General features: G+C 34.2%; 220 protein-coding genes, 9 pseudogenes and 2 other annotated features (1 of these 231 cut by a window edge). Of the genes and pseudogenes, 45 read left to right on the plus strand and 184 right to left on the minus strand.

Features of this window, described 5'->3' with window-relative positions; translation table 11 throughout:
• Nucleotides 1-849: IS4 family transposase (locus F9279_RS04900; RefSeq protein WP_152111678.1), on the plus strand; the 849-nt coding region annotated here is incomplete at its 5' end.
• 288 nt (nt 850-1137) lie between these two features.
• On the opposite strand, the gene F9279_RS04905 is transcribed toward F9279_RS04900, so the two are convergent.
• From F9279_RS04905 to F9279_RS04925, 5 genes are all read right to left on the minus strand, one after another.
• On the minus strand, nt 1138-1752 hold the full coding sequence (locus F9279_RS04905) for a YesL family protein (RefSeq protein ID WP_152111679.1): 615 nt from the start codon (nt 1750-1752) through the stop codon (nt 1138-1140).
• Between the two features lie 34 nt (nt 1753-1786).
• Entirely contained in the window at nt 1787-2569 is a 783-nt protein-coding gene (locus F9279_RS04910; RefSeq protein ID WP_226793294.1) for a carbohydrate ABC transporter permease, read from the minus strand.
• Nucleotides 2570-2688: 119 nt separating this feature from the next.
• Nucleotides 2689-3588, minus strand: coding sequence for a carbohydrate ABC transporter permease (locus tag F9279_RS04915; RefSeq protein ID WP_152111681.1), 900 nt, complete (start codon nt 3586-3588; stop codon nt 2689-2691).
• A 69-nt stretch (nt 3589-3657) separates the two neighbouring features.
• Nucleotides 3658-5010, minus strand: a complete 1353-nt coding sequence (locus F9279_RS04920) for an ABC transporter substrate-binding protein (protein WP_193224455.1) — start codon at nt 5008-5010, stop codon at nt 3658-3660.
• A 556-nt stretch (nt 5011-5566) separates the two neighbouring features.
• Nucleotides 5567-6817, minus strand: a complete 1251-nt coding sequence (locus tag F9279_RS04925) for an ATP-binding protein (RefSeq protein WP_152111683.1) — start codon at nt 6815-6817, stop codon at nt 5567-5569.
• Between the two features lie 605 nt (nt 6818-7422).
• Between F9279_RS04925 and F9279_RS04930 the strand changes: the two genes are divergently transcribed.
• Together F9279_RS04930 and manA are read left to right on the plus strand one after the other, a co-directional pair.
• Complete coding sequence (locus F9279_RS04930; RefSeq protein WP_152111684.1) at nt 7423-8052, plus strand: hypothetical protein; 630 nt, start codon at nt 7423-7425, stop codon at nt 8050-8052.
• 485 nt (nt 8053-8537) lie between these two features.
• On the plus strand, nt 8538-9482 hold the full coding sequence (gene manA, locus F9279_RS04935) for a mannose-6-phosphate isomerase, class I (RefSeq protein WP_152111685.1): 945 nt from the start codon (nt 8538-8540) through the stop codon (nt 9480-9482).
• Between the two features lie 753 nt (nt 9483-10235).
• Here manA and F9279_RS04940 read toward each other — a convergent pair.
• The 3 genes from F9279_RS04940 to F9279_RS04950 are packed head-to-tail and all read right to left on the minus strand — an operon-like array spanning nt 10236 to nt 16695.
• Nucleotides 10236-13025, minus strand: coding sequence for a dynamin family protein (locus F9279_RS04940; RefSeq protein WP_152111686.1), 2790 nt, complete (start codon nt 13023-13025; stop codon nt 10236-10238).
• Between the two features lie 12 nt (nt 13026-13037).
• On the minus strand, nt 13038-14777 hold the full coding sequence (locus tag F9279_RS04945) for a dynamin family protein (RefSeq protein ID WP_152111687.1): 1740 nt from the start codon (nt 14775-14777) through the stop codon (nt 13038-13040).
• Nucleotides 14764-16695, minus strand: coding sequence for a dynamin family protein (locus tag F9279_RS04950; protein ID WP_193224456.1), 1932 nt, complete (start codon nt 16693-16695; stop codon nt 14764-14766). Before F9279_RS04950 ends, F9279_RS04945 begins: the two co-directional genes overlap by 14 nt.
• 176 nt (nt 16696-16871) lie before the next feature.
• Here F9279_RS04950 and F9279_RS04955 point away from each other — a divergent pair, with 176 nt between their 5' ends.
• Nucleotides 16872-17267, plus strand: a complete 396-nt coding sequence (locus F9279_RS04955; protein ID WP_152111689.1) for a hypothetical protein — start codon at nt 16872-16874, stop codon at nt 17265-17267.
• Between the two features lie 388 nt (nt 17268-17655).
• Here F9279_RS04955 and F9279_RS04960 read toward each other — a convergent pair whose 3' ends face one another.
• From F9279_RS04960 to F9279_RS25590, 8 genes are all read right to left on the minus strand, one after another.
• Nucleotides 17656-18072 carry a hypothetical protein gene (locus tag F9279_RS04960; protein ID WP_152111690.1) on the minus strand — a complete coding sequence of 139 codons (417 nt, stop codon included), beginning with the start codon at nt 18070-18072 and terminating at the stop codon, nt 17656-17658.
• A 331-nt stretch (nt 18073-18403) separates the two neighbouring features.
• Entirely contained in the window at nt 18404-18622 is a 219-nt protein-coding gene (locus F9279_RS04965) for a hypothetical protein (protein WP_152111691.1), read from the minus strand.
• A gap of 236 nt (nt 18623-18858) precedes the next feature.
• A complete protein-coding gene (locus F9279_RS04970) occupies nt 18859-19647 on the minus strand; it encodes a hypothetical protein (RefSeq protein WP_152111692.1) in 789 nt (262 codons plus the stop codon).
• Nucleotides 19648-20130: 483 nt separating this feature from the next.
• Complete coding sequence (locus tag F9279_RS25580) at nt 20131-20421, minus strand: group II intron maturase-specific domain-containing protein (protein ID WP_226793252.1); 291 nt, start codon at nt 20419-20421, stop codon at nt 20131-20133.
• Entirely contained in the window at nt 20402-20716 is a 315-nt protein-coding gene (locus tag F9279_RS25585) for a reverse transcriptase domain-containing protein (RefSeq protein ID WP_264298224.1), read from the minus strand. The genes F9279_RS25580 and F9279_RS25585 overlap by 20 nt, the downstream gene beginning before the upstream one ends.
• Nucleotides 20717-20749: 33 nt before the next feature.
• Entirely contained in the window at nt 20750-20878 is a 129-nt protein-coding gene (locus tag F9279_RS25910) for a hypothetical protein (RefSeq protein ID WP_264298225.1), read from the minus strand.
• 95 nt (nt 20879-20973) lie between these two features.
• Nucleotides 20974-21108: a hypothetical protein gene (locus tag F9279_RS25915; RefSeq protein WP_264298226.1), complete on the minus strand. Its 135-nt coding sequence runs from the start codon at nt 21106-21108 to the stop codon at nt 20974-20976.
• A 597-nt stretch (nt 21109-21705) separates the two neighbouring features.
• Nucleotides 21706-21930 carry a hypothetical protein gene (locus tag F9279_RS25590; RefSeq protein WP_226793258.1) on the minus strand — a complete coding sequence of 75 codons (225 nt, stop codon included), beginning with the start codon at nt 21928-21930 and terminating at the stop codon, nt 21706-21708.
• Between the two features lie 236 nt (nt 21931-22166).
• Here F9279_RS25590 and F9279_RS04980 point away from each other — a divergent pair, with 236 nt between their 5' ends.
• The gene (locus F9279_RS04980) at nt 22167-22910 is read left to right on the plus strand and encodes a hypothetical protein (protein WP_152111693.1); all 744 of its coding nucleotides are present in this window, start codon (nt 22167-22169) and stop codon (nt 22908-22910) included.
• Nucleotides 22911-23288: 378 nt separating this feature from the next.
• Here the strand turns inward: F9279_RS04980 and F9279_RS04985 are convergent, their stop codons facing one another.
• The 15 genes and pseudogenes from F9279_RS04985 to F9279_RS05045 form a co-directional block, all read right to left on the minus strand.
• Complete coding sequence (locus F9279_RS04985) at nt 23289-24914, minus strand: cell envelope integrity protein TolA (RefSeq protein ID WP_152111694.1); 1626 nt, start codon at nt 24912-24914, stop codon at nt 23289-23291.
• A gap of 125 nt (nt 24915-25039) precedes the next feature.
• On the minus strand, nt 25040-25426 hold the full coding sequence (locus tag F9279_RS04990) for a hypothetical protein (RefSeq protein WP_152111695.1): 387 nt from the start codon (nt 25424-25426) through the stop codon (nt 25040-25042).
• 477 nt (nt 25427-25903) lie between these two features.
• Complete coding sequence (locus tag F9279_RS25025; protein ID WP_193224457.1) at nt 25904-26044, minus strand: hypothetical protein; 141 nt, start codon at nt 26042-26044, stop codon at nt 25904-25906.
• A gap of 1 nt (nt 26045) precedes the next feature.
• Complete coding sequence (locus tag F9279_RS25030) at nt 26046-26216, minus strand: hypothetical protein (RefSeq protein ID WP_193224458.1); 171 nt, start codon at nt 26214-26216, stop codon at nt 26046-26048.
• A gap of 636 nt (nt 26217-26852) precedes the next feature.
• Complete coding sequence (gene glmM, locus F9279_RS04995; protein ID WP_152111696.1) at nt 26853-28208, minus strand: phosphoglucosamine mutase; 1356 nt, start codon at nt 28206-28208, stop codon at nt 26853-26855.
• Nucleotides 28209-28452: 244 nt separating this feature from the next.
• A pseudogene (locus F9279_RS05000) lies at nt 28453-28725 on the minus strand (ATP-binding protein); the annotation flags it as partial.
• Between the two features lie 210 nt (nt 28726-28935).
• Nucleotides 28936-30255, minus strand: a complete 1320-nt coding sequence (locus F9279_RS05005) for a Wadjet anti-phage system protein JetD domain-containing protein (RefSeq protein WP_152111697.1) — start codon at nt 30253-30255, stop codon at nt 28936-28938.
• Nucleotides 30176-33535, minus strand: a complete 3360-nt coding sequence (locus tag F9279_RS05010; RefSeq protein WP_193224459.1) for an ATP-binding protein — start codon at nt 33533-33535, stop codon at nt 30176-30178. The genes F9279_RS05005 and F9279_RS05010 overlap by 80 nt, the downstream gene beginning before the upstream one ends.
• Nucleotides 33504-34109: a DUF4194 domain-containing protein gene (locus F9279_RS05015; RefSeq protein ID WP_152111699.1), complete on the minus strand. Its 606-nt coding sequence runs from the start codon at nt 34107-34109 to the stop codon at nt 33504-33506. The genes F9279_RS05010 and F9279_RS05015 overlap by 32 nt, the downstream gene beginning before the upstream one ends.
• On the minus strand, nt 34090-35529 hold the full coding sequence (locus F9279_RS05020; protein ID WP_152111700.1) for a Wadjet anti-phage system protein JetA family protein: 1440 nt from the start codon (nt 35527-35529) through the stop codon (nt 34090-34092). The genes F9279_RS05015 and F9279_RS05020 overlap by 20 nt, the downstream gene beginning before the upstream one ends.
• A 259-nt stretch (nt 35530-35788) precedes the next feature.
• Nucleotides 35789-38044 carry a S8 family peptidase gene (locus F9279_RS05025; RefSeq protein ID WP_152111701.1) on the minus strand — a complete coding sequence of 752 codons (2256 nt, stop codon included), beginning with the start codon at nt 38042-38044 and terminating at the stop codon, nt 35789-35791.
• A gap of 3 nt (nt 38045-38047) precedes the next feature.
• Complete coding sequence (locus tag F9279_RS05030; protein WP_152111702.1) at nt 38048-39193, minus strand: AAA family ATPase; 1146 nt, start codon at nt 39191-39193, stop codon at nt 38048-38050.
• A gap of 692 nt (nt 39194-39885) precedes the next feature.
• On the minus strand, nt 39886-40434 hold the full coding sequence (locus F9279_RS05035; RefSeq protein ID WP_152111703.1) for an REP-associated tyrosine transposase: 549 nt from the start codon (nt 40432-40434) through the stop codon (nt 39886-39888).
• Nucleotides 40434-41969 (minus strand): YifB family Mg chelatase-like AAA ATPase, encoded by a 1536-nt coding sequence (locus F9279_RS05040; RefSeq protein WP_152111704.1) that lies wholly within the window; start codon nt 41967-41969, stop codon nt 40434-40436. Before F9279_RS05040 ends, F9279_RS05035 begins: the two co-directional genes overlap by 1 nt.
• Before the next feature lie 356 nt (nt 41970-42325).
• Nucleotides 42326-43288, minus strand: coding sequence for a ParB/RepB/Spo0J family partition protein (locus F9279_RS05045; protein WP_152111705.1), 963 nt, complete (start codon nt 43286-43288; stop codon nt 42326-42328).
• Between the two features lie 394 nt (nt 43289-43682).
• Between F9279_RS05045 and F9279_RS26200 the strand changes: the two are divergent.
• The 4 genes and pseudogenes from F9279_RS26200 to F9279_RS25035 all read left to right on the plus strand — a co-directional run.
• A pseudogene (locus F9279_RS26200) lies at nt 43683-43841 on the plus strand (helix-turn-helix domain-containing protein); the annotation flags it as partial.
• 51 nt (nt 43842-43892) lie between these two features.
• Nucleotides 43893-44057 (plus strand): transposase, encoded by a 165-nt coding sequence (locus F9279_RS25600; protein WP_226793308.1) that lies wholly within the window; start codon nt 43893-43895, stop codon nt 44055-44057.
• Nucleotides 44018-44212, plus strand: a complete 195-nt coding sequence (locus F9279_RS05055) for a hypothetical protein (protein ID WP_152111706.1) — start codon at nt 44018-44020, stop codon at nt 44210-44212. Before F9279_RS25600 ends, F9279_RS05055 begins: the two co-directional genes overlap by 40 nt.
• 161 nt (nt 44213-44373) lie before the next feature.
• Nucleotides 44374-44514 (plus strand): hypothetical protein, encoded by a 141-nt coding sequence (locus tag F9279_RS25035; RefSeq protein ID WP_193224461.1) that lies wholly within the window; start codon nt 44374-44376, stop codon nt 44512-44514.
• 310 nt (nt 44515-44824) lie between these two features.
• Here F9279_RS25035 and rfbC read toward each other — a convergent pair whose 3' ends face one another.
• The 17 genes from rfbC to F9279_RS05140 form a co-directional block, all read right to left on the minus strand.
• A complete protein-coding gene (gene rfbC / locus F9279_RS05060; RefSeq protein WP_152111707.1) occupies nt 44825-45385 on the minus strand; it encodes a dTDP-4-dehydrorhamnose 3,5-epimerase in 561 nt (186 codons plus the stop codon).
• Nucleotides 45386-45408: 23 nt separating this feature from the next.
• Nucleotides 45409-46287, minus strand: coding sequence for a glucose-1-phosphate thymidylyltransferase RfbA (gene rfbA, locus F9279_RS05065; RefSeq protein ID WP_152111708.1), 879 nt, complete (start codon nt 46285-46287; stop codon nt 45409-45411).
• A 69-nt stretch (nt 46288-46356) separates the two neighbouring features.
• Nucleotides 46357-47814, minus strand: a complete 1458-nt coding sequence (locus tag F9279_RS05070; RefSeq protein ID WP_152111709.1) for a flippase — start codon at nt 47812-47814, stop codon at nt 46357-46359.
• Entirely contained in the window at nt 47790-48746 is a 957-nt protein-coding gene (locus tag F9279_RS05075; RefSeq protein WP_152111710.1) for a glycosyltransferase family 2 protein, read from the minus strand. Before F9279_RS05075 ends, F9279_RS05070 begins: the two co-directional genes overlap by 25 nt.
• Nucleotides 48747-48790: 44 nt before the next feature.
• Nucleotides 48791-49669, minus strand: coding sequence for an SP_1767 family glycosyltransferase (locus tag F9279_RS05080; protein ID WP_193224462.1), 879 nt, complete (start codon nt 49667-49669; stop codon nt 48791-48793).
• A 124-nt stretch (nt 49670-49793) separates the two neighbouring features.
• Complete coding sequence (locus tag F9279_RS05085) at nt 49794-50765, minus strand: glycosyltransferase (RefSeq protein WP_152111712.1); 972 nt, start codon at nt 50763-50765, stop codon at nt 49794-49796.
• A 45-nt stretch (nt 50766-50810) separates the two neighbouring features.
• Nucleotides 50811-51941: an O-antigen ligase family protein gene (locus tag F9279_RS05090; protein ID WP_152111713.1), complete on the minus strand. Its 1131-nt coding sequence runs from the start codon at nt 51939-51941 to the stop codon at nt 50811-50813.
• An 18-nt stretch (nt 51942-51959) separates the two neighbouring features.
• Nucleotides 51960-52973 carry a glycosyltransferase family 4 protein gene (locus tag F9279_RS05095; protein WP_152111714.1) on the minus strand — a complete coding sequence of 338 codons (1014 nt, stop codon included), beginning with the start codon at nt 52971-52973 and terminating at the stop codon, nt 51960-51962.
• 27 nt (nt 52974-53000) lie between these two features.
• On the minus strand, nt 53001-53810 hold the full coding sequence (locus tag F9279_RS05100) for a hypothetical protein (protein WP_152111715.1): 810 nt from the start codon (nt 53808-53810) through the stop codon (nt 53001-53003).
• Nucleotides 53811-55130: a nucleotide sugar dehydrogenase gene (locus tag F9279_RS05105; protein ID WP_152111716.1), complete on the minus strand. Its 1320-nt coding sequence runs from the start codon at nt 55128-55130 to the stop codon at nt 53811-53813.
• Between the two features lie 5 nt (nt 55131-55135).
• Nucleotides 55136-56065 carry a glycosyltransferase family 2 protein gene (locus F9279_RS05110; RefSeq protein ID WP_152111717.1) on the minus strand — a complete coding sequence of 310 codons (930 nt, stop codon included), beginning with the start codon at nt 56063-56065 and terminating at the stop codon, nt 55136-55138.
• The gene (locus F9279_RS05115) at nt 56062-56706 is read right to left on the minus strand and encodes a sugar transferase (RefSeq protein ID WP_152111718.1); all 645 of its coding nucleotides are present in this window, start codon (nt 56704-56706) and stop codon (nt 56062-56064) included. Before F9279_RS05115 ends, F9279_RS05110 begins: the two co-directional genes overlap by 4 nt.
• Before the next feature lie 836 nt (nt 56707-57542).
• Nucleotides 57543-57926: a type II secretion system protein gene (locus tag F9279_RS05120; protein ID WP_152111719.1), complete on the minus strand. Its 384-nt coding sequence runs from the start codon at nt 57924-57926 to the stop codon at nt 57543-57545.
• Nucleotides 57927-58146: 220 nt separating this feature from the next.
• Nucleotides 58147-59973, minus strand: a complete 1827-nt coding sequence (locus F9279_RS05125; protein ID WP_152111720.1) for a polysaccharide biosynthesis protein — start codon at nt 59971-59973, stop codon at nt 58147-58149.
• Nucleotides 59974-60054: 81 nt separating this feature from the next.
• Nucleotides 60055-60819, minus strand: a complete 765-nt coding sequence (locus tag F9279_RS05130) for a tyrosine-protein phosphatase (protein ID WP_152111721.1) — start codon at nt 60817-60819, stop codon at nt 60055-60057.
• A gap of 125 nt (nt 60820-60944) precedes the next feature.
• Nucleotides 60945-61652: a CpsD/CapB family tyrosine-protein kinase gene (locus tag F9279_RS05135; RefSeq protein ID WP_152111722.1), complete on the minus strand. Its 708-nt coding sequence runs from the start codon at nt 61650-61652 to the stop codon at nt 60945-60947.
• On the minus strand, nt 61639-62385 hold the full coding sequence (locus F9279_RS05140) for a YveK family protein (RefSeq protein ID WP_152111723.1): 747 nt from the start codon (nt 62383-62385) through the stop codon (nt 61639-61641). The genes F9279_RS05135 and F9279_RS05140 overlap by 14 nt, the downstream gene beginning before the upstream one ends.
• 236 nt (nt 62386-62621) lie before the next feature.
• On the opposite strand from F9279_RS05140, the gene F9279_RS05145 reads away from it, so the two are divergent.
• Nucleotides 62622-63410 carry an SGNH/GDSL hydrolase family protein gene (locus F9279_RS05145; protein WP_152111724.1) on the plus strand — a complete coding sequence of 263 codons (789 nt, stop codon included), beginning with the start codon at nt 62622-62624 and terminating at the stop codon, nt 63408-63410.
• A gap of 17 nt (nt 63411-63427) precedes the next feature.
• Here F9279_RS05145 and F9279_RS25040 read toward each other — a convergent pair whose 3' ends face one another.
• Nucleotides 63428-63565 (minus strand): hypothetical protein, encoded by a 138-nt coding sequence (locus F9279_RS25040; RefSeq protein WP_193224463.1) that lies wholly within the window; start codon nt 63563-63565, stop codon nt 63428-63430.
• A 412-nt stretch (nt 63566-63977) separates the two neighbouring features.
• Between F9279_RS25040 and F9279_RS05150 the strand changes: the two genes are divergently transcribed.
• The gene (locus tag F9279_RS05150; protein WP_193224464.1) at nt 63978-66623 is read left to right on the plus strand and encodes an N-acetylmuramoyl-L-alanine amidase; all 2646 of its coding nucleotides are present in this window, start codon (nt 63978-63980) and stop codon (nt 66621-66623) included.
• A gap of 230 nt (nt 66624-66853) precedes the next feature.
• On the opposite strand, the pseudogene F9279_RS25605 reads toward F9279_RS05150, so the two are convergent.
• From F9279_RS25605 to F9279_RS05315, 33 genes and pseudogenes are all read right to left on the minus strand, one after another.
• Nucleotides 66854-67112: pseudogene (locus tag F9279_RS25605) on the minus strand (IS5/IS1182 family transposase); the annotation flags it as partial.
• 184 nt (nt 67113-67296) lie between these two features.
• Nucleotides 67297-67509 (minus strand): helix-turn-helix domain-containing protein, encoded by a 213-nt coding sequence (locus tag F9279_RS05160; RefSeq protein ID WP_152111726.1) that lies wholly within the window; start codon nt 67507-67509, stop codon nt 67297-67299.
• 19 nt (nt 67510-67528) lie between these two features.
• The gene (locus F9279_RS05165) at nt 67529-67831 is read right to left on the minus strand and encodes a lasso peptide biosynthesis PqqD family chaperone (protein ID WP_152111890.1); all 303 of its coding nucleotides are present in this window, start codon (nt 67829-67831) and stop codon (nt 67529-67531) included.
• Nucleotides 67815-68750 carry an aldolase gene (locus F9279_RS05170; RefSeq protein ID WP_152111727.1) on the minus strand — a complete coding sequence of 312 codons (936 nt, stop codon included), beginning with the start codon at nt 68748-68750 and terminating at the stop codon, nt 67815-67817. The genes F9279_RS05165 and F9279_RS05170 overlap by 17 nt, the downstream gene beginning before the upstream one ends.
• A gap of 105 nt (nt 68751-68855) precedes the next feature.
• The gene (locus F9279_RS05175) at nt 68856-68993 is read right to left on the minus strand and encodes a paeninodin family lasso peptide (RefSeq protein WP_152111728.1); all 138 of its coding nucleotides are present in this window, start codon (nt 68991-68993) and stop codon (nt 68856-68858) included.
• Nucleotides 68994-69008: 15 nt separating this feature from the next.
• Nucleotides 69009-70931 (minus strand): asparagine synthase-related protein, encoded by a 1923-nt coding sequence (locus tag F9279_RS05180; RefSeq protein WP_152111729.1) that lies wholly within the window; start codon nt 70929-70931, stop codon nt 69009-69011.
• A gap of 154 nt (nt 70932-71085) precedes the next feature.
• Nucleotides 71086-72453 (minus strand): sugar phosphate nucleotidyltransferase, encoded by a 1368-nt coding sequence (locus F9279_RS05185; protein ID WP_152111730.1) that lies wholly within the window; start codon nt 72451-72453, stop codon nt 71086-71088.
• A 27-nt stretch (nt 72454-72480) separates the two neighbouring features.
• Complete coding sequence (locus F9279_RS05190) at nt 72481-74298, minus strand: ABC transporter ATP-binding protein (RefSeq protein WP_152111731.1); 1818 nt, start codon at nt 74296-74298, stop codon at nt 72481-72483.
• 2 nt (nt 74299-74300) lie between these two features.
• The gene (locus F9279_RS05195; RefSeq protein ID WP_152111732.1) at nt 74301-75482 is read right to left on the minus strand and encodes a nucleotidyltransferase family protein; all 1182 of its coding nucleotides are present in this window, start codon (nt 75480-75482) and stop codon (nt 74301-74303) included.
• Entirely contained in the window at nt 75451-75939 is a 489-nt protein-coding gene (locus tag F9279_RS05200; protein ID WP_152111733.1) for a lasso peptide biosynthesis B2 protein, read from the minus strand. Before F9279_RS05200 ends, F9279_RS05195 begins: the two co-directional genes overlap by 32 nt.
• Nucleotides 75936-76247 carry a PqqD family peptide modification chaperone gene (locus F9279_RS05205; protein WP_152111734.1) on the minus strand — a complete coding sequence of 104 codons (312 nt, stop codon included), beginning with the start codon at nt 76245-76247 and terminating at the stop codon, nt 75936-75938. The genes F9279_RS05200 and F9279_RS05205 overlap by 4 nt, the downstream gene beginning before the upstream one ends.
• A gap of 14 nt (nt 76248-76261) precedes the next feature.
• Complete coding sequence (locus F9279_RS05210) at nt 76262-77470, minus strand: glycosyltransferase family 4 protein (RefSeq protein WP_152111735.1); 1209 nt, start codon at nt 77468-77470, stop codon at nt 76262-76264.
• 68 nt (nt 77471-77538) lie between these two features.
• A complete protein-coding gene (locus tag F9279_RS05215) occupies nt 77539-78045 on the minus strand; it encodes a serine O-acetyltransferase (RefSeq protein ID WP_152111736.1) in 507 nt (168 codons plus the stop codon).
• A 71-nt stretch (nt 78046-78116) separates the two neighbouring features.
• Entirely contained in the window at nt 78117-79265 is a 1149-nt protein-coding gene (locus tag F9279_RS05220; RefSeq protein ID WP_152111737.1) for a glycosyltransferase family 4 protein, read from the minus strand.
• 66 nt (nt 79266-79331) lie between these two features.
• Nucleotides 79332-80846, minus strand: coding sequence for an oligosaccharide flippase family protein (locus F9279_RS05225; RefSeq protein ID WP_152111738.1), 1515 nt, complete (start codon nt 80844-80846; stop codon nt 79332-79334).
• Nucleotides 80847-80918: 72 nt separating this feature from the next.
• The gene (locus F9279_RS05230) at nt 80919-82034 is read right to left on the minus strand and encodes a polysaccharide pyruvyl transferase family protein (RefSeq protein ID WP_152111739.1); all 1116 of its coding nucleotides are present in this window, start codon (nt 82032-82034) and stop codon (nt 80919-80921) included.
• A gap of 111 nt (nt 82035-82145) precedes the next feature.
• On the minus strand, nt 82146-83018 hold the full coding sequence (locus tag F9279_RS05235; RefSeq protein WP_152111740.1) for a beta-1,6-N-acetylglucosaminyltransferase: 873 nt from the start codon (nt 83016-83018) through the stop codon (nt 82146-82148).
• 24 nt (nt 83019-83042) lie between these two features.
• Nucleotides 83043-84011 (minus strand): glycosyltransferase family 2 protein, encoded by a 969-nt coding sequence (locus F9279_RS05240; RefSeq protein WP_152111741.1) that lies wholly within the window; start codon nt 84009-84011, stop codon nt 83043-83045.
• Nucleotides 84012-84107: 96 nt separating this feature from the next.
• A complete protein-coding gene (locus F9279_RS05245; protein ID WP_152111742.1) occupies nt 84108-84668 on the minus strand; it encodes a glycosyltransferase family 4 protein in 561 nt (186 codons plus the stop codon).
• The gene (locus tag F9279_RS05250) at nt 84655-85236 is read right to left on the minus strand and encodes a glycosyltransferase (RefSeq protein WP_152111743.1); all 582 of its coding nucleotides are present in this window, start codon (nt 85234-85236) and stop codon (nt 84655-84657) included. Before F9279_RS05250 ends, F9279_RS05245 begins: the two co-directional genes overlap by 14 nt.
• A gap of 31 nt (nt 85237-85267) precedes the next feature.
• Nucleotides 85268-86227 (minus strand): GDP-mannose 4,6-dehydratase, encoded by a 960-nt coding sequence (locus F9279_RS05255; RefSeq protein WP_152111744.1) that lies wholly within the window; start codon nt 86225-86227, stop codon nt 85268-85270.
• A 2-nt stretch (nt 86228-86229) separates the two neighbouring features.
• Complete coding sequence (gene gmd / locus F9279_RS05260) at nt 86230-87219, minus strand: GDP-mannose 4,6-dehydratase (protein ID WP_152111745.1); 990 nt, start codon at nt 87217-87219, stop codon at nt 86230-86232.
• Between the two features lie 85 nt (nt 87220-87304).
• Nucleotides 87305-88444 (minus strand): glycosyltransferase family 4 protein, encoded by a 1140-nt coding sequence (locus F9279_RS05265; protein ID WP_152111746.1) that lies wholly within the window; start codon nt 88442-88444, stop codon nt 87305-87307.
• Between the two features lie 57 nt (nt 88445-88501).
• Nucleotides 88502-89620, minus strand: coding sequence for a glycosyltransferase family 4 protein (locus F9279_RS05270; RefSeq protein WP_152111747.1), 1119 nt, complete (start codon nt 89618-89620; stop codon nt 88502-88504).
• A 19-nt stretch (nt 89621-89639) separates the two neighbouring features.
• Nucleotides 89640-90881 (minus strand): O-antigen ligase family protein, encoded by a 1242-nt coding sequence (locus F9279_RS05275; RefSeq protein WP_226793261.1) that lies wholly within the window; start codon nt 90879-90881, stop codon nt 89640-89642.
• Nucleotides 90882-91137: 256 nt separating this feature from the next.
• Nucleotides 91138-92037, minus strand: coding sequence for a glycosyltransferase family 2 protein (locus F9279_RS05280; RefSeq protein ID WP_152111749.1), 900 nt, complete (start codon nt 92035-92037; stop codon nt 91138-91140).
• A gap of 21 nt (nt 92038-92058) precedes the next feature.
• Complete coding sequence (locus tag F9279_RS05285) at nt 92059-92730, minus strand: sugar transferase (protein ID WP_413463195.1); 672 nt, start codon at nt 92728-92730, stop codon at nt 92059-92061.
• 61 nt (nt 92731-92791) lie between these two features.
• Nucleotides 92792-94114, minus strand: a complete 1323-nt coding sequence (locus F9279_RS05290) for a UDP-glucose dehydrogenase family protein (protein ID WP_152111751.1) — start codon at nt 94112-94114, stop codon at nt 92792-92794.
• A gap of 28 nt (nt 94115-94142) precedes the next feature.
• Nucleotides 94143-95024, minus strand: coding sequence for a UTP--glucose-1-phosphate uridylyltransferase GalU (gene galU, locus F9279_RS05295; protein WP_152111752.1), 882 nt, complete (start codon nt 95022-95024; stop codon nt 94143-94145).
• Nucleotides 95025-95306: 282 nt separating this feature from the next.
• Nucleotides 95307-96047: a CpsB/CapC family capsule biosynthesis tyrosine phosphatase gene (locus tag F9279_RS05300; protein WP_152111753.1), complete on the minus strand. Its 741-nt coding sequence runs from the start codon at nt 96045-96047 to the stop codon at nt 95307-95309.
• 114 nt (nt 96048-96161) lie between these two features.
• On the minus strand, nt 96162-96866 hold the full coding sequence (locus F9279_RS05305) for a CpsD/CapB family tyrosine-protein kinase (RefSeq protein WP_152111754.1): 705 nt from the start codon (nt 96864-96866) through the stop codon (nt 96162-96164).
• Nucleotides 96838-97590, minus strand: a complete 753-nt coding sequence (locus F9279_RS05310) for a YveK family protein (protein ID WP_152111755.1) — start codon at nt 97588-97590, stop codon at nt 96838-96840. The genes F9279_RS05305 and F9279_RS05310 overlap by 29 nt, the downstream gene beginning before the upstream one ends.
• A gap of 88 nt (nt 97591-97678) precedes the next feature.
• Nucleotides 97679-98599, minus strand: coding sequence for a polysaccharide pyruvyl transferase family protein (locus F9279_RS05315; protein WP_152111756.1), 921 nt, complete (start codon nt 98597-98599; stop codon nt 97679-97681).
• Between the two features lie 824 nt (nt 98600-99423).
• Between F9279_RS05315 and F9279_RS25610 the strand changes: the two genes are divergently transcribed.
• Both F9279_RS25610 and F9279_RS05325 read left to right on the plus strand, forming a co-directional pair.
• A complete protein-coding gene (locus tag F9279_RS25610; protein WP_226793302.1) occupies nt 99424-99519 on the plus strand; it encodes a MerR family DNA-binding transcriptional regulator in 96 nt (31 codons plus the stop codon).
• Between the two features lie 441 nt (nt 99520-99960).
• A complete protein-coding gene (locus F9279_RS05325) occupies nt 99961-100326 on the plus strand; it encodes a DMT family transporter (protein WP_152111757.1) in 366 nt (121 codons plus the stop codon).
• 149 nt (nt 100327-100475) lie between these two features.
• Here F9279_RS05325 and rpiB read toward each other — a convergent pair.
• Nucleotides 100476-100917, minus strand: a pseudogene (gene rpiB, locus F9279_RS05330) (ribose 5-phosphate isomerase B).
• A gap of 348 nt (nt 100918-101265) precedes the next feature.
• Between rpiB and F9279_RS05335 the strand changes: the two are divergent.
• Entirely contained in the window at nt 101266-102387 is a 1122-nt protein-coding gene (locus F9279_RS05335) for a mechanosensitive ion channel family protein (RefSeq protein ID WP_152111758.1), read from the plus strand.
• A gap of 270 nt (nt 102388-102657) precedes the next feature.
• On the opposite strand, the gene F9279_RS05340 is transcribed toward F9279_RS05335, so the two are convergent.
• Nucleotides 102658-103023 carry a winged helix-turn-helix transcriptional regulator gene (locus tag F9279_RS05340; protein ID WP_152111759.1) on the minus strand — a complete coding sequence of 122 codons (366 nt, stop codon included), beginning with the start codon at nt 103021-103023 and terminating at the stop codon, nt 102658-102660.
• A gap of 178 nt (nt 103024-103201) precedes the next feature.
• Here F9279_RS05340 and hxlA point away from each other — a divergent pair, with 178 nt between their 5' ends.
• Together hxlA and hxlB are read left to right on the plus strand one after the other, a co-directional pair.
• Entirely contained in the window at nt 103202-103834 is a 633-nt protein-coding gene (gene hxlA / locus F9279_RS05345) for a 3-hexulose-6-phosphate synthase (protein ID WP_152111760.1), read from the plus strand.
• 6 nt (nt 103835-103840) lie between these two features.
• Nucleotides 103841-104398, plus strand: coding sequence for a 6-phospho-3-hexuloisomerase (gene hxlB / locus F9279_RS05350; RefSeq protein ID WP_152111761.1), 558 nt, complete (start codon nt 103841-103843; stop codon nt 104396-104398).
• Nucleotides 104399-104548: 150 nt separating this feature from the next.
• On the opposite strand, the gene F9279_RS05355 is transcribed toward hxlB, so the two are convergent.
• The 16 genes and pseudogenes from F9279_RS05355 to F9279_RS05430 form a co-directional block, all read right to left on the minus strand.
• Nucleotides 104549-105088, minus strand: a complete 540-nt coding sequence (locus tag F9279_RS05355; protein ID WP_193224466.1) for a YdcF family protein — start codon at nt 105086-105088, stop codon at nt 104549-104551.
• A 376-nt stretch (nt 105089-105464) separates the two neighbouring features.
• A complete protein-coding gene (locus tag F9279_RS05360; protein ID WP_152111891.1) occupies nt 105465-106025 on the minus strand; it encodes a thioredoxin family protein in 561 nt (186 codons plus the stop codon).
• 18 nt (nt 106026-106043) lie between these two features.
• Nucleotides 106044-106481 (minus strand): annotated as a pseudogene (locus tag F9279_RS05365) (N-acetyltransferase family protein); the annotation flags it as partial.
• Between the two features lie 515 nt (nt 106482-106996).
• Nucleotides 106997-107461: a DinB family protein gene (locus F9279_RS05370; protein WP_152111763.1), complete on the minus strand. Its 465-nt coding sequence runs from the start codon at nt 107459-107461 to the stop codon at nt 106997-106999.
• Between the two features lie 57 nt (nt 107462-107518).
• Entirely contained in the window at nt 107519-108718 is a 1200-nt protein-coding gene (locus tag F9279_RS05375) for an MFS transporter (protein WP_152111764.1), read from the minus strand.
• Between the two features lie 31 nt (nt 108719-108749).
• Entirely contained in the window at nt 108750-109325 is a 576-nt protein-coding gene (locus F9279_RS05380) for a TetR/AcrR family transcriptional regulator (protein WP_152111765.1), read from the minus strand.
• Nucleotides 109326-110206: 881 nt separating this feature from the next.
• Nucleotides 110207-110716 carry a MarR family winged helix-turn-helix transcriptional regulator gene (locus tag F9279_RS05385; RefSeq protein ID WP_226793263.1) on the minus strand — a complete coding sequence of 170 codons (510 nt, stop codon included), beginning with the start codon at nt 110714-110716 and terminating at the stop codon, nt 110207-110209.
• Between the two features lie 68 nt (nt 110717-110784).
• Complete coding sequence (locus tag F9279_RS05390; RefSeq protein WP_226793266.1) at nt 110785-112599, minus strand: ABC transporter ATP-binding protein; 1815 nt, start codon at nt 112597-112599, stop codon at nt 110785-110787.
• Nucleotides 112592-114343, minus strand: a complete 1752-nt coding sequence (locus F9279_RS05395; protein ID WP_152111767.1) for an ABC transporter ATP-binding protein — start codon at nt 114341-114343, stop codon at nt 112592-112594. Before F9279_RS05395 ends, F9279_RS05390 begins: the two co-directional genes overlap by 8 nt.
• 197 nt (nt 114344-114540) lie before the next feature.
• Nucleotides 114541-114879 (minus strand): annotated as a pseudogene (locus tag F9279_RS26055) (group II intron maturase-specific domain-containing protein); the annotation flags it as partial.
• A gap of 38 nt (nt 114880-114917) precedes the next feature.
• Nucleotides 114918-115826, minus strand: coding sequence for a group II intron reverse transcriptase/maturase (gene ltrA, locus F9279_RS05405; RefSeq protein ID WP_319020746.1), 909 nt, complete (start codon nt 115824-115826; stop codon nt 114918-114920).
• 636 nt (nt 115827-116462) lie between these two features.
• Entirely contained in the window at nt 116463-116846 is a 384-nt protein-coding gene (locus F9279_RS05410; protein ID WP_152111769.1) for a DoxX family protein, read from the minus strand.
• Between the two features lie 18 nt (nt 116847-116864).
• Nucleotides 116865-117464 carry a flavin reductase family protein gene (locus tag F9279_RS05415; protein WP_152111770.1) on the minus strand — a complete coding sequence of 200 codons (600 nt, stop codon included), beginning with the start codon at nt 117462-117464 and terminating at the stop codon, nt 116865-116867.
• A gap of 14 nt (nt 117465-117478) precedes the next feature.
• Nucleotides 117479-118417, minus strand: a complete 939-nt coding sequence (locus F9279_RS05420) for a ring-cleaving dioxygenase (protein ID WP_152111771.1) — start codon at nt 118415-118417, stop codon at nt 117479-117481.
• A gap of 970 nt (nt 118418-119387) precedes the next feature.
• The gene (locus tag F9279_RS05425; protein ID WP_193224467.1) at nt 119388-120221 is read right to left on the minus strand and encodes an aldo/keto reductase; all 834 of its coding nucleotides are present in this window, start codon (nt 120219-120221) and stop codon (nt 119388-119390) included.
• Between the two features lie 93 nt (nt 120222-120314).
• The gene (locus F9279_RS05430; protein ID WP_152111773.1) at nt 120315-120602 is read right to left on the minus strand and encodes a hypothetical protein; all 288 of its coding nucleotides are present in this window, start codon (nt 120600-120602) and stop codon (nt 120315-120317) included.
• Nucleotides 120603-120875: 273 nt separating this feature from the next.
• Here F9279_RS05430 and F9279_RS26205 point away from each other — a divergent pair, with 273 nt between their 5' ends.
• Together F9279_RS26205 and F9279_RS05440 are read left to right on the plus strand one after the other, a co-directional pair.
• A complete protein-coding gene (locus tag F9279_RS26205) occupies nt 120876-121028 on the plus strand; it encodes a YrhK family protein (RefSeq protein WP_193224468.1) in 153 nt (50 codons plus the stop codon).
• A 692-nt stretch (nt 121029-121720) separates the two neighbouring features.
• Nucleotides 121721-122926, plus strand: coding sequence for a methyl-accepting chemotaxis protein (locus F9279_RS05440; RefSeq protein ID WP_413463196.1), 1206 nt, complete (start codon nt 121721-121723; stop codon nt 122924-122926).
• A 769-nt stretch (nt 122927-123695) separates the two neighbouring features.
• On the opposite strand, the gene F9279_RS05445 is transcribed toward F9279_RS05440, so the two are convergent.
• Complete coding sequence (locus F9279_RS05445) at nt 123696-124310, minus strand: PH domain-containing protein (RefSeq protein ID WP_152111776.1); 615 nt, start codon at nt 124308-124310, stop codon at nt 123696-123698.
• A 164-nt stretch (nt 124311-124474) separates the two neighbouring features.
• Here F9279_RS05445 and F9279_RS05450 point away from each other — a divergent pair, with 164 nt between their 5' ends.
• Nucleotides 124475-125548: a hypothetical protein gene (locus F9279_RS05450; RefSeq protein WP_152111777.1), complete on the plus strand. Its 1074-nt coding sequence runs from the start codon at nt 124475-124477 to the stop codon at nt 125546-125548.
• 78 nt (nt 125549-125626) lie between these two features.
• Here the strand turns inward: F9279_RS05450 and F9279_RS05455 are convergent, their stop codons facing one another.
• Complete coding sequence (locus F9279_RS05455; RefSeq protein WP_264298227.1) at nt 125627-126490, minus strand: GGDEF domain-containing protein; 864 nt, start codon at nt 126488-126490, stop codon at nt 125627-125629.
• 17 nt (nt 126491-126507) lie between these two features.
• Nucleotides 126508-126750 (minus strand): hypothetical protein, encoded by a 243-nt coding sequence (locus tag F9279_RS25045; RefSeq protein WP_193224469.1) that lies wholly within the window; start codon nt 126748-126750, stop codon nt 126508-126510.
• A gap of 132 nt (nt 126751-126882) precedes the next feature.
• Between F9279_RS25045 and F9279_RS05460 the strand changes: the two genes are divergently transcribed.
• Complete coding sequence (locus tag F9279_RS05460) at nt 126883-127794, plus strand: HD-GYP domain-containing protein (RefSeq protein WP_152111779.1); 912 nt, start codon at nt 126883-126885, stop codon at nt 127792-127794.
• A gap of 237 nt (nt 127795-128031) precedes the next feature.
• On the opposite strand, the gene F9279_RS05465 is transcribed toward F9279_RS05460, so the two are convergent.
• Together F9279_RS05465 and F9279_RS05470 are read right to left on the minus strand one after the other, a co-directional pair.
• Nucleotides 128032-129027: a Gfo/Idh/MocA family protein gene (locus tag F9279_RS05465; RefSeq protein WP_152111780.1), complete on the minus strand. Its 996-nt coding sequence runs from the start codon at nt 129025-129027 to the stop codon at nt 128032-128034.
• Nucleotides 129028-129100: 73 nt separating this feature from the next.
• On the minus strand, nt 129101-130018 hold the full coding sequence (locus F9279_RS05470; protein ID WP_152111781.1) for a glycoside hydrolase domain-containing protein: 918 nt from the start codon (nt 130016-130018) through the stop codon (nt 129101-129103).
• A gap of 129 nt (nt 130019-130147) precedes the next feature.
• Here F9279_RS05470 and F9279_RS05475 point away from each other — a divergent pair, with 129 nt between their 5' ends.
• Nucleotides 130148-130942, plus strand: a complete 795-nt coding sequence (locus F9279_RS05475) for an STAS domain-containing protein (RefSeq protein ID WP_152111782.1) — start codon at nt 130148-130150, stop codon at nt 130940-130942.
• Nucleotides 130943-130996: 54 nt separating this feature from the next.
• Here the strand turns inward: F9279_RS05475 and F9279_RS05480 are convergent, their stop codons facing one another.
• Complete coding sequence (locus F9279_RS05480; RefSeq protein ID WP_152111783.1) at nt 130997-131362, minus strand: MerR family transcriptional regulator; 366 nt, start codon at nt 131360-131362, stop codon at nt 130997-130999.
• Between the two features lie 130 nt (nt 131363-131492).
• On the opposite strand from F9279_RS05480, the gene F9279_RS05485 reads away from it, so the two are divergent.
• The 3 genes from F9279_RS05485 to F9279_RS05490 all read left to right on the plus strand — a co-directional run bounded on the left by F9279_RS05485 (nt 131493) and on the right by F9279_RS05490 (nt 134201).
• The gene (locus F9279_RS05485) at nt 131493-132326 is read left to right on the plus strand and encodes an SDR family NAD(P)-dependent oxidoreductase (RefSeq protein ID WP_152111784.1); all 834 of its coding nucleotides are present in this window, start codon (nt 131493-131495) and stop codon (nt 132324-132326) included.
• Nucleotides 132327-132379: 53 nt separating this feature from the next.
• Nucleotides 132380-132535 (plus strand): hypothetical protein, encoded by a 156-nt coding sequence (locus F9279_RS25050; RefSeq protein ID WP_193224470.1) that lies wholly within the window; start codon nt 132380-132382, stop codon nt 132533-132535.
• A gap of 1081 nt (nt 132536-133616) precedes the next feature.
• Nucleotides 133617-134201, plus strand: a complete 585-nt coding sequence (locus F9279_RS05490) for a hypothetical protein (protein ID WP_152111785.1) — start codon at nt 133617-133619, stop codon at nt 134199-134201.
• Nucleotides 134202-134240: 39 nt separating this feature from the next.
• Here the strand turns inward: F9279_RS05490 and F9279_RS05495 are convergent, their stop codons facing one another.
• From F9279_RS05495 to F9279_RS05510, 4 genes are all read right to left on the minus strand, one after another.
• Entirely contained in the window at nt 134241-135116 is an 876-nt protein-coding gene (locus tag F9279_RS05495) for a carbohydrate ABC transporter permease (protein ID WP_226793269.1), read from the minus strand.
• Between the two features lies 1 nt (nt 135117).
• Nucleotides 135118-136002, minus strand: a complete 885-nt coding sequence (locus F9279_RS05500; protein WP_152111786.1) for a carbohydrate ABC transporter permease — start codon at nt 136000-136002, stop codon at nt 135118-135120.
• Between the two features lie 215 nt (nt 136003-136217).
• Nucleotides 136218-137531 (minus strand): ABC transporter substrate-binding protein, encoded by a 1314-nt coding sequence (locus F9279_RS05505; RefSeq protein ID WP_193224471.1) that lies wholly within the window; start codon nt 137529-137531, stop codon nt 136218-136220.
• A 165-nt stretch (nt 137532-137696) separates the two neighbouring features.
• Nucleotides 137697-138632, minus strand: coding sequence for a glycoside hydrolase family 113 (locus F9279_RS05510; RefSeq protein WP_152111787.1), 936 nt, complete (start codon nt 138630-138632; stop codon nt 137697-137699).
• 167 nt (nt 138633-138799) lie between these two features.
• Here F9279_RS05510 and F9279_RS05515 point away from each other — a divergent pair, with 167 nt between their 5' ends.
• Together F9279_RS05515 and F9279_RS05520 are read left to right on the plus strand one after the other, a co-directional pair.
• On the plus strand, nt 138800-140176 hold the full coding sequence (locus tag F9279_RS05515) for an MATE family efflux transporter (RefSeq protein WP_152111788.1): 1377 nt from the start codon (nt 138800-138802) through the stop codon (nt 140174-140176).
• Nucleotides 140173-141366: an AGE family epimerase/isomerase gene (locus F9279_RS05520; protein ID WP_152111789.1), complete on the plus strand. Its 1194-nt coding sequence runs from the start codon at nt 140173-140175 to the stop codon at nt 141364-141366. Before F9279_RS05515 ends, F9279_RS05520 begins: the two co-directional genes overlap by 4 nt.
• 85 nt (nt 141367-141451) lie before the next feature.
• Here the strand turns inward: F9279_RS05520 and mgrA are convergent, their stop codons facing one another.
• The 9 genes and pseudogenes from mgrA to F9279_RS26060 all read right to left on the minus strand — a co-directional run.
• A complete protein-coding gene (gene mgrA / locus F9279_RS05525) occupies nt 141452-142441 on the minus strand; it encodes an L-glyceraldehyde 3-phosphate reductase (RefSeq protein ID WP_152111790.1) in 990 nt (329 codons plus the stop codon).
• Between the two features lie 299 nt (nt 142442-142740).
• Complete coding sequence (locus tag F9279_RS25615) at nt 142741-142929, minus strand: hypothetical protein (protein WP_226793272.1); 189 nt, start codon at nt 142927-142929, stop codon at nt 142741-142743.
• Nucleotides 142930-143442: 513 nt separating this feature from the next.
• On the minus strand, nt 143443-144384 hold the full coding sequence (locus tag F9279_RS05530) for an ROK family protein (RefSeq protein WP_319020747.1): 942 nt from the start codon (nt 144382-144384) through the stop codon (nt 143443-143445).
• 34 nt (nt 144385-144418) lie between these two features.
• Entirely contained in the window at nt 144419-145810 is a 1392-nt protein-coding gene (locus F9279_RS05535; RefSeq protein ID WP_152111792.1) for a glycoside hydrolase family 1 protein, read from the minus strand.
• Between the two features lie 14 nt (nt 145811-145824).
• The gene (locus F9279_RS05540; RefSeq protein WP_152111793.1) at nt 145825-148059 is read right to left on the minus strand and encodes an alpha-galactosidase; all 2235 of its coding nucleotides are present in this window, start codon (nt 148057-148059) and stop codon (nt 145825-145827) included.
• Nucleotides 148052-149011: an acetylxylan esterase gene (locus F9279_RS05545; protein ID WP_152111794.1), complete on the minus strand. Its 960-nt coding sequence runs from the start codon at nt 149009-149011 to the stop codon at nt 148052-148054. Before F9279_RS05545 ends, F9279_RS05540 begins: the two co-directional genes overlap by 8 nt.
• 418 nt (nt 149012-149429) lie before the next feature.
• Entirely contained in the window at nt 149430-150938 is a 1509-nt protein-coding gene (locus tag F9279_RS05550; protein WP_152111795.1) for an alpha-N-arabinofuranosidase, read from the minus strand.
• Nucleotides 150939-150959: 21 nt separating this feature from the next.
• A pseudogene (locus F9279_RS05555) lies at nt 150960-151551 on the minus strand (carbohydrate ABC transporter permease); the annotation flags it as partial.
• 38 nt (nt 151552-151589) lie between these two features.
• A pseudogene (locus F9279_RS26060) lies at nt 151590-151852 on the minus strand (carbohydrate ABC transporter permease); the annotation flags it as partial.
• A gap of 670 nt (nt 151853-152522) precedes the next feature.
• Between F9279_RS26060 and F9279_RS26210 the strand changes: the two are divergent.
• Nucleotides 152523-152666 carry a YesL family protein gene (locus tag F9279_RS26210; protein ID WP_152111796.1) on the plus strand — a complete coding sequence of 48 codons (144 nt, stop codon included), beginning with the start codon at nt 152523-152525 and terminating at the stop codon, nt 152664-152666.
• 178 nt (nt 152667-152844) lie between these two features.
• Here the strand turns inward: F9279_RS26210 and F9279_RS25055 are convergent, their stop codons facing one another.
• Entirely contained in the window at nt 152845-152991 is a 147-nt protein-coding gene (locus F9279_RS25055; protein WP_193224472.1) for a hypothetical protein, read from the minus strand.
• Nucleotides 152992-153087: 96 nt separating this feature from the next.
• Here F9279_RS25055 and F9279_RS05570 point away from each other — a divergent pair, with 96 nt between their 5' ends.
• The gene (locus F9279_RS05570) at nt 153088-153999 is read left to right on the plus strand and encodes an ArsR/SmtB family transcription factor (RefSeq protein ID WP_152111797.1); all 912 of its coding nucleotides are present in this window, start codon (nt 153088-153090) and stop codon (nt 153997-153999) included.
• Nucleotides 154000-154043: 44 nt separating this feature from the next.
• Here F9279_RS05570 and galU (F9279_RS05575) read toward each other — a convergent pair whose 3' ends face one another.
• From galU (F9279_RS05575) to F9279_RS05655, 17 genes and pseudogenes are all read right to left on the minus strand, one after another.
• On the minus strand, nt 154044-154940 hold the full coding sequence (gene galU / locus F9279_RS05575) for a UTP--glucose-1-phosphate uridylyltransferase GalU (protein ID WP_152111798.1): 897 nt from the start codon (nt 154938-154940) through the stop codon (nt 154044-154046).
• A 259-nt stretch (nt 154941-155199) separates the two neighbouring features.
• Nucleotides 155200-155739: a YdhK family protein gene (locus tag F9279_RS05580; RefSeq protein ID WP_152111799.1), complete on the minus strand. Its 540-nt coding sequence runs from the start codon at nt 155737-155739 to the stop codon at nt 155200-155202.
• A 69-nt stretch (nt 155740-155808) separates the two neighbouring features.
• On the minus strand, nt 155809-155946 hold the full coding sequence (locus tag F9279_RS26215; RefSeq protein WP_152111895.1) for an ATP-binding protein: 138 nt from the start codon (nt 155944-155946) through the stop codon (nt 155809-155811).
• Nucleotides 155916-156164 (minus strand): ATP-binding protein, encoded by a 249-nt coding sequence (locus F9279_RS05590; RefSeq protein ID WP_152111800.1) that lies wholly within the window; start codon nt 156162-156164, stop codon nt 155916-155918. The genes F9279_RS26215 and F9279_RS05590 overlap by 31 nt, the downstream gene beginning before the upstream one ends.
• A gap of 545 nt (nt 156165-156709) precedes the next feature.
• The gene (locus F9279_RS05595; protein WP_152111801.1) at nt 156710-158731 is read right to left on the minus strand and encodes a Na+/H+ antiporter; all 2022 of its coding nucleotides are present in this window, start codon (nt 158729-158731) and stop codon (nt 156710-156712) included.
• A gap of 305 nt (nt 158732-159036) precedes the next feature.
• Nucleotides 159037-159546: a DinB family protein gene (locus F9279_RS05600; protein ID WP_152111802.1), complete on the minus strand. Its 510-nt coding sequence runs from the start codon at nt 159544-159546 to the stop codon at nt 159037-159039.
• Between the two features lie 11 nt (nt 159547-159557).
• Complete coding sequence (locus F9279_RS05605) at nt 159558-160070, minus strand: GNAT family N-acetyltransferase (RefSeq protein ID WP_152111896.1); 513 nt, start codon at nt 160068-160070, stop codon at nt 159558-159560.
• 282 nt (nt 160071-160352) lie between these two features.
• Nucleotides 160353-160709: a GIY-YIG nuclease family protein gene (locus tag F9279_RS05610; RefSeq protein ID WP_152111803.1), complete on the minus strand. Its 357-nt coding sequence runs from the start codon at nt 160707-160709 to the stop codon at nt 160353-160355.
• 16 nt (nt 160710-160725) lie between these two features.
• Nucleotides 160726-161472 carry a DUF2087 domain-containing protein gene (locus F9279_RS05615; RefSeq protein WP_152111804.1) on the minus strand — a complete coding sequence of 249 codons (747 nt, stop codon included), beginning with the start codon at nt 161470-161472 and terminating at the stop codon, nt 160726-160728.
• Between the two features lie 372 nt (nt 161473-161844).
• Nucleotides 161845-162654: pseudogene (locus tag F9279_RS05620) on the minus strand (metallophosphoesterase).
• 8 nt (nt 162655-162662) lie between these two features.
• The gene (locus F9279_RS05625) at nt 162663-163403 is read right to left on the minus strand and encodes a hypothetical protein (protein ID WP_152111805.1); all 741 of its coding nucleotides are present in this window, start codon (nt 163401-163403) and stop codon (nt 162663-162665) included.
• Between the two features lie 145 nt (nt 163404-163548).
• Nucleotides 163549-164151: a response regulator transcription factor gene (locus tag F9279_RS05630; RefSeq protein WP_152111806.1), complete on the minus strand. Its 603-nt coding sequence runs from the start codon at nt 164149-164151 to the stop codon at nt 163549-163551.
• Nucleotides 164148-165275 (minus strand): sensor histidine kinase, encoded by a 1128-nt coding sequence (locus tag F9279_RS05635; protein ID WP_226793274.1) that lies wholly within the window; start codon nt 165273-165275, stop codon nt 164148-164150. Before F9279_RS05635 ends, F9279_RS05630 begins: the two co-directional genes overlap by 4 nt.
• A 15-nt stretch (nt 165276-165290) precedes the next feature.
• Entirely contained in the window at nt 165291-166028 is a 738-nt protein-coding gene (locus F9279_RS05640; protein WP_152111808.1) for an ABC transporter permease, read from the minus strand.
• Between the two features lie 2 nt (nt 166029-166030).
• Nucleotides 166031-166933: an ATP-binding cassette domain-containing protein gene (locus tag F9279_RS05645; protein WP_152111809.1), complete on the minus strand. Its 903-nt coding sequence runs from the start codon at nt 166931-166933 to the stop codon at nt 166031-166033.
• A gap of 786 nt (nt 166934-167719) precedes the next feature.
• A complete protein-coding gene (locus F9279_RS05650; RefSeq protein WP_152111810.1) occupies nt 167720-168190 on the minus strand; it encodes a GNAT family N-acetyltransferase in 471 nt (156 codons plus the stop codon).
• A gap of 24 nt (nt 168191-168214) precedes the next feature.
• Nucleotides 168215-168607 carry a DUF2500 domain-containing protein gene (locus tag F9279_RS05655; protein WP_193224473.1) on the minus strand — a complete coding sequence of 131 codons (393 nt, stop codon included), beginning with the start codon at nt 168605-168607 and terminating at the stop codon, nt 168215-168217.
• A gap of 186 nt (nt 168608-168793) precedes the next feature.
• On the opposite strand from F9279_RS05655, the gene F9279_RS05660 reads away from it, so the two are divergent.
• The 3 genes from F9279_RS05660 to F9279_RS05670 are packed head-to-tail and all read left to right on the plus strand — an operon-like array spanning nt 168794 to nt 169878.
• On the plus strand, nt 168794-169180 hold the full coding sequence (locus tag F9279_RS05660) for a DUF2089 domain-containing protein (RefSeq protein WP_152111811.1): 387 nt from the start codon (nt 168794-168796) through the stop codon (nt 169178-169180).
• Nucleotides 169181-169191: 11 nt separating this feature from the next.
• Nucleotides 169192-169578: an SHOCT-like domain-containing protein gene (locus F9279_RS05665; RefSeq protein ID WP_226793277.1), complete on the plus strand. Its 387-nt coding sequence runs from the start codon at nt 169192-169194 to the stop codon at nt 169576-169578.
• A gap of 15 nt (nt 169579-169593) precedes the next feature.
• Complete coding sequence (locus F9279_RS05670; protein WP_152111812.1) at nt 169594-169878, plus strand: hypothetical protein; 285 nt, start codon at nt 169594-169596, stop codon at nt 169876-169878.
• Between the two features lie 83 nt (nt 169879-169961).
• Here the strand turns inward: F9279_RS05670 and F9279_RS25625 are convergent, their stop codons facing one another.
• From F9279_RS25625 to F9279_RS05680, 3 genes are all read right to left on the minus strand, one after another.
• Nucleotides 169962-170282, minus strand: a complete 321-nt coding sequence (locus F9279_RS25625; RefSeq protein ID WP_264298229.1) for a DUF3231 family protein — start codon at nt 170280-170282, stop codon at nt 169962-169964.
• Between the two features lie 6 nt (nt 170283-170288).
• Complete coding sequence (locus F9279_RS25630) at nt 170289-170504, minus strand: hypothetical protein (protein ID WP_226793283.1); 216 nt, start codon at nt 170502-170504, stop codon at nt 170289-170291.
• 84 nt (nt 170505-170588) lie between these two features.
• The gene (locus F9279_RS05680) at nt 170589-171581 is read right to left on the minus strand and encodes a tryptophan--tRNA ligase (RefSeq protein WP_152111813.1); all 993 of its coding nucleotides are present in this window, start codon (nt 171579-171581) and stop codon (nt 170589-170591) included.
• Nucleotides 171582-171629: 48 nt separating this feature from the next.
• Nucleotides 171630-171887: a binding site (T-box leader), on the minus strand.
• Nucleotides 171888-172030: 143 nt separating this feature from the next.
• Nucleotides 172031-172264, plus strand: a binding site (T-box leader).
• A gap of 111 nt (nt 172265-172375) precedes the next feature.
• On the opposite strand from F9279_RS05680, the gene tyrS reads away from it, so the two are divergent.
• Nucleotides 172376-173623 (plus strand): tyrosine--tRNA ligase, encoded by a 1248-nt coding sequence (tyrS, locus tag F9279_RS05685; RefSeq protein ID WP_152111814.1) that lies wholly within the window; start codon nt 172376-172378, stop codon nt 173621-173623.
• A gap of 24 nt (nt 173624-173647) precedes the next feature.
• Here tyrS and F9279_RS05690 read toward each other — a convergent pair whose 3' ends face one another.
• Together F9279_RS05690 and F9279_RS05695 are read right to left on the minus strand one after the other, a co-directional pair.
• Nucleotides 173648-173968 (minus strand): hypothetical protein, encoded by a 321-nt coding sequence (locus F9279_RS05690; RefSeq protein ID WP_152111815.1) that lies wholly within the window; start codon nt 173966-173968, stop codon nt 173648-173650.
• Nucleotides 173969-174044: 76 nt separating this feature from the next.
• Nucleotides 174045-174980, minus strand: coding sequence for an SDR family oxidoreductase (locus tag F9279_RS05695; RefSeq protein ID WP_226793305.1), 936 nt, complete (start codon nt 174978-174980; stop codon nt 174045-174047).
• A gap of 235 nt (nt 174981-175215) precedes the next feature.
• Here F9279_RS05695 and F9279_RS25060 point away from each other — a divergent pair, with 235 nt between their 5' ends.
• Nucleotides 175216-175380, plus strand: a complete 165-nt coding sequence (locus tag F9279_RS25060; protein ID WP_193224474.1) for a hypothetical protein — start codon at nt 175216-175218, stop codon at nt 175378-175380.
• A 419-nt stretch (nt 175381-175799) separates the two neighbouring features.
• The gene (locus tag F9279_RS05700) at nt 175800-176771 is read left to right on the plus strand and encodes an exonuclease domain-containing protein (protein WP_152111816.1); all 972 of its coding nucleotides are present in this window, start codon (nt 175800-175802) and stop codon (nt 176769-176771) included.
• A gap of 50 nt (nt 176772-176821) precedes the next feature.
• Here the strand turns inward: F9279_RS05700 and F9279_RS05705 are convergent, their stop codons facing one another.
• Nucleotides 176822-177562, minus strand: coding sequence for a TIGR02206 family membrane protein (locus F9279_RS05705; RefSeq protein ID WP_226793286.1), 741 nt, complete (start codon nt 177560-177562; stop codon nt 176822-176824).
• Nucleotides 177563-178002: 440 nt separating this feature from the next.
• Between F9279_RS05705 and F9279_RS05710 the strand changes: the two genes are divergently transcribed.
• On the plus strand, nt 178003-178182 hold the full coding sequence (locus F9279_RS05710) for an aspartyl-phosphate phosphatase Spo0E family protein (RefSeq protein WP_152111817.1): 180 nt from the start codon (nt 178003-178005) through the stop codon (nt 178180-178182).
• Nucleotides 178183-178204: 22 nt separating this feature from the next.
• Here the strand turns inward: F9279_RS05710 and F9279_RS05715 are convergent, their stop codons facing one another.
• The 3 genes from F9279_RS05715 to F9279_RS05725 form a co-directional block, all read right to left on the minus strand.
• Nucleotides 178205-179218, minus strand: coding sequence for a homoserine dehydrogenase (locus F9279_RS05715; RefSeq protein ID WP_193224475.1), 1014 nt, complete (start codon nt 179216-179218; stop codon nt 178205-178207).
• A gap of 184 nt (nt 179219-179402) precedes the next feature.
• Nucleotides 179403-180815: a SpoVR family protein gene (locus F9279_RS05720; RefSeq protein WP_152111818.1), complete on the minus strand. Its 1413-nt coding sequence runs from the start codon at nt 180813-180815 to the stop codon at nt 179403-179405.
• 257 nt (nt 180816-181072) lie between these two features.
• Nucleotides 181073-183079, minus strand: a complete 2007-nt coding sequence (locus F9279_RS05725; RefSeq protein WP_152111819.1) for a penicillin-binding transpeptidase domain-containing protein — start codon at nt 183077-183079, stop codon at nt 181073-181075.
• A 190-nt stretch (nt 183080-183269) separates the two neighbouring features.
• Between F9279_RS05725 and F9279_RS05730 the strand changes: the two genes are divergently transcribed.
• The 7 genes from F9279_RS05730 (at nt 183270) to F9279_RS05760 (ending at nt 193126) form a co-directional block, all read left to right on the plus strand.
• A complete protein-coding gene (locus F9279_RS05730) occupies nt 183270-184346 on the plus strand; it encodes a DUF3500 domain-containing protein (RefSeq protein ID WP_193224476.1) in 1077 nt (358 codons plus the stop codon).
• A gap of 87 nt (nt 184347-184433) precedes the next feature.
• The gene (locus F9279_RS05735) at nt 184434-184814 is read left to right on the plus strand and encodes a thiol-disulfide oxidoreductase DCC family protein (protein ID WP_152111821.1); all 381 of its coding nucleotides are present in this window, start codon (nt 184434-184436) and stop codon (nt 184812-184814) included.
• Between the two features lie 568 nt (nt 184815-185382).
• Nucleotides 185383-186258: a helix-turn-helix domain-containing protein gene (locus tag F9279_RS05740; RefSeq protein ID WP_152111822.1), complete on the plus strand. Its 876-nt coding sequence runs from the start codon at nt 185383-185385 to the stop codon at nt 186256-186258.
• Nucleotides 186259-186934: 676 nt separating this feature from the next.
• Complete coding sequence (locus tag F9279_RS05745; RefSeq protein WP_152111823.1) at nt 186935-188032, plus strand: LysM peptidoglycan-binding domain-containing protein; 1098 nt, start codon at nt 186935-186937, stop codon at nt 188030-188032.
• A 202-nt stretch (nt 188033-188234) separates the two neighbouring features.
• On the plus strand, nt 188235-189851 hold the full coding sequence (locus tag F9279_RS05750) for an SWIM zinc finger family protein (RefSeq protein ID WP_152111824.1): 1617 nt from the start codon (nt 188235-188237) through the stop codon (nt 189849-189851).
• Entirely contained in the window at nt 189838-192660 is a 2823-nt protein-coding gene (locus tag F9279_RS05755) for a DEAD/DEAH box helicase (RefSeq protein WP_152111825.1), read from the plus strand. The genes F9279_RS05750 and F9279_RS05755 overlap by 14 nt, the downstream gene beginning before the upstream one ends.
• Before the next feature lie 34 nt (nt 192661-192694).
• A complete protein-coding gene (locus tag F9279_RS05760) occupies nt 192695-193126 on the plus strand; it encodes a YwpF family protein (protein ID WP_152111826.1) in 432 nt (143 codons plus the stop codon).
• A 341-nt stretch (nt 193127-193467) separates the two neighbouring features.
• On the opposite strand, the gene F9279_RS05765 is transcribed toward F9279_RS05760, so the two are convergent.
• The 7 genes from F9279_RS05765 to spoIIID form a co-directional block, all read right to left on the minus strand.
• Nucleotides 193468-193773 (minus strand): hypothetical protein, encoded by a 306-nt coding sequence (locus tag F9279_RS05765; protein WP_152111902.1) that lies wholly within the window; start codon nt 193771-193773, stop codon nt 193468-193470.
• 169 nt (nt 193774-193942) lie between these two features.
• Nucleotides 193943-194377 carry a 3-hydroxyacyl-ACP dehydratase FabZ gene (fabZ, locus tag F9279_RS05770; RefSeq protein ID WP_152111827.1) on the minus strand — a complete coding sequence of 145 codons (435 nt, stop codon included), beginning with the start codon at nt 194375-194377 and terminating at the stop codon, nt 193943-193945.
• 147 nt (nt 194378-194524) lie between these two features.
• On the minus strand, nt 194525-194803 hold the full coding sequence (locus tag F9279_RS05775) for a DNA-directed RNA polymerase subunit beta (RefSeq protein WP_152111828.1): 279 nt from the start codon (nt 194801-194803) through the stop codon (nt 194525-194527).
• A 13-nt stretch (nt 194804-194816) separates the two neighbouring features.
• Complete coding sequence (locus tag F9279_RS05780; protein WP_152111829.1) at nt 194817-195644, minus strand: flagellar hook-basal body protein; 828 nt, start codon at nt 195642-195644, stop codon at nt 194817-194819.
• Nucleotides 195645-195661: 17 nt separating this feature from the next.
• Nucleotides 195662-196477 (minus strand): flagellar hook-basal body protein, encoded by an 816-nt coding sequence (locus F9279_RS05785; protein WP_152111830.1) that lies wholly within the window; start codon nt 196475-196477, stop codon nt 195662-195664.
• A 365-nt stretch (nt 196478-196842) separates the two neighbouring features.
• Nucleotides 196843-197844: a rod shape-determining protein gene (locus tag F9279_RS05790; RefSeq protein WP_152111831.1), complete on the minus strand. Its 1002-nt coding sequence runs from the start codon at nt 197842-197844 to the stop codon at nt 196843-196845.
• A gap of 580 nt (nt 197845-198424) precedes the next feature.
• On the minus strand, nt 198425-198697 hold the full coding sequence (gene spoIIID / locus F9279_RS05795; protein ID WP_016204804.1) for a sporulation transcriptional regulator SpoIIID: 273 nt from the start codon (nt 198695-198697) through the stop codon (nt 198425-198427).
• Between the two features lie 441 nt (nt 198698-199138).
• Between spoIIID and F9279_RS05800 the strand changes: the two genes are divergently transcribed.
• The 3 genes from F9279_RS05800 to F9279_RS05810 are packed head-to-tail and all read left to right on the plus strand — an operon-like array spanning nt 199139 to nt 201148.
• Nucleotides 199139-199624, plus strand: coding sequence for a hypothetical protein (locus F9279_RS05800; protein WP_152111832.1), 486 nt, complete (start codon nt 199139-199141; stop codon nt 199622-199624).
• 35 nt (nt 199625-199659) lie between these two features.
• Nucleotides 199660-200574 (plus strand): FAD:protein FMN transferase, encoded by a 915-nt coding sequence (locus F9279_RS05805; protein WP_193224477.1) that lies wholly within the window; start codon nt 199660-199662, stop codon nt 200572-200574.
• Entirely contained in the window at nt 200558-201148 is a 591-nt protein-coding gene (locus F9279_RS05810; RefSeq protein WP_152111834.1) for a ferric reductase-like transmembrane domain-containing protein, read from the plus strand. Before F9279_RS05805 ends, F9279_RS05810 begins: the two co-directional genes overlap by 17 nt.
• 141 nt (nt 201149-201289) lie before the next feature.
• Here the strand turns inward: F9279_RS05810 and F9279_RS05815 are convergent, their stop codons facing one another.
• From F9279_RS05815 to F9279_RS05965, 31 genes are all read right to left on the minus strand, one after another.
• Nucleotides 201290-202132 carry a M23 family metallopeptidase gene (locus tag F9279_RS05815; RefSeq protein WP_152111835.1) on the minus strand — a complete coding sequence of 281 codons (843 nt, stop codon included), beginning with the start codon at nt 202130-202132 and terminating at the stop codon, nt 201290-201292.
• 208 nt (nt 202133-202340) lie between these two features.
• A complete protein-coding gene (gene spoIID, locus F9279_RS05820; RefSeq protein ID WP_152111836.1) occupies nt 202341-203354 on the minus strand; it encodes a stage II sporulation protein D in 1014 nt (337 codons plus the stop codon).
• A gap of 303 nt (nt 203355-203657) precedes the next feature.
• Nucleotides 203658-204965, minus strand: coding sequence for a UDP-N-acetylglucosamine 1-carboxyvinyltransferase (gene murA / locus F9279_RS05825; protein WP_152111837.1), 1308 nt, complete (start codon nt 204963-204965; stop codon nt 203658-203660).
• Between the two features lie 33 nt (nt 204966-204998).
• Nucleotides 204999-205751, minus strand: coding sequence for a YwmB family TATA-box binding protein (locus tag F9279_RS05830; RefSeq protein WP_152111838.1), 753 nt, complete (start codon nt 205749-205751; stop codon nt 204999-205001).
• 201 nt (nt 205752-205952) lie between these two features.
• Entirely contained in the window at nt 205953-206189 is a 237-nt protein-coding gene (locus F9279_RS05835) for a DUF1146 family protein (protein ID WP_152111839.1), read from the minus strand.
• 391 nt (nt 206190-206580) lie between these two features.
• On the minus strand, nt 206581-206988 hold the full coding sequence (locus tag F9279_RS05840; RefSeq protein WP_152111840.1) for a F0F1 ATP synthase subunit epsilon: 408 nt from the start codon (nt 206986-206988) through the stop codon (nt 206581-206583).
• A 20-nt stretch (nt 206989-207008) separates the two neighbouring features.
• Nucleotides 207009-208415, minus strand: coding sequence for a F0F1 ATP synthase subunit beta (gene atpD / locus F9279_RS05845; RefSeq protein WP_152111841.1), 1407 nt, complete (start codon nt 208413-208415; stop codon nt 207009-207011).
• A gap of 141 nt (nt 208416-208556) precedes the next feature.
• Nucleotides 208557-209417 (minus strand): ATP synthase F1 subunit gamma, encoded by an 861-nt coding sequence (gene atpG, locus F9279_RS05850; protein WP_152111842.1) that lies wholly within the window; start codon nt 209415-209417, stop codon nt 208557-208559.
• A gap of 32 nt (nt 209418-209449) precedes the next feature.
• Nucleotides 209450-210958, minus strand: a complete 1509-nt coding sequence (gene atpA, locus F9279_RS05855) for a F0F1 ATP synthase subunit alpha (RefSeq protein WP_152111843.1) — start codon at nt 210956-210958, stop codon at nt 209450-209452.
• A 32-nt stretch (nt 210959-210990) separates the two neighbouring features.
• Nucleotides 210991-211527 carry a F0F1 ATP synthase subunit delta gene (locus F9279_RS05860; RefSeq protein WP_152111844.1) on the minus strand — a complete coding sequence of 179 codons (537 nt, stop codon included), beginning with the start codon at nt 211525-211527 and terminating at the stop codon, nt 210991-210993.
• Nucleotides 211524-212042 (minus strand): F0F1 ATP synthase subunit B, encoded by a 519-nt coding sequence (atpF, locus tag F9279_RS05865; protein WP_152111845.1) that lies wholly within the window; start codon nt 212040-212042, stop codon nt 211524-211526. Before atpF ends, F9279_RS05860 begins: the two co-directional genes overlap by 4 nt.
• A 202-nt stretch (nt 212043-212244) precedes the next feature.
• Nucleotides 212245-212454, minus strand: coding sequence for a F0F1 ATP synthase subunit C (atpE, locus tag F9279_RS05870; protein WP_152111846.1), 210 nt, complete (start codon nt 212452-212454; stop codon nt 212245-212247).
• A gap of 63 nt (nt 212455-212517) precedes the next feature.
• Nucleotides 212518-213234 carry a F0F1 ATP synthase subunit A gene (atpB, locus tag F9279_RS05875; protein ID WP_152111847.1) on the minus strand — a complete coding sequence of 239 codons (717 nt, stop codon included), beginning with the start codon at nt 213232-213234 and terminating at the stop codon, nt 212518-212520.
• A 2-nt stretch (nt 213235-213236) separates the two neighbouring features.
• On the minus strand, nt 213237-213638 hold the full coding sequence (locus tag F9279_RS05880; protein WP_152111848.1) for an ATP synthase subunit I: 402 nt from the start codon (nt 213636-213638) through the stop codon (nt 213237-213239).
• Nucleotides 213639-213938: 300 nt separating this feature from the next.
• Nucleotides 213939-216146: a S8 family serine peptidase gene (locus tag F9279_RS25920; protein WP_152111849.1), complete on the minus strand. Its 2208-nt coding sequence runs from the start codon at nt 216144-216146 to the stop codon at nt 213939-213941.
• A gap of 136 nt (nt 216147-216282) precedes the next feature.
• Entirely contained in the window at nt 216283-216912 is a 630-nt protein-coding gene (upp, locus tag F9279_RS05890) for a uracil phosphoribosyltransferase (RefSeq protein WP_152111850.1), read from the minus strand.
• 285 nt (nt 216913-217197) lie between these two features.
• The gene (gene glyA, locus F9279_RS05895; protein ID WP_152111851.1) at nt 217198-218439 is read right to left on the minus strand and encodes a serine hydroxymethyltransferase; all 1242 of its coding nucleotides are present in this window, start codon (nt 218437-218439) and stop codon (nt 217198-217200) included.
• Between the two features lie 296 nt (nt 218440-218735).
• The gene (locus F9279_RS05900; protein ID WP_152111852.1) at nt 218736-219308 is read right to left on the minus strand and encodes a TIGR01440 family protein; all 573 of its coding nucleotides are present in this window, start codon (nt 219306-219308) and stop codon (nt 218736-218738) included.
• Nucleotides 219309-219621: 313 nt separating this feature from the next.
• Nucleotides 219622-220917, minus strand: coding sequence for a methyl-accepting chemotaxis protein (locus F9279_RS05905; protein ID WP_152111853.1), 1296 nt, complete (start codon nt 220915-220917; stop codon nt 219622-219624).
• A 58-nt stretch (nt 220918-220975) separates the two neighbouring features.
• Nucleotides 220976-221416, minus strand: coding sequence for a low molecular weight protein arginine phosphatase (locus F9279_RS05910; RefSeq protein ID WP_152111854.1), 441 nt, complete (start codon nt 221414-221416; stop codon nt 220976-220978).
• Nucleotides 221417-221631: 215 nt separating this feature from the next.
• Nucleotides 221632-222186, minus strand: coding sequence for a manganese efflux pump MntP family protein (locus F9279_RS05915; RefSeq protein WP_152111855.1), 555 nt, complete (start codon nt 222184-222186; stop codon nt 221632-221634).
• A gap of 122 nt (nt 222187-222308) precedes the next feature.
• The gene (locus F9279_RS05920; RefSeq protein ID WP_152111856.1) at nt 222309-223349 is read right to left on the minus strand and encodes an L-threonylcarbamoyladenylate synthase; all 1041 of its coding nucleotides are present in this window, start codon (nt 223347-223349) and stop codon (nt 222309-222311) included.
• A gap of 174 nt (nt 223350-223523) precedes the next feature.
• Entirely contained in the window at nt 223524-223982 is a 459-nt protein-coding gene (locus tag F9279_RS05925) for a hypothetical protein (protein WP_152111857.1), read from the minus strand.
• Nucleotides 223983-225117: 1135 nt separating this feature from the next.
• Entirely contained in the window at nt 225118-225675 is a 558-nt protein-coding gene (locus F9279_RS05930) for a DUF5381 family protein (RefSeq protein ID WP_152111858.1), read from the minus strand.
• A gap of 82 nt (nt 225676-225757) precedes the next feature.
• Entirely contained in the window at nt 225758-226537 is a 780-nt protein-coding gene (locus F9279_RS05935) for a hypothetical protein (RefSeq protein WP_152111859.1), read from the minus strand.
• A 12-nt stretch (nt 226538-226549) separates the two neighbouring features.
• Nucleotides 226550-227806 carry a hypothetical protein gene (locus F9279_RS05940; RefSeq protein ID WP_152111860.1) on the minus strand — a complete coding sequence of 419 codons (1257 nt, stop codon included), beginning with the start codon at nt 227804-227806 and terminating at the stop codon, nt 226550-226552.
• 35 nt (nt 227807-227841) lie between these two features.
• Entirely contained in the window at nt 227842-228036 is a 195-nt protein-coding gene (locus F9279_RS05945; RefSeq protein ID WP_152111861.1) for a hypothetical protein, read from the minus strand.
• Between the two features lie 19 nt (nt 228037-228055).
• A complete protein-coding gene (locus F9279_RS05950; protein ID WP_226793288.1) occupies nt 228056-228379 on the minus strand; it encodes a WXG100 family type VII secretion target in 324 nt (107 codons plus the stop codon).
• Nucleotides 228380-228823: 444 nt separating this feature from the next.
• Nucleotides 228824-229696 (minus strand): metal ABC transporter permease, encoded by an 873-nt coding sequence (locus F9279_RS05955; RefSeq protein ID WP_152111862.1) that lies wholly within the window; start codon nt 229694-229696, stop codon nt 228824-228826.
• A gap of 1 nt (nt 229697) precedes the next feature.
• A complete protein-coding gene (locus F9279_RS05960) occupies nt 229698-230621 on the minus strand; it encodes a metal ABC transporter permease (RefSeq protein ID WP_152111904.1) in 924 nt (307 codons plus the stop codon).
• Nucleotides 230618-230686: the 3' end of a metal ABC transporter ATP-binding protein gene (locus F9279_RS05965; RefSeq protein ID WP_152111863.1), read on the minus strand. Its footprint extends 669 nt past the window's final position; only the last 69 of its 738 coding nucleotides appear in the window; the start codon falls outside the window, past its right edge — the gene reads right to left on this strand; the stop codon is at nt 230618-230620. Before F9279_RS05965 ends, F9279_RS05960 begins: the two co-directional genes overlap by 4 nt.

Here is a 230686-nt window from a genome sequence, read left to right on the forward strand (position 1 = left end):
ACGGAGTTCTTTCAAACGATTTTTTTAGATTTGGTCGCCCAAATCCACAAGAAGACAGATTTTGAAAAACGAAGAAAGATTTCAACTCCTCTGAAAATCATTGATTCGAGTACACTTCCACTTAATTTAACCAATCATACGTGGGCAGAGTTTCGAAAGACAAAATCGGGTGTAAAGCTTCACTTACGTCTTGTTTTCATGGAAAAAGGCTTCTCCTATCCAGATAAAGGAGTGCTTACGAATGCCATCGAACACGATCGAGGTCAATTAGAGGTATTCATTGACGACAAAGAATGCATGTATGTGTTCGACCGAGGCTACTTGGATTATGAGCGGTTTGATCGCATGACGGATGAGGGCTATTTCTTTGTCACACGACTTCGCAAAAATGCCGTAGTACGGGTACTTGAACCATTTACACTGTCACCACATTCCACGGTTTTATCGGATGAAATGGTGGTGATTGGTACAACTCAAAATCGCTCAGAAAACGTGTTTCGTCGACTAAAATTACTTGATACAAAAGGCAAGGAGCTAATCTTACTAACGAATCGATTTGATTTAAGTGCAGATGAAATCACCGAAATTTATAAATCACGTTGGGCGATTGAACTCTTTTTCAAATGGATGAAACAACATTTGAACATCAAAAAGTTCTATGGTCATAGTGAACAGGCTGTACACAATCAAGTGTATATAGCAATGATTGTATACTGTTTGAACGTATTGGCCCAGTTGAACACGAATAGCGATCGAAGTTATCTACAAATTAGCCGCTATTTAAAAGCCGCTTTATGGAAATCCGCAAACATTTGGTTACGCAAAATCAAAGGAAAGTGCGTGCCATAAGGGCTGTAACAGTCGTTGTTGGATAAGTCACAGGTTATAGTAAAAAAATGGATGTTTACTACCTTAGTTTTGGTGTTTTCATTTTTTCTTAAAAATATGGAAAATGTAAAACTGAAAATTCAGAATTTATTTATGCGACACTAGTGATTTACCATAGCAAAATATAAACGAGAAGAACATCAGATACGACCATAAAAAATGCCTTGGTAATGATTCACCTGCTCCTTGCCTAAAACGATAAAACCACAAAAGAAACCAAAAAAAATGGTTTCTTTTTCTTACTTCTTCTCATATTGATAAGGATTGTTTCCCTTCTTTCTTTGCCGCCTGACACCAAAGAAATATTCGGCAATTAACGAACACAATAAGCGCAACACTTATTAATGCCAATGGAATCATCATTTGACATAAGTAAATGATCAAGCAGTCGATTACCACCATCAAGATACTCATTGGTAAATATTTTATCGCTAAAAATAGAGAAGTTCTAAATAATTCTAACAAGCTTCCTTCAAATAATCCTAATACTGGAAATACATATACCAAAAACAAGACAAACAGCACGGATAAAAAAAGGTAGAAATAGTAAATCATTTGCGATGTTTGATTAGCTACTTCTAGATAAAAATGTTGAGAAGATAGTAATAGAACTCCAAAACCTACAACTATGATACCTGTCAGCATATTTCTTTTAAAATTCAACTTGAAGTACTGATAGAATTCTCCTATAACATTTATTTCTTCTCCGTTAATCACCTGAAACATACAACGATGCAATGCAACGGTAGATGGGCCTACCGTAATAATTGGTAAACTAAAAAGTACCCATAGAAAGTTTAATACAATAATAGAATATAACTTACTCATTCTCTCCCAAAATGGAGAATCATATCTTATTTTCATTATTTATCCCGCCTCTTAAACATACATGTTTACATTAACCTTTTACTGCACCAGCTGTCATTCCTTCTACAAAGTACTTATTAAATATCAAGTATAGAATGAATAAAGGAAGAATCGAGAACATGGATCCTGCAACTAATACATCATAATTGTTTCCATAAGGAGTTAGTAACGTATTTAATCCAATAGGCAAGGTGAATTTTTCAGGTGAACGTAGAACAATTAATGGCCACAACATATTATTCCATGCGCCCATTGAACTAAGAATAGCCATGGCAGAAAATGCAGGTTTAGAAATCGGCATGACAATTCTTACGCAAATTCCATATTCACTGCTGCCATCAATTCTTCCTGCATCTAACAGTTCTTTCGGTATGCCTGATAGATATTGCCTAAAGAAAAAGATGGTAGAAGCATGCACTAACCCTGGCAGTATGACTCCAGCATAGGTATCTATTAGTCCAAAACCAATCATTTGCTTATATAGTGGCAACATCAATATTTCAAAAGGGACCATCATGGTCGCAATAACCAGGAAAAACAATAAATTTTTAAACTTAAAATCATACATAGCAAAGCCATATGCAACAAAATAACAAATAATTAGTGTAAAAATGACAGATACAATGGTAATGATTAAACTATTCTTAAACCAAATCAGATAATCCGTGCTTCCATCAAAAAGGTAACTATAATTGGTGAAGGACCAATTTTCGAAATCTAAATTTAGATTCAATCCGTTTCTTATTAGCATTTGCCCAGGACGGAAGGAAGCAAATAAACCAGATATAAAGGGAACGGAAACACCAGCACACATCAAGATAAAGAAACAGTTAATCAAAACTTTAACAAAAGGATTTCTGCCATCCTTTTTTTCTTTTATTTTTTCAGCTGCTGATGTGCTAGGATCTTGGCTCGTATTATTCTTGCTCATACTTACTTAGCCTCCTTCTTAAACATACCGCTTGAAAACAAGTAGATCATACTAATGGTTAGAGCTACAACCAGTAATACTAAACCAACTGCAGAGGCATATCCTAAGTCATTCTTTTCAATTCCACGTCTATACAAATAACCAACAATCGTTAACCCGATATTCTTAGGAGAATTATTGCTTCCGTAAATCATGAAGCTTTCCAGAAACATGGCTAATCCAGCATATATACTGATTGTTGTCACATATATTCTGGTTGGTTTTAGCAATGGCAGAGTGATATGCCAAAATCTTTGCCATGCATTGGCACCATCCACTTTTGCAGATTCATATAGCACCTCATCTATCGAGCTTAAACCAGCCTCGAAATACAAAGTATTTACTCCCATCCATCTCCATGTTGCTAGTAAAAGTAGGGCAGCCATTCCTGTACCCCAATTTTTTAACCATTCTTGTGGCTCAAAGCCAAAAAAAAGCAGGATTTGGTTCATGAGACCTGAATCCATTTCACTAAACATATATCGAAACAAAATACCTGCGACGACGATGGAAACTAATGCTGGCAAATAGATAATGGATTTATAAATTCTTTTGCCAACGATACTCTTTGAATTTAATAAAAAAGCACAAAGCATTGGAATAGGAATTAAAATAAGGAGTGTAAGAGCTGTATAAATGACGCTATTTCTTACAGCAATGTGAAATACCTTATCTCCTATCAGCTTTTCATAGTTTGCAAGGCCAATATATTCACTGTATCCATTTCCAATATCATGAAAGCTCATATTAATGGTCGAAAACATGGGGTAGATCCAGAAGAAGGACAAGCTGACGATAAACGGTAATATAAACACATACGGTGCAATTTTCTGAGAGAATAAAAAGGTTTGAATCTTTTTCATGTTCGTTCCTCTCCTTTTCTATCCAGAGCATGTAAGATTGCCATTAGAAGGCAATCTTACATACTTCACTTATTCTTGTTCAAAATCTACCTCAGCTTGCGCATCTTCAAGAGCTTGCTTAATATCCGCACCATTCTCAAAAATTTCATTTAAGGTGGTTACATTAAACACTTCATTAATGGTTGTAGTTATTGGCACTGTTTTAATAAGATTTACTTCATCCTGAATTTCTAACAATGTATCAAATGGATTATTCACGAAGTATTGAACATATTTGTTCTCTGGATTATGTGTCACTTCTGTATTTGTCCAAATCTTTGTATTAACGGGATCAAAACCGAGAATATCCCAAATTTTCACTCCACCTTCTTCAGATAATTTTGCCCAAGACATAAATTCCGCTGCAAGTTCTGCATTTTCAGAATCCTGATAAACGACTGTACCAGTCCCTCCTGCACCATTTGAGCGTTTCTGTCCTTCTTCAAATACAGGAACAGGAGCAATCGCAAACTTACCAGACATTTCTGGCATATAGTCTGTAAAGCGAGACATATACCAAATAGCTTTAGGGAATGCAGCTACTTCGCCTTTTGCAACCGTAGCATAGCCTTCCTCTGTATCAATTTGTCCACCAGGAGTTACTTCTGCAATACCACTGTCTAGCCAACCTTGTTGCATAGTCAACATAGATTCAATAGAATCTAACTCCACGTTTGCATTATCAGGATCTTCCACCCACGATTCTCCAAACTCAGACATACCTAAAGTTAACCAGTCAGCACCACCAGTATCAACAGATGTCATATAAACTTCTCCATTAGAAGCTTCTTTTAATTTTTCACCTGCTGCTTCAAAATCATCCCATGTTTTGATTTGCGTATAATCAATTCCATATTTTGATAAAATCTCCGTATTATAATACATAACAGTAGCTCCAACATGTGTTGGTACTCCATAATAGTTACCATCTGTTTCATAAGCATCTAATCGAGATTGTACCAAATCAGCTTGATATGGCTCTACATAACTGTTCAAAGGTAGCCACGGTACTTTTCCATCTAAGTAGTTAGGAAACTGACCAATTTCTACATCCGCTAAGTCAGGAATACCCTCACCTGATTGAACAGCTAATGTAAGCTTTGTATGCATATCTGCATAAGGGTATACTGTAAATTTAATTTGAATCTGCTTATCGGGGTGTTCCTCATTCCATTTATTCAGCATGTCACTATAAAATTGTTGATGCAAATCAACGAACAACCACATGTCCATTTTACTTCCATCCTCAGGACCAACCGTAGTAACCTCTGATTCCACCTCTTCTGTACTTTCTTTCTTTCCACCAGAAGAATTCGAACATCCAAAAGCAAAAACAACCAAAAGAACGACAAAAAACGGTAATACCTTTTTGAGTGACTTCATTAACCTTGCCCCCATTCGATTTGTAATACTCTGATAACCTTTTAATCGTTAAGTCAGACTACTCTACAATGAAGCGCTTTCACAATAAGATATATTAAAGTTAAAAGATTTTTATACCTCTATATTTTATTTGTGGCATCACTAACGTCGATTAAAATAATGAATATGTATTAATGAAATTAAATTTACCAAAAATAAAATTTTCTATAAAAAAAAGCCTTTATAATGGGTTTGGTGGTAGTAACCTATCCAAATCCAAAACAAAGGACAAAAAGTAGAATGGTATAATAACGGAATATTCATTCGTTTTTTATACAGCTTTAGTGATGAAGAATGATTAATCAAGAAAAATTTACCTAATTTAGAAATTAAAAAACTTGTATAATCCGTCCAATTTATCAAGTTTTTATGAAAATTATTTTAAAAAATCAAGTATACATTCTACTCTGTTTTAATTATTCATTTTAAATGCTAAAAATAGCATAACTTAACAGAAAAGAAGACTCCAACATCGATCGGCCTTCAAAATATTTAAGTTCTTGTTCCCCTTCTAATTCTACACCTCCAACAACTGCTTCTGCAAAGCAAGAGGCAACTGAATTGTTACCGTAGTCCCTTTATTTAATTCACTACAAAAACTCATCCTACCATTATGACTTTCAATGATTTTATAGCATGTCATTAAGCCAAGACCTGTTCCTTTTTCTTTTGTTGTAAAGAATGGTTCCCCTAGTGTGTCTATGCGCTCTGCTTCTATTCCTACTCCTTGGTCTATAATCTCAATAGCTATATTCCCATCATCTAGATCACGTACTTTTATGTAGATGGTACCACCAGTCGGCATTGCTTCCATTGCATTTTGTAATAAATTAATAAAAACTTGCTTTAACCTATTTTCATCACAAAGAATCATAGATTGTTTCTGATCGTACGAGACGTAGATTAGTATATTATTTAAAAGAAATTGTGCGTTTACTAAAGTTATCACATCTTTAATAATCGTTGTTATATCCTTCTTTAAAAATACATCTGCTGCTGGTTTGGCGATAAATAATAGTTCACTTACAATACTATTAATTCGCTCAATCTCTGCTAACACAATATCAAAATAGTCGATTTTCTCACGATCTATTTTGGCCAATTGAATAAATCCTTTAATAGAGGTAAGTGGGTTTCGTATCTCATGTGCAATTCCCGCTGACATCTGGCCGATCAATGACATCTTCTCCGACTTTTGAATCAAGTGTTGTGTTTTCTCTTTTAACTGAGTAACGTCCCTCCCCATAGAAAGAATCGTTTTTGTCCTGTTAAAATCAACAGCTAAACACGAGGATTCAAAAAAGAAAGAGGTACCATCCAAGCGCTTCATCTTATATTCAATTGGTGTTAAAGGCCTTGTTTCCTGACTTGTAATCTTCATTCTTTCTTCCCAGCGATCTTTATAAGCAGCATCTAAAAAATCACCAAATGAATAACCGATTAAATCCTCTAGACTTTTTGCTTCCATCATCTTAATAGCTGCATGATTCACATATATCAATTTATTATTCTGATGTATAAACACAGATTCAGGAAGGGAATCAATTAATAATCTATAACTCTCATTACTTGCTTGAGCTTTTCTTTCATAGGAACGCAATAAATCATATTGCCAACCTACAAACCATGCCAATAAAGTAAAAATAAAAAAGTCTAATGTGAAAAACGGTTCAAGGTTTACCAACTTTTGATAGGTAGTAAAGGCGATAGAAACCAATACTAAGACTACTTGTCCTGCCCTTTTCATTTCCCTTATCTTAACAAGCATGCTTATTTGCTCCTGATATTTTATTTAATTTGCAAGAATTACATCATTAATATTTCTAACAATACTACTACTTCGAGTGTGATATCCTGGAAAATAACAATATGCATATGTCATTCCCACAAACCATTTCATTTGTTAATAGGTCGCTGAAAATGTTAATGCCTTTCAGAAAAGCTTCAAATATAAAAGCAGTAAGAGGTGTCTCTCCTCTTTTGCTTTCCTAAATATATCTACTGCAAATATACCACAATTCTCTAAACTTGGGATATCAATTTTAAACATAATATTCCATTTTCCATAATAGGAAAGCGCATATATCCCATTAATTAGAGAAGCTGAACCAATATCTAGTCTTCGTTTATCTTTCTATGCGAATCCTAGCAGATTTAATCCCCTTATTCACTAATGTTCTGAGTATTTCTGCTTTCTTTTGTTAAGAGTTATCTGCTTTAATTTACTCAGTCCTTACCATAATTCTATTTTAACTTTTCTATGTAAAGATTGATATTTCCTATAATATTCTTAATTTAGAGCCTACACTATTATTTATATAGTAAAATATAACCAGTAATAATATCCTTAAAGTATGAAAGGAGAAACATGTAATGAAATTAAATCCATACATATTATCCATTGTAATAATTTTGGGTATTTTGGTTGGATTATCAACCAATCTAGACACTGAGTCTAAGTCTAACGAAGCTTTATCTGTTTCAAATGACAGTGAGTCAACGACTTCTGCTAATGAGCAAGAAATAGTAGAAGAAATTAAAACAGGACTGACACCTGATTATGTTATGGATTACCTATCTAATAATGGTTTTTCTATATCACCTGTATATAGGGGAGAAACAACTGATATTTATAGAGGAGAAATTAAGCCTGGCAATACGGAGTTGATGATAACAGTTGATCTTTACTATAAAAGAGAGAGCGAAGACATTGTATTAATAGAAACAAATATCGATGGCAGTTATTATGTTAATTATAATCAAACTAAAGTAGAAGATCTCGTTACTGAAGCCGCTCAAAAGTATTTTATACCACTAGTAGCTATGCCTTATAAAACTTCTGATCCTGATCAAGCAAAAGAATGGGTGAAATTACATATAAGTGACTCCTATTCTCATGAACCTAAAGATAAAACTACCACAACAATTGGAATAGGTACCATTAATATATATGGGAATCCCATTTTTAGAACCTTAGAGTTAGACTTTGGATTTGTAGATTAAAAGCCAACTTCTCTTTATGACTATTATCATTTTCTGAAAGTATATTATGTTAAACTTTAGTACCCCCTAGACAGCTGCTCATAATACGACAACTAAAATAGAGAGAAGGATTTCTCTTCTCCCTTCTTTAGTATTCTCATCTCGTCATCATTAAACTATCTTATTCGATGGTTCAACATTCTCTAGCCTTAATTCTTTCAAGTAGTTGTTATTAATGTTAGCTTATCTTCAAGAACTAGTACAAAACAGTTAAATACATCGTAAAATCTTCAAACTATCCATCTAGAACCATTTTCTTTAAATACCGATGGCAAAATAACTTCCATCCCATTATAAAGGTCTCACTAATTCGTTAGATGATTGTACAAAATAGTACAATCATGAATTACATGAATCATTTTCATATTTTGAAATTAAGCCAGTGAAGAGAAATATGTTAAAATAAACTAGTCAAATACGTTAAGTAAAAGGAGACTTTACATAGAATGAAAGAACCATTATTTTTTGAGCCGGTATTTAAAGATAGAATTTGGGGAGGAACAGAACTTAGAAGCTTTGGATATGAAATTCCAACAGAAACAACAGGAGAATGTTGGGCATTTGCTGCACATCCAAATGGGAAAAGTATTGTAAAAAATGGGGAGTATGCTGGTAAAAATCTAGAAGAGCTTTGGGAAAATCATCGTGAGCTTTTTGCCAATATGAAAGGCGATCGCTTCCCACTTCTTACAAAGATACTAGATGCAAACCAAGATCTTTCTGTACAGGTTCATCCAAACGATGAATATGCAAATGTTCACGAGAATGGTGAATTAGGGAAAACAGAATGCTGGTATATTATTGACTGTAAAGAAGGAGCAGAAATTATTTTCGGTCATCATGCTAAGTCTAAAGAAGAATTAGAAAGCATGATTGCAGAAAATAAATGGGACAACTTATTAAATAAAGTACCTGTGAAAAAAGGAGACTTCTTCTTTGTACCAAGTGGAACAATCCATGCTATTGGAGAAGGAATTATCATCTTAGAAACACAACAAAATTCTGATACCACTTACCGTGTATATGATTATGATCGCTTAGATGCAGATGGAAATACAAGAGAGCTTCATATTGAGCAATCTATTAATGTAACAACTGTTCCTCATAACTTAGAAGCAACTACTCCTGTAGTAGAAGAACAAGGTGCATTAGAGGTAACTACATTTGTAGAATGTGAATACTTTAGTGTGCAAAAATGGGTAGTAGATGGTGAAACTAGTAAAGAGCAAGACAAACCATTCCTGTTATGCAGTGTTATTGAAGGAGAAGGATCACTAGAAAAAGAAGGTAAGAACTATGATTTCAAAAAAGGTGATCATTTCCTTCTTCCAAGTGAATTTGGGGATTATGAATTAGATGGTAAGGCGGAATTGATTGTTTCTTATCTATAATAGGTAGTCTAAACAATAGCCAAGACAACAAAACAGGCTAGATAAATCTCTGTCTATTGGATAGTTGAAATAATAAAAGACTAAATGGTATTAGCTTCCCGAGTATAGAGCTAATGCAATTTAGTCTTTTTAAACACAAAATAATCCAAGAATAGGTCTATATGAAAAGAGCAAAAAAAATCGCAAATAACAGCATTTCCCCCCTGCATAAGACCATATTAAAACTATGTCTTTTGAATCAATGTTATATCCCCTGTTAGCACTATTTATTCTTAAATAAGAACAATAATGTCAATGTTTTTCGTCATAAAGAACAATTCTCCTTTTTCCTGGTAAAATTTATAATAACTTTAAATACAAGTTCTTTATAATTTTTTTACTAATAGGGGTGAATTAAATGAGACTAATTTGCATTTTTAAAAGAAGACATAAATACAGTTATTTTGAAAATACCTGCATTAGATGTGGAAAAATAAAGAATCATTATTAAAGGAGATATTAATTAGCTGGTAAGGCAGAATTGATTGTTTCTTATCTTTAATAGGTAGTCTAGTTAGTTGCATATACAAAAACAGACTAGGATATACTGAACATTTTCCTTTCTAGGAGATAACAAAAGACTAAATGACACTAGCTCTATATTCTAAGAAGCTTAGTCATTTAGTCTTTTTCAAAATCAAGATCAACAGTGACTTACTTTGTATGTTGTCTCTATTAAACCATTTAGATAAACTCAGTCAAAATATTCTTCCCTTAATAAACTTTTGAAAAGACCTTCATTTTTTCTGAGTCGTAGAAATCAATCTCTAATTGTCGTATTTTCAACTTGAAAATTTTTATGGTCTCAAAGTAATTATCTTTTTCATTATAGAGTTCTTTTAGTAACATTGCATGTTGGATCATTTCTTCTTTACTATTTTGTATTCTTGTTTCTATATACTCCTCTAGTTCAGAGAATATATAGTCTAATTCTGTACTTATGATTTCTTCAAAGACTCCAAGTGGTTTTGTAATATTATAGAGATATTGACTTGTTGCTTCTCGATATGATCTTGTTTCTAGGTAATTTCGGTATTGATCAATTTTCAAAGAAGCCGAATGACTTCTCCCACCTAATAATCTTCCAACACCATTTAAGATATTATTCAGTGGATTGATTTTTCTAAAAATATCAATTCGCTTGTACGCAATAGACCTTACAAGCATCGGAAATTGCTTTCTCAGCTCTTCTACGAATAATTCTTTTTTTAAAGGTAGCTGGTGTTCATGAGAAGAGTTAATTATATCCTCTATTTCCACTCTAAACTGATGAAATGTATCTTCAACGGTTTCTAAGTAAAGAACATTTTGTTGCAACCATTCCTCAAACTTATTGTTAATTAATGGAGTAACTGAATGAATTAAGTAGGATTCTAGCCAACCATTTATCTCCTGATCTAATACAAGGTGAACAGTATTTAAATCTGTACTTATATTAATTCTATTCGAAAACTGTTGTAACCCATTCATTGTTTGTTCTTTTATTACATCATATATGCTTGTTACAACATTTTTTGCATATAAATCAGTGGCTTGTGATATTTTACTATTTTTGAAGGTAAGAAATTTATCTTTTAATTCCTTTAGACCTTCTACTTCTTCTTTCTTAAGTAGTATCAGATTATTTAACTTTTGCTCTTTTGCTTCAAGATGAATCGGAAATTCATCTAAAAACTGTTTGAAATAAGGGATGACTTTATAAATTCTCTGTTGATAGAATGGCGTTTCTATTTTGTGAAAATAATCAGTTAGTGTACTAAGCTCATCCTTATCTGGATATAGAGAGGAATAAGGCATAATAATGGTATCTTGGTTCATATGTTTTATGAGCTTACGTTCAATATCTTCTATTACTTCTTCTCGTTCCTCTTCATCCAGGTAATCCGCTTTATTTAAAATAAAGCGAATTGGCAAATCTGGCTGCTTTTCAATCATTTTTATTAAAGCTTCTTTTTCTGTCTTTTTATATGGTGTCTCTGCATTAAATAAAAAAAGAAGTTCATCTGCTAAATATAAGTAATCGTATGTTGGATTATCATGATTGTTAGTGTCGTTAAATCCCGGCGTATCAATCAAAGTTATCCGATTTTCAAGCAATGATGACGAATTCACCTCAAGTGATATAAGGCTATTTGATAAGGCACTTGAACTATCATGATTAATGGTTGTTTTAGATTGAAGGTTATCTAAATTCATTTTCGTAATGGTTTTATCACTTAATTCAAGCAATTGTTTAGTTTCCCCATAACGAATGATTGTAACAGCAGATGTTGTTGGTAAATAATCTGAACTTAGAACTTCTTCTTGTAAAATAGAGTTGATAAAGCTAGATTTGCCATTACTAAAACTACCTGCAACCATGACCTTCTTGGTCGAATCCATAATCCAGTAATCCATCCACCATCTACTATTTGAATCATACGCTAAATCTTTGCTTTCCAACCAGCCTCTTATATTGGCATAATAATCAATTAGGTTTTCTATCTGATAAATTTTTCTATCGTTCATTACTATTTTTTCTAAAACAGATTTACTAATAGACTTAGGGTGCATCTCTTCCCACCCCTTTAACAAGGCACCTAGTGCACTTTGTAAAGGTGATTCCTTACAAATAAAATAATACCTTGTGAATTGTTTTTCTATTATAAGCTTTATCTCTTCCATTGAATGAGATCCTGATAACAGCTCATCTATGGAATGATTGAATCCTATTTCGTGTTTATCTAATATTGTTTGGATAAGTTGGAAACTATTGATTTCTCCAGCATTATATAAACTATTAAACCAGTCTATTAAATAAGGTGATTCCATATAATAGCTGTTTAGTGATTGAAATAACAAATCAAACGCTTCTTTATCTTTCTTCCAAATAAGTATTAATAGTTTTGAAATGGAATAAGAAGGAAGAAATTTGTTCTCCCTAGTATCCTCTAAATATCTATAGAAGAGTAGCAATAATCTATCTTGATACTCTATCTCCAATTGATTAATAACTAATTCTATAGCAGAGAAATATTCCTCTACTTGTTCATAAAAATGTATAGCTAGTTCAAACACATGTCCATAAGAAAAATTAGTAGCGACTAGCTGATTTATGATATGATGTGCCTTTTCAGTCTGATCACTATTTTTATATAAGCTGTACAAAGAAAGAAGAGTCTCCATATTTAAAGCACTGGAATCTTGGGGAACTGATAGATAGCTTGATTCTGCTTCTTCCTCCCTGTCCAATTCTTGATAGGCATCCCCTATGTTTTTTAGAGCCCAGCCTTGAAGCCTTTGATCATCAATATTCTGCCACTTGTAGATAGCTACCTCATAGTCCTCTAAAAGCCAATATAATTCAGCTTGTGCAAAACGAATGTCATTATTTCTCCCTGTTCTTATATTCTCTGACAGCTTTAATTGAGAAGATAGAAAGCGAATATTCTCTATAATATCTTGATTTTTCCTTAATGATTGATAGTATTGTTTTCCGATAAATAGTTGATTAAGTTCATTCATAAATATCACTCACTATTGCTGTATTAATAACAAATCCTGAAGCTCAATAGAAGAAATCTCTTTCATCTTTTTATTTGCTCTTCTACTGATTTCATATTCCAAATTTTGTTCATAAGAGACTACATATTCTTTAAACCTATTCAAAGCTTTTTCTTGAAGATGATTTACTTCACTTTCTATATATGTTCGTGTTGCCGCTCTTATATTTTCAATCACTCCGTTTATCTCTTTCTCAACAAGTGGAGTTACCTCATCCTTTAATTGCTCTAGTTTTCTTTCAGCTAATAATTTATTGATAAAAGGAAATCCCGCCATTGTAATAAAAGGAAGTAATAGTCCACCACTTACTATCGCCATAATCGTACCTGCGCCTGCTGTAATAAGTCCACTTTTAATGGCCATATCCGCTGAACCTGAATTCAGTTTAACAGAAGTATTAATCCCTTCTATTTGACCAGAAGAGTGTTTCAGTCTTAAAACATTCATTTCTTTTTGGAAAAGAGCAGAAAAGCCCTTTACTATTTCCTGTTCTAGTTTCTTTAGTAGTATATCAATTTGTGGAGAATACTGATTAATCCATAGCTTACTTTTATTCTTTATTATTAAAGGGATATTCTTCTCTACAAATGATTGAAATTTTGCTCCTTCATATATATATATATTTTCTCGAATTGTTTCTTTTAGATCTGTTTCTAAATGAGAGATAGATTTAAATGTTAGTGAAATGATTTCTTCCTCTCTATTTTTAATATAATCTGCAAGTGTTTCTAGATAATTGGATGTTTTATCAGAAAAAGTTTCTAACTGTTTTTGTGCATCTTCTAGTTCCTTTACGGACGCATTTCGAATTACTTCAATTGCTTGGATTTCTTCTTCTACTTGTTTAAAAATACTTTTAACCCTTTTAGAGAAGAACTCCAATTTTGCATGAGAAGCATCCCCATCATTTAGTTGGTCTAATAGATAGGTCGTAAAGTTAGTAAAGTCCGGTTCCTTATCATTTACTAAGGCATCTCTAGAGGAAAGAGGGAATAGTTTAAAAGGCTCATCTCCCATTATCTTTCGCAAGCGAGAATCCATATAATCCTTTGTTTCTTCCCACTCTTCTTCATCTAGTCGGTCAATGAAATTAGCAACAAAGATAATTTCTCCAAATTTCAACTTGAGAACAGTATCTTTTAGGTAGTCTAATTCTGTTTTTCGAATAGGTGTTGTCGCATCAAACACAAAGATAACTATACTTGATCTCGGAACATAACTATATGTTACATCTAAACGGTGTTCGTTTAAGTCACCTACTCCAGGTGTATCAATAAGAACGATATTTTCAGACAAATGGTTAAGAGGCATCTCGATATCAATGTGATGAATTTGCTTTATATCTTCTCCCTCTTCAAAAGTGAACTTTCTTAAACCAGCATTACTTAATTCTTTACTTATTACCTTTCCATCTTGCATAACGATGTCCATTTTAGAATGATTTTGTGTATGTTTAATAACATTAATGGTCGCAGTAGTTGGAGTTACATCAGATGGCAATAAAGCTGTTCGAATAAGTGCATTCAGCAAGGTAGATTTACCTCGTTTGAACTCTCCTAATATCGTGATCATTTGTCCATCTGATTGAAGATCTGATATTAAATCAATGAGAGTACTTTGATAAAGTGAATTAGGTAGTCTGTTGTTTAGTAATCCAAGTAAGTTCTCACATTGATTCATTAAACTCTCTCTCTTTTGCTCATAAATATCCATCGATGTCTCCCCTTGTTTGATTTATTAAGTTGATTGCATTTTTTCTATTTTTCTTAAGTTGATTACTTAGGTCTTCTAAATATTTCTTTTGTTCTTCAACTGATCTCTTCTCGACCTCTTTTTCTAATCTAACTTGATGTAGCTCTGTTTGAAGATTTAATGTTTTCTCATTCACTTCTTCTTCAAAAACCAATTCAATTTTATTGATAATATTTTTCCATTCCACTCTAAATTGTCCAGTTATGTTACTGCGACTATCATATAAACTTTGTTTCACCTGTTTTTTTAGTTCATTTATTTTTTGGTTACGTCGATAAGTAGTAACGGTTTCTGCAATACTATCACCAAAGAAAAATGCACCTAAAGCTGCACCAATTCCACCTATTACAATTAAAGCAGGAGCAAAAATTAATGCACCTATACCAAATCCCGCAGCACCCATTACTAAGCCGAACATGTCATCCTTACTTTCATATAGAGATAGATCGAAATTATGATTCATTTCCAGTTCTAAATTAAAAGCGCTTTTCACAGCTTTGTTCAGTTCTTGCTCTTCAGAGTTTAGTAGCTTATAAGCATTTGTTACATGCTCCTCAATGATTTTACTCTTTATTTGGTTTAGGTTTACTTGGATATTATTCTTCTGTGTACTTGCCTGTTTGTTAAGAAATGCTTTAATCTCTGCATCCTCAAGACTCCCACTATATGTGTCTAGAGATAGAACAATCGATTCTATCATTACTCTTAATTGCGATTCAACTTCTCTTATTAAAACATCTTCTTCACTCTGTAAATTCTCTAGCAGACGATTAATTATTCCTTGTGCATGATATTTAAATTGTGTAATTTTAGGGTCCAATTCTGCTATTTTATGATTAATTTCTTCAATCTCCATTTCAGATGCTGAGACTCTAAGTGCGATGGAATCAGTGAGAAGGTCATCTATCTTCTTTATAAGCCTTCTTAGTGGTTTTTCTAATTTAGCATGACCTTTTTCGAATTGAAAAAAATAGTATAAATCTTTTTCCAATTCGAAAAACCCAGTATCCTCCATTTTATTATATCGTTGAGTCTTTACCTTGAAATTCTCCCCTTGTTCAAGACGTCGGATAGTTAACGCATCCATAGAAGAAACTAGATATAAACGCGGTTCAGGAATTAATAATTCCAATTTCTCACGAATATAATTCATTACTTTTTTTTCATCCTCTGTCTTTAACAACCGATCTTTAAAATTAACAACAAAAAAGACCTTGTTGATATGCTCACTTAATATTCTATCTTGTAGAAACTCCATTTCAGATGCACCAAATGGAGTAGTTGCGGATAATAGAAATACTACGGCGTCGGATTTTGGAACAAATGAAAATGTAATCTCTTCTCGTGTTTCATCAATATCATTGGTTCCTGGTGTATCATAAATTTCAACACCAGACTCACAAAAATGATTTGGATATCCGATTTCAGCCATAGATATCTTTTTAAAGTATTGTAATTCTTCTTGATAACGCTGAATATCTTCTAAATCTTCTTCATCTGGTTCCCTTGGTGCACACAGTTTACGAAAATCTGACTCTTCTAGTATCTTTCTTGGTTCATCTTGATTTCGAAAAGATAGAGAAAAGCTAGGAGTCTCTTCATAAAATATACGATTAATCATAGTTGTAGTAGGTTTTACTTTTGAAGGAAGAACATTCTTTCCTAAAAGAGCATTGATAAAAGTAGATTTTCCACGAGAAAATTCACCAACTACAGTTAAAGTAAAGGATTGGTTTTCTAATTGCCGTATCGATTCCATTAGATACTGACTAACCTCACGAACTTTCAATTCATTTGCTATATCTAACACTTCCTGTAGAAAGAAAAGTGCCTGTTGTTTTTTATATTCGAAATCTTGAAGATTCATATAATTTGACATAAATACCTCCATGAACATTAAAAATAAAAGTTTTTACTTCCTTTATTCTTTCTTAGGAATTTAATAATATAATAACCCATCTTCCCTCTTAAACTATTTTACTATATTTATGGTTTTTTTTTACATCAAATAGTAAAATATTATCAAAAGAACTTTTTTTGAAGGAGGATAACTAAATGGATTATTCAAATATTGTTGGTGGAGATCTAGAACATATGACTGTAGAAACAAATACATTTGGGAACAAAAATATGTATGATAATGGGCAACTTATTGCTACTCAAAAGTCGGGAGTTTTCCCTGAAACAACAGCTACATATGAAAATGGACATCAAATTGCTGGAACTAAAGAGAATATTATTAACGGAATAGATATCATTCAAGATGGAGAACATACTGGGATAATAAAAGAGGATATAAATGGAGATTTAAGTCTTTATGACTCAAATCAAAATAAACTTGCTTATATGGATCCAGAAGGTAATGTAAAAAGTGTAATGAATCATATGGATCCATTATCACAAGTCGATCGTGTTAACTTCCAACAGTTAAAGTTTTATGCGGAGGGATAAGAAAGAGGAGAAGACCGTACAGTTTGTGTTCTAACTTGTACGATCTTTTTTTAAATTTACTCTTAATTGTAAGTTTGGTGATTCTATGGTAGAAATTTATAAAACGAACACAATAAGTCACAAAAATTGAAGATAATCCCTTCATATGTAAAGGTAGTGCACAAAAATAACGAAACTACAATTACTTCAGCTTCCTTGCCAATTTTTGTATTAACTCTTGATCTCATTCTTTAGCTTTTTATTAATGGAACAATATCTTTGACTGGATAAACCATATGCTTATCAGGTTACTGAAACTTATTCCTTCTGCTTTCGTAGTTTCCATAAGTTTGGGATTGTTAGTTTAGTTCACGAGTGGAGCATCACTTCTTTTCCATATATACGACTATTACAAAGCCGTATATGTACCTTTTAAAATTGCGTCCGCCCAAGTAGTAATCACATCTATATCTTTATTATTGATTCGATGGTAAGACAAAAAAGGTGTTAGAATAGCATACTGCACTTTTTCATTCCATTTTCTAATACCAATTAAGAATGTTTTTGGTTCTTCCATATTCGGATTAACCCTATGTGTATAGTTTTGTTGTACCATAGTAGTATCGTATTCTTTAAAGATGAAACCAAAATCCTCATATACCTCTTTTAATCGAAAACTACCTCTTTCATGACCAGCATACACCCAACTAAGTATCATTGGATAGCGATTATACATTTCCTTAATGAGCATTTTACGCTTTGATTGATTACTTTTTTGATACTCTAAATATGTACTTCTAGTGAATGGTAGATCATCAAGTCCCATCCATAACCACCAAACAGGAACCATTTTCCTACATAAGACTGAATTCCTGATGATTCCCCTTATGATATCATTTCTTTTTGTTTAAAAATGTAACTTCAATAGAATTAAGCTTTCTAGCAACTATGGACACTTACATCTCCCAATCAATTCCTCCAGAGAAAATACTAACCAATCCCTTATGGATACACATCACACTAATCTATTAAAGACTTGTGTGAAATATTAGGAGACCAAGCAATCAAGACTACAGATTAAATTGGGCTCCATTGTGTAGAGATTATCCATTTATATGAAGTTATCGTTGAGATATTGTTCTAGCATATTTTTTAGGTTATGTAACCCACCACTGTTCTCCAAGATTTTCTGAATCTATTTTTGCTTCTTCTCTGACTTTATTCAAATTATCTTGGTATTTCTTAAACCTATTTTCAGATTTATATTGCATAATGGATATGTTCTTTTTATCTTCCTGAATTAACTTAACATCCTGTTCCCCAAGGTCTATTAACTTAGTTAATTGTGTATTAACATGACCCTCACGTATTATCACTTCTTTTATATTACACTTTAAATATTTTCCAATTCATTTATATTCCTTCTATAGCATATCAAGCTTCCAGGGATAAGCATATTTGACTTTTACCGTCTTTTACTAATATAGACCATACAAAAACAGCATCAGATAAATCCGAATGCTGTTTTTTTATTAATATTCAAAGTCTTAGCCGAGTTTTTAAATTTCCTATCACAATGGATACAATTATACTCGAGTACTGTATTTATATATTAAAGTTTCTCAACGTGGGAACCTAAAAATACTTGAACATTAGTTGTTCCACCAGATACATTTTCAAATGAAGAAGCCCCAACTGGTAATCCCCAAAAACGAACAACATCGTCTTCAAAAACTTCTCCAGCAGACTTAAATAATAATAATTGATATGATTGAAAATCATCATCTATTAAATGAATTATTGTAATTGTTTCATCATCTTGCGTAGATTCCTCAATTGATACTACAGACCCTTCAAAAGTAGTCATTGTTTCTAAATATGGATCTACATTTTTATTCAAATGTTTAGAGCTTATTGTAGTATCAGTAATACTTTTTGCTTTATCAATATCCTCTTGACTAATTGCAGGAAACAAATTATAGTTTCCGACTATAAAATTAAAACCTCTATCACTTAATTCAACAACTTTATCTGTAAGTGCTGGTAAATATAATTGTGCCATCAAAGCATATCTTTGTTTAGCATTTTCTTCTGCCTTTGCATTTGCTTCTTCTGCTTTTTGCTTGTCCTCAGCTTCGCTAGATGTCTTTTCCTCTTCAGTCATTTCAGTTTGAACTGTAGAAGGTTCTTCAGCGCTAGTAGTTTTAACAGTATCATCTGGATCGCTGCTACTACCTATTACAATAAAACCAACAATTACTAGAGCAAATGAACCACCTGCAAATTTAAATTTTTTCTTAGATGCTCCATCTTTTTTAATAGTAGATATTATTCCTGTAATTGCAAAAAATACTAAACCAAAGACACCAATCAATAATAAAATAATTCCAAGTGCTCCCATTAGGATTTTCCCCCACAAATAAATTTATGTATATAACGAAATAATATTATATTATTTAGGTATATCAGTCTATAGTTTCGACAAAAATAGACAATAATGTTAATCTCAGATATTCCCCCAGATACTTTAACCTCTTATTATCAATTAAGTAATCGAGTAGGAGGCGCCTTACGGCTCCGACCTCTCACACCACCGTACGTACGGTTCGGTATACAACGGGTCAAAAGTTTATGAAATTACTAGTAGTAAAGATTTTAAACCCAAGTTTCTCCATTATAAATTGTTCATAGCTTGATCTAAGATGGGGAATTGGACATTCTTCCAGTAACTCTTCCTAGAATTTGCATTCTTCCATGATTCCTTTCTTGATATCCCTAGATTTTTGAGGTTTTTATATTTGGTACGAGCCTTCTTCAACTATTTCTTCCATCTACATGCTCTTAATCTTCGTCTGATGTGTGCATCCAATACTTTTGAGTAGACTTATAAGTTGGCAATCTTAAAGTAATTTCCCCATCCCTGTATCAGTTGGTTTATTTTTCTGATTCTGTATTCCATACTTACTCCCCAATTGCGATTGGTTAGTCTTTTAAGCTTGTCTTCCAGTCTTTTCTTGGTTGTCTTAGGCAGATATACTTTAGTTTCCCCCAAGATTTTATAGAAGCTCATTCCTAAGAATATACGTGCCTTCGGCTTTCTCACTGCATTCTTTTCCTCATTTACCTTTAGCTTTAGTTTGTTTTTCAATGTCTTTTCAACTTTTAACCCGTTCACTAGCCTTTTGGGATTTAACATAAATATTACTATCATTCGCATACCTGACAAAACGGAGTTCCCGTTTTGTCAGTTCCTTATCTAATTCATTTAACATGATAATACTAAGTAGAGGACTCAATGGTCCACCTTGCGGTGTTCCTTCTTTGTTCACTGTGACTGTCCCATTTTCCATGATACCTGCTTGAAGGTATCTTCTTATTAACTTTAAAATTGGTTTATCGGAAATAGACTTAGCTAGAAGGGACATCAATTTATCATGTTGTACCCGGTTGAAGAATTTCTCTAAATCCATATCTACCACATAGTTATACCCGTCTTCTATATATTAGCTAGCTTGTTCTATAGCTTGATGGGCACTTTTATTTGGTCTAAAACAGTAACTAAATTGGCTAAATTGCAGGTCGAAAATAGGCGTTAATACTTGCACAATAGCCTGTTGAAAGACTCTATCCATAACTGTGGAATACCTAGATTGTGCAAACCACCATTTGATTTGGGAATCTGAACTCTTCTAACTGGTTTAGGTTTGTATTTACCTTCTTTAATCAGTTAAATTACCTCGGAACCATTTTCTTTTAAATATTGGCGAGTAGCTTCTATATCTTTCGCATCGACTCCAGCTGCTCCTTTACTTCTTCTTACCTTTTCAAAAACCTGATTCAAATTATTCTTGTTTGTTATCATTTCGATTAATATTTTCTAGTTTCCATATTATTTCTATGTTATCGAGATTGCATAAAGTAACTCCACACCAGAAAAGATACTCCTGTTTTCCGAACGGACTGTCCTTTCTAATCAATTGTTGGCTGTGTCTTTGTTCATTTTATTAATAACTCTAACATAGTCACTCCTTTCGTTCTTTCATTCCGTCCTTCCCCATTTAGAGGATGGGGACTATAACATCTGCTGACTTCTCTTAATTCAGCTATTTATCGCTAAATAGGATCTCTAACGAGGTATTAAGAGATCTCCCAGGGTAAGATCATCCACTGTCTCCTCATTCTATCTGCAACATTTATCCCTATCTCATCTGGGGATATTTTGGACTTTGTTTTGTTTTGCAAACTCATCCTGTGATAGAAACCTCAAATGGGATTCTTGTCCCTCAGCCCAAGGATTTATCTAGAGCTTCCTTCAGATTCCGTGTTACCATGGACACCATTGCCTTCGACTAATGGTTCGTATATCCCAACGCCCATAACGGACTTGCACCTTCTAGTTGATGAACATGCCTGGCACACAAAATAAGCCCATCACCAGTTAAGGTCATGGGCTTACTAGTTATGCTCCCCGTTTATTCCATGGGCGCGTATCCGGGAAAGTGATTAGTCCTCTCTTTTTCAACATCCGTTCCAACTTTCCTGCTATACCACACTGGGTGCGATCAGTCCACACTTTAGTCAATATTTTTGATTCTCGTTGTACATCATCGTGATTTCTAAGTTTACCGGAGTCAATTAAACCCTTAATGTGCTTCTCCTGATTTTTTGAATAACGTTTTCCCATAACAAATTCAACACCTTTCAATAGTCTTACTACAGACTATGCAAGGTGACAGATTAAAATTACACAAAATTCCCCTTAATATATTTTATGCAATTGCTAACTCAAACTTTACAACTTTTTTAAAAAAATTATTTACAAAATTTTTGTAACTATTCCCCTTCAATCAATCATTAATCAGTAGGTCAAGCATATATTTGTTAGTAAAAATCCCCTACTAGAAAGGAGGTAGATTGAATATGGAAAATTTCTATCGCTTTAAAAACATGAGGTTTGATAAACAATTATTTACAGTAATCTTTGGATTATTAATCATAGTTGGTTTACTCGCGCAACAGTTTTCTTCCTTAAACGTACTAGCTGAACCATTATTAATCATACTTGGTTGTCTATTTGTTTGGATAAATGTTAGTTATGAGAACTCAATAAGAAAGTTAATCGGTATATGCATTATTACTTTTTTAGGATCATTGACCTTACTAAAATGGCTTCCTTTTTCTCATGCTTTAGCTGAATTTATTATTTATCCTATGGGAGCTTTGTTCCTCTTGGAATTTACACGTGTTGCAAAAAAGGATAAAAAGGCCTCATTCTTATGGCTATTATTCGTTCCTTTAATTCTCGGAGCAGCTGCTGAACAATTTCTGAGTAATGCAGAGTGGGTTCCATTTTTCGCATTTCCTATCGCCTGGCTATATATGGCTCTTTACGCTAATGCCACTACTTTTAAAAGTACAATGAAATACGTAGGAGCATTCTTGACTGTATTACTTGTGGGTATCTATATATCAGTCGATATATTAGCTTTAGATTTTGTTAATGAAATGTTTGAAAATGAGGAGATTACACAAGTATTTGCACATAGTGATACCGTACCTTTTGTCCATTTAGCTGTTACAGCCTTCTTCATTCCATTTCTGGTCACTTGTTTAATATGTTACTTGATTGCAAATAATCGAGAGAAGAAATCAATTGATGCCTAGCCTAATTTAACAATATCCCAATTAAAAACAACCCACCAAGTATCCGTATAAAATCCTATACATCATCCACAGGTATCCTTGTGAAGAAACCAATTTATTAATCAGCAAGATATAATTATAATATCTATCAATTATTAGATTTAATAATTGATAATCTACCACCCAAATTTAGAAATTTAACATGAATTTAAAAGTCTGTGTTCTAAAAAAGTTAAGACAATTACACCAGCTTTCATTTAATATCGAAGCTGGTGTTTTTAATGAATGGAAAAACGATAGAGAAGCGCAATAAAGGAAAAAAATAAGCATCCTCCCATGCAATGAATAACAGCTGGAACTAATAAAGAAGGTGCCAATCATCATCTTCAGTAAAAAAAGTCAGATAGTAACCTCTCTTTTTAGCTTTCTACCAATATACCTAACATACTCATTAACTGGATATAGCATAACCTTATCAGATTGTTCGAACTTAATTCCTTCTATTTTCATCATTTCCAGCAGTTGTAGAGTCGTTAGTTTACCTTCATAAAGTATATCAAATGAATGAAGCACTATTTCCTTCCATTTCATTCGTCCATTTATAAAGTATCCTTCTCCATTAACATAATGATTCAATAATTCATCCAGCATCCATGTTGGTATTCTTTTTATTAAGCTATTTCTTTCATTTCTCCAACTAATAATTTTTTTCTCTTTCGATTCCGTTCTGTTCTCATCTTCTTGCTCAAAATACTTTGTCATATGCCGAATCATTTGCTTATACTGATATGAATCTTTAAAGTTGTTATCTTTAGTAGTAGAAGCTATTTCTCTTTTTAAATCAGAATTCATTTGTCTTTCACTTCGACCTATAAATGGAATATCCTCTATACTACCATCATATTCCATTGTTTTTTCTTCTGTCTTCTTTCTCTCTTCTTCCTCAATTCTAAGATTTTCTCTATACTTCCTATCTTCTTCTCTCTTCCTTTGCTCTTCTTTTTTTCTATCTTCTTCTTTCTGTCTTTCTTCTTTTCTCTTCCTTTCTGCAGCTTGTTGTTTTCTCATACTTTCCCGTAGGTTATATTCCTGTTCTAATTCTTTTCTCCATTCTTCCATATAATTTTCTTCATCTTCATCGCTGTAAATAAAATCAGAATATGTACTATTAAACTGCAGAGCTTTGTCTATTGGTATTGTTATTGGCTTATAAAGTGTTTTTGTTTTCCTTTGTTGTTCTTCTTCATGTAAGAAGCGGATAATACTAATTTCACGCTCATGTGGAGCAAAATAAGCAATACTCTTTACTGATCTATTTAAGGGTTTATTGTCAAACAAAACATCAATAAGATGGCTTTCCATCCTACTTATATATTCTGTCCATAAATAGTCTTGCTTGCTTTTTTTAACACATAATAATTCCCCTTCCACAATTGATACATAATTTATATCATGTTCATAAGCCATCCAATAGCGATCAATTAAGAATATGGGAGTGAATTGCTGCTTTATGTATGCGTCTCTACGTTTAGCTAAACTTTTAGCATATTTACTATCAGTTTTAAGTCCAGTTATGTAATCTATTGCCCACATTTGGCCATTAGGAAATTCTAAAATAAAATCTGGAACAAAAGATAATGTATTTCTATGACCATAACCATCCTTAATAATTATATTCTTTAATTTACATATTCCTTCTAAATAGGTTCTTAATATAGCTTTACCAGCCCTATGTTTTGGTTTATCTTCTAGGCTTTCTTTCTGATTTTTATATGTTTTATGGTTCTCACTAAACGAACATGATTTCTTATCAAAATGTCGAAAGAAAAAAACTTTTTCCTCTGAAAGAACCATTTTTACTCGTTCATTACAACAGACACACCGAAAATCCCCTTTTTGTGAAAATCGACGATATTTATCATTTAGATGGTTTTTTATCTCCTTACGATCTATTCCTTGTACTTCATACTCAAAACATAACTTTTCAATATCTATTTCGCTATCATTCAATAATGCAATATTCATTTCCTATCCCCCAACAATAGTTAAGTATATTTCATTACTTCAATTTCTATTGAGCAAGTCTTAGATGTAATTTATAAAGGTAGAATACTTCATCCGTACTGGATTGAGAGTGTTAATAGATTACCTCAAACCTTGTTTTTTAAAGAATTATAATCCACTTCACCTTCATTATTCATATCCGTTATTTTAGTTTTTTCTCCATTAGAACTAACTCGGTAGTAACCCGTATCATCATGATGGAAAGCACCTCCACAATTATCTAAATATGCCTTACCATATGCACTTTCAAAGTCAAATGGATTAATCCCTAATGTTTTCTCAGCTTCAATGATAGCCATCTGTATAAAATCAGCAGATAAATTCGCTCTACTCGTTTCTAACTTTTTAGCAAGGTATTGCAATCGAAAATTTGTTTCATTCTCAATAGAAACTGAGAACTTTATTGGCTTTGGTATTTTCTCTTGTTCTAGCATTGCTATACGTTCTTCTACATACTTTTTTATAACACTCAAATGATTACCTCCTTAATTACAATAAAGATTATTTAAAATAATTTAAATTTAATTATCAAATTTAATATACTATTCATGGTAATACTTGTCAACTTAGTATGTATTGTTTATAAATGCAACCCATTTAAACACCAAATGGATGTGAATACTGTGTAACAAAACAATAGAATCTATCTTAATGTTAAATATCTATACAGAAGCTCTCTAATATTGCTTTGAACAAAGAGGTAGAGCTAGATAAGTAGTACCTTGTTCGCCAATAGTCTCAAGCTTCTTTGATAGCCTCTCCTAGAAGAATTATTTTCATAAAAAATAATCCCCATCTAGTTGATGAGGATTTCCACTTTAGCCTATAAAAATTGTATAAACACTTTTCGTCATTAACGTTAATAAATTAGTAACTTTCGAAAACCACTCCTACTTGAATGTCTATCTAAGGTGTATCTTTCAAAAATTACTAATTTTTCAAATACATGACTATTTCTTTATAATACTATTCAATTTTAATAACTCTAACTCTAGTAATCTCAATATTTCTTGCATGGTTGCACCTTTATTACCTTCATTCACCACATTTACAAGTATATCTTTAAAATCATTATTCTGTAGATTTTCCATTTCAGCTCTCCATTTTCCCCTTTACATATTCTTTTTTAAGAATCTCTTTTCTCTTATTTATTGTTTTTAATAATACCAACTCTACTTCTTGTAACTTACTTAAATCTGTATCTTGTAATATATAGCGTACAGTTTTCTTTAATGATTTGGGCAACTGATTAAACTCTCCCAATTGTATTTCACCTCTGACTAAAACGTTCGTTATCACTAACACTATTCTACCACATTTTTCCCTCTATGCAATCTACTGGAAGAAAATACATATTTATTTCATATTCTATTAGATGTTACTTTAGTTCATTAGCAATCTTCTTTAAATAGTGTGGTATTCTTATTTCTCTTTGACAATTCCTACAATAGATAACTTCAACAGAGTTCAATGATATATAGTTGTGTAAGATGTAAGGAGTTAGCTGATTGGGCATACCACAGTTTGAACAAAAGAATAAATAGTTATGTTTCATCTTATTCATCCTTCCCTATTATTGATCAATAAAATATAAGTCTTTTATTATATTTCTATGTACCAAATTTTATGTTCATGGTCATTTTCCCTATTTAATAATTATACAAACACCTATGAAATATTATGGTTTAACACCTTGATAAAGAACTCTTAATATGCTGTTCAAAAAATATTGTTTATCTGCATTATTTATTTAATCTTAGACATTATTAATTTATTTTTTGGCATTCCACTATTACCTTAAACAATACTTATGCTAAAAATTTTATTCTCTTGCTACTCTAATAACTCTTCCTTACTAAAAAGGGAAATCAACTATTATGTTAATTTCCCTTTTTGGTATTAAACCAATGTGTGAACACCTATCTCTTCTTCAACAATATCTACAATTTTCTGTACATAATTCTCTGCTTCTTTTTCAGTAGCTGCTTCTACCATTACTCGAACTAATGGTTCAGTACCAGACGGACGAACAAGTACTCTTCCATTGCCATTCATTTGTTCTTCTACTTCTTGGATAGCAATCTTAATTCGACCATTTGTATTCATAAGAGCTTTATCCGTTACTCTTACATTTTTTAAAACTTGAGGATATGTCTGCATCTCACTTGCTAGTTCTGATAAGGACTTGCCTGTTGCTTTCAATATTTGAACAAGCTGCAATCCTGCAAGCATACCATCTCCTGTAGTAATATAGTCTAGGAATATAATATGACCAGATTGCTCTCCGCCAAGATTGAAACCAGATTGTCTCATCTCTTCCATTACATAACGATCTCCTACACTTGTTTGGCTACTGTTAATTCCTTGGCTTTCTAAAGCCTTATAAAATCCCAAGTTACTCATAACAGTAGAAACAACCGTATCCTGCTTTAACTTTCCTTGACTCTTCATGTAATTCGCACAAATATACATGATCATATCTCCATCTACAATGGCTCCATTTTCGTCAATAGCGATTAAACGATCACCATCTCCATCAAAAGATAAACCTATATCTGCACCTTTTTCTGTAACAAATGCAGATAATGCTTCTGGATGAGTTGAGCCTACCCCAGCATTAATATTATAGCCATTTGGAACATTCCCAATTGAGAACACTTCTGCATCCAAATCTGCAAATAGTTGTGGTGCTAAGGAAGAGGTTGAACCATTTGCACAATCCAGTGCAATTGTTAAACCTTCAAAATCTTCATCTATGGTATTTTTTAAGTAAGTTAAGTACTTAAATTTATACTCATAATTAACCATTACTTGTCCAAGATTTGTTCCAGTTGGCCTTGGTAGTGTGTCTTCTTGTTGATCAAGTAACCCTTCAATTTCTTCTTCTTGACGATCTAATAATTTAAAACCATCAGGACCAAAGAATTTAATCCCATTATCCTCCACTGGATTATGAGAAGCAGAAATCATGACACCTGCCTGTGCTTTTAATTCTTTTGTTAAGTAAGCTACTCCTGGAGTTGAAATGACTCCTAGCTGAATCACTTCAGCTCCAGTAGAAAGTATTCCAGCCATTAGTGCTGATTCTAGCATACTACCGGAAATGCGTGTGTCTTTTCCTATTACTACTTTGGGTTTATCTTGATCTTTAGTAAGTACATAGCCACCATATCTACCAACCTTGAATGCTAGTTCTGGTGTTAGTTCTTTATTTGCTATTCCTCTAATTCCATCTGTTCCGAAGTATTTTCCCATGTTAACTCCTTTATATATCTTTCTATTGTAAATCCTATAATAGTCTTTCATTACACATTCTACCTTAAGGTAATTATATACATAATGGATAGGAATTTGAAGATAGATAGAGTTATTTAGATAGAAAAAGAAAGGTTGATATTTTCTCTTCTTATAGTATAAGGTAATAGGAACATTTTTTTATACAAACATATTAACGTCTTTCCAAGAAATCTAGCGTTGTGGAGGGCTGGTTAACATCCACCTATTGTAAGGGTATATGGATATCAATTCGATCATAGATATGACCTGACAACTGATTTCGGTAGACTTGAATTTGCCTTTGGAAACAAGTGCAATAATGATGAAGAGAACCAAGGTATCCACATGGACAAGGATTCATAGCACATACTAGGATAAAGAAAGATCGATACGTTAAAGTAGAATGCGCACGACTTTTTGTTACTACACCCGGTTCGAGTAGTTGACGGGGCATACCAAGCGTTTTTTTGAAGAATTCTGCAATCTCGTCGAGAAAAAGTACCCCATGATACTAGTTAGATAACAAGAAAACTATATATTGAATTATATCTAACCTAAAACACTATATATTGTATCTTATTCACCTTTTTTATCTTCATATAATGATGTTTTTGTAAGAATAGTATGCGTGTTAGATGTATTTATATAAATAGGCAAATAAAAATAGCCCACCACCGCTTTAAGGTGATGAGCTTCTATTTCATACTTATTTTATATTCATATTAATTACTAAGCCTTCTTGTTCTAACCGAATCTTATTTCTTAACAAAGCTTCGATTAACTTATGCCATAAATCATAACTATCATCATTCAACAGTGCTGTTAGTTTATTGGCATACTCAGGTGAAAACTGCATGCCATATTCAAGGTATTTATTATATGTGTACTCGTCCATAAATAAAGGCTTTAGATATGAGAAATAATTTCTTCGCAGATGTTCAAATATTAATATACCACCGTAATCTATGTCTCCCCAGTGATAGACCTCAACAGAATTGTTTGATTGTTGTATAAAACCCTTAAGCTTATATAGTAACTTTCGTAAAGCATGATGAGGATATCCACCTGTATAAATGGTTAGTATATGATCAGTGTTTGTAAATTTACTAGAGCTTAAAGTATCTTCTACTATTTTCCCATTTAAGAATTCATGATAAGCAGTTAAGTTTTCAATAAAGAGGATTGCCTTAGCATTTATATCTTTGATTTCTAACTCTTTAATAGTTTCAAAAGAAAGGCCAATTCCCCCAGGTAACTCAGCAACATCTACACTTGAATTTATACTATTAAATATCAAAGGCCCTGAAACTAAAGATATTTGAGGGTTTTCCACAATACCTATTGAATCCAGATACTCGATATCAGTGTCAAGTTCTATGTCACCAAAACGTTTATAAATAGAAACTAATCTACTCTGTACATGTTTTTCTATATACTTAGTATCGTTAAACAATTGATGACTAAGCACTCTTTTCATCGTCCCCTCATCCATTGTCGGAAGAAAAAGAAGAGTTTTGACTAAATCCTCATAACCTTTTGGATTATCGATTTCCAAACCTGATGTTTGATTCTTCGATAACGCTTCATTATAGTAATCCCAGAAATTCCTTACCCATTGCCATGGATGCTCTGATAAAGGGCTAAGGATTGATTTGATATCTTCCAACTTCTGTTGTTTAGGAATAATTTCCGCAATATCATATGCATTACCGATAGCATCAAAATTAAGATATACTTTGTCAATCTCTTCGCCCTCTTTAAATTTTGGCCATTTGACTTCAATAATCTCATTCTCTTGAAGTTCAGCGAGTGCTTGATGAATCCACTCTCTTTTCCGATAATTCATTTCATCAAAGTAATCTTTAGAAAGTGAATTATTGAGTTTCTTTATCGCAAACTGAGGTCGCTGCAAGCTTACTTCTCCTGTTCTAAACGCCTTACTTGTTTCATACTTCTTCAGAAGCAAAGAGAGAACCTTGCTCTTGTACTCCTTGATTTTTGCTAGTTCCTGTGTCAATTCCGTCATTATCACTCACCTCTCTATGTATCATATCTGTAAAGCATTCATAGCCTTCTCTATGAACTACGATGATTGTTGAAACTTCTGTTGCCATGTTTGACAGCTTCTCATCCGGTACAGCAGCTATTAATTGAAAGTTCATATTTTTAATTAAGCGTAAGCTTGTTTGTATTCTTTCTTCGTCCATTTTATTAAACGCTTCATCAAAAACAACTAGGCGCATCGTTTTATCAGAACTATATAACTGATTAAATGAGGATAATATGGCAATATAAAAAGGTGTTTGTGTTTCTCCACCGGATTTTTCTTTAAGCACTTGTGAAAACCTAATTCTACTATTTGTAGTAGTAATTATGATGTCAAAGTCAAGGTAACGACGATAATCAGAGAATTCCTCCTGGTCACCAATCTCTCCTTTAATTAATAACTCGAATAGTTCATGTAAAGACTGATCTTTTGCATCATCCGGTATATCAAATAATGAGCCTTTTTCTACAACTTGAGGATCCATGATAATTTCATAGAACCTTTTATATTTTTCACTTGGTTTAAATTCAAATTGATAACTTTCTTGGTGGAAAGGAAATCTTTTAAGTGCATCATTAAGTTGTTGAAACTGTCTCTTTGCACCGTCTATTGCTTCTTTCATTTTATAGATGAAGTGAGATTTAAACTCTTCTTCAGATTGCTTAAGAGCTTCGTTTAGCTTTTCTTGATAGGAATCAATGTCAATATCGATTTGCTCTAAGAGCATCTGATACTCATCATTGTGCAGAGCCTCTTCTTCTCCATTAAAATTATGCTTAACATTATAATCATGTTTCTCGTTTCTGATATCTTTATTTAACCTATTATCCGCTTGAGTACGATTACCTTTTTGGTTATTAACCCAGTTTTCTATTTTCTTATCTAGCGGTAATTCTTGTTTATCTGCTTCTTTTAAACGTTCTAAAGCCATCCGATACATTTCTTCGGAGTTCTCATTCTGCCAAAGAACAACTTGTTGCTCGTATTCTTCCAGGTTGCTCTTAGATTGATTTAACAAATCTTCTAAAAAATTAAATCTTACTTTTTTCTCTTTGATCTCCCCAATAAGATATCTAACTTTCTCTTCTAATTTCTCCTCCCGATCCTTCCAGTAAAAATAATCTTCCTCTAATTTTTTTAATCTACTAAGGTCTAGTTGAGATAATTCTTTTTTAAACTTTTCTAGATTATCTTCTAATAATTTTATAGTATTCGGTAATTCAATTTCTTTTCCCAGTTGAGTATAATAGCTACGTTTTTCAATTAGCTGCTGTTCCCAATCTTCATATAGACATTTCAGTTGTACTAACTTTTTGATATCTTGCTCCGTCTTATAAAGTTCTTCTTTCTTAAGCTCTATCTGCCTTGGTATAGCTTTAGAGCCTATAAAAGGTATTTGGTATCTTTCTTTCTTAATTTGTCTCGCTACTAGGTTTTGATAGAGCATACAGCTACTCGTTATACCTGCCTGATGTTGACTTAACTCTTTTTCAGAGTTAGATTTCATTACTTTCCCTAACAAGTGTTCAATACGAGCTTGAATCACAGGATTTACTGTTTCTAGTTCTTCCGCAAGAGATCCTTGCCTCAAAGAGCCAAGATATTTACGCTCTTTTTGCGTATTTACTAAACCGACACCCTCTATCTTGTGATTCCACTTTTCAGCTTCATAAATAGATAAAGCTTCTTCAAAGTAATCCGGTTCTACTAATAAATCAAACTTTTGGGTGTGTAAATAACCCTCAACGGCATTACGCCATTCTTCATTTAAAACTTCCATCTCCTCACAAAAAATCCAAACCTCTGATTTTTCATTTAATTTGCGCACTAACAGTTCTTTTAACTTACTAATAGAAGCAGGATACGTTCTTTTCTTATTTTCTAAATTTCTTATTTCATTTACTAACTCAACCCGTTTCGCTTTTAATTCATCTATCTTCTTATCTGTATCACTTTTTGCAATAATAAAGCGGTTATAAAGTTTTGATAATTCTTCACCAAGTTGATTTAACTTTTGCTGTTTTAATGGTATTTTTGTAACCGTCGATGACTCTAATCCATTAGAAATTGATTCTAATAGTAGCAAACCCTCTTTCAGACTGTTTTGCTCTCCTAGCTGCCACTTCCAGTATTCATTATCCGATATGTTGGTTAACCTGTTAATCATATTTCTTTCCTGCTGTAAATCGTTAATCAACTTTACTAAATCTTGTTTGTAAATTTCTAGTTCTTTTAACGTTGTATCAATATCTTTATGTAACTCTTCTTCTCTCTTTTTTTCCTGGTTATTTTGCCATTTTTGAAAAGCTACTACTTTTTTGTCTTTTGCCTCGTTATGTTGATTAGAAGTAATGTTCTTCTGATTAGTTAACTCTGTAATCCTGTCATCTAATTGCTGTTTTTTACTTTCTAATTTTTCATGTTCTTCTTCCTGCTTAGCGACCGTTAATCTCTTGATTACATATTCCTGTTGCTCTACAGTATCTAACAATTTCTTATATTGCTCAAATAGACTTTTAATTTTAATTAATCTGGTCTGCCTATTTCTTAAATCATCTAATTCACGCTTATATTTTTGATGAACCTCAAAGTTTTCTTTCATGATGTCCAACTGTAATTCTTTCTTATCCAAAATATAATCGTAAACAAAATCCCTTACATTATGTATTGGCTTAAAGGACAATGCCTTTGAAAAAGAAGAGAAAAAGCGATGATTCACTTGACCCATTCTATTTAATAACGCTTTTTGGTAACCATCTTTTGTTCTCTCTAATACCGAACGATTTTTCAAACTGTTTACATAGCGATGAAATTCATCACGGTTTTTTAATTGGCCTGTCTCTTTCAAGTACTCAATATCTTTCAACTCGCAGTTATTAATAATAAAATATTCTTGATCCGTTGAATCGTCTCGATAAACATCGATGACAACACCGACAACAAAATAATCTAATTTCTTCTCATCAAAGAATTCTGCCATCAGATAAGTGGTAAAATCACCTTCTCGGACATACCTTTGGTCATCACTACCTATCTTCCCTCTTAAATAACTAATTAGGGAGCGTTTTGCATCATCGTGGGCAGAGGAATTAAAGCGTATCATTTTCAAGTTCGCAATAAACAAGACCTGTAAGGCATCAATAATTGTTGATTTACCTGCAGCATTTCTACCTGTTATCATTGTTTGACGCCCAAACGGAATCTCTTCATCTTTAAAATAATGCCAATTAATCAGCTTCAGTTTCTTCATCCATTTCATTTTCATCCTCCTCTCCCGTTCCCACTTCATAACGCAATATCTTTTGATTTAATTGTTGAATGGATTCTCCATCAATTATATGTAACCAACTATGAAACATACGAAATCTACAATCATCTGAATGCCAGTCTGAGTCGATTGGGTCCAGCAATTGATAGCTAGTGCATAAACGTATATGATCACTTACTTTAGATTTTGTGAAGCTAGGTAAGCGAAATGTTTCGTATTTTGCCCTTATTTCATATAATGTTGTGACCGGAAACTCTGATAATGAAAGCCCTTCTCTTTTATCCTGATAAATAATTCTAAGAACTAGCATCCATATACTTTCTTCCCGACTGAGCCTTTTTCGATGGCTCCCCTTTTGAGAAGATACAAATATAGTTTCATGCCTATCATCAATAACAAAATCCCACCCTAAAAACTGAAAGAAATCTTCCATTTTCTCCTTGTGGCGATTTGCTAAATAATACGAGTTACGATCCAACTCCTTAACAAGAAAGTTGGTAGAAATTAATTTATTTATAACATCTTGTAACTCTTTTTGCTCCGTCTCACTTATGCTTGTAAACATGGGTAACACCTCTTTCCCTTTGGCTATTGCGTATTACCTTACGATCATCAAAACGATATTCGCCAATATGTAAGATTCTTTTTTCTTCGTTACGCACTAATCTATACTCCGAATGTTGGTCATACCCATATAAATAAACGAAAGGTAAATAGATATACTCTTCAACTGTTTTGGGTGCTAGCTCACTCATACCTATTTCCTCACGATCTCCTAATCGTTCCATCACAAAGGTATTAACCTTTTCCTTAGTAATGGCGTTCTCAAGTCTTTTAATATTAATATCTCTGATTTTCTTTTTTACTTCATCAGAAATAGGGACTACTGTGTGCGGTTGTGCTTGATGAGTAGCCTTCTTCTTTCGCGGAGTAAGCAATGATTTTTCTGATAAATTATCTACATTATGTAGTCGAAAAACGTTACTTAAAAACTCATCCCAAAAATCTTGTGTTTTTTCATAACTTTCTAAGACGGTAGCAATTTGCTGGTCCAGCCCTTGATTATGTTGTGTTAAATACCTAGCACGGTCATAAGACGATTTAATGTATTGATGATGCCTAATATCAATTTGTTCATATAATTCATCTAGACTGTCATAGGTCTCCTCAATGAATTGTAAAGATTGCCTAATTTTAAGCTCCGCTTCATCTTCGTTTTTATATAACTCTGATTTCATAGCATCCTCTATTGCTATGTTTAGCAAATCTTGGTTTAAAGACCACCTTTGCACCGTTTCTAATATCTTACTTCTATACCTTGCAACATGGTCGGACGTTTTTAATCTATGATAGCTTTTATCTACAATTTTCTTCATATATACATCGAAATGGTGATCTAATACTTCTTGAAGAGACTGTTTACTTATTACTTGTTCCATATGATTTTTCATATTGTTAATCAGCAGACGTAACTCTTCTAATAACTGCTCTGTAATCCGTTCCGCTTCGATAATAGCAATGCTAGGTTGTCTTTCCATCCCATCGTTACTTAAAAGCTGATACGTACTTAACGCATAGCTTTGGTATTCTATCGATCTCACCTGGCAAAGATCATGCAGGACACTTAACATACGAATAGAGTAATGCGGTAATATGATATACTGCTTAAAATTATTCCTGGTTTCTACATCAATCCATTTTAAATACAATAGTTTTCTTAATAGCGCATTCGCTTTAGCCCGATGCATATTTTCTATTTCATTAGATTCTAAATTGCTATCATCTTCTAACTCGAATTGAACTCCAGATTCCTCTTTAACTTCTATCAACTCTTGCAATAAATCTCTCATTATATCGTAGTCAATTCCGATGCGGTTAATCTTGTATTGTTCATATAATTCTAGAATTGCTTCAGCATATATTTCTTTATTACTCCCAGTAAACAAGGAAAAAAATCGGTCTGGTAACACATCAAAAAGCTTCATTTTTCTAGTCCCCATACTCATTAAAATAATAGTTAAATTATACCATACTCATCTTTACCCAAATTTAATTTCTAGTGTTTTAATCCCATAAGGTATAATAAAAGCCCATTACTAATAAAGGGGTAATAGACTTTCAAAAATAGGCCAGCTTATAAAAACAACCAGTTATATTTCATCCTCTTCATCAAAGTATTCAGAAATAAAAGACCACTATCAAGCAGCCTTTTATTTTATTAATTTAGAACTCTATTAAATGCATCTAGCGAACACGGATTAAAGGCTGATACCTAATACCAACTTCATTTGTAATTTCTTCATACACATTTATAGTGTCCTGTGGGTCTTCTACTGATACTAACAGGGCAAAGTCTTGCTCATACTCTTCTGGCACGTCCCAACGATGCGACATTCGTAATTGGATTGACCAAAGTCCACCCGCAAAACTTCTTTCAAACTCCTTCTCAACCCTTATTGTTGGGGAGAATTTCATTTTATATGAAGGCTCAAGTAACTGTGATACCGGGATCTGCACTTCTTTTTCTTGACCATCATCACCAATTTTAAATAGATTCATATTAAGATGAGTCAAGGAATAATCCATTTGTTTTCTTCTATCTGTGATGGGGTTCCATACCAAAGTAACACGCAACTTTAGTTTTTTTCTACCACTTCTTGTTGTGTCATTTGCTAAAATAGACGGTACCCAAAACGGAATCTTCACATAAGTTTGTTGCGGAACAGACCCCTCATATACGTAAGTAGCCTTACTTCTTAAAGATTCTAAACAATTTTCAATATCAGGAATGCCAAATCCAATATGTTCAAGCTTATTAGTTCTACCGTATGTTTGTATTTCATTTGGATGACTTGAAAAATGTAAAAGAAGGCCTTTAACTAAATTAGCAGAAACATCTGGAATTTTATCAAATAATTCCGCTGCATAAGAAGAAACTAATGGGGCTGAAAAACTTGTACCAACATTATAGGCAAGGTCACCAGGGTTTTCACCTAGCGCTACCGAATACAGTCTTTGATCAGGATTCCCACTTGTAGTTACATTTCCACCGTCTACAACTATTTCAGGTTTTAAAGTTCCGAATGATCCTGGCCCTCTTCTTGAGAAGGGAGAAGGATGGTTAATCCCGCCCAATGCACCATTCTCAGTCTTAGTCGCAACTGACCCCACTGTAATTCCTAAGAAATTTTCACCCGGAGGTAGTATTCTAGTAGCATCATCTGAAAAATAATTAGGATAAGGTGTATTAATCATTTTTTGATATAAGGAATTGATATTCCCTGCTGAAGTAATAAACAATACATCTTTTTCCTTACTTATTGCATCCAATTCTGCTGCTATTCTTGTTACCTGTAAATCACTTAAGGTTGTTTCGTCTGTAACCGGATTTAAAAATCCAAGAGACAAGTTATACACCCTAACTTCTTGATGATAATCCCTTACTGTTTGCCTAATCACATTAATTAACTCAGATTCACTCAATGATACCGTTTCACCGTTTGTATCAGTACCAAAAACACGAATGTCTAAAACTTTAACATGAGGTGTTAGTTTACCAGTTGCTAATTGATCATCAACATTTTCCCTAAATATTGCACGGCTAGCTACAAAACTCCCATGATAGGTATTATATCCATCCGCCAGTACAGCATTTAACCTATTAATTATAAACGGGTCAAAATATCGATTCCCTTCTACCGTTCCAGAATCAAATATACACACTTTAGCGTCTCCCTCAATATCCTTTATATTTAAAGTTTGTATATTTCCTGCATGCGGATGATTCATTGGTAAAACAACCCTGGGAGAAACGTCCATTGAACGTATAGAATCAAGATTCTGAGCTAATGCAAGAACACCTTCCTGATTTGCCTCAACCTCAACAACAACACTTCCAGAAGTATGGATATATGATGATTTTATTCGTCCATTTTTATCTATTAACTCCCCACATTGTTCTATGAAACCAAGTTCTAATACTTCACGTGGTAGATTACTAAAAGATTCGATTGTAACTTCAAATTTCTCCTCCGCTTGCCCTTCAACCTTCTTTCTTAATTGAGGACTTAATTTCTCAAAACCGTCTATATTGTTAAGCTCTTCAACAAAAGAGAAGTAACTTCTTCCTGTATGTTCATCTGATTCAGAATACTGACGAAGTCTAGACGATAGATATGGTATATCGTCTTTCTTAATAAATCCATATCCTGTAGATTCATTGATCACATCTAACACTGTTATTTGCGCATTGTTTTGTAAATTCTTGTACCTATCTTTAATTTTCTCTCCTGGAGCTAATTTGATTTCTAAGAAAGCCCTATCTTTAACAACATCTTTTGTAGTCTCAATTCTTTGGTTTATCGCTCTAAGCCCTTTGAGTAAAGATTGTCCATGAGAATAATAATCGTTTCTTGTATACGATCGTCCACCCCCATCAAAATCAGTATTTCGGTTTACAACACTGTCCGAAGATATTCTAAAATGTGGTCTATCTGCCATTTTTTAATCCTCCTTATCTAATTCTTCTTTAATTCTTTTGTGGAGAGTTGATTTGGGAATTCGCAATAATTCACTTAAATATGCAAATGAAAATATTTTACTTTGACTTCTTAATTTTTTCGCAATGTTTACTCGCACCTTTTCAGAAGTATCCTCTACGTTCAAGTAGTATATTAATTCTGCCGTAATGAGAGTGTTCATATTTTGTTCATTCTGGATAGCCCATTTTCTAACGCCATTCTCAATTATTTGAACTAAGATCGCGGGTGAAAGACCGTTTGAAGTGTCTGCCCAAAATTTAGTCCAGTGCTCATCACATTTGACATTCAATTCTGCTAAACGTGCTTCTATTATGGACAATCTTTCCGAAACTTCAGGGTTATTAAATTCAACTAATGAATCAAACCTTCTCCATAATGCAGCATCTAATAGATGAGGGTGATTGGTACAAGCAACTAATAACGAGTCATTTGGAAACTTATCTAAATTTTGTAATAGAGAGATAACAATCCTTTTCAACTCACCTAGCTCTTGTTGATCATCACGTTTCTTTCCAATAGCATCAATTTCATCTAATAATAGTAAACATCTGTTTTTCTTAGAAAAATCAAATACTTCCTTTAGGTTAGCTCCAGTCTGCCCTAGATAAGATGAAACTAAAGAGTCGAATCTAATATACGCAACATCATACCCTAATGCATTTGCTATCCCATAGGCTGTATATGTCTTCCCGGTACCTGGTGGCCCATGAAACAATACTTTGTTTTGGGGCGACAGATTATACTGCGCTAAACTTTCTCGCTTTTTCCACTGCTCCACTAAGGAATATATTGGGTTCTTCGTTGATTTTGGTAATTTTATCGAAGATAAATTTACATAGGATTTCTCCAGACTCAATAAATCATTACCATTACTCACATTTTTTTTAATACGATTGGTTTCAATTGGAGTAATGGCAAATGAACTGGGAGCTACTTTAGAATTATTTTTTTCACCCTCTTCCAATGCTTTTCTCATTAAGGTCGCTAATCTGTAGTTTTTTTTACTCTCTTCAAAGGCAATCAGTTCTTCGCAATCTTCAATGAAGCCCTCTCTGTCATTTCTACTAAAAGAAGTAATCATATTGACTAACATTTCTCCTCTACTCATTCACAAACACCTACATTCTTAAAGTTATGGACGATACTCTTTGTTGTTAATATATATATTACCTATTATCTTCGTTCATAACAATGGTTTTATGTTTTTTTGTGGACGCCAAATAAATATTTTTTTCAACTGCTTCTAACCTTTAATTAGTTCGTTCTCTATTTAAAGTGGTAAAAATACAATAACCCACCAAGTAGCCGTATTAAAACCAATACGATAACTCAGTGGGTGCTTTATTTTTATCCTATTCACTTTTTCTTCTTACGTGGCTTGCCTTTATCCTCATCCGCCACGCCATCCTTTTTTTCCAGTAGCAGTCAGCTTTGTGCCCAACTTCAAATCATAGACGATCCTTCCGTCCGGGTGAATTACTCCCTTTTCAACAATTCCACTGTAAATATCTGGCAGAAATTTAATCTGCTCCTTATCCAGCTTAAAATCCTGAATGCATTCTAATTCTTCCAGAAACCACGCTAGGTCTTTTTCCGCTTCATGGCCCTTTTGTTTGCTCCTAAAGTTTACATTTTGTTAATACGAGGAGATTTAATCCTTCTTGTTGGTTATCATATATTAAATTAAATGGGTGACAGTGACTACTCCCTCCCATTGTCATTCACAGAAAGACAGAATACAGCTATTTGTATTTTTTAGTGACTGACACCTGATTCTACACTTGATTTCCAACCTTATTATTAATAAAAGATTACGCTACTACAGTACTTTTCCCGTTTCTGTGTCGATGTCCCTTCATAATAATCTAGTAAAGAATGAATATTCATAAAACAAGGTATTTTGGAATTCCTATACTTATATAATTGATAGCTACTCCACGGATAGTATTCTGCCAGCTCAACCATTCTCGCCTTGACTGGATTAAGGTGAATATAACGGCTGACTTCTAACATTCCTTCTTTGTCTTCAATCAGGTTGTCAAAAAATCGTTTTTCAAAGACATGGCCTGTTAAACGATATTTGGTGTTATAGTAATTGGCATAACGTTTATTGATTAGTGCCATTAGCTTTGATATGGTTACTTCACTAGAACGCAATTGTAAATGGAAATGATTATTCATGAGGCAATAAGAGGCAATTTCAAAGGGATACTTTTCGTAGAGTTGCTTTAAGATATGAAGAAAAGCTTGAAAATCACTGGCATTCCTAAATAAGGGGTCACGCCGATTTCCCCTGGAAACAATATGATAAAATCGCTCTGGTATATACACTCTTTTTTTATAAGGCATTATTTCTCCCTCGCAACTGATATTGGAGTATTCTGTCCCAGACGTCTTAAGGTCATCGCTTCCCAAATGGCTTGGTCAGCTATTCTCTCATCTCCTGCTAAATCAGAAATAGTCCTTGCGAGTCTAATAATTTTAATCTGAACACGATTGCTCCAGTTTTGCTTAGAAGAAATTTGAGTGAGTGTCTTTTTCTGTTCCGTTGTTAAGACACTCGTTTCCATCAAAGTTTCAAACGGAACCTTCGCATTGGATACTTCTTGTTGATACCGTTCAAACTGGCACAGGCGTGCTTTTTCCACTCGTTTACGAATATCACAAGAGGACTCTTGCGTTGAAGAGGGCTGATTAACATCCACCGATTGTAAGGGTAATAGGATATCGATTCGATCATAGATAGGACCTGATAACCGATTTCGGTAGACCTGAATTTGCTTTTGGGAACAAGTGCAATAATGATGAAGAGAACCGAGGTATCCACAAGGACAAGGGTTCATAGCACCTACTAGGATAAAGGAAGCCGGATACGTCACAGTAGAAAGTACTCGGCTAATTGTTACTTCACCCGTTTCAAGTGGTTGACGGAGCATATCAAGCGTTTTTTTGGAGAATTCTGCAATTTCATCAAGAAAAAGTATCCCGTGGTGTGCCATCGAAATTTCCCCTGGTCGAGGGTTCGAGCCACCACCAATAATGGCGACAGCTGAAGCAGAATGGTGGGGATGCCTAAAAGGTACAGATTGATCATGAATACGTTTTTCACCAGCAAGCTGATACAAACTCATCACTTCGAGCTGTGCTTGATTCGTTAATGAAGGGAAGATGGAGGGAAAGGATTCAGCCAACAAGCTCTTTCCACAACCAGGAGGACCACTCATCAGCAAATTATGCTCACCAGCTGCAGCAATTTCTAATGCTCTTTTCGCTTTCTCATGTCCAATCACATGGCAGAAATCCTTTTGATGTGTTTCAATATTTGGCGGTAGATGAATCTCTGAAGAAAAATGAGTTTGAAACGGAATACTTTCTTGACCTTCCAAATGTTGAACGACTTCCTCAATATGATGCACCACCATGCATTCTATATCCTCTAGCATATGGAGTGGCAACACCGGATCGTAAGGTAAATAAACTCGCTTAATCCCAAGCCCCCTAGCCGCAATAATAGCAGGGAGTATCCCTTCCCCACTCACAACCGAACCATCCAGTGACAATGCCCCTATAAACGCTGTAGCAATGGGAATCTCACTCTTCACCTTCTTCAGTTCCTTCAAAGCAGCAATTGCGATAGCCAGATCAAACAGCGAACCATTTTTCTTCTGATCGGACGGAGATAGATTCACAACCACCTTCTTATCCGTTACATCCAAATCAAAATGAGCAATGGATGCCAATACCCTCTCCCTAGACTCCTTAACAGAAGCATCAGGCAAACCAACAATTACCATAGACTCCGTATCCTGCGATATCCTCACCTCCACCTGCACACGGTAGCCCTCCAAACCTTTCAAACCAACACTCGACACCTTTACGGTCATACAAACCCCTCCAAACTATTTAGTTTTAAAGTACTATAAATTAGAAAAACCAGGAAGAAACAATTAGAGAAAGATCACAAAAGGAAGATAAATCAATAGAAGATAAAATAGAAGAAATTCTTTTAGAACAAGAACAACCAACAGAGGAAAAGAAAAACAATCTACTATTCCAATATTCTACAAAATAATAAAATTTCCTTCCAAAATCAATATAAAAAAAGAAGACAACAACATAACTGCTGTACTTCTTCCTTTACAAATATCAATAACCATCACACACACAGCCTCCCATGAAACATCCCTGTGAAACAAGATTATTCGGGGTGTCACTGTGACCAAGAATTATTGAAATTTGGTTAATGCTCTAAGCTTTCACCGTCCTCGACTTCTATAACTTCATTAAACTGTTCATTTTTTGGAAAGTCGGACCATTTTATTGGTGGATTTATAGTTTGAAGTAAATTGTGAAGTGAATTTGTCAATTTGTCTTTTTGCTTAGTGGATAAATTATTTACATAGTAAGCATTATTAAGGATTTTCTCAATCCTTGCTAACAAGTTTAAAGTTATATTATGCATGAATGTATGACTACTTTTTGTGTAGCCAGCTCGCAAACTACTTTCACAGACAACTTCCTTTACAGTTTCGTAGTTTTTGGTATATTGTTCAATAATTTGGTCAATACATTCTTTTAGATGTTCTTCAGGTACATCCTTAAATGCTTTTTCACTCGTTGCTTTTTTTATGACATCAACAGTAGATTTATTGATCTTCCTATCGATATACTGATCAGCGATATAGTTTTTCGTTTCTTCATTTATTTTTAATTTATGAATATCAGTTAATGCGTGTCTACCTGCACCAGTTTGTTCTCCTCTCCTTAGCCAATCCGGATTAACATCGGAACCTTTAATATATTTGGTGATGGTCCCTTCTGTAACGTTACAAAGACTTGCAATCAATTTGGCATCGTTCTTTTCATTTTCTAACAATCGGCTAACCATTCTTTCCAACTGGTATGAAGTCCTCTTCTTTGTGTGTAATTCTATTCCTAACCTTTTAACAATTCGTTCCTCTTCCGAAGTAACCACTTCTACGATACATTCAGCATCTTCTATTTCTAAAAACTCAAGGGAATAAAATCGACGGTAACCATCCACTAACACATATTGGTTTTCACTTTCTTCCTCAACAATTAACGGTACTTTCAAACCATCTCTTCTAATACTCAATTCTAAACTCAAGTCCTTTTCCCTATTCCGATAACTTGTTTCTAACCTTATTTGGGAAAGTTTAACCTTCTTTGGCTGCTTGTTCACGTTGAACCACCCATTTCATTTTTATTAATGGGTATTCAATAAACTAGTTGTACTATTACAAAAATCTCAAATAATACTAATCTATTAATCTTAAAATCCGACCACCGATTTATAGTGATGAGCAAAAGGAAACTAATTTTCCCTTCTCATAAAACAAAAAATGGCCCACCTCCCTGATTGATATGCTCCCCTATAGGTAGAAAGATTAAAAAATAGAAATCTGACTACTTATGGGGGAGTATTTTCTATGTCCAAAAGATCTTATTCTGTAGAAGAAAAATACGAAATATTAAAGGCCCTAGATGAGCTATATTCAACATCTGAACTTGAGGCAAAATATAATGTGCACCGTTGAACAATCTTAGACTGGAAACACAAGTTTGATAAGTACGGCTTGGAAGGTCTAAAAGAGTCTTCTACTTGGAAAAAGTATTCAAAGGAATTGAAGTTAGCTGCCATCAGGGATTATTTGTCTGGGAAGTATTCGATACGTGAGGTTGTTGGATTGTATGAAATATCAAGTACTTCTGTCCTCAGACGATGGATAAAGAGGTATAATAGTCATAGAGATTTAAAGGTTACGGGACAAGGAAGGACGAGCTCTATGACTAAGGGAAGAAAAACGAATTTTGAAGAAAGAATACACATTGTGAGGGATTGCTTGGGGAACGGAAAAGATTATCAAAAAGCAGCTAACACTTATGAAGTTTCTTATCAACAGGTCTATCAGTGGTTAAGAAATATGAAAATGGAGGCGATGAAGCGTTAAAAGATAAACGTGGTAATAAGAAAGAAGACGCTAGCTTGACTCCAGAAGAGAAAATCAACCTTCAAATGAAGAAGCTAGAAAGAGAAAATGAACGGTTGCGTGCAGAGAACTTATTCTTAAAAAAGTTAGAGGAGATCGAAAGGAGGCGAAAATAAGCCAAATTCATTTTGGGGATAAGTATGTCGCTATTCAAGAGCTTCACCAGAATGAAGATTTAAGCATTTATTTACTCTGTGAAATTGCGGGAATCGCAAGATCTGCATATTATAAGTGGTTACGCACACCTTCATCTAGAGAAATACTTAATAAAGAAAGTATGGAAGAAATGAAAACTCTCCATGAAAAAGTAGATGGTATATTTGGCTATCGTCAAATGGCCCTTCACATAGAAGTTTTGACACTACCCTATTTAGTTTTAAAGTACTATGAATTAGAAAAACCAGGAAGAAACAATTAGAGAAAGATCACAAAAGGAAGATAAATCAATAGAGGATAAAATAGAAGAAATTCTTTTGAACAAGAACAACCAACAGAGGATAAGAAAAACAATCTACCATTCCAATCCAATATTCTACAAAATAATAAAATTCCCTTCCAAAATCAATATAAAAAAAAGAAGACAACAACATAACTGCTGTACTTCTTCCTTTACAAATATCAATCAAAATTACACACACAGCCTCCCATGAAACATTCATGTGAAACAAGATTATTCGGGGCGTCACTGTGACCAAGAATCTACCAGTTACTAATACTCTCATAATAAACTACTCTCCATAATTAAAATTATTTTCAGCATCTCTTAACAGAGGTGCTTTTTGATCTTTTTCTGAAAGAATAGGAGTAATATCAATAGGCCACTCAATACCAATTTCGGGATCATTCCAAATAATACCTCGATCATTTTCTGGTGAATAAAGCTCATCTACTTTATACTGTACCTCAACATTATCTGTTAAAGTTATAAATGCATGCGCAAATCCTTTTGGAACAAGTAATTGTTTTTTGTTTTCAGCAGATAATTCAACTCCAAACCATTCCCCAAAAGTAGGGCTATTTTTTCGAATATCTACAGCAACATCAAAAATTGCTCCTTGTGTACAACGTACTAACTTTGTCTGAGCTTTAGGATTTAATTGATAATGTAGTCCTCGTAATGTTCCTTTAGTTGCTGAAAATGATTGATTATCTTGAACAAAATTTAAATTTATTCCAGCTTCTATGAAATTCTGCTCATTATACGTTTCCATAAACCAACCACGATTATCACCAAATACTTTGGGTTCAATAACAACAACACCATCTAATTTTGTTATAGTAAGTTTCAATATACTGTTTCCTCTCTCATTGTTTAGTATTGTATTTCTCCATTTGCAACTTTCATTAAATACTTACCATATCCAGTTTTACTAAGCTTTTCGCCACATTCCCATAATTGTTCTTTAGAAATCCAACCATTAATAAAAGCAACTTCCTCAGGAGCAGCAATCTTAATTCCTTGATGTTCCTCTACTGTCTTAACAAAATTTGTTGCCTCAACTAAACTTTGATGTGTACCAGTATCCAACCAAGTAAACCCTCTTCCTAGTAACTCCACTTCTAAATCTCCTTGTTTTAAATATGATTCATTTATTGAAGTGATTTCGAGTTCACCACGGGCAGATGGCTGTATATCCTTTGCAATATCAACAACACGATTATCATAAAAATACAATCCAGTAATTGCATAATTTGATTTCGGAAATTCAGGCTTCTCTTCTACACTAATAACTTTTCCTTCTTGATTAAACTCAACTACACCAAATCTTTGTGGGTCTTGTACATGATATCCAAAGACAGTTGCCCCACTTTCTTTATTTGCTGCATGTTGAAGAATTTTCCTCATACCGCTACCGTAATATATATTATCACCTAGAATCATGGCAACAGAATCACCGTCAATAAATTCTTCTCCAATTAAAAAGGCCTGAGCTAATCCATCCGGGCTCGGCTGTACTTTGTATTCCAGATTTAAACCAAATTGTGAACCATCCCCGAGTAATGCTTTAAACCGCGGGGTATCTTCTGGGGTTGAAATAATCAATATATCCTGAATTCCAGCAAGCATCAAAGTTGATAGTGGATAGAAAATCATTGGTTTATCATAAACTGGTAATAGTTGTTTACTAGTTACCATTGTTAAAGGATACAAACGTGTACCGCTACCTCCTGCTAAAATTATTCCTTTCATTTAATTATATCTCCTTTTCTACTTGATTATATTTTTACAATAATAATGCACCTAATTTTATAAGTATTGTTATACTAATTGTTTCTTAATTTTTCTATATAAGAAATTCTTCCCGTAAATCACTAAATCATTTTTTAAAATTAACAGAATAAGAAAGTAAATAGCAAAACTTGCAATAAACGTAATCAAAAACACCAAAATGTCATTACTAAATAATCGTCTAACTAGGTAAGACACTAAAACTATGCTACTACTAGCTATCAGGTATTGATATAAATTTCCAAACAAGTTGCTTAAGTTTACTATTTTCGTAGCTGGTCTTAAACAGTATATTAAAACACAAAACTCCGCTAATATTGTAGTAAATGCAGCAGCATTCTGAGAGTAAATAGGAATAAATATCGCATTCAATAATAAATTTACAATACAACCTAATGTAGTGGCAATTAAGGTAGACCGTTCGTGATTAAACGGTAATAATAAATGATAAGCAATTATTCCATTAATTGCTGATAATACTAAAGTAAAAGAAAGTATTTTCATCGTTACTATAGCATCGTTATACCCATTACCACTAAGAATATTTATCAAGTTCTCACTTAACATAAACATACCTACAAAACAGGGAAATGATATTAATAAAATAAGATTAAACCCTTTTTTAAAAAGCTCATTGTATTCGTTAACTTTACCAGTTTTAGCATAATAAGATAGTCTAGGTAATAATACTGCAACTAAAGAAGAAATGAGAGTGACCAAGATTATTTTTATTTTTGTTGCGACCGTATACAATCCAGTAGCCGTATCACCTTTCATTAGACTTAGCATAGTAATGTCAGAATTCAAATAAACGCTTGATGCAATTGATGTTCCGAATATAATAAATATTGGTTTAAAGTGCTGCTTAAAATTATAGTTATTGTATCCAAATAGTTTTACTAATTTCCTTGAATTGATTAAATTTAAAATATTTGATCCGACACTTGCAACGACTATGATGCTTGCGTATATTAAAAAGTCATCTTTTGTTTTTACAAACAAAAACATTGAAATAATGGAAATAACTTGGAAAGCTATAGCTCTTATAGTAATATACTTGTATTCTTCTAAGATATTATATAGCCATTCTATTCCTATTACATTAAACGCAATAGTCATACTAAATACAATTAGAATAGTTCTATCATCCATTAGTGCAGGTATAAATAAAATAGAAAAGAAAGCAATATAAGTAACAACACTTGAAACAGTATTTATAATTACCATCTCAGTAGAAAATTTGCCCAATTTTTCTTTATCATTTTTAAGCTTAGATCCTTCTCTGATGGCATAAGCGAATATCCCCAAACCTGCAAATAAAGTAAAAAAACCAATGAAAGATTGGGCAAAACTTACCTTTCCTAAGCCATCAGCTCCTAAAACTCTAGATACATAAGGAAAAGATATTAACGGAAATAGAATTTTCATTATATTCCTTGTCAAGTTCAAAGCAATATTTATCTTTATTGACTTTTCTTTGTTTGCCAATTGGCTACCTCACGAACTTTATTAGATTTATTGATTTCCCCTTCTAAGATGCTCTTATATATATTTGCTGATTTAATAAGATTATTAAGGATGAAGTTTGCCTGTTCTTCCATTTTCTTCTTTGATTTCCTCGTAGATGCATTTTCATTATGGTATACATATATATCTGGATCATATACGACCTTTTCCTTTTCTTTCATACACCTATGAAATAAAATATCTTCTTCATGATAAAAAAAAGTTTCAGGTTCAAAAACTGAGCTGTGTTTTTCAATAAAATTTTTAGAAAATATTAAACATGCTCCACATAAACATACATCTTCATACTTTTTTGTACTATTTATTAATTCGGGCTTCGGGGATATGAACAACCGCTTTATTTTTCTTAACGTTTTCATCATGTTAGAACTTCTAAACTCTTTTCTTTTCAATTCCTTTATAAATATATCTATATTTTCCTTCTTATAAAGATTAAGTTCAATCCAGTTATTAATCTGTTCTAAATCCCTAGGTTTTAAAGACAATGGACTTTGGTGAACTTCCAACCTTGTATTTATAATATCTGGCCCTAAGACGTAAAAATTAGTTTGTGAAAATATTGACTCAATTCTTGATATTAAGTCATGCTGAGGAAAAATTACATCATTATTTGTAACAACTACATAATCAGGGTTAAAGTTAGAAACTGCAAACTTATAACCTATATTATTCCCCTTAGAGAAACCTTGGTTTTCTTCTAAAATTATCACGCTTATACTATTATTTTGTTCATATAATAGTTTTAATTTTTCTCCTGTTCCATCATTTGACGCGTTATCAACCACAACAATATTAACTTCATGTAATTTATCTAAGGCTATAATTGAATTTATACATTTGATTGTTTCCTCAACTGATTTATAGTGTAAAATAACAAAGGATACCTTTTTCATATTATTTTCCTTTCATTAATTCCAATTATCTTAAGTTCTAAATTTTACTTTATATATTCTACTATTTCTGATAAATATTTATCTTTAATGTCGTCATCAAGTTCTAACAATTCATTTGTTTTTACCTCGTTAACTTCTTTACCCCTAACTGGAACTTTACTAGTAGCTCCCATAAGAAACCATTCATATTCGATATCAATATGGCCAATATCAACCGCTTGAAATCCTTTTTTCGCCAAGTCGTATGCTAGTATTGTAGCCGTTGGACCAAGTGCAAGTAATACTAACTTATTATTACTAAATTTACACACTGATTTTAGTATCTCATCATATTTATCAAATGCATTTTGTGCAGGAGCAATTATACGACTAATATTTAAAGAATTTTGAAATAAATCATTTCCAACCCCGAGTCTGCTATTTTCACCTTCAACAATAAGGATTTCCCTCTGGGACCAGATTTTCTTTAATAAATTAAAATGATCATAAGTATTAGATTTATCCACAAGACTTATATATGGCCTACTAATATCAGCATTATAATATGTTCTATTATTATCTAAGTACTCTCTCCACTTAAGTCCATATTTAGCTAAGGTTATTTTCCAATATTTCCTAGACTCTCTTTCGTAATTACTCAAATCATAAAAAGCAGGTGTGATACAAACCAAATGATTATCAAGTTTATTCACAAGAACTTCCTTTAACTTATGAGATAATTCGTATGAGTCTTTCTGAAAAGAATCTTGCTGAATTCCATCAATCCATTTAAATTCTCCATCACCAAATCTACTTACCGATGCACCTGTATCAACTATAATATTGATTGTCTCTTCAATTGATTTTACTTTTTCAAATCTAATCTTTTTCTGAACAAATTTATACTTTAAGGTATAAATAATATTTCTAGCGAACTTTTTCACAAAAATTTGTATATTAATCTTAACCACCCTTTGTCTGAACCTACTGATACATATCTTTTATAACAAGAAATTGTCCTTATAATAATTTAAGCATCGGCAGCAATTAATTTATTTTATAACTTAGCTATTTCAGTTTATTGTATATAGAATAGGAAAATTTTAATGCTTTTGGTGACAGCTTAAATATTTTATACATTACAATAGTTTTTTTAGGGAGATTGGGCATAACCATACTTATTTCTTTTGCGTTCTTTTCTAAAAAGTCCGCTATATCTCTTTGTATATCTTTCTCTTTTAAAGAAGTACTTAAAATATTCAAAGCCAAGTTAAGTATTGGTTGATATAATTGTGGCAAATAATCATTAAAATCTGCTCTAAGATCATTTAAACGTTTTAAATATGCATTATAATAGTCATATTTATTTTCTATTGTTTTCTCATTTGTGATTGAATCATCACGTCTCATATAATAATACTTTTCTTCATTTAAAAGTGTAATGGTAGCTGCGTTTTTAAAAATTGTATGCATTAAATATATATCTTCATACTTTTTTCCTTCAGGAAAATAAATGTTTTTAAACACTTCTCTTCTATACAATTTATTCCAAGTGAAACTTTTAACTTTTTTATCTTCAATCAAAAGTTTTATTGCCTCCTGTGAAGATAAAGTGACAATTTCTTCAACTTGATTACTTTTAATAATACTATTGTTTCTAACTTCTTTGACTCCACATATACTTATATCGGAATTTGAATTTACCAAACACTCATGTAAAGATTGATACATATCAGAATCGATCCAATCATCAGAATCGATAAACCCAATGTACTTTCCACTTGCAGCCTCTAACCCAGCATTTCTAGTTGATGATATTCCTCCATTATTCTTATGGATAACTTTAATTCTTGTATCTTTATTTTTGTAAATGTCGCATAATTCTCCGGAACTATCAGTAGAACCATCATTAACCAAAATGATTTCTAAACTTTTATAGGTTTGACCAATGATGCTATCTAAACATCTTTTTAAATAATCTTCTACATTATAAATTGGAACTATTATACTAATTATTTCATTTCCATTATTCTTGTTCATAATCAAAACCCTTCCAGTAAGGAAATTAGGATCCTTTAACAGCTTTCACTCTACTTTTTGTTTCTCATTAATTGCTAAGCCTATAAAAAGAAAGTTAAAAAAATACATTACATCCCATAACATTGCAACCTCAACATAACCCAATAACAATTGGAATGTTACTCCTAATATTAACTGAATTTGAAAAGTTGACATATTTGGCCCTTTGGTTATTTTTGCTATTATTCTTAAAAAAAGCGAGAAATATAATAAATAACCTATCAATCCAAAATTTCCTATGATTGCAAGGTAGGTATTGTGTAAGTTTATAGACGTCGTATTCCACACATCGGCTTGTGAACCTACACCAAATAACCATGATTGGAAATCATTATTCATCGCCGTAAAAAATAAATTCCATACATATTGTCTTGTGTAAATATCTTTCGATGTAATTGATGGATCAAAATTTATAAGATTAATATAATTAACATATATATATGGTATTACCGTACCAACCAGGATAATCACTGTAATGAGAAATAATAAAATGTTACCTTTTTTGAATAATCTTTTGGGGATTAAACTATCTATTAATAAATAAATTAAAAGAGCAAAAAAGTTCCCTCTTGCTTCCAATTGTAGTATTGCCCATAAACTTAATATTGGTATTATATATGAGAACAAACTTGTAAGTTTCATATTTCTTTGCTTCAAAAAAATTCGTAAGTATATTGCCGTATAACTAATAACCATTCCTACAATATTACTATTAATTAAAGTTCTATCATTATAAAATTCCTGATAATAACCAGCCGAATTAAAAATCCAATAAATATTTACTATTAGAAAACTTAAAAATACTAGTTTTAAATTCGAATTATCTAATTTATATTCACATAAAATTAATAGGATAAATACATTACAAATAATGTTTAGCACGCTACCAAATGAACCGTCAGAGAAGGTCAATGTTAACATGCAATAAAAAACAAATATATATGCATGAGTCCAATAATTTATATACTTAAATTTATTTTTCAAAAGTGCCAATATAATAATAAAAAACGTCATTGCATATATAGAAACACTGCTATAGATCCAGAAGAAAGAACTGTTAATAAATATCATTGTAACTAGAATTATTAGGTAAAATAGAAGTTTTTTTCCAGAAAATAAATATGCTTCTCTTCCCATACTGTCACTCCGTATAGATTAAATGTGACCTTTTATTTTTTCATATAATGATTCTGCTGCAGATTCGTGATTAATAAGGTCTTTCCGTAATCCTTCATTTAACCTTCTATTATTTGTATTTTTTAATACATTTAAAATTTTATTTGCAATTTCCTCTACTTCTTGAGTATTATAAATCACATCAGTAGAATCTAAAGTGTCTATTATATCAATTACACCAACTGCCTTTGAGATAAGTAAGTCACACCCACATAGAAGTGCTTCAATGACACCAAGTCCAAATGTTTCAAAACTACTATTTTGAATGTAGATCTGACTTTCACTTAATAGTTCCAATGTTTTTTCGTGTGGTAGATGATCATAATATTCAACAAAATCATACTGACAGATTTCTTCCTTATCTGAATAGGGTAGACCGATAACAACAAACTTTAAGTTTGCTCCATATTCTTTATTTAATTTATCTATAGCCTTACACACAATTCTATTATTTTTCCTTCTCATTCCTCCACCAATTGAAATGATCTGATTTATTTGTCTATTACTACTACTGTTGCAAACTGTTTCCAAATGTCTAACGTCTAAACCATTAAAGTTGTAATCAAACTTATGTGCATAAGTTTTTTCTGTCGACTTCATATATTCTGAAAAAGTTTTTGACACACAAAACACTTTGTTTACACCAGCAAACATTTTCTTTTCAAAATCATTAACTTTTTTTATATCACTTTCTGTTAATGAGGGATTCGCAAGTTTTCTTTCTACAGTTAAATATCCATGCATATAATAAAACTTTTTTTTATTGAAGATATTTGCCAATTTTATACCAAGTAGATTTGCCTTTGAAGGACTGCAAAAACAAACAGCGTCACACCCATAAATCCCTTTTACCATTTCAATAATTCTAGAAAACCTATTAACTCTTTCTGAAAAGTAAACATTCTTATTATTCTTCCAACCCTTTTTCAACTGGATATTAGCAACTCCCGGACCAGTATCCGAAAAAAAGTCACCAACCATAAAAAGTTTCATACAATTATCCTCACTCTATAATTAGTATTACTTCAATAACAATTCTTCGTAATATGTTACGACTGACTTTCTTGCCTCTTCTTTTACACTAATTTTGGATAGACTCATACTCCCATCCTCTTTATGCAAAACTTTAATATCCTTTACTATATGTGATGGGATTTGTTCTCTTTTTAGAATATGGGCTAAGAATTGTTCTTCTGCAAATAGAAACATCTTTTCATTATAGGGTAATCCCAATTTCAATAAGGATTCCTTAGTAAATATCACAAAACTCCCATGTAAAGCGAATACCTTCTTATATTTATGCTTACTTACTTTAAAAAGCAAAAGTAAGGACTCTCTGATAAACTTATTTATTATGATCCCTGAATATATCATAAGTTTATTTCTCTTCTTATATCCTTTATATATTAGATACTCAGCCAAATAATTTTCAATGAACCAATATGGATTTTGACTCTTGTTAGTCTTAGTTAAAATTAGAGGGCCTACAACTGAAAGACCTTTCTTATCTAACACATTACAATCAAATTTTTGAATTACTATGTCCGGGTTTGAAATAATAAGATAATCATATGAATAATTATTATTAGCAAATTCAATCCCACGATTGTTGCCGTAACCATAGCCTTTATTGTCTACATTTAAAAAATCACAATCATTTCTTTCAGCTGTTTCTTCAATCTCATTTTTACTATCTTCATCAAAGTAACTATTTACGATAACTATTCTATAGCTACCATTAACATTCTTTTTTACACTTTCAACAAAATCATCTAAATCCTCTGCATTTCTATATACAAGAACTATAAATATATATTTATATTTTTCCATTTACAATCTCCAATAACTATACCCATTTTTCTCAATCTCATTTTTATCTATAATACTCTTAACATCTATTATTACTTTATTGCTATTTGAAAACTCACCAAAATACCTATCAATTTGCTCCAAAGTCATATTTTTAAACTCATCATGTCCAACAGCAAATATAAGACAATCCGCATCATTGATCATATCCAATGGAACTACATCTACCCCATACTCTCTTTTCGCATCAATAGCATCTGCATATGGATCGACTACAATTGGATTAATTTCATACTCATTTAGACGTTTAATAATATCGTATACTTTAGAATTACGTATATCAGGACAATTCTCCTTAAAAGTTATACCTAAGATGACAACCTTTGCCTGCTTAACCACCTTGTTAGCAAGAATCAATTTCTTAATAGTCGCGTCAGCAACAAATTCTCCCATCCCATCATTTATCTTTCTACCCGATAAAATAATCTGTGAATGGTATCCAAGTTTCTCTGCTTCATATAAGAAATAGTATGGATCGACACCAATACAGTGCCCCCCAACTAGACCAGGGTAAAACTTTAGTGCGTTCCACTTTGTATTCATGGCTTCAACAACTTCTTTTGTATCAATACCCATTCGATCGAAAACCATAGCCAGTTCATTCATAAATGCAATGTTAATATCACGTTGGCTGTTTTCTACAACTTTAGCAGCCTCTGCAACTTTAATTGAACTTGCCTTATGCACACCCGCTTCAATTACCAATTCATAAATTTTACTGATTTCTTCCAAACTCTCTTTATCTATACCTGAAACTATTTTTATAATCTTTTCAAGCGTGTTTATCTTATCCCCCGGGTTGATACGCTCTGGAGAATATCCGACTTTAAAATCTTCCCCACATTTTAGCCCAGATTCCTTTTCAAGTATAGGGATACAAACATCTTCTGTAACTCCTGGATAAACTGTAGATTCATAAACTACTATCGAACCCTTTGAAAGATTACGACCAACAATAGTACTAGCTCCTACAACTGGGGTGAGATCTGGTGTTTTGTCTGAATTAATTGGAGTTGGAACAGCAACAACAAAAAACTTTGCTTCCTTAAGTTGTTTATCCTCTGATGTGAATTCAACACTAGTTTGTTTGATTACCGCATCACCTACCTCATTTGTAGGATCAATACCAGACTTATATAGTTCAATTTTCTCCCTATTTAAATCAAAACCAATAACATCAACTTTTTTTGAGAAAGCAACTGCTAATGGCATACCTACATAACCTAAACCAATAACGGCAATTTTCTCTTTTTTATCAACAATTTTTTCATATAGACTCATCGACTTTAATTCTCCAATCTCCGATTTTTAAATATATTAACAAAGAACTTTCCTACTTCACTTAGAAAATCAACTGGTGACACTAAAACCATTTTTATACCACTCATTAGTGCGTGAAAATAATTTTTATTTCGCTTATAAGCAATTACCATAACCGCATAGTGCCGAAAACGAATAAACATCTTTTCTCGCCTAGTTAACATGTGAAAATAACCCTTTTTAAACTCATATAAAGTGTTTTCTCCATCTATTTTATTTCTACCCTGAGAAATCCCACCATTATTGTGTCTATAAGCTAATACATCGCAATCATTTAAATAGCAGATTTTTAAATTATTTTCTATAGATTTAAGCATTAAATAAAACTCCTGGCCCATCCTAGCATCTTCAAATCCACCTATCTCTTTTAGTTTCTCTGCCTTATACATAAAAGTGGGTGTCCCAGTAAGGTGCCTCATCAAATGATACTTTAGTAGATTTCTGTTATCGAAATTTTTCAAACTATTATATTGTCTATAATCAACAACCACTTTGTTTTCGTTAACCAACTTTAAATTTGTAAATGACATATCGCAATCTTTCTCTACCATAAACTCTAATTGTTTTGCGACTTTTTTTGGTAAATATTCATCATCATCATCTAAAAAAGTAATATACTCTCCAGTAGCTGCATTTATCCCCTTATTCCTGGCTAAAGATCCTCCAATATTCTTAGGGTTCATTAAATAAATAACATTATCGTCATCTTTGAACTGTTGCATAAACTGCATAACATGTTTTCTATATTCCGAATCTGGTGGATTATCATCTACTATAACTACTTCTGTGTTTTTGTGAGTTTGTAGTTTAATTGAATTAATAGCTCTTAAAATATATTTAACCTCACGCTTATATGTTGGAATAATTACACTAACTCTTTTGTTTAATACATTCATTTCGTCTTTATCTCCCTACTACTAGCAACTTCTTTCCTTACCTTACTTACTGTTGTTCCAGTACCACCTTCAACAACCCCGTCACTCCTAAGGACACTAGTAATTGTTCCAAAGAAACACTTAATATCCATCCCAAAACTAATCTTCTCAACATACTCCCCATCCAAATTAGCCTTAACCTCAATGGGAAGTTCATCTCTACCATTAATTTGCGCCCAACCAGTTAAACCAGGAGGTACATCATTAGCTCCATACTTATCACGTTCTGCGATCAGATCATACTGATTCCATAGTGCTGGTCTTGGCCCAATGATACTCATCTGCCCCACAAAAATATTCCAAATCTGTGGAAGCTCATCAAGTGAGGTCTTTCTCAGGAATTTACCCATCTTTGTAATATACTGTTCTGGATTACTTAATAAGTGAGTAGGGGTGTCCTTAGGAGTATCTATTCTCATAGTTCGGAACTTCAATATATTGAAATGTGTCTTATTGATACCAACACGCTTTTGCTTAAACAGTACCGGACCTCTTGAATCAATCTTAATAGCAATAATTAGAATTAAATAAATCGGTGATAATACTATAAGTCCAATTAACGAAAGAATTATATCTATCAATCTTTTAACCTTCATATACATCCAGCTACACTCCTTAATATTTGTTCTTTAGTAGATTAGGACTTAATTAGAAGGTCTACCTCTAACTAACTACTAAACCACTAAAATTGTTATCTACTACTGATAGCCACCTCGTAATATCTATTCAATCTACCAATCAAATACTAAATAGATATTCTCGTAAATACCACTCTAAACCGAGTTTCTTCCTATTATATATACCATTCAATCAATCTATAATTCTCGCTAAAAGTGCCCCAAACCCTTATCCCGCAAGGTTTCCATCGTTCAATCTAAGAACGATACTCAGTTCCTTAACTCCATTCAATATTTTTCCATATTTTAGGTAGTCAAAAATCCCGCCAAATCAACGTTTTCAAAATCATCATTTCCACATTTTAGGAAAACCGACCTTTTTATCTTTTTAGATTGACCAAAAAGGAGTATGCGCTATAGATAAAATCCATATATTGTATTATCCATGCGATTTTTTGTCCTTTTAATATTACATATTGTGTTTATCTAACTACGATACTGACTTCCTAATATATATCCAATCAATTGCTGGAATATTCTTACTAAAAAAGCCCACCAAATCAACGTTTTTATCTCCCTGAATTTCCTAAATAGACATTTTATCTAACTCATATTACCCCAAGACTATTATGCCCAATAGATACAATCTATATATTGTATGTTTTCATACCATTCCTACAACACACACACTTTATCATAGTCATCTACTAACCATTTTCATTTCGAATTGCCATTCAATCACACCTCCCAAAAGGCTGATACTCATGTACACATATCAGACAACAATTCTGTTCAGCTCTCCTTATTGAAACAAACTAACCCTAAAGAAAGGGAACCCCATTCTCCTCCACTTCATCACTATAATCCTCTTCCCCATGAACAGAACAAATAACTCTCCCATCACGAAACGTTATTTCTCCTCCTGAAGGGCATATCTCGTCAAAAAACTGCTCTTTATATTCCAAAAATCTAACTTCTGTATGAAAGGTCCCTTGTATATTTAAATACTCGTTATACTTCCTTTCTAACTCAAATGAATTAGAATGACAAACATCCGTCTTCGCATTTTTGACTATATTTGTTATCACTGGTACTGCCACAGTTGACATTATGGACATAACAACAAGAACCGCTAAAACTTCTATTAAAGAAAATCCCTTCTTATTCAGCACAATCCTTCTCCAAAGTATAATAAGTTTAAACATAATAAACTATAGGGCATCCAACCCCACCTCACACCACACCCCTGACAACCAAGTGTCTAAGGCAAATTCACCCACAGCATAGCCGAGTGCCTTCCTTGATAAAGGTAAGAAGACATCACCTAAATATAGCAACCTAACTAACATATTAAATTACTTAAAACAAATTGGATTACTTATTAATTTTTAAATAAATAATCTTGGTGGAACTCATCATTCTTACCTACACCAAAGCTTCCTCAACCAAACTCTCTACATACTTCTTATTCGCATAACCCAATAAATAACTCTTCAACTCAGCCAATTCCATATCCTCAAATTCACCAATCAAATCCAAGACAATTTTCATATCCAACAAAACAGCTTTCCCAATATGAATCTTCGGAAATACCTGCTCCTTATGCATCTCATTTTCATTCAACAACTCTTCATACATCTTTTCACCAGGTCGAATTCCACTGAAATTGATTCCTATTTCATCAATGGTATAACCAGATAACATAATTAAGTTCTTGGCCAAATCCACAATCTTAACAGGTTCACCCATATCCAATACAAATATCTCTCCACCTCTTGCAAGAGTTCCCGCTTGAATCACTAAACGAGAAGCTTCCGGAATGGTCATAAAGTAACGAGTCATATCTGGATGTGTAACTGTTACTGGACCACCAGCTAGGATTTGCTTCTTAAATAATGGAATAACACTACCACGGCTACCTAATACATTCCCAAAGCGCACTGCGACAAATTTAGTATTACTGCACTTGGATAGATTTTGAATCACTATCTCTGCAAATCGTTTTGTTGCCCCCATAATATTAGTTGGATTCACTGCTTTATCAGAAGAAACAAGTACGAATGTATTTACTCCAAAAACATCTGCACCTTCCGCAACATTTTTTGTTCCAATAATATTATTCTTAATCGCTTCTTTAGGATTATATTCCATTAACGGGACATGTTTATGCGCTGCTGCATGATATACCACATCAGGCTTAAACTTATCCATTACTTCAAATATACGTTCACGATCTTGTACATCTGCGATAACAGGTATAATTTCAAAATTATTTTCTTTATTATTTCTCAATTCCATATCAATCGTATAAATACTATTTTCGCCATGACCTAATAATAAGAGTGTCTTTGGACTAAAGTTACTAATTTGTCTACAAATCTCAGAACCTATAGAACCACCAGCACCCGTAACAAGAACTACTTTTCCTGTAATAGTTTTGGAAATACTACTAATATCCAACTCAACAGGTTCTCTACCTAATAAATCTTCTACAGATACATCTCTGAATTCACTAACAGCTACTTTACCTACCATAATATCTTCTAACATAGGCATTATTTGTATCTTTGCAGTTGTTTTATTACATTCATTAATGATAGGTTGTAATTCTTTTTTTGATAATGAAGGAACAGCGATTAAGATATTTTCAATATTCTTCTCTTCCACAATTTTTCCAAGTTCACTTATTCCGCCAAGTACCGAAATACCAAGAATATCTAGATGATGCTTGCGGATATCGTCATCTATAAACGCAACTGGAATTAATTCTGCTTCCGCATTTTGTAACAATTGACGTGTAACCATTGTTCCTGCTGATCCAGCCCCAACGATAAGTGTTCTTTTTCTAGATGTATCTGGTCTATATCTAAGATTTCGCAATACGCGGTAAGAAAATCTAGATCCACCAATTAAAATAATATGTAGCATCCAGGTAATCATTAAAGCTCTCACAATAATGTCTCCTAGCACTACTTGCTGTACAATAGCTACAATAATAATAGTTAAAGTTACAATCTTCGCAATGCTAATTAATTCTCCAACACTCGCAAATCGCCAAGACTTTTGGTAGAGCTTGTAAACCGTAGAAAACAAATGATGAGAAATAAGTAGAGTAATAGAACTTACTAATAGGGAAGGATAAGAGAAAATTTGTACGTTAGGATGAAGTGTATAATAGCTGATATAGATAGCAGTAAGAACAAATATGGAATCAATTCCCCAAAATAAAGCGATTCTTTTTTTGTATGTCAATGTGGTCCCCTCCTTTATAAAATCTCATTCCGATAAATATTTATACGTAATTCGGATACTACGAGGTAATATTCACGCTTTTTAAAATATCCCTAAAAATTTCTTTTTCTTTATCATTTCGGGAATCTCTCTAATAACATTTTCACTAGCTAATAGTAGTTCTGCATTTTCTCTGAATAGGTATACATAATCAATACCATATGAAGCTTCTAGTAACTCATATGCTTCCTTCATTTTGAAAGATCGATTGTTCGTATTATGTGCATCAGATGCAATAAAGTGAGTTAAGTTAGCCTCTACTAATTGCTCAGAGAATTTTTTAATATTTTTCCCAAAGTATCCAGTAAGACTTGCCGCTGTTACTTGACTCAAAACACCATTTTTCACAAATTCATATAGAAGTTTCGGATTTTCTTGTAAAGTTTTATTTCTTTCTGGATGGACTATAATTGGAACTAATCCTTCTGTTTGGATATCATAAAAAAGTCTTTCTGCGAATCTAGGAACAGTTGATGATGGAAATTCAATAAAAAGATAATTACCTTGAACCAGTGTTAGAATTTCTTGTTTTTGATAATCTTCTAATAGTTCACCATATATATGAACTTCTTGTCCTGGTAGTATAGTTAGTGGAATTTCCTCTTGTTTTAAAACAAGATTTAGATTATTTACACCATCTATAATAATAGATCTAGGATTATGGTATTTGTTATTTTTATGATGAGGTGTAGCAATAATCGTTTCAATCCCTTCCTGTACAGCAACTTTAGCCATTTCAATACTATCCTCTATTGTTGCCGGACCATCGTCCACACCAGGCAATATATGACAATGAATATCAATCATTTACTACACCTCTTTCTTAAATACTTCCATTATCTAATACTATTTTCCTATAACAATAAAACATATTATCATTGCTACATCAAACCGTAAATAGCGAAGTTTGTCGAATATAGTCTAATAGGTTGTTAATTTGTTCCATAGTAATAATAGTTTCCTTTTTTATCTACTTTCTTATTGTTTAAAACAACTCCAAGTAATTTACCTGTAGTGGCTGTTAAATGTTCCTTCGTTTTTACTACTGCTTCTTTGTCAGTTGTTCCACTACTAACTACTAAAATACTACCTTGGCAAAGATTTGCTAGTACCTGAGAATCTGTAACAGCTAGTACTGGTGGTGTATCAAATAATACAATATCGAATTCCTCTAACGCAGCTTCAAGGAAATGATTCATAGCACGTGAACCTAATAATTCAGATGGATTTGGTGGAATTGGCCCACTTGGTAAAACATATAAATTTGCTTCATCATTTTGATGTATTGCTTCCATTAAGCCCATTTGATTTGTAAGAATAGATGTTAATCCACTTGTATTATTTAAATTAAAAGTATAATGTACAGTTGGCTTACGTAAATCTGCGTCTACTAGAAGCACTGTTTTCCCTTGTTGAGCAAAAACGATTGCAAGGTTAGCTGCAGTTGTTGATTTCCCTTCTCCCGGTCCTGCAGAAGTTACCAATATAGAGCGGATTTCTTCATCTACACTTGAATATAGAATGTTTGTACGAATCGTTCTATATTGCTCTGATATAGGGGACTTGGGATCATACTTTGTAACTAACTTTCTTCGATTAAGGGATAGTCCACCCTTTTTTGCTTTCTTATTTAGCGCCAAGTGAAGCACCCCTTCCTCTAACAGTAGTATTTCCTCTTAACTTTGCTTCTTGACTTTCATCAATAGTGGTGATAGAACCTAGTACAGGTAAATCTAATAATCTTTCAATATCTTGCTCTGTTTTCACCGTGTTGTCTAAATACTCTAATAGGAAAGCTAAACCGATACCAATCATTAGCCCTACTACAGCTGCAATCGCAATATTAAGTGGCGGATTTGGACTTATTGGCGATTGATTTTCTTGATCTTCTGCTAACGGTAATACTTTAACGTTGTCAATTGTCATAATATTCTTAATTTCTTTTTCGAATACTTCTGCCGTTTTATTAGCAATCTTTAAAGCTAAAGCCGGATCTGAATCAGTGACTGATAGAGTCATAACCTGTGAGTTTTGTGCACTTTCAACAGCTATCTTACCATTTAATGCTGCAACAGACATGTCTAAATCTAACTCTTCTTTAACAATATTTAAAATGGCTGCACTTTTAAGGATTACACTATAAGTACTAATCAATTGAATGTTTGTTTGAACTTCTCCTGCATTATAAAAGGTAGATGACTCATCCTTTTGTTGGTTAACAAGAATTTGTGTTGAAGATTTATATTCTGGTGTGATTACGAAGTAACTAACTACCCCACTAATAATCATTGCGACTAGAGTAATGGAAATAATTAAGGCAATTCTTTTCTTTAATGTCTCAAATAATTCTTTTAAACTAATAGTTTCTTCCATGACTTCCTCCTATAAGAAAATAAAAACCAAAAAATATTATATCATAAAACATTGCGAATTATGGCATTTCTTGTCATAATTTTAATAGATTTGTAAATTAGGGATTTACTTAAATTAATATACCAATTAATTTACATGATTAATAGTTGTTTTTTTGAATAGGGATAACTTTCCTATGCTTTTCAAAATTACCTGTAGACAAATGTGTTACTATTATACTTATTTAGGAGGTTACAATGAAAGCAGCAATTATATCTACACTTTCTATTATTCTCGTAGTGATTTTAATCATCGGGAATATCAACTGGAATTTACAAACAGACAGTCCACGCTCTAAAGAGACTAATTCTTCATCTAGTGCAACCGAAGAAAAAACGGACGGATACTTTAGTCAGGATTACTATACAAGTTTTGCTAGTTCATGGCCTGAAAGTGCACAAAAAGTACTTGAAACAAAACTCTCTGAAAAGAAAGCATTTCATATTGTACTACTTGGATCTAATTCCATTGGAAATCAAGATTTGGGCCTAATCACTCCACTGAAGGAAGCATTAGCAGCAAAATATGATAAATATGTAACAATAGAAAGCATTAATTATGATGGTACTTCTAGTGATTATGTAGATAATCAAGCATATGAAGCTTTAGCTAGTAAGAAACCAGATATGGTTATCTTTGAGCCATTTTTATTAAAAGATAATAGTGTAGTCGATATTTCTACTACTTTGAACAATATCAGTAGTGTTATAACCGAAACAGAAGAAGCTTTACCAGATGTGACATTTATCCTTCAGCCAGCACAACAAATTTATAATGCCAGTCTTTACCCTAAGCAAGTACAAGAACTACAAGCATATGCCGAGGAACAAGGTATTACGTATTGGAATCACTGGGAATCTTGGCCGAATGCTAAGGATGAAGCAGTTCTTGAATACATAGAATCAAAAGATGGTGTATCATTTCCTAATGAAAAAGGGTACGAGGTTTGGAGCAAGTATTTAATTAGCCAACTTATTTCAAAGTAAAGCGAGTTATTCTCGTTTTACTTTTTTTGTAATCGTTCATTATAAAGCACGAAGTTTTTCTTAACATGTTCGTTATAAGCCGTAAATAATATTTGTGTTACATTTTGGTAAAGTTTAATAGCTTTTACGTTCTCTTTCTTTTTATCTCTAATCATTAAATTTCATTTCCTTAAACATTCAGCACATGCTTATGGTCTTGATGAGAAATTATTGCCTTCAGCAAATCATAAAGAAATCAATATGGATGGAAGGAAAATATTAATGAATCTAGTATCGGGGGAATTATCTTTATATTAGCTTATGTTATGAATTTGAATATATTTAGATCTAGGCTTGAGGAAGAATGAGATAATGAGGTGACGATGAATGAAAGAGCTTAAGAGCCTAAAACCTTTAATATAGTAGATATTACTCAATAATAAATACTTTGTACCTATTAAAATCATAGAAAAATTTAATATACCAAAAAATAGTAGAAAAATAGTACTACTTCCATCTTTAGAATATGCTAGAATATTAATGTTATACGTTTACTGTATAGAAACTACTAAAGAAGGGTTTTTGGTGATGAGGAAGAAAGTATTTTTATTGGTTGCTGTATTATTTTTTAGTTTGGTATTTCCTTCTAACTTAAGTATTAGTTATGCAATGGAGAAGACAGAATTAAGTCCGGTTTCTAATTATTACTTGGTTCATTATAATGGAGAAGAACAGAGTTTTAATCTTAATGAAGAAGTTATTTTACACTTAGTTGGCTGGACAGATGAGTATCAGAACTCTGTTCAAGCATATATAACCGATTCTTCAGGTGATCATGAGGTTTTCTCCATTGAATTGAGTGACGAATTGCAGAAGTTTTCTCTTTCTGAAGAAGAGACCGTCTACTATCGAATTGTTATATCTCCTATATATAAATTGGAAGTTATCGAGCCTGAATCTATTACAAATCAAGTTCTGGTTGTAGCAGAAAATGAGAACGGTACTTCTATGGAAGAGACAAGAAAAGTAGATGCATATGGTACTGTCCATGATAATCTAGGTTACACCTACTATAAGACAGGTGCAGATCAAGAAAAAATGGAAATTACCAAAGAAGATTATGAGGCACTGAGTTCTACGACAGAATATCCTGCTTCTGAAGAGGATATTCAAGAAACAGAAGACATTCCTGTAAATGAGGAAAATACTACTAGTATAGTAGAAGATCCTAGTGCTTCTACTAATGCACAAGCAAGAACTTTTTCTACTCAAAGTGTAACTTTAACGCCTTCCATTAAATATGCGAGTCATATGCAAGACTTCGGTTGGCAACTTCCTGTTGCAGATGGAGCGGTATCTGGAATAAGTGGACAGTCCAAAAGGATGGAATCCATAAGCATTTTTATAGAAAATTCTCCATATAGTGGCAGTGTTTCCTATAAAACACATGTACAAGACTTTGGATGGATGACAAGTGTAATGGATGGAGAACTTGGTGGCACAGCTGGTGAGAGTAAGCGGATGGAAGCTATCCAAATCAGTTTAACTGGTCAAATGGCTGATCACTATGACATCTATTATCATGTTCATGTTCAAGATTACGGCTGGCTTGGTTGGGCGAAGAATGGCGAATCTTCTGGTACAGAGAGTTTGTCTAAACGTATAGAAGCAATTGAAATTAAATTAGTGAAGAAGGGTGTTGCTGCACCAGGTACAACGTCGAATGCCTTTATCACTAATCCTTCTGTTGATTATTCTACTAATGTTCAATCAATTGGATGGCAACCTAATGTTTCAGATGGCGAAGGAAGCGGTACTATTGGACAAGCAAAACGACTTGAAGGAATTAAAATTAGTCTAAAAAATCAGCCGGTTGATGGAAACATCGTCTATTCCACTCATATAGAATCTTATGGATGGTTAAATACTGTCTTTAATGGACAAGTATCTGGCAAATCTGGGGAAAACAAACGAATGGAAGCAATTCGTGTTAATTTAACTGGACAGATGGCTAATGAGTATGATGTCTATTATCGTGTTCACGCACAAGACTATGGCTGGCTTGGTTGGGCGAAAAACGGGGCATCTGCTGGTACAGAAGCTCTTTCTAAACGCCTTGAAGCAGTAGAAATTCAGTTAGTGAAAAAAGGTGCTGCTGCTCCTGGTACGACTGATAGAGCGTTTATATCTGTTCCATCTGTTTCCTACTCTACTCATATTGAAAATATTGGATGGCAAGGTATTGTTAAAGACGGTGCTGCAAGTGGTACTTCTGCACAAGCCTTAAGATTAGAAGCCATTCAAATGAAGATAGAGAACAACCCTTTTAGTGGAAACATTATGTATTCTACACATATCGAGGGAATTGGTTGGGTTAATAATTCATCTAATGGACAAGTATCTGGAACAGCAGGACAAAGTAAACGTATTGAAGGAATTCAAATCAGCTTAACTGGAGAAATTGCAGAGAAGTATGATGTTTATTACCGCGTTCATGCCCAAGACTACGGCTGGCTTGGTTGGGCAAAGAATGGCATGAAAGCTGGAACAGAAGCCATGTCGAAACGTTTAGAAGCTATTGAAGTTAAATTGGTTGAAAAAGGTAAAGGGTCATCTGTTAGTGCTTCAACTGCTTTTAAACAACCAAACACTATCTTTTTAGATCCAGGACATGGTGGTAAAGATCCTGGTGCAATGGCTAATGGTTTCACAGAAGCTGGTTTAAATTTAGCTGTTGCAAAGAAAGTAGAGAGAATATTAACTGATCGTGGCTATACTGTTTATATGGCTCGAACAACTGATACATTTGTAGAATTAATTGATCGTCCTAAGCAAGCAAATGCTATTAATCCAGATCTTTTTGTTAGCATTCATCATAATTCTAGCACTTCCAAAACTGCATCGGGTATTGAGACTTATTTTTATAAATACGATCCAGCGTACCCTTCTGAAATTAATAGTGGTATGCATAATAATCCAGAACGAATTCTAAAAAGTACACAATTAGCTAATTTAATTCAAAATAAAATGATTAGTTACACTGGAGCAGTAAACCGTGGCGTTGATGGAGAAACATTTAAAGTTCTTAGAGAAACCGCTGTTCCTGCAGTATTATTAGAATTAGGTTTTGTGAGCAATTCATCAGAACTTGCTAAATTAGTAACAAGTAGTTATCAAGATAAATTAGCAAAAGCTATTGCGGATGGAATTACAGAGTATTTAACAATGCACTAAGCAAAAATATCCCGTGGAGATTTAAACCTCCACGGGATATTTTTTATATTTTTCTTCCAACTTGGAAGAAGAATCGGATTATAAGCGGCGGATGGAAGAGTTTGAAAGATATTGTCTCTTTGTCGCTACAGCTAAATGAACTTTGTAGCCATACCATAAGTCATTTTTCCTTCGCTTTTTTCGTGATTCTATTGAGGATTTTGAGGAATTCAGCTCGAAGTTCATTCAGAGGAATATCTCTGAGGGATAGAGTCTGAAACTAAAAATCCACAGTCGAGACGGAAGATTATGTCATGCCTTAACCGTTTCACTAAATCCTTAATAAAAGGAGTTCTCTCTGTCATTCTAGCGATAAAGAGTAAATTAACGCTACATCGTTTAGCTCAATAGGCCTTCCAAAACGCGATTTCTTCGTTACCACAGCGAAGATTTGTTCCATATCAATGGTAGAAAAAACAACTTCAAACGTTAGGTAGGTTCTAAATTATATTATTCTAGTAGGTCACATAGGTTTCTATTTCGTATAATAGTCAATAGGAGTCTTCCTGCAGTCTTTATTAGTTTATATGGTGTTTACTAACTTCGACATTTTGGGGAGGTACTCCTTCTTTTGTGTCTCTGAGGCTTGTGGCTTTAAGTATTAAATTATGAAATTGATTCATGTAATAATATATTAATTATTTTTATTAAAATCTTCACTAATTAAATGATCAACACTAGTACCTAATTTTTTAGCTATCTTCTCTAATATTTGAAGCGAAGGATTATCTTGTATTCCTCTATCTAGATTACTTAAATAGGTTTTGGATACTCCAGATTCTTTTGCTAATCTGGAAATGGAATAGCCCTTTTGTAATCGTAGATATCTGATTCTTTCTCCAATCATAGAATCTCCTCTCCCTATTTCACTCAATATTTATTAGCCCTTCTTTTTTTAGGACTCTCAAAAAAGATTCTACTTGTTCCTGACAATCTAACTTACTTACTTCATATTTCGTTAAAAGGTTGTTCACTAGGCTGTCGATTGTAATTGGCTTTTGTATATATCCCCATATATCCCCACCAATTGCTCCTAAATTATAATATTTTCCATTTGCAACACTTAGCATTACTTTTTCCCCATTCATATCACTTACGATATGTCCAGGTGTCTGTGAAACTGTAGTGTTTAAATCAATATTTAGTTCTGTTTTACTCATAATAATCATCTCCAATAAAGGTATGTAAGATCCATTCTGCTAGCTCATTTGCAGTAAAATAAGAATCTGGCCTAGTGATTTGGACAATTTTTATAGATTCTAAAAGTCTCGTTGTAGTTGATAGATGCCAAGGTAATAACCCTAATGGTTGAAGAAATATATTACGAAAGGTGTGCATATAAAGTGTTTGAAGTCTTTCTAAATTTAGTACTTCTTTGTATTTAATAGTAGAACACCTTTCCTTTTTCAACTCAATAACACCCACCAAAGGAAGCGCTTTATTTTCATATTGCATTTGAATTGGTACACTATATTTTTCTTCCCTATATGCAATTGCTTGATAATTATCTGCATCCATTTTAAAACTATTTAAGCTTTCTAACCACAATTTTTGATAGGGATATGAGGGGATGACAACAGAACCTTTATTTGTTGTTTCTACTAAAGGAATAATATCATCAGTAATTAATTTGTATCCTTTTTCAATAAATGCTCTTGCTAGGGTTGATTTACCAGCACCACATTCTCCCACAATAGCATATGCCTTTCCATTGATGGCAATAGCACTGCCATGTAAAGGTAGAATGTTTCTTTGCATAAGAAGTGCTCCCATGCATGTTCCAAGCAAGTACAAACGAATCTCATCTTGTTTATTGTTATCTAATGGACAGACATATATATTACTGCCTCTTTCTATTGAAAAGATGGCAATGCCTTGTGCACAGAATAAGACGGAATCATGACTGAATACAAAATGACTATGAGGATTAGACTTAGAGGACCACTCTTCCTGTAAATCTTTTTTTATGATATGTATATCTGTTTTTGTTTGTTTATCTACATATTTGATGAGCTCCGGTAGGTAGAACTCACTATAGATTTTAGAGCCAAAAGCATCATAATAATAGATATTTTGGATAGTAGGCATAGATCCTCCTTTTTTAGATGGTTTTCTATGACATAAGAAAAGCCTCTACTCTTTAGATAGTGTAAGAAGGCTTTTCATTGTAAATCTATAAGTACAATATTTCTATTAGCTCCAACCTAATTCTCCCCAAGGAGTACCAGATTCATAAGTATTGTCTAGACTGTTAAAATTAAAGGTACTTGCCATTGTTTTATTGATATCTAAAACTTCTAATGTTGGTTCTTTCCATTCTAATTTTTCCATTTATATCACCTCCCTTCAAATGAATTTTTTCATAAAACGATAGAAGATAACACTTCTCATCAGCAGACGTATATCTCTATCAACTGCAAAATCAGTTCTCACTTCTGACTCTGCTTTTTCTAGCCCGATTTTAAGCATGGCTTTATTAAGGTATGGTGATATATCTTTGTTGCTGAACATTTCCCTAGATTCTTCTACGAATAAGTCCCATTTAGGAAGCATTCTATGTGCCCAATCTTTTCCTTGTGCTCCTCTAACTTGTTGATTTAGACGTACTTTATCTGGGAGAAATTCTTTCATTGCTCTTCGTATTAACGCCCTATCCATGCCATTTTGTACATACTGATCCTCTGGTATAGATAAACAGTAGCGAATGACACGCAAATCATTTGTAGGATCACGACTAATCAAACCGTACTTTAAGGATAATTTGGATGAAAATGTATTGGTCGCATTCCAATGAAATAAATCATCAAAGTGCCTTTTTCGATGCTCATAGGCATTATTTGTAGTAAACCAACCTGCTTCTCCTATCCCAACATGATGCAATTTATCATATACATTCATTTTCTTCGCAAAATCTGGATTGATTAGTGGTAATACTCCTTGATTGTTGTTCTTATTTATTGTTGGTAAAGCCTCTTTTATCACTAAATTTGCAACCCTACTTCTTGAAGTGCTGATTCTTTTACTGAATTGCGCTACCTCTTGATAAAGCTTTATCCAATTGAGTCGTTTTAATAAAAGTGGATAATAATCCTGTGGTGACCCCCAGGAAATAGAAAGATTCCCTCTGTTCCCATTTAATAAGATGCCGATATCCTGTTTTTGTGCTTGCTCATAGATTCCATTGATCCAAAAAGAATTCTCAAAGAACTTATAGGGCATTTCCATGGTTTCTAGAAAGGTATCCATATCCGAATAAGAATCTTTACCTTCAAAAGCTAAATAATAATCGTTAATGCCTCCTACAAACTCTACTGTTGATTTAATATATGGTGTTTCATTTGATAGTAGATTTTTTGGTCCATATGGTTGAAAATCCTTAGGTGGTGTGTAACTAAAGGTTGTTAAATCAGTATCCATGTTTTTCCTAGCAATACTCACGACCGATCCAGAATCTAAGCCTCCACTCAATTGAGATCCAACCTTTTTAAATGTCCTTAATCTTGCTTGTATAGCAGATTGATATACCTCTAAAAAGGCATCTACATAATCTTGGCTATTACTGTATCTTACTGGTTTAATCTCTTCACTCAGATGACTATATCTACTTTTCTTCATAGATCCTTTTTCTACTATTAAATAGTGAGCTGGTGGTAATTGTGCTATGGCTTTATATGGTGTACTAGAGACATCGGCTACATCTACTACTCCAGAAATTGCTAGATACTCTGCCAACCATTCCTTATTTAAATCTTTATTAATATTAGGAAGACTTAATACCGAATCAATTGTTGTGGCAAAAGCTAACCGATTATCTTGATAGTGATAATAGAGTGTTCTGCTACCAGAGAAATCTCTTGCAGCAAAAAGCCTCTGCTTCCTTATGTCCCATATAACAAAAACAAAATCACCGATTAAGTGCTTTGGTGTTTCTTCCTCCCATTTTGCATATGCTAGGAGTATGAGTTGGCTATCTGTTATATTTTTTTGATTATGATGATTTATTTTTAACCTATTCATTAATTCTGAACGATTATCTATAATGGCATCTGCAGTTATGACTAATTTCCTTAATGAATCATAAAGGGGAAGCTTTTCCCCAATTGATTCAGGTGTAATCCATTGAGCATGACACCCCATAAATATCTGTTCCATTTTAAACACTTGTATATCATCAGCAGGGAATGGTTGGAATCTACTCATCATTAAGTGAATATGTTCGTCAGAAATATGTTCATTATCTATGTTATAAATACCAGCAATCGCACTCATATATTCCGCTCCATTCAACCAAACATTTCTTTATAACGAACGAAAACGTTAATAAAAAAGCTTAAACAGTCTATTTAGTTTATATATTCTTAATAAAGAACATATCATTTTTTTCTCTACTATTCAACTAATAATTTACTATTTCTAATATTTTTTACTTCACTGTCATTTCGTTCATTATCTCATCCCACTCTAAGCAAAAACGATAGATATCCTCTTCTACTAGCTCACTACCTGTTTGTACTTCGATAATCTCCATTAAACTAGTAGCTCTTAATGCGTGCTTTGTACCTAGGGGGATGTGAATTACATCTCCTGCTCGAATAGGACGGATCTGATCATTGATGATAAGTACTCCTTCCCCTTTTACCACTGTCCATATCTCACTTCTTTTATAGTGAACCTGATAACTGAGATTTTTTGACGACTCCACACAAATTCGTTTTGTTAGCACTTCCTCTCCCTCACTATACTTAATATGCTCTAATACTTTATACCAGCCCCATCTTCTTTCTTCATACATAGGACGCTCTTCTAGATTCTTTAAAACATCCTTCACTTGTGGACTAGATTCTTTATCTGTCACAAGAATTCCATCAGGACTTGCGGCTACTACCACATTGTCTAAACCAATCAATGTAATAGGGATATCTAGTTCATTTACAATATGGGAATTTTTAAGTCCTTCACTGACAAATCCTTTCCCGTTAATCGGATCCTTTATTTCTTCTGTTAGGGTATTCCAAGTGCCTAGGTCCTTCCAGTACCCTTCATAAGTTAGAGCAATAATATCTTTTGCTTTTTCTACTACTTCATAGTCAAAACTATTCTTAGGTAACAAATGATATTGATTTAGTAACTGCTCATATTGTATTGGTAATCCTTTATCTATTAAGATTTGGAGGATATACTCCAGTCGGAAAGCAAATACTCCACAATTCCATAATGCTTGGTATTCGATTAATTTTCTTGCCGCTTTTTCCTTTGGTTTTTCTTTAAAGGACTTTACATGCATATATTCACTATTTATTTCTTCTGAAGGGACAATGTATCCATATTTTTCAGATGGAAAGGTTGGTTTCACTCCTATTAGTGCAAGATCTGCATTACTTTCCCTTATCTTTTCTTCCATTTCTTTTACTTTGACAAAAAATTGATTTTCAACATATGGGTCTACTGGGAGCATTGCTACTACTTCATTGGGACTACACCCTTTTATGGAGTATAGATAGACAGCAGCTAGTGCAATAGCTGGGAAAGTATCTCTTCTTTCTGGTTCCACTACAATAGGAACATGAGAACCTAACTGAGTATGAATCATTTCTACTTGTGATTTACTTGTGGCGATAACAGAGTCTTCAGCTAGATTATTTTTCGCAAGCTGCCCCCAAACCCTTTGAACCATAGATTCCTTTTCTCCATACTCATTGGATAATACCTTTATAAATTGTTTCGATCTCGCATCGTTTGATAATGGCCAAAGACGCTTTCCTGATCCTCCTGATAGAAGAACTAGTTTCATTGTATTCCTCCTTTTTCATAAAACGAGTTAAGCTAATGTTTGGTTACTAGCTAACTCTTGTGTAGTTAACATTCTTCTAAGTGGACCTTTTGCTTCAGATAGTGCTCTATATTCACCTTCTTGTATGACCTTTCCATCATCGAGAACTACTACTTTATCTGCATTTCTAATAGTAGATAAACGATGTGCTATAACAATGATTGTCATAGTTCCTTTCAATGCATCAATTGCTTGCTGAATCTTCCTCTCATTCTCACTATCTAATGCACTTGTTGCTTCATCAAGCACAAGGATAGATGGTTTTCTGAGAATCGCTCTAGCAAGGATAAGGCGTTGACGTTCCCCTCCAGAAAGCCTAATTCCTCTATCCCCAATAATAGTATCTAATCCTTTTGGCATTTTTCGAACAAATGTATCTGCAGCAGCAAACGTCAATGCCTCCCATAAATCTGATTCACTTGAATTAGGTGCCACCATTTGTAAGTTTTCGCGAATACTACTGTGGAATAAAAAGGGCTCTTGAGCTACGTAACTAATGGAATTCCTATATCTCAACACGTTCTCTTCTGTTATAGGCTCTCTATTAACAAGTACCTCCCCCTTTTCTGGTTTTAATAAGCCCATAACCAAATCTATCAAGGTTGTTTTTCCCGCACCTGAGGATCCAACTATTGCAGTGGTCTTATTCTTAGGGAATTGGATATGAATATTTTCAAGGGCCCAATTATTTTGAGATTGATTGTATCTATAGGATACATTTTTGCATTCAATGGCACTTTCTAGGATAAATGTTTTATTGTATGGCTCTTCATCCTGCTGAAGAAAATTCCATTCCTGCTCTTTACTGCTTTCTTTTTGTACTTGCAGTAAATGACTTAAAGCAGGGAACATAGATACTGTTTGTTCCAAGCTACTTTGAATAGAGGAAAATTTGGGCCATAATCGAGAAAAAATTAAGATAACTAGCATTAATTTCTCCGGTTGTATCTTTAGAAATGAATAAGAGATATAGACAAAAAAGATAATTAAAAGTCCTGCAGCAACACGATATAAAAAGGCTGACTTGGAATTCAGCTTAACTAGATTCATGATATTTTGGTGAATCTGATTAGACATATTTTGAAACCACCTATTAAATGAGGACTCTAACCGATTACTTTTCATATCTTTCATGCCATTAAGCTGTTCTGTAATTCCACCAAAATAATTTGACATTAAATCTGTTGTTTCTTTTCCTAGCAGTTTTGATCCTTTGACAAACTTCCTCATATAGAAAGCAATGGCCCCTCCACAAACAATAACAACTAATGTCAAAGAAGGAGATAAAAGCAGCGCAAGAGCCACTTGAACAAGAGTAAAAAAGACAATGCCAATTAATTGAATAATGCCATGTGTCCCCACTCCTACCCTTGATATTTCTGTTGTTAAAATATAGTTAAAATCAGACTTCCTTTTATTCAAATAGTACTCCCATTTCGCTTTAAGCAGGGATTCATATGTTTCTACTCTTAAATGCCTAATATAGTTCTGCTGAATCTCCGTGTTTAAAACAGTCTGGTATCTTTGTAGCAACGCTTGCCCTGTAATCAACATAAAATATAGAACTAGAATAAATGGCAGATTTAATGTAAAAGGTAATTGTTCTAATCCTTCCACTAATATATTCAACGGAAAGACATTACTAATAGAAGCCTCCAGTAACCCTATGACTGCTAGCATTGGAACAAGTAGATAGATACTAATACCTTCGATAGTACTAATGAAAATACTTAGAAAGATATTTAAATAGATTTTGGACCCAGTGACTTCCTTTAGTTTCTTTAAATAAATGATGAGATTTCTCATTTTTATAATCTCCTGAATGTAACTTTTCGTTTTATCACAGCTCTCCATCCCCAAAGGAACGGTCTTAACGGGATGTAAAGAAAATGTAAGGCTCTAGGTAATGGTAATACTTCTGCATCAAATGAATTCCTATTAAATTTCCATGCTACATATCTCCATTTTTGCAAAGTAGGCTTTATCTGGTATAAATAGGTCTTAGCTATTTTTTCCCATTCTTTATTAGGAGGAGAATAGAAATGTATTCTCTCTTTCATAAATTGAAATGCATGAAAAGCGAGATACTTTTCCTTTTCGGTATACCCTATCTTTTTATTCGGTACAAACAGCCCTAATTTTCCTAATAACAACATTGTTTGGCCAAAAAGATGGCTAGACTTATTTTCCTTTATTTCAATAGGACAATTCTCTAAGTTTACGTTAGCATTCAACATACGAGTAATGTCTAAAAGCCATCTAATTCTAAACCAGCCATGCCTTGCTCCATGAGTAATAAGATAATAAAACAGCATCCCTTCATCTAATATATAGACTGTTTTATCCGTTACACTAATTGCCTTTCTCTTTTCCCATAATTCTTCAAAGCTCGGTTCTTTACTTGGACCTGGATGCAAAGCCCAGTGGATTTCCACCTTACAGTTTCTATCTTTATTAATCATTTCTATATGATGAACACGTTTTTTCCAATTTTTTATTTTTTTAGGAGGCTCATATCCTTTTTCATACCCTAATAGTTGGAGAATCATTATTGTTTTCTCTAAGTCATTAAACGAAATGAGTATATCTAAGTCCTTTGAAGTTCTTGAACTAAGATTTTCAAACAGATAGTAAGATAGAATAGGGCCCTTTAACGTCAACATTCTTATATGCTCTTTTTGTAGCATTTCGTTAATTTGCTCCAATTCTTTTGTTAAATTTAGCATATCTATAGTATTTTTCATGTATAAAATCTGCAATTGTTCTCTTATCATTGAAGGAATTAACTGGGAATTACTTTCTGCAATTTTTATATAAATGGCAGGATAAACTTTATGAAATGTAACCAGATTCATAAATTCTCCCCAATTCACTTTAAGAGCATATTCTTCTATTAATTTAGTAGCATTCTTTTGCTCATTCAGCAAATTTAGTAAGAATTGGAATTCTATTGGACAATTATCTATTTTGATTTCTCGATACCTCTTCATCTTTCCCACCTCTGTTCCTTTTTCCCCTAGCAAATGTATTAACAATTGTAAAATTATCTTTATTTTCAACTCCAGTTACATATAAAGACCCGCTTCTCACCCAAGCATGGGCATGCATCTCTCCATGTTGATCCCGAGCAATACCTAAATATAATGTTATCTCTATGTTTCTTCGATTAAGCATCCTTGTGGCAGCTATCGCTTGAACCATACAGGCACTTTCCCAAGCAGTATATCTACTCATCGTTTGAACTGCATAAGAGACCGCTTTTATTACTTTTTCATCCTTACTAGTAATCACTGGTGTCTCTACTGATTCCTCCCCTAAAGTAGGAGCAACTTTTTTAAATGGCAATAGTTTTAAGTACCTCCCTCTTGCCAAAAAAATAAATGCCTCTAACATTAGGCATTTTTGTTTAAAATCAAGCTTTATCCATTTCTTTAATTTCCTAATCATTCTAAATAGCCTCTCAAATCAACCATTTCCAATAAATCATTTGCAAGTGATTCCCTAATAAAAAGATCTACCTGTTGTTCACACTCTTTTTCTGACACTACATACTCTTCCATTAATAAAGAGATCACTTGTTGTTTGCTAATAGGATACTGGCAATACTCCCAAATAAAACTTCCAATTTCTCCAAGTCTATAATAGGTATTCATATTCTGATTCCAAGCATAATTTTCATTATCGATTTCTTTTAATTGAATTGTTTTATTGCTTTGATAAGCTATAGGTTCCATTACTTCCTGCTTCATTACCATCCCTTTATTCCTCCTTAGCCAATAGCTCTCCGCTTAGCCCACTGAACATCTGCTATGGTAAATGTTTTTATTCTGCTTTGATTTAACCTACCTTTTGGTTTTTGTTTGTATCCTTTTGTAACTTTATCATCAACAAATTGCTTAAACTCATACCTAAATCGTTCAGGTGAGAACTTTAACGCATGATTTCTACAATTAGCTGGTAGGAAATCTAATTGCTCAAATTCTTCCACTGCCTGCTTAATTGCTTGAGCTGTTTGTTCATAGAAGAAATATCCAGTTGGGTACTCTGACTCCTTGTAACCATTAACCGTTTCAAGAGAACCACCTTTTCCATATGCAATTACTGGTGTACCACATGCTTGTGCTTCTAAAGGAGTAATCCCAAAGTCTTCTTCTGCAGCAAAAATAAAGCCTTTTGCCCTTTGCATATGATCTTTTAAGACTTCAAAAGATTGATACCCCATTAAAGTGACATTAGCACCAGCTTTTGCTTTTATCTTCTTAAAATCAGGTCCGTCTCCAATTACAATTAACTGCTTCTCTGGCATTAGCGAAAAAGCTTCTACAATTTTATCTATCTTCTTATATGGAACCATCCTGGATGCAGTTAGATAAAAGTCTTCCTTTTCTCTATGGAAACTAAATCCCGATACATCTATTGGAGGATATACTGTTCTAGCCTCTCTCTTATATACCTTCCAAATCCTTTTCCCTATAAAATCAGAATTTGCCATAAAAAAATCTACACCATTCGCAGTCCGATAATCCCAATCGCGAATTCTATGTAGAAGAAATTTTGTTATATATCCTCTTATTCCTTTGTCCAAACCAGCCTCCTTCAAATATTGATGTTGAAGATCCCAAGCATATCGAATTGGAGAGTGTACATACGAAATGTGAAGCTGATCAGGACCTGTAATTACTCCTTTCGCTACAGCATGAGAACTAGAGATGATTAGATCATAACTTGATAAATCTAATTGTTCTATAGCTAATGGCATGAAAGGGAGGTATGTTCGATATTTACTTTTGGAAAATGGTAGCTTCTGAATAAAGGTTGTCTTAACTTCTTTATTCATGATAAATTTCCGATCTTTTTCTTCTAAATAATCTATCGTACTGAAAAGGTCCGCATCTGGATAAAGTTTGAGAATTTCCTCTAATACCTTTTCTGCTCCGCTATAGACAACTAGCCAGTCATGTATGATTGCTACTTTCAAGACTTCTTCCTCCTTAGTATTTAACGTTTTAAATAGGATTCATTTCATATCAAAAATACTACCATTTTTCAATACGATGCCTTTGCAGGGACACCTACAGCAGTTTTATTTGGAGGTATACTTGTTAATACTAGAGAAAGTGCTCCTATTTTAACATTATCAGAGATTCTAATTTCTCCTAAAATTTTTGCCCCTGTGCCAATAAATACGTTATTTCCTAATATCGGTGGTCCAAAACTTTTAGTGGGTGTATCTTTATAACCAATAGTTACCTGATGAAATATGGTTGAATTATCACCTATTTTAACTTTTGGATGAATAACAATCCCATTTCCTCCATGTGGTAGTCTTAAACCTCTCCCTAACATACAACTTGCTGGAATTTGAGCGTTATTAACAATTCTCACAAATATAACATCTAAAAATCTATATACGAGTGTAAGTAATTGTTTTATAAGCGGTGTTTTAACATGATAAAATATCCAATTCCCAAACCTATAAGTAAAAAGCAAACTAATAATCAATGGATCTTTCTTATTATTGACTTTTAAATCTGCTTTTAGTTCTTTGATCAACTTTTGCCCCCCTTTATTTTATACTATAGCAAGCAGCCAATTAGATCATCCTCAAATTAGCATCTGTTTTACTAAGAAACAGATACATCTTTAATTGAATTAGAATTTTTCCCCTTAATCCTATCATCGATAAACTGCTTAAAATCCTTTCGAAACCTTTCACTTGAAAAGTATAAAGAATGTTCTCTGCAATGAGCAGGTTTAATATAGATTTTTTCAAACTGGTTAACAGAATCTGCTATTGCTTCAGGAGTCTGCTCGTAAAAAAAGATTCCTGTAGGATTTATTGATTCATGGTATCCCTTGACTGTTTCACATGCCCCACCCTTTCCAAACGCAATAACAGGTGTGCCACAAGCTTGTGCCTCTAAAGGAACAATCCCAAAATCCTCTTCTGCCGCAAAGATAAATCCTTTTGCCCGTTGCATATGATCCTTTAATACTTCAAAAGGTTGGTATCCCATAATAACAACATTCGAACCCGCCTTTGCTTTAATTTTTTTAAAGTCTGGCCCATCCCCAATTACCACCAATTTCTTGTCTGGCATAAGTGAAAAAGCCTCCACAATGGTATCTATCTTTTTGTACGGTACCATCCGTGAGGCTGTTAAATAAAAATCTTCTTTATTTTCTCTCAATGTAAAAGCTGAAACATCTACCGGTGGATAGACCGTTTTTGCTTCCCTTCGATATGTTTTCCAAATTCTTCTTCCAATAAAATCAGATACACACATAAAAAAATCCACACCATTCGCTGTCCGATAATCCCAGTTTCGAACATTGTGTAGAATGTACCTTGTTATCCAACCTTTCAAGCCCTTATCAAGACCAGTTTCTTTTAAATACTGGTGTTGCAAATCCCAAGCATAGCGAATTGGTGAATAGACATATGAAATATGCAATTGATCTGGTCCAGTTATGACCCCTTTTGCAATGGCGTGAGAACTAGAAATGATTAAATCATATTTTGATAAATCCAGTTGCTCTATTGCTAAAGGCATGAGTGGAAGATAATTCCGATACTTACTCTTTGAAAAAGGTAACTTTTGAATGAAAGTTGTTATTACTTTTTTGTTTTGAATAAAGTGTCTATCCTTTTCTTCCAGATATTCTACTGTACTGTATAGATCTGCATTGGGGTAGAGATTGAGTAATTCTTCGAGCACTTTTTCCGCGCCGTTGTAAACAACTAACCAGTCGTGAATAATTGCAATTTTCAATGTTATAAGCCCTCCTTGCCATTATTTCTATATGCAGCTCACAAAATCTTGTTTAGATGAGGATTGTCAATTCGCTCTATTAGGCACGATACGCTTCACAGGCATTAAAATAATATTTTTTTCGCTCTTATTTAAAAATAAGAAATACATCATTAATAAGTAGATCAAACTAATTATAATAGCGAAAAGTAATATATCAGCAAGAGACGTAACTGTAATAAAAGTCTTTAGTAGGAATCCGACCAAACCTATAATGGCCATTGGAACAAAAAGTATGCCAACTTCTTTATAATAGCGCTTCATCTCTAAGCCAATTTTAAAATAATAAAAATTCATAACAATCGTATTTATCACTTTCCCAATAACTGTGCCTATTGCAACACCAATAATTCCAAATTTCATTGCAAGTGGAATGCTTAACAGCAAATTCAATAATGCTACTGCTAAATACAATTTTGATTGAAAGGAATGCAGATTTTTAGCTTGTAGTATTGAAGTTGCTAATACTTGAACAACAGGTATAAACCGCGAAGAGATAACCAATAGTACAATCCAGTATGCCATCGAGTAACTTTCTCCCGCCCAAATAATTATAAATTCATGGCCAACAAGGGCAAAACCTGTTAATACTAAAGCAGCGAGAATAAATTGTAATCTTGATAATTTAATGAATATATTAGTTAACTCATGATTACTGACATTATTTGTGACCATACGTACAATTTTAGGTAGAAAAAAACCACTTAATACCATAGTTAACTTAGAGTAGACATTATTTATTACTTCAGCTACATTATAAATGGCTACTGCTATAGAACTCACTAATGCTCCTAAAATAAACATGTCAGTTCTTGTATAGATAAAATCAGCCAAGCTAGCTACGAATACCCAGATAGAATAAGCAGTAATTTCCTTCAATAAGCGAAAATCAAATTTATATAATTTTATTTTCATTTTAAGTTTGGCAAAGCAGTAATATATATCTAACATGGAAAGAATAAAATTAACTATAGATATTGCAATTAACACTTCAATAGAAGAATACCCGAGAAACAGAACAGATAATGTAACCAGCGGATTCATAATAAATCGCAGTATGTTCATTATATTACTAAATATAAACTTCTCATGCGCTGTGATAGTTCCGCTAAATAACCTTAATGGAAACGATATCCCAAGATTTATTGCTACTATTATAAGCATTATTTTAAAGCTTCCTATTTCCTCCTCATTTAACCCATTCGAAAATATTATTTCTGCACCTGCAGAAATAATAAGCCCACATATTAAAGCAATCAATCCAATAATAGAATACAGTATCAAAAACATTGCATTGATATTATGATTTTCCTTTTCTTGATTTTTCTCTTTATATGAAGACACGTACTTAACTATGGCATTAGAAAAGCCAAAATCAAATAAGAATAGCATATTCATAACAGACAATGCTAACGAATAAAGTCCGTACTCAGATTGACCGAATAGTCTAAGCGTTATTGGTGTGAGCAATATTCCTGTTATTAAATTAATCAAGGTATTTACATAGGATAAAGCCACACCGAATTTAATCTGTTTACTCAAGTTTTACCCTCTTTTCTATGAAACAATTACAGAATTCATATTATGTTCGTCCCAACATTAGATGGTTAAACTTCACAATAACTTTGAGTTAACAAGATCATCTGAATTTACCATATCTCTATTGATATGTGTTAGAATTTCCCCATAATATTTTAATAATTCTTCATTATCGTATATGGAATTTTCACTTTCTAACATTTCCTCGATTGCAGAAAATATATTGTTATTATCTTCAATAAACCTTATATATGATAGCTGATTTATCCAATCGTACGTTCCCTTAACTTTATGATTATAGTTTTTTATTACTATACACGGTGTCCCTGTTATTGCTGCAAAGACCATACCGTGTAAGCGATCCGTAATCACTAACTTTGATTTTCTAAATTGAGTCCAAATTTTCTCCAATTCTCTACTTCGTTCTTTCTTGCTAATACGGTATGGAACTACCGTATCTGTTATGTCCACGTTGTACCTGTCAGAAACACTTTCAATTATTTTTTCTTTAAAGCTAGAATCAAGAGTACTCTCGACATCATCTCTTAGACAAACTAGGATTCCCTTTCTTTCTACAATTGGTTTGCTTTGCTCTAAATAAAGCACAATATCTGGTGTAAGCAGAACTGTATTATTCAAAAAAGAATGGTTCATTATTTCATAAGATTTCTTTTCTCTACCAACAATGGTCAAATACGGATGAGAATTATATATACTTTTAGTCTTAATAAATTCTGCTTTACCTCGTTCTGTATTTCCAAAATAAATAGTCTGTGGAAATATGATAATTTTGTTTTTCTGGAAATTCTTTATTATATTTCTTCTAAGTCTTTCCTCATCAAAATATTGAATACCGATATTTCCACCGCCCATAAGAGCTATTACATCATTTCCTTTTATTAGATTCTTTACTACATTTATCGATCTCTCTACTTCTACATCTCTAATTTCTATTAACTCATAATCCTTACAGCGGTCTTTTAAAAAAGTAATCATTGCAAATGCAATAGCTTGATCACCTAAATTCCCATGTCTTGGTGTTCCTATTAAGAAAATTTTTGGCTTATTACTTAATTTAATCTGATTTATTAAAGGAATTAATCTTATTGGATTCCAGAGGTACTTTTTTATTATTTCTTTCATTCTCTTCTTTTGAATCAAAAAAGAACTATCCGGTTCATTATGCCTCATTATTCTTATTCTCCCTTAACTTATTAATGAAATATTAACCTACTTCTCAGAATGAATATCGTGTAAAAACTTCCTTTAATTGAGCATTATAGCCGCTCGTATTTTGAATCGTTAATTTACTAGAGTACGATCTATTAAATTTAGTATCTCTTCATCAATAGATTGGTCAAATTTCCGTGCAAAAAGTTTAGAGGAGCTCAATAGTCTATCACAATCCTTCTTTCTAAAAATAGCTGGAAGTTCCGGGCCAGTCCAATCAATGTACTTTAAATTATCATTTATTACTTTCTCCCTAAAAGGAGAGTTCATAATAATGGTTTGAAAAAAGAATTCATCGGGAATATTAACATATTTAAAAAATTTATAGTATTGCGGATCCTCCTCTAGAAATTTACTAATATATTGCAAACAATCTTTTGACAAACACCACCATTGAGAACCTCCATAAAAGTTATAGTCAACTTTTGATCTAGGGATTTTTATCCTTCTGTTCACCTTATAGAGAAAGGTGGTCAATGCATTTGTATGTCTATTTCTAAGATTTAATTTATTTATATGAAAATATCTTAAACGATCATATCCACCATTTGGCCAACCATCATAAGGTAATTCAAAGTATTGAAGAAATTCTTTCCCACGATTTGCCTGAAGCTCATTTTTAATGTATGAAAGACTTTTAATTGGATAGTCTTGTCCACTTAATAAAAGTGCATAATCAAAATTTATATTCTCGTTTAAAAGTAATTCTATACATTCTAGTTCCACTTTAATTAAGCTAATATCTCCCCAATAACATTTATGTCTATTAATAAAATAAATATTTGATTTATGACGATACATTTCCCTTAATTCTATAAATTCTTCATTATCTCCAAATGCATCAAAGTGAATAACAAAAGTACTTGTATCTGAATCTAATTTATCTATTAATCTAGCTATTTGATTAACATTTTTATGTGCCATAATCAAAAATGCCAACTCCATTTTATGCCTCCATATACTCTTATTCTACTTTTTTAATTGATAAGGATTTATCACTAATAAAAAAAAGACCAATAACCTTTTGATATTGACCCGGTAGTAATTAATCTCTTTAAGTTGTTGAATACTGTCAATTGCTTTCCACTTATATCCACCATGTAAAAAAGCTATCGACCTTTCTACAATAGAATCAGCAGTTTTATTTTTTAACAACTTATTTTCTTGTTTTGTAAGCACACTTCTATAATTATTGTATATACCCATTAAGCCTTCTACTTTACTTGAAACATTATCGATTCTATGTTTGGTTTGTTGACCACTATGAATTCTACAATAACCTAATCTCTCGGGGATAAAGTATACGTTTGTCTTCTTTGCCCCTAATGTTAGAAACAAGATATAATCAGGCACGAGTCCTCCATATACTTGAAAATATCCTACCTCATCCAAAATACTTTTTCTGAATAATGTGTGCTGTAAAGAGAATATAGATGCGTTATTTCCAGCTTCTAATAGGAATACATCTTTATACATTCCTTCTGCCATTTTATCTCTCCCAGAATAAGTAGAAAACTCTTCAGATTGTTCTTTTAATACAACACCTGACTCATCCATAAAATAGTGATCAGTTGAGCAAAAATGGCAATCGACATTCTTTGAAAGTGCTTTAAATGTTTTTTCTAAGAAGGTATTTTCCCACTTATCATCGTCATCTAGCATAGCTACATATTCTCCAGTTGTTGAAGAGATTGCCTTCTGGCGGTTATTTAATTGCTTTAAGGGTGGATTATTAATAATATGTCTCATATGAATTTCTTTGTTTTTTTCTATATACTTCTCAAGTATTTTTGAAGTCTCTGGGTCTTGTCCATCTTCACTAATAACAATTTCATCGGGAAGAAGCGTCTGATTATAAACAGATTCTAATGCTTGGTCTAAGAAAAGCGCTCGTTTATGTGTGGTAATTGCAACACTTATGATTCCATCTCTTTTCATTAATTTCTTCCTTTCCTACATGCCATGAAGCAGAAAAGATCAATATGTAAGTATTCTTTTAGCATAATCAATCATATAAAAAAGGTTCTACTTCTTCTACTTTGCATTAGCTATAATATAGTTTTCCACTGTAGAAACTGTTCTTCTAATATCAAAATTATCTTTAAATCTTTGATAGCCGTTATTTGCTATAAGTTTGTATTTATGCTCATCTCTAATTAACTCATCTAATTTCTCAGCAAGTTGTTGATAATTTCCAGGTTCATAAATAATACCAGATATATTATCTTCTACTAGTTCTACAGGTCCACCGATTCCTGAAACAATAACAGGTATATTCGAAGCCATCCCCTCAATTATTACTCTTCCAAATGGCTCTTCTCTTATTGATGCATGTACTAATATATCAATATCTTTCAATAACTCTAGTACATTTTCTTGATGTCCAAGAAATTCAATATAATCACATTGATCTGCTAGCTCCATTAATTCTTGCTTATACTGCAACTCCTCTTTTTTCTTAAATAACACATCTCCAATAATAAGAAATTGGATAAAGGGATATTTAGGATGCAGTAATTTAGCTGCCTTAATAAAGATTTCTTGACCTTTCCATTTCGCTATTTGACCTATAATAGCAATCTTATACTCTTTCACTTATTCCTCTCTCCTCCATTGGATAAATTCCATTATAAACAATTTTCACTTTTTCTGATTCTTTAAATTGCTTTGATACTGCTTTAGAAATACAAATGATGTTATCTGCAAAACGAGAAAATCCAATAAACAGTTTTCGGTTCAATCCACCATCTAAAATATCTCTAACATGCCAGATCACTTTTTTATTTGTTAACTTACCAACGATTAATCCAATGAAATGTGCTTTCATAGAATTGCAATATATCACTTTTGCTTTGCTCTTCATGACATAATGAAATAATTTCACCATGGGCAAAATCAGATATATAATAGAAAAAAGTTGAGAAATACTTTTTTTGTCTCTATTATATTTAAGTACTTTCTCTGAGAACGGAATAATATGAACTTCAACTCCATCAATGCTAGCAACCCTTTCAATAAGAGGTCCGTCTTCAAAACATATTAATACTGGTTGAAATCTATCTTTATTAATATAGATTAATAGATCTATTAAGCTTCTCTCACCTCCACCTATAACAGAAGTGTGATCAAGAAAAAGAACCTTTATCTTTTTTTCTGGTATCATTCTATTGCCTCCTTACCTTGCTATCCATCCATTACTGTTCCACTGAAAAAGGCAGTGACTTTCTCCACCAATTTAAAGTTTCAACCAAACTCTCTTGAAAAGAAATTTGCGGTTTCCAATTAAATTCCTCTTTAATCTTTGTATAATCACCTACTATTTCTTGCACTTCTGAAATTCGAAATCTGGAGGAATCAACATTTACCTTTATAGGTACCGTTGATAATTGAATAAGATCATCTAGAATAGTTGAAATTTTTCTAGATACTCCTGAAGCAATATTATATACCCCGTTCTCTACTTCATTTTCTGCTATTAACACATATGCACGAACTATGTCTCTTACATCTGTAAAATCTCTTTCTGCTCCCAAGTAGCCCACTTTAATTGTACTACCGCTAATCCCCGCTTCTATTTTGGCAATTTCAGATGCAAAGTCACTAATGACAAACCCCTCTTTTTGGCCAGGTCCAAAATGGTTAAAGGGTCTTAAATGAATATGATTAAGTTTGTACTTTTTAGCCAACTGTTGAGTTACTTCAAATGCTGTCAGTTTGCTAATTGCGTACGGATTCTGTGGAAGACAAGATGTTGTTTCCTTTAAATAATAATTATCTTTGGCAGACAATCCATATTCTTCACTAGAACCAATCGTAATTAATTTAGCATGTGGTGAGTATTTTGCTATTGCCTCAACTAAATGGACTGTTCCAATAATGTTTGTTGTAAGTGTATCAGCAGGATATTCCCATGAAGCACTCACACTACTTTGGGCAGCCAAATGAATAATAACCTCAGGAGAAATGGAGACTAGTGCCTTTTCGATACCTGTCATGTCCATAATATTTAAATGGACATATTTTTTATGAGCATATTTCTCCATTTCAAAAAATTGATTTCTTACCCCTATGTAAACATCGTGGTTTCTATTAATTAATTCTCTTTCCAAATGTCTCCCAACAAATCCATTTCCTCCTGTAACTAAGATTCGCATGTTTACACCTCAGCAAGTATAGTCTTTTCTCCTTTAGCACGTTTTATATCAGCATCTACCATCATGATGATTAGTTGTTCAAGATTGGTTTTTGGCTCCCACTTTAATTTATTTCTTGCTTTTGCTGGATTGCCTAATAGTAAATCAACTTCAGCTGGACGATAGAAGAGCGGATCAATTACTACATAGTCCATATAATTGAGACCAACATGATTAAAAGCGATTTCACACATGTCGCGAACGGTAGTGGTTTGTCCGGTTGCTACTACATAATCATCTCCATGTTCTTGCTGAAGCATTAACCACATAGCCTCCACATAATCACCAGCAAATCCCCAATCTCGTCTTGCATCAATGTTACCTAACCGCAATTCACTTTGCATTCCAAGTTTAATTCTTGCCACAGCATCAGTGACTTTTCGAGTTACGAACTCAATTCCTCTTAACGGTGATTCATGATTGAAAAGAATGCCACTAGACGTATGCATACCAAAACTTTCTCGATAATTTACTGTGATCCAGTGACCGTACAGCTTAGCAACCCCATAAGGACTTCTTGGATAAAATGGAGTATCTTCTGATTGTATTGGATCTTGGACTAAACCAAACATCTCACTAGTGGAAGCTTGATAAAAACGAATAGAAGGATCAGTTAATCTAATTGCTTCTAAGATACTTACAACTCCTACCCCTGTAATGTTTGCTGTTAGTATCGGTTGTTCCCAGGAAGTTGCTACAAAACTCTGTGCAGCAAGATTATAAACCTCTGTTGCATTTGATGTTTTAATTGCTCTAATTATTGAGGAAACGTCATTCATATCTCCCTCTATTAAGTTCACTTCATTTCTAATATTTAAATAATCTAATCTCCATTGTGTATACGTACTTCGTCTCGCAATTAGTCCGTAAACGTTATACCCCTTACTTAATAACAATTTCGCTAAGTATGCTCCATCTTGGCCTGTTATACCTGTAATTAATGCAGATTTCATTTATTTTCCTCCTAAGGATAGTGTAAAAATTAAAATTCATAAAAAAAACAATAATTCTACTTAGAATTATTGTTAAAGGCTTGCTTTATATAGAATTGAGTATTTTAATCCTTTCTTCCCATGTACATCTATCAAGAACCCAATTTTTACCATTATAACCAATTGTTTTTCTTATGTTTTCATTATCTATTAAATACACTATCTTTTCTGCTATCTCTTCGGGATGATTTGGGTTCACCAAGTAACCAGTTTCTTCATTTATTATAGCATCAGGTATCCCTCCACTATTCCCTCCTATTACTGGAACCCCATAATAATTTGCTTCAAGAAATACAATCCCATAACCTTCAACATCTCCGATACTACCGATTTGTCTACTTGCCATTATGAAAATATCTGCTGTTTGGTACCACCCAATTAATTCCTCATCCGATACCTCACCTGTAAATAATACTACTTCCTCAAGTTCTAGTTCTTTTACCATATTTTTCAATGTTTCCTTATATGGTCCTTTCCCACAAATAACATAGACCACATTCGGATTATCTTCTATCATCATTTTTAATGCATGTATGACATTATCATGGCCTTTTCTCTCATGTAATCTCGCAACTGTCAAAATTACTTTTGTATCTGTATTAATATTGTATTTCCTTCTAATATTTATTACCTCACTAGGTTGTTCATCAGGAAGTTTAAAACCCGGACTGATAATCTTAATTCTTTGTTCCTCAATCCCTAAAGAAGTAATAATGTTTTTTGTATAATTACTAATAGTAATGATATTACTAGCCCTTTTCAATATCCCTTGCAATAATACTCTTTTATAAAAGGTATTTTTAGCATGTAAAATATCTAGTCCATATAAATAAGGATAATACTCTATTTTCTTACCTAGAAAGAAGCCCAACAAACCAATTGGTAATGCATTCCCAAAATGAATTTCTTCAATTTTATGCTCTCTTACTATTCTCTTTATTTCATAATACAAAGGAATAAGTTTAAATAATTGCTTCGTAAAATGAATTCCACTCGATATATTCGTTCGATAAATTTTGAAGTTTTGCTTGTTATCAAATGCTTCATTTGCATCCTTATCTCCTTTAGAAGATGTCAATACATATGTTTCGGTAGGATCCAAATTTGATACAAGTCCATATAAATAATTTTGTATCCCTCCTATCATGGGAGGAAAATCTACTGATACAAATAATCTTCTACTCATAACTACCTCTCTTTACACAGAAAAATAAAATGCATACATTTTAGAAATCCTTACAGGTTAACTTATTATCTCTTGAAGGTATTTTTGAGAAACATTGACCCAACTATTTTCTTGAGCAATTAATCTTCCCTCCGTTGAAAATTGTTTTTGCAGATTTTCATCTTGTAATATTTTATTCATTGCATTTGCAAGCTCTCTTTCATTATTTGGATCTTCAAGTACTATTCCAGCTTGTTTATTTGTATTCCTGAGTAAAGAAGAAACTCCAGCTTCCTTTGTAGTTATAACAGCTGTTCCTGATGCCATTGCCTCTAAAACTACTAATGAAAATGGATCATATCTTGTTGGAAATACGAATATATCGACTTGACTCATTAAATAAGCAACATCTTTTCTGTATCCAATGAAATGAATCCTATCATTCAATCCAAAGTCTTCTGCCATCTTTGGATAGATGCTTCCTTCTTTTTTTCCGGCGACAACTAAATGTACATTTGGTACGTACAATAAGGATTTAATCACAGTATCTAAGTTCTTTCTTGTTGATTTAATATCCCCTGCAAAAAGAATTATTTTTCCTTTCAATATATTATTTTGGACAATCAACCCTACCTTTTTTTGAGGCGTAAATTCAGTTATATCTACTCCATTATTGATTACCTTTATCTTGTTTTCAGGTAAACCACTGCTTAAGAGCTCCTGTTTCACTTTATTAGAGACAGCAACCACTTTCTCAGTATCTTTAAAAGATTTTCTTTCTAGTTTTGCATTAAGAAGGCTGTATATATATTGGTAGAATGTTTTGAGATTTTTTGTTTCCCTGAACGGATGGTAAGCCGAATTTAGCCAGGATGAATGTACAAAATGTACAATATTCATATCACTCTTTTTCCAAGTGATAAAACCATTTACAAGCAAAAAGTCATATTTTTCCTTTTTTAACGTAATCGTACTTAATAAAGCAAAAAGTTGATATTTTAGTAGATTAGTGGGCAAGTAATTCGTTTTTATTTCTATCCATTCCACCTTATGATTCTTCAATAAAACTTCATCAATTTCTGTCGAGATAATGAGTACAGAGTCACCATTTTGCAATGCGGTTTGAACTATTTCATAATTAACTCTTCCCTGCCCATCTCCCTTTATTAATTTATGCGTTACTATACATATTCTCAATACACTCAACCCCAATAACTTATTTCGAATTTATCTCGTTTGCCTCATTTACAAACGATAAGGAAAGCATAAACCAAATTAGAAGGCCACCTACACCTGGAATACTATTAAATCCCAATAAACTGACTAATAAAGCTACGATGATTGCTGTTCCTAACTGATAGTATTTATGGTGATTTTTGGGGTTTGATAATTTTTGCTTAAGTATCTTAAAGATCAGAAATAATCCATAGAAAAATAGAATGCCACCAACCCAGCCAAACGTGAAGAAAATATTAAGTATTCCATTATCAAATGTTCCATTTTCGCCCAAACTACCATTATTCCCTACCTTTGTACTTACTCCACTAGCACCGAACCCATGACCTATAGGGTTTTTTAGTATATTTTTAGCCATTTCCATTGTAAATTGTAAGCGTGCATTAAATGAATTATCTTCTTCTAAATTTCCTAGTGTAGAAAAACGCTCACTTATATCATTCCCTCCAGGTATCATAGTAATAACATTTAGAAGAACTATTACGACCATGGTAACTAAAGAAATATATTTTATTTTCTTTATCGTACTTGTTGAAAAAAGTATATAAACAATTATTCCGACAATAGAAAAAATCCAAGAGGATCTAACCAATGAGATTGCTAATGCAGATAAAACAATAAAAACACCAAACCATCCAAATGCTCCTCTCCAGCGCCTTTCTAATATCATTGGAATTACTGCAATAGAAAGAAAAAGGGCAAATGGTCCAGGAGAATTTAAAGTAGAAAAAATACGAAAGCTCATTGGTTCTGCAAGACCAATTGAATTCATTTGTACGTTCTCCATCCATAACTTATCCCATGGAGGCAAATAAAAATATTGAATCCATCCATATACTGAGATAATTACTGCTATATTGGATAAGCTAGAAACCCAAAAATCTCTTTTTTGCAATTCTGTTTTCGTTAACGTTAGACTATAAATCATTACCAAAGCAGGGACCACATAGTTAGCCATTTCATATATAGCAGCCGCTTTATTGAATAGAACTCCCAATATTAAGGCATATATAAAAGAACATAGAAAGCAATATAAAATCCTTTTATGTTCTTTATTAAATACCATTTTCTTATGCATTAATGAAAATAAAATGGTTGATGTTACAAGTAATGGCCCAACACTTAGTAATGAGACTGACTGGAATTCCCCTACCATCCAATCGCTTATTCTTCTTATTCCTGGCATAAGCGCCCATAAACTTAATATATAGACCAATAACATCCTTGATCTAAAATATGATAAGAGCACCCCTATAAGAGTGAATGCTAATAGTAAAATCATTTGAAAAAGATATACTTTATTTAGTTTCGGAGTGATATAACCAATTACAAACATGGAGGACAACATCATTATCATCAGTAAATAAAAATTTTTTCTTATTTTAATAGGATATCCTATTAGTCTATTCAACTCATTTTCACCTTCAATCAAAACATCACTATTCACCTTATCTACCGAAGACTCGTATTACATTTAGCTAAAGAGTCAACCTTGTTTTTATATTTATCAAGTACTTTTGGAAGACATTTTTATTTTTACTTGCTAATCTAATAACTTGCAATAAACCAGGTTTTTCTGATGTTCCGATAATTAGGGACCACAAGATAAAAGTTATCTTTCTTATTCTAGTATCAAAAAACTCTTTGAGAATAAGTGTTTCATTATACACTGAGAAATAATAAGCATCTTTATTAAAAATATTTCTTTGATCTGAATCAAACCTATCTGCTGGATAATGATTGACTGAGACGGAAGGATCATAGATTAACCTCCATCCTTTTTTCTTTACACTTAAACTAAATGCTAAATCATTATGTACTTGTGCCCCATTTCCTAATAATCGCTCATCAAACTTTAGCCCTTTTATTGCTTCACTCCTATAGCTCATATTTGCTCCCTTTAGCACTTCTACATCTCGTGGATTACCATAGCCTAAATGGTGATTGCCAACTACCTTTCCATACCAAAGTACCTTACCTACAACGTCTTTTTCTCCTTCTTCCCTTGTAGTTCCATGATAGACCCAATCACGACCGCCTACTCCACCTACTTCAATAGATTGTTTGAATATCTCAATAATTCTTTTCAACCAGTCAGTATGTGGAATTGTATCATCATCTAATATGCATAAATACTCCCCTAGCGCTGATTGTAACCCCTTATTTAAAGCTGCAACCTGCCCTGGCATCGTTACAAAGACTGTTTTAATGGTTAGTGATGAGGAGAAGCCTTTAATAAAATTTTTAGTTTCTATATCAGTATCTCTTACAACCACTATCACTTCATCAGGTCTTATCATCTGTCTCTCTAATCCAATTAAGCATCTTCTGAGATCACCGGTTCGTTTAAAGGTTGGAATAATGACTGATGTTTCCAATTCATTCCCTCCACTAGTACATTAATAAGCATCCTTTGAGCCAAATAAAACAAGAACTGTTTTAAGTATTAGCTTTATATCTATCCATATATTCCGTTGGCAAATGTATTTTAAATCTAGTTCAACCCATTCCTCAAAACTAATATTACTTCTTCCACTTACCTGCCAGTAACAGGTTATTCCCGGAACAACCATTAGCCTTTGCATTTCATAAGAACTATAAGCCTCTACCTCTTGCGGAAGAGGCGGTCTCGGTCCTACTAAACTCATGTCCCCTTTTAAAACATTAATAAGTTGAGGAAGCTCATCTATGCTAGTCTTGCGGATAAATTTCCCGATTCTTGTTATTCTTGGATCTTGTTTCATTTTAAAAACAGGACCACTTGCTTCATTCTTCTCCAATAGAGCAGCCTTAAGTTCTTCCGCATTGGAGACCATAGATCGGAACTTATACATACTAAAAGTTTTCCCGTTCTTTCCAATTCTCGTTTGTTTAAAAAAGATAAATCCATTTCTGTCTTCTAACTTTATTAAAATTCCAATAATTAAGAATAAGAATGAAAGTACAACTAACCCTAACAGAGAGCCAATAATATCAAGGGTTCTCTTAAAAAAAATATATGTCTTATGTTCTTTAACAACCAATTCTTCGGATATTACATTTATATCTCTTACTATTGTTTTTCCTTCCACTGCCAACTACCTCCACAAGACTTTCTATCCATTACTAAAATAGTGAAATCTAGTTGTGCCATTATATTAACTTTCTTACCTTTTCATTTACATTAGGGCGGCCTATCGAGTAATACTCAATGTCACTATCTCTCATTAATTCTAATGAGAAACAATTTCTACCATCGATTACGATAGGATCTTTCATTTTATGAAATAGGCTTACATCCATAAGTTTTATCTCATCCCATTCCGTTAATATGAGAACTACATCACAAGGTTGTATTGCCTCGACTATAGAATCTACATATACAACTTTAGGAGGTAATAACTCTTTTGCATTCTCCATTGCTATTGGATCATATGCATAAACCTCTGCTCCACCTTCAAGAAGATCTTTCACTATACGTAATGAGGGAGCCTCTCTCATATCATCTGTATTCGGTTTAAAGGCTAATCCTAAAATTCCAATTTTCAATCCTTTCACATTGGGATAAACTTGTCTTAACTTATCCATTAGTAAAACCTGTTGTTTTTTATTAACATTCACTACCCCTTTCAATAATTCGAAGTCGTAGTAAACATTTCCAGCTATTTGGATTAATGCCTTTGTATCTTTCGGAAAACAAGAACCACCATATCCAATGCCGGCTTTTAGGAATTGAGATCCTATTCTTGTATCTAATCCCATACCAATAGCAACCTCTTCAATATTGGCTTGAACTCTTTCACAAATATTAGATATTTCATTGATAAAACTGATTTTTGTTGCAAGAAAAGCATTAGAAGCATACTTAATCATTTCTGCACTTTCAATAGACGTTTTAAAAACAGGAATACCAAAAGGCTCATTAACTTTCTCCATTATGCTTGCAGCTTTTTCATTATCTGTCCCTATTACGATTCGGTCTCCATGGAAGGAATCATAGATTGCTGTCCCTTCTTTTAGGAATTCCGGATTCGATACAATTTCCACCTGTACATCATGAATCAAGTTTTGGAGAATGATTTCTTTTATCTTTCTATTTGTACCTACTGGAACTGTACTTTTCGTCACTACGATCGTATTTCTCACTATATTTTCTGCAATGGAGTATGCCACTTCTTCAATATATTTCAGATTTGCTGATCCATCTTCATTTTCTGGTGTACCTACAGCAATATAAATAAGATCAGCTTTCAAGAAAGCTTCATGATGATTTGTTGTGAATAACAACCGATTATTATCAAGATTTTCCTTCATTAATTCACTTAGACCTGGTTCGTAAATAGGAGAGATACCTGATTTCATTTTCTCTACTTTTTCTTTATCAATATCCACACAGGTTACTGAATGACCTATCTGCGAAAGACTAACACCTGTAACAAGTCCTACATAGCCCGTACCAACAACTGTTATATTCAATGAAAATCCTCCTTATAATAAGAGATAATTATTGTTCTACCGGCTGTTGCATGAGTTCTCTTAGAATCTGTTGTACTTCTGTGCCGATTTTTTCATTTTTCAGGGCGAATTCAACAGTTGTTCGAATAAACCCTAACACTTCACCTACATCATGACGCTTACCCTCAAAGTCATAAGCAAATACTCTTTGATATTTATTCATTTGTTGAATGGCATCTGTTAACTGAATTTCACCACCAGATCCAACGGCTTGATTCTCTAAGAAAGAGAAAATCTCCGGTGTGAAAATATAGCGTCCCATTATCGCTAGGTTAGAAGGTGCTTCACCTTGCTTAGGCTTCTCAACAAAATTACTAACCTGATATCTTCGACCTTCTATTGATATTGGATCAACAATTCCATATCTTGATGTATCTTCATCTGGAACTGTTTGTACCCCAATTATTGACGCTTTGGTTTCGTCATATTGATCTATTAGCTGCCTTAAACATGGAGTATTACTCTCCACTATGTCATCTCCAAGTAGTACAGCAAATGGCTCATTTCCTATGAATTTTCGAGCACACCAAACTGCATGACCCAGCCCCTTTGGCTCTTTTTGTCTAATATAGTGGATATTAGCTAGATTAGAAGAATATTGGACTTTGTCTAACAAATCAAATTTCCCTTTATCCGCAAGATTTCTTTCTAACTCAGAGGAAGAATCAAAATGATCCTCTATCGCTCTTTTTCCCTTACCTGTTACAATAATAATTTCTTCAATACCTGAAGCAACTGCCTCTTCTACGATGTATTGAATGGTTGGTTTGTCTACTATTGGTAGCATTTCTTTTGGTAATGCTTTTGTAGCAGGCAAAAATCTAGTTCCTAGACCCGCTGCTGGTATAATTGCTTTTTTTATTTTTTTCATCTGCTTCTTCCTCTCCTTTATAAATAATTAGAGGGTATCTCAAAAATATCAATTTCTTGTTTTTGAGATATCCCCTAATTATTTTTATAAATAAAATGAAATGAGGCATTGAACCTCCCCTCACATTATACTTTTGCAGACTAGCGCTAAGGTAACAGGCAATTGTTACCCACAGTATAACCGAGTGCCTCCATTGATAATGGTTAGGAGACATCACCAAGAATTCTTTATTAAGAACAACTAAAGTAAACTTAAACCAACATGGTTAGTTGACTGATAGTATTAAAATATTCCTAATATCCTTTTTTCGATCTTTATTGGTGTATTAATATCAATTGTTTTATTTTCTAAGATACGACTTGCATTATTCTGCAAAGCTAAGACATAATCTTCCCCATAATGTTTACTAATATATTTATATGCCTTAGCTAGCAATAGTCCTTTTTCACTATGTGCATTCGTAGCAACCAAATGAACGTATCTTTGACGTATAAGCTGATTAGCAAGTTTTTGGATTTTCAGACCATTCTTTCCCAAAATGCTTGCTGCAGATATTTGAACTAATACTCCCAATCCCAATAAATTATATAATGTATCCGGATTACTAAGTAGGAATGAATTTGTTTCTGGGTGCGATAAAATAATTTGATAACCTCTAATATGATAGTTAAAAATTATTTTGGTTAACTGAGGAGGAATTTCACTTGATTCTAATTTCATTAATATGTGGGTATTTCCTATATAACATGAGTTATCATATTCCATCTTTATAAAACCATTTGTAATAACTATTTCGGGCCTTAATTGAATTTCCATGCTAATTCCAACTTCGTTGAGTTTCTCTTTTAATCCTCCTATTTGGACTAATCTACTCTTCCTTTCTTCTTCCTTAACCAAAGGTAAAGGAAGAATTATCGTATGAATTCCTTGTTCATAAGACTTCTTCGCCATCCAATAACTTTTTTCATAGGAGGTATCATTTTGTTGTTCATCAGAAAAAAGAATACAATTTATATCAATCAAAAGGAACACTCCTTATTATCAAAACCTGCAATATCAGTTCTTATTAAAGAACGTTTGGACAAAACTAAAAAATAGTCTAGTAATATAAATACTTTATCCAAGATGAACATGTGGCTATCTGAATAACATTTTTCTATTTTTACTTTTATTTCTAGATATTCTTTCATCATTAAGAGCAACTCCTACAAAATATGCATTTGTATTTGAAAGCATATCTCTTGTCAATTCAACTGTCTCTAAATCACTCTTATTACTTCTTACAACCATTAATACTCCATCACAAATATTAGACAAGATCAATGAATCAGCTACTGAAACAACAGCAGGAGTATCAAAAATAATAATATCATATATATTTTCTAGATTACTCAACAGCTGTTCCATTGAAGGTGATCCTAATAGTTCTGACGGATTAGGTGGGATTGGGCCACTAAGAAGTAACTCTAGATTTTCTATATGAGATTTTCTTACACAATCTTCTATTTCAGACTTTTCCACTAATATTGTACTTAATCCTATATTATTATTTTGTTCAAAGGTATAGTGTAATGTAGGTCTCCGGAAATTTGTATCAATCAGCAGAACCTTTTTCCCTACTTCTGCAAATGTTATTGCTAGATTTGCAGAAACAGTAGATTTTCCTTCTTGTTCCTCTCCTGAAACAATTACTAATGATTTTATATTATTTTCATTAATTGATAATTGAATCGTTGCTCGGATCGTATGATATTGCTCCCTAATAGGAGAATTTGGTTTTAAATGAGAGAGTAGATTGCTTTCGTTCTCCTGTTTAGAATTCCGTTTTAGTAGTGGCGACATTTATAGAGCTCCTTTCCGTTCTAAGTGATTCCATAAATGAATGTGGAAGACGATCTTTATCGGAAATACTTGCTAAGTTTCCTACTACTTTAATATTTAAACGTTCTAAATCTGCTTTTGATTTTACTGTAGTATCTAGAAATTCAAAGAGGAGGACTAATCCAACTCCTATAATTGCACCTAAAGCAATAGCAATACCTATATTGACCACTATATTAGGACTTATAGAATTGGTATTAACCTTTGCATCATTCATTACTTGTACATTATTTACTTTCATCAAGCTTGGTAATTTTTCTAAAAATGTCTGTACTGTAGTATTCGTAATAGCAGCAGCTCTTTCCGGATTTGTGTCCTTTGTTGTAATAGTTATTACTTGAGTAGAGTCTAATTTTGATACATTTATTTGTCCACTTAAAGCTTCTGCAGAAATTGGCAACTCTAATTTCTCTACAACATCATTTAAAATTACTGGATTTCGCATAATTACAATATATGTATCAATAAGGTCCATATTAGACCTAATATCCAAATCACTTACATCCCCTATTTCAGCCATAGTCTTTGCCACAAGTAACTGAGAGCTAGTTTGGTATACAGGTTCTACTGTATAATAAGTAAATAATCCACTAATAGCCCCTGTTCCTAATGAAACTAAGATTATTAATAATAGTCGTTTCTTCAAAACTGTGAAAATCTCTTTAATCGATTTTATGCCTTCCAATTTTTTCCCTCCTCAAAAGTATTAGTATTATCAGCCATCTATATATTCTTTATAGAGAACGATTAACCCCTATGAATCTTTCAAATATTTAAGCTTCAATACTTTCTTCCTTTACTATATTATCTATTAAATAATCATCAAGCTTAATAAAATGACTTTCTGCATTCTTAATTTGTTTTGAAATATTTATATTGTTATCTTTCATACACGTCAGTATAACCTCTGGTTGTATGTCACCAATTTCTGTGACATTCACAAACTTTCCATTAAACCCCATATCATTCATAACATTCGTCATCTTATTGCTATAAACAATTGGAAACACCGGTATATTATATACCCATCCCAAAATCATAGAATGGAATCTAGTAGCAATAATAAAACAAGACTGTGCAATTAACAATAATGATTGCTCTATACTCTTCTTATAATAATGTGCTTTAATATCATTTTTATATTCTATTGGTATGAGATTCATAATATCTTTTATCGCTAAGTCATCTCCCTCAAATTGACAAAACGACATAAAGGTTACCGTATAACCCTTCTCAACAAAGAATATTGATAATTCACTAATCTTTTTATAGTAAATCTGACTATATCCCTCTAAACTTTTTCTGGACGGATTTATCACAGATATCAATATATTTTGTCCAACTAATTCTTTTTTATCTGTCTGTAACTGAAAGACAATATCATCCGCCATGCGAACATTATTCATATCTTCAAATAATTCGTAAGAATACTTTTCTCTAAAGCAAACATCTGTATAATTGCTAAAGATTTTTCTATGGCTATCATAATATTCACTTGTATAGTATGGTCCGAAATTTGCACCTAGTAGATAAAAAGGTTTAGAATTAATATACCTTTCTTTTGTTCGTTTATATTGCTTTTTCCAATTATCCCCTTGTACAAACAGAGAACCTCCTATGTGTACTACTGCATGACATATGCTACTTAACAGCTTTAAAGATATACAATCTATTTTAAATATTTTTCTAAACATAAAATTTATAGCTCTTATAAAAAAGGAGATTACTAGGAAAAACTTTTAAATTCTTATACTCTTTGAAAAGCTCTTTATAGTTTTTATTTGCATAGATATAAAATGTAATATGAGGATATCTTTCTATAAGTATTTTTAGAAATAAGTCATCTCCTAGATTAAATGTAAAAAAACCATGAACCATTACTCTTTTCAAATAATCACTCCTTTTATTAAACATGCTAACAAGTATCTTATACAACTAATTGCGATTTATTATAAAAGAAAACTAGATTGACCATATCGATATTTTATAAATAGAGAAGCTTGTCTAAATTGATGATTTTTTAATCCATTACTTTAAGAAGGGGTCAATTTTGTAATCTATAAAACTAGATTTCAAAAACTATTACCTGCTAAGTAACAGATCTTTTAATTCTTATTCAACTCAAACGTTCTCTATAACGTACAATTATCATAACACTATGTCATAGTGAACGTAAATATAATTTTAAAAAAATTTTCCAATTAATATTTACTAATTTCATCTTTGACTTTTATCTAACATTTCAAATGGCTGATGGAGTTATCTATTTACCTACTTAGTCGATGTTATTCTAGCTTTCAAGGATGATAACTCCTATCTGTATATTAGCTTTTCTTAGTTCTATACATAAATGCTTTGACGACATACCTCTCTAGAATTGAAGGGAATGAGCAATGCTTTGCTGGAATATTACTTTGTTGCTTTATTGTAGTAATAGGAATAGGATTACTAAACAGAGAGTAATTGCTAAATCCAATCCTTAGAAGTGTTCGATAAGATAGGAGGGAAATTATAATCTATTGGGGAATTAGCAAAGCTATATAAGCTTACCACTGAAGCCTTACGCTATTATGATAAAATTGATTTATTCAAGCCTACTTTTGTAGATTCTTAAAAACTATCGCTATTATAGCAACATGGTAATTATGTCGATTAAATATAATAGTGTATATTGGTACTCCTCTAAACCAAATAAAAGTAAAGAGACTTGGCAGACTATTACCCTAAATTTTCTTATCAGCATTTAAAGACAATAGAGTTTCTACTTAGGAATTTCACAAGAATGGGAAATAATTCTATTATCCCATTCTTGTGAAAAATCAAAGAGACGTACTATGACTATTTACTCCAGTACTATTTAACAAGTAAGTTCATTGCTTTCCTATGAAATAATGCATTCTAAGCATGAGATATGTAGGGAAGATTAAACTCATTTGAAACATTTTAAAAGCTGCTTTTTATGTTAAAGAGCAAAGCTAGAAATGATAAGCAAATTTACGAGACGAAATTCACTAATGAATTAGTATACGTTTTGCTGATTATTAAGGAGGATATTATGCATTATTTATACTTACTACTTGCTATTGTTGGTGAATTAATTGGTTCTTCTCTTTTAAAAGCATCAGAAGGATTTTCTAAGCTTTATCCAAGTGTTGGCGTAATTGTTGCCTTCACCTTTTCATTCTTCTTTTTATCCTTGTCTTTAAAAACCATTCCTTTGAACACAGCCTACGCTCTGTGGTCAGGATTAGGAATCATCGCAACGACCATCATCTCCGTTCTAATTTGGAAGAAAAAAATTAACGGTGCTAGTATTTTAGGGATTTTTTTAATTTTAGCTGGGGTTGTTATTTTAAACTTATTTGGTCCTGGTCATGGAGAAGTAGCAAGTAAAGAGGCTTCTGCACTGGAAGAGAAATAGACTGTCCCGCGGGACAGTCTATTTTAAATTGAATAAAATGATTGATCATTAAGTGTATTATTTCTTGATTTATGTCCACTACGAATAGCTTGATGTTTTGAATGTCTAAGGCTTTATTAGATACTCCATTTTATTAAGTTCATTTAACACTAATATTCTTCCTCTATACTTGAAATCATGCTTATTCTTCTTTCATGTCTGCCACCTTCAAAATCAGCATCTAACCATGATTTTACAATCATTTTTGCAAGTTCACTTCCTACTACTCTTCCACCAAGAGCTAATACATTTGTATTATTATGTTGCTTAGAAAGCTGTGCTGTGAACGGCTCACTACAAACGACTGCACGAATTCCCTTTACCTTGTTAGCTGCAATTGAGATTCCTACTCCTGTACCACAGATGAGAATGCCTGCTCTACGTTTCCAGCTAAAACGTCTTCTGCTACTTTTTTTCCATAGTCGGATAATCCTTGCAATCCCCTCCTTGTGGAAAATATTCGACTACTTCATGACCAAGGTCTCTTACATATGTAGCAATCTCTTCTCGTAAGATTTCTCCTCCATAATCACAACCTAATGCCATTTTCATTGGTGGAACCCCCTTTTAATCTCTTACTTTATATTATTATCACTATATAAATAGGTCTAAAATTACTATACAAGCTAATCCTACCACAAATGAGATAGTAGCAAGAACAGTATATGTTCCAACTGTTTCTTTTCATGTCATTCCTGAATTTTTTTACAATCAAGAAGACTGCGTCATTTACAAGAACAGATGGCGCTTCCACAACAAGACATGAGTGTACTATTCTAAAATCAAATCATGTTTACTATTAATTTTATTATATGTTATTCAAGTCCTTTTACCTAGTTCCTTTTGCCATGCGTTCTTATCCTTATTTATGATACAATAATCCGCATGGAGGTGAACATAATGGGAGATTTAAAAGGTTGGACTTCCCAATGGGAAAGGTTCATTTATTCCTTTCAACAGTTTAATTGGATTGATTTAGGAATTGCTCTATTAATCTTTCTCGTTTTCTTAGGGTTTAGAAAATTATTTACTAAATATATTTATAAGCTTATTTTGTCACTTGCTTCTAAATTACCTGTGGAGACAGTATCAAAAGTATTGCTAGCATTTGAGAAGCCATTACGTTGGTTTTGGGTGATTATAGGGACTTACTTAGCCTTAGAATATTTACCATTCACAATAACGACCACAAATTTCGTTCAGCAAATTTATAAATCGTTTATTGTGAGCTTAATTGGATGGGGACTGTTTAACTATTTTACAGATCGTTCCAATCCATTTGAAAAATTGGTTGCGAGAACAAAGCTAGATGCAGATAGCATGCTTATCCCATTTTTAGCTAGGATTATCCGTGTTCTTATTGTACTTTTAACAGCCGTTACAATTTTGGGAATTTGGGAGATTCAGATTGGTGCATTTGTTGCTGGTTTAGGAGTAGCTGGACTAGCATTCTCACTAGCAGCACAAGATACAGTGGCAAACTTCTTTGGTGGGGTAGTAATCATTACCGAGAAACCTTTTTCGAAAGGAGATTGGATTAAAACACCTTCTGTTGAAGGAACAGTCGAGGATATTACCTTCCGTAGTACACAGATTCGTACTTTTGAAGATTCTGTTGTAACGGTTCCAAATTCAAAGCTTTCCAATGAAGCGATCATAAACTGGTCCAAGATGGGAAAGAGACAAGTAAGCTTTGACCTAGCAATTTCCTATAAAACACCGAATGATAAGTTACAAGCAGCTATTACAGAAATTGATCAAATGCTTCGTGACCATCAAGGAGTACATCCAGATGTAGTGATGGTTAAATTCAGAGAGTTTAAGGATTATAGTCTTGGAGTCTTTGTTTACTACTTTACGAAGACAACTGTTTGGAATGAGTATTTGACAGTGAAACAGGATACAAATCTACAGATTCTTGAGATCTTGGCTCGTCATGGGGTGGAGATTGCTATTCCTAGTCAGCAGGTTTATTTGCCTGAACAGGGAAATGATAAGAATTTAGTTGTGGGGGATAATTAGATTGATGTTTTTGTGAGGGCAGCCCTGTTGTGGGTCTGTTCTCTTTTTTTGAATAAAGGGGGGCTTCATTTTCTTTACTCTTTGGCATTCAGGATACTTCTCTCTTCTCTTGACTATACTTTTCTCTGCTCTACGGGCATTGAAGAGCCTTCTCTCTTCCCTTGGCTTACTTCTTTCTGCTCTTTGGGCTGTGAGGAGGGCTCTCTCTTCCCTTGACTTTGCTTTTTTCTGTTCTTTAGGCAGTGACTAATCAAGATTTACTACCTTATTCTATTTAGTATTCACAATATCCTCAATATCAACATCCAACACGTTCTCAATATAATCCTTACCCCATTCATACATAGAATCCAGGATTGGCATAAGATTTCTACCATGCTCTGTCAGTGAATATTCCACTTTCGGAGGGACAACTGGATATACCTCGCGATGAATAATATGATGTGCTTCTAATTCTCGTAATTGATTGACTAGCATTCTTTGCGTAATTCCAGGTATCATTGTTTTTAATTCTCCAAAACGCTTTGTTCCTTCTTTGCCTAAATGCCATAGTATCAACATTTTCCATTTACCACCAATAATAGCAAGTGTTAATTCCTTCTCACAGTTAAATTCTTTCTCTTCAAAATGTGGCATAACCAAATCCTCCCTTATTTCGTCTATAGTATACTTTTAGACACTATATGCTTTAAAAGTGCATACTTTTATTTTTCTAATGTACTAAGTATACTAAGCAATAAGCAAGGAAGTAAATGTATTTCTAAAACGTGATTAGTAATAGAAAAATAAACTATTTAATAGGGAGAGATTGTGGATGAAATTACAATTAGCATTAGACTTAGTGGACATTCAAGGAGCTATTGATGTAGTAAAAGAAGTAGAAGGATTTGTAGATGTAGTAGAAATCGGAACTCCTGTTATTATTAACGAAGGCTTACGAGCAGTTAAAGAATTAAAAGCAGCATTTCCTGACCTAACTGTATTAGCTGACTTAAAAATCATGGACGCAGCAGGCTATGAAGTAAGCCAAGCTTCTGCAGCAGGTGCTGATATTGTAACAATCTTAGCAGCAGCAGAAGATGAATCAATCAAAGGTGCTGTAGAAGAAGCAAAAAAACAAAACAAACAAATTCTTGCAGATATGATTGCAGTTAAAAATCTTGCAACTCGTGCAAAAGAATTAGATGAACTAGGCGTAGATTATATTTGTGTTCACACTGGCTATGACCTACAAGCAGTTGGAAAAAATTCTTTCGAAGATCTTGCAACAATCAAGAGTGTTGTGAAAAACTCAAAAACTGCTATTGCAGGTGGAATTAAATTAGAAACACTTTCAGAAGTAATTAGCCATCAACCAGACCTAATTATTGTAGGCGGAGGAATTACTAGCAAGGAAGATAAAAAAGCTGCTGCTGAAGAAATGCAAAAGCTAATTAAACAAGGTTAATATAAGATGGAAACTACCTCTTATTTAGCTAAAGTGGTTCAAGAGCTCCAGAATACTGTCCATCAGATTGCAGAAGAACAAGCGGAACAGCTTCTACAACAATTGCTTTCTTCTAAGAAAATCTTTGTTACCGGTGCAGGTCGTTCTGGTTTAATGGGGAAAGCTTTTGTTATGCGTATGATGCATATGGGCTTAGATGCCTATGTGGTTGGTGAAACAGTTACGGCAAACTTAGAAAAGGGAGATTTGCTGATTATCGGGACTGGATCTGGGGAAACAAAAACCTTAGTTCCAATAGCCGAAAAAGCGAAGAGCCTTGGAGGGAAAGTTGCAGCTGTTACCATTGCTCCTGAATCAACGATTGGAAAATTAGCGGATATTATTGTGACATTGCCTGGTCAAATTAAAGATCAGTCTGAAGGGGAGTATAAGACAATACAGCCAATGGGATCGTTATTTGAGCAAACTATGTTGCTGTTTTATGATGCTTTGATTTTGCGTGTGATGGAGGAGAAAGGGTTAGATTCTGATAGGATGTATGGGAAGCATGCTAATTTAGAGTAGTGTGTTGATTTAGTTTTTCTTGATGTTAATGTATTTTTATAGCATTGCATTCCAATGGAGGAAGAATTCTAGTCAGATATTTCATTGATGGAATAATTCCTCCCTTTTTTGGATTCTCAGAACTTTGTTTAATAGTATTAAAATAAGAAATTAGTATAATATTACATAACCGATCCACTTAATGTATTCTGATAAAACAAATCGTTTACTTTCTTTGCTATTCCACCAGTATGCAGGATTGTATTTTTCAGATGCAATATATGTAAGATTGATTTCCTTATCCTTGTAGACTTTATTAAAAATATATTTACTTCTACTTGTATGAAAATCATTGGTTATAACAATCGCAGATTTGAAGTTCCTTTCTGTCATAATGTTTAGGGTTAAGGTTGCATTTGTATATGTACTATCAGCTTTATCTTCATAAATTATTTTTTCCTTTGGTATGTTACTTCTCATTAAGTTTATTTCGTACTCAGTAAATTCACTAGAATTAGATAGAATAAAATAATCTCCATACCCCTCTTGATATAGCTCGACTCCCTTTTCCAACCTTCCTTCTGATCCACTTAAGATGATAATTGCATCTGATTTTTGGGGTTCCTCATCATCAATCACTAATAGTTTACCAGCATTCAAACTGAAAATAAGAATGGTGATTATTATACAACTTGTCAATATAATCATCATATTCCTTCTCTTTATAGACTTTGTTTTGTATCTATCTAACCTACTTTTATTAATTTCTGTATTATTTGAAACCATAAGTCCCTCACACACCACATTTTTACCTATATATGGATATCCTATCTAATAATCAAGATTATAGCAATACCTAAGAAAGATATCCAACTCCAAAGTGGTATAAGAGCTGGTCTAAAAGCATTTACCTATAATCTTATGGATTATTCAATGTCATGTCTCTTTTGTATTGCTTACTTCAACATAGAAAATTCTCAGCCAGTCGAGTTTATATTGTTATCTCCACCGATACTGCAAGTAACATTCCATATACAACAGACAAAAAAACTCCTTCCATCAAGGAAGAAGTTTTACAATACCTTATCTATGCGCCAATTATTTCTGCAACAGTCCCCTTAAAACTCTCATAAACATAACCCCAAATCTCAGAATCAGTACGATACATCTCTCTCAAATCTACAAACATTGCCTCCTGCTTCTCCGCAAAAGTAGGATCGTCCTTATCTGGCAGTGCCGCTCTCACTTTATTTACAATCTCTTGTACTTCCGGAGCACGTGGCCCCCATTTCCCAACTATCTCACCTTGATCATTAAGAATTAATACCATCGGAATAGCACGTCCGCCATTTGTTAGATGACGATCAATCAAGTCTGTATCAGCATCTCTAAGTGCTACACGCATTTCTAAACCAGATGCTTCCACTAATTTACGAAGAACTGGATTAATCACCATCGCATCTCCACACCAGTCCTCCGTGATAGTTAGAAAGTGCAGGGAATGCTTCTTTAACTCTTCTACAAATCCGTCATTTGGCAAGGTAAAGTTATTGTAAACTTCAAAGCTTTCTTCTTTCAATGTGCTCATACCATCCATATAAACTTGAATAGTTTGGCCTTCTTCATAATATTGTTGTTCTGATTTCATCTCTTTCTCCCCTTTTTTCCATTGATATAAGATATCAGGTAAATTCTCTTCATTTTCATAACCACTACCTATTATCTCAAATCCATTCTTTTCGTAAAAGAATTGTGCTCGTTTGTTCACTTCAAAGGTGTATAACTGCAGACTCTCTTTGGCTTGTTCCTTGGCCAGTTTTAATAATAACTTTCCTATTCCCATTCCTTGATAGTCCTGATGAATATAAAGCTGACTTATTTCTGCATCATGAAAAGCAATCATACCAGCCACTGTTCCATCAATAAGTGCTAAATATACTTGATATTCCTTTATCAAAATTTCATTTAAGAAGGAAACGTGATTTTTAAAAGAATGAATTTCCTTTTGACCGATGGCTTGCTCTTTGCTATTTCTCCACATTTCCAATGTTTCTTCTGCATATTTACTTTCATATGGTATGATAATTGGCTTCACTACACTCATTCGCCTCCCCCCTCTTTATCTAAGGTATGAATTTCACAACTATCCATTCTTCTTCACTTTAAATCTTACCATTAAAAGAAGAAAGCCAATAATAGGGATACCGAATGGAAGATAAGATGAAGATACAGCTTTAATAAAGCATGGAAGCCTTTCTTCTCGCCTCCTATTTATATAAACAGAAGCATAGAGAATGTAAAGACTGATCCAAATTACAGTAGCAAGTAATATAGCAATTCAAGCATCTTTGTTTGCATCTAAGCCCATTCCAATAAAAATAGAGCTACCTAATTGGAATGTTACACTCATAATCTTTTACCAATATTCCATGAAATTTTTCGAGTAGTGAAGTCATTAGTGTACGTAAGATTTCTTTAATCTTATCCTTCCTTAACCTTTATGGGTCGAAATCATTACTCCTACCTAATATTTAGTAATTCAATATAATTTCCCCTGAGAAAATTATATGAAAAAGAAACTGTTTCTCCATAATGGCACAGTTTCTTCTACTCCTAATATTATTCAAACATTGGAATCCCAGGATCCTTGTTCAAACAGTGAACAAGCATTGCATGTAGTTGGCCTCTATGATGGTAAAAGTGACCCAATGTTTCGAGAAGCCATTCATATCTAGTATACGTTACTCCCCAATAGGAAGTTGCTGGCTGCAGCCAATCTTCATCAGAAAGGTATTCGCAATTTCTTTTTATTTGTTGAAAATGATGCTGCAACCCAAGTCTAATATCATGTAATGTTTTGTAGGATATGCTGTAATAAAAATTCTGCATTTCCTCTTGTGTGGCTCCATTCGCAATATGCCAATCTGCTTCACAAAGAACAGCCAAATGCTCAAGCAGCTCCCCAATAGAATGCTTGTTATTCGTGGGACGTTTTTGTAAATCTTCCTCTGTTAGCTGATCCATTATTTTTAATATCGTGTCTATCGCCATTTCTATTTGATGTAGAACACTATTGTAATTCATAAGTCTCCTCTTTTTGGAAAAAACGGGTTTGCCTATATGCAAACCCGTTACCTCTATTCAATATATGGCACGTTCCGTTAAGTCTTTCTTAGACCTTTCCTTCCATGCCATGGTTAACAGTAATCCAACAATCATAATGACTCCAGAAATCATATAAGGATAATTAATATTCACATCGAATAGAATTCCACCTAGGGCTGGGCCAAAGATATTTCCTAAGCTATTGTAAGTAGAGTTCATTCCTGCCACAAAGCCTTGTTGATCGCCAGCTGCTCTTGATAAGTACGTAGTTAAAGTTGGACGTAATAAATCAAATGCTAGGAAAATAAAACAAGTGGTAAGCAATAATGGAATGAAACCAGATACAACTGTAGAAGCAAATGCTAAAACAGCTCCAACGATTAAGCAAAGCTGAATCATTTTCTTCTCCCCAATTTTATTGACCATTCTTCCAAATAAAAGAATTTGGAAAATAACAGCTACAATGGAGCTTACTGTTACGATAATAGCAATATCTCTTGGTGTGAAACCGAATTTATGATCTGCGAATAAACTAAAGACAGTCTCATATGCAGAAAGTCCAAACGATAAAACGAAAACAATAATAAAAGCAATTAAATAGATAGGGTGAACAGATTTTTTCAAATCATTAAGAAAAGATGGTTTTTCAAGCTGTTTCTCTACTACTCTACCCTCAGGTTCTTTTAGAATAAAGAAGGAAGAAACGGCTGCAAGGAAGCCCATTACTCCTGCCACATAGAAAGGTACACGAATACCAAATTCAGCAATAAATCCACCAGCACCAGGCCCTATGATAAATCCAGTACTAATAGCTGCAGATAGGTAACCCATTGCCTTCGATCTTTCCTCATTTGTCGTGACATCTGCTATATAGGCCGTGACCGCTGGCATAATGAAGGCAGCACTCACTCCCCCAAGAATTCTCGCAAAATAAAGATGTAATACATGTGTTCCAATTCCGAAAATAATCTCCGAAATACCAAATATAATTAGGCCAATAACAATTAATCTTTTTCTCCCAAAACGGTCTACCCATCTACCTGCAAAAGGAGAAACAATCAACTGAGATACTGCGAATGCAGCAACTAAGTATCCCATCGTACTTCCTGATAAATTCATTTGATTCATAAAGGATGGCATAACGGGAATAATTAAGCCAATTCCAAGGAAGACGATAAATATATTACTTAAAAGTATAATTAATACCATTTTTTGTTCTTTAATAGGCTTTTGCATGATACACCTGCTTAGTTATTTTTCATTCTCTTTACTTTGTGATACCTCTCCAAAATGTATACCAAGAGGCTTCTAGTTTATCTGTTAACTGTTGCTCTATCTCCACGTAAACCAATTCCACTAATAATGCATCGACTATACCGAGAAATGCAAGAGTCGCCATCTTTGCAGAAGGGGAAACAATTGCTTGTGCTTCTAGCCATTGCTGAATCTTATCTTCAAGCACTGTTCTTACTTTTGTCTCTAAATCAAGTACTTCCTTCCCAATCTCTTCACATAAATGAGCAGGAGGAAAGAAAGACATTCTAAGCCAAAATTTAATATGTTCATCTTTTTGAAAAAGATCAATAACTAATCGTAAGTAACCATAGAGATCTTTCTCTGGATTTTTTCCTATTTCATGAAGATAAGCGAGCTTCGTAGATAGTTCGGTCTCTTTTGCATCACGTAACACCTGCATAAAAAGATCATCTTTTCCTTGAAAATGAGAGTAAAGTGACTGTTTCTTCAGTCCAACCTCTTCTGCAATTTGAGCTAAAGATGCACCTTCATATCCATGAATCGTAAAATACTTTAACGCCGCCTCTTTAATTTCCGTACTTTTCAATTTTAGCCATCACCTCGTTTTACGAACGTTCGTCAGTAATTTTATCAAAAAATGGTAGTTGTAGCAAGAAGGAAGATTTGTTTTTATTAGTGAACTTTTGTGTATTTGATGTGTTAGAGGACGGTGGTGTAGCAATTTAAACATTTTTGTGTGTAACTTAGTTTTTTTGCGGATGGACAGCTTTTTGTTGCGGAATCACTACTTTTTGTTGCATTTACTGCATTTTGTACTGGTAATCCTTTTTTGTTGCGGATGGACGGCTTTTTGTTGGGTTTACTCCATTTTTGTTGCGGAAATACTACTTTTTGTTGCGTTTAATGCATTTTGTACTGGTAATCCTTTTTTTCCTTTCAGCTAGTTCTTACTTGGTTGCGGAAAACCTACTTTTTGTTGCGCTCAGTTCTTTTTTGTTGCGGATGGTCGGCTTTTTGTTGCGTTTACTCCTTTTTTGTTGCGGAAACACTACTTTTTGTTGCGTTTACTCCTTTTTGTACTGGTTATCCTTTTTTTCCTTTGGCCAGTTCTTATTTGGTTGCGGAATACCTACTTTTTGTTGCGCTCAGTCCCTTTTTGTTGCGGAAACACTACTTTTTGTTGCGTTTACTCCTTTTTGTACTGGTAATCCTTTTTTCCTTTGGCCAGTTCTTATTTGGTTGCGGAATACCTACTTTTTGTTGCGCTCAGTCCTTTTTTGTTGCGGATGGACGGCTTTTTGTTGCGTTTACTCCTTTTTGTACTGGTAATCCTTTTTTCCTTTCAGCCAGTTCTTACTTGATCGCGGAAAATCTACTTTTGCTTGCAAACAGTCTCTTTTCAATAATAAAAACCTAATCTAAATACATACAAAAAAAGGCATCCCAGCGGAATACCCTTCTTGTCCTTTATTTCTGACCACTTTTCTCATCATGAAAATGTGGTCTCAACTCTTCTAAGTTGGACAATCCATCTATCTCCATTTTCTCCTTAACAGCACCCACCAATAAAGTAATGCCTTTCTCAACTGCTTCTTGCTCACCTGGTTCCAGCAAGCTCATCGTCTCTCTCATCACCCTTTTTAAAGGCTCTGGCGAACTCTCACTCATTACTTTTTGAATCTTCTCCGTAACAGTTATATTAACAAAACGTTTATCCTGTGGATTAGGCGTCTTGATGAGAACAGCTCTATCCACAAGGCGATCTACTATATCAGAAACTGTACTCTGCGTCATTTTTAGGTTTTGACTAAGCTGCTTGACACCAATCTCTTTATTAATAAACACTTCAAAGATTACTTTAGCCTGCGGAACTGTGACACCATGTTCCTCTGCATACTTTTGCATGCTTTTAAACATAAAGCGATTAAGAAAAACAATGGATTCTCTTATATACTCAGCTCTATCCAATTTTTCCAATCCCCTTCCCTTCTCCTTTATATAAAGGAGAGACATACCTAAATGTAAATAGGTCTCTCCTAAAACTTTTACGAAGCCTCTTCAAACTGACTATTATAAAGCTCTGCATAAAACCCAGCTTTTTGTAATAATTCTTCATGATTACCTGCTTCGATGATATCTCCATCTTTCATAACCAATATCAAGTCTGCATTTTTAATAGTAGAAAGTCTATGGGCAATAACAAAGGATGTTTTTCCTTCCGTTAACTTATCCATTGCTTGTTGAATAAGCAGCTCTGTACGTGTATCCACTGAGCTTGTTGCTTCATCTAAAATAAGCAATGGAGCCAATTTGATCATAGCACGAGCAATCGTAATTAGCTGTTTTTGTCCTGCTGATAAACTAGATTTATCATTCAAAATGGTATCATATTTATCCGGCAATGTTGAGATGAAATGATGTAAACCTACTGCTTTACAAGCTGCTTCTAGTTCCTCATCTGTTACATCTGTTCTAGAGTAAACGATGTTGTCACGGATTGTTCCTTCAAACACCCATGTATCTTGAAGCACCATACAGAAGAGATCATGCAAGCATTCTCTCGTCATCTGATGTGTTGGCACTTTATCTATCGTTATTTCTCCACCATTTAATTCATAAAAGCGCATCAGTAGATTAATAATCGTAGTCTTACCTGCACCAGTAGGACCAACAATCGCTACTTTTTGACCTGCCTTCACATCAATGGAGAAGTCATTAATAATCAATTTGTCTTCATTATAGCCAAATTGAACATGCTTGAATTCTACGTCTCCTTTGACGTTTTCTAGCTTCTCAATTTTACCAGTTTCTTCTGCAAGCTCTTCTTCTCCTAAGAACTCAAATACTCGTTTACTTGCTGCAGCTGTTGATTGTAAGTTTGTTGCAGCTTGTGCTAACTGTTGAAGTGGCTGTGTAAATAAACGAATATAAATCATAAAGGCTACAATAACACCAAAGGAAATATTTCCGTTTACCGCTAAAACTGCTCCTACAATACACACAACAACATATCCAAAATTCCCTACAAACATCATTAAAGGCATCATAAGCCCAGACATAAATTGAGATTTCCACGCACTATCATACAGTCTTGTATTAATAGAGGAGAAGGTATCTTTCGCCTGTTCTTCCCCATTATAAGCCTTCACTACATTATGTCCGGAATAAATTTCTTCAATATGACCATTTAATTTACCAAGCTCTACTTGTTGTTGGATAAAGTATCTTTGGGATTTAGAAATAATGAAGATCATTAATCCGAAACCAATGACAGTGGATAATACGGCTGAAATGGCCATAATCCAATTTGTATAGAACATCATGATTAATGAACCTAAAAACATCGTGATTGCAGTAATTAAACTGGTCACACTTTGGCTCATTGTCTGTCCAACCATGTCTACATCATTCGTTACGCGGCTAAGAACATCACCTGTTGTTGTATTATCAAAATACTTCAGAGGCAATTTATTTATCTTGTGCGATATATCTTTTCTTAATTTTTTTGTAATTCGCTGTGTAACAGTTGCCATGATAAAACCTTGAATATAGTTAAAAATAAATCCTAATCCATATAAAAAGACAAGTAGCATCCCAACATCTGTAACAGCATCCAAGTCAATGCTTCCCATTAATCCTGCTGTGATATAATCTGTTATCTTACTAAGCTGATTAGGACCAACAATACTGAATATTGCAGCAGCCATAGCAAGCACAAGCGCAACTGCCACAATACCTCCGTATGATTTGGAGTAGACAGCTAGCTGTTTTAAGCTTTGAACATCCATCCCTTTTTGGGGAGGCTTATTTTTGCTTTCTTCTTGTTGGGAATCTTTCTCTACATACTCTTGATCAGCCAATTTCAAGCTCCTCCTTCGATAACTGAGAATAAGCAATTTCTTGGTATACATCACAAGTTATCATTAGCTCATCATGTTTACCCATTCCCACTATTTTTCCTTCATCAACTACTAGAATGCGATCTGCATCTTTAATGGTACCAATTCGTTGTGCCACAATAATTTTTGTAGCATCTTGTAACTCTTGATTTAATCGAGAGCGTAAAGTTCGATCTGTTTTGTAATCCAAAGCTGAGAAGGAATCGTCAAATAAATAAATTTCCGGATTACTATAGATGGCACGAGCAATCGATAAACGTTGCTTTTGTCCTCCAGAAAGATTATTTCCTCCTTGAGAGATAGATGACTCATATTGCTGTTCCATTTTTTCTATAAAATTCTTTCCTTGTGCGATGTCTACTGATCGTTTAACCTTCTCTTCTTCTATAAAGCCCTCTTCTCCAAATGCTACATTAGAAGTAACCGTTCCACTGTACATTACGGCTTTTTGGGATACATAGCCGATTTTTTCTCGTAATGCTTCTAGCTCGTAATTCTTCACATTATATCCGTCAACAATAATTTCCCCTTCTGTTGCTTCCATAAAGCGAGGAATAAGGTTAAGAAGTGTACTTTTCCCACTACCTGTAGAACCAATAATCGCAACTGTTTCCCCTTTAGATGCTGTAAAGCTTATATCTTTTAAGACATAGTCAGAGCTATCTGGATACTTAAAGCTAACATGGCGAAATTCAATTTCCCCTTTAGATGCACCTTCTTTTTTCTCTCCATTCTTGATACTAACTTCTGTATCTAGAACCTCGTTAATTCTTCGTGCGGAAACTGCTGCACGAGGAAGCATAACAAAGGTAAAAGAGAGCATCATAAACGCCATGATAATCTGCATAGCATAAGAAGAAAAGACAACCATATCAGAGAAAATCGGTAACTTATCTGCAATTGGGGCATTATTGATTAGTACTGCACCAATCCAATAAACGGCAAGACTGATACCAGACATGATTAGTGAGATAGTTGGCATCATAATAGCCATTACCCTTGTTGTGAAAAGGTTTGTATCCGTAAGCTCACTATTTGCTTTTTCAAACTTATCTTCATGGAATTTTACAGAATTATAAGCATGCACAACACGAATTCCTGTTAATTGCTCTCTTGTTACCATGTTCAGATTATCTGTTAGAGACTGGATTTTTTTAAAATTAGGCAATGCTACAGTAATAATAACGGTGATTAGAGCTAATAACACAAATACTGCTACTCCTGTTGCAGCTGTCCACTCCCAACTTTTTCCCATAATCTTTAAAATAGCCCAAACTGCAATGATTGGAGCCTTTAATACAATTTGTAAGCTTAAGATGATTAACAATTGAACTTGCACAATGTCATTCGTGGAACGAGTAATTAAACTTGATGTTGAAAAGTGACTAAGCTCTTCCATCGAGAAAGATAATGTTTTATCAAACACTTTGCTACGTAGTCGATTGGAAAAACCTGCTGCCACTTTAGAAGCAAAGAAAACCGTTATAATCGAGGCAGCCATACTTCCGACTGCACATAATAACATAAATCCACCTTGCTCTATAACCTCGCTCATTTCACTTCCTTCTGTCTGAACAAGTCTTGTAATTTTAGACATATAATCTGGAAGCTTTAAATCCAACCATACTTGCATCACGATAAACAGTAGGGCACTAAGGATTAACATCCAGTCTCTCTTTTCAAAGTACTTAAAAATTTTAAGCATGTATTCATTCCTCCAAGTCACGTATAAACCAGTTTGTAATAGTCTTTGTATTTTTCCTACAATCTACCCTACTTTTTACTATCAACCTTTCTTGTATTACCAAGTTATCCAACGTTATAAAATCGAGTAGGAGACTAGTCATTATTTGACTAGTCGACCTCTCACACCACCGTACGTACGGTTCCGTATACGGCGGTTCAACCTTTTAAGTATCGTTGCTCATAAAGTAAGGAGATATCTTTGAGTCTCCATTTTATGAGCCTTTCTTTTGTTATTGCTCGTTGGAGAATTTCACTTCGTGATAATCTCCAATATCCCTTTCGGGAATTTGCTAATTTCATGGCGTCATCATGATTAATTCCATACTTACGAAGCATCTTATATTTTGTCTTTGGCTTCTTCCATCTCTTCCATATGAGTTGTCTCAATCGATGGTTTAACCATTTCTGAGTTTCGAGAATGAAGTACTTCATTCTCGAAACCCCATAGTAGTTAATCCATCCAGTTGTGATTTGGTTAATTTTCTTCACTATTTCCTCAAAAGTTCCACTCTTTTTACGGCTTGTATTCTTCTTTAGCTTCTCTTTGAATCGTTGCTTGGCCGACTTACTTGGTCGGCATCCAACTTTCCCATTAAGTTTTGAATGTTAAAGCCAAGGAATGTTCCGGAAGTTGCACCACAAACCTTACTTTTCTTTTGATTAATTGTTAATTGTAATTCATCCTCGATGAATTTTGTTATACTCTCCATTACTCTCTCTCCAGCTCGTATACTTTTCACGTAGATGACAAAGTCGTCCGCATACCTAATAAAACGATGTTCTCTCTTTTCTAATTCTCTATCTAGTTTATTTAAATAGACATTTGCTAAAATAGGAGATAAAGGTCCACCTTGCGGAGCTCCATCTTTCGTTTCAATATAGATATCTCGTTCTAAGATCCCTGAGCGTAGGAATTTCCATATTAATTTTAAGACAATTTTATCTGATATGAATTCTTCTAAATACGCTCTTAGCCTTTGATGATGTATTGTATCGAAGTAACTTTTCAAGTCACAGTCCACTACTACTCGATAACCTTGTTCGTAATAATGTTCTGCTGATTTGATAGCTTGGTGGGCATTTCTACCTTTTCGAAATCCAAAACTATGTTCTGAAAAGTGTGGGTCTACAATCGGTTCAATTACTTGAAGAATAGCTTGTTGGACGACTCTATCTAAAACGCAAGGAATTCCTAGATATCGTTTAGAACCGTCCGTTTTTGGTATGGCAACTCTTTTGACTGGTTGAGGTTGGTAAGTTCCATCTTTCAATTTCCTTTTAAGAGGTTCGTAATATTTCTTCATGTGTGACTTTAATTCTACTACTGTAATTCCATCAACCCCTGGTGCACCATTGTTTGCTTTTACTTTCTTGTATGCTTTCCAGAGATTATTATTTGCAATAACTTTATCGATTAAATTGATACCATCCTGTTCTTTCATATCATATTGATATTCCTACGCACTCCTATTTCCCCTTTAGTTTCCAACTTATCTCTCCATAGGTAGCCATCTTTTGGTCTTTACCACGATGTTTTCTGCGATTATATGGAATATCTATACCTCCTTGTTTTCCAAGATTTAAGATTGTTCAGTCCTTCATTTCCGAAAGGAAACTACTATGACGTCTGCTGACTTCTCATGATTCATCAAATTATCACTAACTTGATTGTTAATTCAATAACCCTCACGAGACCTCCCCGGGTAAGCACAACCACTTTCCTCTCATGTAACTGCTAGATTTACTGTATGGGATTCGGGCAGTATTGGACTTTGTTTTGTTTAGCAAACTCATCCGTCCCAATTCAGCCTTGTATCTAGTTTCTGTTCGTCAGTTCGAGATTTTGCGTCCGACTTCCTTCAGATTCCACGTCACCATGGACACCCTTGTCTTTCGCTAACAGTTCCTACTGCCAAGTCTGTAGTGGACTTTCACCACCGAGTAGTTGCGCATGCCGGGCGCACTAAATAAATTCGTATACGATATATCGAATACGATTTATTTTAGTTTTTTCTTTGGGGAATGTCAACAGAAATGAAAAAAAGCTGATACTCAGTTGTTAGACTGAGTATCAGCTTTTAGATTGAAAATCCACCAGGACCAATCAACGCGATCCCAATTGCCACTATAATAAGCACAAGATTGTATTCATATCCTCCTGCACCATTCGCAAATCCTTTTGGACCATGCACCTTCACAATAGCTCCTAGCATAATAATGGTAATAATTACTGCTGCCACTGGTAAAAATAAACCTAAAATAAATAATAATCCACTTAATAATTCCCCTGCTCCTGCAAGAATAGCTGCAACATTACCTGGCTTCACACCAATAGATTCAAACCAGCCACCAGTTCCTTTAATGCCGTGTCCACCGAATAAACCAAATAGTTTTTGTGCTCCGTAAAACATAAATACAAGTCCGATAATAATACGTATAATAAGTAAACCTAAATCTTCCATTTTCAAATTCCTCTTTTCTTATTTTGGTCTTTCTATCGTAAAGACCTCGCCAATTTTTGCATAATCATTTCCTGCTAATCTACTAATTGCCGCAAGTCCTGTCTGATCAATTCTTCCTTTACTATAAAGTTCTTCATCAATATGAAATTGAACTACTTTTCCAATAATAAAATCTGTTGACTGCTCTCCTAATTCAAGAGCATGCTCTAGCACACATTCCATTCTAATTTTTGCTTCCTTTATGCCCGGAGTGGTAACTTTCACACTGTCTATTGGAGTTAAGTTTGCTAGCTCTACCTCACTTTGCTCGGGAGGTAGAGAAGCAGCTGTTTCATTGATTTGCCCCACATTTTCTTCATCTACTATATGAACGACAAATTCTTTTGATTGTAGAATATTTCGCGCTGTGTCTTTGTGTTGCCCATCCTTCCGCTGAATAGATAGAGAAATCATCGGAGGATTAGAAGATACAATGTTGAAATAACTAAATGGTGCTCCGTTCAGAATTCCGTCTTCTGATACTGTCGTCACAAAAGCAACTGGCCTTGGAATAATGCTCCCAATTAGAAATTTGTAGTTCTCTCTTTCTGTCAAAGTTACTGGATCAATAGAAATCAATGAAATCCCTCCTTTTAATCTAGGTTTCTTACTTCAATTGGTATAAGTTTTTGTTCTAATTGAGCTCGGTACTCTTCATATTGACTTGGAAGCATTAATTTTTCACCCATTGTTGCTTCTGATTCATCATGAGCAAATCCAGGTACATCTGTAGCAATTTCAAATAATATTCTGCCATGCTCTTTAAAGTAAATAGCATTAAAGTAGTTGCGATCACGAACTGGTGTTACTCCATAACCATTATCTGCAACGAATTGTTGCCATTCTAACTGATCTTCGTCATCACTTGCTCGCCATGCAATATGATGAACGGTTCCGACACCCATTTGTCCTGGATGATCTGTTGTTACTTTTAAGTCAATTACGTTTCCTATCTCTCCTTTAGAGTGATAACGTGCTAGATTTCCTTCTTTGCCTACGAACTCTAATCCCATTATATTTTCTAATAGTTTTCCTGTTTCTTCTGGATTAGCAGAAAATAAAGTAGCTCCACCAAAGCCTTTAATTGCGACTTCGGGTGTAATATCTCCCATTGTCCAGTTATTTTGCGCTCCGTCTTCTCTCTCTACTATTTCTAAATGAAGACCATGTGTATCATCAAATGCTAGTACCTGTTCACCAAATTTTTCTATTTTAGTAAAGGGTATTTCGAATTTATGCAATCTATCTTCCCAAAATGGTAAAGCACCTTTTGGCACAGCATAGGAAGTAACACCAACTTGACCATCACCAATTACCCCTTGTCTTGCATTTGCCCATGGGAAGAAGGTAATAATTGTTCCTGGTTTTCCCCCTTCATTCCCGAAGTATAAGTGATATGTTCCAGGATCATCGAAGTTAACTGTTCGTTTAATTAAGCGTAATCCTAACACTCCTGCATAAAAATCAACATTTTCTTGTGGATGACCTACAATTGCCGTAATGTGGTGAATTCCCATTGTTTGTTTTGTCATTATTGATTTCCTCCGTTTTTTTTATTATTTTTAAGAAATTATTTTGAATTCGAGATATATTAGTAAAATTTTTTAATTCTATCTTCAGTGTGTGAATTCAAATTATCTTGAATTCGAGATAATCATAATATATTTGGGAGAAGGTGTCAATAGATGTGGCTGATTTTTTTTTGGAGATTTTGTTAAAGAAGGGAGTTTTGGGGATTAGAAGTTTATTGGGTTGGGTGGGGTGATGCAAAAATAATTGAATTTGGATGTATATGGAGATCATGGGATTCCGCAACAATAATTGCATTGAACGCAACTATTCTTGGGGGTTGCGCAACAATATTGTTTTAATCGCAACGAAATTAAGAGTAACGCAACAATCTTTTAATTTTGCGCAACATTGGAGGGTACATTTGCTTTTTTTGTGGCTTTAACTGGGGGATACCTCATGTTTTTGGCAATCAACTCAGCCGCTCCTGTTTTTTCACATTGATATCTGCTTTGATTGCAACCAAATTTGAGCAGAACAAAGCAATGCACTTGTTTTGCTTAACATTGCGGATGGGCATACTATTGAATTGGGATATAAATGGAAAACATAAGCTTCCGCAACAATATTGGCAATGAACGCAACTATTCTTGGGGGTTGCGCAACAATATTGTTTTAATCGCAACGAAATGGAGCAGAACCGCAACAACTGTAGACAAAGTGATGTTCGAGCGCTAATTTTTCGGTTTAATTTGCTACATGAACCCAGTCAAAAAGGTCTATTGCAAATAAATAGGATGGAAGAGCAAATAAAAATGGTTTTTCCGCAAATATTTCGATAGTAAACGCACATAAAATTACATGTAGTGCAAATAAAGGGACTGTTAATGAGATAGGATGGAGTAGGTGGTGGGTTTTGCGGTATTAGATCTTGGGTTGATCCAAACAAAAAAGACCCCACTATCCCGGAGTCTTTCCTAAAAATACTACTCATTAAAATTCTTCATATTCTGCTGGATCTTGATTTGCAATTCTTCCATCTGGTCTTGTTAGACTAGAGATCCGCTGCATTTGTTCTTGTGTTAATTCGAAATCGAATACTTGCAGATTTTCTAGTTGGCGTTGTGGAGAACTTGATTTTGGAATTGGTAATGCCCCTAGTTGGATATGCCATCTTAAGATGACTTGAGAGATGGTTTTACCATGTGAGCTTGCGATTTGCTGAATGGTTTCATTTTGTAACACATTGCTTGCTCTGCCTAATGGGCTCCATGATTCTGTTATGATGCCATTTTCTTTGTCATATGCGACTTGTTCTTTTTGTGAAAAATATGGATGAAGTTCTATTTGATTGATGCTTGGAGTTACGCCTGTTTCTTTTGTTAGGCGTTCTAGATGTTCTGGTAAGAAGTTGCAAACGCCAATGGAACGAATTAGTCCCCATTTTTTTGCATCTATTAAAGCTTGCCATGCTTCTACATAGATGTCCTGTTTTGGGTTTGGCCAGTGGATTAGGTAAATGTCATAATAATCGAGTTTGGTTCGGTAAAGTGATTCTTGTATCGTATAGAGTGCCTTGTCATAAGCATGATGGCGGCCTGGTAGCTTAGAGGTTACAAATAGCTGATCTCTTGGAACAGAGCTGCGACGAATAGCTTCCCCTACTGCTCCTTCATTTTCATAATTAAAAGCAGAATCTAATAAGCGATATCCCATATCAATGGCACTAGTCATTGCTTGAACTCCTGTTGCTCCCCTTAAATTATATGTACCAAGACCAATTGCAGGTATTGCCAAACCATCATTTAAAGTGATTTGTGGAATCATTATTATCTATCCCCTCTCCTTTTTTGTATACTTAAAAAAGTATAAAGGGAATTGGAATTTGAATCCAGCAATAAACTTTGAATCTTCAGTATCTTATGATGAGGAGACCTGTGAAAGCAACTGGTGTATATCCCCTATGGAATTGGCGGATAATTGAACTTGGTTGTTTTCTCTCAAAATATAGTAAACATTCTGTAGTTGACCAGAGTAACCATGTTGTAATAGTGATTCGAACTGATTGGTATTTAACTGCAGTTGAATATTAATTTCATTGGTTAATTGGGAAGAAGCAAATAGGTCGCTATCGTTTACTGTTGTAATGGAGATGCCTTCTAATAGTTCTTCTAGCTCTTGTGAATTTTGTTCCTCATAATTTTTCATTATTATTCTCTCCCTTGTTAATCTACCTCCATCATACGCTTCTTCTTATGCAAGTAAAACTATTTTGTATACGTTTTCACATATTATTCACACATTTTCCTCTTCCTTTTTGTATACTCTGCTTTTCTTTCTGAAATATTATAACAGAATACCTTTTTCAAGAAAGGATGTTAATATGGATACCAAAAATCACAACCAAGAGTTTGAATGGAAAGTAGGGTCTTAGGACATTTTTTTCGAGAATCCTTATGTTATTTTAATATAAATGATTTTATGATATCTATCTGGTACATGATTGGCAGTATTAGCTTCCTGCTAGGCTCTACTAGTACAGTTGGGTACTGGTTTTTCATCATTGGGAGTATACAGTTAAGTCTACGTCCACTCATTCGAATTATTCATTTTAAGAAATATAGGAAAAATTAGAATAGTGCCTGATGCCTCATTAGAGGATCAGGTATTTTATTTTTTTTGAGCAAAATTTTTGTACAATAGGTTTAATCTTGTTACCATTTGGGTAATTAGGTCAATACACCTATTTTTCATAGTTCATAAGTAGCGAAATAGGCAAAATATCTCAAATTAAATATTCTTCTATTCAAAATATATAGAAGCAACGGGGGAAGAGGAAGTTGAAAATTGGTCATAAGGTTTTATTAGGCTTTAGTGTTTTATTTCTTTTTATAGTAGCTTTTGCTGTGGTTGGAATTCTTGGAAATGCGAAGAACGACCGTGATATAGATAATATGATTAACAAAGGGTACAAGCTTGTTTCTCTATCGACCGAGATGGAGGAAAATGTTGCAAACCGTGTTATTCTAGCTCGCGGTTATGTTCTATATGGGGAAGAAAAGGATAGACAACAGTTCATTGCATTAACCGATGAAGCGAAAACTATTCAAGCACAATTGAAAGAAATGCTTGGAAATACAGATGAATATAAAGAGGCAGTAGAAAAAAATGAACGATGGGAAAATTTAATTCTTAATCAAGTGATTCCTGCATATGATGAGGGCGGTATGAATGCTGCTTTACCTTTAATGGAGGAATACTGTCAAATATGGGCAACAGAAGCAATGGATTCTTGGATTGGAATCCAACAAGAAGCGGAACAAAATATGTTAAGCACTGCAGATGAGTTGGCCGATACTAACGACAAACAAAGCACTATTTTCACTGCACTTGCTATTATTACAGCGTTCTCTGTCTTAGTAGTTGCTGGTTGGTTAACTTACTTTATGGTCAAGCCTATTAAAGTAATTACAGAAAGATTAATGCAAGTATCCAAAAATAACTTATCTTTCGAACCTTTAGTTTTCAACAGAAAAGATGAGTTCGGCATACTTGCTAATGCTCTAAATGAAAGTACAGAGAATCTTTCTAATATGGTGAAGCAAATCAAGGATACTGAAGCTAGCATACTTGAAAACACAACAGAATTAACGACTAGCCGTGAAATAATGAAAAAACAAGCAGATACAGCAAGTAATATGTTTAATCAAGTGGCTGAAGGTTCTACTATGCAATTAGAAGGCGCAAGTGAAACAGCTACAGCGATGGAGCATGTATCCAAAGCAATGGGCAGCATTAGTGAATCTACCGTTTCTGTTGCTGATTATTCTTCTAGTGTAAATAACTATGCGCTAGAAGGTAACAGCATTGTAATAGATACAATTAAGAAATTAAATGACATGAGTGGAACGGTTGATCAAACTGTTACTACGATGGACCGTTTAGAGCACAGAACAGGTCGCATTGGAGAAATTTCTACACTTATTAACGATATTTCAGAACAGACTAATTTATTAGCATTAAATGCAACCATTGAAGCAGCTCGCGCTGGGGAGCAAGGAAAAGGCTTTGCAGTAGTGGCAAGTGAAATAAGAAATCTAGCAGAGCGCTCTCGAGAATCTTCCAAAGAAATTGCCAAATTAATAGAGGGTATTAAACAAGAAATTAATGTGGCTGTTCATTCTACTATTAAGAATAAAGAAGAGATGGAAGCTAGTCTTTTCGCTGCTAATAATGCTGGCTTAGCATTTAAAAACATCTCAGCAGCTATAGAAAAAATTTCAGCACAAGTGCAAGAGGTTTCATCATCTTCTGAAGAAGTCACAGCAAGCGTGGAAGAGATATCTGCTTCTATCGAACAGCTTGCTACTATCGCAAGAGAGAATGTTGATAATGTTGGTATTGTCTCCGAATCTGCTATGGAGCAACAAGCATCTATGGAGGCCGTAGAACAAACTGTAGAAGACCTTAATATATTAGCAAGAGAGTTAAATAGTTTAATGGAAAGATTTGTGTTGAAGGAGAATGATTAAGTAACCTGAAGAAAGAGGCTGATGGAATGTCAGCCTCTTTCTCTATGGAAGGTTTTGCTTAATTTATATTTTTGGATGGTTTTATGGTCAGTGGCATTATCGTCTTGAAACTACTCTTCTCTTTTTTCTGCTTTTTGTGGTTCTTAGAGTGCTTCTTGCAACCACTTTCTCTGCTTTTTCTGCCTTTCGTGGTTCTTAGAAGCTTCTTGCAACCACTTTTCCGGCTTTTTCTACCTTTTGTGGTTCTTAGAATGCTTCTTGCAACCACTTTTCCGGCTTTTTCTATTTTCGTAGTTCATAGAACACTTCTTGCAACCACTCTTCCGGCTTTTTCTACCTCTCATGGTTCTTAGAATACTCCTTGGAACCACTTCCCCTGTTTTTTCTACCTCTCGTGGTTCTTATAACACTTCTTACAACCACTTTCCCTGCTGTTTCTACCTCTCGTGGTTCTTATAACACTTCTTACAACCACTTTCCCTGCTGTTTCTACCTCTCGTGGTTCTTATAGCACTTCTTACAACCACTTTCCCTGCTGTTTCTACCTCTCATGGTTCTTAGAACACTTCTTACAACCACTTTCCCTGCTGTTTCTACCTCTCATGGTTCTTAGAACACTTCTTACAACCACTTTCCCTGCTTTTTCTACCTCTCGTGGTTCTTATAACACTTCTTACAACCACTTTCCCTGCTTTTTCTACCTCTTGTGGTTCTTTTAACACTTCTTACAACCACAGTAGTTCCTTCACCTAACCAATAACCAAAATCCTCAATTATTAATATACTTCTCAAACACAAACCCAAAGTCTTTTACTGCATATTTCTTTCTGCTGTTCATGAGCCAGTTAAAAGTCTGTTCATTGATATGCTTGAAATGATCTGTGATGTCCCCTTCAGAAATAGAGGATCTGTTTAATGTTGTTGCTGTTAACTGTAAGCTTTCTTTTGCAAACTGCATAGAAATTTCATTCTCGTTGACAATTTCACTAATACGAATAAGTGCTTTGTATAAATCTTTTAGTTCTTCGATATGTTTTTTATGTACATCAATGCTAAACGTATTTGCTCCTAACTGGAACTTAATTTCCACATCGAGGTCAATGGTACCAGCTGTTTCTAAGAAAACATTGGAAATCGCATAGTCTTTATAGTTATAACGTTTTAATGTTCTTTTTTTGCTGATAGCACTTGTTCCGTCTAAATGGATAAATGCTCTATTCGTAAAGCAATATTCATCTGATTTAGATTTAATTAGGAAGAAAATCTTCTCATTATCTTCATGCAGAATATAATCATCTGCATCCACCTTATCATAATCAACTGGCTTTATAACACTACCAACATCGCTTAATCCTAATGCATCTGACGCAAACTTTTTAAACATAGAAATATCCTCCTCTTTGTTAGTCCCTTCCTATTTTACATGTATTTATGGGAAAGAAGTGTAAAATTCCATAGGAAATTCTTCCTTTTTCGATCGATTTAACAGGGACTTTACCATATATATGGAATATAATTGTAGATAAGAATGAATAGACAGGAGATTTTATGAAGAAAATTTTGCCGACAATTATTATGATGCTTGTAGGAATGGTTTTTGGAGCAGCAATAGCACTGGTTGGGGTTACTAGAGAATGGAATACATATAGCCTAATTTTGGCGTTCATTTGTTTAATAGGGTTTTATATCATTCACATCATCATACATGAAGCTGGCCATTTACTTTTTGGAAAAATAACAGGATACTCCCTTGTATCTTTTCGAATATTCTCTCATATGTGGGTTGTAACCGAAAATGGTCTACGCTACAAAAAGCTTTATGTACCTGGAACACTAGGGCAATGTTTAATGTCACCCCCTCCATATGTAAAAGGAAATTACCCTTTTAAGTTGTATTTACTAGGTGGAGTGATTATGAATTTTCTCTCGAGTCTGCTGCTTGCACTCTTTTTCTTAGCATCTGGAGAATTCCCCTTAATAGCATTAATTTTTGTACTATTAGGAATCATGGTTGGTTTGACTAACCTCATTCCATATGGCTTTAATGATGGTATGTCTTTAAAAATGGCTTGGAATAACGAAAATAAACAAAAGCAACTTTATACTCAGTTTTATGTGAATGCTGAAACAACGAAAGGCGTTTCCTACCGTGATCTTCCAGAGGAATTATTTGAACTACCTCCTGAGGATAACCGTACCGACTATTTTTCCGTGTGGATTATTTGTATGCAACTAGTCAGAGCCATGGATCGCTTTGATTTCGTAGAAAGTAAACATATTATAGACTCTTTATGGAAGAAAAAAGATCAGCTGATTCCTTTATATAAATTAGAGATTGCAAAAGAACGATTATTTCTTTTATTACTATTAGAGATAGATAAAGAAGAAGCTATAAGCATATATGAAGATAAAAAGTTAAAAAAATACCTAACAATAAAACAAATGAGCAATAAACGGATTCTTGCTGCTTATGAATGGTATGTAAATAATGATTTAGTGAAAGCAAAAAATCTTTGTGATGAGGGATTACAATTGGAGAAAATAAATCCGAATAAAGCAGACGCAGAATTAGAGAGGAAATTAATTGATTATATCCTATCACAAGCATCTAAAAGTGCATAAATTTATTTAAGCAAATCCCATCCTGTGATTTAGCGAGCTAACTGAAAAAAGGGAACTAATTCAGTGCTCGCTTTCACATCACCACATCGTCCTATTCCTTCCTAAATTCTTTGCCTTATATAGCATTTGATCGGCTTCACCAATCATAACGTCTAAGGTTTTTCCATCAGATAAATTACTCACTCCTATCGATATGGTTAACTGTCCTTTCGGCTGTGTTTCTTCCCCCATAAATGGATGGTCTTCTACCTTCCTCCGAAAACGTTCTGCCACGTTTACCGCTATTTCCATATCCCTTATATTAGAAAAACAAATAATAAACTCTTCTCCACCATATCGAGCAAAAATATCTTCTCTGCGCATATTTTCACGTAATAAATGACCAATTGTTCTTAAAACTGAATCTCCCGCGGGATGACCATGCGTATCATTATATTTTTTGAAATCATCTACATCAAACATAGCAATGACATAAGGAATATTATCTCTTCTTATTCCTTCTACATTAGTCCGAAAATAACGGATATTATATAAGTTGGTCATACTATCATGTCTAGAATTATATTCGAGCTCTTTACGTAAAAGTAAATTCCTACTAACATCATTCCACATTAAAAAAATGGTTATCACCGCAATTGTCTCAAACATCCCTCTCCAAAATACAGGATGCAAATCTACAGAATCCATACAGATAATGATTAGAATTCTCAACAATTGATAGCATAAAAAAACACTTAACATATGCCTCATATTCGCAATCGTAAAAGGAGGCTTAAATGCTTTTTTATGATGAAAAAAAGATCCTACTGCAAAAGGAAGCAAAATAGATTGCATGACGCCTATTACTACATGTTCTCCACCAAGATAAATCCGAAATGCTGTAGGTATAATAGTTGATAAGAACCCATATTTCCAACCAAGTAAATAAGATATATAAAACACTGGTGCTCCCCGTAAATCTAATCGTGTCCCTCCATAAAACAAAGGCTCTGCATCACTAGAACACTTAATAGACCAGAAAATACTGGAATTCCCCATAAGTAAGAGTCAATTTCCTTTAAACGATTTCGTGATACGAGCTTCTCTTTTAACTTTAGTGTCCCATACATAAAGGTAATAATAAGTGTCATATTATCCAAAAAAGCCATGATCATTGATTTCATTGTACTCACCTTTATTATGACAATAGATTTACGAAACATTTATAGCATCCCCAGTTATTTCCCACTTACTACAGCATCCACTAAGTTTTGAGTTCTACTCATGATTCTATTGCATTTGGGGCAACCTCTATATAGATTCTTTACTTTGATTTGTAGGCGGGAGGCACTTCTATGATTAATAAATTTCTGAGTCACCCTAAATATAGTCGTTTTATGTTCTTTCTTTTGCTATTTGTGAGCATCTGTTTAAACTCCATTATTCTAAGAAACCAAACAAATTTTTATATTCTATATATATTTTGTGCTATATTCTTAGGAATTGGTTATTATAACAGCCCTAAATGGTTTATCTTTATGCTTACGCTCGCTATAGTAGTTTGCCGATACTTTCTTATTCCAGAATCTGCTGCAAGTGCTGCTACCTTTTTCACCTATTTACTTACCTATTTACTCATCACCTTTATGTCTGTGGGATTAATGTTAAATGTACAGAAAGTAACAGAGGAAAATGTGGAATTAACGAAAGCTCTTTCCAATGCACTAGATACCAGAGACACCTTTACCTTACATCACTCTGAGAATGTGGCAAAATACGCTGTTGATATTGCGGAGAGAATGAAATTACCTCCCTATTTATGTAAAGTAATTCATATAGGCGGTTTACTTCATGACATAGGAAAAATCGGTATTCCTGAACACATACTTTCTAAACCAGGAAGACTAGAAGAAGATGAATATGAATTGATTAAAAGTCACCCCTTTATTGGGTACGAAATGATTAAACATGTGAAACAATATGAAAGTTCAGGAATTTTAGACATTGTTCTTTATCATCATGAAAGATACGATGGATTAGGATATCCAAAAGGATTAAAAGGAGAAGAGATTCCCTTAGTTGCAAGAATCATTGCAGTAGCTGATACCTTTGATGCCATGTCCTCCAAACGTGTATATCGAGATGCAATTGAGTTGAGTGAAATACTAGCAGAAATAGAACGAAATAAAGGAAAACAATTCGATCCTGTGATTGCGGATCATTTTTTGGCATTGTTTGATGAGGGAGGAGCGGAGAGAGGGGTGTGAGCTTATGTGGATGAACGACCTTTTTTCTTCCTTTCTTCCTAATCGGGCTTTCATTTCTTGAATGAACAACCTTTTTTCTTCTTTTCTTCCTAATCGGGCTTTCATTCCTTGCATGAATGACCTTTTTTCTTCCATTCACCCAATTTCAGGCTTTCATTTCCTCCATCTTCCCCCTCTCTACCACGCAAAAAAAGAAGCCCCACTTATAAAAGAGGCTCCTTTCCATAAATCCAAAGGTTATTTGGATTTTTTATAATATCCTTTAATCATTTGATCCATTACCCAATTTGTTCTTGCGCCTGTTATTCCTGTGCTAGAACTTTTTTCTCCACCAGTTAATTCATTCACCATTGTTTGGATGAAATGTTGTTGGATATGGCGTGGGTTTTCGATGACAAATTCTTCTGTTCCTTCTTTTGTCGTTACAGCAATTGGGCTGTTTCCGAATGTAGAGAAGGTTATTTTTCCTTTGCTACCGACTATTTCGTTTTCATCGATATAATCGTGAGCAGCGAAACACCATGTTCCTGTTCCATGTACACCTGATTCAAATAGATAACTGCCTGTTACAATGTCTTCTGCTTGGTAGCTACCATTTTGATTGGAAGCAAAGCCACTTACCTCTTTAATCGGTCCAAGTAGAAAGTCTAGTATATCTAATGTATGGCTCGCTAAATCTAGAAATAAACCTCCACCTGCTAGTTCAGGTTGAATGCGCCATGGCTCATCCTTCCCCGTACCTTCAACAGCTGGCTGATATTGTATAGATCGTACAAATCGGATATCTCCAAGTACGCCGCTTTCTACTATTTCTTTTATTTTCAAAAAGCGTGGTAGAGCGCGGCGGTAGTATGCGACAAATAATGGAACATCTGCTTCTTTGCAAGCTTCTATCATCTCTAGGCATTCTTCATAATTTCTTGCCATTGGTTTTTCTACATAAACTGGCTTTCCTGCTTTAGCTGCTAGTATGGCATATTCTTTATGAAACGCTGGAGGCGTTGCTACATAAATAGCATCCACCTCTGGATCATTTATTAAGCTTTCTGCTTGGTCATACCAATTTGGTACACCATGGCGCTCTGCATAATCCTTTGCTAGTTCTCCATTTCGACGCATTACTGCCACTAACTTAGAGTTTTCAGCAAGTTGAAAGCCAGGACCGCTTTTGACTTCTGTTACATCTCCACAACCAATGATTCCCCAACGTACTTCTTTTAACTGTGTTTTCATTTCTTTCACCTCGCTTACACATTCGCTTTGTATCCTGTAAATTCCTTTCATTTTCAAATGATGAAAATGAAATCTAAATTTCTATTTTTTGCCCAGGATAGATGAGGTTAATATTCTTTATATCTGGATTCTTTGCTTGTATGTGTGAAATGGTTGTATGATATTTCTTAGCAATTTTCGTTAGATTATCACCAGATTGCACTATATGGATAGTTGTAGGCGTTGGGTTAATCCAGGAACCAGGTACTCCTTGCTGTTTTGTTACATTCAACATCCCTTGTGAGGTGTTAAAGACAAAGTACTCTCCCGCCTTAACCGTTCCTTTGCAATTAGTAGCACTTTTCGCATCCATCGCTGTAACATATGCTCCTGTATCAGCATTAACATAATAACTAGCAGGGACTTCATTAGGTTTATTCTCTGCAGTCCAATGTCCAGGCTCTTTAAAAATTTCATTTCGATCAATATTTACGCCAGCAACTGTTACATTATTTTCGTATTGATGCATATGAATAAAGGACGCTCTCTCCCCCCTTGACCATGCATAGGTTTGCCAGTAATAATCTACTTGGTCCTTCATGGCATTGATTACCCGATAAGAGCCATAAATACCTATTTTATACAACTGCAATGTTTCTTTGACACCTCTAAGATATGCTTGAATTATAGGAATTTGAGAATCACTTACATCAAAGTCTACTGCAAAATAAATAGCAGTTCCAGCTGGCTGTCCAACAGATTTTGCATAGTTGAATGCTTCTAATCCATCTCTTCTTCCTTGCTCCTCAGAAAAATAGGAAGCATGGTTCGCGCTTTTTTGAAAAATACTGATGAGTTTTATTCCTGCATCTCTAATATATCCTGCCTCTTGTTGATCAAAGGTTTTCCAGCTATTCCCTAGATATCTTGCTGCATACTCAAATCCTTCTTTTTTCAAATTACTTGCACTAGTAAGTGTCAATTTGGTGGCACAATCAAATCCTTTTGTCATAGTTAATCCCTCCTTTACCTACTATATAGAAAAAAAGCGAGAGAAAAGGCAATTCTATTTATACATACAAATAGATGTAAGTACTTTCTTAAACTGTTATACTTGTTAGAAGAGAGGGGGACCTTAGGATTGCATTATGATTACTCACAAATATTCCGAGATAACTTTATAAAAGAAGCAATTGACCGTGTTGGTGCTGGCATTGTTATCACAGACCCCAGTATAGAAGATAATCCTATCATTTATGTTAATAAGGGATTTGAGGAGTTAACCCTCTATGAAGCTGTGGATATATTAGGGAAGAATTGCCGCTTTCTACAAATGGAAGATACCAAACAGCCTGATCTTGATGTTTTAAGAATGGCTATTGCTAATAGAGAGTCTGTCATTGTTACCTTAAAGAATTTTCGAAAAAACGGTGAAATGTTTTGGAATGAACTTGCCCTTTATCCTATATATATCGGGGAAGAAAAAAAATTATTCTTTGTCGGCATTCAAAAGGATATTACTGAACAAAAGAATAATGAAGAACTGATTAAACAATATGTCAATGAAATAAATGTTTTATCAACCCCTATCATTTCTGTACAAGAAAATGCTTCTGTTCTGCCCCTAATTGGTAATTTGGAAGAAGAACGTTTTCATCACTTAGTTACCGAAATTGCAGCCTATGTTTCCAGAACAAGAGAAGAATATTTTATTATAGATTTACAGGGTTTGTTAAAATATGATGAAGTCGTTCATCAGGGACTTACGATGATTTATGATATCTTAGCATTAATGGGAGTTGAATTACTAATAAGTGGTATTCAAATTCAAATGGCTCAAGATACTATTCAATATACACATGGTAGAAAATTCTCCATCAAAACTTTTCAAACCTGTAGAAAAGCAATGGAAGCTATCTCTTTAGATAAAGTATAATGATGTACATAAGGTGTCTCCCATTCTATGGAGACACCTGTTTTATTACTATGTCTAAGCTCTGCGATGAAAGGTTTTCTCCTCTAATTTCTGTTCAATAAAGTAAACCACTTGTTGTAAATCTTCTATTTGCTTTATTACCTTTTCTTTATGGTTTATTGCCTTTTCTATTAACTCTGGATAATCTGAAATATCTCCATCTATGTCAAGATCTAAGTATGGCTTTATTTCATCTAGTGACATCCCCGTTTTCTTTAAACAGCTAATAAGTCTTAATCTCTCCACATCTTTAACTGTATAAATTCGATATCTACTTTCATTTCGTTCTGCTTTTGGAAGTAAGCCAATTTTTTCATAGTAGCGTATGGTATAAGCTGACAAGTCTACCATGGTTGAAAGTTCTTTAATGGTATAAGTCATTTGACAATTCCTCTTTTCTTGGGGCTGTTTTCGTTCTGCAAAATATTATTTATCTTTTATTGTGCTAGCCTCTTGCTTTAGAGTCAACTCTAAAGTTTATACTTCTTTCATAACAAAGGAGGATTATAATATGAAAGTAGCTATGATAACAGGTGCAAGTAAGGGAATTGGGTTAGAATTAACCAAAAAATTAATAAGAGAGAATTGGGAAATTATCGCTGTAATCCGATCTAATTTTTCAGAAGAGGAAAAACAGATACAGGATTTGATACTAGCCAAAAAAATAAGAATTTATCGAGCAGCAGATTTAGCTGATTTTCAAGACTTAAAGAGAGTACTAAATGAGATTAAGGCGCAAGAGTCAAAAATTGATGTACTATTTAACAATGCAGGTGGTAGCTTTGATCGTCTCTATTACTCGAAGCAATCAAGAGAATTACATTTTGAAATTCAAACAGTGGTTCCTTATATTATTACAATGGAAATGCGAGATTTATTAAAAAAGGGCACCATTGGAAAAGTTGTTAACACCAGCTCCAATGCTTTTAAATTCACTAAGAAGCTTTCTTACCAGGAGTTAGAGAATCCTAGTTCCTTTAAAAAGCTTGTTGGACCATATGCAAATAGTAAATTAGCAGTATCTTTATGGTCTAGAGAAGCAGCAGCAGAACTAAAAAAAGAAGACATTACCATCCTCAGCGTAGATCCTGGTAGTAATAACACATTAAGAAAAGGAACGGAAGGCGGCCTCCCTTTTATTGTTCAACTGATGATGAAAAGCTTTTTCTCTCATCCAAGCAAAGGAGCTAGTCTTCTCTATGAAGGTGCTGTTGGTGACAATGATGCTTTTTCTGGAGCTTATCTTGTAAAAAATAAAGTTACTCCGTTAAAATTCACTACTTTATCCAAAGAAATCTTACATGCCTTGAAGAATATCTATACAAATGAATATTTAAAGAAATAATGGAATATTTGTCCCCCTTCTTTATCAAACTAATAAAAAAGGGGGGACTTTCTATGAGTCAATTTTTATTAACCAACCTATTTTCTGCACTTTTGCTTCAACGTAATCTCAACTGGCATCGCAAGCTTGTTTGGACGGCATTTCCTATCTTTTTTCTTAGCCTCTTTTTGCATGGAGAATATATTGTTCATCGATTAAAGAATAAGTGATTGGGAGGATGGACGCAGAATTATTTCTATACCGTTTTTGTTGCGGATGGCCGACTTTTTATTGCGTTAAGTACTAATTTGGTTGTGAAACCTACATTTCGAGTATAAAGTTGGCTCTTGTTATTCACTTTATTTGCGATAGAACCTAGTTTATTTGCCATTGGATTCCTTTTATTTGCGGTACACGAGTTTTTATTTGCTATTCCTCCTTTTTTATTTGCGGATGGCCCTATTTTATTTGCTATTTCCTTTTTCCATAGGATTCATTCTCCTTTTTGTTGCGGAGGCCAGACCCTTTGTTGCGTTCAACCCATGTTTTGTTGCGGTAATCGTATTTTTGTTGCGCACTTACCTAATTTTGTTGCGTTCAGTACTGATTTTGTTGCGAACCTACATTTCGAGTATAAAGTTGGCTCTTGTTATTCACTTTATTTGCAATAAGACCTATTTTACTTGCCATTCGACTCTATTTATTTGTGGTACACTAACCTTTTTTGTTATTCCGTCCCTTTTATTTGCAGATGGCTCTATTTTATTTGTACTTTCTTTTTTTTCATAGGATCCACTCTCTTTTTTGTTGCGGTTGCTAGACCCTATGTTGCGTTCAGCCCATGTTTTGTTGCGGAAATCGTATTTTTGTTGCGCACTTACCTAATTTTGTTGCGCTCAGTACTAATTTTGTTGCGTACCTGCATCCGAGTATAAAGCGCCTCTGGTTATTCACTTTATTTGCAATAAAACCTATTTTACTTGCCATTCGACTCCATTTATTTGCGATACACTAGTTTTTATTTGCTATTCCTCCCTTTTTATTTGCGGAAGGCCCTAATTTTTTTGCACTTTCCTTTTTCCATAGGATCCATTCTCCTTGCGATGGCCAGACCCTTTCTTGCGCGCAACCCCTGTTTTGTTGCGGAAATCGCACTTTTATTGCGCACTCACCTAATTTTGTTGAGAACCTGCACTTCGAGTATAAATGGCACTTTTCACCCATCCAAACCAAGAAACAAAAACTTTCCCTATTGCTTATGTTTCCGTTTACATGTATAACTAAAGTATACATTTTAAAAGGGTGAACAATTTGAACAATAAGATTATACTTTTAGTGAACAGAGTTGCTCAATATACAACAGCAGGCTTTTATTTTTGGATGTATCTTTTTCGCGGAGGACTTCTATATGGATTAGTTCCTGCGGGTGTTGGACTTATTTGTAGTATTGATGATATTCATAATGATGTAGAGCATAATATGAAGTATGCCTTTGAAGAAGCCTATCAAAAAAATAAGAATCATAAATTGCTATCTTTTATTATTTTTTTCCTGACTGGCTTAAGCATAGTATCTACCTACTTTTCTTTAGTGACAGAAAGTCCTGTTTTAGGATTTCTTCAATTTCCACTTATCATCTTTACCTTTTTTGCTTGGATATTCTATGTCTACTGTATTTACTTTCTAGCAAACAGTACAAAAGAAAAGAAATGGTTGTATGCCGTTGCTTTTGATACTTGTATACGAAAATTTATTAATAGCTTGATCATCCTAATTACCTTGATTGCCATCAGTTTTTTTATACAAATAAATTTATTAGTATTTATCTTCTTTGCTCCACCATTAACTATTTTTCTAACAAAGTATATTGTCTATATTCCAGATAGTATAAAATAAAGGGTTTGTCTCTATTAAATGAGACAAACCCTTTATTTTTTATTTAACGGAACCAGAAACTCCATTATAAATATGTTTTTGTAATGTTAAGAACACGATTAGAATTGGCAAGATAACAATCATAACACCTGCTAGAATAACTGGCCAATCTGTACCATATGGACCTTTAAAGGCAAAGAGTGCGGTAGAGATTACCTTTAGGTCTGGTGATGGCATGTAAAGAAACGGGCTATAGAAATCATTGTAAATCCCAACTCCACTGATGATTAGGATTGTAATCATCGGTGCTTTTAATAATGGAAGAATGATCTTACGATAGATGGTAAAGTAAGATGCTCCCTCTAAGATAGCTGCTTCATCTAGAGAAACAGGGATATTCTTCAAGTATTGCAAGAATATATATACAGCAATTACGTCTGTTCCTAGATTCAGAACAATAACAGACCAAATGGTATTAAATAGGCCCATTCCATTGATAATTTGGAAAGTAGCAACCTGTGTAGTAATACCTGGGATTAATGTAGCTAAAAGGAATAGACCGAGAATTACTTTTTTCATTTTAAAATCAAAACGGTCGAGAACATATGCCATCATGGTTCCTAAAAGAAGCTTCCCAATAATCGATGCGATAAAGATGAGCAAGGTATTCTTAAATCCTGTTAGCATCTGTCCGTCTACAAAGGCAGTAATATAATTATCAAAAGTAAAATTCTTTGGTAAAGTCAGAACTCCTGTTGTTAGAAACTCCTGCTTTGTTTTGAAGGAGCCAATAACAACAACCAATACAGGCACTAAGGCAACGGCAGTTCCTAGAAGTAAGCTTCCATATTTTATAAAAAAGCCTAAAACTCTTTTAATCATCATGGTATTTGTGACACCTGTTGTTTTTTTCTCTACTGTTGGTTCTAATTTCATGTTACTTTGCTCCTTTCTCTCTAGTTAGGAACTGCTGAAGTAGCGTGACTATAATCACTATAATCAACAATACTAACGCCATTGCAGAAGCTAATCCGACTTTACTAAACTTAAAGGCAGTGTCAATTGTTTGAATGACGAATGTCTTCGTACCATTAGATCCACCTGTCATAATATAAGGAATATCGAATACGCTCAGTGAACCACTAATACCTAGAATAATATTTAAGAAAATAATTTGTTTAATACTTGGCATAATGATATAACGGAACTGCTGCCAGCGATTTGCTCCATCAATTTCTGCTGCTTCGTAGATTTCCGAATCAATAGACTGAATAGCACCAAGGAAAATGATAAAGTTGAATCCCATATAGCGCCAAACAGATGTGAAGGCCATTGATATATTATTAATGGATCTATCACCAAGCCATAAGCGAATTTGGTCTTCTAGTCCTAAAAAGGTCAGTACTGTATCTAAAGTACCTCCACCTTTGTAGAAATATAAGAAAATGAAACCAATTGCTACTCCATTTAATAAGTAAGGGAAGAAAAGAATTCCTTTCCAAAAATTCGCAAATTTCACCTTGAATGTTAATACAGTGGCAAAGTATAGAGCTATTCCTAATTGCACAAATGTAGCAACAAAGTAGAATAAACTTACTTTAAATACAGAGAAATATTCTGGTGTAGTAAAGATTTTAATATAGTTTTCAAAGCCTACATTCTCACTAGTTGGACTGATACCATTCCAATTTGTGAAGCTGTATTGTACCATGCGAAATAAGGGATAGTAGGAAAATAGCAGTAGCAAAAATAATGGCAATGCGGAGAAAAGAACAATGATTAATCTTCTTTGTCCGTTGTAACCTAGTTTAAGTTTATTCATCTTGCTTACACCTCTTATTCATTCACTAACGCCTTGCTCATCTTCGACAGATGTTATTGGCGTCGGTGTAAAGTATGAAATCATATTTTTGACATTCTTACAGAGTTTGTTGTCTTCACTCCTTGCTTAGAAAACAGACCTGTTAGGAAATAAGGAAGGTTACCTAAAAGCCTTTGCTCTTCTAGGTAACCGTATTCATTAGTGACTAAGCTGGTTTACTTTCCAATTTCTTCAATTGCATTGCCCCATTTTGTGTTAAGCTCTTTCATAATATCTTCGAAAGACTCATCTGTATTACCTTTTGCTGCATCTACAATTCTTTGTTTGATAGCATCTGTTGTGCCTAAACCAATTTCAGAAGCATTGTTAATATCAGCAAATAAAGATTCTTTTCCTTCAGGCGCAGGAGTTGCTTGGAAGAATTCTACCCCAGCAGTTTCCATTGAGCCTAGAGCTGCAGGTAATGGAGCTCCAACTTTAGGAGAAATTCCACCTGTATCTGCTGCATAGTTTGATTCCTCTAAGAACCAATCTAAGAACGTACGAGCAGCTTCTTTATGCTTACTGTTTACATTAATTCCAATGTTATAATCTCCACCAATAGTAGTGTATTGTTTTCCATCAACACTTGTTGGGAATGCTGCAAATTGAATGTCTTCTGGATTTTCAGCTAATGCTTGTACTTGTTCAATTGCCCAGCTACCTAATACCATTGCTGCAATTTTTCCATCTGCAAGATCTTGTTTAGATTGCTCCCAATCCGTTGTAGATGGATCAGCTTCTGTATAGCCTTCTTTTACGCTATCGAATAGGGTTTTGTAAATGGTGTTCATTGGCTTGCCAGAATCAAATGGTGTTTTATCAGCTGTTAACTCATTCGTGAAGTTTGGATCTCCAGCTGCTGCTTCACGTACATAATCCCAGTTAGACATTGCCCAGTTTGATGCATAGTTTGTATATAATGGTGTAATATCTGAATTAGATTCTTTAATTTTTCCTAATGCAGCTACAAAATCTTCTGGTGTTTTAGGGAATTCTGTTACTCCTGCATCATTAAATACTTTCATATTTATTAATACACCTGTAGTATTTACTGCAATTGGAATACCGTATGACACACCGTCATAAGCACGGTCTGATAATAATAAGTATTTTTCTTCTAATTCTTTTTGATCTCCAAGTGGTTCAAAGAAGTTAGCATTATCTGCTGGTTTAATAGTTGTTGGAACCATTAATACATCGCCGTAATCCTTAGAGTTCATACGAATTTGCATTTGTCCAGCATAGTCTGTAATCGTTTCTACTTTTACTTCAATATCTGGATGTTCTTTATTAAATTCTGCAATATATTCATCCCACTTGCCATTCCCTGTCCAGTCTGTTTTGTGGTTAATGAAAGTGATTGTTTCTTTTCCGTCTGCATTACTACCTGATTCTGAATCTCCGCCGCTACAAGCACTTAACATTAAAGCACATGCACTAGCCACTAGACCGAAGCGAAATAACTTACTACCTTTTTTGATCCCCATTTTATTCCCTCCACTTTATATAGGTCATATCTATTTCTCTGATAGTTTATGAAAACACTATCAGCAAGCGCTTACAACAACATTCTATCACGTTAGTTTTTATTTGTATAGTCTTTTATGATAAAAGTAAGTACATTTTTAATTATTGTTGATTACGTTTACATTTCAGTTAATAGTTTGATAGAATTTCTTAATTACCTTTTCTGCCGCTTTGCCGTAAACTGCATAATCTTGATTTTGAAATGCATCCTCTATTGGATAAAGATGTGCTTTCCAGTCCCATAGAGCAAATCCTTGTACCCATGAGCGTTTGCTTGTTGCATGGAACATCGCTTCATACCAGTTTCTCTGCGCTTCCTCGCTAAATTCTCCTCTCTTTGTCCAATCATTAGGGAGTATGTCTCCTCCTACCCAGCTTGGACAACCTGCTTCACAGAAAAAGAAAGGTTTATTGTATTTCTCCACTACCTTTTCAATTCTGTCTAATTGCTCTTCCCAAGCATCGAGAGGATAATATCCACTTGAAGAAATAACATCAACAGCATCCCACCATTTCAGTACATCTTCCTGATACTTATCACAATTATAAGTGATTAATCCGCTGTAAACTTTACGCACCTCATGAATGAGGTAACGCCATTCTGCTTCCCGTCGATCAGCATTCACCAACTCACAACCTATTACAAACATTGGACATTCCATTTGTTCTGCTATTTTTGCAAAATGAAGAATGTATTCATTATAAGAAGCAAACCATTCTGACCATTTCGGTTCACATGGTACATCGGTATCAAAGAAGTTAATATGTGCACGCCACGTTCCATCTGAAACATTGACCATTGGTTTTAAAATCACTTTCAAGCCAATTTTGTTAGCGTATTCAATTAATTCTATTGTTTCTTCATCACTTACGACGTTCGGGTGATTCTTCCAGTTGATTGTAATAGATTGAGCAGTATCTTGTTCTGCAACTACTGTTAAAATAACATGATCTATAGAGCATCTTTCTTTCAGTAGCTGCAAGGATTCTTTGCTTCTCACATCTTGCCATTCGCCTCTTTTGTTCATAAAACCAAAACTAAAGCCTTTAATGAACTCCAAGCGGTTCCCCCCTTTTTCCCCTCTTGGGACAAAAGTATATAAATATAAAGTTTTAGATTGAATTGTCTATACTTTTGTTGTAAATTAATTATATATTTCCATTATCTATATGTAAAGATGATTTTTTATAGAAATGGAGAACAATTTATAAGAAAGTATGTGACCGGATGGAAGATAGTAAAAAAGAATATTATAGGAAGATGCTGTATTTCACAGTTCCTATAACTATCCAGCTTCTCATTACCTCGAGTTTGAATATTGTAGATTCGATCATGGTGGGAAGACTTGGGGTGAACAGCATTGCAGCCGTAGGGATTGCTAATAAATTCACACAAATACCAACTGTCCTTCTACAAGGCTTTGCTAGTGGAGCAACCATCTTTTGTGCTCAATATTGGGGAGCCAGGAATAAGGAGGGAGTTAGCCGTTCTGTTATTTTTGTAAGCGTAATCACGTTTGTTTTTTCTCTTTTCTTTACTTTTCTGACTCAATTTTTCTCCTATTCCATACTAGGTTGGTTTTCTGGAGATAGTTCCGTAAGAGATTTAGGAAGTGGTTTCTTACAAATACTTGGTTACTCCTATGTATTTACTGCTCTTTCCATGATTTTTGTTATTGCGTTAAAAACAACTGGAGAAGTACGTAGACCTACTTATTACAGTGTAATTGCTCTTCTTATTAATACTGTTTTAAATTATGCTCTTATTTATGGAAATTTCGGTGCACCAGCTTTAGGAGTAGAAGGAGCCGCTATTGCCACTCTAATTGCACGAATTATTCAGACTGCTCTTCTATTTATGCTGTTAGTGAAAACAGGATTTATTTCTTTCGCTATTATTAAAAAAAATCTTGATGTTTTTCGCAGTTCATTGAGCAGAAGTTATTTTAAAATTACCCTTCCTTCAATTATTAACCATGGCACATGGACAATAGGAGATACTATTTTCTTCTGGTTGTATGCCATGATGGGAACTAGCCAAACAGCTGCTATTTCTATGATCGACCCAATTATCTTTATTTTCACCTGTGTATTTACTGGTATTAGTGACGCATCTGCTGTCATGATTGGTAATCAACTTGGAGCAAATGATAAAAAAGGTGCTTTTCAATATGCTAGAAACTTTATCCGACTTACTACCATTACATCCATTATTGTAGGAGTTCTCTTATTAATTGCAATGCCTTTTGTTCTATCACTCTATCATGTCACTCCAGAAGTAGAGAAGCTAGTATATGGCATTATTTATGTATATGTTCCATATTCTATTGCAAAAAATTTAAACTATATCAACAATGTCGGCATCCTTCGTGCAGGTGGAGATACGAAATATGTGATGTGGGTAGATACTATTGGAGTTTGGGCCATTGGACTTCCTCTAGCAGCATTAGGAGTCTTCTTTCATCTACCACTGTTCGCTGTCTATGCTCTAGCAAACTCACATGATTTTGTTCGCGCTTTCTTAGGAATTCGTAGAACCTATACGAAGAAGTGGATTCGAAATGTAATAGAAGGGTATGAAGAAAAAAAGGAGGAATTAGGATGAAAAGAATAGAGTTTGTGGAAGAATTAGAAAATCGAATATTGCCATTTTGGCTAAACTTAATAGATAGAGAGAATGGTGGTTTTTATGGAGTTGTAGATTATAACCTGAAACTCCATCCAGAAGCACATAAAGGTGGGGTACTTGGAGCCAGAAATCTATGGACCTTTTCAGCTAGCTACCAATATAAACAAAATCCAGCCTACTTAGAAGCTGCACATATTGCCTTTGACTTTTTGAAAAATAAACTCTGGGACCATGTACATGGAGGGATTTATTGGTTAGTTGATTATAAAGGAGAACCTGTTCTTCCCTCTAAACATGTGTATGCTCAAAGCTTTGCTCTTTATGGCTTGAGTGAATACTATAAGGTTACCCAAGATGAAACTGTACTTGAATTAGCGAAAAACGTATTCTCTCTAATAGAAGAGAAATGCTATTCTCCTGAATTTGGCGGTTACCTAGAAGAATTCCATGCAGATTGGACGAAGAAAGAAAACTTCTTATTAAATGAAGGAGCTGATGCTTATTTTACAACAAACAGCCACCTACATATAATAGAAGCTTATACAAATCTTTATCAAATCTGGCCAGATGAATCTCTGTTAGATCGAATTAATAATCTATTAGATATTTTCTCTACCAAAATATTTAATATGGAGGGACAATATTGTTACGTTGCCTTTGATCAAAACTGGAGCAACACCAAAGATACCTTCTCCTATGGTCATGATATTGAAACAAGCTGGCTGTTGACAGAAGCATTAGAGGTAACAAAGCTAGATCGACCAGATATTGTGAAAATTAATGAGTTAATGGCATTACAAGTCTCAAGAGATGGGCTTGCAGAAGATGGCTCTATTATGGACTGCAAAGAAAATGGTTTGGTGCATTCAAATAGAGTATGGTGGGGCCAAGCAGAAGCGGTTATCGGGTTCCACAATGCCTATGAATTAACGAAAGTACCAAATTATTTAACATATAGTGAGAATGTGTGGAAGTATATTAAGGATCATTTTCATGATACTCGAGATGGCGGGGAGTGGTACTCTCGAATAGATGCAGAAGGACAAATAATCTCTTCCTTGCGAGATGAAAAGTACCAAACACCAGAAAATATTGTAGATTCATGGAAATGTCCTTATCATAATGCGAGAATGTGTTTGGAAATGATGAGACGTTTGGAAGATTGATTGATTTGGTTGGCTGCCTCTGGGGGTTTGGAGGCAGTTTATCATATGGAAAAGAGCACTACAAGTTGGTTGTAGTGCTCCTTTTTTACCCTTTCAGTACCTTATCTATTGCCACAAGCTCGTCAGCACTAAATGTAATATTCTCCAATGCCTTTACATTTGCCTCTACTTGGCTCACTTTACTAGCACCAATCAATACACTTGTCACAATGCCATCTCGCAAAATCCAAGCTACTGCCATTTCAGCAAGTGACTGTCCTCGATTTTTTGCAATCACATTTAGCGCTTTTACTTTCTCAATTGTTTCCTCCACATTTTCTTTATGTAGCCACAGCCCAGTTTCCCTATTTGCTCGAGAATCTACAGGAATTCCATTTAAGTAACGATCTGTTAATAATCCTTGTGCAAGTGGACTAAATGCGATAGCACCAATTTGTTTTTCCATCAAAACATCCTTCAGTCCATCCTCTATCCAGCGATTAAACATATTATAAGAAGGCTGATGAATGATAAACGGCGTCTTCTTTGCTTCAAAAATTTCTGCTATCTTCCTTGTTTGCTCAGGAGAATAATTAGAAACACCCACATATAAAGCTTTTCCTTGTCGCACCAACAAATCCAGCGCTTCTGCTGTCTCCTCCAAAGGAGTATGTTCATCTGGGCGGTGATGATAATAGATGTCTACATAATCAAGTTTTAGCCTCTTCAAGCTCTGATCTAGACTTGATACTAAATATTTCTTAGAACCGCCATCCCCATAAGGACCCGGCCACATATAATATCCAGCCTTTGTAGAAATAACCAACTCATCTCTGTATGGCTTCAGGTCTGTCTCTAGTATTCTCGCAAAATTTTCTTCCGCGCTACCAGCAGGTGGTCCATAATTATTAGCCAAATCGAAATGTGTAATACCAAGATCAAAAGCACGAGTCACTAAAGCACGCCCATTCTCATACACATCTACATTTCCAAAATTGTGCCAAAGTCCAAGGGAAAGTGCCGAAATTTTCAGCCCACTATTCCCAACTCGATTGTACATCATTTTTTCATAGCGATTTTCATTTGCAGTATACATGGTTTTCCTCCTTTTTTGTTCAAAAAATTGATATAGCTAAGTGGTGGGTGGTGATTTTTGTTTTGGTTTGTTGCGCTCGAGCCGTGTTTTGTTGCGGAGAGCGGGATTTTTGTTGCGTTCAGGTCATGTTTTGTTTTGGTAATTCGATTTTTGTTGCGTTCAGGTCATGTTTGGTTGCGGTAACTCGGATTTTTGTTCGGCACACGCCTATTTTAGTTGCGTTCGGTACTAATTTGCTTGCAACCCCTCATTTTAAGTGTGAAGTGGCAAGTTGTTAGATCTTTCATTTGTGGAAGGACCTAGTTTATTTGCAATTCGAATAGATTTATTTGCACTACACTATCTTTTATTTGCCATTCCATCCATTTTATTTGCGGAAGGACCTCTTTTATTTGCGTTTCACTTTTTTCATTGCAACCAGACTCCGTTTTGTTGCGGAAGAAAGACTTTTTGTTGCGGTAATTGGATTTTTGTTGCGCTCGGACCATGTTTTGTTGCGTTCACACCTATTTTCGTTGCAAACCCTCAATTCATTTATGAAACAGCAAGTTGCTAGACCATTCATTTGCGCAATATCCTACTTTATTTGCAATTCGAATAGATTTATTTGCACTACACTATCTTTTATTTGCCATTCCATCCATTTTATTTGCGGAAGGACCTCTTTTATTTGCGTTTCACTTTTTTCATTGCACCTAGACTCCGTTTTGTAGCGGAAGAAAGACTTTTTGTTGCGTTCTATCCATGTTTTGTTGCGGTAATTGGATTTTTGTTGCGTTCTATCCATGTTCTGTTGCGGCAATTGGATTTTCGTTGCGCTCAGACCATCTTTTGTTGCGGCGATTAGATTTTCGTTGCGCTCAAACCATCTTCTGTTGCAGTAATTAAATTTTCGTTGCGCTCAGTCCATCTTCTGTTGCAGCAATTGGACTTATTATCGCGCTCAGACATTTTTTCACGAAAAACAGGTCTTTCATCGCGCACAGATCATCACATCAAACTCATTTCCCCACAGCCAACTGAAAGTTATAAACAGCACCAATCAAATTAGCGTCATTCTTATAAGCACATAATTCTACTTCTGGAACGAATGGAGCGATTCCTACCTTTTCTACTATTCTCTCTAAGCGAATAATTAATTCTTCTATCAATCCCTCTTTGCTGGACACTCCGCCCCCAATAATAATTTTCTCAGGATCATAGCTATATTGTAGATTATAGATTCCTTTTGCTAAATTATGATAAAAGGTTTCTACTTCTTCTGCTGCTACATCGTCCCCTTGCTCAGCTAGTTCAAATACTTCTTTGCCGCTTAATTCTTCTTCTAAATTCATGCGTTCATTATAGCGTTTTGCCATATTTACGGCTGTTCCAAGCATACTAAAGGTATTTTCATCATCTAATAACATGTAGCCGAACTCTCCGCCGAATAAGTGTTTACCATGCTGGATTTTTCCATCTACGATAACTGAGCCGCCTATCCCTGTTCCGACTACAACAAAGAGCACATTACTTAAGCCTTTTGCTGCACCTTTCCATACTTCTGCTAATGCTGCACAGTTAGCATCGTTTTCCATAGAAATAGGGCAGCCCAGCAATTCCTCTAGCTCCGTATAGATAGGAAAATGGTGGACATAAGGTACGGCGCTTGCTCCTTCAATAATGCCCTTTGCCTGATTTACAGCCCCTGGAGCACTAAACGCAACGCCTTCTATCTCATACTTTTCTTCCATTTTTTCCTTCAAGTTACTTAATTCTTGCTTCATTTCCTCCCATGTTTTTGGAGTAACGAAAGCTCCTTTATCCACTAGTTCCTCTTTTTCCCAAACAGCGAACTTTACAGAAGATCCACCTATATCTAAAACTAATAATGACATAATAAAAACACCGCCTATTATAATGTTTACGCTTACACAATACCATCTTTTTGTAGAAAAGACCATCGCAATCCTCTTTGCAATGATCTTCTCCCATAAATTATTCTATTCCATTGTTTGCACTTACGTTTTTAATCCATTGTCCTGATTTCTTGATTGTTTTCACTTGAGTATGAATGTTGTTGGAGATGAATCCATAGCGATTGCGATATGCGTTCATCCAGCTCCAGCAATCAATTGGCGTCCATAAATGATATCCATAACAATTGGATCCTTCTTCAATACCTTTATGCAACCATTCTAAATGCTCTTGGATGAATTCAATGCGGTAATCGTCTTCGATCACTCCTTCTTCATTTAAGAAGCGTTCTTCTCTAGATACCCCCATCCCATTTTCTGAAACAAACCACTCAATATTCTTGTAATTGTCGCGGATGTTAATGGCAATGTCATAAAGAGCTTGTGGGTAAATTTCCCAACCTTTATCTAAGTTCATGCGGCGTCCTGGCATGTCATAGTTATCATAGTAACGATCAGGCATCCAGTCACCAACACTATTTGGTGCTACATCAGGTGCTTTTACACGAGATGGATGATAGAAGTTTACCCCTAATGTATCAATGGTGTTTTCTTTCATAATAGCAAGCTCTTCTTCTGTTGAATCCCAGATTACTTTATCTTTTGTTAAAAGTTCTACTAATCCAGGTGGGAATTCTCCGTATACTGCAGTGTGTAGGAACATTTCGTTACGCCATAAATCAGCAATTCTACCTGCTTCTACATCTTCTGGCTTATCACTTGCTGGGTAGGAAGGAGTTAAGTTTAGGATTGTTCCTATTTTTGCTCCTTTTTCGTTCATACCTAGGTCGCGGAACTCTTTAATTGCTTTAGCAGATGCAAGGTTTAAATTATAAGCTACTTGCACGGCTTTCTTTCCATCTACTACTTTAGGATAGTGGAATTGGTATAAATATTGTCCATCTACAATTACCATCGGCTCATTGAATGTAAACCAATGTTTTACACGATCTCCAAATTGTTCGAAACAGCGACGAGCAAATTTAGCGAAAAGATCTACAACGTGCTTAGACTCCCAACCGCCATATTTGTGATAAAGCTCTACTGGTAAATCAAAGTGGTGTAAACCAAAAACTGGTACAATTCCTTGCTCAAGATATTCATCAATTACCGCATTATAGAAGCGGACTCCATCTTCGTTTAAACTTGCTGTTTCAAAATCATCAATTAAACGTGTCCATTGAATAGAAGAGCGAACAGAGTTTAAGTTAATTTCTTTCATTAAGGCAATATCTTCTTTATAGCTATTGTAAAAATTAGAAGCTGTGTCTGGTCCTACATGATTGTAGAATGCTTCTGGTTCAGTTTCGTACCAATAGTCAAATACATTGGCATGCTGTTTATTAAAACGACCTTCACTTTGTGGTCCAGATGTTGCTGCACCCCACCAAAAATTCTCAGGAAATTTCTTCATTATTTTCTTCTCCTTTATTGTTTCGCTGATAAATAAAATACTTTGCTGTTATAATCTGTAATATGCTCTCTTGACCAATATTCACTAGCACGATCAATATAGTTTCCTCCGAAAAGAAGGCCAATCTCCATTAAATCGTCTCCATATCGCTCCACATCATTATTTACTGTATATAATGTATTTGCTGCTAATCCTTTTAGTTGTAATCTCTCATATGGTCTATTTGGTTTTGCCAACACTTCATAGTAACCGACAATCGCTTCTGATTGATTCTCTGATACCACCATCCATGCTGTCTCGTTATTAGTAAATGGACTCTTCAAGCGGATAAATGTTCCTTGTTGAATTAATTTACGATGCTTTTTGAAAAAGCTTATATGCTCTTTCATTTGGCTATGCTCTTCTGCCGTCATTTTCGTTATATCTAACTCATAACCAAATGTACCGAAATAGGCAACATTTGACCTAGTATCAAGGCTTGTCATTCTTCCTACTTGATGGTTCGGAATTGCTGAAACATGGCTACCTATACTAGATAACGGATATACCAATGAACTTCCATATTGAATTTTCAAACGTTCTACTGCATCTGTATCATCACTTGCCCAAGCTTGTGGTGCATAATAAAGCATACCTGGGTCAAATCTAGCCCCGCCACCTGCACATGATTCAATTAGAATATGCGGATACTTCTCTAGTAATCTCTCATAAAGTGAATAGACTCCTAGAATATAGCGGTGGAACACCTCTCCTTGCTGCTCAGCAGGCAAAGCAATTGAGAAAACCTCTGAGATATAGCGGTTCATATCCCATTTAATATAATCAATTTGACTTGTCGAAAGAATAGCATCCATTTGTGCAAAAATACCGTCTACCACTTCTGGACGAGAGTAGTTCAGTACAAATTGATTTCTTCCATGAGATGTTCTTTTTCCAGGAACATGAATCATCCAATCTGGATGCTCTTCAAAAAGCTTTGTTCCTTTACTAATCATTTCAGGCTCAAACCATAAACCAAAATTCAATCCTAAATCATGGATTTTTTCAGATAAGCCTTTAATACCGTTTGGCAGCTTATCTTTATTTTCAAACCAATCTCCAAGAGAGGTTGAATCATCATTTCTTTTGCCAAACCATCCGTCATCAAGAACGAATAACTCCACTCCCACTTCAGCTGCTTTACTCGCAATTTCTAAGACTTTATCTTCATTAAAATCAAAGTAAGTTGCTTCCCAGTTGTTGATTAATATAGGACGTTCTTTATCTCTCCACTCGCCTCTTGCAAGTCTTGTTCGATAAAGCTCGTGGAAGGTCTTACTCATTCCATTTAACCCTTCATCAGAAAATACAATAACTGCTTCTGGTGTTTGGAATTCTTCGCTTGGCTTTAATCTCCAAGAAAATTCGAATGGATTTAATCCAATCATTGCTCTCGTTACTTGATAGGTGTCTACTTCTACTTGCGCTAAGAAATTACCGCTATAGATTAAGCTGAATCCATATGCTTGGCCAGTATGCTCTGTTGTATCTGGGCGAACAAGTGCCATAAAAGGATTGTGTTGATGACTACTTGCTCCTCTTGCACTAGATACAGATTGAACTCCCGTAATAACTGGCTTTCTTTCCATATGGTTTTCCCTAGCCCATGCACCATGTAGATGTACTAGTTCAAAATTTTTATCAGGAAAATCAAGACTTAAGCTTAAAGCAGATTCTAAATCATATTCAAGCTCACCATTGTTCACAAACTTCGTGCTCCGTGCAATAGCAGAACGATTAGCAAAAATGGTGTAGAATAAATGAATCGATATTTCTGAATACGTATCTTTTAACACCACTTCAAGTGTTTCTGCTTCTTCCTTATTTTCCACATATGTAGCAGGAAGTCCCTTTAAACTCGGTTTTCCTTCTATAATATTGTGGTGACTATAACGGAAATCTGAAATTCTATCTCCTTCTGGATAACGTATTTGAGAAGCAGGTGTACGGAAGTCCGTTGTACCATAAAAAGGATATTCTTGTTTTATATGCTCTAGAGAGGATGTATGATCTCCCTCTAATTGGTTGTTAGAAGGGCGAATCTCTCTTTCTAGTAAATATTGAAAGCTATTGCGATGGTGAATTGCTTTTCCATAATATAGATGTTCAAGCTGAGTCGTTTTTTCAATAACTCGGAATAGATAGCTAACCAAACCATTTGTTAAATGAAACTCTTGTGTTTTTTCATTAAATAGAATAAATTTACTCATGATTTAACAAGAACCCCCTGACTTTATCGCCTAATTTCGGTAAGTACTCATGTCCATACTCTGGGAAAATAATCATTTCTTTTGGAGAAGAAATTTGGTTATACACAGCAAACTGAGTAACTGGTGGACATATTCCATCCTCTAACCCAATTGCCCATTTCACTTCTGCCTTTATTCTTGGTACTAGATGTTGAATGTCTATATATTCCAATGTTTGTAAGATTTCCTCTTCCCTTTCATGCATAGGATCACGGAATCTGAACCAGTACGCTAATTCCTCGTAAGCAGAAGAGTTAATATCAAGCTCAAACATTTTGCGATAATCACTTAAGAATGGATACTGTGCTACCACTTTCTTAATGCGTGGCTCTAGTGCCGCACATACAAGGGATAACGCCCCACCTTGTGATGCTCCTTGAACACTAATTGCGTTTTCATCTACTTCATCCATACTCATTAATATTCTTGCTGCATGGGCAGTATCCAAGAAAACACTTCTATAATAGAGACTCTCAGGTCCTTCTTCTACTCCTCGAATGATAAGACCCTTTAATGTTGCTCCCTTTACAGTAGTATTGTCCTCCGATTCTCCCCCTTGACCACGACAATCCATAGCCAGTACGGCATTTCCCTCTGTTACCCATGAAAGCTTGTCACCAAAATCTCCACTATCACTATGATAGCCATGAAACATTAGCATCCCAGGGACTTTTCCCTCTATGTGCTTTGGTCTTATGTATTGGCATCTAATTCTAGCTCCATTTACTCCTGTAAAATACAAGTTATAAAAATCCGCAATCTTAGATGGAATATCTACTTTTTCTAATTCATAACTTAGACTTTGAGAATCTAATTCTTTTAGTGCTCTTTCCCAAAAATCTTCATAATCCGCTGGTTTTATTCCAGATCCCTTATATTCACGATATTCATTAATGACCTGCTCTTTTTTCATAAAGGGCACCTCCGAACTGTTATCGCTTTCATTATAATGTATATACTTGATAATGTAAATGTCTATATTTATTTTTTAAATGTAAAACCAAAAAATATTTGATTTAACCTAGTGAATGACAAGAAAAGAATGTTCAATCTCGATAGTATAGCCATACACAAAATGATTCAATTTCAAGCTTGGTTAAATCAGCATTTTTACTCTCTTACCTTTTGGCTAGTTATCCTCTTCATTTGGGCAGTGAAACTCCTTCTTTCTTACCTGCTCTTTTCTCGACCTATGGTTAGTGAAATCTATAGAAAACAGCAAATAAAAAGCCGAACTACTAGGCGAAAGATGAATAAAACGCCTTTAATAGTTCGGTTTTTTCATTTGCTGAAATACTTATGTCTTTGCCGCATTTATTAGAGCAGAAACTTTATCTCTCCTTCTTAAGTCTAATGACATTCCAAGATAACTTCGGCAATACTGCCATTACCATACCATTTTCTATGCTAGCATTGCCATTTGAATGTGGGGTTACTGCTTTTCGATCTACAGCGTTTGTTTTCTTGAGGTCCTCTTGCTCTAAAGTGATGTGCTCTACCACTTTATATCCAGAGAAATTGCGAATATCGCATTCTAATTGTAGTCCTTCATCTTGACCACGGTTTACGGCGAAAATAGTTAGTTCTTCTTTTTCTTCATTATATACAGCAGTAGATTCCAAGTATGGGACGTCTGTGAAATCCTTACTATCATATTTTGGACTTGAAATAATCGGGTTAAGCGCCACTCCTCTTCCGTATACAGAAGCATGCATATATGGATAAAAGATGGTTTGCTTCCAAGCTACTCCTCCCTCTTCTGTCATAATTGGTGCTATCACATTTACTAATTGTGCTAAGCAGGCAATCTTTAATCGATTTGCATGCTTTAACATGGTGATGAGCATGCAACCGACCAATAAGGCATCCTCAAAATTATAGATATCCTCTAGTTGGGGAGGTGCAACACTCCAAGGCTCTATTTTCTTATCTTGTTCTCTTGAGTGGTACCAAACATTCCACTCATCAAAGGATAAATGAATGGTTTTCTTGCTTCGTTTCTTTGCTTTTATATAATCTGCAATGCTAATTACCGAGCGAATAAAATCATCCATTTCCAATGATAGAGCTAGATAATTTGCCACATCATTATCGTGATTTCCATAGTATTGGTGCAAAGAAATATAATCTACATGTTCATATGTATGATCTAAAACAGTTGCCTCCCACTCAGCAAATGTTGGCATATTTCTATTAGAGCTTCCACATGCAACCAATTCGATTGTTGGATCTACCCACTTCATGACCTTTGCTGCTTCTTGTGCAATCCGTCCATATTCAGCAGCTGTTTTATGACCGATTTGCCAAGGTCCATCCATCTCATTTCCGAGACACCATGTTTTTATTTTATGTGGCTCTTTATAGCCATGACTAATTCGCAAGTCACTATAATATGATCCGTTAGGATGGTTGCAATATTCTACTAGATTCCTGGCAGCATCTATTCCTCTTGTACCTAAATTTACTGCCATATTCACCTCTGCGTTGACCTTTTTCGCAAAGTCCATAAATTCATTTGTACCAAGTTCATTTGTTTCAGTCGTTCTCCAAGCAAGCTCTAAACGATGTGGTCGTTCTGCGACAGGACCTACTCCATCTTCCCAATTGTATCCGGATACAAAATTACCTCCTGGATAACGAATCAGTGGAACTTGGAGCTCATTTATTAATCCGATAACATCTTTTCGAAAGCCCTGTTCGTCTGCATCAGGGTGTCCTGGTTCATAAATCCCTCCATATACAGCACGCCCTAAATGCTCAATAAAAGAACCGTAAATACGATTATCTATCTCTGCCACTTTAAAGTCTTTTTCTACAATCATCTTTGCTTTTTGTGCCATTCTTATCATCTCCTATTATAATTATCCTTTTACGCCACCTGCTGTCATTCCTTCAATGAAATACCTTTGGAAGAAGAAACATAAAATTAATACTGGAAAAATTGCCATTACTGAACCTGCAATAAGCACATCGTAATTATTTCCATATGGGGTCAGTAATGTAGATAACCCAATAGGTAGTGTTACATTCTCACTAGATCTCAAGACGATTAAGGGTCATAAGAAATTATTCCAGCTACCCAATGCTTGTAGAATAGCCATTGAGGAAAATGCTGGTGTCATTAATGGCATCATCACGCGAAAAAATACCGATTTCTGTACAGCCATCTACCCTTGCTGCATCTAGTAAGTCTTTCGGCAGTCCACTTGCATATTGTCTGACAAAGAAGATTGGAATTGATGCTACTATAAAAGGAAGAAAAGCCCCAACTAACGTATCCATTAAGCCTAGATTCATGGTTAATTTATAAAGAGGAAGCATAATAATCTCAACTGAGATTATCATGACAATTAGTACTAAGCCAAAAATGATATTCTTCCCTTTAAAGTTATAAACCACAAGCCCGTATCCAACCATACTAGTAAGAAGTAGACAAAATACCGTTGTAGTAAGGTAATTCCTACCGGAGCCAAAACCTAAGTTATTTTGTTCCATTCCTTTTTGATAGAGATAGCCAACAATCGTTAATCCAATATTATTCGGAGAGCGGTTGCTTCCATAGAGCATATAACTTTCAGCAAACATGGATAATCCACCATAAATACTAATGGTAAATACATAGATAGATAGATATTGGCTTTAATAATGGAAGAGTAATATTAATGAACTTCCTCCATGTTGACGCCCCATCTACTTCCGCCGATTCATAAAGCTCTTTCGGGATATTCTGTAATCCTGCTAAAAAATATAAAACTTATCTCCATCTATTTCCATGTATTTACTTTAATACTGATGTGGTCATCTTGATTTTCTTCATTCCACATATCAGCCATTTGCTCATAATATTGACCATGTAACTCATTGAAGGTCCACAATTCCAGTTTTGTTCCTTTTCCTCCATTTGAATAACCAGCGTCACCCCCTTTTTTATTACATCCAGATAGAAAAACGAAAATACAAGTAGTACGGCAAGGAGTCCTATCATACTCTTATTCTGTTTTATGCTAATCCCAATTTGGAAGAATAGCCGCGTAGATGAGTTGTTTTATTTTTAATCTTTTCAAAACGTTTTGCACATCTACATAATATTAATGAAATCAATTAAAAATGTATACGTTTACAATTTTAAGTCAATAGATATAGGTTTTTCCATTTAACAATCACTTTTTTACTATGAGACTAGCTTTCTCTAGGAAGATAGTATTACTTTTAGCCATAAAACCAAACCTTGCTTTTTTTACAAAGGAAAAAGGAACGAATTTCAACCATTTTTATTTCCTTTGATTCTTTTTCAATACATTCAAAACATATGATGTAGAAATGCAAAAAGGGGGCGATTACTATGGTTCAGCATTCTATCATAGATAACATAACATTTATACTCTATTTAACTGGATTTTTAAAATAATGTATATAAACGTGCTATGGATCTTCTTTACTCTAGTAGGGTTTATTGTAGGAGGTTTTTTCCAAGCACTGTTGCAACATTTTCTGTTATTCGGAAATTGCTACTAAAAGAAGTACAGTTGTCTATACTTTCTACTTTTTGGAGTGTATATAAAAAATAGTCTATGAAGAGCAATGGTATAGGGTTATTAATGGTTTTTATCAGCATCCTTCTCTATACAGATTTACTTATGCTGCAACAAACAAATATTGCCTTTCTACATTATTTGTATATTCCTCTTCTCATCATGTTTGGGCTATTCTTGCTTGTTATTTTAAACCTTTCCCTATGTACGTTCATTATGATTTAAAAATTCTGCCTTTATTAAATAATTCCTTATTAATAGGATTTATTGCTCCTCTATCTGCTATAAAGTATATGGTTGGACTTACGATTATCACTTGCTTCTTTCTAACATTTCCTGGTTCCATCCCAATCTTTGGCATTAGCTTACCTGCTCTTTATATCATGTGGTAGCAAATTCTGCATTTTCACAGTATGAAAGAAAAAGAGACCAACTTCAGCTGAAGGGAAGTAATGTTTTGATACATATTAAAGACTTATATTCCGGTATTCCTATATTTAAAGCATTAAGTTCTGAAATTCGCATCGAAATTTTATCTCTATTAACAGAGTTTGAAAGCTTAAATTTGAACGAAATTGCTCAAAAATTAAATTTATCTAATGGCACAGTTACTATGCATATCAAAAAACTGGAAGAAAGCGGGTTAATAGATGTTTCTACCGCTGTTGGGAAGCATGGTATTCAAAAAATCTGTTATTTACATGAAAATCTCCTCACCGTTGAGCTACAGCATAGTCAGACAGAGAACTATTATGAATATGAAATCCAAATAGGGCACTACTCTGACTATAGTGCTGAAGCTACCTGTGGCTTGGCAACAAAAGAAAGCATTATCGGCGAATTTGATGATCCTCGATATTTTGCTGATCCTAAACATATTCATGCAGGAATTCTGTGGTTAACTAGAGGATTTGTAGAATACCGCATCCCAAACTATCTAAAGAAAAATCAGCAATTCAAGGAAATTCAATTTATCTTTGAAATAAGCTCAGAAGCTCCTTACTACAACAATGATTGGCCTTCTGATATTATCTTTTCTATCAATCAAACAGACTTAGGAAAATGGACTTCTCCTGGTGATTTTGGTGGAGAAAGAGGAAATTGTACTCCTGCCTGGTGGCCACCTCATTTGAATCAATATGGCCTATTAAAATTGCTAAGAATTAATGAATTTGGAACTTATATAGATGGCTTTCGAATTTCTTCTGTCACCTTAACAGATTTAGCTCTACATCAGAAATCGGATATTAAATTTCAGTTAAAGGTTGCAAGTGAAGGTAACGTTGGAGGAATGACATTATTCGGAAAGCATTTCGGAAACTATCATCAAGATATCATTGCTAGAATTTTATACAATGTTTCCTTATAACTAAAAAAACGCCTTTTGTTTTTGACAAAAAGCGTTTCTTCTTCTTAAAGTACTTTCACCTTTTTTAAATCTTCTTTTGAAAGTACTTCTTTCATATATTCGATGATTTCTTCTTTCATTTCATCACGTTTTAAAGCAAATTCTAACGTTGTTTTTACGAATCCTAATGTTTCTCCAACATCATAGCGATCGCCTTCGAAATCGTAAGCAAATACTCGTTGAATTTGGTTTAATTCTTGGATAGCATCTGTTAATTGAATTTCGCCACCAGCACCAGTTTGTTGCTTTTCTAAGAACATGAAAATTTCTGGTGTTAATACATAGCGACCCATGATTGCTAGGTTAGATGGAGCTGTTCCTAGTTTAGGCTTTTCAATGAAATTATTCACTTGATATCTTCTGCCCTCTTGTTCCCCTGGATCTACGATACCGTAACGGTCTGTTTCGTTTTCAGGCACTGTTAGAACACCGATAACAGAAGAACGTGTATCTTCATATTGATCGATTAATTGCTTTAAGCAAGGAGTGTCACTTTCTACAATATCATCACCAAGTAATACGGCAAAAGGCTCGTCCCCAATAAAGCTCTTTGCACACCAAACAGCATGTCCTAATCCTTTAGGCTCTTTTTGGCGAATATAATGGATATCAGCTAAGTTAGAAGAGTATTGAACTTTTTCTAGTAATTCAAATTTCTCTTTATCACGTAGATTTTGTTCAAGTTCATGAGCGTAATCAAAATGATCCTCTATCGCTCTTTTTCCTTTACCTGTTACAATAATAATATCTTCAATACCAGATGCAATAGCTTCTTCTACAATATATTGAATAGTTGGTTTGTCTACGATTGGTAGCATTTCTTTTGGCATAGCCTTCGTTGCAGGGAGAAATCTTGTTCCTAGTCCAGCTGCAGGTATAATGGCTTTTCTAACTTTTTTCAATGTTCTTCCTCCTTAATAGGAAAATCCCTCCGTAATTATACCATTTTTTTGCTAAAAAGGAATAAAACCTACTTTACTTATTCTGTCATTTTTTTCATTTTAGTGTATCACAAATTTGTTCTTAATAACGTACAATCATCTTACCATCTTCTCTTCCTTTTGGGAAGAGTTGTTTTCTATCAGCTAGATACTTTAAGAGAATCCTTCTTCTATTCCACTAGCATACAAAAAAAGAGTAGTCTATACAACCCCTCTTTTTCTACTCAGCAAAAACTTCGCCTTCTGTTAACCATCTATGGTTGGTTATCATTTCTCCATCCTCTGTCGATTCATAATCGACCATATAAACAGTTGTATTTTCCGCATCTTCTATTTCGGCTTTTGCACCTTTCATGCCTTCCATATGATCTGCTTCCAACACAACCTCTGTTCCTTTTTCAAGCATTTCACTGCCTGCATCCTTTATTTCATCTTGGATTACCCATTTATGATTAGTTACTTTATCTCCACTAGTTGTGGGCGTATAGGTTACTTCATAGGCAATGGTATTATAAGCATTTAATACTGTTGCCTTGGCACCTTCCATTCCATCCATATGATTGGCCTTTAGTATCACTTGACTTCCTTCTTTAAAAGTAGGATTAGGGGCTGGCTCTAGTCCTTCAGGAAGTGCAGGAGAGCTAGAATGATGCTCTCTACTATGTTCCTGTTCATCTTTATCGTCTTCATCCGAATTAGCACAACCGTTAAACATGATCAATATGGTTAGTACGCTTCCTAAGATATACCTTTTCTTCATATGCATACCTCCTATTTAGTAGAATTCTTTCACAATAGAGGTATTCTTAAACATAAAGAAAGGATTTCCTTATCTCTTATAATGAGGCAATTTGATCGTAAAGGTGGTCCCTTTTCCTTCTATGGACTCAAAGTCAATGGTACCTTTATGCTCTGCTATCAGCTTATTGCAAATAACTAGCCCAAAGACCTCTTTGTCGTAATAAATGGTTGACCAAGTAGATCTCTTAACTTAGCAGAAATTCCATTACCATTATCAGCAATAGAAACTTCAATCCAGCTATTCTCTAGTCTTGCTTCTATTTTTATTTTCCCACCATTATCAATGGCTTCTATAGCATTTTTCACAAGATTCAAAAATACTTGCTTGATCTGATTTCCATTACTTAACGCATAAAGATTTTGGTGATAGGTATCTAATGTCATTAAAATATTTTCTAGATTTGCTTGTGATTAAGACTCACCACTGAAACATAAATCATTTGGATAAAAATTAAGCTTATGTTAATAATTATGTTGTAAAAAATTCCACAGCCAATTTGTAGAAATCATCAAAAATAAGCGGAGAATCCCGACTAATGGCAAATAGAATGTTAATTTGCTTGCTAATAAGCGGATTTTTCCGGTTAAGTTAAGAAAATACCTTCGATTTCATGTTTTCTAAGGAAATAGGCGTAATTCTCCGTCTATTTCCGTTGTTTTTCATGGAAGTAACGAAAATAAGAGGATTTCTACGCCTATTTTTCTAAAATTGGTTTTAGCCAAATTCTCTATGGTAAGAAGCATTATACATTATTTCATAGCTCTTTCGATTTTCTACTATTTCCATATTTAAATAGATGAAGTATATAAAAAACCCCTTGTTTTCCATTGTGTTACAAGGGGGGAGGATCTCTACTTTCACAAATTATCCATAGACAAATTTGTTTTTTAACAGTCTGGGACGACCCTCTAATGAGATAGGTCGTCTCTCACTCTACATATTCATATAAGGTAGCACTTTCCGTGTAATTGACAAAACGGCGAAGCTCCTTTGATTGATCCCGATTAATTTCACCACTTTCATATAATTGCTGGATAATGGAACGTTCTTCATCCACAATGCGAAGTCGAAGCTCTTCCTTTTGTTCTTGTATCCTTTCATTATATTTCTCTGGCTGTTTGCTTAAACGATCTAAAACTCTTCTATAATCCAATTCAACAAGTTGAACCATATAATCATCCTTAGACTCTGTTCTTAACTGTTCTAAATATTGAACAGTTGCTTGCAAGGTTTGAAGTTGGATATCACGTCCAATTCGATGATACTCTTTTCTTCCATTTTTACCTCTCTTGCTCTTTTTAGCAAACCTTCCCCATCCTCTCATTATTTTCCCAAAGAGAAACTTTGTTCCTGAATGAAAATTAGAGGATAGTGCTTCTTCTCGATAGTCAAGGGCACCAGTAAATATCTTGTACATTTCTTCTTCTATCTCATGATCATCATAAAGCTTCTGAATAAGTTTACGTTCATGCTTTAATGCTAGTACTCTAATCTCCATCACTTTTTCTCTTATTAATGCTTCTTCTTTAGAGTTATTATTCTGACTTGCATGACGGATACGACTTTTGTATTCATCTATTAGCTCATAAGCAGCAAAGCTATTTTCTTCATTCATTTCTCCATATAGCTTATCTATTGCGAACAGCATCAGTTTCTTTTTTACTCCTGCTAAAACATCCTCTTCTGCTTCATTTGTATTCGGACTTAGCATAGGTAGGAATATAGTTGCAGCAATTAAGGTAAATAGAATAACCCCTGCAGCAATAAATAGAATTAATGATCTTTCTGGAAAAGCTGCTCCTGTATTAGTAATGTAGGGAATAGATAAAACACCAGCCATTGTTACAGCTCCACGTACACCAGTCAAACTAACTAACAATGTATGCTGAATCGTAGGCTTATCTATTACAGCTGTTTTCTTTTTCCAATATTCATAATGAGAAAAGAAATAGGACCAAAGAAAACGAATGCCTAATATAACTATCCCAATTGCCAGAACATAGCCAATGATTAACCAGTTACTTATAGCAGGATCTTCAATTGTTTTTGAAACAGATGAAGGGATATTCAATCCTAATAGAAGGAAGACAATTCCATTTAAAATAAAAATAACGATAGACCAAATATTCTCTGTTAGCACCTGTTCTTCTGCAAGCATTGTCTCTGCTCTTTCATTTACGAGAGAGTACACAACGCCACCTACTACAACAGCTATAACTCCAGAAGCATGTAATAGCTCCTCTGCTACTAAAAAGATGATAAAGGGAGTAAGGATTTGTAAAAGAGAATGAAATGTTACATCATTTATTCCTTGCTTACGCAGAATGAAACGAATCCATGTGATCATTAGACTAAGCAATAGACCAATTAAAGCACCTACTAAAAACTTATAAGCAAAATCCGCTATCGCTTCATAAACAGCGAAATATCCTGTCACTACAGCAGCAACGGCATAATTAAATGCTACTAAGCCTGAGGCATCATTGATAAGGGATTCTCCTCTAACAAGATTAAGAACACCATGAGGAATATGAATTCTCTTCGCAATGCCATTAACTGCAACAGGATCTGTTGGGGACAAAATAGCCGCAAGAGCAAATGCCGCAGCAATTGGAATACTCGGAATCAACCAATTAATAAAGTATCCTCCAATAATGGTCGTTAAGAGAACTAATACGATTGCATTCCCTAGAATAGAACCACGCATTTTCCAAAGCTCTTTTCTTGGAAAATGCCTTCCGTCGTTATACAGCAAGGGTGCTACAAATAAGAGCAAGAACCATTCAGCCTCCAATTTAACCTCAAACTCTAATTCTGTAAAAAGAAGTGCCATCCCAACTCCAAAAGCAATCTGTGTTAAAGCAGTTGGTATAGATGGAATATAGTGACTGATTATATTGGAAAGTAACAAGCAGGCAAGTAATAAAATAATAGTGATTAATAAATCCATCGTGCAATCTCCTTGAAGTTTCTTTTTCTAGTTTCTATCTTTTGGTGTAGTTTATGTATGCGTGGAAAAAAGGAGAGGAGATGACTATGAGAAAAAAGGAAGATTATTTCTCTTTTCATACAGTAACTAGTGGTGACATACCCTTATTAATTATATGGTTATTATTTTCATGAAACAACATATAAACCCAACAGTAACCTTTCCTACAAAAAATAAGCATTTTCTCAATAGGACATAGCCAATTATAGACAAAAAAGATGGTGTAACTTATGTATATCGTACACCACCTTCCTCCTATTCCCTATTTAAACCAAATATCTTTCTACGATCAGCTTTCGATGATGAAGTTCATGTCCAGCAATTATATAAGCAAGGGAGGATACAGTAAATTCTCCGTTATTAGCTAAGCCTGTACTTTCCCATGCGGGTTTCGGCAACCCTCTTATTAAAGCATTAGTAGCAGATCTAGTTGCTTGAAATTCTTCTAGCAAGTCATCAAGAGATCTTTCAGAAAAATGAGCAGCTTCAACATAGCTTTCATCATCATAACCCGCTAAAGGCGTTTTATCTCCTCTTGCCATTCGTAAGATTCGATATGCTTGAATTCTTTCTGTATCTATCATATGACCAACTACTTCTATTAAGCTCCACTTTCCCTCTGCATAGCGAAAATCACAGTGATCAGCATGTGCTTTTACGATTGATAGTGTTTCTTCCAGTTGAGAAGTAATAACGTCTATAATATCTCCATCTGGAACTAATTCTATATAGCCCTTATAGTAATCTGGATACTCACCTACTGCTGGTCTTCTCATTTCACCCGCTCCTAATCTTCTAATGGATTATCTGGACCTTCAAGCTCTAATTGATAAAAATCTAAATCCAACCATTTACCAAATTTATATCCACATTTTTTTATGGTTCCAGAATACGTGAAGCCTAGCTTCTCATGTACAAAAATGCTTCCCTTATTCGAGCTGTCTATCCCACCTATCATGGTAGCATAGCCTTCCTTATTGGCACGCTTTATGATTTCTTTTAATAACAGTGTGCCAATTCCTTTCTTGCGAGCATCACTATGAACATACACAGAATGCTCAACAGAATATTTATAAGCTGGCCACGGACGAAATGGGCCATATGTAGCAAAGCCAAGTACTTTCTCATCCTCTTCAAATACAAGAATAGGAAAGCCTTTTTCCACTTTTTCTTGATACCAATCCATTCTTTGATCTAACGTATGTGGTTTATAGTGGTAAACAGCAGTTGTGTTTAAAATAGCATCATTATAAATGTCTAAAACAACAGGCAAATCAGAAAGACTCATTTCTCTAATCATCATTAGTTCCCCTTTTTAAAATGATAGAATATTCTATTACCAGTATCTTTATTAAGTAAGATACCAATTTGTTTGGGAAAAGGAAAGCTTTTTTCTTTATTCTTGAATGGCGTTTTGATTTTTTTACAGAGTTAGTAGTGGCGATTGCCATTTTTCAAATGGAGATAATAGGGATTTTTATTACCGATGGACTTGTGAAGAGGAAAAGAGGAGCTGTAATTGATTGTAAGAAAAAAACATCCTTAAGAAATAAGCATTCTAATCATAAGGATGTTGAACTTTTCAATTCTTTTTCTCCGCATTGTATCCTCTTTCACCAAATGGCTGTAAAATATCCAACCATTTATCTTCTAGCTTCGTCAATTCTTCTTTTTCATTATAATAAGGATCATCTTTCGGTTTTAGTATTTCTATTACTTCAAATTCAAAAGCTTCTTTTCCATACATCTTCCATTCTTCTACTAGCTTTTTATTTGTATGGCCTCCGTTTTCTAGTGAAAATTTCACTCCATTTATGGTTTTAACATTTCGAGTACTAACCACACAGATTTTCCCATTCTTCAGATTGGTTATTTTGTATACACCTGCTTCAATCGGTGTTTCTTTGTATTGCTGCTTTAACTCCTTTTTACGATCCATCTTGATCATCCCTTCACTATTTCTTCACCCAATACAAACTTCCATCTGCTTTTCTATCAAGAAATCCATACTCAATTAAATATCTACGTATCATCACATAATCTTCATATATATTCTTTATCACTTCATTTAATTGTTTTTCCGTATAATCTTTTTGTCTTTCTAGCTGCTTCACTGTTTCGCGAAGAACAATTAATTTTTGCTTTTGCTTTGATGGAAATTTTGTTAACTTTCCGTTTTTCATATACTTTTCTAACGTTGATACTTGCTCCTCTTCCGTAATATTGTATCGATCATCCACCATTGTAGCTGTTGGATGAACTGGAACAAACTTAGGAGCATGTTGGTCTTTTTCCTTTAATAATTCCATAATAGCTAAGAAATTTTTCGCTTGGCGCTCTTTTTCTTTTAAAGCAAAACGGTGATGCCTTATAGTAGAAGAACTACCTATTTCCAACTCATCCTTAACTTCTACATCACTTTTTCCTTGATAAAACAACTCCAATAATTTCATTTGATGCTCAGTTAGACCTGTCATTTTTTTATCCAAGTTAATTAAATGGTGAAAAACAGATTGATGCTCTTGTTGGATATGGACCTTCGTAAACTTTTCTGCTTCGAAAAGCAGTCCTTCATGAGGATAGATAATTCCTTTCTCTATTTGCTCCCCACATAATAAGCAAAGATAGCTATCATTTTCTTCTATATAACCCCTCTTTATCTCTGCCACAGTTGCATGTTGAAAATATATAGATAAATCCAATTTAACAAACACCTCTCGTTATAGTTTGTAAATAAACAAACAATTTTAATTAATGTTAGTTATATAATAAACAAGAAGTCATAATCAGTCAACAAACAGGTGACTCAACATCGATGAAAAAGGCATTAATTTTTAGGATGTGAGTAGCAATTCTCTTCTCTTCATTAGGACGAAATCTGCTTTCTCTCTCCAACTTCCTCTCTCTAGAGACAGGTAATCAAGAACCATAGTATGCATAAAACAAGGGCTGCACTATATTTAACCCACTCTACAAACAAATGAGCAGAAATTCCCGCTAAAGAAGCAGCAGCAACACCGATGATACGATGTTGCCGCTGCTTTAAGCTATTTCTTGTATGTAAACTGATAAACTTATGGAGTTAATATTATTTCTACAATCTCTGGTTGATTAAATATTCTTTGAGGAATAATGCTGTTACCTAATCCCCTGTTAACAATCATAGCGGTGTTACCACTTTCATATTTTCCAGCTGTATACTTTGGGAAGAAACCTTGATCTGGTGCTACGACTCCACCAATCCACGGAATTCTAACCTGCCCACCATGTGCATGACCTGATAAAACAAGATCTATATTCCTTTCTTCATACATAGAAAACAATTCAGGACGGTGAGATAGAAGAAGATTAAATCTTGATTCTTCGTATAAAGAATTCAATGTCTCACTCATCTCCTCCTTGTTCTGGAAGAAATCTAAATCATCTAGTCCAATTATGTTTATTTCACTACTTCATACTTGGATAATGTCCCCTCGATTCCTTAGGACCTGTACTCCGGAAGTTATTAAATCTTGTTCTAATGTTGGATATTCAGCTGACCATGCCTCATGATTACCTGTCACAAAGTAGGTAGGTGCTATTTTTACTAATTGCTCCATAAGTGACAAGCTCACTAAACCATCATACTTCTTTGAATCTACCAGATCACCTGTAAATACAATAAAATCTGGTTGTATTGCTCGTACCTTTTCTATAAGTTTATGCTGATTTTTTCCAAACTCTTTACTGTGTAAATCAGATAGTTGAACGACTCGAATTTTCTCTGAAAGCTTTGTAGATTTTATTGTATAGGACGAAATAGTAAGCGCGTTATTTTGATAGTATGAAAATAGGCAAATTGCTAATAGAAGCAAGGCTACTATCCATATTCTTTTCTTTCGCATGATGCTTTTTATTCTTTTTTCCATCTAATCTCATATCCACCTTTTAGACTATCTCCATTAACAATAAAGCAATAGGTTGCTGTTTTCTCCGCTGCAAAGGTTAGATTATCCCCTTTTGTTGTATAAGTTACCATTCTATCTTTATCATCTAGCAATTGATAGTTATATTGACCGCTTACATTTTTAAAATCAAGCTCAACAATTATTTTATCTCCCTCTTCAGCCTTTATTGGCACTGTGTCCTTACCATTGAAGTAGGAAAAATAAGCACTATAGGATCCTTCACCGACTATCGTATTCCATTCTTGCTTAATGGTGTAGTCAGGTAGTGGTAAGAAGAATATTACAATAGGCATGGAAGCAAAAGTCCATTTAAACCAGCTTATTCTATTGGCCATTTCTGTTCCCATGTAAAATAATAAAGAAAAGCATATCCCAATCAGGGCTGCAATGGAAACGTATAATTCTCCAACCATCATAATAGAAGTGAGGCCACCGATAAACATATAAAGAATTATTTTTGTTATTGGAAAGCTATTTGTTAGAAAATCTATTAAACCAGAAGTAATAATTCCTACCCCAAAAAACGAAATCCAGAATAAGGGGTTTTTTAAGGTGTTACCAAATAAAAACAGGTTAAAGCTAGCTACTAAAAGATAGATAACAAAGATAGTAGACGCAAATCCAGCTCCACTAATTCTTCCTACTAGCCATGAGGATGGTTTGCTAGCTTTTGCTAAAATGTTCATACATCTCTTCCTCCTGAATGTAAGTTACTACCATTCTATCAAAACAAAAGAGAAATTTGTTAAAAATTTCAAATAATTATATCCATAACTAGGGCGCTTTCTTTTAAGTAAAAAATAAAAACAACAGAGACTTTTCTGCTGTTTCTTACAACCATCCATTTTTCTTTGCTTCTGCAATGGCTTCAATACGATTCTTCGCTTCTAACTTAGAAATAGATTCAGAAATATAGTTTCGTATGGTGCCTTGAGATAAAAAAAGAAGACCTGCTATTTCTTTTACTGTCTTTCCTTCACTGACAAATGCTAAAATATCTCTTTCTCTATCCGATAGGGGATTTTCTGTTTTAATGCTGCCAAAAATTAATTCTGATGCAAACTCTCTTTTTCCTTTCATCACATTACGAATGGCTTCTGCCAGTTCTTCACTTGGTCCATCCTTTAATAGATATCCACTAACATTTGCATGAAGTGCTCTTTCAAAATAACCTGGTCTAGCAAAAGTGGTTAAAATAATTATTTTACATGGAGAACCAATAACTTGAAGTTCTTCTGCCACATCTAAGCCACTTTTTATAGGCATTTCGATATCTAGTAGGCAGACATCTGGCTGTAATTTTTCTATAAAGTGTAAAGCTTCTTCTCCATTTTCCGCTTGAGCAATTACCTCTATATCTTCTTCAAAGTTTAATAGAGTTCCTAGTGCTCCCCTTAACATACGTTGGTCTTCTGAAATAATCACGCGAATCAAAATATCTCCTCCTTCTCCCTTTCTTTAAGAATAATGGGTATCTTTATTCGGAGTGTTGTTTCTTGCACACAAGAAATGGCTAATTCACCCTGAACCAGTTCTAATCTTTCTTTCATTCCCTTAAGTCCATTTCCTTTTACTTTTCCATCTGCGAATCCAATTCCATTATCCTGAATTGATATTTCTACCGCTCCTGGCATTGGTATAAGTTGTATGTGACAAAAAGTGGCCTTACTGTGTCTTACGATATTTGTGACTGCTTCTTTCAGACATAAGCTAATGATATTTTGTAAGAGCAGCGGTATTTCCCTATCGTCTATTTGATGGGTAATAGATAATTTAATGTTAGCAGTAGCTAACATTTTCTGTACTTCTATTAACCCTTCTGTAATGGTAACTGCTCTCATATCGGAAACCAGTTCCCTTACTTGCTTTAATGCCGTTCGGGATATTTCCTCCATCTCTTTCGCTTCTCTTTGTGCTTCTACTGGTTGAAGATTTACCATTTTACCTACTAGCTGACTTTTTAATGTTAATAGAGAGAGTGTGTGACCAAGAGTATCATGAAGATCTCTAGCTATTCGCACTCTTTCCTCTCTCTTAATCAGTTGATCAATTTGTTCATTTGCAAGATCTAGCTTTCTCTCTAACTCCATATTTCTATTCATTGACTTAATACCAAATGGAGATATTAACATAATAATAAAAAAGGGAATAATAAAAACTAGAGATGTGATATCTATATTTCTCCAACTTATAGCAAATGTTAAAGTTAGAGACAGAATGAATAATAGATAGAAAAAACGAAAAAACTTTTTGCCCGTAAAATAACCGATGAAATTAGCTGGAAAATAGCCTAAAAACAATTGATAAGGATCATAAAATACACCTAGAATCATTACTAGCAAGATTTGAATAATTAACCAAAAATTAAGTGATTCTCTCTCCAATTGTGCGTAAAGTCGCTGATAAGAGAGGAGGAAAATGGCAACAAGAAGATACCCTATAAACTGTTTAAGTCCACTTTCCTTGGAAACTACTATAATAGGAAGGAGTAAATATACTAAAAATATATAAGGAAAGAATCCGAATCTTTTAGGGAATATCTCCCATTTACCTTTCATCACCATTAATGCTAGCTACACCGCCTTTTGATTTTTACTTATATACAACGATAATACCATAAATAGGAAGATATATCCGATGATGATTAGGTAATTTTTCCAGTCAGGGGCTTGGCTTCTTATTATCTCCCATGCCCCATTTGCAAAGGAATGCGAGGGAACCCACTGAGCTACTTTTTGCATAAAGGAAGGAAAGATTTCAATAGGCATCCACATTCCTCCTGTTATTGCCATAGCCATATACAATAGGTTACTAATGGCTGATGCTGTTTCTACCTTTTTAAAGGAACCTATAATTGTTCCTAATGCTAGGAACGGGAGAGATCCAAAGATAATCCAAATACCGGAGAACAACCACTGTGATAAGGAAAGACTAACTCCATTAATCAGAATACCTGAGGTGAAAATAACGATGATAGAAAATAAATGAATAACTGTTTGGGCAATCATTTTTGCGCCATAATAAACAACTGTGGATATTGGGGTAATTTGCAAAAAGATAGTCCAACCTTCTGCTTTTTCTTGAACCATTTTTATTCCTAGTGTCATAATACTAGAGCCCATAATACTGAAGGTTGTCATGGACATTAAATAATGAGCATTCCAGAGCTCTTTGTCTTGTGCGGGGGATGTGAAAATATTCGTAAATAAAAAGTAGAAAAGTACGGGAACAAGCAAAGACCAAAAAATATAGTATTTATTCCGAAACATTCTAAGCATCTCTGCCTTACTTTGCAACCATAATGTTTTCATGATCAATCTACCTCCTTATGTTCTTCTAATAATTGAGAAAATACTTCTTCTAATCTTCCTTGCTTTACTTCGATTTGTTTCACTTGTAGTTCTTTATTAATTATTTCTCTTAACAATTGATCAGAATCTGTTGTCACTAAGGTAACTTTCTCTTTCTCTTTTTCTACAGAGGAGACAAATGGTAAGGCAGAATAGAATTCCATGGAGTATGCTTGTTTCTCATAAAACATAATTTGAGGCTTGGTTAGCTTTTCTTTCAATTCAGATGGTGTACCGTCTCCAATTATTTCTCCCTTATGAATCATAATCATTCTTTCTGCTACTTCATCTGCTTCTTGTAAATAATGTGTAGTAAAAATGATGGTCTTTCCTTGCTTTTTAAGTTCTTTTACTCTTTTCCAGAAATGTGCTCTCGCTGTCACATCCATTCCAACGGTTGGTTCATCAAAGAAAAGTAGATCTGGATTACCTGCAAGAGCAAGGGCGAAGTTTAGTCTCCTTTTTTGCCCACCTGATAATTTTTCTGTACGCATATTCCAATCTTTTTCATCAAAACCTGTTAGCTGCTTTAATTCCGCTATTTCAAGTGGATGATCATAATATCCTTGTATAAGGGGCACTATTTCCTTCACTTTTAATCCATCCATTACACTTACTTCTTGAAGCATGCTCCCTATTCGGTTACGCACTTTTTTATCCTTTGGATTTCCTCCAAAAATGGATACCTCGCCACTATTCGGCTTCATTAAGCCTAGCATCATTCGGATGATTGTTGTTTTACCAGCACCGTTTGCTCCTAATATGGCAATCATATCTCCCTTCTTTACAGTAAGAGAAACATTATTAACTGCTTTGTATTGTTGAAAAACTTTATTAACATTTTTTAGCTCTACAATATGATTCATCTCGCCACCTCCTAAATTTATTATAAATAGCAGTGAACTTCGCTGTTAGTTGCTGATGTCATTATATGAAGATGACAAATGTCATATGTTTTGGAATATTTATTTCGATATAAAAAGACTTTAGGTGATGTACCTAAAGTCTTTTCATACTGTTGAAAAAACATTGTCTATGAAGAATTTGTGAATAAAGAGATAGACCCTCTCGTATCACAATGGAAAATGAGGGATTTTTTATGTACTCCACCCTTCAATATGGGGGTAGTAGAAAAAATCGAAAGAACTATAAAATAATATATGATGTTCGTCCCTTAGAAAATTTGGATAAAACCACTTTTAGAAAAATAGTCGTAGATATCCTCTTATTTTTGTTACTTCCATGAAAAACAACGGAAATAGATGGAGAATTACGCCTATTTTCTTAAAACACATGAAAATCGGAGGCATTTCACTTACTTAACCGGAATTCTCCGCTTATTAGCAAGGAAATTAACTTTATATTTGCCATTAGCCGGAATTCTCCGCTTATTTTTGATGATTCCTACAAATTGGCTGTAGATTTTTTTTAATAAGCTTAATTTTTATCCAGTTGATTTATGTTTCAGTGGTGAGACTCCTTTGGAATTTGCCGAAGTTTTATACCCTGTAGTCCAAGGGCAGACCTCGGCTGAAGCTTCTAAGCAAACCGAACGCCTGTAACAGAAATCAAAACCTTATTTAGTGAGTTAATTACTTATACAAGTTCTCGACACACTCCTGTTATAAAAATTGGAGGCATTTTCATTGACCTCATCTTTTCTCTGTCATTATCCAAAAAACGAGGTCGTCTGCGTTGGTAAATGCTGATACCTTTTGAAAGTCAAACTTCTCGTATAAGGTAATAGCTCTTGTATTAAATTCTGCTACGGTTAGACGTAGGGGTTTTTCTTCTTCTTTTTTTAAAGTGGCTAAAATGTATTGGAGAAATGCTGTGCCGTTTCCTTTGCCGGTATGTTCTGGTTTCATTCCTAAGCCAAAGTCTAAGTATCCTTCTGGATACGCTTGGAAGAAATATCCCACTGGCACTTGTGCTGCAAATTCTTTACAGTAAAACCCTATTAATTCATCCTTCTGATAGATCACATAATAGGGATTATCCATGAATTCTTTTATTGCTTCCTCTGTTATCTCTCCATTATATAAATCATAAGGAGAAGGGTATCTCCAACTTAGAATCTCTCTGGCTCGTTGTTCTGTCATGATCTTCATTTTATAGCTCATTATATTTTTCTCCTTATTTCTCACCTAAGACATGTTGTGTTCTCTATTAAACCCAAAGTATCTTGTTCCCTGAAAATGTAATTCTCCCTTATCTCCTTCTACTAGCTGGCCATACTCTGTTCCTTTTACCTCTAACTCTACTCTTTCTCCACTAGAAAGTTCAAATGTTACATAATAATCTTGGTAGGTTCTACTTTCTCCCCCACCTCTAACAACCGTTCTTTTAGTTGCTACTTTTGCCTGAGAGGTTAGACGTGGCTGTTGATTGTTATGATTCCATTTTACAATTGCTCGAATAACTCTTACTAAGATAATTCCAATAATAATCATAAATATTAGAAAGATAAATAGTGGCGCTAAAGTAAATATCGTGAATCCCCCACTAAAAATATCATCAAAGGTTAAAAATCCTTCCATTCCATTCATGCCCCTTTCTTTGATAAGTTACAAAAACGAATACATTGAATACGATAATTCACCAAAAAAGTTTCAACACTTTAATAATGAATAACAAAATTAAAATAATTAATTATTTTAATTAAAAAATTGACTTTATTAATATTTTTAATTAATATCATAAACATAGAGAGGTGAGTATAGGAAATGACCTATCCAGTACCAAATAATTGTCCCGTTTGTCAGCATACATTGCATATCACAAAACTCGAGTGCAATAACTGTCATACAACTATAGAAAACAAATTTCACATGTCTACATGGCAGTCCTTCACAGATGAACAAATGCATTTTATTGAAACATTCCTTATTTCCAGAGGTAATATCAAAGAAGTAGAAAAAAAACTAGGAATATCCTATCCAACTGTCAGAGGAAAATTAGATGAAATTGTAAAAATGATGACTGGAGCCACAGAAGAACCAGCATCAAAAAATACGGAAAACAAAACAAAGGAACAAGCGGATATTCTAGAAAGACTAGAAAGAAAAGACATTACTGTAGATGAAGCCATTGAGCTTATGAAAAATATCTAAGGAGGCACACAATGATGAATGACGAAATTAAAAGAATTTTGACTATGGTAGAAAATGGAACTATCAATTCAGATCAAGCTGCTGCATTAATGGATTCATTAGGAAGCACAACAGCTACAAAACCAAAACTAGAGGAAAGTCCTTACTTAAATCGACTATTAAGAGTTCGCATTCATTCCGAGACAAATGACAATGTAAATGTAAATGTCCCCATTCGATTAGTAAAAGTACTGCTTCAAACCGGTATTGGTATTGCTTCGAAAGTTCCTGAAGCAAAAAACTATATGGAAAATATTGATGTTGAATTACTTATTAGTGCCATAGATAGCGAGTTAGTTGGTGAATTAGTAAATGCAAAATTAGCTAATGGCGACAGTATTGAGGTATACGTCGAATAACCAAGGGAGTTTGTTATGCTAAAAGTTTCAATTAGAACAGACAAAAGAAGAAAGTATTTAATTATCATACCCACCTTTTTGGTAGGAACAGCCATTGAGATTGCTTTTTCCAATAGACTTTGGAAATTTATCCAACATCACGCAAAAGATAAAATGGTTGATTCACTATATATGTATATGCCAGATATTAAGCATTCTATGAAAACACTATTCAGAGAACTAAAAAATACAAAGCTTCCTGAACCACTTGTTGATATACAATTAAAGGATGGCACTTCTGTAAAAGTAGTTCTATCCTAGCTTAAACAAAATAAAAAATCTAGTGGTGTTCGCACTAGATTATCATTATATAAGAATAGTATATACATGCTTTTAATTACGTTTTAGGGAGCACCTGGTGGGTAATAATAAGGTGGAACTTTTAGCCAACCATGCTTCCTCATCTTAGTTTTCAATTCCATTCCATAAATACACTTCTCAGTATGAAAACGAACCCACATTACCCCAATATCATTTCGGATGCTTTGACTAATATTTGTTGAACACATAACAATATTGCTTGTTATTTTTGCAGCAAGTAGATTGGCAATTTCTAAGTCTGTTGACTTTGCTCCTAATGGAATTGCATGAGCATCAGAATTAGGTTTTGGCTCTGAAGTATTAGCGAGAGGAATACCCTCTTTTAGCATAAAATCCTCTAAAATATTTCGTTACTCTGATGCTATTTCCTTTGCTTCTTTAATTAATTCTAATAAAATATTATCAAAAGTAGAATTCTTGGCAATTTCTAATACTGGTATTTCCTCTGCGATGGCAGTATGATAAGTCCAACATCCCATTGCCTCTCCAATATGGAGGCGAGGTTTCGGCTCTGAATCGAATCTAGTTTTAAAATATGCCATAAATACTTCAATTTTATGGGCCACTTGGTACAACTCCTATTTTTCATTTATAAGTTGTACCATAAATTGGATTTTATGCCATTATATATTTCTAGAATAATGTTTATTTTACATCCCTATTCTTCTTTTCACTTCTTTTAAGAATGGAAGACTTCTCTCTCTTGCTTTTTTAGCCCCTTTTTCTAAAATAAAATCTATTTCTTCTGGTTTACTCATGAGTTCATGATACTTCTTACGGGGTTCTTCTAAGAATCGATTGATTACCTGATATAACTCACTTTTTACTTCTCCCCAACCAATGCCTCTTTTAAATTTCTCTCGCATTTCTTCTATCTCTTCCATTGTTGCAAATTCTTTATATAGCATAAAAAGAATAGATGTCTCCGGATCTTTCGGTGCCTCTGGTGGTAAGGAGTCTGTTTTAATTTTATTGATCAATTTTCTTAACTTTGTAGGTTCTTCAAAAAGTGGAATCGTATTACCATAGCTTTTACTCATTTTACGCCCATCTAAGCCAGGTAACACACTTGTTTCCTTTTCTACTTGAAAGGCTGGAAGAACAAAGGTATCTCCATAATGACGATTAAAACTTTCCGCGATGTCTCTTGCAATCTCTACATGTTGAATTTGATCTTTTCCTACTGGTACAATGTTGGATTGAAATAAAAGAATATCTGATGCCATTAAAATCGGGTAAGTAAATACCCCCATATTTACACCATAATCATTCTCTCTATGTGTCTCTTTATTACTATCCACTATAGCCTTATATGCATGTGCTCGATTCATCAATCCTTTCGGAGAAAAGCAAGCTAGAATCCAATTCAATTCAAAGATTTCTGGAACATCTGATTGACGATAGAAAATGACTTTTTCTGGGTCTAATCCTAATGCTAACCATGTTGCTGCAATACCGTAGGTCAACTGTCTAAACTCTTTTGGATTAGGGTTTGTCGTTAACCCGTGATAATCAGCTACAAAGTAGATTGCTTGGTATTCTGTATTTTGGGCTAATTCTAATGCAGGTTTTATTGCTCCAATATAGTTCCCTAAATGGACTGCTCCTGTTGGCTTAATACCTGTCAATACTAATTCATTCATGAAGCTACCTCCTTTTTTAAAACACAAAAAGGGCTACTCCTTCCTTATAAAAAGGACGAGTAACCCGTGGTGCCACCTTCATTCGTTTATAGATTCCCCATAAACGCACTTTATCCGTACAGAAGTAAAATATACTTCGATACTTTGTCTTTTTTAACGGTAAGACGTCTCCGCAAAAGCCTACTTAACATTGTTCAGCCTTGAAGCTCAGAAGCCCATTCAACGATTAAACATGCACTGATTTGCACCAACCATCAGCTCTCTTCGCCAGCTTAATTGTCTACTCTTCTTCGTCATCGCTTATTAGATATTATCTAGTATAATAAAGGATGCAGGAAAAAATTTCAAGAAACAATTGTTTTAAAATTTCTCTTGTAATACATGTCAGAATCTGTTAACATCTTTTACAAGTTAGCGCTCATGATAAAAATGATCCTTATTTTCTTAATATATATGCTTTGATTGGAACCCAGTAGTCCCTATTTCCCTGTTTATAGAGAGTCAATGGTTGGTGGAAATTGACACAAAAATAGGCACGAATTACCTCCAGGAGCATTCTTTGCGAAAGATTTATTCGATTAGCTTAGAACGGAAGAGCCGTTACCCAAAATGAGTGGAAGAATATTTTAATATTCTTCAATTAGGGTGGTACCACGTGCAGATATTGCAACCACGTCCCTTTTTTTAGGGGCGTGGTTTTTTGTGTTTTAGAAATGATTCTTCCTAAAACACAATAGGGACCTCTTAGCTTATTTATCAAAAATAAATGAACCTTCAGAAAGGAGAAAACGAGAATGACAACATTTGTGGAACAGTTATCAATGGAACAGCAAAAAGAAATGAAGAGGCAGTTAACTATGTATCGTCAAGGCGTACAGGACATTATTCCAACAGAAGAGCTTGCAGAAAAGATTGCTAAGTCTCTTTTAACAAATAATCCTCTAAAGGTGAAGCTTGGCCTAGACCCATCTGCTCCAGACGTTCACCTTGGTCATACGGTTGTATTGAATAAACTTCGTCAGTTTCAGGAAAATGGGCATACCATTCAGTTAATTATTGGTGACTTCACAGGAAAAATTGGCGATCCTACTGGAAAATCAACAGCACGCAAGCAATTAACAGATGAAGAAGTACAGGAGAATGCAAGAACGTATTTCGAGCAATTTGGAAAAGTATTAGATATGGAAAAGGTTGAGCTTCATTATAATTCCAAATGGTTGTCTTCTCTTTCCTTTGAAGATGTTATAAATCTTGCAGGAAAAATTACAGTCGCTCGACTTTTAGAACGCGATGATTTTGAAGAAAGACTCACATATGGAAAATCCATTTCCCTTCATGAGTTTTTCTACCCATTAATGCAAGGCTATGATTCGGTTATGCTTGAGTCTGATATCGAACTTGGTGGAACAGATCAGCATTTTAATATTCTAATGGGTCGTCACTTTCAAGAAAAATTTGGGAAAGATAAGCAAATTGCCGTCTTAATGCCACTTTTAGAAGGGTTAGATGGTGTCGAAAAAATGTCTAAATCAAAGAAAAACTACATTGGGATTGATGAGAATCCAAATGAAATGTACGGTAAAGCCATGTCCATACCAGATGCTTTAATGGGGAAATACTTTGAGCTTGTTACTGATCTGGAGACTGTAGAAATCGTACAGATTAAAAAGGATTTACATGCTGGCTCCTTACATCCACGTGATGCTAAAATGCTCCTTGCGAAAACCATTGTACGAATATACCACGGATTGGAAGCTGCTGAAAAAGCGGAAGAGCAATTTATCACGATTTTTCAAAAAGGCTCATTACCAGAAGATATTCCTTCTGTAGAATGGACGGGTAATACACATGTCTCCCTTCTTGCTCTACTGGTAGAACTAAATTTATTAAGCTCCAAAAGTGAAGCAAGAAGAATGATACAAAACAGTGGAGTGCGAGTGAATGGTGAAAAAGTGGACAATGTGGATCACGAAGTAGCCATTTTAAATGAGTTGGTTTTACAAGTTGGGAAAAGGAAATTTTTGAAGGTTATTAGCAAATAGAGTTTTAGAGGGTAAGTATATTACTTAGCCCTCCCTTTTTAAATCTAATAGCTCTTCCAAATTATCTTCCTTAATCTCTTTGTTTTCTATTAAAAGAGCTTGAAATTCTTGAAACAACTCCTGTATTTCTGGATGTTCGTTCACTTTTTGTATCCCCATTAAATAGGACTCTTTATCTTGATAGGTGGATACCTCATACCATTTATATTCTATATCCATACTTTTCCAATACCTTGTATGTTTATCTAGATATTTGCTATATATAATATTGACCTTTTTTTGTAGAAGGATAAAAGCTTCTTCATTCTCTCTTTTTATATAATATTGATACATTTTAACAAACATCTAATACCCACCTTCCAAAGAAGCTTTTTATAACCATATTCTCTATTTCAAATGATAATCCTCCTTGCTTCATATTTTAAGAACTAGTCGTCTCTCCACCATCTACATGTAAAACCTGCCCTGTTACAAAACGAGAATCATCGGAAGCTAAATAAACATAAGTAGGAGCGAGTTCAAAAGGCTGTGCGGCTCTTTGCATAGGATTAAATGCTCCGTATATTGCTAACTGATCAGCAGAATAACTAGCTGCACTTAAAGGTGTCCAAATACTGCCTGGCGCAACTGCATTCACGCGAATACCATCTTTAATCACATTCTTTGCAAGTGCTCTGGTAAAGCCAACATTTGCACCTTTTGTAGCAACATAATCTAGTAGTTGACTCTCCCCTGTATACGTCGCAACAGAAGTTGTGTTGATAATACTACTTCCTGGTTTCATATGGGGAAGTGCCGCTCTTGTTGTATAAAAATGAGAATAAATATTCACCTTGAATGTATCATCAAACTGTTCATCTGTTATATCTGTAAGCTTTGCTTGTTGAAATTGAATTCCTACATGATTACAAAGGATATCTAATTTACCGAAAGTATCTACTGTTTTCTCCACGATATCGATGCATTGCTTCTTTTTGCGTAAATCTCCTGGAAGTAAGAGGCAGCTTCTACCTAATTCTTCTACCCTATTTTTCGTACGTTTTGCATCTTCATGCTCATCTAAATAGGCAATGGCAACATCTGCCCCCTCTTTCGCAAAAGCAATGGCAATGGCTGCTCCCATTCCGCTATCTCCACCTGTAATGAGGGCTACTTTTCCTTTTAATTTTCCACTTCCTATGTAATGGTCATTTTCAATAATGGGACGAGGAACCATTAAGCTTTCGACACCAGGTTGGCGAAGCTGTCTATTCTCTGGAAAATTAACTGGAATTTCTTCATATTTTGTTATCTTTCCATAGTTAGGATAAAGAGGATATGGATCTTGTTGCTTATTCGCTTCAAAAAGTTCTTGCATTTCCGTTAACTGAATAAGTTTCTTAGAAGCATGGTTTCTCTGTTCTAATTGATTATAATGATGAGCTGGAATCTGATACATAGCATGACGAGGGTCATTCATTTTCCTACCTCCTACATATACTAGTAGGTTATTTTATGTACACAAAGTGGTTTGGTGCCTATTCCAATATGTATACTGGCTCTGATTCTTGTTCTCTGGAATAAAATAAAGAAAATGGGAAAGGAGATTTTTTATGAAGTATGAATATAACCCTAAAATTAAGCTGTTATTGCAAAAAAATTCAGAGGAAAAAGTAGTTGTGACATATATAGAGAATAGATGGGACATGCCAAAAGTGACAGACAGGCCTCCTTATTATAAAAATCCCGTATATGAATTACATTATCCTGTTCTTTAATAGCAAGTTTATGTGCTACCAACTTATAAAGCTCTTTTGGAGCAAGTAATTTCCAAAGCAGATCTGTATTCTTAGGATTTTTCACATAAAAGCAACAAAATGGAGATAAAAGGTTCTGAGAAGTCTTTCTTAGAACCTTTTTTGCTTGTTTTTCATTCCTTTATATAGTTCTTAGAATCCCTCTTATAATTTCAGGCTGTCATTCGCTCTATAAACGACCCTTTTCCTCCTTTCCCCGATTTCAGGCTATCATTCTCTTTAGGAACATCCTTTTCCCATCAACATATCTCTATATTTGATAAAATAATACAAACCCCTTATTAACAAGGTTATTTCTTCCAACAGATACATAATCATCTTCTTATAATCTAGATTCAAGGAATGATATACTTATAGAAAACTAGTAAGGAGTGTATACGGTGGATTTTATTGCAATTGATTTTGAAATAGCAAATGAAGATATGGCAAGTGCTTGTTCTATTGGCTTGGCCTATGTGAAAAATAACGAGATCGTCAAAGAGCAATATTACTTAATTAAACCACCAGCTACCACTTTTGATCCACGTTTTACGGCTATCCATGGTATGACTGAGAAAGATGTGGAGAACGAAAGAGGTTTTATTGAAATATGGGAGCTATTAAAGGATGATTTGACTAATAATATACTTGTTGCACATAATGCGCAGTTTGATATGAGTGTTCTTCATTGTTGTTTAGAGACTAATAATATTAAAAAACCAGAACTAACCTATATATGTTCTATCCCCATTAGCACTAGGGCTATTAGAGGGCAAAAGGTTGGGCAGTCTCTCAAAGAAAGAACTTCCTATTTTGGTATTTCTATCGGAGAGCATCACCATGCTGGTTCAGATGCAAAAGCTTGTGCAGAGCTTGTTATTACTTCTGTTAAATCAAGGAAGAAAGAGTCCCTACAACATTTTTATGAATCATATACTACTCTTCCTGTTAAACAATTTTCCGAGATAAAAGCACAAACTAGTTTTGGTAAATCTTATAAAAAGCCAATAAAACAACCTTTGAAAAAATTCACATCTGTATCGATTTCTGACATAACCCCTACCGTTAATACATTTAACGAATCACATCCATTTTTTGAAAAAAACATTGTATTTACTGGGGATTTATCCTCTCTTGATCGAAAAGAAGCTATGCAATCAGTTGTTAATGCAGGTGGAATACTCAAAAGTGGAGTAAGCAGCAAAATAGATTATTTAGTTGTTGGCATACAAGACCAAAAGCTAGTGGGCAAGGACGGAATAAGTTCTAAAGAAAAGAAAGCATATGAATTACAAGAAAAAGGAAAACCAATTCAGGTAATAAAAGAAGAAGAATTTCTAGGATTACTAAATAGAGAATCCCTAAAGTATTAAAATTAGGCTTCATTCTAATAGTTATATAGACTTTGCATTCACATATCTTCTTAAGAGGGTTTATCCCTCCTTCTTCCCTCTTTCATTTCCTTTTTCCCTTTAAAAGGGACGAGTAATATATAGAATAAAAATATGGCCATTCCCTCTAAAGCAAAAATATAGTACGGATATGGTCCTAAATAATCGAGTAAGGATCCATTTACAGGTTTATAGGAAAGAAACATATAATTCCCCCCAGTCCAAACATTTACTAAAAATGCAACTAATGCACTCCCATTTAAAAATCCAAAAGAAAGTAGCATCCCTTTTTGTGTAGGTTTATATCCGTGGACAAACACGAAATAAAGACAAGTCCATATAATAAGAATATGGGTCACAAAAAAGTGAAAATAGCGGAAATGAGGAAATCCTAAAAATAGCTCTGGGGTAAAGATGGCCATACAAGCGCCTGTTATCCCTATAAAATAGACAATTTGAAAAAGTCTTTCTGACATTGTTACTAACAAAATAATACAAAGAAGCAAACTCAGCGAACAAAGCTGCAATGGAAGCATACTTGCTGTATCCCAATACCCTCCCTTGATCATCCAATAATGATAGAAAAACTCCAATAGGATAAATAAGAGAAAAAAGGTATACCGAAAGAAAGCACTACGCCTCCTTAGAGGATAACGAAAGCAATAAAACATTAGGACACCTGCTATTAATAGGAAAAGCATCACTAGGTGAGAAAGAGAAAACAATTCAAAAGGATATTCTTCATATTGATGTCCAAACCAAGAAGCCTTCACCTATATCTCTCCTTTCTTCTATTTTTCATTTTCTTCTACTCTATTTGTCTAGTATATGATTATTTCTACCTATCTTTTAAAAAATAGGTATATCTTTCTGATAGTTTGGGAATAGTATAGACAAATACAACGAATAAGAAAAAATTTTATTAAGGGAGAGGATTACACATGAACTTATACTCTAATAATGCATTAACAGACTTAATTGAGAAAGATGAATTTGAATTAGAATCCTACCTTGACTATTTATTTACAGTTGCAGCTGATCAATAATAAGATGTTTCATTAAGGCTGGTGTTTATTACCAGTCTATTTTATTTATATACAAGTAATCTCGCTTAAAGTAGTCTTTAATTTACAAATTTTTTATAAAAAAACTTAATTTTTCCATATAGTTTTGATACAATAAATACATACTATTTAATAGGAGCCTAGTTTTTATGGTGATTAATCAAAAAAATATGAACAATTCTGTTCATCTATTAGAAGAAATTGAGAATTTGAAAAAACTACTATTGGAGTATGGGACAAGGAATGGGTTAAACGATCCTATTACATTAAAGATTAGTGAAAAGCTAGATACCTATATTGTTATCTATCAGAAATTAATGATTAAATAATTAGCTTCTCGAATAATTCTACTTAGTGAAGATTTAGCATATCTTTTAAAGCGGCAGCTGCTGCTCCTCTCGGATGAGATGCCCCACCAATAGCACAAATGGTTCCCATTTCTTCTGTATAAAACATGATTCCTTTATTTGTTCCTCTCACATGATATAGCGGATGATCTGGATGTATCACTTGTGGTTTTACCTCTAAAAATACTTCCTCTTTATTAACCTTGGCAGTAGCCAGTAACTTCCATTCACACCCATTCATTTTAGCCTTCTTTATATCTGTCTTTGTCACATTTTGTATTCCTGTAATAGAAATATCTTTCAGTGTATATTGAGTTTGAAGAAGACCATTTGCTAATAATAATATCTTACATGCACTGTCTAGTCCTTCAATATCTAGGGAAGGATTTTTTTCTGCTATTCCCTTTTCTTGTGCTTGTTGCAAGGCTTGTTCAAATGTAAGGTTATTTTCAGACATACTAGTTAAAATATAATTAGAGGTTCCATTCAGAATTCCCTCCATAGAAACAATTTCACTTCCCGCCAAACTATATTCTCCAATATCTAATGTTGGAAGAGCTGCAGCAGTAGCACCACTATATTTGATCTGACGATTTTGCTTTTTTGCCAACTGCAAAAGCTCTGGAAGAGAACGTACTAATGCACCTTTACTTACCGAAACAACATCCATAGAATGATGAAGTGCTTCTTTAATAAAAGAGATTGCCGGTTCTCCTGTTTCAAGATTCGTAGGAGTACATTCTACTAGGACATCTGCTTCCCATGTTGGATTTTGTAGAGGTAATTTTCTACTGTTAGCATATTGCGAAAGACCCTTTGAACCATATGGAAAATTACGTAATAGATTAAGCTTTATTCCATCTTTTTCATAGACCATGCCGATTGAGCCAACAATCCCTACAAGTTTATATTCGGTATGATATTTTCTTTTTAATTCGGCTTTCTTTTCATCTAATAATGTGATGAATTCTTTGGCAACTCTACCATAGCCAGTTATCATAATCTCTTTTGTCTTCATATGCTATTCATACCCTTCTGTGTAACTCGTAATTCTATAAAAGTTCGTGATTCTAAAGGGAATCCCTTTATTTTTCTTCAATTAAAGAAACTTCCAATATATAAAAAAGCTTTTTACTCGTTTTCACCATAACTTCACAATAAAAAAATGCTAAACTCTTAATTAGAATTTAGCATTTCAAACTCTATAAATACTTTCGATGTAACGCTTTTCCATCATAGGTATAAAGTAACTTCTTGTCTTCTACATATGTTTCTAAATGTACGCCTCTTCCCCATAATTGGTGAATATACGGCAAAACCTTCTCTAGGTATTTTAAATCAAGCTCAATACCTTCATATCCATGCTTTAAATAAAGTTCTCCATTTTTATTATAGTCTCCGTCATTTACTGTAATATAAGGGAAACCACCATTCACCCTCATACTAACAAGCTGATCACGTACTTGCTCCCAAGCTTTATCAACTATTTTATAATCGCGACCTTGCTTCTGAAATAAATACATATCTTCTCTCATTACTAAGTCTTTTGTTAAATAGTTTCTCAAAAAGGAGATATCGGATTCTATTTCCCGAACTTCAAACATTTTTTCTCTTCCTGACCCAGGCTTCACGCCAAGACGCTTCATTTCTTCTGTCGGATTATTGTAGCGCTCTTCGATATCTTCAAATATTTTTAACCCTAAATAATATGGATTAATTCCTGTTTTTGAAGGCTGGACCACCCCAGCATTTAGCTTAGCAAATTCTATTGCCTCTCCACTTGTTAAATCTAATTCTCTTACAATTCGTTGATGCCAATAGGAAGCCCAACCCTCATTCATAATTTTTGTTTCTAGTTGTGGCCAAAAATATAGCATCTCTTCTCTCATCATTGTTAGAATATCTCTCTGCCAATCACTAAGTTCCCTGCTGAAGCTCTCTATAAATAGCAATAAATCTTTCTCTGGCTGTGGTGGAAACTTCTTCGGTACTTTCTTTTTCTGAGGCTTAGGTTTTCCCCGATCATCTAAACTCCAAAGTTCGTCATAAGGTGTACTAGCAACTTCTTCTTCTTCAAATTCCACATCATCCATAGACCAAGCAAGCTTAGGTCTCATCAAGCTTGGATCAATATGTTCATCAATAGCTAAAACGGCATCTAAAAATGTCTCTACTTCATGCTTACCGTATTTTATTTCATATTGACGAATTCGATCTGCTGTTGCTGCCATGCTTTCTACCATTTCACGTTTTGTATTTTCAAAACGGACATTATTCTTAAAGAAATCGCAATGTGCCAGTACATGAGCTACAATAAGCTTATTATTAATGAGTGAATTACTGTCTAGAAGAAAGGCATAACAGGGATTAGAGTTAATAACCAATTCATATATTTTAGATAATCCTAAATCATAATGTAATTTCATCTTATGAAATTGTTTTCCAAAGCTCCAATGGGAAAAGCGAGTAGGCATTCCGTAAGCACCGAATGTATAAATGATATCCGCAGGACAAATTTCATATCGCATTGGATAAAAATCTAAACCAAATCCTGAAGCAATCTCTGTAATCTCTTCTATGGCATATTCCAATTCTTTTTGTTCTACCTCATTCATTCCGTTCTCTCCCTTCACCCTTTAAAATAATGTATGAAAGAAAAATCGGAATCATGAATGAATTAAACAGAAAGTGTGGCTGTTGAAAAAGAAGCTGGCTTTATTTCATATAAGCTCTCATTCTAGTCAAGCTCTTTATTATTAATTGGCACCTCTTAAGAAAAGTGCCTAAGACTTCTTATTGAAAACTCAAGTTACTTTTTTAAGCGCACAAAGAAGGACTAACCTATATCATAGGTTAATCCTCTTCCCTACTGCTATTCTGTCTCCAATACCGTTTTCACTTTTTCTACTACATGACTAGAACCGCGTTTATTTTGAACTCCCTCTATCATCATAGCAATCAATATATCTTTATTGTTTACATCGTAAGTTACATACCAGCCGTTTTCTACCCCTTTTTCATCTTGCTTTTCTTTTAATTCAGCTGTTCCTGTTTTACCTGCAAATGTTTTACCTTCTATCTTTCCAGCATGTGCTGTTCCACTTGGATTTACAATTACTTGTTCCAGATCACTTGAAATGGTATTAGCAACAGTGCTATCCATGATACCTTCTTTCCAGACCTGCCCTTTTTCTTCACTATCTAATAGAACTGGCTTTATAAGGTTTCCTCCTGTTACAAACGGAGTGTAGGCTGTTGCTAAGTGAATAACACTCATTTCTACTTGTCCTTGTCCGTAACCAGAGTCAGCTAATAACACATCCGTATTTAATTCGCCAAAAGTAGATGTTTCAATAGGGTAAGAATAATTAAACTCTTCTTCAAAACCAAATTTCTTCATTTCGGTTACAAATTTATCTTTCCCTAAATCTAATGCTGTTTGGGCAAAATAAATATTATCACTATAAAGAAGTGCATTTGCTAGATTCACTGGCTCAGAGCTGCTATGCACTCTTGTTACAAAGTAACCACCCCAAGAGCTATCCTTTTGCCATTGTTTTGTCGTAATATTTCTTTCTTGTTCTGGAGTAATTACTCCTTCTGTTAGAGCTGCCGCTGCAACTAATGGCTTCATTACAGAGCCTGGGGCATATTTATTTTTAAATCGGTTTGTAAAAGGATCTAATGTATTGTTGTCATACGCTTCTTTTTCACTTGTAGTTAAACCGACTATCATTTTATTTGGATCATATGATGGGCTACTTACAAGTGCTAAAGTTTCTCCAGTCGTTGGATTAATAGCTGCAGCTGTTCCTGCTTCTCCACCCATGCTATCAAAGATCTCTTTTTGTAAGTCTGCATTGATCGTTAATTTAACATTTTCACCATTTTGAACTTCTTTTTCTGCTAAAGTAACCACCGTACCGTCTGCTTTATTAATAATAATTTGCTCGCCGTTTGTTCCTTTTAGTCGTTCCTCGAAAACTTGTTCAAGACCTCGTTTTCCAATAACATCTGAGCTTGAATATCCCTTATCTTTATTTTCTTCTAATTCCTCTGCTGTAATACTTCCCACATACCCAATTAAATGGGCAGTGCTTTCACCATATGGATATACTCTACCTTCTGTATTTTGCTTTTGTACACCTTTTAATGCGAATAGTGTATCTAAGTATTCTTGATCACCAGTCGCTACTTTCTTTATTGGTACAAAATAGCTAGGCTGAACCCAATCTGCATTTAGTTCTTTTTCGATCGTTTCTTTCTGAATATCTAGTAAGCTAGCTAATTCACTTATGACACTATCAGGATTATCTCCCATTTCTTCTGGAACTAGGCCAATCTCATAGATTAGTCCATTCGTTGCCAAAGGATTTTCATTTACATCTACAATACTACCTCTCTTAGCAGCTACTGTTTTTAAGGAAATTTTATCTTCTTCTCCTAATTCAGCAAATATATAGGAAGTATTCCAATCTAAATACCAATTCTCTTCTTCGTCTTTTGCTTCTTTTTTAAGAGAAGCATCCTGTTCAAAGCTTATTTCCCCTGCCAAGCTATTCATTTTAACAGCAAATGGAATCTCTACTTTCTCTACTTTATCGAAATCTTCTTCTTCCGATGGTTTCGTGTAGGTAACCTTAAGATCACTAATTTCCAAATCACTGTATACTTTTTCATATCTTGTAACAAAATCCTCTTTAGAGATATTATCTTTTGCTTCTGTTGATAAATAATCGTACATTTTTCCGAACTTTTGATCATTCCATAGTTTAATATACTCAGAAAGCCTTCCATCAGGAGTAGGCTCATCCTTATTACAGCCAGCTACTATTACTAGCAAACATAGAGCTAGCATGAAGAAATACCACTTTTTCATTCCCGAATCTCCCCTTCTTTCTATCTACTAGTTATAGCGTACCATTTTTTGTCGAAAACAGAAAAGATTTCAACGAATTTATTGCAATTTTTTTACAAAAAAATCATTTATATCCTTACTAACTGTATATTATTACAATCCTCTATAAATAATAACTTTGTTATACAATATTTAGAAAGGAATGAGTAAAATGCGCTATTATCTTCCTACATTCTATTCTTTCATTATCCTTGTCTGTGTAATGATTGTACCTGGTAGTATTGTACATGCAGAAGCAAATACTTCATCTGAAGTAGCAGAAATAGTGAAACAATATCCACACAATCTCCAAAAAGAAAATTCTGTCGAACTCGCTAACCAGTTTTTAACCACTCTTACTACAGAACAAAAGGACAAGGCATTAGTTCCTGTCTCTAAAGCTACGCTTCAAAAGTGGTCTAACTTGCCTGTAAATGAATTTAAAAGACAAGGAGTCATGCTTCAAGAATTATCCAAAGAAAGTTTAGAAGCTGCACTCCGATTAGCAGAGTCCGCATTAAGTAAAGATGGATTTAAAACAATGAAGGAAATTATTCTTGCAGATGATTATCAATTTACTGTTTCAGGTAACACAAAATGGGGATCTCAGCAATATTACATCGCGATATTAGGGAATCCCACTATGTCTACCCATTGGATGTTACAAATTACAGGACATCATTTAACAGAAAATAGTAGCTTCCATAAAGGAAAGTTAGAAAGCGTCACCCCTCAGTTTACCGGTATAGAGCCTGACACCTTTACTAGAACTGGTATAACGTATAGCCCATTAAAGACCAGAAGAGATAGCATGTACAAAATGATACACTCTCTTCATAAAAAACAGTTAGCAGACGCAGAAATAAAAAGTGGCCCCGATGATGTAGTCGTTATCCCACAAAATTCTCATTCTTATCCTAAACAAGAAGGCATTCCTTTTTATGCTCTAACTATTGAGCAGCAGGGATTAGTAGAATCAGCAATCAAAGCTTGGATAAATGATGCTAATTCTGAAGCTTATTTACCTGCTTATCTAGATAAACAAGCTTTAAAGAAAACATATATTGGTTGGAGCGGTTCTACTCAAACTGGTAAAAAACCAAACTATATTCGCATTGATGGACCAAGATTATGGATTGAATTTGCTTCTAAGGAAGGTGCTATGTCAACTGATAATCTTCATTATCATACTGTATGGAGAGATAAACAAACTGATTATGGAACTTTACTTCAACCTAATAGTAGATAAAGGTTGGAGTATCTTTGCTTTATCTAACTGTTTATATTATGTTAACATTCTTTATGTATGGAAAAATAATTCATACTGGAGGGTACGATGATTATCTTATTTGACGGCGTTTGCAATCTATGCAGTCACACTGTTACATTCATCATAAAAAGAGATCCTAATTCCTTATTTTCCTTCACCTCTATTCAAGGAAAGACTGGAGAAAAACTAATAAAAGATTATCATATCCCAAATGTTGATAGTGTTATTTTAATAAAAAATGGGAAATATTATATCCATTCAGATGCTGTACTTGAAATTTGCCTTCACTTAGGGAAAGCTTGGAGGTTTTTCTATATTTTGAAAATAATCCCTAAATTTATTAGAGATCCGCTATACGAATTTGTCGCACGAAATCGTTATAAATGGTTTGGAAAGCAAGAAAGCTGCATGTTACCAACAGAAGAATTAAAGAAACGTTTTTTATAATGATGGAGTAACCGTTTAGCATCGGGCTTTGATAGGGAGTCTCCCTTCCCTTCTGGCATGAAAACTGGGAGCTGACGGCTTTGATTCTCGCTTCCCTTTTAGCATGAAAGGGAAAATCCGAAAAGGAAATGAGAAAAAATTTAGTAAGTTGTAAGATCCTTAAATAATTAGAATTGCTCATAAGTACCTTATTATTTACACTTACAACTTATTATAGAAACAATAATATAAAAAAAGACCGCTCTCTTGTTAGAACGGCAGAAAATTTGGAGATAAAAGGACTACTCGTAAAACAGATATTGGGGTTTAATAGAAACATTACGTTCTATTAAAACAGCTCAACTGAGCAATATAAGCTATTAGGTATAGAAGGCGTAGGTGTGCTCATCTAAAAATAGCAGAAATATTCTCAATATATTGCGATAGATTCTATTAAATCATATTATATAGATAGCTGTAATCTTGATTTCAAAGCATTTTCAGCCTTTTACAGGCATTTTCAGCTACTTTTTTCTTAAATATACAAAGAAATATAACTTTAAGAATATTTTATATAGGAGTGAAAAGATTGGACTTTTCAGCTGTGGGAGAGAAAATCAAAGAATTACGAAAACAGATGGGGCTATCTCAAAAGGATCTATCGCGAAATATATGTACACAAGCACAAATCAGTAAAATAGAAAAAGGAGAAGTACTTCCTCTTTCCTCTACTCTTTATCTAATAGCAATGCGGCTCGGAGTAGATGTTAATTATTTCTTTGATATTGGAACCACTCCAAGACTTGATTATGTGGATGAAACATTCAGACAGTTGAAAGCAGCTAGAAGACATACGGATTATGAGACCATTAAGCAAATAGTAGAAGCAGAAGAAAAAAATCCACTATTTATTCATCATAAAAAAAATCACCAGCATTTATTGTGGCATAAGGCCATTTATATGTATGAAGTAAATCATCAATTAGTTCAGGCTATCGAAGTGATCGATCAAGCTATTGCATTAACCTTTGATCGCTTTTATACAGAAAGAGAAATAGAAATATATATTAGTAAAGGTATTTTTTATTATGAAGATGGACAACTAGAAAAGGCTTTAACTATTTTTAAAGAAAATTGTAAAGCGCTAACCCATATTCCTCATTTACAAGACGATACCATTAAGAGTAGGCTTTTATTTAATATAGCCAAGGCATTAACAGAACAAGGTAAATATGAAAGCTCCATCTCCTATTGTAAAGAAGGAATTGACTGGGTCATTCAAAAGGATAACTTATATTTATTCGCCCATTTTCATTATCATATTGGATATAATTATGAATTGCAAAAAAATTATGCCCAAGCAGCCTCTTATATGAAAGACGCACTAATGATTTTTCAGTTAGTAAAAGATTATAGATACATAGATTATATCCAAGATAAACTGAAGAGCTTTCCAGAGAATTAAGATACATTTGAGCTATAGTAGAGCATTGAAAAAGTGATTATAAATAGATAAATACATATAAGAAAGTTTTAGTAACTAATAGTTCCTTGTTTGGAGAGGCTTCTGGTCGGACTCCTACGAGATTAGCGAGACAGTCCGAGACCCAGTACAGAAGCAGCTCGTAGATGGGCCCCGTGGAAAGTGACCGGTAAACCTCGGAAAACATGGACTAAACTATATTCAGTAGGGTTTGCTATACACGAATAAAAATAGTATTACTTTTTCAGTGGCTTCATCTGCGAGACAGCCGAGAACCTGCAGACTAAAAGAAGGCCGCGGCTCAGCGCGAGCCACACAGAAAATGAAACCCCGTAACGGAAATATCCCCCATTCAGTGGAATTTTTAATATTTTTCCTTATATTTCCCCTCAACTACATTGAAGGGTTTCTTGACAAGCTGACTTGATGATTTTTTCATCAAGTTATTTTTATCTCCAAATAATAAACATTTATTCCTATAACGAACGAATCACCCACATATATTCGCTGTTCAGAACAGTTACTAATGTACCAAAACTATTGTTCTATGATAATATTCCTATTTTTTGATTATATCCAAATAATAAGGTCAATAGTCTTATAGTGTATGATAATATAATTACAAATATACCTAATTATTTGGGAGTGAGTGTAAAAAATGAAGAAGAAAGTCACAGTATTAGCCACTACCGCCATCCTATCAACTGCCTTTGCAGCAAATGCTTCAGCTAGTACATATGTAGTACAAAAAGGGGACACACTTAGTCATATAGCAAAAAAATATAATACATCTGTAAAAGAATTGAAATCCATCAATAATCTTTCATCCGATTTAATACGAATTAACCAAACTTTAACTGTTTCTACTAGCTCTACAACAAATAGCAGTGAAACACAAACAAACACAAATACAAGTACAAATAACACAGCCGCTAAAACGTATACAGTAGTTTCTGGAGACACACTAATTAAAATAGCAAACAAATTTTCTATTAGTCTAGGAGAACTGAAGCAGTGGAATAATATAACTTCTTCTCTTATTTATCCAGGCAATGTATTTTATGTATCAAAGCCAAATGGCTCATCAACAAATGAGAATACTTCTAACACAAGTCCTAGTGAATCTTCTAATAATGGAAATACAAGTGGGGATACTACTTCTGCAACAGGTATCTATACAATTAAGAGTGGAGATACCTTAAGTAAGATTGCCTCTAGCTACAGCATGAGTGTTTCCAAATTAAAGCAATTAAATAATTTAAAATCAGACCTAATTTTTCCTGGTCAAAAATTAAAAGTATCTGATTCTGCTTCAGAAACAGTAACAGATACAAATAATAGTGGCAATAGTGGGTCCACAGCTCCAGAATTTATCTCAGATGGAAATAGTGGTTCTGTTTCTACTGATATTGTCTCTGTTTCAAAAAAATTAGTAGGAATACCATATGTATGGGGAGGCTCTTCTACATCTGGATTTGATTGCAGTGGATTCCTGTATTACGTTCTTAACAACAGTGGAAAATCCATCGGTCGCTATTCTGCACAGGGATATTACGATCGCAGCTATTATGTAGATGTTCCTAGTGTTGGAGACATCGTCTACTTTAAAAACACCTACAAAGAGGGGATTTCCCATCTAGGTATCTATATTGGTAACAATGAATTTATTCATGCAGATTCTAGTGGAGTACGCGTGACAAGCCTAGATAATTCTTATTACAAAAAACATTTTGACAGCTTTAAACGCCTATACTAGTAATAATGAGGCTCTCTATTGTAGACAGATTGTTATTAATCTTTCTATAGTGGGGAGCTCTTTCTTACTTAGACTCTCCTCCCTCCTCTTTCAGCATCTTATGTCCCCTACCATCTCCCTAAAAAAAGGGTTATAATTATAAAATGGACTTTTTTAGAATCGAACATCCTAGAAACAAACTCTTACTAGTGGAGGGATAGCAGTGTTCCCAGAGAAATACTTTGAACCATTAAATTATTTTGCAGAAAATCTGCAAGATATATTGGATAAAGATAATCCCAACATTCAAAAGGTTGTGGAAAAGGGACTGATGCTATATAGACAAAGCTTTGTCTCTCAAGTTAAGTTTTCTAATGAATATATTCAAGCAGTGGTTCAAGATGTTACACCTGTCAAAGTAACCTTAGATTTAGACTACATAAGCAATAGTAATTGTACTTGTCATGCAGATGGCTTCTGTCGTCATCAGCTAGCCTTGTTTTTTTATTTATTAGCACAGGTAGGTAAAGTTTCTAGTTGGTTAGATACCTTTCGTAAGCCAGTTAGTAAAAGCATTGATTTTAACAGCCTTGGAATAAAACGAGCTAGTGATTTACTTAAAGAAACCACCGAAAAAGAGCAATCCTATCAAGAATGGATGAAGAATTTGCACACGCAGTTTCAGTTGATCATGGAAGCTAATAGTGAAAAACCATATATGATTGCAGAAATGTACTACGTCTATATGCGTAAAATCAAGTTAAACTCGCCTAGGCAGACAGAATGGAAATTGCTTTATTCTGTAGTATCTCAGGTCTACACATTTAACCAGCTTTTCCTTTTAAGTGAAAAACAAGACCATAGTGCGCAAACAATTAATCGTTACTACCGCCATATTTTACATGACTTAATTAGCGGCATTCAAAATGATTTAAATAAATTATCTAATTTCACTTTTCCTTTTGCTTTTGATGATTATTTAAAGCACCTTAGAGTAGATGTAGAGAACCTTCTTTCCATCCAGCCTGTACTGGAATTTGAATCAATTCAATTATTCCGTATATTGTGGACGAATTTATTCACTAATAAATCGATGAGACAAGAAGAATTAGAGAAGCGACTTACACAAGAATCTTCTTCAAGCTTTTCTGAAAAAATAGGCATCATTCATCTTTTATTTCTCTTACAAGAAGATAGTGAAGCAATGAACCGAATTCAATCTCACTCAACTAATATCACTTCCTATATGCTGTATTGGATTGATTATTTATCTTCTAGAAGATTATGGAGAAGAATGGATGACTATATTCCATTATTCATTCAGGAATTAAAAAATTATCTGGCAGAAATAGATGATGATGATTTTTGCCATGAATTCACTAATATGGTTATTAAATCGATTAGTCCTTATTGTAAAGCAGAGAACAAGGAAGACATTTTGGAAAAAGTATTTATCCAAACGCTTCCATATAGTTTCCGTCGATACGATGATTTCCTCTATACAAAAAATCAATTAGATAAATGGATTGATTTATATACTTTAGCGGGATACGGAATTGATTATCTTGGAAAAGACCAATTGAAAACACTACAGGAATATGACAGTACCTTACTTATCTCCCTGTACCACCGTTCCATACAGGATCATATTGATGAAAAGAATAGAGAGCACTATCGCAAAGCTGTCCGCCAATTAAAAAAACTGCGTACTTTGTATAAAAAGCAAAAGAACCAACAGGAATTTGAACAATTTCTTTTCATACTTTTAGATCGTACAAAACGTTTAAGGGCCTTTCATGAAGAATGCAGAAAGGGTAAATTAATTCATGCTGAAAACTAATTATCTGAAAATTAACGTACATTACTATGAACAAACTGGCTTTTTTTTAACAGGTGAAATCGATCATCAATATTTATATCCTTCTTACTGGAAGAAACTTCTTTTTCAGCATCATAAGGAAAGCTATTATGGCACAATCTTAGATAGCTATACCTATGAAGGAATAGAAGGAATTCTTTTAAACTCCTGGCAGCTAGTAACCTTACTAGCTAACGAACGTTTTAATCGTTATATAGAGTGGGATTGGAATGATACAGCACAAGTTTGTCTTTCTGCAGCGCCTAGTTTATTAGAGGCCATTGAAAAAAAAGAATGGATCCCTGATTTTGCTCAGTGGGAGATGGAGCAATTTTCTTGGGCACTTCCTGAACGTGTAGTGGAAGAGTTCGATCCGAGTTTTTGGGAAATGACTTTAAATGATGAGTTAGCAGATCGAACAAACGAGCAATTTATTCATAAATGGTTTCACCAATCTCTTGATCAGTATTTAGAGGCAAATAATGAGACAAAGCACCAATTTAATCAAAAGATGACTGCACTAAGAAATACAAATATTCCGACCAGCAGATTATCTGCATACTTTACCGAATCTACCTTTCAAGAATGGATGGGGTTAAAAGATAATGAACATCCATTTACATTGGGAATTCGATTAGAAGAGCCAGCAGAGTTGAGTTCTACTTGGAATTTAGATGTATTCCTTCGTTCTAAGGATCAGCCTGATTTCGTAATAGATAACCATGATGAAAGCAATATGCCAAAAAAATGGATGCCTTATGCTTCTTTTATAGAAGAAGAACAAGAACGTTGGATTATGCTCTTTCCTTGGCTACAAGGAAAAAAAGGTCTTACCAAACAATTAACAGAAGAGGAAGCATGGGAATTTCTCTCTGATGCAAGTGAAACATTCCTAGCTCTTGGCATTGAAATATTGCTTCCATCCTGGTGGCAAGCAATGAAAGCAGCCAATTTAAAAGTGAAAGCTAAGCTAGCTACTACAAATCACAGACCTTCCTTCGTTGGATTACAAGCAATGCTTGATTATAACTGGCGTTTCTCCATGAATGGAGTGACTCTATCGGAAGAAGAATTTAATCAGTTAGTGGAAGAAAAAAGACGACTTGTTTTTATTAAGGGAAAATGGATTAAGCTTGATCCTTCATTTATCCGCCAAATTCAAGAATTAATGAAAAAAGCGGAAAAAGAAGGCTTACATGTTCGTGATATCATTGAGCAAGAGCTTATGAGAGAGGAAGAGCAGCAAGCAACAGATCTAGAGAACCCAAAAACCTTTGCAAAAATCCAAATTGAATTAAATAGACAATGGCGTACGATGATTCAGCAATTAAAGGAAGTGAAAAATCTTCCTATAGAAGAGGTGCCAAAGGGCTTCTTAGGCGAATTACGGCCGTATCAAGCACTTGGGATGAGCTGGCTGTTATTCTTGCGCAAATATGGCTTTGGAGCCGTTCTAGCAGATGATATGGGACTAGGAAAAACGGTTCAACTTATTTCCTACTTAATGAAAATTAAAGAAGAAACAGAGAGCTCTCCTGCTCTTATTATTTGCCCTACTTCTGTGCTTGGAAATTGGCAAAAGGAATTAGAACGGTTTGCACCAAAGCTTAAAGTATATTTACATTACGGATCTAATCGCTTGAAGGGAGATTCCTTTATAAATAAGGCACAAGAATCTGATGTTATATTAACTTCTTATGGACTTGTAAATATCGATCTTCCTCAGTTTGAATCTATTACATGGAGCTCCATTTCAATTGATGAAGCACAGAATATCAAAAATTCTCAGACGAAACAATCTCGTGCAGTACGTAAATTAAATGGTCAGCATTATATTGCCCTTTCTGGAACGCCAATGGAGAATCGTTTGAACGAATTATGGTCCATTTTTGATTTCACTAACCATGGCTATTTGGGTAGCCTTGGTCAGTTCCAAAAACGGTTTGTCATACCAATTGAAAAAGAAAATGAACAAGATAAAATCAATCAATTACAAGGACTTATCCGTCCATTCCTACTTCGGAGAACGAAGAGAGATGAAGAGGTTGCTTTAAACCTTCCTGATAAATTAGAACAAAAGGAATATTGTCCATTAACTACAGAGCAAGCTGCTTTATATGAACAACTGGTTACAGATACCTTTATTCAGATAGAGCAATTATCAGGATTTGAGCGAAAAGGTCTTGTATTACAAATGCTTAGTAGATTAAAACAACTTTGTAATCATCCTGCTCTTTATCTTAAAGAAAATAAACCAAATGATTTGTTAGATCGTTCTGTCAAAATGGAAAAGCTAGTAGAACTAGTAGAAGCTATAATAGAACGAGGCGAAAGCTGCCTTATCTTTACTCAATATATTGAAATGGGTCATATGATACAAGAAGTAATTAAAAAGAAATTTAATGTAGAAGTACCCTTTCTTAACGGAAGTGTACCTAAACAAAATAGAGATAAATTAATTCAATCCTTTCAACAAGGAGAATTCCCTATCTTCCTTCTATCACTAAAAGCTGGTGGTACTGGTCTAAACCTGACAACAGCAAATCATGTGATTCATTATGATCGATGGTGGAACCCTGCAGTGGAGAATCAAGCGACAGACAGAGCCTATAGAATTGGGCAAACTCGATTTGTTCATGTTCACAAAATGATATGTACAGGAACTCTTGAAGAAAAAATTGATGCCATGCTAGAAAAGAAACAATCTTTAAATGATCAGATTATACAAAATGAAAACTGGATGACTGAGCTTTCAACAGATGAATTGAAAGACTTAGTAACCTTGAATTAACTACATGTAGTATTTATTCTAGGAGGGTTTATGTTTGAAAACATTTAAACTAGTTTCTTTACAAATAGTGTCGAACGGGAAAGTAACTCCCATTAAGCTTAATGATGGGTTAATTATCAACAAAGAAGATGATCACAATCGCTGGCTAATTGAAATTTATTCTGATTATACGATTACCTCTTTCTTTGAAGTAGCACATACCGAACAAGAGGAGCTATTGGTTCATGCTACAATCACAAAAAGAGAGAATGATCCTGCGCCATTTCAAGTGAAGGTATTATCGATTCAAACTTTAGGAAATAAAGTAAGCATTCTTTTAGAGGGAACCTTGAAAAGAGATCGAAGCGACTATGCACAGCTGCTTCTTCAGCATTTATTAGAAAAAGGATATACAGGAGAAGAACTTTCTAATAAGTTTGGAGAGATGATACAAAACAAGCCACAAACCTTTTTGGAAAAAAAATAATAAGATGGAAATGGAGCAGCACTAAAGCTGCTCCATTTTCAGGCTGTCGAGAAACCCCTCAATGTAATAGAGGGAGAATATAAAGTAGTATATTTAATCAATCCACTGAATAAGGGGATGATTTACGTTACAGGGGTTCGCTTTCCGTGGGGCTCGCGCTGAGCCGCTTCGGCCTTTGGCCTGCAGGGTCTCAGCTGTCTCGCAGATCCCACAGGAGTCTCACCCCTTCCACTCCAATCATCTGGATAAAAATTCTATTTTATCTTTCTATTATACTTTTTCTATAAGATGGAAATGGAGCAGCACTAAAGCTGCTCCATTTTTATAGTACTATTTATAACTTATTGGTCTACGTCGTCTTTATCGTTTGCATCATTTTTGTCTTCGATCATATCTTCACCAGCACCGTTATTGTCTTTAGTTGCATCTAAATCATCGCCAGTATTTTGATCTTGTTCATCTGTTGCATCATCATTATCCATATCTAAATTTGTATCTGGAACAACATCGTTATCGTCTAAATCTGTATCTTCGACATTTGTATCATCATCTGGTGCTGGACTTTGTTCGTCATTATCGCCACAACCAGTTAATAACATGGCAGATAACGCAGATACTCCAAGTAACTTAATCCATTTTTTCTCCATCATCTTTAACCCCTTTTCTTATTACATCTTATTGACCTTATTGCTGGTCAATAATTAGGTTATCCAATAATAGAGATTTATTGCAGAATATTGGTGACTTCCAATATTAAACTAAAGAGCCTAAAAAAAGCACTTGGGTAAGTGCTTTTAGACTAAAAATTTTTTTTACTTATTCTTGCTTATCTCCTAATGCAAACATAATTTCTGCTTCACATACGATTACTCCGTCTACTGTTGCTACACATTTTCCTTTGCCGAAGTTTCCACGTACTCTAATCATTTCCACCTCTAAGTGAAGCTGATCACCTGGGCGTACTTGCTTTTTAAAGCGGCAGTTCTCTATACCTGTGAAGAATGCTAATCTTCCTTTGTTTTCTTCCTTAATTAACATAGCAACTGCTCCAACCTGTGCAAGTGCTTCTACAATTAGTACACCAGGCATTACTGGATAATCAGGGAAATGTCCATTGAAATATTCCTCGTTTGCTGAAACATTTTTAATACCTACTGCTCTTTTTCCTTCTTCTACTTCTAAAATTCTATCCACCAATAAAAATGGGTAGCGATGAGGAATAATTTCTTTAATTTGATTTATATCTAACATTTTTATGACCTCCTACTAATATGTGGTTATATATTATTGTACTAAAAAACAGACTAAAAAAGGAAGGGATAACCTTCCTTTTTAAAAATAAAAACCTAAAAAGGGTATTATTCCTATGCCTCCTTTTAGGTTATCCAAACTGTTTTATTATTTTTCATTAACTAAGTCCATAATATGAGTCCATGTTTCTAGTTGGAAGATATCCATCGCTTTGCCATCTCCCATAATACTATAACCTATAATTGCTCCTACCATGATACTAATAGCCATACACAAAATGATGACAATCACACGTAGCCAAACTGGAAAAAGACGAACTCTCACTTTCACCTCTGAAGAAGTACTTTCTTCCTGATTTTGTTTTCGCTCCTCTTTAACCTGTTCTCTTGTTTTTGTCATTTCCTGACTGCTACTATTCAGTGTCATTACATTTCTCCTTTTATCGTATTCCATTCACCAAGCCCATCATTTGATCTGCAAGAGTAATGGATCTGGACTGAAATTGATAGGAGCGCTGTGTAGCAATTAGGTTAACCATTTCTCTGCTCATATCAACATTTGATTGCTCTAAAGCATTCTGTTGTATCGATATTTCATTTCGTAAAGCACCATTCAAATCAGTTAGCACTTGTTCTCTATTTGCTTCATCTGATAGGCGATACAAGTTATCCCCAGTTTTATCTAAGCTTTGCGGGTTATTAGCATAAGTTACACCAAGGTTTATATTTTGACTTCCACCATTAGTTAAGTTTACGGTCAAAGTTCCAGTCGATGAAAAGGCATAGTCTTTAACATTATTATTCATTACAATGGGATTGTTATTCTCATCTAATATTGGAAAGCCTTGATTAGTTACTAACATATTTTCTGTATCTGAGATTGGTGATAAATAAAACGCACCGTCTCTTGTATAACGTACCTCAGTTGTGTCACCATCTTGTACTAACACTCTATATAACTGTCCCTCTTTTGTAAAAGCTGTATCTAGTGGTCGATCTGTTGTCTTCAAGTTACCTTGCGTCATCACAAGTTGTGTTTGAGCTAGTTTAGCTCCATTTCCTTGTCTAATTCCATTAGGCGTTTGACGACCAACCTCTTCCTCCAGATTAGCTTGGTTATTCACTTGTTGGAAAAGCAAATCTGTAAACGTTGCATTTGTTTTTTTATATCCATTAGTATCGACATTAGCCATATTATTACTAATAACATCCATCTGTTTTTGCAGTTGATTGAGCGTGTTACTAGCGATAATCATCGTTCTATTCATTACTTTCCCCCTGCTTATTATACTTTTCCAATTTGATTAGCAGCTTGTTCCATGCTTTTATCGTATGCTTGAAGCATTTTTTGATTAGCTTCAAAAGCTCTATATGCAGTCATCATATCAGTCATCGTTCTTGCTGTATCTACATTGGAGTTTTCAATAAAGCCTTGCTTAATCTGAAAACTAACTTCTCCATTTTCCAGGGCATTTTGAAGGACAGTTCCTTCTGGAGCACGATAAAGTCCATCACCCTCTTTTACTAAATCCTCAGGAGAATCTGAATAGCCAATACCTAATTGATACACTTCTCCAGCACTTCCCGTTATTACCCCACCAGAGGATACCGTAAAGTTTTCGTCCGAAAGCTGAATTGGATTATTATTTTGATCTAGTACATATAGTCCACTGCCAGCTGTTAAATAACCTTGTCCATCTAACGTAAAGTTGCCATTTCTACTATAGCGAACATCTCCATTGGCATTTTGAATGGTATAAAATAAACTTCCACCTTGATTTGTTTCATTACCAGGTACATTAATATTAACAAGTGCTAAATCTGTTTTTAAATCTGTTTGATTAATATCCCCTTGAGTAAAAAGAGGAGTGGTTTCCTGCATATAAACACCTGTAGAAAGAGCACCAATATTGGACTTCCCTTCTATAACACCTGCTTTTTCACCAATTCGCTGCTGCAATAACTCAGGAAATGATCTAATCGATGACTGATCTGCTTTAAATCCAGGAGTCGTACTGTTTGCCATGTTATTTGAAAGCATTTCTGTTTTTCTCTGTTGTGCAATCATTCCAGAAGCTGCTGTATAAAAACCTTTAAACATACCTATTCTCCATTTCTACCCGTTGTCTTTTTTTCCTTATCTTTTATTATAAAAAAAATACCTTCACATTACATTATATTTTGTTGAAAAAAGTCTAAAATTGTTTCTTTTACTCCTTATTCATTATAATTGCTAGGAAAGACTACTATCTACTGGTAGTTTTTGTGAGATTTTTTGGAATCAATTCTCTATCCGATTACAATTTTTCATTTCATTAATAAAAAAACCGATAAATTTTATAATTTACCGGTTTTTTATGTTTAGCTTTCAAAAATACGGGTAATATTACGATAGGATTTCATTTTCCTATGCATAAACACTCTGAATTTTATTCGTTTGTTTATGCATCCCCCTATTTTATCTTCTTAGCTAAATTTTCTTTTTGGAAGACGATCAATATTGTCTAACATAATCCCCGTTCCAATAGCAACACAATCCATAGGATTTTCTGCCACTAAAACTGGTACCTTTAACTCATCAGCCAATAATAAGTCGATACCATGAAGCAATGCTCCACCACCTGTTAGAATAACACCACGGTCAATTATATCAGCAGATAATTCTGGCGGAGTACGTTCAAGCACACTCTTTGCTGCTTGTACAATTACTGCTACTGATTCTCTTAATGCTAGCTCAATTTCATCTGAATATACTTTAATTGTTCTTGGTAATCCAGTTACCATATCGCGTCCGCGTATGTCCATCTCTTCTTTTCTTGAGTCTTGGAAAACTGTTCCAATATTAATTTTAATATCTTCTGCTGTACGTTCACCGATCAGAAGCTTGTATTGGCGTTTAATATACTGGAGAATTTCACTATCGAACTTGTCTCCAGCCATTTTAATACTAGAAGAAGTAACAATATCCCCCATAGAAAGAACAGCTACATCTGTAGTTCCTCCACCAATATCAACTACCATATTTCCACTTGGTTGGAAGATGTCCATTCCTGCACCAATTGCAGCAACTTTTGGTTCTTCTTCCAAATAAATTTTCTTTCCACCGCTTTTTTCAGCAGCCTCTTTGATTGCTTTTTGTTCTACACTTGTAATATTAGTAGGACAGCAAATAAGAATTCTAGGCTTTGATAAGAATCCTTTTACATTTAATTTATTAATAAAGTATTTTAACATAGATTCTGTTACATCGAAATCCGCTATTACTCCATCTTTTAATGGACGTATAGCTACAATATTTCCTGGTGTACGACCAACCATTCGGCGAGCCTCTTCCCCTACTGCCAAAACTCTTCCTGTATTTCGGTCAAGAGCTACCACAGAAGGCTCATTTAAAACAATTCCTTTTCCTTTTACATGAATTAATACATTAGCGGTTCCTAAGTCAATCCCGATATCTTTAGATAACATTTTTGTAACTTTCCTCCTTGTTTCAATGGTTATTTTTATCTCATTCATTTTCACCATAATTTACTATACAGAGGCAAAGAGCTCGCTCTAAACCTAATGAACGATTTTATGATAATCAAGCTAATTAATGATATCTAAATCTTGCCCTATATAAAAAAATCCACAACAAAATCATACCAATCTCTTTTGCGGACCCATTTTTCGTTTCATGCTTAAATCGTATGTTTTTTCTCTATATATTCATACCACTCTAATTTTTTATTTTATCACAAGCATGGAGAAAGAAGTAACTATTTGTCAAAAAAACAGCTTTTTTATGTATTTTAATGTCATTTTAATAGTAGATTTCTACCATATATTTATCCTACTTTTCTTAAGTATGTAAAAGCGCTTTCTTTAGTAGCGTTTTCACCTATATTTAGCCGATGCTTTCTGTTCATCTATTGCCCCTAAGCTCTTTCATTATAAAGCGTTGCTAGCAATCACCTTCAACATAACAATCCCAAAAAAAAAGACCTTGTTATCCAAAGTCTTAGAGTAACAGTTATAGAATATTCTCACCTTTGTTCTTTCTAAGTTCTTATTGTACAGTTTCCCCTTCTAACTCTTCTTTCTTGTATTTCATTTTTGTTGCTTCTCCCCCACGAAGATGTCTAATCGACTTATGGTAATCTAAAATTTCTTTTACTTCGTTAGCAAGATCAGGGTTAATTTCAGGAAGCCTTTCTGTTAAATCTTTATGGACTGTACTTTTGGATACGCCAAACTCCTTCGCTATTACACGAACTGTTTTTCTCGTCTCCACGATATACTTTCCAATCTTGATAGTTCTCTCTTTGATGTAATCGTGCACACCACTCGCCCTCCCTAAATTGGATGTGAGAAGTGTGAAATGAGACTCGCTTTTCGCTTCATCGAAATTCTTCATCCCGCACGTTTCCTTTCTAGCTATATTCACCATGCGGCAGAAAGGCAGTAGCTTTCTGTACTTATTATGAATAAACATGTCCTCGACTACATATCCATTGTCTTCAAACGACCCCTCACTCCAAACTTCCTCTTTGTAAGGTTTGTAACATTCTATTAGCCTGGGTATAACTTTATGCCGAAAAAAGTGAATAGGGACAAGGTTTGTCTCATTTTTTATATAAAAGTGCTATTTTTAATGATTTTTTTGCTCCTATTTAAAAATTAAGTATTCGTTAAGGTTCGTTTTTTACAATACAAATACAAAGGGATAAGACAAGAAAATACGCTCTTCTCGTTAAGAGCATAGAAAAGGAAGGAACAAACAATGACTTCGAAAAAGAAGATGAAATGGATTGTCGGGTTATCAAGTGTTGCGACTTTTACAGGGATAGTTGGATTACTTCAACAGACAAATACGAATTCCGTGCAAACCGCTATGACGGAAAACACAATGGCAAATAGCAATGCAGGTGTAAACGAAAGCGAAAATCAAAACCCGTTTTCAGGAAACACAGAAGTTCCAGAGGAAAGCATTCCTTCTTTAGAAGGAGATACTTCTACAGACAGTAGTGATTCTTGGGCAGGTGATTATCCTGCAGATAGCTCCACTAGTCAAAATGATACAAGTGATTCTGCATCAAGCTCTGTACCTTCTGATTTCTATAATGGTCAAGCCCCACAAGGCCCTAATTCTAGCTATCCGAGTAACGGCAGTGAGAATTACAGTAATTCCCCAGCAATGGGAGGAAGCTCTTCTGCAAATGGCAGTATGGAAAGTGAAAGCGGAGCACTTCATGGACAAGCATCATAAGAAGGGAGGTAATTATTTTGTTAACCTTTTCTTGCATGAATACGAACATACACATAGTAGATATTCCAGAAAAGTGGAACAACAAAGTTAAACAACTATTTACGAGGGCAGAATGTACTCTTTCTAGATTTAAGAAGGAGAGTGAGCTTTCTCAATTGAATCGAACAAGAAGTATCCCCTTTGTTAGTAGCCCTATTCTCTTTGAAGCAGTAAAAGTAGCAAACCATTATTATCATGTCAGTGCAGGAATTTATAATCCCTATATGGGGAAGCAAATCTCTACTCTAGGATATAACTGTAGTTTTGATAATATGGATCATCCAACCATTCCATATAACCAAGTAACCTCTGCCCCTTTTCAAGATCATGTAGCTATAAATACAGGAATGAAAAGTATAAGTATTATTAATGATGTACAAATTGATTTAGCGGGCATTGCAAAGGGCTGGACAGCACAATGTATAGCAGATCTATTAAAGCAAGAATATCGCGTTTCAAGTGGAGCAATTGTTGCAGGTGGAGATATCTACGCATGGGGAACAGAGTTAAAAAGGAGAGAGATCATCATAGACCATCCAGATTACTCTAATAAAGCGCTTTGTTCCTTTCATTTATCCAAGGATGCGGGTGTAGCTACAAGCTCCATAAGAAAAAGAAGTTGGATTTCTTCTGAAGGAGAAGCACTTCATCATATTTTACATCCAAAAACTGGATATCCCGCTTACTCCGATTTGGTTCAAGTGACCATTATCGCACCTACTCTAACAGAAGCAGAAATACTAACAAAATGTCTACTTGTATTAGGATGGGAAGAAGGTAATCAACTTGGCAATAGAATGTCTATTCCTTATATGGCCATTTCCTTAACAAAAAACGGAAATCTAATTATGACTAAGGATAACTATTTTTTCACGAGAAAAGGAGTAAAGATATATGAATCAAGTTATTGACTATCTTGCCTCATATTTAAGTATATGGAATGTAACAAGAGCGGCAGGAATTACAGCTTACTTACTATTATTTTTATCCATGATGTCAGGCATTCTTTATAAATTACCAGCAAATTCTACTTTATTTAATAAATATTTGCTTCAAATTCACGAATCGACTGGATGGTTAGGACTACTTTTTGGTATGACTCATGGTTTGGTTCTTCTCTTTGAAAAGAACTATACCAACTATACTATTATCAATATACTTATTCCTTTTACTACTAAGCAGCAAGTCTTATCTTTATCTTTAGGTATTCTTGCTTTTTATGGCATACTTACTCTCATAATTTCCACTGACTTTTTAAAGAAGCTTGGGAAAAAAACTTGGAAATCTATTCATTTTTTATCATTTCCTACGTTTTTCTTAGCATTGATGCATGGTATTCTAATGGGATCTGATACTAATAATATAGTAATGATTCTTCTCTACTCTATTACAGGAATTGCTATTCTATCTCTTACTATAATGAGATTATGGATTGCAAAGTATAATAATAAAACAAAGCTAGTAAAAGAGCAGCCTCCAGCATAAAATGACGAAATAACTTTCTCTTTTTTTCGACTTATTTCCCGAGAAATTGTCAGCCGTTCATCTTCCTTACCATATAGATCAGTAGAAAAAAGAGGTTGTTAGATAGATTTACATTCTCTATCATTAACAACCTCTTTTGTATTATGCGTTAGGATCAGTAGATGAATCGCTATCTGACTCGTCTTGATCTGAATTCGTTTCATTTTCTAATGAATTATCTGGTTTCATTTCATCTTCTGAAGAGTCAGAAGTTTCGACTTCATCTGAGCTTTCCTCTGTAGATGTTTTTCCATTTAAATCAACAGATTTCAGTGCACTTAAAGACTTACCAAAATAATCAATTGGGTTTACTGCTACATTGTCTTTTCTTACTTCAAAGTGTACATGAACACCAGCATCTTGGTTTAATTGACTTTTACCAGATGTTGCAATAGGTTGTCCTTTTGTCACTTCTTCGCCAACTTCCACTTGGAAATCCTTCACTGATTGATAGAAGGTTTTGATTCCTTCTGCATGCTCAATCTCAATAGTATTTCCTAGTAATGCATCTTCTGAAACTTTCGTAACTGTTCCTTCTAAGGAAGCTAGTACTTCGAATTCACTATCGTCTTCCATCTTTAAATCAATACCTGTGTTAGGTTGATATTGATTATTGTAGAATACTAATGAATTTGCTTGTTCTTCTTTACTTGCTGCGTTATCATAAAACTCTTTTTGCGTGATAAAGGAATCTTCATCAGCAACTGGCCAAGCAAAGTTTTCTAAATCCTTTGCAACCGGTTCTGCAGGCTCATCAAGTTGTTCTGGCACATCAGCATTATAATCAAATTTGTTAGTGTCTGATGCACTATTTTGATACCAAAGAACACCTGTTAGAATAATAGCTGCTGTTCCGATATACACCGCAGGGAACGCCCAACGTTTTTTAAAAAAGCTTTTTACTTTTGAATTTGGAGAAGTACGTTTGTTTTCTTCCTCTCTCATTTTATCATCACCTCAGCAATCATTCTGAACAGATATTCAACATTATATACACGACATTAAAAATTTTTATAAAAATCTTATTTTTCGACAATTCCAACCATATTATGCATGCATTTTATTTTTTTTCAAAAAATTCTACATTCATTTCCTTTTAAGAGTTTTTGAATAAAAAAAGCAGACATCTATAATCAATGTCTACTTGCTTCACCTATTTTTTTGCTGTATATGTGTTTAAAAGGTCATTTGATGCAGTAACTTCTACGCCTTTATAATAGTATTTCACAATATCCTCATATGTTTTCCCACTAACAGCCATTCCATTGGCCCCGTATTGACTCATACCCACACCATGGCCATAGCCCTTTGTTTTTACAATAATATTATCTCCATCACGATCCATGGTAAAATCTGTTGATTTTAACTTTAGTTTTTCTCTTATTTCTGTGCCTGATAACTCTTTACCATTTATAGTAGCACTGTCTATCCTCTTGCCTTTTGTATAGGTTATATTCTCCATAATATTCGAGCTAGAAGATAATTGAACACCAAGACTCTCTTCAAACTCCTTTACACTTATTGTTTGTTCACCATTAAATTTAGGTGAGTCTACATCCCAGGGACTTTCGACACTTTGTAAATAAGAAATAGAATTTGCCCAGACATCATCTGAGTTTTCTGTATATCCATTGCTTGTGGAAAAGAATGTAGCATCAATCGGATTTCCTTCGAAGGTTAAAATTTGCCCTCTTGTTTCAGCTACCGCTTCTTCAATCTTCTTCATATTTTTTTGCCAATCATATCCTGCATTTTCCCAGATCTTCTTTAATTCCTCCTGATCATTATATACTTGGTAACTTATGCTATCTCCTACAATTGCTCCTTCTGGCAATTCGGCAGCCTTATCACTTACGATTCTTTTGACGATATATGTTCTTGCTGTTAATGCCTGTGCTTTCAGAGCCTCCATTTCGAACTTTGCTGGCATTTCCGATGCAACTACACCAACTACATATTCTTCTAAATCTAACTTCTCTACAACCTCTTTACTTTCACGATAGACGCCCACTTCCATAGTAGGTTCCGAGACTTCTTTTTTGGGCTCACTTTGTACAGAGGTTTCCTCCTTCTCCTGCATAAATGGAAGGACAAGTACAGTTGGGACAAGTAATGTGATAACAAACAGTATAACTCCTAGTACGATGATGGGTTTGATTTTAAACATGTGTAAGCCTCCATAAGAAAGAAATATAATGTTACACGCCTCTACAACATTCTTATGGATTAGGACAAGCTTTTATGACTTTAAAATAGGAAACAAAAATTAATTAAAACTTTCCTCGCAACGGTTCTAAAAAAAACAAATTTGCATAGTATTTTAAAAATATGGTTCAACCTCAAGAGATAACCTTCTATCGCCTTCGTTTAAGAAATATTTCCAATTTGCTTTATCATGTATAATTTAGACATAAAAAAACAAACTTTATTTATCTATACTACTGGATAAATAAAGTCTGTTATTTAAGGATTATGCATTTAAATCTGCCACATAACTTGGCTCTAATGCTACTTCTTCTTCTTCTGTCACTCTTTCAATATCCGCACCTAATCCAGCTAATTTTTGATGAAAATCAACATACCCACGATCAAGGTGTTTCAGTTCTGTAACACGAGTAATTCCTTCTGCTACTAGACCAGATAGAATTAATGCAGCTGCAGCTCGTAAATCAGTAGCAGCTACTTCTGCTCCTTGAAGGTTGGTTGGTCCATTCATAATAACAGAACGACCTTCAATCTTAACATCACCATTCATACGTCTAAATTCTTCTACGTGCATGAAACGATTTTCGAATACAGTTTCTGTAATCATACTTGTTCCTTTTGCACGAAGTAATAAAGCCATCATTTGTGATTGCATATCTGTTGGGAATCCAGGGTGTGGCATTGTTTTAATATCAACAGCTTTTAAGTTATTTGCACTTAACACACGGATTCCATCTGCTTCTTCCTTAAAAGTAACTCCCATTTCTTCCATTTTTGCGATTAGGGATGATAAATGCTCTGGAACTGCTCCTTGTACAAGAACGTTTCCACCTGTTATTGCAGCTGCTACTAAGAAAGTCCCTGCTTCAATTCTATCAGGTATAATAGTGTGCTCTGCTCCAAATAATACATCTACGCCTTCAATACGGATAGTACCAGTACCCGCTCCTTTTACTTTTGCACCCATTTTATTTAGGAAGTTTGCTAAGTCAACAATTTCTGGTTCTTTTGCAACATTCTCAATAATTGTTGTACCTACTGCTAATGTTGCTGCCATCATGATGTTTTCAGTAGCACCAACACTTGGGAAATCTAAATAAATTTTAGCACCATGTAAACGATCTTCCACAGATGCCTCTATAAATCCATTTCCAACTTGAACCTTTGCTCCCATTGCTTCAAAGCCTTTTAGATGTTGGTCTATCGGTCTAGAGCCAATTGCACATCCACCTGGTAACGCAACTCTTGCATGACCATTTCTTCCTAATAAAGAACCCATAACTAAAACAGATGCTCTCATTTTACGCACATATTCAAACGGTGCTTCAATACTTAAATCCTTTGATGCATCTACTGTTACTTCTCCATTTTCAAAATGTACTTCAGCATTTAAATAACGTAATACCTCATTAATTGTATATACATCTGAAAGAGTCGGAACTGATTTAATTACACTTTTCCCATCACTTGCTAATAATGTAGCGGCGATTACAGGCAAAACGGCATTTTTTGCGCCTTCTACTTTAACCGTTCCATTCAACCTTTTTCCGCCGCGGACGATGATTTTATCCAAAGTCTATTCCCCTCCGCGTCCAATATCTCTATATTAATATTCAATCGTTATGATGGGTGTGCCAACTACAAAGGTAGTTTTTTCTCCCATCCCGTGTGTTCTTATACCTAATTGGAAATTCATTTCCTTTGCTTGATTATCAATACTTTCTTTAAAAATAGGCGTATAAGCAGATGTTGATACAAAATCTTCTTCTTCTACCGCCTCAATTGTATTAGCTTGAAAAGCATCTAGTAATTGAGTAACATAATAAGGCAAAGTCTCATTCATCTTATCACTGAATTCGCCTTTTATACAAGAGAAAATTGCTGGTTTACCACGAAAAATAGAAGAAATTTTTTCATTTATTTCCTTATTTACCCTTTTCATATCCTTCTCTGCTGTTTCTTCTCCCTTTACTTCATAAATAATATATGTAGAGGGAGATTCTGTTGTTAATGAAATAGAAATAATAATGCTCTCTTCCATGAAAGTAGTATCACTAAAAGTCATTTTCATCTGTACACTTTGATGATTCTTAACCTCTTCCCACTTACCCTCTGGAAAAACTTCTTTTATTTCCTTTTGATAATCTTTTACGTCTTTTAAACTTTGAACATCTTCCAACTTTTCTCTTGCATGCAGAGACCATTCATTAATTGTTATATTTTCTTCTTCGTGTAGAATTCTATTTATTGTCAATAAATCTGATTGTGAACTTGCAATAGTGATTTTATTCCCAATTGTTAAGGCTATGAAACCAACCAGTAATGAAAGTGTCATTAAAACTATATTTTTTATTTTCATTTGTATTCCTCCCCTTTACTACCATTGTTTCCAGGGAGAAGGAATGCATACTAATAAATAATCGTCACTTTTTGACATGAATAAAAATAATCACATTGTACAATATAAAAAAGCACACAAAAAGAATTTTACTGAAAAAAATCGGGATTGAAAACATGTATGAAGACCTATATTTGTACTCTTTTTTTATTTATTTTGGTTTTAGTTCATCATAAGTGGCAATTGTTGGGACCAAGTTAGGTAGTTTAATAAGAATTCACTAACCAATGATCCGATAACAATTGCTAATAGTACATATAAGACTCTTGCTTGAAACACTCTATTTTTTCTTAAAAACTTCTCAAAATTTAAAGACTGTAATGCCCACCAGGACAGCGCTATACATATGATATGTATAATAATACTTAATAATGCTTCTTGCCCAAATTCTGCAATCATTCATTTCCTCCAGTGTTCATTTTCTAGTTAACTATTATTTGACGGTTATATATAGTAAAAAGTTTCACAGTAATCACATTTTTCTTTTCATAAATTGTGACATATTTCCCTTTACTTTTTTATTCTATTATTTTTATACAATTAATATAGTTTTCAGACTGTAGATAAAATTAAAATGAGAGATTCAATTTTTAGGGGAATATTGTACTACCTTTCTAAGTCACTTTTGTCAATAAGCTAAAATCATTAATATTATAGTTTACTATTTTCATTTGTTAGTCTTTTCTTTTTTTCTATTCTACTAATAAATACATTTTTATCTAATTCTGTTTATTTTAAGCAAGGTAGTTAACAAATTATATAAATAGAAAAAAGCCCCCTTAGGGACTTTTTAATATTTTTTTTCCACAATGGATATACGATTCATTGCGCGTTGTAGAGCAAGTTCTGCACGTCTAAAGTCTACATGTTCTGATTTATTAGCATGTAGTCTTTTTTCAGCACGCTCCTTAGCTCGCATAGCACGATCATAATCAATTTTTTCCGCTGCTTCAGCAGATTGAGCTAGTACAGTTACTTGTTCTGGTCGAACCTCAAGTATGCCCCCATTTACTGCGATATACTCTGAAGTTTTATTATTTTTCAAGTGTACTACACCGATCTTTAATGGAGCAACCATAGGAATATGTCCTGCTAATATCCCTAATTCTCCGCTTTCTGCTTTGGCAATCACCATTTCTACATCTGATTCATGCACCGGGCCATCAGGAGTTACTACATGGACTTTAATCGTCTTCATTACTACCCCTCCTGATTAGTTTATACTTCTACACCCATAGATTTAGCTTTCTCAATTGCTTCTTCAATACGTCCAACTAAGCGGAACGCATCTTCTGGAAGATGATCATATTTACCTTCAAGGATATCTTTAAATCCTTTTACAGTTTCTTTTACTGGTACATATGAACCTACTTGACCAGTAAACTGCTCTGCAACGTGGAAGTTTTGTGATAAGAAGAATTGAACTCTTCTCGCACGGTGAACTATTAGCTTATCATCATCACTTAACTCATCCATACCTAAGATACTGATGATATCTTGTAATTCTCTGTAACGTTGAAGTGTTGATTGAACACGTCTAGCTACATCATAATGCTCTTCCCCTACGATTTCTGGTGATAGAGCACGAGAAGTAGAAGCAAGTGGATCTACCGCTGGATAGATACCCATCTCTGTTAACTTACGCTCTAAGTTAGTTGTCGCATCTAAGTGAGCGAAAGTTGTTGCTGGTGCTGGATCTGTATAGTCATCAGCCGGTACATAGATAGCTTGAATAGAAGTTACAGAACCTACATTAGTTGATGTAATACGTTCTTGTAATTTACCCATTTCTGTTGCTAATGTTGGCTGGTAACCTACTGCTGATGGCATACGTCCAAGTAAAGCAGATACTTCAGAACCTGCTTGAGTAAAACGGAATATGTTATCAATGAAGAATAGAACGTCTTGTCCTTGTTCATCACGGAAATACTCCGCCATTGTTAAACCAGTTAACGCAACACGCATACGCGCACCAGGTGGCTCATTCATCTGACCAAATACCATAGCCGTTTTCTTTATAACACCTGAGTCTGTCATTTCATGGTATAAATCGTTTCCTTCACGAGTACGTTCTCCAACTCCTGCAAATACAGAAATACCACCATGCTCTTGTGCGATATTGTTAATTAATTCTTGGATTAGAACTGTTTTACCTACTCCAGCTCCACCAAACAGACCAATCTTACCACCTTTAATATATGGTGCTAATAAGTCTACTACTTTAATTCCAGTTTCTAGAATCTCTACTTGTGTAGATAATTGATCAAATTTAGGTGCTTCTCTGTGAATAGAATCACGTCTAACATTTGCTGGTATTTCAGGATCTAAATCAATAGTATCTCCTAATACATTAAATACACGACCTAACGTAACATCTCCTACAGGTACTGAAATAGATTTTCCAGTATCTACAACTTCAGCACCTCTTGTAATACCATCCGTAGAAGACATGGCAATAGTTCGAACAGTGTTATCACCTAAATGTAGGGCAACTTCTAGTGTTAATTCTTCATTTGAAGTACCACTAACAATCTTAATAGCATTGTTAATATCAGGTAGGTTTCCTCCATCGAACTTCACGTCAACAACTGGTCCCATAACTTGAAGAACTCGTCCTGCGCTCATTATATTCCCTCCTACACTTTCTATCTATATGATCTATATCAAGTTTAAACTATACTTAAACTAGGGAATTACTTACCATAATACGGAATAATCTATGATAAGTAATTGCCAAATGATAGAGTGCATATAGTATTTTTTCTCTTATTCTAGTGCAGCAGCTCCACCAACAATTTCAGTAATCTCTTGGGTAATTGCCGCTTGTCTTGCTCTGTTAAATTGTAAGCTTAAATCATTAATTAATTCTTTAGCATTATCAGTAGAATTTTTCATAGCTGTCATACGTGCAGAATGCTCACTTGCTTTACTATCAAGCAATGACCCATATATTAAACTTTCTGCATACTGCGGTAACAATACATCTAGAATTTCTTCTGCTGAAGGCTCATATTCATAAGAAGTAAGTGTAGTATTTGATGCATCCATATCTGTTAAAGGAAGGATCTTCTTCTCCACTACATCTTGTTGAATAGCACTCACATAATGACTATAAAAAATATTTAATTCATCAAAAGTACCATCATCAAACATGCCAACTGATTTATTTGTTACATCTCTAATATCCATAAAGTCAGGAAGATCAGGTACACCAACTACATCTAAGATAACATTATGTCCTTGTTTTAATAAGAAATCTCTTCCTATTCTTCCAATAACAATAATGGCATACTCATCTTTTGATTGATGTCGCTCTTTAATTGTCTGATTTAACTTTCTAAGTACATTACTGTTATAAGCACCAGCTAATCCACGTTCAGAAGTGACAACAATATAACCTGTTTTCTTTACTGGACGTTTTTGAAGCATTGGGTGTGTAACTCCATTACTTCCTAATGCCACTGAATGTGTTACTTCTTCTATTTTAGACATATAAGGAGCAAATGCTTTTACATTTATAACAGCTTTATTCATTTTAGCCGAATACACCATTTGCATGGCTTTCGTAATTTGACTAGTTTTCTTTGTAGAAACAATACGAGCTTTTATATCACGTAAAGATGCCAAAGATTTTCACCACCAATCACCAGTTTGTCTTCTTATTCAGAAACAACGAATGTTTTTTTGAAGTCGTTAATAGCCGCATTCATTACATCATCAGCAGGAAGATCCTTCGTAGTAACAATTGTGTTTACTACATCTGTATGATTGTGATCTAACCAAGTTAAGAAATCTTCTTCAAATCTTCTGATATCAGCAACTGGAATATCATCTAAGAAACCACGAGTTAATGCATAAAGAATTGCTACTTGTTTTTCTACTTTTAACGGCTTATTTAAATCCTGTTTTAATACTTCAACAGTACGAGCACCACGATTTAACTTATCTTGTGTCGCTTTGTCTAAATCAGACCCAAATTGTGCAAATGATTCTAACTCACGGAAAGAAGCAAGGTCAAGACGTAAAGTTCCTGCAACCTTTTTCATCGCTTTAATCTGAGCAGAACCACCAACACGAGATACAGATAAACCTGCGTTGATAGCTGGACGAACACCTGAGAAGAATAAATCAGATTGTAAGAAAATTTGTCCATCAGTAATGGAGATTACGTTAGTAGGGATATATGCTGAAACGTCCCCTGCTTGTGTCTCGATAAATGGAAGTGCCGTAATAGAACCTCCACCTTTTGCATCACTTAATTTCGCTGCACGCTCTAACAAACGAGAGTGTAAATAGAATACATCCCCTGGATATGCTTCACGACCTGGAGGACGACGAAGTAATAGAGATAATTCACGGTATGCAGATGCTTGTTTTGTAAGATCATCATATACGATTAAAACATGCTTGCCTTCATACATAAACTCTTCTCCCATTGCAACACCAGCATATGGAGCAAGATATAGTAAAGGAGCAGGTTGTGACGCAGATGCAGTTACAACAATTGTGTAATCTAATGCACCATTTTTACGAAGAGTTTCTACCGCATTACGTACAGTAGATTCTTTTTGACCAATAGCAACATAGATACATACCATATTTTGATCTCTTTGATTAAGAATTGTATCAATTGCAACAGATGTTTTCCCTGTTTGACGGTCACCAATGATTAACTCACGTTGTCCACGACCAATTGGTACTAAAGCATCGATTGCTTTAATCCCTGTTTGAAGTGGTTCACTTACTGATTTACGATCCATAACGCCTGGTGCTAAAAATTCAATAGGTCTTGTTTTAGATGTTTGAATAGTACCAAGTCCATCTACTGGTTGTCCTAAAGGATTTACAACACGTCCAATTAAAGCTTCTCCTACAGGAACTTCCATGATTCTTCCTGTACGACGCACTTCATCGCCTTCACGAATATCTGAGTAAGGACCAAGAATAATGATACCTACATTGCTTTCTTCTAAGTTTTGAGCTAAGCCCATTACACCAGTTGAAAATTCAACTAGTTCTCCAGCCATACAGTTATCCAGACCATGTACACGAGCTATACCGTCTCCGATACTAATTACGGTACCAACCTCGCTCACTTGAACTTCTGATTGGTAGTTTTCAATTTGCTTTTTTATAAGAGCACTGATCTCTTCCGCTTTGATGCTCATGCGTTTCACCCCTATCTAAGATTCTATGATTACTATACTAATAATTGTTTTTGAAGACGGTCTAATTTACCTTTAAGGCTACCGTCAAATATTTGATTACCGATACGTACTTTTATTCCACCTAAAAGGTTAGAATCTACTATATTGTCAATATTAAGCGATACTTTTCCTACTTTTGCAGCAAACGTTGCTGAAATAGCATTCTTTTCATCGCTAGATAACGGTCGTACAGAATATACCTTTGCATCTGCAATACCTTTTAATTCATTAACAGAATCAATAAAGTAGTCACAGATATTTGGGATAATATCCTCTCTATGACGATCAATTAATAACATTAACAGGTTTTGTACATGCTGACTCACAGAAACAAAAGCCGTTTTCACCATTTCCTTTTTCTTTTCTAGTGAGATACTAGGAGATTTAAGGAATTGGTTCCATTCTGGTGATGAAGTAATTAGTGTTTTTACAACTCGAATTTCTTCATCTAATTGATCAATCTGTCCGTTTTCTTTTGCGATTTGGAAAAGAGCTAAAGCATAACGCTTTGCAACTCCTATATCCTTCATCGTTTTTCGCCTACCTCTTGAATGTACTCATGAATTAACTTTTCTTGTTCTTGCTCATTTAATTCTTTTTCGATTACTTTAGAAGCAATTAAAACAGACAGTGAAGTAACTTGTTCGCGTATAGTTGCAACAGCTTTTTCTTTTTGTTGCTCTATTTCTACTAAGGCAGAATTCTTCAAACGCTCTGCATCTTTTCTAGCATCTTCAATTATAACTTCTCTTTGCGCATCACCTTGAGCTTTTGCTTTATCCATTAACTCTTGTGCATCTTTGCGCGCTTCTTTTAATAGAGCTCTTTGCTCTTCTAATAACTTAGCAGCCTCTACTCTACTTTTCTCTGCATTATCAATTTCATTTGCAACAAATTGTTCACGATCCTTCATCATTTTCATTAAAGGACCCCAAGCAAACTTTTTGATAGCCCACAATAATAATAGGAATGATACTAATTGGACGATAACATCCCCGCCAGCAAAATCCATTGATGCACCTAATACTAGACTATTTGTAAACACGCTGTTTCACTCCTTTCAGGTCATATGTATGTCACATACAGGAAACCTTTATTCACTTGTGGAAAAAAGGTGATTATGCTTATTAAAATTAGATAATTTTAAAACTTCTATTGTTACTCATAAGAGTTAAATTCGTTTTTAAATAAAGGAATGGCGAAGGTTCTTATCGAATGATCTTCGCCATAATCAGATTTTATTATGTTTATCCCATAACCATAAATGCGATAACAACCGCCATGATAGGAATCGCCTCTACGAATGCAACCCCGATGAACATTGTTGATTGTAACATCCCTCTAGCTTCTGGTTGACGAGCAATCCCCTCAACTGTACGTGATACGATCATACCGTTACCTAAACCTGCACCTAGTGCTGCTAAACCAATTGCAATTGCTGCTGCTAATGAACCCATTATAAAAATCCTCCCTAAATTGTAATTATATTAAGTTTGTCCAATTTCTGAACTGGGTATATATTAATGGTCTTGACTTACTTTATGAGCCATATAAACCATTGTTAATAATGTGAATATAAATGCTTGGATACTACCGATAAAGATAGAGAACCCTTGCCATACCATTGTTAATGGGAAGGCTCCTATAGCTCCAAGAATATTCGTCTTAGCTAAACCATTTACAAGTAAGTTCAATAGAACCTCACCTGCGAAAATATTACCATATAGACGAAGACCTAGTGTTAAAGTATTTGAGAATTCCTCCACTATTTTCAATGGAAGTAAAAAACCAACCGGTTTAACATATTCTCCAAAATATCCTTTTGTACCGCGCATTTTCACTCCATAATAGTGTGTTAATCCCACTACCATAATTGCTAGTGTCATAGTAATAGTTGGATCTGCTGTAGGAGATTTCCACCATAGCTCATGATGCACAGTAATAGCAAAAGGCAATCCTAACATGTTGGCAATGAAGATGTACATAAGTAATGTAATACCTAGCACATGGAATCTTCCTCCATCTTTCCAATCCATGTTATTCTTAATAATATTACGGACAAAGTCCATTATCCACTCCATCAAATTCTGTCTTCCAGTAGGTTTCATTTGAAGATTACGAGTGAGAAAAAATGCAATTAAAAATACAATTAAACTCGTTACTAAAATCATAAGCACATTGGATAAATTAAAAGTTAAAAATCCAAAGAGCTCAACAGTTGGTGCTTCATGATGCAATACTACTCACCTCTTTTCTCACCATTTCTATGTAAAATAAAATAATGCACTAAATAAATCACCATAATGACAATATAAGCTGTCATCAATCCAATTACAACACTTATTAAGTGAATTTTTTGTGGATATTCTATGGCAATAAGACAAACAACAACAGCTGTTGCCATTCGCGAGATGGTTCCTAAGCCGTATATCTTTGCAGACTCTTCCATTGCTTTATCAAAGGCATGCATTTTCTTTACTAGTAGCAAGATGTTAAATAAACTAGCACCTGTACCAATAAAAAGACCTAGGAAAGTAGGTTGATATGAATCCGGGCCCAAAGCCCATCCAAACATACAAAATGCCATAAAGAAATAAAGATATTTTCTTGTTCTAGCTAATACCTCTAGAAATTGTTGCATCTCTTTCCTCCTCATTTTGGGGGTTATTATTAACCGGCAAAATAGATTTAGAGCAGAGATTACAATCTGTATCTGTAACACTCTGTATATATTGGTGAAAAAGCATCTACTTTTATGTAAAAAATAGATTCTAACCAAATCCTTATTCTATTAACACTACATTCATGTTAGAATCATAGTAATCCATAAGTGAAAACCTATTCATCCCCCTTGTAAGCATACAATAGGGGAATGTCAATGTCAATCACTTTTAAATTTAGTGAATAATATGTTCACTATTTAACAATGTGTGTAAATAGCTTATTTTATTTTCACTATTTTTTCAAGAATATCCTCTTTTCCTGCCTTTTTTGCAAACACTTTTATTCTATATATACCTTCCCCCTCATTTACTTTTAAATGAAACTTTCCTTTAATAGTTCCTCTTTTTACAGATCGTTTCCAATCTAAATATTGAACAAATTGAAGTGTATCATCTCTAAACAAAGCTATCCCGAATTCTTCCGCTCCTGTAGGCAAATAGGTCTCGTACTCGTACAAATCTGTATTTTCTTCCTTTCTCACCATATCAAAACCCATAATACGTGGATAATCAGGCTCAGAAATAACAAATAAATATGGTATTTGAACTGATTTATTACCTGTCCAAACACATATTGTTCCATCTTGTAGCTCTTTTTGAAAATAATCACTGTTTATCTCTATTGAAATTGGAAGGGTCTTCGTCTCTCCAGCATTCAACGTATCAGCCATTGGTAATTTCCAATCCAATCCTTGCATTCCCTTCGGATGATCAAAAGAAATTTTCTCTTGCTTTGATCCAACATTTTTTAAAGTAACAGTAGCTTGATACACTTTTTTCTCTTTCACCATTTTATACTTACCAAAGCGAATACTACCTGGCATAACTAGAACATCCACATTAATAGCTTGTTCTACTTGAATTCTACCGGCACCTTGTTCATATACTTTATAATCTTGATTATTTCTATTTTTAATCCTTTTTGCTGTATTCATTAAAGCGGCCTTCACTTCGTCTGGCTTCCAATTAGGATGTGCCTCTAATATTAGTGCACAAGCCCCCGCTACATGCGGAGCTGCCATACTAGTTCCTTGTAATGCTACATATCCTCCTGGAACTGTGCTATTTATCACAACCCCTGGAGCAATTACATCTGGTTTAATATCCCATGTTCTTGTCACAGGTCCTCTTGAACTAAAATCAGCAAGAATATCTTTTTCCCACTCCATTTCCACTTTCATGCGAAATGGTTGTTTCGATCCCCTTTGTAAAAGAAGCTCTCCTTCTTTTTTAGACAATACAGCGACTGGTATAGAAGCTTTCTTCTCTAGCATCCCTTGAAATGGCCCATCTGAGTTATTATAAATTATTACTCCTTCTGCACCTTTTTTATAGGCATTTTTCACTTTTTCTGAAAAAGTTATTTCTCCTCTTTTTATAAGGGCAACTTTTCCTTTTGCTCCTACTAATTCCCTTTCTGATCCAATCCCACCATCCATCAGTTGAATAGTTTCACTTTTCGTCCAGTTTTCACTGTTTTTCATACTAGATAGAGCTATACGTTGCTTATCTAAATAAATAATAGGAGTATAAATATTAGGCGTTGACGCTCCTACTGAAATAGCTTCAGAAGCAGTCCCCGGTGAACCAACTGTCCAATCTTCTGGACCTGAATTTCCTGCAGCAGCAATAGCTATAATACCCTTTTCTACTACTTTATTGAGAGCTAAGCTAATAGGAAGATCTGGCCCGTTCACATCACTTCCTAAAGATAGGTTGATAATATCTACCTTATCCTTCACCGCCTTCTCTATAGCTGCTAATATTTGCTCTGTTGTACCAGCACCACCAGGACCTAATGCTCGATATGCGAATATCTCTGCATTCGGAGCAACTCCTTTTATCTTTCCATTTGCAGCAATAATACCTGCTACATGTGTTCCATGAAGTGTATCTTTTTTACCAAGACCTTTTGTTTCCATAGGGTCTTCGTCATTATCAACAAAATCCCACCCTTTTCTATAATTGCCTTCTAGATCAGGATGGCGATAATCTAAACCGGTATCAATCACCCCCACTTTAATTCCTTTCCCTGATAAATGGGATATCGATTTTGCCGATTCTCTTATGGAGTCTGCCTCAATTAGTTCTATTGGATTTTCGTTTTCTATTGAATATTGCTGTACCGTTGTTACCATGGTTACTAATTGATTTTTCTTTAATTTTTCTAATTCCGATATTGGTCCTTCGACAGAAAAGCCAGTAAATACCTCTTCAAAAATATATCTTTTCTTTATTTTAGGATAATTTTCCAACAGTTGCTCAATATCATTCTCTTTATAATTTTTTTGAGTCTGTACAATAGCTACTTTTAGCTCATTTTGATTTTCTGGAGGAAGGCTTGGGAACTCACTTGTAGTTAAGGCAAGTACAGGATTTATAGGTAAAAATAATAAGATAGAAACAAAAAAAGCTTTCTTCAGCATATCCCTTCCTCCCCTTCATATTGTTTGCTAGTTATTTTTACCGCCTGCATATTATTTATGTATGCACCTCAAAACATCGTATATAGAAAAAAAACAGTTAGGAAAGTAAAGTTCCTAACTGTTTTTTAGTGTTCTATTATTTTGTTCCGAACAATCTATCTCCAGCATCGCCAAGACCTGGAACGATATAGCCTTTTTCATTTAATTTTTCATCTAGTGCCGCAATATAGATATCTACATCTGGATGTGCTTCTTTTAATGCTTCTACTCCTTCTGGAGCAGCAATTAAGCACATAAATTTAATATTTTTTCCTCCTCTTACTTTTAAGGAGTTAATTGCTTCGATCGCTGAACCACCTGTTGCAAGCATCGGATCCACAACGATGAAATCTCTTTCTTCTACATCTGAAGGTAACTTCACATAGTATTCAACTGGCATTAACGTTTTAGGATCACGATACAAACCAATATGTCCTACTTTTGCTGCTGGAATTAATTTAAGTATTCCATCTACCATACCAATACCTGCACGTAGGATAGGAATGATTCCTAATTTTTTACCTGATAGAACCTTTGATTTCGTTTTACTTACTGGAGTATCAATTTCAATCTCTTCAAGTGGCATATCACGAGTAATTTCAAAAGCCATTAAAGTTGCTACTTCATCTACTAGCTCTCGGAATTCCTTTGTACCTGTTTGTACTTCTCTAATGTATGTAAGTTTGTGCTGAATAAGTGGGTGATCAAATACGTAAACCTTTGCCAAATTAAACACTCCGTTCCTTCTATTTTTTCGAGTATCCGAGTTAAACTTTTAAGGATACAACGTTGACACACTTCTATCTATTCTACAGAAAAATTAAAAGTGAATCAACAGAAATCCTTATATAATAATGGAGATTTTTCACTATCAGTTTTCCCCGATACATGTATTAATAACACCACTAACTAGAATTTTATTGATTCAAACAGAAATAACATATAATAAAAAACAGCCTTCATTTAAGAGGGCTGTTAAAGTCTTCCATTAATATTAAGAAGTGCCTGTAACCTACAATTCTTTATAAAGCTCGAATCTACTTGTTAGCGCGGTAACTCTTTCTGCTGCTTCTGTTAGTTTTTCTTTCTCTTCATGATTTTTTAGAGTAAAGGCAATAATAGAAGCTATTTCTTCCATTTCTGCTAAACCGAAGCCACGAGAAGTAACAGCTGCCGTACCAATACGAATACCACTAGTTACAAAAGGACTTGCTGGATCAAAAGGAATTGTATTTTTATTCACTGTAATTCCTACTTCATCTAGTACATGCTCTGCCACTTTACCTGTTAAACCAAGAGATTGTAAATCTATTAGTAATAAGTGGTTATCTGTTCCACCTGAAACAAGATCTAACCCTTCCTTTTGAAGACTAGAGGCTAATTGCTTTGCATTTGAAATGATGTTTTTAGCATATTCTTTGAACTCACTTTGCAATGCTTCACCGAAAGCAACTGCTTTTGCGGAAATAACGTGCATTAACGGACCACCTTGAATTCCTGGGAAGATGGATTTATCTATTTTCTTGGCAAACTCTTCTTTACAAAGAATCATTCCACCACGAGGACCTCTTAATGTTTTATGTGTTGTAGTCGTAACAAAATCCGCATATGGTACAGGATTTTGGTGAAGACCCGCTGCAACTAATCCAGCTATATGTGCCATATCGACCATTAAATATGCTCCAACCTCGTCAGCTATCTCACGAAATTTAGCAAAATCAATCTCTCTTGGATACGCACTTGCACCAGCTACAATTAATTTCGGCTTATTAGCTAAAGCCTTTTCTCTTACATCTTCATAATTAATATATTGTGTTTCTTTGTCTACGCCGTATTCTACGAAGTTATATTGAATACCACTAAAGTTTACAGGACTTCCATGAGTTAAGTGACCACCATGTGATAAATTCATCCCTAGTACTGTATCGCCCTGCTCTAAAATAGTGAAATATACAGCCATGTTTGCTTGGGCACCTGAATGTGGTTGCACATTAACATGCTCTGCTCCGAAAATTTCTTTAGCACGGTCACGAGCAATATCTTCTACTATATCTACATATTCGCATCCACCATAATATCGTTTTGCTGGATAACCTTCTGCGTACTTATTGGTAAGAACAGAACCTTGCGCTTCCATTACTGCTTCACTAACAAAGTTTTCAGAGGCAATTAACTCAATCTTTGATCTTTGTCGTCCTAATTCTTGCTGAATGGCTTTATAAATTTGTTCATCTTGTTCTGCTAAATGCTTCATATGTAATCCTCCCTGATACGCTCGTTTATTTTCGTCTCTATAACTAGCAATAAATCTGCCTATATTCTATCATGTATCTAATTTAAAAAGAAAGATAAAATAACGAATTATTTTTTTATTTCCAAATAAAACGTTCGGATTTTACTAGAATTTCTAGATAAAATTATACTAAAAGAATATCTAAAATTATGAATTAGACAATTCATTACCATACTTTTCTATATAAGGTTAGTCAGTTTCCTATAAAAAACTCCTTAATAAGGATCATAATCGAGAGCCTTATTAAGGAGTTTATATTAGCAAGAATCATTTGCTTTTGTCTTCTCATACACAGCTCTTGGCCCACCAATCAATTTCGGTCGAGATTTCGCAAGAGTTACATGCGCTGATCCCAACTGCTTTATCGAGGTTCTAATAGGCACTGCCACATGCTTTAAATGCATTCCGATAAAGGTATCACCAATATCTATTCCCCCATCTGCTGCTATAAACTCTACTACCACAGGATCTTCCATATGTTCATAAGCTATTGTCGCCATTGCTCCACCTGCATGACGAATAGGAATAACGGATACTTCTTGAAGTTTCCTCTCATTCATAACCTTTCTTTCTACTACTAGAGCTCTATTTAAATGCTCACAGCACTGAAAAGCTAAGGAAACTCCTGTTTTTTGATAAAATTCTTTAAAACAAGTAAATATAGCAGCTGCTACCTCACTAGTTCCGGATGTTCCGATTCGCTTGCCCATTACTTCACTAGTACTACAGCCAATAACAAATATATGTTGATTACTTAAATGAGCTTGTTCTTGATACTCTTGTATAATCGTGTCTAGCTGTTCTTTTAATTCGAGCGTTATACTTTCCATTGATAACACACCTCACTATTAAAATCATTGGATTGCTTGCGAAAGCTTTTGTACGCTAATTCTATTGCTTGGTGTTTTTGTCTATTAAATGAATCAAACCAGTAGCTAGATTACTAATATCTTGTTATCCGTTATTTTACACTAGAATGAGTTAAACATAAAATTTCTTTCTTCTTTTTATTCTTCCTTAGCTGGAAAAAGATATTCTTCTATTTATACACCATTATTCTAATTATGGCTTAAATACGTAAATAGATTAAAAACAGCCATTCCAATCTAAAAACAACTAGAACATACCTCTACAAAACTCTATTTAAATCTTGAAGCGACAAATCGTTTGCTGCAAGTGCTCTGCATTTGTTTTAAGCTTTAAAGCGAGTCTATCTACTTTTTTAATCAGATCTGTTTGATTTTCTGTTATATGCGTTACTTGCTGTGTTCCTGCAGCAGTTTCTTCTGATATAGCTGCTACCTCTTGAGACTGTTGTAATGTATCATAGATTTGTTGCTTTTGTTGATGAATAAGTTCTGTAATATCTATTGTAGCCTTTGCCATTTCTTCCACTGTTTTATTCATCTCACGAAAAACAATGCTTGTTTCTTCCCCAACTTCTGCCTTATGTTGGGCACTCTCTACTTGTTTACCAATTTGCGATACCACATTTTTCACTTCTGCTTGCATATTTTTAATAATTTCAGAAATGCCTTCAACAGCCTTACCACTCTCATCAGCTAGTCTGCGCACTTCTTCCGCCACAACACTAAAGCCCGCTCCATGTTCACCTGCTCGGGCAGCTTCAATCGATGCATTTAATGCCAAGAGATTTGTTTGTGAAGCAATTTCACCAACAAGCTTTAATACATCTTCAATTTCTTTAGAATGATTTTCTAAGTGATTGACAGATAATAGAGATTGATGATTTTCCGCCACCATCTCACGCATTCCTTCCACTAATGATTGAACTACCTTATTAGAATCTGCTAATTTTTTTGTCATATCAATGGATACCGTACGAGAGTTATGAGCCTTTTCTTCTACCATTTGAGCAATTCTCATTGATTCTTCTACAGACTCAGAAGAAGCTTGTACAGATTGTGCAGACACTTCTGCTCCACCTGCTATTTCCTTAACAGAGCTCGCTATTGCTAATGAATGCTCCATAGCACGATCTGCTTCTTCAGATATAGTTTTTACCGTTTCATTTGTATCATTGAAATTGGTCTCTATAGACTGAACCATTTCTCTTAAATTATAAAGCATGTGATTAAATGCCAACCCTAATGACTTCACTTCATCATCTGATTTAGATATTTCAACATCCATACTAATGTTGCCATGAGCTGCTTGCATAGCCCCTCTTTCTAGCTTTTGCAAAGGTCTAGTTATAAATCCAGCAGCTAAAAACCCTAGAAAACCTGACCAAAATATCCCTAATAATAATGTGATAATGTTAAATACTAACGGACTTAAATGAATAGAACTATCGATAGAAGGATACAAAATATACAAACAAAAAGCACTTGTAGAATAAGTAATAGTTGCTAGGATGGTTATAAAAATGGCTAATTTCTTTCTAAGACTAAACTTATAACGATTCTTCTTTTCCACACTCTTTCCCCCATTTTCACTTTCGCAATAAAAACTCACTCTTTTTTTACTGCGTTGTTTATTTCTCTAATTTATCTACTATCTTTTCAATCAATAACTCTAACTCAGCATAAGTCTCACGATATTGAGAGACCGAGCCACCAAAAGGATCCATTAACTCTCCATATTTATTGTTATCTGCAAACTCCTTAATAGTAAACGTTTTCTCAATTGCTCTTGGGAAATCATTTGCAATTCTACTTTTATGGGTATTTGTCATCGTAAATATATAGGTTGCCCAGTCCACTAATTCCTTATTTAGTAAAGAAGAAGAATGCTCAAAAAGTATTCCTTTTTCCGAAAGAACCTCCTTCACTTGGTAGGATGCTTCACTACCATCTACCGCGTATATACCAGCTGACTTAATTTCCATATGATCTATTTTCTTATTTTTTAATATTGCTTCTGCCATAGGACTTCTACAAGTGTTACCTGTACAAACAAATAAAACCCGAATCATTCTTTTAGCCCCCTTATATTGTCATTATTATAGTGCAAAATCACTAATAATTCTATTCTTCTTGGTCAATTTAATTTTTCTACCACATTTCATTATATCGGATATAGACTTTTTTTATAAAGGAAAGAATGCATAAAAAAATCCAAAGTAGTATTAGAAAGTGGAAATGAGTATACTCACTTTTACTTTCTACTATTACGTTGGACAAATTCTAGTTATAAGTGGATAAGCATTTTCACTCCAAAGATTAAGAGTATTGCTCCTCCTAACATCTCTCCATAGGAGCCTAGTAACCCTTGCACTTTCCTTCCAATAAGTAAACCAAGCCAAGTTAATACCATTGCACTAACTCCGAAACAAATAAGGACTACTACTGTTCTAGCTTGATAAATCCCTAAACTCAATCCTACTGAGAAACTATCTAAACTAACACTAACAGCAAATAATAGTAATCCGAAGCCAACTGGTGTAATTTTAGAAGAGTCCTCTTCCTTGAAACCAGACCAGATCATTTGAATTCCTAGAATAACAAGTAAAGCACCACCTATTACACCTGCTATTTCACCGAAATTTTCGGACATAAGCTTCCCTGTAATCATTCCTAATAAAGGCATAATTACATGAAAAATTCCTATGATAATTCCAATTTTCGCAATTTGCTTTAATCTCAGTTGAAACATTCCCATTCCAAGGCCTACTGAAAATGCGTCCATTCCTAAAGCAAATGCCATTAATAAAAGTGTAACCAGTTCTCCCATCATTACAGACATATTTTTGCCCCCTCGGACTTGCTCATTAGAGAATATGCACGTCCAAGTTTTTTTAGAAGCAAAAATTTTATGTATTTAATATAAGGGATATGCTCCTGTTTTCCATTTAAGTAAATGATAGTCTATTGTATGATTTGGTGAGAGGCAGCCTTCATTAATCTATTCATAACAGCATGTCCTACTCCTTCTATTGGAAACATTTCTCCAAAGATAATATCAACCTTATCATAATCAAAGCTTCTCAATCCATCATATAAGTCTGTAGCAACTGTGGATAAATCATTTCTACTTCCACAAGAATAGATGCTGTCTGCATGATAGAATTGTTTATTTTCTTCTGTTGTTAGTATTCCTACCTTTTTGCCCTTTTGTCTTTCTTCCTCTATTAGTGTTTGTATTCTTTCCTTTGAGCCATCCACTAAATAAAAAGGAGCACTTGGAGCATAATGGGTATACTTCATGCCTGGAGATTTAGGCGTTAACGCTTCATTTGTTAATGCCTCATCCATATGTGTCAGTCCAATTACTTTCTCTATTTGTTCTTTTGTTATACCACCTGGGCGCAAAATAACAGGTATGGTACTTGTACAATCAATAACCGTCGATTCTACTCCAACACCTGTAGCTCCACCATCTACAATTCCAGCAATCTTTGTATCTAGATCATCTTTTACATGCTCTGCCTTTGTAGGACTAGGCTTTCCAGACTGATTAGCACTTGGTGCAGCGATAGGAAGACCTGATTCTTCTATTAATTGCAATGCAACGGGATGGTCTGGCATACGAATTCCAACTGTTTGTAACCCTGCGGTTGCTACCTTAGAAAGTGCCCCTTTTTTGCTACGAAAGATGATCGTTAAAGGACCTGGCCAGAAGGTATCCATTAATACTTCTGCTTTTTCTGGTATTTCCTCTACTAACTCTTCCAACTGATTTTTGTTGGCTATGTGAATGATGAGAGGATTATCAGATGGCCTTCCTTTAGCTGCAAAAATCTTTTCAATAGCACTATCTTCTTTAGCATTCCCACCTAACCCATAAACTGTTTCTGTCGGAAAAGCAACAAGCTGATTTTTCTTTAAAAAATCAGCCGCTTGTTGAATATGTGTATAACTTGTTTTTTTATCCACATCTTTATCCACTGACCAATACTTTGTTATCATTTTTATCCACCTTATCTACTTTTCTATATGTTTATCCCATAAATGCCTTTATTTCTTCTTTTTTCGACACTAACACTAATTCTAAGAAAGAACAAGTCTTCGCGATAATGGGGATAAAAATCTGACTTGTCCACAAATTGTGAATAAAGTAGGCAAAAAAGTGGATAACTTTTACTATTTATCCACATTCTCTAAAGAATATTGCAAGAATATTGGGTTATTCACAGGTATTTGCTTTCTTACAGCTTTCGACTCTCCCACCATTCTGGGGATATTGTTACTATCTATTTCCTTAAAACCTAATAATTGAAACAGTTGAATGGCATTTTGACTATTTACCATACCATATAATTCTTTTAACTCTTTCGTTTTTGCTAATTTTATCACTTGCTGAAGCAAGAATAATATCTCTTCTGCCCCTGCATTTTGTAGAACCATTGACCGTAATAGCCCCACGTTTTCAATGGGCTCTATTCCGACTACTCCCTCCAAATCATCTCTAACCTCATCTTCCATTAAAAGAAAATAGTCAATAAATGATTCAATCCCCTCTACATCTAAGCCTGCTTTTGTTAGTAGAGATTGAATTCTTTCTAAATCTACCTGTTGAGCTTGTCGGATTATATAGGTCATTTTTCTTCCACTCCTTCTTTACCTATGAGGTACTACTATCTCTATGAAAAAGAGGGAAGAAAAATGCTAGATTATTTCTATACTATCCATTTTTCTATTTTATCATGTTTATTACCTTCCATCTAAAATGACTTTAATAAAAGTCATTCTAGACTGTAGACAAACTTCTAAATAAAGATTCAGAAGCGAATAGAATAGTATATTTAATCATCCTGCTGAATGGGGGGCTTATTTTACGTTATAGGGGTTTGCTCAGTCTGCCATTGTCCTGTAGAGTCTTAGCTGCTGTATGGCAGAACCCATAGGAGCCTCACCCCAAGAAAGTAGTTCAGTTAAATAAAAATACTGTATATTCTTACTAAATTACTTTTGATCAAAAAGCTGAAATGACTTTTAATAAAAGTCATAGGCTGTTGAAAACCAAAATCTACTATGAACAATCTGTGAAAATAGAGATAAATCCTCTCGGATCATAATGGAAAACGAGGGATTTTTTTATGTACTTCACCTATTCAAATATGGAAATAGTAGAAAATTAGAAGAGCTATGTAATAATGTATGATGCTTCGTACCATAGAGAATAAGGAAAAGACTACTTTTAGAAAAATAGTCGTAGAAATCCTCTTATTTTTGTTACTTCCATGAAAAACACCGGAAATAGACGGAGAATTACGCCTATTTCCTTAGAAAACATAAAATTTAAGGCATTTTCCTTACTTAAACGGAAAACTACGCTTATTAGCAAGAAAATTAACAATATATTTGCCATTAGTCGGAATTCTCCGCTTATTATTGATGATGCCTACAAATTGGCTGTGGAATTATTAATAGAAGCTTAATGAAAAAGTAACTTAAAAAGAGAAAAAGTATTTTTATCCAGATGATTTATGTTTCTGTCGGGAGACTACTATGGAATCTGCGAAAGCTTTATACCCTGTAGGCCAAAGCCGCCAGATTTCGCCTAAAGCTTCGAGCGAACAGAACACCTGTAACGAAAATCAGAACATTATTAGCGAGTTGATTACTTATACAGGTTCTCTACACACTCATGTTATTTCATTGACATAATCTTTTTTCAACAAGGTGTGACTTTTAATAAAAGTCATTCAAGCTTTAAGAAGAACATTCTCTTTTTCTATTCTGGTCGAATCTGATGTTCTTCACGTTTATATCTCCCTGTAGTGAAGAGATTATCTAAATTCACGTTTTTGTCCCAAGTTTCTTTTGCTTCATCTGTTAGATAAGGGTAAATATATTGATCTACTAATATTTGGATGTCTATATCATCAATAATATTGTATGTACTGATTTTGCTTCTTTTTCCAGAGTAGGTTTCAATAATGATTTCTTCCATTAAATTAAATCCATTTCTTATAATGTATATATCTTTTATTTCACGTGCAGGGATTGTTTTTTTGGGCGTTATAATAGTACCTTTGTCAATTTGGAACAAGGTTTTACCAGGTTTATATCCAGGTAAGTACCATAAAAACAAATAAAGAAATATAGGGGTAAAGACAATTCCACCGAATATGTAAAATAGAGAGTAGTTGGATTCGAAGGCAAAGCCTTCTTTAAGAAGAAATAGACAGCCAATTAAACCACCAAAGATAAAAAAAACTAATACGAGTAGATAATAAAATTTAGATCCTTTGGCAGAGATGATGTCATTTTTTATTTTAAGATTAGGCATATTTAATCCCTCCATTTTTATAGGATTTACTATTTTGAATTACACTCTAAGAAAAGATTAAATTCTTCATTTTGAAAATTCATTAAGATATACTTGAATAAGTATTTAGAACTAAGCTCTCTATAGAAAATTCATTAGCCTTTTGAATAATATATCCTCTATTTTCCATATCCTTATTAATTATCCAACTATTATTCTTACCTGGAATGATGAAGCAAATATTAAGGAATTCAGGAGAATTTCTAATACTGTATTTCATATTTAACAAACTGTCCATTTTCCCTTTTCGATTCTTTACATCGTGTTGAAACTCTTCATATTCACTATTTGGTTGGGAAATGACTGGTTTAATAGAAGATCCGGTACTTGCCTCTTCTAAAATATTTTCGAACTCATCATCACTTATCTGAAAGAGCATTTTCTTGGTTGTTTCAAGAGAAGGGAAAGCAAAAAACTCAGTTACTTTCTCGATTACTTGCTCCGTTTTAACTGCACTAATAGAATGAACCTGATAATCATATTTTAAATAGTGTAAGTAAGCTTCATTATTCAGGAAGTGAATGGTAATGCTTTCTTCCTTTGAAAGATCTTGAGTGAATTTTGATGCTTTTATACTTCTTTCTGCATTATTGAGCACATGAATGAACTTCTTATACTCTGTTTTCAATTTATATTGATGTGCCTCTTCAACTAAAAGCTCTTTTGCTAATAGAGAGCGAGTAGCAACTTCTAATAGAAACTGCAGCTCTGTATCATCTAAACTTGGGTAAAAAGTTTCTTTCAAGGCAATCCCTTGTTCAAAATATCCTTCACTATAAAAACAAAAAATAAGTTCCTCTACACTCAGATTTAACGTTTCCATTAAAGCTCCTCCTTAACCAAACGAAAGTTTTCCTACAAAATTCTTGGCACCATCTATGAGAGATTCTGCTGTTTTCTTTACTTTTGAGACTCCTCTTCCTACGTTTTCTCCAATTTCTTTTACTTTCTTAACTGGATCCTTTATCGTCTCTTTTATTTGTTTATTTACTTCTTCTATACCACTGTTAAAGCTTTCTACTACTTTTCCAGCTTTTTCAAATCCACCTCTTGCAAATTCCGTTACTTTATGAATAGGTTCTTTAAACACAATTGCTGCTTTTTCAGCAAAACCTGCTGTCAGTTTTCCAACTTGTTCTCCTACTAAACCACCTACAAAAGAACCTGCAGCTGCACCTACTACTGTTCCTACTGGACCCAATAAGCTTCCTACTGCTCCACCTACGAAAGCTCCTCCAACACTTCCTGCTGATACAGCAATTGTGTTATTGACAGCATTCCCTACAGCTTTCGCATTTTCTCTTTTTAATATATCTGGTTGATCTCCATATTTAGAATAGTTTTCAGATATCTTTAAGGTCATTCCACCGGTCTCTACTAATCCAGTTACAACTACGGCAGATATTGCATTCGTTTTTGCAAATTTTGCACCAGTTTTAATAAATGAACTAACATTCCCCTTATTTAAGTTATTTCTTATTGCTCCTTTAAAAAAGGTCTGAGAGGAATTAGAAAAATTAACAGTATCGTCTGGAAGATACTTAGCTATTTTTTTGTGTACGATATCAGAAAAAGGAATATGGTTATATTTACTACGAAAGTATTTTGGGTTTAGAAAACCTCTAGCGTATTTTTTAAATCGTGAATTGTCTATAGCATCTGATAACTTTGTTAATGCATTCATATGTCTAAAACCATAAAGATCATCTGCACTTTTGCTAAATTGTGTAAGCCCAAATCCGTAATAAGCTAGCTGATGGGAGGTTTGGGTTCCAAGTGCTGCTAATGTCCCGTATTTATCATATAATTTATAAAGTCGAGCGATTGTGTTTTCTGCATCAGCAAATTTACTAGCTGTGCGGCGAAGATCCACCTCTAAATCACTAAGTTTATCGACTAACTTATTACCTGTTCCCCAAGGATCTCCAACTGAATAAAAACAGTGTGAATATTCATAAGGTGCACCCAGTATCAATTCTGAAAGTCTTAAGTGTAGATCTTTATATTGTTCTTGAACATCTGTCAGTTCTAAGGTAAGTTTATTAGATAATTCTTCTAAAATAGCTGGATCTACAGAAATGCCTTTTCCCATTTAAGCATCACCCCTTCTTAATATTTGACAGTAGATTAGACAAGACGGATTATTTGATAGATGGTAAAGCTAATAATAAAAAGAACAATAAACAAACAGCCTCCACAACCTGGAAGATCTGGTGCACATCCATCCTTATTCGGTGGTCTATCTCCCGGATCAACCCATCCTGCTTTTCTTCTAGCTTCCTTATCATTCTTATCTATTTTTTGATTATTACGCCACCACATGTTTATAGTACCTCGTCCCTTAGATTAAATTGTTTCTTTGCTGTATTAATGCCAGCCTTTCTAATTCTTTTTGTCTTTCTATTTCCTCTCTGACTCTATCTACCTTTTCTGCAGCACTTTTTAATTCATCACTAATTTTGTAAAGATTATCAGCGTGTCTATGGAATAAGGAAAAAGCTTCATCCATTTCTTCATCAAATGATTGTCGGCTTTTTCCAGTCCAACTATCACCTGTAGAATTAATCATAGACTTTAGCTTAGTCTCACTCTCTTTCACTGAATCTGCTGCTCTAGAAAACTCATTCGCTAAATCTCTTACTCTTGAAGAATCCATCCATTTCATCCTTTCTCCTAAGTATAGAAGATTATTTTTATTTAAAAGTTTCTCTATAAGTCTATAGATACCAATCATTCCCATTGTAGCACGTGAGTTTCTAAGAATAATGATGCTTTTTATCCATTTTTGAATAGGTAAATAAAAAGGGAATGGGTGTTTGAGGACTTGAAAAGGAACATAATTAAATATGTAAAACACTGGGGATATTGTCCTATATGTTGTAATCATTAACAAATAAATCCATTTTATTAAGGTCATACCCTCTTTTTACTGGGATTAATCCACTTAGTAAAAAGATTTGTTAAAGTAACGAAAGTTTTTTAATGGCGGGGGATAGAGAGAGAGGATTATGAATGGATCACACATATTTTGATATTTTCTTTCCAAGAGTGACAAAGAAATAAGCCTAAACATCTGGTATATGAAAAATACCATAGTTTAAGCTTATTGTTAATCTTTCTCCTTCTGTAAATATCTACTCGAGAAAACACCATATTTTTTAGAAAAGATAAAACTTATAATAAAGATAATACCTGTTGAAAAAGCCATCGCTCCTGAGATAGACGTATCTAACCAAACTGCTATATAATATCCCATAAAAGCCGACATTACTCCAAATATAGAGCTAATAACGAACATCCAAGAAAGTCGATTTGTCCATAAATAAGCTGATGCTGCAGGTGTAATGAGCATAGCAACCACCATAATTGCTCCAACTGCATCGAAAGCTGCTACAGTAGTTAAAGAAACAAGTGACATAAATAGATAATGCAACAACATAACTGGTAATCCGATACTTGCTGCAAGCATTGGATCGAATGAGGTTATTTTCCATTCTTTATAGAAAGCTAAAATAAAAAATAAAACGGTCACTAGGACAAGCGTTAACAACACAACAGCTTCTGGAATATTCCCTAGCAAAGGAATATTTACTTTTTCCCATGGTATAAACGTTATTTCTCCCATAAGTGTATGCTGCACATCTAAATGTGCATTGCCAACTTTTGTTGCTATTAAGATAACTCCTATTGCAAAAAGGGTTGTAAATACAACTCCTATTGCTGCCTCTTGCTGTACTCCTCGAGAATGAAACCATTGAACTAATACGGCTGTCATTAAACCTACTAATACAGCACCAATAAGCATATGAATACCATTTAGCTCTCTTGTTATAATATAGGCACAAACAATTCCAAGTAGCACAGTGTGACTAATGGCATCTGCCATCATTGCCATTCTTCTTAAAATTAACAATACGCCTATTAATCCACAGGTTACTCCTACCAATGAAGCCGTTAGTAGTATCCATCCTGCATAACTCATCTCATTCTCCCCCTTTCCCAACAATCTCTGCGAAAGGGGTTTTTTCACTATTCTTTCGTTGAAGATACTGCTGAATATATAAAGGAACTAATCCTTTTTTTACTCCAAAAAACAAAGAAAGTAGGAAGAAAGAGGAGGCAGTAATGACAATGAAAGGACCTGTTGGCCAACCATTTCCCCATGTACTGATAAAAGTTCCAATTAAACCTGCTCCACCACCAAATGATGCCGATAAAATGACCATTACTTTAAAGGATTCCGTCCAATATCTTGCACTAACACTTGGAATAATTAAAAGTGCTGCCATTAAAATAACACCAACTGCCTGAATTCCTATGACAATCACTGTTACAAGCATAATTAAATAGATACTATTCATTATTTTTGTAGAGAACCCAAGTCCTTTTGCAAAGCTAGGATCAAATAGAAATAGCTTCCACTCTTTAAAAGTTAGCAATGAAATAGCAATAATCAGGATGGCTACTATTAACATCGTCCATACATCCTTACTTACCATGGAAGCCGCCTGACCAAATATAAAACTATCCAAACCACTCTGATTTCCACCAGGCATTCTGTTTGCTAATGTTACTAACATCATTCCTAGCCCAAAAAAGACAGATAGCACAATCCCCATAGCAGCATCTTCTTTCACCCGACTATAACTTCTAATCCAGTGAATAAAAAGGGCTCCTAGTAATGCTGTAATAGACGCTCCTAAAATCATGAGAAGAAGGTTCTTTTCTCCCACCATCATAAATCCTAAAACCACGCCAGGTAGTGCAGCATGAGATAGTGCATCGCTCATTAGACTCTGCCTTTTCCAGTAGGCGAAACAGCCAATTATACCAGCTGCTACACCTAATAAAAAAGTGCTAAATAAAACAGATTGGGCGTTATAAGAAAGAAATCCAATATCTATCATATCGCCTTTTCCCCAATCCAACGTAATGTACCTCCATAGGTTTTCATTATATTTTCCTTTGTAAA

Origin of the sequence: Bacillus sp. B1-b2 (assembly GCF_009183415.1) — a bacterium.
Lineage (GTDB): Bacteria > Bacillota > Bacilli > Bacillales > Cytobacillaceae > Niallia.

Bases quoted from the DNA above. Each gene is read 5' to 3' on its own strand.
- F9279_RS04905 (WP_152111679.1), bottom strand. From the start codon at position 1,752: ATGAAAATAAGATATGATTCTCCATTTTGGGAGAGAATGAGTAAGTTA.
- F9279_RS04910 (WP_226793294.1), bottom strand. From the start codon at position 2,569: ATGTGTGCTGGTGTTTCCGTTCCCTTTATATCTGGTTTATTTGCTTCC.
- F9279_RS04915 (WP_152111681.1), bottom strand. From the start codon at position 3,588: ATGAAAAAGATTCAAACCTTTTTATTCTCTCAGAAAATTGCACCGTAT.
- F9279_RS04920 (WP_193224455.1), bottom strand. From the start codon at position 5,010: ATGAAGTCACTCAAAAAGGTATTACCGTTTTTTGTCGTTCTTTTGGTT.
- F9279_RS04925 (WP_152111683.1), bottom strand. From the start codon at position 6,817: ATGCTTGTTAAGATAAGGGAAATGAAAAGGGCAGGACAAGTAGTCTTA.
- F9279_RS04930 (WP_152111684.1), top strand. From the start codon at position 7,423: ATGAAATTAAATCCATACATATTATCCATTGTAATAATTTTGGGTATT.
- manA (WP_152111685.1), top strand. From the start codon at position 8,538: ATGAAAGAACCATTATTTTTTGAGCCGGTATTTAAAGATAGAATTTGG.
- F9279_RS04940 (WP_152111686.1), bottom strand. From the start codon at position 13,025: ATGAATGAACTTAATCAACTATTTATCGGAAAACAATACTATCAATCA.
- F9279_RS04945 (WP_152111687.1), bottom strand. From the start codon at position 14,777: ATGGATATTTATGAGCAAAAGAGAGAGAGTTTAATGAATCAATGTGAG.
- F9279_RS04950 (WP_193224456.1), bottom strand. From the start codon at position 16,695: ATGTCAAATTATATGAATCTTCAAGATTTCGAATATAAAAAACAACAG.
- F9279_RS04955 (WP_152111689.1), top strand. From the start codon at position 16,872: ATGGATTATTCAAATATTGTTGGTGGAGATCTAGAACATATGACTGTA.
- F9279_RS04960 (WP_152111690.1), bottom strand. From the start codon at position 18,072: ATGGGACTTGATGATCTACCATTCACTAGAAGTACATATTTAGAGTAT.
- F9279_RS04970 (WP_152111692.1), bottom strand. From the start codon at position 19,647: ATGGGAGCACTTGGAATTATTTTATTATTGATTGGTGTCTTTGGTTTA.
- F9279_RS25585 (WP_264298224.1), bottom strand. From the start codon at position 20,716: ATGGATTTAGAGAAATTCTTCAACCGGGTACAACATGATAAATTGATG.
- F9279_RS25910 (WP_264298225.1), bottom strand. From the start codon at position 20,878: ATGGATAGAGTCTTTCAACAGGCTATTGTGCAAGTATTAACGCCTATT.
- F9279_RS25915 (WP_264298226.1), bottom strand. From the start codon at position 21,108: ATGATAACAAACAAGAATAATTTGAATCAGGTTTTTGAAAAGGTAAGA.
- F9279_RS25590 (WP_226793258.1), bottom strand. From the start codon at position 21,930: ATGGGAAAACGTTATTCAAAAAATCAGGAGAAGCACATTAAGGGTTTA.
- F9279_RS04980 (WP_152111693.1), top strand. From the start codon at position 22,167: ATGGAAAATTTCTATCGCTTTAAAAACATGAGGTTTGATAAACAATTA.
- F9279_RS04985 (WP_152111694.1), bottom strand. From the start codon at position 24,914: ATGAATATTGCATTATTGAATGATAGCGAAATAGATATTGAAAAGTTA.
- F9279_RS25025 (WP_193224457.1), bottom strand. From the start codon at position 26,044: ATGGAAAATCTACAGAATAATGATTTTAAAGATATACTTGTAAATGTG.
- glmM (WP_152111696.1), bottom strand. From the start codon at position 28,208: ATGGGAAAATACTTCGGAACAGATGGAATTAGAGGAATAGCAAATAAA.
- F9279_RS05005 (WP_152111697.1), bottom strand. From the start codon at position 30,255: ATGACGGAATTGACACAGGAACTAGCAAAAATCAAGGAGTACAAGAGC.
- F9279_RS05010 (WP_193224459.1), bottom strand. From the start codon at position 33,535: ATGAAATGGATGAAGAAACTGAAGCTGATTAATTGGCATTATTTTAAA.
- F9279_RS05015 (WP_152111699.1), bottom strand. From the start codon at position 34,109: ATGTTTACAAGCATAAGTGAGACGGAGCAAAAAGAGTTACAAGATGTT.
- F9279_RS05020 (WP_152111700.1), bottom strand. From the start codon at position 35,529: ATGAAGCTTTTTGATGTGTTACCAGACCGATTTTTTTCCTTGTTTACT.
- F9279_RS05025 (WP_152111701.1), bottom strand. From the start codon at position 38,044: ATGGCAGATAGACCACATTTTAGAATATCTTCGGACAGTGTTGTAAAC.
- F9279_RS05030 (WP_152111702.1), bottom strand. From the start codon at position 39,193: ATGAGTAGAGGAGAAATGTTAGTCAATATGATTACTTCTTTTAGTAGA.
- F9279_RS05035 (WP_152111703.1), bottom strand. From the start codon at position 40,434: ATGCCTTATAAAAAAAGAGTGTATATACCAGAGCGATTTTATCATATT.
- F9279_RS05040 (WP_152111704.1), bottom strand. From the start codon at position 41,969: ATGACCGTAAAGGTGTCGAGTGTTGGTTTGAAAGGTTTGGAGGGCTAC.
- F9279_RS25600 (WP_226793308.1), top strand. From the start codon at position 43,893: ATGACTAAGGGAAGAAAAACGAATTTTGAAGAAAGAATACACATTGTG.
- F9279_RS25035 (WP_193224461.1), top strand. From the start codon at position 44,374: ATGGAAGAAATGAAAACTCTCCATGAAAAAGTAGATGGTATATTTGGC.
- rfbA (WP_152111708.1), bottom strand. From the start codon at position 46,287: ATGAAAGGAATAATTTTAGCAGGAGGTAGCGGTACACGTTTGTATCCT.
- F9279_RS05075 (WP_152111710.1), bottom strand. From the start codon at position 48,746: ATGAAAAAGGTATCCTTTGTTATTTTACACTATAAATCAGTTGAGGAA.
- F9279_RS05085 (WP_152111712.1), bottom strand. From the start codon at position 50,765: ATGAACAAGAATAATGGAAATGAAATAATTAGTATAATAGTTCCAATT.
- F9279_RS05090 (WP_152111713.1), bottom strand. From the start codon at position 51,941: ATGGGAAGAGAAGCATATTTATTTTCTGGAAAAAAACTTCTATTTTAC.
- F9279_RS05095 (WP_152111714.1), bottom strand. From the start codon at position 52,973: ATGAAACTTTTTATGGTTGGTGACTTTTTTTCGGATACTGGTCCGGGA.
- F9279_RS05100 (WP_152111715.1), bottom strand. From the start codon at position 53,810: ATGGAAAAATATAAATATATATTTATAGTTCTTGTATATAGAAATGCA.
- F9279_RS05105 (WP_152111716.1), bottom strand. From the start codon at position 55,130: ATGAGTCTATATGAAAAAATTGTTGATAAAAAAGAGAAAATTGCCGTT.
- F9279_RS05110 (WP_152111717.1), bottom strand. From the start codon at position 56,065: ATGAATGTATTAAACAAAAGAGTTAGTGTAATTATTCCAACATATAAG.
- F9279_RS05115 (WP_152111718.1), bottom strand. From the start codon at position 56,706: ATGTATATGAAGGTTAAAAGATTGATAGATATAATTCTTTCGTTAATT.
- F9279_RS05120 (WP_152111719.1), bottom strand. From the start codon at position 57,926: ATGTTTAAACTTATTATACTTTGGAGAAGGATTGTGCTGAATAAGAAG.
- F9279_RS05130 (WP_152111721.1), bottom strand. From the start codon at position 60,819: ATGATTGATATTCATTGTCATATATTGCCTGGTGTGGACGATGGTCCG.
- F9279_RS05140 (WP_152111723.1), bottom strand. From the start codon at position 62,385: ATGGAAGAAACTATTAGTTTAAAAGAATTATTTGAGACATTAAAGAAA.
- F9279_RS05145 (WP_152111724.1), top strand. From the start codon at position 62,622: ATGAAAGCAGCAATTATATCTACACTTTCTATTATTCTCGTAGTGATT.
- F9279_RS25040 (WP_193224463.1), bottom strand. From the start codon at position 63,565: ATGATTAGAGATAAAAAGAAAGAGAACGTAAAAGCTATTAAACTTTAC.
- F9279_RS05150 (WP_193224464.1), top strand. From the start codon at position 63,978: ATGAGGAAGAAAGTATTTTTATTGGTTGCTGTATTATTTTTTAGTTTG.
- F9279_RS05160 (WP_152111726.1), bottom strand. From the start codon at position 67,509: ATGATTGGAGAAAGAATCAGATATCTACGATTACAAAAGGGCTATTCC.
- F9279_RS05165 (WP_152111890.1), bottom strand. From the start codon at position 67,831: ATGATTATTATGAGTAAAACAGAACTAAATATTGATTTAAACACTACA.
- F9279_RS05170 (WP_152111727.1), bottom strand. From the start codon at position 68,750: ATGCCTACTATCCAAAATATCTATTATTATGATGCTTTTGGCTCTAAA.
- F9279_RS05175 (WP_152111728.1), bottom strand. From the start codon at position 68,993: ATGGAAAAATTAGAATGGAAAGAACCAACATTAGAAGTTTTAGATATC.
- F9279_RS05180 (WP_152111729.1), bottom strand. From the start codon at position 70,931: ATGAGTGCGATTGCTGGTATTTATAACATAGATAATGAACATATTTCT.
- F9279_RS05185 (WP_152111730.1), bottom strand. From the start codon at position 72,453: ATGAAACTAGTTCTTCTATCAGGAGGATCAGGAAAGCGTCTTTGGCCA.
- F9279_RS05190 (WP_152111731.1), bottom strand. From the start codon at position 74,298: ATGAGAAATCTCATCATTTATTTAAAGAAACTAAAGGAAGTCACTGGG.
- F9279_RS05195 (WP_152111732.1), bottom strand. From the start codon at position 75,482: ATGAAGAGGTATCGAGAAATCAAAATAGATAATTGTCCAATAGAATTC.
- F9279_RS05200 (WP_152111733.1), bottom strand. From the start codon at position 75,939: ATGATTAGGAAATTAAAGAAATGGATAAAGCTTGATTTTAAACAAAAA.
- F9279_RS05205 (WP_152111734.1), bottom strand. From the start codon at position 76,247: ATGGTAATGAAGCAGGAAGTAATGGAACCTATAGCTTATCAAAGCAAT.
- F9279_RS05230 (WP_152111739.1), bottom strand. From the start codon at position 82,034: ATGAGGCATAATGAACCGGATAGTTCTTTTTTGATTCAAAAGAAGAGA.
- F9279_RS05235 (WP_152111740.1), bottom strand. From the start codon at position 83,018: ATGGAGTTGGCATTTTTGATTATGGCACATAAAAATGTTAATCAAATA.
- F9279_RS05240 (WP_152111741.1), bottom strand. From the start codon at position 84,011: ATGAAAAGAGATGGAATCATAAGTGTTGCAATTACCACACATAAACGA.
- F9279_RS05250 (WP_152111743.1), bottom strand. From the start codon at position 85,236: ATGATACCAGAAAAAAAGATAAAGGTTCTTTTTCTTGATCACACTTCT.
- F9279_RS05255 (WP_152111744.1), bottom strand. From the start codon at position 86,227: ATGCGAATCTTAGTTACAGGAGGAAATGGATTTGTTGGGAGACATTTG.
- gmd (WP_152111745.1), bottom strand. From the start codon at position 87,219: ATGAAATCTGCATTAATTACAGGTATAACAGGCCAAGATGGAGCATAC.
- F9279_RS05265 (WP_152111746.1), bottom strand. From the start codon at position 88,444: ATGAGTAGAAGATTATTTGTATCAGTAGATTTTCCTCCCATGATAGGA.
- F9279_RS05275 (WP_226793261.1), bottom strand. From the start codon at position 90,881: ATGTTATTGGTCTATATATTAAGTTTATGGGCGCTTATGCCAGGAATA.
- galU (WP_152111752.1), bottom strand. From the start codon at position 95,024: ATGAAAAAAATAAAAAAAGCAATTATACCAGCAGCGGGTCTAGGAACT.
- F9279_RS05305 (WP_152111754.1), bottom strand. From the start codon at position 96,866: ATGTCGCCACTACTAAAACGGAATTCTAAACAGGAGAACGAAAGCAAT.
- F9279_RS05315 (WP_152111756.1), bottom strand. From the start codon at position 98,599: ATGTTTAGAAAAATATTTAAAATAGATTGTATATCTTTAAAGCTGTTA.
- F9279_RS05325 (WP_152111757.1), top strand. From the start codon at position 99,961: ATGCATTATTTATACTTACTACTTGCTATTGTTGGTGAATTAATTGGT.
- F9279_RS05335 (WP_152111758.1), top strand. From the start codon at position 101,266: ATGGGAGATTTAAAAGGTTGGACTTCCCAATGGGAAAGGTTCATTTAT.
- F9279_RS05340 (WP_152111759.1), bottom strand. From the start codon at position 103,023: ATGCCACATTTTGAAGAGAAAGAATTTAACTGTGAGAAGGAATTAACA.
- hxlA (WP_152111760.1), top strand. From the start codon at position 103,202: ATGAAATTACAATTAGCATTAGACTTAGTGGACATTCAAGGAGCTATT.
- hxlB (WP_152111761.1), top strand. From the start codon at position 103,841: ATGGAAACTACCTCTTATTTAGCTAAAGTGGTTCAAGAGCTCCAGAAT.
- F9279_RS05355 (WP_193224466.1), bottom strand. From the start codon at position 105,088: ATGATGATTATATTGACAAGTTGTATAATAATCACCATTCTTATTTTC.
- F9279_RS05360 (WP_152111891.1), bottom strand. From the start codon at position 106,025: ATGAAATCAGAACAACAATATTATGAAGAAGGCCAAACTATTCAAGTT.
- F9279_RS05370 (WP_152111763.1), bottom strand. From the start codon at position 107,461: ATGAATTACAATAGTGTTCTACATCAAATAGAAATGGCGATAGACACG.
- F9279_RS05375 (WP_152111764.1), bottom strand. From the start codon at position 108,718: ATGCAAAAGCCTATTAAAGAACAAAAAATGGTATTAATTATACTTTTA.
- F9279_RS05395 (WP_152111767.1), bottom strand. From the start codon at position 114,343: ATGCTTAAAATTTTTAAGTACTTTGAAAAGAGAGACTGGATGTTAATC.
- ltrA (WP_319020746.1), bottom strand. From the start codon at position 115,826: ATGAAAGAACAGGATGGTATCAATTTAATCGATAAAGTTATTGCAAAT.
- F9279_RS05410 (WP_152111769.1), bottom strand. From the start codon at position 116,846: ATGGAAGATTTAGGTTTACTTATTATACGTATTATTATCGGACTTGTA.
- F9279_RS05420 (WP_152111771.1), bottom strand. From the start codon at position 118,417: ATGACAAAACAAACAATGGGAATTCACCACATTACGGCAATTGTAGGT.
- F9279_RS05425 (WP_193224467.1), bottom strand. From the start codon at position 120,221: ATGATTCCACAAATCACTTTAAATGATGGTTTGGCAATACCTGCAATT.
- F9279_RS05430 (WP_152111773.1), bottom strand. From the start codon at position 120,602: ATGAAAAATTATGAGGAACAAAATTCACAAGAGCTAGAAGAACTATTA.
- F9279_RS26205 (WP_193224468.1), top strand. From the start codon at position 120,876: ATGATATCTATCTGGTACATGATTGGCAGTATTAGCTTCCTGCTAGGC.
- F9279_RS05440 (WP_413463196.1), top strand. From the start codon at position 121,721: ATGTTAAGCACTGCAGATGAGTTGGCCGATACTAACGACAAACAAAGC.
- F9279_RS05445 (WP_152111776.1), bottom strand. From the start codon at position 124,310: ATGTTTAAAAAGTTTGCGTCAGATGCATTAGGATTAAGCGATGTTGGT.
- F9279_RS05450 (WP_152111777.1), top strand. From the start codon at position 124,475: ATGAAGAAAATTTTGCCGACAATTATTATGATGCTTGTAGGAATGGTT.
- F9279_RS25045 (WP_193224469.1), bottom strand. From the start codon at position 126,750: ATGTTTCGTAAATCTATTGTCATAATAAAGGTGAGTACAATGAAATCA.
- F9279_RS05460 (WP_152111779.1), top strand. From the start codon at position 126,883: ATGATTAATAAATTTCTGAGTCACCCTAAATATAGTCGTTTTATGTTC.
- F9279_RS05465 (WP_152111780.1), bottom strand. From the start codon at position 129,027: ATGAAAACACAGTTAAAAGAAGTACGTTGGGGAATCATTGGTTGTGGA.
- F9279_RS05470 (WP_152111781.1), bottom strand. From the start codon at position 130,018: ATGACAAAAGGATTTGATTGTGCCACCAAATTGACACTTACTAGTGCA.
- F9279_RS05480 (WP_152111783.1), bottom strand. From the start codon at position 131,362: ATGACTTATACCATTAAAGAACTTTCAACCATGGTAGACTTGTCAGCT.
- F9279_RS05485 (WP_152111784.1), top strand. From the start codon at position 131,493: ATGAAAGTAGCTATGATAACAGGTGCAAGTAAGGGAATTGGGTTAGAA.
- F9279_RS25050 (WP_193224470.1), top strand. From the start codon at position 132,380: ATGAGTCAATTTTTATTAACCAACCTATTTTCTGCACTTTTGCTTCAA.
- F9279_RS05495 (WP_226793269.1), bottom strand. From the start codon at position 135,116: ATGAAATTAGAACCAACAGTAGAGAAAAAAACAACAGGTGTCACAAAT.
- F9279_RS05500 (WP_152111786.1), bottom strand. From the start codon at position 136,002: ATGAATAAACTTAAACTAGGTTACAACGGACAAAGAAGATTAATCATT.
- F9279_RS05505 (WP_193224471.1), bottom strand. From the start codon at position 137,531: ATGGGGATCAAAAAAGGTAGTAAGTTATTTCGCTTCGGTCTAGTGGCT.
- F9279_RS05515 (WP_152111788.1), top strand. From the start codon at position 138,800: ATGGAAGATAGTAAAAAAGAATATTATAGGAAGATGCTGTATTTCACA.
- F9279_RS05520 (WP_152111789.1), top strand. From the start codon at position 140,173: ATGAAAAGAATAGAGTTTGTGGAAGAATTAGAAAATCGAATATTGCCA.
- mgrA (WP_152111790.1), bottom strand. From the start codon at position 142,441: ATGTATACTGCAAATGAAAATCGCTATGAAAAAATGATGTACAATCGA.
- F9279_RS25615 (WP_226793272.1), bottom strand. From the start codon at position 142,929: ATGGTCCGAGCGCAACAAAAATCCAATTACCGCAACAAAAAGTCTTTC.
- F9279_RS05530 (WP_319020747.1), bottom strand. From the start codon at position 144,384: ATGGTCTTTTCTACAAAAAGATGGTATTGTGTAAGCGTAAACATTATA.
- F9279_RS05535 (WP_152111792.1), bottom strand. From the start codon at position 145,810: ATGAAGAAATTTCCTGAGAATTTTTGGTGGGGTGCAGCAACATCTGGA.
- F9279_RS05540 (WP_152111793.1), bottom strand. From the start codon at position 148,059: ATGAGTAAATTTATTCTATTTAATGAAAAAACACAAGAGTTTCATTTA.
- F9279_RS05545 (WP_152111794.1), bottom strand. From the start codon at position 149,011: ATGAAAAAAGAGCAGGTCATTAATGAATATCGTGAATATAAGGGATCT.
- F9279_RS05550 (WP_152111795.1), bottom strand. From the start codon at position 150,938: ATGGCACAAAAAGCAAAGATGATTGTAGAAAAAGACTTTAAAGTGGCA.
- F9279_RS26210 (WP_152111796.1), top strand. From the start codon at position 152,523: ATGGATCTTCTTTACTCTAGTAGGGTTTATTGTAGGAGGTTTTTTCCA.
- F9279_RS25055 (WP_193224472.1), bottom strand. From the start codon at position 152,991: ATGCCAAAGATTGGGATGGAACCAGGAAATGTTAGAAAGAAGCAAGTG.
- F9279_RS05580 (WP_152111799.1), bottom strand. From the start codon at position 155,739: ATGAAGAAAAGGTATATCTTAGGAAGCGTACTAACCATATTGATCATG.
- F9279_RS05590 (WP_152111800.1), bottom strand. From the start codon at position 156,164: ATGACATTAGATACCTATCACCAAAATCTTTATGCGTTAAGTAATGGA.
- F9279_RS05595 (WP_152111801.1), bottom strand. From the start codon at position 158,731: ATGGATTTATTAATCACTATTATTTTATTACTTGCCTGCTTGTTACTT.
- F9279_RS05600 (WP_152111802.1), bottom strand. From the start codon at position 159,546: ATGAGAAGACCAGCAGTAGGTGAGTATCCAGATTACTATAAGGGCTAT.
- F9279_RS05605 (WP_152111896.1), bottom strand. From the start codon at position 160,070: ATGATTAGAGAAATGAGTCTTTCTGATTTGCCTGTTGTTTTAGACATT.
- F9279_RS05610 (WP_152111803.1), bottom strand. From the start codon at position 160,709: ATGGATCGTAAAAAGGAGTTAAAGCAGCAATACAAAGAAACACCGATT.
- F9279_RS05625 (WP_152111805.1), bottom strand. From the start codon at position 163,403: ATGAACATTTTAGCAAAAGCTAGCAAACCATCCTCATGGCTAGTAGGA.
- F9279_RS05635 (WP_226793274.1), bottom strand. From the start codon at position 165,275: ATGAAAGGTAAATGGGAGATATTCCCTAAAAGATTCGGATTCTTTCCT.
- F9279_RS05640 (WP_152111808.1), bottom strand. From the start codon at position 166,028: ATGAAAACATTATGGTTGCAAAGTAAGGCAGAGATGCTTAGAATGTTT.
- F9279_RS05645 (WP_152111809.1), bottom strand. From the start codon at position 166,933: ATGAATCATATTGTAGAGCTAAAAAATGTTAATAAAGTTTTTCAACAA.
- F9279_RS05650 (WP_152111810.1), bottom strand. From the start codon at position 168,190: ATGAGCTATAAAATGAAGATCATGACAGAACAACGAGCCAGAGAGATT.
- F9279_RS05655 (WP_193224473.1), bottom strand. From the start codon at position 168,607: ATGGAAGGATTTTTAACCTTTGATGATATTTTTAGTGGGGGATTCACG.
- F9279_RS05660 (WP_152111811.1), top strand. From the start codon at position 168,794: ATGACCTATCCAGTACCAAATAATTGTCCCGTTTGTCAGCATACATTG.
- F9279_RS05665 (WP_226793277.1), top strand. From the start codon at position 169,192: ATGATGAATGACGAAATTAAAAGAATTTTGACTATGGTAGAAAATGGA.
- F9279_RS05670 (WP_152111812.1), top strand. From the start codon at position 169,594: ATGCTAAAAGTTTCAATTAGAACAGACAAAAGAAGAAAGTATTTAATT.
- F9279_RS05680 (WP_152111813.1), bottom strand. From the start codon at position 171,581: ATGAATGAATTAGTATTGACAGGTATTAAGCCAACAGGAGCAGTCCAT.
- tyrS (WP_152111814.1), top strand. From the start codon at position 172,376: ATGACAACATTTGTGGAACAGTTATCAATGGAACAGCAAAAAGAAATG.
- F9279_RS05690 (WP_152111815.1), bottom strand. From the start codon at position 173,968: ATGTTTGTTAAAATGTATCAATATTATATAAAAAGAGAGAATGAAGAA.
- F9279_RS05695 (WP_226793305.1), bottom strand. From the start codon at position 174,980: ATGCAAGAACTTTTTGAAGCGAATAAGCAACAAGATCCATATCCTCTT.
- F9279_RS25060 (WP_193224474.1), top strand. From the start codon at position 175,216: ATGAAGTATGAATATAACCCTAAAATTAAGCTGTTATTGCAAAAAAAT.
- F9279_RS05710 (WP_152111817.1), top strand. From the start codon at position 178,003: ATGGTGATTAATCAAAAAAATATGAACAATTCTGTTCATCTATTAGAA.
- F9279_RS05715 (WP_193224475.1), bottom strand. From the start codon at position 179,218: ATGAAGACAAAAGAGATTATGATAACTGGCTATGGTAGAGTTGCCAAA.
- F9279_RS05720 (WP_152111818.1), bottom strand. From the start codon at position 180,815: ATGAATGAGGTAGAACAAAAAGAATTGGAATATGCCATAGAAGAGATT.
- F9279_RS05725 (WP_152111819.1), bottom strand. From the start codon at position 183,079: ATGAAAAAGTGGTATTTCTTCATGCTAGCTCTATGTTTGCTAGTAATA.
- F9279_RS05730 (WP_193224476.1), top strand. From the start codon at position 183,270: ATGCGCTATTATCTTCCTACATTCTATTCTTTCATTATCCTTGTCTGT.
- F9279_RS05735 (WP_152111821.1), top strand. From the start codon at position 184,434: ATGATTATCTTATTTGACGGCGTTTGCAATCTATGCAGTCACACTGTT.
- F9279_RS05745 (WP_152111823.1), top strand. From the start codon at position 186,935: ATGAAGAAGAAAGTCACAGTATTAGCCACTACCGCCATCCTATCAACT.
- F9279_RS05755 (WP_152111825.1), top strand. From the start codon at position 189,838: ATGCTGAAAACTAATTATCTGAAAATTAACGTACATTACTATGAACAA.
- F9279_RS05765 (WP_152111902.1), bottom strand. From the start codon at position 193,773: ATGGAGAAAAAATGGATTAAGTTACTTGGAGTATCTGCGTTATCTGCC.
- fabZ (WP_152111827.1), bottom strand. From the start codon at position 194,377: ATGTTAGATATAAATCAAATTAAAGAAATTATTCCTCATCGCTACCCA.
- F9279_RS05775 (WP_152111828.1), bottom strand. From the start codon at position 194,803: ATGACACTGAATAGTAGCAGTCAGGAAATGACAAAAACAAGAGAACAG.
- F9279_RS05780 (WP_152111829.1), bottom strand. From the start codon at position 195,644: ATGAATAGAACGATGATTATCGCTAGTAACACGCTCAATCAACTGCAA.
- F9279_RS05785 (WP_152111830.1), bottom strand. From the start codon at position 196,477: ATGTTTAAAGGTTTTTATACAGCAGCTTCTGGAATGATTGCACAACAG.
- F9279_RS05790 (WP_152111831.1), bottom strand. From the start codon at position 197,844: ATGTTATCTAAAGATATCGGGATTGACTTAGGAACCGCTAATGTATTA.
- F9279_RS05800 (WP_152111832.1), top strand. From the start codon at position 199,139: ATGACTTCGAAAAAGAAGATGAAATGGATTGTCGGGTTATCAAGTGTT.
- F9279_RS05805 (WP_193224477.1), top strand. From the start codon at position 199,660: ATGAATACGAACATACACATAGTAGATATTCCAGAAAAGTGGAACAAC.
- F9279_RS05810 (WP_152111834.1), top strand. From the start codon at position 200,558: ATGAATCAAGTTATTGACTATCTTGCCTCATATTTAAGTATATGGAAT.
- F9279_RS05815 (WP_152111835.1), bottom strand. From the start codon at position 202,132: ATGAGAGAGGAAGAAAACAAACGTACTTCTCCAAATTCAAAAGTAAAA.
- spoIID (WP_152111836.1), bottom strand. From the start codon at position 203,354: ATGTTTAAAATCAAACCCATCATCGTACTAGGAGTTATACTGTTTGTT.
- F9279_RS05830 (WP_152111838.1), bottom strand. From the start codon at position 205,751: ATGAAAATAAAAAATATAGTTTTAATGACACTTTCATTACTGGTTGGT.
- F9279_RS05835 (WP_152111839.1), bottom strand. From the start codon at position 206,189: ATGATTGCAGAATTTGGGCAAGAAGCATTATTAAGTATTATTATACAT.
- F9279_RS05840 (WP_152111840.1), bottom strand. From the start codon at position 206,988: ATGAAGACGATTAAAGTCCATGTAGTAACTCCTGATGGCCCGGTGCAT.
- atpD (WP_152111841.1), bottom strand. From the start codon at position 208,415: ATGAGCGCAGGACGAGTTCTTCAAGTTATGGGACCAGTTGTTGACGTG.
- atpA (WP_152111843.1), bottom strand. From the start codon at position 210,958: ATGAGCATCAAAGCGGAAGAGATCAGTGCTCTTATAAAAAAGCAAATT.
- F9279_RS05860 (WP_152111844.1), bottom strand. From the start codon at position 211,527: ATGAAGGATATAGGAGTTGCAAAGCGTTATGCTTTAGCTCTTTTCCAA.
- atpE (WP_152111846.1), bottom strand. From the start codon at position 212,454: ATGGGTTCATTAGCAGCAGCAATTGCAATTGGTTTAGCAGCACTAGGT.
- F9279_RS05880 (WP_152111848.1), bottom strand. From the start codon at position 213,638: ATGCAACAATTTCTAGAGGTATTAGCTAGAACAAGAAAATATCTTTAT.
- F9279_RS25920 (WP_152111849.1), bottom strand. From the start codon at position 216,146: ATGCTGAAGAAAGCTTTTTTTGTTTCTATCTTATTATTTTTACCTATA.
- glyA (WP_152111851.1), bottom strand. From the start codon at position 218,439: ATGAAGCATTTAGCAGAACAAGATGAACAAATTTATAAAGCCATTCAG.
- F9279_RS05900 (WP_152111852.1), bottom strand. From the start codon at position 219,308: ATGGAAAGTATAACGCTCGAATTAAAAGAACAGCTAGACACGATTATA.
- F9279_RS05910 (WP_152111854.1), bottom strand. From the start codon at position 221,416: ATGATTCGGGTTTTATTTGTTTGTACAGGTAACACTTGTAGAAGTCCT.
- F9279_RS05915 (WP_152111855.1), bottom strand. From the start codon at position 222,186: ATGTCTGTAATGATGGGAGAACTGGTTACACTTTTATTAATGGCATTT.
- F9279_RS05920 (WP_152111856.1), bottom strand. From the start codon at position 223,349: ATGATAACAAAGTATTGGTCAGTGGATAAAGATGTGGATAAAAAAACA.
- F9279_RS05925 (WP_152111857.1), bottom strand. From the start codon at position 223,982: ATGACCTATATAATCCGACAAGCTCAACAGGTAGATTTAGAAAGAATT.
- F9279_RS05930 (WP_152111858.1), bottom strand. From the start codon at position 225,675: ATGCCTAATCTTAAAATAAAAAATGACATCATCTCTGCCAAAGGATCT.
- F9279_RS05935 (WP_152111859.1), bottom strand. From the start codon at position 226,537: ATGGAAACGTTAAATCTGAGTGTAGAGGAACTTATTTTTTGTTTTTAT.
- F9279_RS05940 (WP_152111860.1), bottom strand. From the start codon at position 227,806: ATGGGAAAAGGCATTTCTGTAGATCCAGCTATTTTAGAAGAATTATCT.
- F9279_RS05945 (WP_152111861.1), bottom strand. From the start codon at position 228,036: ATGTGGTGGCGTAATAATCAAAAAATAGATAAGAATGATAAGGAAGCT.
- F9279_RS05950 (WP_226793288.1), bottom strand. From the start codon at position 228,379: ATGAAATGGATGGATTCTTCAAGAGTAAGAGATTTAGCGAATGAGTTT.
- F9279_RS05955 (WP_152111862.1), bottom strand. From the start codon at position 229,696: ATGAGTTATGCAGGATGGATACTACTAACGGCTTCATTGGTAGGAGTA.
- F9279_RS05960 (WP_152111904.1), bottom strand. From the start codon at position 230,621: ATGATAGATATTGGATTTCTTTCTTATAACGCCCAATCTGTTTTATTT.